Origin of the sequence: Pseudomonas sp. R3.Fl, assembly GCF_023516765.1 — a bacterium.
GTDB classification, from domain to species: Bacteria; Pseudomonadota; Gammaproteobacteria; order Pseudomonadales; family Pseudomonadaceae; genus Pseudomonas; species Pseudomonas citronellolis.
Genome location: NZ_JAMGSO010000001.1, coordinates 2,308,659 through 2,533,979, shown reverse-complemented (window position 1 = coordinate 2,533,979; position 225,321 = coordinate 2,308,659). Strand labels below are relative to the sequence as shown.

Annotated in this window: 195 protein-coding genes, 1 other RNA gene, 2 pseudogenes and 1 riboswitch (2 of these 199 running past the window's edge); of the genes and pseudogenes, 117 read left to right on the top strand and 81 right to left on the bottom strand. The window is 67.9% G+C overall.

Going from position 1 to position 225,321, the window contains the following annotated elements:
- From M8R19_RS10920 to M8R19_RS33410, 5 genes and pseudogenes are all read left to right on the top strand, one after another.
- Nucleotides 1-2,095, top strand: partial view of a DUF1631 domain-containing protein gene (locus tag M8R19_RS10920; RefSeq protein ID WP_249917797.1) — the 3' portion only. Its footprint begins 185 nt before the window's first position; the window shows 2,095 of its 2,280 coding nt (coding positions 186-2,280); its start codon lies off the left edge, out of view; it ends in the stop codon at nt 2,093-2,095.
- 469 nt (nt 2,096-2,564) lie between these two features.
- The gene (gene ampD, locus M8R19_RS10915; RefSeq protein WP_043318097.1) at nt 2,565-3,125 is read left to right on the top strand and encodes a 1,6-anhydro-N-acetylmuramyl-L-alanine amidase AmpD; all 561 of its coding nucleotides are present in this window, start codon (nt 2,565-2,567) and stop codon (nt 3,123-3,125) included.
- Nucleotides 3,122-3,961, top strand: a complete 840-nt coding sequence (gene ampE / locus M8R19_RS10910; RefSeq protein WP_043318098.1) for a regulatory signaling modulator protein AmpE — start codon at nt 3,122-3,124, stop codon at nt 3,959-3,961. Before ampD ends, ampE begins: the two co-directional genes overlap by 4 nt.
- A gap of 184 nt (nt 3,962-4,145) precedes the next feature.
- Nucleotides 4,146-5,237, top strand: a pseudogene (locus M8R19_RS33415) (methyl-accepting chemotaxis protein); the annotation flags it as partial.
- On the top strand, nt 5,214-6,143 hold the full coding sequence (locus M8R19_RS33410) for a methyl-accepting chemotaxis protein (RefSeq protein WP_370686607.1): 930 nt from the start codon (nt 5,214-5,216) through the stop codon (nt 6,141-6,143). The pseudogene M8R19_RS33415 and the gene M8R19_RS33410, both read left to right, overlap by 24 nt.
- Before the next feature lie 354 nt (nt 6,144-6,497).
- On the opposite strand, the gene M8R19_RS10900 is transcribed toward M8R19_RS33410, so the two are convergent.
- Nucleotides 6,498-7,283 carry a TatD family hydrolase gene (locus M8R19_RS10900; RefSeq protein ID WP_249917795.1) on the bottom strand — a complete coding sequence of 262 codons (786 nt, stop codon included), beginning with the start codon at nt 7,281-7,283 and terminating at the stop codon, nt 6,498-6,500.
- Nucleotides 7,284-7,288: 5 nt separating this feature from the next.
- Entirely contained in the window at nt 7,289-8,281 is a 993-nt protein-coding gene (gene cra, locus M8R19_RS10895) for a catabolite repressor/activator (protein WP_249917794.1), read from the bottom strand.
- Nucleotides 8,282-8,509: 228 nt separating this feature from the next.
- Here cra and ptsP point away from each other — a divergent pair, with 228 nt between their 5' ends.
- Genes ptsP through M8R19_RS10880 form a run of 3 tightly spaced genes read left to right on the top strand, consistent with a single transcriptional unit; the run spans nt 8,510 to nt 14,084 of the window.
- Complete coding sequence (ptsP, locus tag M8R19_RS10890; protein ID WP_249917793.1) at nt 8,510-11,386, top strand: phosphoenolpyruvate--protein phosphotransferase; 2,877 nt, start codon at nt 8,510-8,512, stop codon at nt 11,384-11,386.
- Nucleotides 11,386-12,315: a 1-phosphofructokinase gene (gene pfkB, locus M8R19_RS10885; protein ID WP_249917792.1), complete on the top strand. Its 930-nt coding sequence runs from the start codon at nt 11,386-11,388 to the stop codon at nt 12,313-12,315. The genes ptsP and pfkB overlap by 1 nt, the downstream gene beginning before the upstream one ends.
- A gap of 47 nt (nt 12,316-12,362) precedes the next feature.
- Nucleotides 12,363-14,084, top strand: coding sequence for a PTS fructose-like transporter subunit IIB (locus M8R19_RS10880; protein WP_249917791.1), 1,722 nt, complete (start codon nt 12,363-12,365; stop codon nt 14,082-14,084).
- A 479-nt stretch (nt 14,085-14,563) separates the two neighbouring features.
- On the opposite strand, the gene M8R19_RS10875 is transcribed toward M8R19_RS10880, so the two are convergent.
- The 8 genes from M8R19_RS10875 to arnB are packed head-to-tail and all read right to left on the bottom strand — an operon-like array spanning nt 14,564 to nt 23,428.
- Complete coding sequence (locus M8R19_RS10875; RefSeq protein ID WP_249917790.1) at nt 14,564-15,940, bottom strand: UDP-glucose dehydrogenase family protein; 1,377 nt, start codon at nt 15,938-15,940, stop codon at nt 14,564-14,566.
- A 13-nt stretch (nt 15,941-15,953) separates the two neighbouring features.
- Nucleotides 15,954-16,409 (bottom strand): 4-amino-4-deoxy-L-arabinose-phosphoundecaprenol flippase subunit ArnF, encoded by a 456-nt coding sequence (arnF, locus tag M8R19_RS10870; RefSeq protein ID WP_249917789.1) that lies wholly within the window; start codon nt 16,407-16,409, stop codon nt 15,954-15,956.
- Nucleotides 16,406-16,750: a 4-amino-4-deoxy-L-arabinose-phosphoundecaprenol flippase subunit ArnE gene (arnE, locus tag M8R19_RS10865; protein ID WP_249917788.1), complete on the bottom strand. Its 345-nt coding sequence runs from the start codon at nt 16,748-16,750 to the stop codon at nt 16,406-16,408. The genes arnF and arnE overlap by 4 nt, the downstream gene beginning before the upstream one ends.
- On the bottom strand, nt 16,747-18,393 hold the full coding sequence (gene arnT / locus M8R19_RS10860) for a lipid IV(A) 4-amino-4-deoxy-L-arabinosyltransferase (protein ID WP_249917787.1): 1,647 nt from the start codon (nt 18,391-18,393) through the stop codon (nt 16,747-16,749). Before arnT ends, arnE begins: the two co-directional genes overlap by 4 nt.
- Nucleotides 18,390-19,274, bottom strand: a complete 885-nt coding sequence (gene arnD / locus M8R19_RS10855; RefSeq protein WP_249920163.1) for a 4-deoxy-4-formamido-L-arabinose-phosphoundecaprenol deformylase — start codon at nt 19,272-19,274, stop codon at nt 18,390-18,392. Before arnD ends, arnT begins: the two co-directional genes overlap by 4 nt.
- Entirely contained in the window at nt 19,271-21,274 is a 2,004-nt protein-coding gene (gene arnA / locus M8R19_RS10850; RefSeq protein WP_249917786.1) for a bifunctional UDP-4-amino-4-deoxy-L-arabinose formyltransferase/UDP-glucuronic acid oxidase ArnA, read from the bottom strand. The genes arnD and arnA overlap by 4 nt, the downstream gene beginning before the upstream one ends.
- Nucleotides 21,271-22,284 (bottom strand): undecaprenyl-phosphate 4-deoxy-4-formamido-L-arabinose transferase, encoded by a 1,014-nt coding sequence (arnC, locus tag M8R19_RS10845; RefSeq protein ID WP_249917785.1) that lies wholly within the window; start codon nt 22,282-22,284, stop codon nt 21,271-21,273. The genes arnA and arnC overlap by 4 nt, the downstream gene beginning before the upstream one ends.
- A 4-nt stretch (nt 22,285-22,288) precedes the next feature.
- On the bottom strand, nt 22,289-23,428 hold the full coding sequence (gene arnB / locus M8R19_RS10840; RefSeq protein WP_249920162.1) for a UDP-4-amino-4-deoxy-L-arabinose aminotransferase: 1,140 nt from the start codon (nt 23,426-23,428) through the stop codon (nt 22,289-22,291).
- 360 nt (nt 23,429-23,788) lie between these two features.
- On the opposite strand from arnB, the gene M8R19_RS33165 reads away from it, so the two are divergent.
- The 4 genes from M8R19_RS33165 (at nt 23,789) to M8R19_RS10815 (ending at nt 28,195) form a co-directional block, all read left to right on the top strand.
- Nucleotides 23,789-25,813: an aminotransferase class I/II-fold pyridoxal phosphate-dependent enzyme gene (locus tag M8R19_RS33165; RefSeq protein WP_283939455.1), complete on the top strand. Its 2,025-nt coding sequence runs from the start codon at nt 23,789-23,791 to the stop codon at nt 25,811-25,813.
- Nucleotides 25,814-25,884: 71 nt separating this feature from the next.
- Nucleotides 25,885-26,673: a transporter substrate-binding domain-containing protein gene (locus tag M8R19_RS10825; RefSeq protein ID WP_058488568.1), complete on the top strand. Its 789-nt coding sequence runs from the start codon at nt 25,885-25,887 to the stop codon at nt 26,671-26,673.
- Between the two features lie 51 nt (nt 26,674-26,724).
- Nucleotides 26,725-27,435 carry an ABC transporter permease gene (locus M8R19_RS10820; RefSeq protein ID WP_009617684.1) on the top strand — a complete coding sequence of 237 codons (711 nt, stop codon included), beginning with the start codon at nt 26,725-26,727 and terminating at the stop codon, nt 27,433-27,435.
- A 10-nt stretch (nt 27,436-27,445) separates the two neighbouring features.
- A complete protein-coding gene (locus M8R19_RS10815) occupies nt 27,446-28,195 on the top strand; it encodes an ABC transporter permease (protein ID WP_116422642.1) in 750 nt (249 codons plus the stop codon).
- On the opposite strand, the gene M8R19_RS10810 is transcribed toward M8R19_RS10815, so the two are convergent.
- Nucleotides 28,192-28,815 carry a TetR/AcrR family transcriptional regulator gene (locus tag M8R19_RS10810; RefSeq protein ID WP_116422641.1) on the bottom strand — a complete coding sequence of 208 codons (624 nt, stop codon included), beginning with the start codon at nt 28,813-28,815 and terminating at the stop codon, nt 28,192-28,194. The two genes, M8R19_RS10815 and M8R19_RS10810, sit on opposite strands and share 4 nt — an antisense overlap.
- 104 nt (nt 28,816-28,919) lie before the next feature.
- Here M8R19_RS10810 and M8R19_RS10805 point away from each other — a divergent pair, with 104 nt between their 5' ends.
- Nucleotides 28,920-29,933, top strand: a complete 1,014-nt coding sequence (locus tag M8R19_RS10805) for a M14 family metallopeptidase (RefSeq protein ID WP_249917784.1) — start codon at nt 28,920-28,922, stop codon at nt 29,931-29,933.
- Nucleotides 29,934-30,051: 118 nt separating this feature from the next.
- Here the strand turns inward: M8R19_RS10805 and M8R19_RS10800 are convergent, their stop codons facing one another.
- The 3 genes from M8R19_RS10800 to M8R19_RS10790 all read right to left on the bottom strand — a co-directional run bounded on the left by M8R19_RS10800 (nt 30,052) and on the right by M8R19_RS10790 (nt 33,674).
- Nucleotides 30,052-30,495, bottom strand: coding sequence for an REP-associated tyrosine transposase (locus M8R19_RS10800; protein WP_249917783.1), 444 nt, complete (start codon nt 30,493-30,495; stop codon nt 30,052-30,054).
- Between the two features lie 210 nt (nt 30,496-30,705).
- Nucleotides 30,706-32,289 (bottom strand): peptide chain release factor 3, encoded by a 1,584-nt coding sequence (locus M8R19_RS10795; RefSeq protein ID WP_249917782.1) that lies wholly within the window; start codon nt 32,287-32,289, stop codon nt 30,706-30,708.
- Nucleotides 32,290-32,402: 113 nt separating this feature from the next.
- Entirely contained in the window at nt 32,403-33,674 is a 1,272-nt protein-coding gene (locus M8R19_RS10790; RefSeq protein ID WP_249917781.1) for a cation:proton antiporter, read from the bottom strand.
- Between the two features lie 655 nt (nt 33,675-34,329).
- On the opposite strand from M8R19_RS10790, the gene M8R19_RS10785 reads away from it, so the two are divergent.
- Nucleotides 34,330-35,493: a type III PLP-dependent enzyme gene (locus M8R19_RS10785; RefSeq protein WP_043315266.1), complete on the top strand. Its 1,164-nt coding sequence runs from the start codon at nt 34,330-34,332 to the stop codon at nt 35,491-35,493.
- Nucleotides 35,494-36,028: 535 nt separating this feature from the next.
- On the opposite strand, the gene M8R19_RS10780 is transcribed toward M8R19_RS10785, so the two are convergent.
- The 3 genes from M8R19_RS10780 to M8R19_RS10770 form a co-directional block, all read right to left on the bottom strand.
- Complete coding sequence (locus M8R19_RS10780) at nt 36,029-37,819, bottom strand: phosphoethanolamine transferase CptA (protein ID WP_249917780.1); 1,791 nt, start codon at nt 37,817-37,819, stop codon at nt 36,029-36,031.
- A gap of 115 nt (nt 37,820-37,934) precedes the next feature.
- On the bottom strand, nt 37,935-38,729 hold the full coding sequence (locus M8R19_RS10775) for a tetratricopeptide repeat protein (RefSeq protein WP_249917779.1): 795 nt from the start codon (nt 38,727-38,729) through the stop codon (nt 37,935-37,937).
- Nucleotide 38,730: 1 nt separating this feature from the next.
- A complete protein-coding gene (locus tag M8R19_RS10770; RefSeq protein WP_249917778.1) occupies nt 38,731-39,411 on the bottom strand; it encodes a Fe2+-dependent dioxygenase in 681 nt (226 codons plus the stop codon).
- Between the two features lie 203 nt (nt 39,412-39,614).
- On the opposite strand from M8R19_RS10770, the gene M8R19_RS10765 reads away from it, so the two are divergent.
- Nucleotides 39,615-41,864 (top strand): TonB-dependent receptor, encoded by a 2,250-nt coding sequence (locus tag M8R19_RS10765; RefSeq protein WP_069861898.1) that lies wholly within the window; start codon nt 39,615-39,617, stop codon nt 41,862-41,864.
- A 90-nt stretch (nt 41,865-41,954) separates the two neighbouring features.
- Complete coding sequence (locus M8R19_RS10760; RefSeq protein WP_249920161.1) at nt 41,955-44,498, top strand: PepSY domain-containing protein; 2,544 nt, start codon at nt 41,955-41,957, stop codon at nt 44,496-44,498.
- 678 nt (nt 44,499-45,176) lie between these two features.
- Here M8R19_RS10760 and lpxO read toward each other — a convergent pair.
- Nucleotides 45,177-46,076, bottom strand: a complete 900-nt coding sequence (lpxO, locus tag M8R19_RS10755; protein WP_249917777.1) for a lipid A hydroxylase LpxO — start codon at nt 46,074-46,076, stop codon at nt 45,177-45,179.
- Between the two features lie 144 nt (nt 46,077-46,220).
- Here lpxO and M8R19_RS10750 point away from each other — a divergent pair, with 144 nt between their 5' ends.
- From M8R19_RS10750 to M8R19_RS10740, 3 genes are read left to right on the top strand one after another with little or no spacing between them, the layout of a single operon-like run.
- Nucleotides 46,221-46,976, top strand: coding sequence for a 5-oxoprolinase subunit PxpA (locus M8R19_RS10750; RefSeq protein WP_058071449.1), 756 nt, complete (start codon nt 46,221-46,223; stop codon nt 46,974-46,976).
- Nucleotides 46,973-47,650: a 5-oxoprolinase subunit PxpB gene (gene pxpB, locus M8R19_RS10745; protein ID WP_249917776.1), complete on the top strand. Its 678-nt coding sequence runs from the start codon at nt 46,973-46,975 to the stop codon at nt 47,648-47,650. The genes M8R19_RS10750 and pxpB overlap by 4 nt, the downstream gene beginning before the upstream one ends.
- On the top strand, nt 47,647-48,567 hold the full coding sequence (locus M8R19_RS10740) for a 5-oxoprolinase subunit C family protein (RefSeq protein WP_249917775.1): 921 nt from the start codon (nt 47,647-47,649) through the stop codon (nt 48,565-48,567). The genes pxpB and M8R19_RS10740 overlap by 4 nt, the downstream gene beginning before the upstream one ends.
- Here M8R19_RS10740 and M8R19_RS10735 read toward each other — a convergent pair.
- Entirely contained in the window at nt 48,564-49,046 is a 483-nt protein-coding gene (locus tag M8R19_RS10735; RefSeq protein WP_249917774.1) for an Lrp/AsnC family transcriptional regulator, read from the bottom strand. The two genes, M8R19_RS10740 and M8R19_RS10735, sit on opposite strands and share 4 nt — an antisense overlap.
- A 137-nt stretch (nt 49,047-49,183) precedes the next feature.
- Here M8R19_RS10735 and M8R19_RS10730 point away from each other — a divergent pair, with 137 nt between their 5' ends.
- Nucleotides 49,184-49,810 carry a LysE family translocator gene (locus tag M8R19_RS10730; RefSeq protein ID WP_116422630.1) on the top strand — a complete coding sequence of 209 codons (627 nt, stop codon included), beginning with the start codon at nt 49,184-49,186 and terminating at the stop codon, nt 49,808-49,810.
- Nucleotides 49,811-50,113: 303 nt separating this feature from the next.
- On the opposite strand, the gene M8R19_RS10725 is transcribed toward M8R19_RS10730, so the two are convergent.
- The 8 genes from M8R19_RS10725 to M8R19_RS10690 form a co-directional block, all read right to left on the bottom strand.
- Nucleotides 50,114-51,085 carry a peptide ABC transporter ATP-binding protein gene (locus M8R19_RS10725; RefSeq protein WP_249917773.1) on the bottom strand — a complete coding sequence of 324 codons (972 nt, stop codon included), beginning with the start codon at nt 51,083-51,085 and terminating at the stop codon, nt 50,114-50,116.
- On the bottom strand, nt 51,085-52,056 hold the full coding sequence (locus tag M8R19_RS10720) for an ABC transporter ATP-binding protein (protein WP_249917772.1): 972 nt from the start codon (nt 52,054-52,056) through the stop codon (nt 51,085-51,087). Before M8R19_RS10720 ends, M8R19_RS10725 begins: the two co-directional genes overlap by 1 nt.
- A gap of 124 nt (nt 52,057-52,180) precedes the next feature.
- The gene (locus tag M8R19_RS10715; protein ID WP_009617722.1) at nt 52,181-53,092 is read right to left on the bottom strand and encodes an ABC transporter permease subunit; all 912 of its coding nucleotides are present in this window, start codon (nt 53,090-53,092) and stop codon (nt 52,181-52,183) included.
- 10 nt (nt 53,093-53,102) lie between these two features.
- Nucleotides 53,103-54,113, bottom strand: a complete 1,011-nt coding sequence (locus M8R19_RS10710; protein WP_043315252.1) for an ABC transporter permease subunit — start codon at nt 54,111-54,113, stop codon at nt 53,103-53,105.
- A gap of 64 nt (nt 54,114-54,177) precedes the next feature.
- Nucleotides 54,178-55,776 carry an ABC transporter substrate-binding protein gene (locus M8R19_RS10705; protein ID WP_249917771.1) on the bottom strand — a complete coding sequence of 533 codons (1,599 nt, stop codon included), beginning with the start codon at nt 55,774-55,776 and terminating at the stop codon, nt 54,178-54,180.
- Nucleotides 55,777-55,786: 10 nt separating this feature from the next.
- Nucleotides 55,787-57,166 carry an OprD family porin gene (locus M8R19_RS10700; RefSeq protein ID WP_249917770.1) on the bottom strand — a complete coding sequence of 460 codons (1,380 nt, stop codon included), beginning with the start codon at nt 57,164-57,166 and terminating at the stop codon, nt 55,787-55,789.
- 145 nt (nt 57,167-57,311) lie between these two features.
- Complete coding sequence (locus M8R19_RS10695) at nt 57,312-58,913, bottom strand: ABC transporter substrate-binding protein (RefSeq protein WP_249920160.1); 1,602 nt, start codon at nt 58,911-58,913, stop codon at nt 57,312-57,314.
- A 221-nt stretch (nt 58,914-59,134) separates the two neighbouring features.
- Entirely contained in the window at nt 59,135-59,698 is a 564-nt protein-coding gene (locus tag M8R19_RS10690; protein WP_009617731.1) for a helix-turn-helix domain-containing protein, read from the bottom strand.
- Nucleotides 59,699-59,879: 181 nt separating this feature from the next.
- Between M8R19_RS10690 and M8R19_RS10685 the strand changes: the two genes are divergently transcribed.
- Nucleotides 59,880-61,097 (top strand): M24 family metallopeptidase, encoded by a 1,218-nt coding sequence (locus M8R19_RS10685; protein ID WP_249920159.1) that lies wholly within the window; start codon nt 59,880-59,882, stop codon nt 61,095-61,097.
- A 533-nt stretch (nt 61,098-61,630) separates the two neighbouring features.
- Here M8R19_RS10685 and M8R19_RS10680 read toward each other — a convergent pair.
- From M8R19_RS10680 to M8R19_RS10660, 5 genes and pseudogenes are all read right to left on the bottom strand, one after another.
- A pseudogene (locus M8R19_RS10680) lies at nt 61,631-63,018 on the bottom strand (OprD family outer membrane porin).
- 289 nt (nt 63,019-63,307) lie between these two features.
- Nucleotides 63,308-64,690 carry an OprD family porin gene (locus M8R19_RS10675; protein WP_249917769.1) on the bottom strand — a complete coding sequence of 461 codons (1,383 nt, stop codon included), beginning with the start codon at nt 64,688-64,690 and terminating at the stop codon, nt 63,308-63,310.
- A gap of 621 nt (nt 64,691-65,311) precedes the next feature.
- Entirely contained in the window at nt 65,312-66,937 is a 1,626-nt protein-coding gene (locus M8R19_RS10670) for an ABC transporter substrate-binding protein (RefSeq protein ID WP_116422621.1), read from the bottom strand.
- A 33-nt stretch (nt 66,938-66,970) separates the two neighbouring features.
- Nucleotides 66,971-68,572: an ABC transporter substrate-binding protein gene (locus tag M8R19_RS10665; protein ID WP_249917768.1), complete on the bottom strand. Its 1,602-nt coding sequence runs from the start codon at nt 68,570-68,572 to the stop codon at nt 66,971-66,973.
- 199 nt (nt 68,573-68,771) lie between these two features.
- Nucleotides 68,772-69,485 carry an SIMPL domain-containing protein gene (locus M8R19_RS10660; protein WP_064582061.1) on the bottom strand — a complete coding sequence of 238 codons (714 nt, stop codon included), beginning with the start codon at nt 69,483-69,485 and terminating at the stop codon, nt 68,772-68,774.
- Between the two features lie 195 nt (nt 69,486-69,680).
- Between M8R19_RS10660 and M8R19_RS10655 the strand changes: the two genes are divergently transcribed.
- From M8R19_RS10655 to M8R19_RS10625, 7 genes are all read left to right on the top strand, one after another.
- Nucleotides 69,681-70,937 carry an ATP-binding protein gene (locus tag M8R19_RS10655; protein WP_009617745.1) on the top strand — a complete coding sequence of 419 codons (1,257 nt, stop codon included), beginning with the start codon at nt 69,681-69,683 and terminating at the stop codon, nt 70,935-70,937.
- 22 nt (nt 70,938-70,959) lie between these two features.
- The gene (locus tag M8R19_RS10650; protein ID WP_009617747.1) at nt 70,960-71,520 is read left to right on the top strand and encodes a response regulator transcription factor; all 561 of its coding nucleotides are present in this window, start codon (nt 70,960-70,962) and stop codon (nt 71,518-71,520) included.
- 71 nt (nt 71,521-71,591) lie between these two features.
- Nucleotides 71,592-73,325: an ABC transporter ATP-binding protein/permease gene (locus M8R19_RS10645; protein ID WP_249917767.1), complete on the top strand. Its 1,734-nt coding sequence runs from the start codon at nt 71,592-71,594 to the stop codon at nt 73,323-73,325.
- A gap of 204 nt (nt 73,326-73,529) precedes the next feature.
- Complete coding sequence (locus M8R19_RS10640) at nt 73,530-74,477, top strand: M23 family metallopeptidase (RefSeq protein ID WP_249917766.1); 948 nt, start codon at nt 73,530-73,532, stop codon at nt 74,475-74,477.
- Nucleotides 74,458-74,820, top strand: coding sequence for a hypothetical protein (locus M8R19_RS10635; RefSeq protein WP_249917765.1), 363 nt, complete (start codon nt 74,458-74,460; stop codon nt 74,818-74,820). The genes M8R19_RS10640 and M8R19_RS10635 overlap by 20 nt, the downstream gene beginning before the upstream one ends.
- A 17-nt stretch (nt 74,821-74,837) precedes the next feature.
- Nucleotides 74,838-75,284: a bactofilin family protein gene (locus M8R19_RS10630; RefSeq protein ID WP_009617754.1), complete on the top strand. Its 447-nt coding sequence runs from the start codon at nt 74,838-74,840 to the stop codon at nt 75,282-75,284.
- Nucleotides 75,285-75,357: 73 nt separating this feature from the next.
- Nucleotides 75,358-76,299, top strand: a complete 942-nt coding sequence (locus tag M8R19_RS10625) for an AEC family transporter (RefSeq protein ID WP_249917764.1) — start codon at nt 75,358-75,360, stop codon at nt 76,297-76,299.
- 6 nt (nt 76,300-76,305) lie between these two features.
- Here the strand turns inward: M8R19_RS10625 and M8R19_RS10620 are convergent, their stop codons facing one another.
- Both M8R19_RS10620 and M8R19_RS10615 read right to left on the bottom strand, forming a co-directional pair.
- The gene (locus M8R19_RS10620) at nt 76,306-76,659 is read right to left on the bottom strand and encodes a type II toxin-antitoxin system RelE/ParE family toxin (RefSeq protein ID WP_249917763.1); all 354 of its coding nucleotides are present in this window, start codon (nt 76,657-76,659) and stop codon (nt 76,306-76,308) included.
- Complete coding sequence (locus tag M8R19_RS10615) at nt 76,656-76,940, bottom strand: type II toxin-antitoxin system ParD family antitoxin (RefSeq protein ID WP_249917762.1); 285 nt, start codon at nt 76,938-76,940, stop codon at nt 76,656-76,658. The genes M8R19_RS10620 and M8R19_RS10615 overlap by 4 nt, the downstream gene beginning before the upstream one ends.
- A 198-nt stretch (nt 76,941-77,138) precedes the next feature.
- Between M8R19_RS10615 and M8R19_RS10610 the strand changes: the two genes are divergently transcribed.
- Genes M8R19_RS10610 through M8R19_RS10585 form a run of 6 tightly spaced genes read left to right on the top strand, consistent with a single transcriptional unit; the run spans nt 77,139 to nt 87,315 of the window.
- Nucleotides 77,139-77,945: a YfaP family protein gene (locus tag M8R19_RS10610; RefSeq protein WP_074977635.1), complete on the top strand. Its 807-nt coding sequence runs from the start codon at nt 77,139-77,141 to the stop codon at nt 77,943-77,945.
- A gap of 40 nt (nt 77,946-77,985) precedes the next feature.
- A complete protein-coding gene (locus tag M8R19_RS10605; protein ID WP_249917761.1) occupies nt 77,986-79,713 on the top strand; it encodes a DUF2138 domain-containing protein in 1,728 nt (575 codons plus the stop codon).
- Complete coding sequence (locus tag M8R19_RS10600; protein ID WP_043272337.1) at nt 79,683-80,333, top strand: DUF1175 domain-containing protein; 651 nt, start codon at nt 79,683-79,685, stop codon at nt 80,331-80,333. The genes M8R19_RS10605 and M8R19_RS10600 overlap by 31 nt, the downstream gene beginning before the upstream one ends.
- Nucleotides 80,330-84,874, top strand: coding sequence for an alpha-2-macroglobulin family protein (locus tag M8R19_RS10595; protein WP_249917760.1), 4,545 nt, complete (start codon nt 80,330-80,332; stop codon nt 84,872-84,874). The genes M8R19_RS10600 and M8R19_RS10595 overlap by 4 nt, the downstream gene beginning before the upstream one ends.
- Nucleotides 84,875-86,512, top strand: a complete 1,638-nt coding sequence (locus tag M8R19_RS10590; protein WP_249917759.1) for a DUF2300 domain-containing protein — start codon at nt 84,875-84,877, stop codon at nt 86,510-86,512. It begins immediately after the preceding gene.
- 5 nt (nt 86,513-86,517) lie between these two features.
- A complete protein-coding gene (locus M8R19_RS10585; RefSeq protein WP_249917758.1) occupies nt 86,518-87,315 on the top strand; it encodes a YfaP family protein in 798 nt (265 codons plus the stop codon).
- 430 nt (nt 87,316-87,745) lie between these two features.
- Here the strand turns inward: M8R19_RS10585 and M8R19_RS10580 are convergent, their stop codons facing one another.
- From M8R19_RS10580 to gatC, 5 genes are read right to left on the bottom strand one after another with little or no spacing between them, the layout of a single operon-like run.
- Complete coding sequence (locus M8R19_RS10580) at nt 87,746-88,132, bottom strand: carboxymuconolactone decarboxylase family protein (RefSeq protein ID WP_009617763.1); 387 nt, start codon at nt 88,130-88,132, stop codon at nt 87,746-87,748.
- An 11-nt stretch (nt 88,133-88,143) separates the two neighbouring features.
- On the bottom strand, nt 88,144-88,530 hold the full coding sequence (locus M8R19_RS10575; protein WP_074977658.1) for a septal ring lytic transglycosylase RlpA family protein: 387 nt from the start codon (nt 88,528-88,530) through the stop codon (nt 88,144-88,146).
- 53 nt (nt 88,531-88,583) lie between these two features.
- Nucleotides 88,584-90,029 (bottom strand): Asp-tRNA(Asn)/Glu-tRNA(Gln) amidotransferase subunit GatB, encoded by a 1,446-nt coding sequence (gene gatB / locus M8R19_RS10570; protein ID WP_116422612.1) that lies wholly within the window; start codon nt 90,027-90,029, stop codon nt 88,584-88,586.
- 11 nt (nt 90,030-90,040) lie between these two features.
- Complete coding sequence (gene gatA, locus M8R19_RS10565) at nt 90,041-91,495, bottom strand: Asp-tRNA(Asn)/Glu-tRNA(Gln) amidotransferase subunit GatA (protein ID WP_249917757.1); 1,455 nt, start codon at nt 91,493-91,495, stop codon at nt 90,041-90,043.
- Between the two features lie 19 nt (nt 91,496-91,514).
- The gene (gatC, locus tag M8R19_RS10560; protein ID WP_249917756.1) at nt 91,515-91,802 is read right to left on the bottom strand and encodes an Asp-tRNA(Asn)/Glu-tRNA(Gln) amidotransferase subunit GatC; all 288 of its coding nucleotides are present in this window, start codon (nt 91,800-91,802) and stop codon (nt 91,515-91,517) included.
- A gap of 241 nt (nt 91,803-92,043) precedes the next feature.
- Between gatC and mreB the strand changes: the two genes are divergently transcribed.
- The 8 genes from mreB to tldD all read left to right on the top strand — a co-directional run bounded on the left by mreB (nt 92,044) and on the right by tldD (nt 103,038).
- Complete coding sequence (mreB, locus tag M8R19_RS10555) at nt 92,044-93,081, top strand: rod shape-determining protein MreB (RefSeq protein ID WP_009617768.1); 1,038 nt, start codon at nt 92,044-92,046, stop codon at nt 93,079-93,081.
- Between the two features lie 79 nt (nt 93,082-93,160).
- The gene (mreC, locus tag M8R19_RS10550; protein WP_349654710.1) at nt 93,161-94,207 is read left to right on the top strand and encodes a rod shape-determining protein MreC; all 1,047 of its coding nucleotides are present in this window, start codon (nt 93,161-93,163) and stop codon (nt 94,205-94,207) included.
- A complete protein-coding gene (gene mreD, locus M8R19_RS10545; RefSeq protein ID WP_074977668.1) occupies nt 94,207-94,695 on the top strand; it encodes a rod shape-determining protein MreD in 489 nt (162 codons plus the stop codon). Before mreC ends, mreD begins: the two co-directional genes overlap by 1 nt.
- 71 nt (nt 94,696-94,766) lie before the next feature.
- Nucleotides 94,767-95,351 (top strand): Maf family protein, encoded by a 585-nt coding sequence (locus M8R19_RS10540; RefSeq protein ID WP_074977671.1) that lies wholly within the window; start codon nt 94,767-94,769, stop codon nt 95,349-95,351.
- A gap of 39 nt (nt 95,352-95,390) precedes the next feature.
- Nucleotides 95,391-96,848 (top strand): ribonuclease G, encoded by a 1,458-nt coding sequence (gene rng / locus M8R19_RS10535; protein WP_009617773.1) that lies wholly within the window; start codon nt 95,391-95,393, stop codon nt 96,846-96,848.
- A gap of 14 nt (nt 96,849-96,862) precedes the next feature.
- The gene (locus M8R19_RS10530) at nt 96,863-100,690 is read left to right on the top strand and encodes a YhdP family protein (RefSeq protein ID WP_249917755.1); all 3,828 of its coding nucleotides are present in this window, start codon (nt 96,863-96,865) and stop codon (nt 100,688-100,690) included.
- A gap of 54 nt (nt 100,691-100,744) precedes the next feature.
- Nucleotides 100,745-101,593, top strand: a complete 849-nt coding sequence (locus M8R19_RS10525) for a carbon-nitrogen hydrolase family protein (RefSeq protein WP_058488595.1) — start codon at nt 100,745-100,747, stop codon at nt 101,591-101,593.
- A 2-nt stretch (nt 101,594-101,595) separates the two neighbouring features.
- Nucleotides 101,596-103,038, top strand: coding sequence for a metalloprotease TldD (gene tldD / locus M8R19_RS10520; protein WP_249917754.1), 1,443 nt, complete (start codon nt 101,596-101,598; stop codon nt 103,036-103,038).
- Between the two features lie 160 nt (nt 103,039-103,198).
- On the opposite strand, the gene yjgA is transcribed toward tldD, so the two are convergent.
- Nucleotides 103,199-103,723, bottom strand: a complete 525-nt coding sequence (gene yjgA, locus M8R19_RS10515) for a ribosome biogenesis factor YjgA (RefSeq protein WP_249917753.1) — start codon at nt 103,721-103,723, stop codon at nt 103,199-103,201.
- A 119-nt stretch (nt 103,724-103,842) separates the two neighbouring features.
- Here yjgA and pmbA point away from each other — a divergent pair, with 119 nt between their 5' ends.
- From pmbA to M8R19_RS10485, 6 genes are all read left to right on the top strand, one after another.
- The gene (gene pmbA / locus M8R19_RS10510) at nt 103,843-105,192 is read left to right on the top strand and encodes a metalloprotease PmbA (protein WP_249917752.1); all 1,350 of its coding nucleotides are present in this window, start codon (nt 103,843-103,845) and stop codon (nt 105,190-105,192) included.
- A gap of 484 nt (nt 105,193-105,676) precedes the next feature.
- Nucleotides 105,677-106,048 carry a hypothetical protein gene (locus tag M8R19_RS10505; protein WP_009617785.1) on the top strand — a complete coding sequence of 124 codons (372 nt, stop codon included), beginning with the start codon at nt 105,677-105,679 and terminating at the stop codon, nt 106,046-106,048.
- Nucleotides 106,049-106,061: 13 nt separating this feature from the next.
- On the top strand, nt 106,062-107,438 hold the full coding sequence (gene fumC / locus M8R19_RS10500; RefSeq protein WP_249917751.1) for a class II fumarate hydratase FumC: 1,377 nt from the start codon (nt 106,062-106,064) through the stop codon (nt 107,436-107,438).
- 27 nt (nt 107,439-107,465) lie between these two features.
- Complete coding sequence (locus M8R19_RS10495) at nt 107,466-107,915, top strand: DUF2753 family protein (protein WP_009617791.1); 450 nt, start codon at nt 107,466-107,468, stop codon at nt 107,913-107,915.
- Between the two features lie 8 nt (nt 107,916-107,923).
- Nucleotides 107,924-108,550 (top strand): superoxide dismutase, encoded by a 627-nt coding sequence (locus M8R19_RS10490; RefSeq protein ID WP_249917750.1) that lies wholly within the window; start codon nt 107,924-107,926, stop codon nt 108,548-108,550.
- A gap of 22 nt (nt 108,551-108,572) precedes the next feature.
- Nucleotides 108,573-109,472: a ZIP family metal transporter gene (locus M8R19_RS10485; protein WP_058071419.1), complete on the top strand. Its 900-nt coding sequence runs from the start codon at nt 108,573-108,575 to the stop codon at nt 109,470-109,472.
- Nucleotides 109,473-109,497: 25 nt separating this feature from the next.
- Here the strand turns inward: M8R19_RS10485 and M8R19_RS10480 are convergent, their stop codons facing one another.
- The 10 genes from M8R19_RS10480 to M8R19_RS10435 form a co-directional block, all read right to left on the bottom strand.
- The gene (locus M8R19_RS10480; protein WP_009617794.1) at nt 109,498-109,770 is read right to left on the bottom strand and encodes an HPr family phosphocarrier protein; all 273 of its coding nucleotides are present in this window, start codon (nt 109,768-109,770) and stop codon (nt 109,498-109,500) included.
- A gap of 31 nt (nt 109,771-109,801) precedes the next feature.
- Nucleotides 109,802-110,659, bottom strand: a complete 858-nt coding sequence (gene rapZ, locus M8R19_RS10475) for an RNase adapter RapZ (RefSeq protein WP_249917749.1) — start codon at nt 110,657-110,659, stop codon at nt 109,802-109,804.
- Between the two features lies 1 nt (nt 110,660).
- Entirely contained in the window at nt 110,661-111,125 is a 465-nt protein-coding gene (gene ptsN / locus M8R19_RS10470) for a PTS IIA-like nitrogen regulatory protein PtsN (protein ID WP_074977694.1), read from the bottom strand.
- 12 nt (nt 111,126-111,137) lie between these two features.
- On the bottom strand, nt 111,138-111,446 hold the full coding sequence (gene hpf, locus M8R19_RS10465; protein WP_009617801.1) for a ribosome hibernation-promoting factor, HPF/YfiA family: 309 nt from the start codon (nt 111,444-111,446) through the stop codon (nt 111,138-111,140).
- 76 nt (nt 111,447-111,522) lie between these two features.
- Complete coding sequence (locus M8R19_RS10460) at nt 111,523-113,025, bottom strand: RNA polymerase factor sigma-54 (protein ID WP_249917748.1); 1,503 nt, start codon at nt 113,023-113,025, stop codon at nt 111,523-111,525.
- A 213-nt stretch (nt 113,026-113,238) separates the two neighbouring features.
- Nucleotides 113,239-113,964 carry an LPS export ABC transporter ATP-binding protein gene (lptB, locus tag M8R19_RS10455; RefSeq protein WP_074977698.1) on the bottom strand — a complete coding sequence of 242 codons (726 nt, stop codon included), beginning with the start codon at nt 113,962-113,964 and terminating at the stop codon, nt 113,239-113,241.
- Nucleotides 113,964-114,500 carry a lipopolysaccharide transport periplasmic protein LptA gene (gene lptA, locus M8R19_RS10450; protein WP_009617806.1) on the bottom strand — a complete coding sequence of 179 codons (537 nt, stop codon included), beginning with the start codon at nt 114,498-114,500 and terminating at the stop codon, nt 113,964-113,966. Before lptA ends, lptB begins: the two co-directional genes overlap by 1 nt.
- On the bottom strand, nt 114,487-115,056 hold the full coding sequence (gene lptC, locus M8R19_RS10445) for an LPS export ABC transporter periplasmic protein LptC (RefSeq protein ID WP_074977701.1): 570 nt from the start codon (nt 115,054-115,056) through the stop codon (nt 114,487-114,489). Before lptC ends, lptA begins: the two co-directional genes overlap by 14 nt.
- Before the next feature lie 8 nt (nt 115,057-115,064).
- Nucleotides 115,065-115,589 (bottom strand): KdsC family phosphatase, encoded by a 525-nt coding sequence (locus M8R19_RS10440; RefSeq protein WP_249917747.1) that lies wholly within the window; start codon nt 115,587-115,589, stop codon nt 115,065-115,067.
- The gene (locus M8R19_RS10435; RefSeq protein ID WP_074977704.1) at nt 115,590-116,564 is read right to left on the bottom strand and encodes a KpsF/GutQ family sugar-phosphate isomerase; all 975 of its coding nucleotides are present in this window, start codon (nt 116,562-116,564) and stop codon (nt 115,590-115,592) included.
- A 243-nt stretch (nt 116,565-116,807) separates the two neighbouring features.
- Here M8R19_RS10435 and M8R19_RS10430 point away from each other — a divergent pair, with 243 nt between their 5' ends.
- The 10 genes from M8R19_RS10430 (at nt 116,808) to hisC (ending at nt 124,752) form a co-directional block, all read left to right on the top strand.
- Entirely contained in the window at nt 116,808-117,617 is an 810-nt protein-coding gene (locus M8R19_RS10430; RefSeq protein ID WP_074977706.1) for an ATP-binding cassette domain-containing protein, read from the top strand.
- Nucleotides 117,617-118,414, top strand: a complete 798-nt coding sequence (mlaE, locus tag M8R19_RS10425) for a lipid asymmetry maintenance ABC transporter permease subunit MlaE (RefSeq protein WP_074977709.1) — start codon at nt 117,617-117,619, stop codon at nt 118,412-118,414. The genes M8R19_RS10430 and mlaE overlap by 1 nt, the downstream gene beginning before the upstream one ends.
- Complete coding sequence (gene mlaD, locus M8R19_RS10420) at nt 118,414-118,890, top strand: outer membrane lipid asymmetry maintenance protein MlaD (RefSeq protein WP_009617817.1); 477 nt, start codon at nt 118,414-118,416, stop codon at nt 118,888-118,890. The genes mlaE and mlaD overlap by 1 nt, the downstream gene beginning before the upstream one ends.
- A gap of 20 nt (nt 118,891-118,910) precedes the next feature.
- Complete coding sequence (locus M8R19_RS10415) at nt 118,911-119,564, top strand: MlaC/ttg2D family ABC transporter substrate-binding protein (RefSeq protein WP_074977833.1); 654 nt, start codon at nt 118,911-118,913, stop codon at nt 119,562-119,564.
- A complete protein-coding gene (locus tag M8R19_RS10410) occupies nt 119,561-119,872 on the top strand; it encodes an STAS domain-containing protein (RefSeq protein WP_058488600.1) in 312 nt (103 codons plus the stop codon). The genes M8R19_RS10415 and M8R19_RS10410 overlap by 4 nt, the downstream gene beginning before the upstream one ends.
- Nucleotides 119,873-119,986: 114 nt before the next feature.
- Complete coding sequence (locus M8R19_RS10405) at nt 119,987-120,226, top strand: BolA family protein (RefSeq protein ID WP_009617824.1); 240 nt, start codon at nt 119,987-119,989, stop codon at nt 120,224-120,226.
- A 21-nt stretch (nt 120,227-120,247) separates the two neighbouring features.
- A complete protein-coding gene (gene murA / locus M8R19_RS10400; RefSeq protein WP_058071415.1) occupies nt 120,248-121,513 on the top strand; it encodes a UDP-N-acetylglucosamine 1-carboxyvinyltransferase in 1,266 nt (421 codons plus the stop codon).
- A 12-nt stretch (nt 121,514-121,525) separates the two neighbouring features.
- Nucleotides 121,526-122,161 carry an ATP phosphoribosyltransferase gene (gene hisG / locus M8R19_RS10395; RefSeq protein ID WP_009617828.1) on the top strand — a complete coding sequence of 212 codons (636 nt, stop codon included), beginning with the start codon at nt 121,526-121,528 and terminating at the stop codon, nt 122,159-122,161.
- Nucleotides 122,162-122,286: 125 nt separating this feature from the next.
- Nucleotides 122,287-123,597 carry a histidinol dehydrogenase gene (gene hisD, locus M8R19_RS10390; RefSeq protein WP_009617836.1) on the top strand — a complete coding sequence of 437 codons (1,311 nt, stop codon included), beginning with the start codon at nt 122,287-122,289 and terminating at the stop codon, nt 123,595-123,597.
- 96 nt (nt 123,598-123,693) lie between these two features.
- The gene (gene hisC / locus M8R19_RS10385) at nt 123,694-124,752 is read left to right on the top strand and encodes a histidinol-phosphate transaminase (RefSeq protein WP_249917746.1); all 1,059 of its coding nucleotides are present in this window, start codon (nt 123,694-123,696) and stop codon (nt 124,750-124,752) included.
- Nucleotides 124,753-124,800: 48 nt separating this feature from the next.
- Here hisC and algW read toward each other — a convergent pair whose 3' ends face one another.
- Nucleotides 124,801-125,964: a Do family serine endopeptidase AlgW gene (gene algW / locus M8R19_RS10380; protein ID WP_074977718.1), complete on the bottom strand. Its 1,164-nt coding sequence runs from the start codon at nt 125,962-125,964 to the stop codon at nt 124,801-124,803.
- Between the two features lie 115 nt (nt 125,965-126,079).
- Here algW and M8R19_RS10375 point away from each other — a divergent pair, with 115 nt between their 5' ends.
- Nucleotides 126,080-126,838, top strand: coding sequence for a Nif3-like dinuclear metal center hexameric protein (locus tag M8R19_RS10375; RefSeq protein ID WP_249917745.1), 759 nt, complete (start codon nt 126,080-126,082; stop codon nt 126,836-126,838).
- A gap of 13 nt (nt 126,839-126,851) precedes the next feature.
- On the opposite strand, the gene mltB is transcribed toward M8R19_RS10375, so the two are convergent.
- Nucleotides 126,852-127,958, bottom strand: a complete 1,107-nt coding sequence (mltB, locus tag M8R19_RS10370; RefSeq protein WP_074977722.1) for a lytic murein transglycosylase B — start codon at nt 127,956-127,958, stop codon at nt 126,852-126,854.
- A 380-nt stretch (nt 127,959-128,338) separates the two neighbouring features.
- Here mltB and cysD point away from each other — a divergent pair, with 380 nt between their 5' ends.
- Together cysD and cysN are read left to right on the top strand one after the other, a co-directional pair.
- Nucleotides 128,339-129,256 (top strand): sulfate adenylyltransferase subunit CysD, encoded by a 918-nt coding sequence (gene cysD, locus M8R19_RS10365; protein WP_043272357.1) that lies wholly within the window; start codon nt 128,339-128,341, stop codon nt 129,254-129,256.
- 12 nt (nt 129,257-129,268) lie between these two features.
- Nucleotides 129,269-131,170, top strand: coding sequence for a sulfate adenylyltransferase subunit CysN (gene cysN / locus M8R19_RS10360; protein WP_249917744.1), 1,902 nt, complete (start codon nt 129,269-129,271; stop codon nt 131,168-131,170).
- A 279-nt stretch (nt 131,171-131,449) separates the two neighbouring features.
- Here the strand turns inward: cysN and M8R19_RS10355 are convergent, their stop codons facing one another.
- Nucleotides 131,450-131,929, bottom strand: coding sequence for an REP-associated tyrosine transposase (locus M8R19_RS10355; RefSeq protein ID WP_074977727.1), 480 nt, complete (start codon nt 131,927-131,929; stop codon nt 131,450-131,452).
- 139 nt (nt 131,930-132,068) lie between these two features.
- Nucleotides 132,069-132,512, bottom strand: coding sequence for a Z-ring associated ZapG family protein (locus M8R19_RS10350; RefSeq protein ID WP_061560777.1), 444 nt, complete (start codon nt 132,510-132,512; stop codon nt 132,069-132,071).
- A 138-nt stretch (nt 132,513-132,650) separates the two neighbouring features.
- On the opposite strand from M8R19_RS10350, the gene M8R19_RS10345 reads away from it, so the two are divergent.
- From M8R19_RS10345 to zapE, 3 genes are all read left to right on the top strand, one after another.
- On the top strand, nt 132,651-133,295 hold the full coding sequence (locus M8R19_RS10345) for an alpha/beta hydrolase (RefSeq protein WP_249917743.1): 645 nt from the start codon (nt 132,651-132,653) through the stop codon (nt 133,293-133,295).
- Nucleotides 133,296-133,338: 43 nt separating this feature from the next.
- A complete protein-coding gene (locus M8R19_RS10340; protein ID WP_061560779.1) occupies nt 133,339-134,685 on the top strand; it encodes a tryptophan--tRNA ligase in 1,347 nt (448 codons plus the stop codon).
- Nucleotides 134,686-134,780: 95 nt separating this feature from the next.
- Nucleotides 134,781-135,875: a cell division protein ZapE gene (gene zapE / locus M8R19_RS10335; RefSeq protein WP_043272363.1), complete on the top strand. Its 1,095-nt coding sequence runs from the start codon at nt 134,781-134,783 to the stop codon at nt 135,873-135,875.
- A gap of 71 nt (nt 135,876-135,946) precedes the next feature.
- Here zapE and M8R19_RS10330 read toward each other — a convergent pair whose 3' ends face one another.
- A complete protein-coding gene (locus M8R19_RS10330; RefSeq protein WP_249917742.1) occupies nt 135,947-136,906 on the bottom strand; it encodes a hypothetical protein in 960 nt (319 codons plus the stop codon).
- Between the two features lie 90 nt (nt 136,907-136,996).
- On the bottom strand, nt 136,997-137,896 hold the full coding sequence (locus tag M8R19_RS10325; protein ID WP_249920157.1) for a GlxA family transcriptional regulator: 900 nt from the start codon (nt 137,894-137,896) through the stop codon (nt 136,997-136,999).
- Nucleotides 137,897-138,146: 250 nt separating this feature from the next.
- On the opposite strand from M8R19_RS10325, the gene M8R19_RS10320 reads away from it, so the two are divergent.
- Nucleotides 138,147-139,283 (top strand): acyl-CoA dehydrogenase family protein, encoded by a 1,137-nt coding sequence (locus tag M8R19_RS10320; RefSeq protein ID WP_249917741.1) that lies wholly within the window; start codon nt 138,147-138,149, stop codon nt 139,281-139,283.
- A gap of 109 nt (nt 139,284-139,392) precedes the next feature.
- Here M8R19_RS10320 and M8R19_RS10315 read toward each other — a convergent pair whose 3' ends face one another.
- A complete protein-coding gene (locus tag M8R19_RS10315) occupies nt 139,393-140,430 on the bottom strand; it encodes an NADP(H)-dependent aldo-keto reductase (RefSeq protein WP_249917740.1) in 1,038 nt (345 codons plus the stop codon).
- A gap of 244 nt (nt 140,431-140,674) precedes the next feature.
- Here M8R19_RS10315 and rplM point away from each other — a divergent pair, with 244 nt between their 5' ends.
- The 7 genes from rplM (at nt 140,675) to M8R19_RS10280 (ending at nt 145,486) form a co-directional block, all read left to right on the top strand.
- Nucleotides 140,675-141,103: a 50S ribosomal protein L13 gene (gene rplM, locus M8R19_RS10310; RefSeq protein WP_009617884.1), complete on the top strand. Its 429-nt coding sequence runs from the start codon at nt 140,675-140,677 to the stop codon at nt 141,101-141,103.
- A 14-nt stretch (nt 141,104-141,117) separates the two neighbouring features.
- A complete protein-coding gene (rpsI, locus tag M8R19_RS10305) occupies nt 141,118-141,510 on the top strand; it encodes a 30S ribosomal protein S9 (protein ID WP_074977751.1) in 393 nt (130 codons plus the stop codon).
- Between the two features lie 262 nt (nt 141,511-141,772).
- Nucleotides 141,773-142,363: a ubiquinol-cytochrome c reductase iron-sulfur subunit gene (gene petA / locus M8R19_RS10300; protein ID WP_058071403.1), complete on the top strand. Its 591-nt coding sequence runs from the start codon at nt 141,773-141,775 to the stop codon at nt 142,361-142,363.
- Nucleotides 142,363-143,574, top strand: coding sequence for a cytochrome b (locus tag M8R19_RS10295; protein WP_009617889.1), 1,212 nt, complete (start codon nt 142,363-142,365; stop codon nt 143,572-143,574). The genes petA and M8R19_RS10295 overlap by 1 nt, the downstream gene beginning before the upstream one ends.
- The gene (locus tag M8R19_RS10290; RefSeq protein WP_009617891.1) at nt 143,574-144,356 is read left to right on the top strand and encodes a cytochrome c1; all 783 of its coding nucleotides are present in this window, start codon (nt 143,574-143,576) and stop codon (nt 144,354-144,356) included. The genes M8R19_RS10295 and M8R19_RS10290 overlap by 1 nt, the downstream gene beginning before the upstream one ends.
- A gap of 93 nt (nt 144,357-144,449) precedes the next feature.
- Entirely contained in the window at nt 144,450-145,067 is a 618-nt protein-coding gene (locus tag M8R19_RS10285) for a glutathione S-transferase N-terminal domain-containing protein (RefSeq protein ID WP_009617896.1), read from the top strand.
- Between the two features lie 11 nt (nt 145,068-145,078).
- Nucleotides 145,079-145,486 carry a ClpXP protease specificity-enhancing factor gene (locus tag M8R19_RS10280; protein ID WP_024128168.1) on the top strand — a complete coding sequence of 136 codons (408 nt, stop codon included), beginning with the start codon at nt 145,079-145,081 and terminating at the stop codon, nt 145,484-145,486.
- Nucleotides 145,487-146,489: 1,003 nt separating this feature from the next.
- On the opposite strand, the gene M8R19_RS10275 is transcribed toward M8R19_RS10280, so the two are convergent.
- The 4 genes from M8R19_RS10275 to M8R19_RS10260 are packed head-to-tail and all read right to left on the bottom strand — an operon-like array spanning nt 146,490 to nt 149,881.
- On the bottom strand, nt 146,490-147,071 hold the full coding sequence (locus M8R19_RS10275; RefSeq protein ID WP_009617898.1) for a BON domain-containing protein: 582 nt from the start codon (nt 147,069-147,071) through the stop codon (nt 146,490-146,492).
- Complete coding sequence (locus M8R19_RS10270) at nt 147,068-147,661, bottom strand: phosphoheptose isomerase (protein WP_009617899.1); 594 nt, start codon at nt 147,659-147,661, stop codon at nt 147,068-147,070. The genes M8R19_RS10275 and M8R19_RS10270 overlap by 4 nt, the downstream gene beginning before the upstream one ends.
- A gap of 28 nt (nt 147,662-147,689) precedes the next feature.
- The gene (locus M8R19_RS10265; RefSeq protein ID WP_043272367.1) at nt 147,690-148,070 is read right to left on the bottom strand and encodes a YraN family protein; all 381 of its coding nucleotides are present in this window, start codon (nt 148,068-148,070) and stop codon (nt 147,690-147,692) included.
- Entirely contained in the window at nt 148,067-149,881 is a 1,815-nt protein-coding gene (locus tag M8R19_RS10260) for a penicillin-binding protein activator (RefSeq protein WP_249920156.1), read from the bottom strand. Before M8R19_RS10260 ends, M8R19_RS10265 begins: the two co-directional genes overlap by 4 nt.
- Nucleotides 149,882-150,010: 129 nt before the next feature.
- Between M8R19_RS10260 and rsmI the strand changes: the two genes are divergently transcribed.
- The 19 genes from rsmI (at nt 150,011) to M8R19_RS10165 (ending at nt 170,712) form a co-directional block, all read left to right on the top strand.
- The gene (gene rsmI, locus M8R19_RS10255; protein WP_249917739.1) at nt 150,011-150,853 is read left to right on the top strand and encodes a 16S rRNA (cytidine(1402)-2'-O)-methyltransferase; all 843 of its coding nucleotides are present in this window, start codon (nt 150,011-150,013) and stop codon (nt 150,851-150,853) included.
- Nucleotides 150,854-150,941: 88 nt separating this feature from the next.
- Nucleotides 150,942-151,294, top strand: an RNA gene (rnpB, locus tag M8R19_RS10250) — RNase P RNA component class A.
- 308 nt (nt 151,295-151,602) lie between these two features.
- Nucleotides 151,603-152,058: a division/cell wall cluster transcriptional repressor MraZ gene (gene mraZ, locus M8R19_RS10245; RefSeq protein WP_249917738.1), complete on the top strand. Its 456-nt coding sequence runs from the start codon at nt 151,603-151,605 to the stop codon at nt 152,056-152,058.
- Nucleotides 152,059-152,066: 8 nt separating this feature from the next.
- The gene (rsmH, locus tag M8R19_RS10240) at nt 152,067-153,008 is read left to right on the top strand and encodes a 16S rRNA (cytosine(1402)-N(4))-methyltransferase RsmH (protein ID WP_249920155.1); all 942 of its coding nucleotides are present in this window, start codon (nt 152,067-152,069) and stop codon (nt 153,006-153,008) included.
- Nucleotides 153,005-153,298 carry a cell division protein FtsL gene (ftsL, locus tag M8R19_RS10235; RefSeq protein WP_074977759.1) on the top strand — a complete coding sequence of 98 codons (294 nt, stop codon included), beginning with the start codon at nt 153,005-153,007 and terminating at the stop codon, nt 153,296-153,298. Before rsmH ends, ftsL begins: the two co-directional genes overlap by 4 nt.
- Entirely contained in the window at nt 153,295-155,040 is a 1,746-nt protein-coding gene (locus tag M8R19_RS10230; protein ID WP_249917737.1) for a peptidoglycan D,D-transpeptidase FtsI family protein, read from the top strand. The genes ftsL and M8R19_RS10230 overlap by 4 nt, the downstream gene beginning before the upstream one ends.
- Nucleotides 155,040-156,506 carry a UDP-N-acetylmuramoyl-L-alanyl-D-glutamate--2,6-diaminopimelate ligase gene (locus M8R19_RS10225; protein WP_249917736.1) on the top strand — a complete coding sequence of 489 codons (1,467 nt, stop codon included), beginning with the start codon at nt 155,040-155,042 and terminating at the stop codon, nt 156,504-156,506. Before M8R19_RS10230 ends, M8R19_RS10225 begins: the two co-directional genes overlap by 1 nt.
- A complete protein-coding gene (locus M8R19_RS10220) occupies nt 156,499-157,863 on the top strand; it encodes a UDP-N-acetylmuramoyl-tripeptide--D-alanyl-D-alanine ligase (RefSeq protein WP_249917735.1) in 1,365 nt (454 codons plus the stop codon). The genes M8R19_RS10225 and M8R19_RS10220 overlap by 8 nt, the downstream gene beginning before the upstream one ends.
- A complete protein-coding gene (gene mraY, locus M8R19_RS10215) occupies nt 157,863-158,945 on the top strand; it encodes a phospho-N-acetylmuramoyl-pentapeptide-transferase (protein ID WP_009617910.1) in 1,083 nt (360 codons plus the stop codon). Before M8R19_RS10220 ends, mraY begins: the two co-directional genes overlap by 1 nt.
- Before the next feature lie 13 nt (nt 158,946-158,958).
- A complete protein-coding gene (gene murD, locus M8R19_RS10210) occupies nt 158,959-160,305 on the top strand; it encodes a UDP-N-acetylmuramoyl-L-alanine--D-glutamate ligase (protein ID WP_249917734.1) in 1,347 nt (448 codons plus the stop codon).
- Nucleotides 160,305-161,504, top strand: coding sequence for a putative lipid II flippase FtsW (gene ftsW / locus M8R19_RS10205; protein WP_043272374.1), 1,200 nt, complete (start codon nt 160,305-160,307; stop codon nt 161,502-161,504). Before murD ends, ftsW begins: the two co-directional genes overlap by 1 nt.
- Nucleotides 161,494-162,567, top strand: a complete 1,074-nt coding sequence (gene murG, locus M8R19_RS10200; RefSeq protein ID WP_249917733.1) for an undecaprenyldiphospho-muramoylpentapeptide beta-N-acetylglucosaminyltransferase — start codon at nt 161,494-161,496, stop codon at nt 162,565-162,567. The genes ftsW and murG overlap by 11 nt, the downstream gene beginning before the upstream one ends.
- Nucleotides 162,560-164,002, top strand: a complete 1,443-nt coding sequence (gene murC, locus M8R19_RS10195; RefSeq protein ID WP_074977777.1) for a UDP-N-acetylmuramate--L-alanine ligase — start codon at nt 162,560-162,562, stop codon at nt 164,000-164,002. The genes murG and murC overlap by 8 nt, the downstream gene beginning before the upstream one ends.
- Nucleotides 164,002-164,949 (top strand): D-alanine--D-alanine ligase, encoded by a 948-nt coding sequence (locus M8R19_RS10190; RefSeq protein ID WP_249917732.1) that lies wholly within the window; start codon nt 164,002-164,004, stop codon nt 164,947-164,949. Before murC ends, M8R19_RS10190 begins: the two co-directional genes overlap by 1 nt.
- Before the next feature lie 4 nt (nt 164,950-164,953).
- Nucleotides 164,954-165,817, top strand: coding sequence for a cell division protein FtsQ/DivIB (locus M8R19_RS10185; protein ID WP_249917731.1), 864 nt, complete (start codon nt 164,954-164,956; stop codon nt 165,815-165,817).
- Between the two features lie 21 nt (nt 165,818-165,838).
- Nucleotides 165,839-167,086 (top strand): cell division protein FtsA, encoded by a 1,248-nt coding sequence (gene ftsA, locus M8R19_RS10180; RefSeq protein WP_074977786.1) that lies wholly within the window; start codon nt 165,839-165,841, stop codon nt 167,084-167,086.
- Nucleotides 167,087-167,141: 55 nt separating this feature from the next.
- Nucleotides 167,142-168,326, top strand: a complete 1,185-nt coding sequence (ftsZ, locus tag M8R19_RS10175; protein WP_009617925.1) for a cell division protein FtsZ — start codon at nt 167,142-167,144, stop codon at nt 168,324-168,326.
- A 112-nt stretch (nt 168,327-168,438) separates the two neighbouring features.
- The gene (lpxC, locus tag M8R19_RS10170) at nt 168,439-169,350 is read left to right on the top strand and encodes a UDP-3-O-acyl-N-acetylglucosamine deacetylase (protein WP_009617927.1); all 912 of its coding nucleotides are present in this window, start codon (nt 168,439-168,441) and stop codon (nt 169,348-169,350) included.
- A gap of 159 nt (nt 169,351-169,509) precedes the next feature.
- Complete coding sequence (locus tag M8R19_RS10165) at nt 169,510-170,712, top strand: ISL3 family transposase (protein ID WP_249916914.1); 1,203 nt, start codon at nt 169,510-169,512, stop codon at nt 170,710-170,712.
- Nucleotides 170,713-170,836: 124 nt separating this feature from the next.
- Here the strand turns inward: M8R19_RS10165 and M8R19_RS10160 are convergent, their stop codons facing one another.
- Nucleotides 170,837-171,292: a DciA family protein gene (locus M8R19_RS10160; protein WP_009617929.1), complete on the bottom strand. Its 456-nt coding sequence runs from the start codon at nt 171,290-171,292 to the stop codon at nt 170,837-170,839.
- A gap of 305 nt (nt 171,293-171,597) precedes the next feature.
- Here M8R19_RS10160 and secA point away from each other — a divergent pair, with 305 nt between their 5' ends.
- The 4 genes from secA (at nt 171,598) to M8R19_RS10140 (ending at nt 177,489) form a co-directional block, all read left to right on the top strand.
- Nucleotides 171,598-174,351 carry a preprotein translocase subunit SecA gene (gene secA, locus M8R19_RS10155; RefSeq protein WP_074977788.1) on the top strand — a complete coding sequence of 918 codons (2,754 nt, stop codon included), beginning with the start codon at nt 171,598-171,600 and terminating at the stop codon, nt 174,349-174,351.
- A gap of 95 nt (nt 174,352-174,446) precedes the next feature.
- Entirely contained in the window at nt 174,447-175,664 is a 1,218-nt protein-coding gene (gene argJ / locus M8R19_RS10150; RefSeq protein ID WP_249917730.1) for a bifunctional glutamate N-acetyltransferase/amino-acid acetyltransferase ArgJ, read from the top strand.
- A gap of 222 nt (nt 175,665-175,886) precedes the next feature.
- Nucleotides 175,887-176,510, top strand: a complete 624-nt coding sequence (locus tag M8R19_RS10145; protein ID WP_009617934.1) for a glutathione S-transferase family protein — start codon at nt 175,887-175,889, stop codon at nt 176,508-176,510.
- 28 nt (nt 176,511-176,538) lie between these two features.
- A complete protein-coding gene (locus M8R19_RS10140; RefSeq protein WP_249917729.1) occupies nt 176,539-177,489 on the top strand; it encodes a Nudix family hydrolase in 951 nt (316 codons plus the stop codon).
- 443 nt (nt 177,490-177,932) lie between these two features.
- Here the strand turns inward: M8R19_RS10140 and M8R19_RS10135 are convergent, their stop codons facing one another.
- The 4 genes from M8R19_RS10135 to M8R19_RS10120 are packed head-to-tail and all read right to left on the bottom strand — an operon-like array spanning nt 177,933 to nt 182,529.
- Nucleotides 177,933-178,505 carry a cob(I)yrinic acid a,c-diamide adenosyltransferase gene (locus M8R19_RS10135; protein WP_074977793.1) on the bottom strand — a complete coding sequence of 191 codons (573 nt, stop codon included), beginning with the start codon at nt 178,503-178,505 and terminating at the stop codon, nt 177,933-177,935.
- Nucleotides 178,506-178,508: 3 nt separating this feature from the next.
- Nucleotides 178,509-180,554 (bottom strand): sensor histidine kinase, encoded by a 2,046-nt coding sequence (locus M8R19_RS10130; RefSeq protein WP_249920154.1) that lies wholly within the window; start codon nt 180,552-180,554, stop codon nt 178,509-178,511.
- Between the two features lie 58 nt (nt 180,555-180,612).
- Nucleotides 180,613-181,527, bottom strand: coding sequence for a putative 2-dehydropantoate 2-reductase (locus M8R19_RS10125; protein ID WP_249917728.1), 915 nt, complete (start codon nt 181,525-181,527; stop codon nt 180,613-180,615).
- A gap of 36 nt (nt 181,528-181,563) precedes the next feature.
- The gene (locus tag M8R19_RS10120) at nt 181,564-182,529 is read right to left on the bottom strand and encodes a response regulator (RefSeq protein ID WP_043272385.1); all 966 of its coding nucleotides are present in this window, start codon (nt 182,527-182,529) and stop codon (nt 181,564-181,566) included.
- A gap of 150 nt (nt 182,530-182,679) precedes the next feature.
- On the opposite strand from M8R19_RS10120, the gene M8R19_RS10115 reads away from it, so the two are divergent.
- Both M8R19_RS10115 and M8R19_RS10110 read left to right on the top strand, forming a co-directional pair.
- Entirely contained in the window at nt 182,680-183,159 is a 480-nt protein-coding gene (locus M8R19_RS10115; protein ID WP_249917727.1) for a YajQ family cyclic di-GMP-binding protein, read from the top strand.
- A gap of 119 nt (nt 183,160-183,278) precedes the next feature.
- Complete coding sequence (locus M8R19_RS10110; protein ID WP_249917726.1) at nt 183,279-184,127, top strand: mechanosensitive ion channel family protein; 849 nt, start codon at nt 183,279-183,281, stop codon at nt 184,125-184,127.
- A 262-nt stretch (nt 184,128-184,389) separates the two neighbouring features.
- Here M8R19_RS10110 and ampG read toward each other — a convergent pair whose 3' ends face one another.
- Nucleotides 184,390-186,204: an MFS transporter AmpG gene (ampG, locus tag M8R19_RS10105; protein ID WP_249917725.1), complete on the bottom strand. Its 1,815-nt coding sequence runs from the start codon at nt 186,202-186,204 to the stop codon at nt 184,390-184,392.
- A 39-nt stretch (nt 186,205-186,243) separates the two neighbouring features.
- Nucleotides 186,244-186,624 (bottom strand): MGMT family protein, encoded by a 381-nt coding sequence (locus M8R19_RS10100; RefSeq protein WP_249917724.1) that lies wholly within the window; start codon nt 186,622-186,624, stop codon nt 186,244-186,246.
- Between the two features lie 192 nt (nt 186,625-186,816).
- Between M8R19_RS10100 and M8R19_RS10095 the strand changes: the two genes are divergently transcribed.
- Nucleotides 186,817-187,821, top strand: coding sequence for a DUF481 domain-containing protein (locus M8R19_RS10095; RefSeq protein WP_064582111.1), 1,005 nt, complete (start codon nt 186,817-186,819; stop codon nt 187,819-187,821).
- 355 nt (nt 187,822-188,176) lie between these two features.
- Here the strand turns inward: M8R19_RS10095 and M8R19_RS10090 are convergent, their stop codons facing one another.
- Nucleotides 188,177-188,935, bottom strand: a complete 759-nt coding sequence (locus M8R19_RS10090; RefSeq protein ID WP_249917723.1) for an SDR family oxidoreductase — start codon at nt 188,933-188,935, stop codon at nt 188,177-188,179.
- Nucleotides 188,936-189,041: 106 nt separating this feature from the next.
- Here M8R19_RS10090 and M8R19_RS10085 point away from each other — a divergent pair, with 106 nt between their 5' ends.
- From M8R19_RS10085 to M8R19_RS10040, 10 genes are all read left to right on the top strand, one after another.
- Nucleotides 189,042-189,779: a HugZ family pyridoxamine 5'-phosphate oxidase gene (locus M8R19_RS10085; RefSeq protein ID WP_249917722.1), complete on the top strand. Its 738-nt coding sequence runs from the start codon at nt 189,042-189,044 to the stop codon at nt 189,777-189,779.
- A gap of 64 nt (nt 189,780-189,843) precedes the next feature.
- Nucleotides 189,844-190,311: an FxsA family protein gene (locus M8R19_RS10080; protein ID WP_249917721.1), complete on the top strand. Its 468-nt coding sequence runs from the start codon at nt 189,844-189,846 to the stop codon at nt 190,309-190,311.
- Nucleotides 190,312-190,503: 192 nt separating this feature from the next.
- Entirely contained in the window at nt 190,504-190,797 is a 294-nt protein-coding gene (locus M8R19_RS10075; RefSeq protein ID WP_009617968.1) for a co-chaperone GroES, read from the top strand.
- Nucleotides 190,798-190,843: 46 nt separating this feature from the next.
- Nucleotides 190,844-192,484 carry a chaperonin GroEL gene (gene groL / locus M8R19_RS10070; protein ID WP_074977810.1) on the top strand — a complete coding sequence of 547 codons (1,641 nt, stop codon included), beginning with the start codon at nt 190,844-190,846 and terminating at the stop codon, nt 192,482-192,484.
- 289 nt (nt 192,485-192,773) lie between these two features.
- Nucleotides 192,774-192,837, top strand: a riboswitch (Fluoride riboswitch).
- 63 nt (nt 192,838-192,900) lie between these two features.
- Nucleotides 192,901-193,284 (top strand): fluoride efflux transporter CrcB, encoded by a 384-nt coding sequence (gene crcB / locus M8R19_RS10065; protein ID WP_074977812.1) that lies wholly within the window; start codon nt 192,901-192,903, stop codon nt 193,282-193,284.
- A 172-nt stretch (nt 193,285-193,456) separates the two neighbouring features.
- Nucleotides 193,457-194,140 carry a response regulator transcription factor gene (locus M8R19_RS10060; RefSeq protein ID WP_009617976.1) on the top strand — a complete coding sequence of 228 codons (684 nt, stop codon included), beginning with the start codon at nt 193,457-193,459 and terminating at the stop codon, nt 194,138-194,140.
- On the top strand, nt 194,130-195,407 hold the full coding sequence (locus M8R19_RS10055; protein WP_074977814.1) for a sensor histidine kinase: 1,278 nt from the start codon (nt 194,130-194,132) through the stop codon (nt 195,405-195,407). Before M8R19_RS10060 ends, M8R19_RS10055 begins: the two co-directional genes overlap by 11 nt.
- A gap of 79 nt (nt 195,408-195,486) precedes the next feature.
- Nucleotides 195,487-196,158 (top strand): class I SAM-dependent methyltransferase, encoded by a 672-nt coding sequence (locus tag M8R19_RS10050; protein ID WP_009617980.1) that lies wholly within the window; start codon nt 195,487-195,489, stop codon nt 196,156-196,158.
- Between the two features lie 2 nt (nt 196,159-196,160).
- Nucleotides 196,161-196,865 (top strand): lipopolysaccharide kinase InaA family protein, encoded by a 705-nt coding sequence (locus tag M8R19_RS10045; protein ID WP_074977817.1) that lies wholly within the window; start codon nt 196,161-196,163, stop codon nt 196,863-196,865.
- The gene (locus M8R19_RS10040; RefSeq protein ID WP_009617982.1) at nt 196,862-197,092 is read left to right on the top strand and encodes a hypothetical protein; all 231 of its coding nucleotides are present in this window, start codon (nt 196,862-196,864) and stop codon (nt 197,090-197,092) included. Before M8R19_RS10045 ends, M8R19_RS10040 begins: the two co-directional genes overlap by 4 nt.
- A 169-nt stretch (nt 197,093-197,261) precedes the next feature.
- Here the strand turns inward: M8R19_RS10040 and M8R19_RS10035 are convergent, their stop codons facing one another.
- On the bottom strand, nt 197,262-198,434 hold the full coding sequence (locus M8R19_RS10035; RefSeq protein WP_249917720.1) for an IS4 family transposase: 1,173 nt from the start codon (nt 198,432-198,434) through the stop codon (nt 197,262-197,264).
- Nucleotides 198,435-199,227: 793 nt separating this feature from the next.
- On the opposite strand from M8R19_RS10035, the gene pncB reads away from it, so the two are divergent.
- Together pncB and M8R19_RS10025 are read left to right on the top strand one after the other, a co-directional pair.
- Nucleotides 199,228-200,436 (top strand): nicotinate phosphoribosyltransferase, encoded by a 1,209-nt coding sequence (gene pncB, locus M8R19_RS10030; protein ID WP_249917719.1) that lies wholly within the window; start codon nt 199,228-199,230, stop codon nt 200,434-200,436.
- Nucleotides 200,437-200,517: 81 nt separating this feature from the next.
- Complete coding sequence (locus M8R19_RS10025; RefSeq protein WP_249917718.1) at nt 200,518-201,993, top strand: helicase HerA-like domain-containing protein; 1,476 nt, start codon at nt 200,518-200,520, stop codon at nt 201,991-201,993.
- A gap of 537 nt (nt 201,994-202,530) precedes the next feature.
- Here M8R19_RS10025 and M8R19_RS10020 read toward each other — a convergent pair.
- The 5 genes from M8R19_RS10020 to M8R19_RS10000 form a co-directional block, all read right to left on the bottom strand.
- Nucleotides 202,531-204,420 (bottom strand): methyl-accepting chemotaxis protein, encoded by a 1,890-nt coding sequence (locus M8R19_RS10020; protein WP_249917717.1) that lies wholly within the window; start codon nt 204,418-204,420, stop codon nt 202,531-202,533.
- 536 nt (nt 204,421-204,956) lie between these two features.
- Nucleotides 204,957-206,852, bottom strand: a complete 1,896-nt coding sequence (locus M8R19_RS10015; RefSeq protein ID WP_249917716.1) for a methyl-accepting chemotaxis protein — start codon at nt 206,850-206,852, stop codon at nt 204,957-204,959.
- Nucleotides 206,853-206,973: 121 nt separating this feature from the next.
- Nucleotides 206,974-207,450, bottom strand: a complete 477-nt coding sequence (locus M8R19_RS10010; RefSeq protein ID WP_074982944.1) for an A24 family peptidase — start codon at nt 207,448-207,450, stop codon at nt 206,974-206,976.
- 73 nt (nt 207,451-207,523) lie between these two features.
- Nucleotides 207,524-208,993 carry an inorganic phosphate transporter gene (locus tag M8R19_RS10005; protein WP_074982946.1) on the bottom strand — a complete coding sequence of 490 codons (1,470 nt, stop codon included), beginning with the start codon at nt 208,991-208,993 and terminating at the stop codon, nt 207,524-207,526.
- A 162-nt stretch (nt 208,994-209,155) separates the two neighbouring features.
- Nucleotides 209,156-209,380, bottom strand: coding sequence for a hypothetical protein (locus M8R19_RS10000; protein WP_074982948.1), 225 nt, complete (start codon nt 209,378-209,380; stop codon nt 209,156-209,158).
- 174 nt (nt 209,381-209,554) lie between these two features.
- On the opposite strand from M8R19_RS10000, the gene M8R19_RS09995 reads away from it, so the two are divergent.
- Nucleotides 209,555-209,857, top strand: coding sequence for a PsiF family protein (locus M8R19_RS09995; protein WP_116422566.1), 303 nt, complete (start codon nt 209,555-209,557; stop codon nt 209,855-209,857).
- 818 nt (nt 209,858-210,675) lie between these two features.
- Here the strand turns inward: M8R19_RS09995 and M8R19_RS33160 are convergent.
- The 3 genes from M8R19_RS33160 to dmeF all read right to left on the bottom strand — a co-directional run bounded on the left by M8R19_RS33160 (nt 210,676) and on the right by dmeF (nt 212,855).
- Nucleotides 210,676-210,810 carry a hypothetical protein gene (locus M8R19_RS33160; protein ID WP_009618002.1) on the bottom strand — a complete coding sequence of 45 codons (135 nt, stop codon included), beginning with the start codon at nt 210,808-210,810 and terminating at the stop codon, nt 210,676-210,678.
- 117 nt (nt 210,811-210,927) lie between these two features.
- A complete protein-coding gene (locus M8R19_RS09990) occupies nt 210,928-211,827 on the bottom strand; it encodes a pseudouridine synthase (protein ID WP_249917715.1) in 900 nt (299 codons plus the stop codon).
- 71 nt (nt 211,828-211,898) lie between these two features.
- Entirely contained in the window at nt 211,899-212,855 is a 957-nt protein-coding gene (gene dmeF / locus M8R19_RS09985) for a CDF family Co(II)/Ni(II) efflux transporter DmeF (RefSeq protein WP_249917714.1), read from the bottom strand.
- 63 nt (nt 212,856-212,918) lie between these two features.
- Between dmeF and M8R19_RS09980 the strand changes: the two genes are divergently transcribed.
- Complete coding sequence (locus M8R19_RS09980) at nt 212,919-213,197, top strand: metal/formaldehyde-sensitive transcriptional repressor (RefSeq protein WP_074982956.1); 279 nt, start codon at nt 212,919-212,921, stop codon at nt 213,195-213,197.
- Nucleotide 213,198: 1 nt separating this feature from the next.
- Here the strand turns inward: M8R19_RS09980 and M8R19_RS09975 are convergent, their stop codons facing one another.
- Nucleotides 213,199-213,429, bottom strand: a complete 231-nt coding sequence (locus tag M8R19_RS09975) for a DUF2789 domain-containing protein (protein WP_009618004.1) — start codon at nt 213,427-213,429, stop codon at nt 213,199-213,201.
- Nucleotides 213,430-213,575: 146 nt separating this feature from the next.
- Between M8R19_RS09975 and M8R19_RS09970 the strand changes: the two genes are divergently transcribed.
- A complete protein-coding gene (locus M8R19_RS09970; RefSeq protein WP_249917713.1) occupies nt 213,576-214,778 on the top strand; it encodes an MFS transporter in 1,203 nt (400 codons plus the stop codon).
- A gap of 31 nt (nt 214,779-214,809) precedes the next feature.
- Nucleotides 214,810-215,673, top strand: a complete 864-nt coding sequence (locus M8R19_RS09965; protein ID WP_043272399.1) for a LysR family transcriptional regulator — start codon at nt 214,810-214,812, stop codon at nt 215,671-215,673.
- Here the strand turns inward: M8R19_RS09965 and M8R19_RS09960 are convergent.
- Both M8R19_RS09960 and M8R19_RS09955 read right to left on the bottom strand, forming a co-directional pair.
- Complete coding sequence (locus M8R19_RS09960; protein ID WP_249917712.1) at nt 215,670-216,809, bottom strand: HPP family protein; 1,140 nt, start codon at nt 216,807-216,809, stop codon at nt 215,670-215,672. The genes M8R19_RS09965 and M8R19_RS09960 overlap by 4 nt on opposite strands.
- 244 nt (nt 216,810-217,053) lie before the next feature.
- The gene (locus M8R19_RS09955) at nt 217,054-217,656 is read right to left on the bottom strand and encodes a glutathione S-transferase family protein (RefSeq protein ID WP_249917711.1); all 603 of its coding nucleotides are present in this window, start codon (nt 217,654-217,656) and stop codon (nt 217,054-217,056) included.
- Between the two features lie 139 nt (nt 217,657-217,795).
- Between M8R19_RS09955 and M8R19_RS09950 the strand changes: the two genes are divergently transcribed.
- The 3 genes from M8R19_RS09950 to recB form a co-directional block, all read left to right on the top strand.
- Nucleotides 217,796-218,698 (top strand): LysR substrate-binding domain-containing protein, encoded by a 903-nt coding sequence (locus tag M8R19_RS09950; protein ID WP_043272401.1) that lies wholly within the window; start codon nt 217,796-217,798, stop codon nt 218,696-218,698.
- Nucleotides 218,699-219,522: 824 nt separating this feature from the next.
- A complete protein-coding gene (gene recC / locus M8R19_RS09945; RefSeq protein WP_249917710.1) occupies nt 219,523-223,011 on the top strand; it encodes an exodeoxyribonuclease V subunit gamma in 3,489 nt (1,162 codons plus the stop codon).
- Nucleotides 223,008-225,321: the 5' portion of an exodeoxyribonuclease V subunit beta gene (gene recB, locus M8R19_RS09940; RefSeq protein ID WP_249917709.1), read on the top strand. It continues 1,367 nt past the right edge of the window; the window shows 2,314 of its 3,681 coding nt (coding positions 1-2,314); it begins with the start codon at nt 223,008-223,010; its stop codon lies beyond the right edge, outside the window. The genes recC and recB overlap by 4 nt, the downstream gene beginning before the upstream one ends.

The window sequence follows — 225,321 nt, the reverse complement described above, 5'->3', positions numbered from 1 at the left end:
CGCCACCAGCAACGCCGAGCAGAGCGCCTTCTTCGAGGCCATGCGCGACCTGCGCCTGAAGCGCAAGGGCATCGAGCGCGGCTTCGTGCAGAAATTCTTCGAAGGTTTCGCCAACCTCAACCAGTACCAGATCGGCAAGGCGCCGCAGCTAGACGCCGTCTCCTTCGACAACCTGTCGCTGGTGCAGAACGACGAACTGGAAGAGACCGTGGCGATGGACGCCATGGTCGGCAAGGTGCTCAGCCGCGACGGCCTGGCCCTGGGCCACCTGACCACGCGCCTGAACACCCTGGTCAGCAACAAGGTCGAGGACAAGACCAACCCGCTCGGCCCGCGCCCGCTGTGCGAGGCCTTCCTCGAGGCCTGCCAGGGCCTGGGCGTGGAGATCAAGGTCAAGCTGATCGTCCTCAAGCTGTTCGAGAAGTACGTGCTTGCCGAGCTCGAGCAACTGTATGCCGAGGCCAACGAGATTCTCGTCGCCCATGGCGTGCTGCCGGAGCTGAAGTCCGCCCCCGTGCGCCGCCCGCCGCGTCCCGCCGTCGAGGCCCCTGCCAGCGGTGGCTACGCCGGTGCAGCTGCGCCGGCCGCCGCGGGCGCCTACTTGGATGCCGACAGCCAGGAGGCCTTCGGCGCCCTGCAGGAGCTGATGTCCCAGGTCCGCGGCAGCCTGGCCGCGCGCCGCCAGGTGCCCGCCGACGCGGTGCCGATTTCCAGCAACGACCTGATGCGCCTGCTCTCGCACCTGCAGGACCACCTGCCGGCCCAGGGCATGGACGAGGTGGACGTGCGCCACCACCTGGACCACCTGCTCACCCGCGTCAGCCACAAGAGCGGGCGCTCGCGGGTGGTGGGGCAGGTCGACGAGGACGTGATCAACCTGGTGTCCATGCTCTTCGAGTTCATCCTCGACGACCGCAACCTGCCGGATTCGCTCAAGGCCCTGATCGGCCGCATGCAGATCCCCATGCTCAAGGTCGCGGTGCTGGACAAGACCTTCTTCAGCCGCGGCAACCACCCCGCCCGGCGCCTGCTCAACGAGATCGCCTCGGCGGCGCTCGGCTGGGCGGAACAGACCGACCTGCAGCGCGACAGCCTGTACCAGAAGATCGAGCAGGTGGTGATGCGCCTGCTGAACGACTTCGTCGACGACACGGCGATCTTCGGCGTGCTGCTGGAAGACTTCATCGCCTTCACCGGCGACGAGCGCCGCCGCAGCGAACTGCTCGAACAACGCACCCGCGACGCCGAGGAAGGCCGAGCCCGCGCCGACGCGGCCCGGCACGAGGTGGCGCAGGTGCTCAACCAGCGGCTGTTCGGCCGCACCCTGCCCGAAGTGGTGGTGCGCCTGCTGCGCGAGGCCTGGAGCAAGGTGCTGCTGCTGACCTGCCTGAAGCACGGCAGCGACTCGCAACCCTGGCGCGACGCCGTGGCGACCATGGATGACCTGATCTGGAGCGTCGAGCCCCACGAGGATCCGGAGTCCCGCACGCGCCTGCTGGAAATGGTGCCGCAACTGCTCAAGTCGCTACGCGAGGGCCTGACCAGCGCGGCCTTCGATCCGTTCTCCACCGGCGAGTTCTTCAGCCGCCTGGAGAGCCTGCACGTGCAGGCCTTCCAGCGCTTCAAGCAGGCGCAGGAAGCGGCGGCCGACGACGACCTGCTCGATGGCATTCCGCTGCTCGACGAGGCTGTCGAGGCGCCTGCGGCCCAGGCTAGCAGCCAGCCGGAAATGGTCGCCGTGGTGGAGGAAATCGTCCTGGCGACGCCCGGCGAGGAGCGCGTGCCTGAGCCGGAAGAGCTGCTGGCGGACGACGACGAGTCGCTGCGCAAGGTCGACGAGTTGCGCGTCGGCAGCTGGGTGGAAATCCTCGAGGATTCCGAGCACAAGCTGCGTTGCAAGCTGGCCGCGGTGATCAAGCCGACCGGCCGCTACATCTTCGTCAACCGCACCGGCATGAAGGTGCTGGAAAAGACCCGCATGGGCCTGGCCGTGGAATTCCGCCGCAACGCCGTGCGGCTGCTGGATGACGCGCTGCTGTTCGACCGGGCGTTGGAGTCGGTGATCGGCAACCTGCGGCGGTTGAAGAACGGCTGAGCCAGCCGCCTCCTGGGGACTGTGTAGGAGCGCGCCCTGCGCGCGAATCGCGGGCAGGGCCCGCTCCTACAGGGGATGCCGGGCGTCACATCGAACCCGTACGGCGTATAACCGTTCACGGTTATACGCCCGATCGAGCGAGCAGGCCTGCGGCCCCCTCACCCTAACCCTCTCCCGGAGGGAGAGGGGACTGTTCGGCAGACGCTGGTGTTCCTGAGTCAGCCGGCTACCGGCTGAGACCAGGCCTTCTCTCGGCACGGACAAGCCCCCTCTCCCTCTGGGAGAGGGCTGGGGTGAGGGAGCGGAGTCAACCCAACGCACCAGCGCCCCCGGGAAACACGGTTCGCGAGCAAGCTCGCTCCTACGAAAAGCGCTTCGGCGCAGTCGACAAGACTGTCGCTCCCGCACCGCAGCGGCCGTTCTCTTCCGCCGCAAGCTGCTTTAGAGTGGGCCCAATCAAGGAGCCCCTATGCAGTTCGATCCCCGCAGCGGCTGGTGCCAGGGCGTCAGCCACTGTCCTTCGCCCAATTTCAACGCCCGCCCGGAGGGGGAGGTGGTCTCCCTGCTGGTGATCCACAACATCAGCCTGCCGCCCGGGCAGTTCGGCACCGGCAAGGTGCAGTGCTTCTTCCAGAACCGCCTGGATGCCGACGAGCACCCCTATTTCGCCGACATCGCACAGATGACGGTGTCCGCGCACTTCCTCATCGAGCGCGATGGCAGCGTGTTCCAGTTCGTCTCCTGCAACGACCGCGCCTGGCATGCCGGCGTGTCGCGCTTCGACGGCCGGGAGAACTGCAACGACTTCTCCATCGGCATCGAGCTGGAAGGCACCGACGATGAGCCCTACAGCGATGCGCAATATGCCGCCCTGGCGGAACTGGGCCGGCAGCTGCTGCGGGCCTACCCGGCCATCACCCCTGAGCGCATCCAGGGCCACAGCGACATCGCCCCGGGGCGCAAGACCGATCCCGGCCCGGCTTTCGACTGGCAGCGTTTCCTCGCTGCCCTCTGCAAGGAGTCGACATGAGTTTCCTGGTACTGCTGCTGGCCCTGCTGGTAGAGAAGTTCTCCGGCTGGCGCGCGCGCCTGCAGAAGGATGGCCCCTGGCTCGCCTGGCTGGGCCTGGTGCAGGGGCTGCCGGGCGTGGCGGCGCGGCCCTGGCTGGCGCTGCTGGTGGCCCTGCTCGGGCCCTTGCTGGTGCTGGCGCTGGTCCTGACCTTGCTGCAGCCGCTGGCCTACGGCCTGCTGGCGCTGCCGGTGCACCTGCTGGTGCTGATCTGGAGCCTGGGCCGCGGCGACGTGCACCAGGCCATGGGGCCGTTCCGCGACGCCTGGCGCCGCGAGGACCTGCAGGGCGCCTACCACGTCGCCGAGCGCGACCTGGGCGTGCAGGCCGATTCCGATGCCGAGCTGTTCGCCCAGGTCCAGGGCATGCTGGTGTGGCAGGCCTTCCAGGGCTTCTTCGCGGTGATCTTCTGGTACGCCCTGCTGGGCCCGGCGGCGGCCCTGGCCTATCGCCTGCTGTCGCTGACCGAGGTGCACCTGGGCCGGGGCTCGGGCCTGGGCGAGCGGGCCGCGCTGCTGCGCCATGCCTTCGACTGGCTGCCGGCGCGGGCCTTGGCGCTGAGCTTCGCCTTCGTCGGCAACTTCGTCGCCGTGGCCCGGGTGCTGCTGCACCACCTGCTGGCCTGGGACTACCCGGCGGCGCGCCTGCTGGCCCAGGCCGCCTGCGTCGGCGAGGACCTGTGCGACGCCACTCCCGGCCCGGCCGGGGTGGCCAGCCTGGATGCGCTCTGGCAACTGCTGGTGCGCACGGCGGTGCTCTGGTACGCGGCCTTCGCCCTGTGCGCGATTTTCCTCTGAGTACCGCACGTCGCCACTGATGGCGTTTTAACCTTAAGTTACAGAACGTCCCGCCGATATCGGGTACACAGGAGCCTGCGCCAAGCGCGGGCTCACCGCCCGCTTCGGCCATCCCACACAAGAACAACAACGGGAACAGGAGACGTCTTACGTGAAGACCGTGCTCTATCCAGCTATCGCACTGATGAACCGCCTGAGCTTCGGCATGAAGTTCAGCCTCATCAGCGTGCTCTTCTTCCTGCCGATGCTGGTGACCAACTTCTACCTGGTGCGTGATTCCTACCGCCAGTTCGTCAGCACCCGCGCCGAGCTGCAGAGCCTGCAGCTGATCGCCTCGGGCATGCAGATCCGCCGCGACGTCGAGGCCTACAACGACCTCCTGCAGATCAACATCGGCATCGGCCAGACGCGCACCACCGGCGACCTGGACAGCCGCATCGGCCAACTGCAGCAGCGCCTGCACGCGGCGCTTTCGGCGCTGCAGCCGGTGGCGCGGGACAGCGAGCAGGTGGCCGCCTTCACCGCCAAGCGCGACGAGCTGCTCGCCGCCCTCAAGGCCGTGGAGACCGAGGGTTCGATGCAGAGCAAGGCCGGCATGGCCATGCGCCTGCTGAGCAACGTGCAGATCTTCAACAAGCTGCTGGCCACGCAGTCCGGGCTGAGTCAGGACGACAGCGCCGAAGTGCGGCAGATGGCCGACCTGATCAGCAGCGTCACCCCGGCGGTCACCGAGACCATCAGCCGCGGCCGCGTGCTGGGCACCGCGGCGCTGGGCCAGGGGTTCCTCAATTCCTCCACCAGCAGCAAGCTCGACGACCTGCTGCAGGACCTGGAGAAGCTCCACGCCGAATACGCCCTGAAGCTGCAGGAGGCGCTGGGCGCCAGCAGCGCGGCGCAGCAGGCGCTGGCCGGCGAGGCCGAGGCCAGCCGCGAGACGCTCAAGAGCCTGGGCAAGCTGATCGAGGACAAGGTGGTGATGGCCGACTCCCTCGACCTGCCCTGGGCGCAGTTCTACGACCAGGTCAGCCAGGGCATGGACAAGACTTACCAGCTCAACGACAAGGTGCTCGGCTACCTCGGCGGCCAGCTGGAGCAACGCCTGACCGGCAAGCAGGCGCAGATGGTCCTGCTGGTGGTGGCGCTGCTGGTGGTGTTCCTCGCCATCGTCTACCTCTACGGCGGTTTCTACGTCTCCACCCGCTCTACGCTCAAGAGCCTGGGCGCGATGATGGAGCGCGTCGCCGCCGGCGACATGACGGTCAACTACCAGGCGCAGAGCCGCGACGAACTGGGCGAGCTGGGCCAGGCCTTCAACGAGACGGTGCGCCGCGTGCACGACCTGATCGAGCAGGTGGGCCGCACCGTGGCCGAGGTGGAACGGCAGACCGGCCGCGTGGAAGTGGTGTCGGCGCAGAGCAACCAGGCGGTGGCCGGCCAGCGCAACCAGATCGAGCAGGTGGCCACGGCGATGAACCAGATGGCCGCCACGGCCCAGGAAGTGGCGCGCAGCGCCGCCGCCGCGGTGGGCAGCGCGCAGAGCGTGAACCAGGAGACGGTCAGCGGCCGCGACCTGGTGGAATCCCAGGTGGGCAGCATCCAGCGCCTGGCCGCGGAGATCGACCAGTCGGTGGAAGTGATCAACCAGCTGGCCGCCGACAGCGCCTCCATCAGCCGTGTGCTGGACGTGATCAAGGGCATCGCCGAGCAGACCAACCTGCTGGCGCTCAACGCCGCCATCGAGGCGGCGCGGGCCGGCGAGCAGGGCAGGGGCTTCGCGGTGGTGGCCGACGAGGTGCGCACCCTGGCCAAGCGCACCCAGCAGTCCACCGAAGAGATCGAGCAGATGATCTCGCGCCTGCAGAGTGGCGTGGGCGCCGCGGTGAAGGCCATGGGCAGCAGCCACCAGACCGCCGATGGCACCGTCAGCCAGTCGGCGCAGGTGCAGCAGGCGCTGGACAACATCCTCGGCGCGGTGGGCATGATCGTCGACCAGAACCAGCAGATCGCCGCGGCCGCCGAGCAGCAGACCACGGTGGCCCACGACATCGACCAGAACATCGTGCAGATCAACCAGGCCGGCGAGCGCACCGCCCTGGGCGCCAACGAGACCGAGCGCGCCAGCCGCGAGCTGTCCGAGCAGGTGGTGGAGCTGAAGCGGCTGATCGGCGCCTTCAGGGTCTAAAGGGTTTCACCAGCAGCCCGGCACCCGCGCGAGCGCAAGGATGCTTCCCCATCTCGCGGGTGCCGGGTTGTCGGTGGAAGAGAGTGTTTGTCGTAGGAGCGAGCTTGCTCGCGAAGAGGTCTGGCGCTTGGTGTCCAGTCGAAGAGCGCCCTCTCCCTAACCCTCTCCCTGAAGGGAGAGGGGACCGTTCGGCGTGCTCGGGTATTTCGGAGTTAGCCGGCTAGCGTGATGGTTTCCGGCTGAAACCAAGCCTTCTCTCGGCACGGACAAGCCCCCTCTCCCTTCAGGGAGAGGGCTGGGGAGAGGGTTGCGGACCTCAACACAGCTCCGGGGCCAAACCTGCCACCGCTCCAGCTACCCAACCTCCCACCCAAACACCTCCCCCGCATTCCGCGTACTAACCTCCGCCAACTCCTCCGCACTCACCCCCCGCAACTCAGCCAGCGCCTCGCAGATCGCCGGCAGGTGCTCCGGGCTGTTGCGCTGGCCGGGGAACATCGCCGGGGCCATGTCCGGGGCGTCGGTTTCCAGCACGATCGACTCCAGCGGCAGTTCCGCCACCGTCTTGCGCAGGCGGTTGGCCTGGGGCCAGGTGGGCGCGCCGCCCAGGCCCAGGCGGAAGCCCAGCTTGATGTACTCGCGGGCTTCCTCGCGGCTGCCGGCGAAGGCGTGGACGATGCCGCGGCGCGGCGGGCGGAAGCGCTTGAGGGTGGCGATCATCGCGGAGTGGGCGCGGCGCACGTGGAGCAGCACCGGCAGCTCGCAGTCGATGGCGATGCGCAGCTGTTCCTCGAACAGCGCCTGCTGCGCCTCCCGGTCCAGGTCCTCGAGGTAGTAGTCCAGGCCGATCTCGCCCACCGCGCACAGCTTCGGGTGGCCGGCCAGGCGTTGCAGGTATTCGCGCAGGTCGCGCAGGTGTTCGGGGCGGTGCTGCGCCAGGTAGATCGGGTGCAGGCCCAGGGCGGCGTAGAGCGCGTCGTTCTGCTCGGCCAGTTGCAGCACCCGCTCCCAGTTCTCGCGGAACACCCCCAGCAGCACCTGGCGCTCCACGCCGAGCCTGGCGCAGCGTTGCAGCAGGGCGGCGCGGTCGGCGTCGAAGTCCGGGAAGTCGATGTGGTTGTGGGTGTCGACCAGGCGCATGGCGGTCACCCGGCGCGCAGCTTGAGGGTGCGCGGGATGGGGTGCACGCCGGGCTGGTAGTGCTCGTGTTCCACGGCCTCCAGGGCCAGCTCCAGCGCGCGGGCGGCGATCAGCGCGTGCTGCTGGGAGATGGCGTTGACCTTCAGCGGCACGAAGTCGAGCAACTGGGTATCGCCGAAGGTGCCCAGGCGCAGGTCGCTCGGCCAGCCGCCGGGCAGCGCCTGGAACACGTCGAACACGCCTTCGAGCAGCACGTAGGAGGTGGTGATCAGCGCGTCCGGCAGGTAGCCCAGGCGCTGCAGCAGGCCTTCCATCAACTGGCGGCCGCACTCGCGGCTGAAGCTGGCGCCCTGTTCGATGAAGCGCTCGCCGCCAAAGCCCTGCAGGGCCTGTTCGAAGCCGGCGCTGCGTTCCTGGCTAATGATCAGCTCCGGGCGGGCGCCGAGCAGGGCGATGTGCCGCGGCGCGGGCTGCAGCAGGGTGGCGGTGAGGCGCTGGGCGGCGTCGCGGTCGTCGCTGACCACCGAGCAGAAGCGCCGCGGGTCCAGCTGGCGGTCGATGGCGATCACCGGCACGCCCTTGTCCAGCAATAGCTGGTGGCTGTCGTCGTCGGCCGACAGGCAGCTGGCCACCACCAGGGCGTCGCAGCGCCGCGCGCGGAACAGGTTCAGGGCCTGGCGCTCGCTTTCCGGCTCGTCGTCGGAGCAGGCGATCAGCAACTGGTAGCCGCGGGCGCGGGCGCCCTGTTCCAGCAGCTTGGCGATGCGCGCGTAGCTGGGGTTCTCCAGGTCCGGGAGGATGAAGCCGAGGGTGCGCGTCTGCCCGCGGCGCAGGCTGGCGGCCTGCTGGTCGGGGTGGTAGCCGTGGGCCTCGATCACCGCGCGCACGCGCTCCACGGTGGCCGCGCTGATGCGCCGCTGCACGGCCTTGCCGTTGATGACGTAGCTGGCCGTGGTCACCGAGACCCCGGCCAGACGGGCGATATCACTGAGTTTCAACACATACCCCGGCACTGCTGACTGACAACTGGAGGCTTCCAAGGATCACGCATTATCGGGTAACGTGCCAGTCTCAATAGGTGAAACGATTCAGCAAAAGCTGTCCCCCTGCCTGCGGCCACTATGCTGGTCACCAGGGACAGCCTCGCTGTTCACCCCAACAAGCGGATAACCGCCCCGTTTCGGCAGCCCGGCTTTCCTCCCGGGCCAGCCGCTGAGGAGAACGATGTGCTCGAACTGACCGCGCAGCAGGTCCGCATGCAACAGCGGGCCGCGGACAAGCCGGCCGCCCTCGAACTGCTCTGCCAGGCACTGGAGGCCGACGGCCTGGTCGAGCCGGGCTACCTCGCCGGGCTCAAGGCCCGCGAGGCCCAGGGCTCCACCTACCTCGGCCAGGGCATCGCCATCCCCCATGGCACCCCGCAGACCCGCGACCTCGTGCGCCGCACCGGCGTGCGCCTGCTGCATTTCCCCGAAGGCGTGGACTGGGGCGACGGGCAGATCGTCTACCTGGCCATCGGCATCGCCGCGCGTTCGGACGAGCACCTGAACCTGCTGCAACTGCTGACCCGCGCCCTGGGCGAGGGCGACACCGGCGCGGTGCTGCGCGAGGCGCAGGATGCCGAGCAACTGCTGAAGGCCCTGAGCGGCGCCCCGCAAGCCCTGGCCCTGGACGCGCAACTGGTGGCGCTGGGGCAGGGCGCCGAAGACTCCGACGAACTGCTGCTGCTAGCCGCGCGCCGGCTGAAGGCCGCCGGCTGCGTGGAGAGCGGCTTCCTCGCCGCGTTGCAGCAGGGCGAGGCGCTGCCGCTGGGCGAGGGCCTGTGGTGGCTGGGCGGCGGTGAGAAGGTCAGCCGGCCCGGCCTGGCCTTCGTCACCCCGCAACGCGAACTTCAGCACGCCGGCCAGCCCCTGCGCGGGCTGTTCTGCCTGGCCGAGCGTGGCGATGCGGCGCGAACTGTGCTGGAGCGCCTGTGCGACCTGCTGGTGGATGGCCGCGGCGCCGAACTGGCCCGTGCGACTTCGGTGCGCGCCGTGCTGGAGGCCCTGGGCGGCGAGCTGCCGGTGGACTGGCCGAGCCTGCGCGTGCCCCTGGCCAACCCCCATGGCCTGCATGCGCGGCCGTCGCAGGTGCTGATGCAGATGGCCCGCGACTTCGACGGCGAAATCCGCGTGCGCGTCGCCGACAGCGAGGCTGCGCCGGTGTCCATCCGCAGCCTGAGCAAGCTGCTCAGCCTGGGCGCGCGGCGTGGCCAGGTGCTGGAGTTCTTCGCTGAGCCGGCGATCGCCGAGGCGGCGCTGCCGGCCCTGCGCGAGGCAGTGGAGCAGGGCCTGGGCGAGGAAGTCCTGCCGCTGGCGGAAGCGCCCGTGGAACCCGAGGCGCCTGCCGAGCCGGAAGCGCCCTTGCCCGAACTGGTCCGGGGCGAGTGGCTGGACGCCATCGCCGCCGCCCCGGGCATCGCCAGCGGCCCGGCGCACCTGCAGGTGGAGCCGAAATTCCACTACCCCGCCCGCGGCGAATCCCCCGAGATCGAGGCGCAGCGCCTGGCCGAGGCCAAGGCCGCCATCGCCACGGAGATCGAGGCCCTGGTGGAGCACAGCCGCAGCAAGGCGGTGCGCGATATCTTCGTCACCCACCAGGCGCTGCTCGACGACCCCGAACTGGGCGCCGAAGTGGCCGTGCAACTGGCCGACGGCGCCAGCGCCGAAGCGGCCTGGCACGCGGTGATCGAACGGGCCGCCAGCCAGCAGGAGGCCCTCGGCGACGCCCTGCTCGCCGAGCGCGCGGCGGACCTGCGCGACCTCGGCCGCCGGGTGCTGGCGCGCCTGTGCGGGGTGAGCCTGGCCACCGAGCCGGCGCAGCCGTACATCCTGGTGATGGACGAGGTCGGCCCCTCCGACGTGGCGCGCCTGGACCCCGAGCGCGTGGCCGGCATCCTCACCGTGCGCGGCGGCGCCACTTCGCACAGCGCCATCATCGCCCGCGCCCTGGGCATTCCTGCCCTGGTCGGCGCCGGAGAAGGGATGCTGGCGCTGCCGCCGGGCACGCCGCTGCTGCTCGACGGCGAGCGTGGTCGCTTCGTTGTGGCGCCTACCCATGAAGTGCTGGAGCAGGCCCTGCGCCAACGTGAGGAGCACCAGCGCCGCCAGGCCCTGGCCGAGGCGCGCCGGCATGAACCGGCGCGCACCCGCGACGGCCATGCGGTGGAAGTCTGCGCCAACCTCGGCGACAGCGCCGGCGCCGCCCAGGCCGTGGAACTGGGCGCCGAAGGCGTGGGCCTGCTGCGCAGCGAGTTCGTCTTCCTCGACAGCCCGCGCGCGCCGGACCTGGCGGCCCAGGAAGCCGAATACCGCCGTGTGCTCGACGCCCTCGGCGGCCGTCCGCTGGTGGTGCGCACCCTGGACGTGGGCGGCGACAAGCCGCTGCCGTACTGGCCGATCCCGGCCGAGGCCAACCCCTACCTGGGCGTGCGCGGCATCCGCCTGACGCTGCAGCGCCCGCAGATTTTCGAGACGCAACTGCGCGCCCTGCTGCAGGCCGCCGCCGGGCGGGCGCTGCGGATCATGTTCCCGATGGTCGGCCAGGTCGAGGAATGGCGCCGGGCGCGCGACCTGGCGCTGGCCCTGCGCGAGGAGTACGACTGCGCCGACCTGCAGCTGGGCATCATGGTCGAGGTGCCCTCGGCGGCGCTGCTGGCGCCGGTGCTGGCGCGCGAGGTGGACTTCTTCAGCGTCGGCACCAACGACCTGACGCAGTACGCCCTGGCCATCGACCGCGGCCATCCGACGTTGTCCGCCCAGGCCGACGGCCTGCACCCGGCGGTGCTGCAACTGATCGACATGACCGTGCGCGCCGCCCATGCCCACGGCAAGTGGGTGGGCGTGTGCGGCGAGCTGGCCGCCGACGCCCAGGCGCTGCCGGTCCTGCTGGGGCTGGCGGTGGACGAGTTGAGCGTGTCCGCGCGCAGCATCCCGCTGGTGAAGCAGGGCGTGCGCGAACTGGACCTGGGCCGGGCCCGCGAACTGGCCGCCGCCGCCCTCGGCCTGGCCTCGGCGGCGGAGGTCCGCGCCCTGGTGGCGCGGGCCCTGGGGGAGGCGCGCTGATGGCCCGCATCCTCACCCTCACCCTGAACCCGGCGCTGGACCTCACCGTGCGCCTGCCGAGCCTGGAACTGGGCGCGGTGAACCGCAGCGAGGCGGTGCTGGCCCAGGCCGCCGGCAAGGGCCTGAACGTCGCCCAGGTGCTCGCCGACCTTGGCCATGAGCTGAGCGTGGGCGGCTTCCTCGGTGCCGACAACGCGGAGGCCTTCGACGCGCTGTTCCGCCGCCGCGGCTTCCGCGACGCCTTCGTCCGGGTGCCGGGCGAGACGCGCAGCAACATCAAGCTGGCCGAGTGCAGCGGGCGCATCACCGATCTCAACGGCCCCGGCCTGGAAGTGGATGCCGAGGCCCAGCGGCGTCTGCTGGAGGGCCTGGACGAACTGGCCGCCGATCAGGATCTGGTGGTGGTGGCCGGCAGCCTGCCGCGCGGCGTGCAGCCGCAGTGGCTGTATGAGCTGCTGCTGCGCCTGAAGCGCCTGGGCCTGCGCGTGGCCCTGGACAGCAGCGGCGAGGCCCTGCGCCAGGGGCTGGCGGCCAAGCCCTGGCTGGTCAAGCCGAACGCCGAGGAGCTGAGCGAGGCCTGTGGCCCGGCGGGTGAGGGCGGCGTCGATGCCCAAGCCCGCGCCCTGCGCGCCGGCGGCATCGAGCACCTGGTGCTTTCCGAGGGCGCCGAGGGCGTGCGCTGGTACGGCCCGGACGGGCTGTGGCAGGCGACGCCGCCGAAGGTCGAGGTGGCCAGCACCGTGGGCGCCGGCGACTCGCTGCTGGCGGCCATGGTCGACGGCCTGCTCGCCGGCCGGCCCGCCGAACAGGTGTTGCGCGAGGCCACCGCGGTGGCCGCCCTGGCCGTGACCCAGTTCGACTTCGGCATCGCCGACCGCGAGCGCCTGGCCCGCCTGCAGGCGCAGGTGGCGGTGCGCGCGCTGGATTGATCCGCCCGCCCGCAGCGCCGGGCGGAGCCATAACAAGAGGTACGACGATGAACCTTGCCCTGATCACTGCCTGCCCCAACGGCCAGGTCACCAGCCTACTCAGCGCGCGCCTGCTGCGCGCCGCCGCCGAACGCCTGGGCTGGTCGGTGTGCGTCGAGAGCAACGAGCCGCAGCGCCCCGAGCAGCGCCTGAGCGCCGAACAGATCGGCGCGGCCGACCTGGTGCTGGTGGTCAGCAGCCAGCCGCTGGACTTGTCCCGCTTCGCCGGCAAGCCGCTGTTCCAGGCGCGACCGGCCGAGGCCCTGGCCGAGCCGGCGGCCTTTCTGCAACGCGCCGCTGCTGAGGCGCAGCCCTGGCAAGGCACGCAGGCCGAGGCCAAGGCGGTGCGGGTAGTGGCGGTGACCGCCTGCCCCACAGGCGTGGCGCACACCTTCATGGCCGCCGAGGCGCTGCAGCAGGCCGCCGAGCGCCTGGGCTGGCAACTGCGGGTGGAAACCCAGGGCTCGGTGGGCGCGCGCAACCCGCTGTCGGCCGAGGACATCGCCGCCGCCGACGTGGTGCTGCTGGCGGCCGACATCGAGGTGAACGCCGAGCGCTTCGCCGGCAAGCGCATCTTCCGCTGCGGCACCGGCGTGGCGCTGAAGCAGCCCGAGGCGACCTTGCGCAAGGCCCTGGAGGAAGGCGCCACGGAAAGCGCCGTCGCCGCCGCTGCGCAGAAGCCGGGCAAGGGCGAGGCGCGCGGGTTGTACAAGCACCTGCTGACCGGCGTGTCGTTCATGCTGCCGATGGTGGTGGCCGGCGGCTTGCTGATCGCGCTGTCCTTCGTGTTCGGCATCCAGGCCTTCAAGGAGCCGGGCACCCTGGCTGCGGCGCTGATGCAGATCGGCGGAGAAAGCGCCTTCAAGCTGATGGTGCCGATGCTCGCCGGCTACATCGCCTGGTCCATCGCCGACCGCCCGGGCCTGGCGCCGGGGATGATCGGCGGCCTGCTGGCCAGCAGCCTGGGCGCGGGCTTCCTCGGCGGCATAGTGGCGGGCTTGCTGGCAGGCTACTCGGCGCGCGCGGTGAGCCAGTGGCTGAAGCTGCCGCAGAGCCTGGAGGCGCTCAAGCCGATCCTGCTGATCCCGCTGCTGTGCAGCCTGTTCACCGGGCTGGTGATGATCTATGTGGTGGGCCAGCCGGTGGCCGGGCTGATGAGCGCGCTCACCGACTTCCTGGCGGGAATGGGCACGGCCAACGCCATTCTCCTCGGCCTGCTGCTCGGCGGCATGATGTGCGTCGACCTCGGCGGGCCGATCAACAAGGCCGCCTACGCCTTCTCCGTGGGCCTGCTGGCCTCGCAGAGCTACGCGCCGATGGCGGCGACCATGGCCGCCGGCATGGTGCCGCCGATCGGCATGGGCCTCGCCACCCTGCTGGCCCGGCGCAAGTTCGCCCAGAGCGAGCGCGAAGCCGGCAAGGCTGCGCTGGTGCTGGGCCTGTGCTTCATCTCCGAGGGCGCCATCCCCTTCGCCGCCAAGGACCCGCTGCGGGTGCTGCCGGCGAGCGTGGTGGGCGGCGCGCTGACCGGGGCGCTGTCGATGTACTTCGGCTGCAAGCTGCTGGCGCCCCATGGCGGGTTGTTCGTGCTGCTGATTCCCAATGCGATGAACCATGCGCTGGCGTATCTGCTGGCGATCGTCGTGGGGAGTGTGGTGACGGGGGTGATTTATGCGGTGCTCAAGCGGGATGAGGTGCAGGGGATGGTGGGGGTGCCTGGGCGGGCATAGGTTGGGGGTTCAATCGCGGACGGAGTCCGCTCCTACGGTGGTGCCGTCCTGCGTAGGGGCTGGATGGGGATTGATTTTCGTAGGAGCGAGCTTGCTCGCGAACCGTGTCTGCCGGCGGGGGCTGGTGTTCATCCCGAAGAGCGCCCTCTCCCTAACCCTCTCCCTGAAGGGAGAGGGGACCGTTGGGCAGGCGCTGGTGTTTCGGAGTTAGTCGGCTAGCACGGAGTTTCCGGCTGAAACTAGGCCTCCTCTCTGCACGGACAAGCCCCCTTTTCCTTCAGGGAGAGGGAGCCATTGGACAGGCGCTGGTGTTCTGGAGTCAGCCGGCTAGCACGGAGTTTCCGGCTGAGACCAGGCCTCCTCTCGGCACGGACAAGCCCCCTCTCCCTTCAGGGAGAGGGCTGGGGAGAGGGAGCGGAGTCAACCCAACGCACCAGTGCCCCCGGGAAACATGGTTCGCGAGCAAGCTCGCTCGCCCCTCAGGCGCTGCGCCGCAACGGCTGCTCCTGCGCCGGCACCGGCAGCCGGTGCGAATCCCCCCGGCCCATGGCGAAGTATTCGAAGCCATAGCGCGCCATCCGCTCCGGATCGTAGAGGTTGCGCCCGTCGAAGATCACCGGCGCCTTCAGGCGGCTGGCCAGCAGCTCGAAGTCCGGGGCCTTGAATTGCTGCCACTCGGTGCAGACCACCAGGGCATCGGCGCCGCCCAGCGCCGCTTCCGGGGTGCCCATCAGCGTCAGGCGTTCGTCATGGCCGTACAGGCGCTGGGCCTCGGGCATGGCTTCGGGATCGAAGGCGCGGACCTTGGCCCCGGCCGCCCACAGCGCCTCCATCAGGGCGCGGCTGGGGGCGTCGCGCATGTCGTCGGTGTTGGGCTTGAACGATAGGCCCCAGAGGGCGAAGGTACGGCCCTTGAGGTTGTCGCCGAAGTAAGCGCTGATGCGCTCGAACAGCTTGTGCTTCTGGCGCTGGTTGATGGCTTCCACCGCGCGCAGCAGGTCGCTGGAGCAACTGGCGTCGTCCGCGCTGTGGATCAGGGCCTGGACGTCCTTGGGGAAGCAGGAGCCGCCGTAGCCGCAGCCGGGGTAGATGAAGTGGTAGCCGATGCGCGGGTCGGCGCCCATGCCCTGGCGCACCGCTTCGATGTCGGCGCCCAGGTGCTCGGCCAGCTCGGCGATCTGGTTGATGAAGCTGATCTTGGTGGCGAGCATGCAGTTGGCGGCGTACTTGGTCAGCTCGGCGCTGCGCAGGTTCATGCACAGGATGCGGTCGTGGTTGCGGTTGAACGGCTCGTAGATCTCGCGCATCACGTCCAGCACCTCGGGACGCTCGCAGCCGATGACGATGCGGTCGGGGCGGCGGCAGTCGGCCAGGGCCGAGCCTTCCTTGAGAAATTCCGGGTTGGACACGATATCGAAGTCCAGGCTGCGGCCATGCTGGCTCAGCACCTTGTGGATGTGCGCCTTGACCAGGTCGCCGGTGCCCACCGGCACCGTGGATTTCTCGACGATCACCACCGGCGCCTTGCGGTGCAGGGCGATGCCCTCGGCCACCGCGAACACCGCGCCGAGGTCGGCCGAGCCGTCGGCGAGCGGCGGCGTGCCGACGGCGATGAACTGCACCAGGCCGTGGGCCGCGGCCACCTCCACCTCGCTGGTGAAGCGCAGGCGGCCGGCTTCCAGGTTCTCCTTCACCAGCTCGGCCAGGCCGGGTTCGTAGATGCTCACCTGGCCGCGCTGCAGCTTGGCGACCTTGGCCTGGTCGATGTCCATGCAGACCACGTCGTGGCCCACTTCGGCCATGACCGCGGCCTGCACCAGGCCGACGTAGCCGATCCCGAATACGCTGATTTTCATGGTTGTGTCCTGGTTACAGGTGGTTCGAGTGCGCCGGTCCACTGCCGCCCTGGCTTGGGCCAGCATGCCGGTGCTTCGTTACGGTTCTTTTGCCGCGCGGCGCGTTGATGGTCAGCACGCCGGCGATCACCAGGGCCACGCCGAGGGCGCCGCGGGCGTTCAGCGGTTCGCCGAAGCCGGGCAGCGCGGCGGCGCCCAGGTAGACCAGGGCGTAGCTGATGCTCAGAAGCGAATAGGCGCGGCCCAGCGGCAGGTGGCGCAGGGCGCCCAGCCAGCACAGCAGCGACAGCGCGTAGGCCAGCACGGCGGCGGCGAGCATCCCCAGCAGTGGCAGGTGGTAGGTGCTCAGCGCTTGCAGCCACTGCGCCGGCTCGGGCAGGCGCACCATGGCCCAGCGCATGCCCAATTGGGCGCCACTGACCAGGCCTACGCTGCCCAGCGCCAGGGCGAAGCCGGTGACGCGGCTCATGCCTGCGCCCCCAGCAGCGCCACGCCGGCGCCGATCAGCAGGATGCCCAGCCAGTGGCGCGCATCGACGCTTTCGCCGAAGAGCAGGCGCGCGGCCAGGGTGACCAGCACGAAGTTCAGGCTCAGCATCGGGTAGGCCAGGCCCACCGGCAGGCGCTGCAACAGCAGCAGCCAGAGCAGCAGGGCGGCGCCCAGGCAGGCCATGGCCAGCAGCAGCCAGGGCGACAGCAGCTTGCCCGCAAGGCCGAGGCTGCGTTCGCCCCAGCCGTCCACGGCGAGCTTCTGCGCCACCTGGCCGAGGCAGGTGAGCAGGCACACGGCGGCGAGCAGCACGGCGGTCATGGCGCTGCCTGCGGGATCAGCAGGAACACCAGGTGGTTTTCCCGGTAGCTGGTGACGTCCCGCGGCATCAGCGCCAGCTCGGCTTCGTCGCCGGGGCTGTTGACGCGCAGGATCACGCCCACCGGCCCCTTGCGGCGCGCATTGGCGAGCCAGGCGGGGAAGCCTTCCAGGCTCAGCGAGCGGCCCTGGGCGTCGGGGTAGCCGAGGCCGTACTTGAGCTCGCCCTCGGTGTTGAGCAGGAACACCTCGCTGCGCCCGGTGCGCCAGGCCAGCGCCGAGGCGCCGCCCAGGTCGTTGCTCAGCAGGGTGCGGGCGCTGGCCAGCTCCTCCAGGTGCTGGGCGATGAACTGGTCGGGCATCTTGCTGTTGACCATGCGCTCGGGCATCGCTGCCGGCGCCGCAGCCACCAGCAGCCAGGCGGCCAGCGCCGGCGCGGCCCACAGTTGCTGCGGGCGCAGCCATTGCAGGGCGCCGCACAGGGCCCAGAGGGCGCAGACCAGGCCGATCAGCAGCAGGCTCGGCAGTTGCTGGTGGTACAGCGCCTTCTTCGCCTGCAGGAATGCCAGTGCGGCCAGGCCGAGCAGGCCCAGCAGCAGGTTCAGCGCGCCGTTCAGGCGCAGCGCCCGCAGGCGCCCGCTCTCCAGGGCGCTGGCCAGGGCATCGGCCATCAGCAGGGCCAGGGGCGCGAAGCAGGGCATGATGTAGGTCGGCAGCTTGCCCTTGGCCAGGCTGAAGAACAGGAAGGGCATGGCGAACCACAGCAGCAGGAACACCGCGTGGGGCGCGCGGCGCGCCTGCCAGCCGCGCTGGAAGGCGGCGGGGACCAGCAGCGTCCAGGGCGCCGCGCAGGCGAACAGCAGCGGCACGAAGAACCAGAACGGCCGCGCGTGCTGGGCGTCGCTGCCGGCGAAGCGCTGGATGTGCTCGTGCCAGAAGAAGAAATGCCAGAAGTCCGGCTCGCGCAGGTGTACTGCCAGCACCCAGGGCAGGCTGGCCAGCAGCGCCACCAGCACCGCCAGCGGGCCGAGCAGGAAGAGTTCGCGCAGGCGCCGGCGCCACAGCGCGTAGGGCAGCGCCACCAGCACCGGCAGCAGGCCGGCGAGGAAGCCCTTGGTCATGAAGCCCATGGCGCAGGCCGCGCCCAGCGCCACCCAGGCGCCGAGGCGGGCGCGGGGCGAGGTGGCCTCGAAGGCGAACCACAGGGCGAACAGGCTCAGGTTCACCCACAAGGTGAATTGCGGGTCGAGGTTGGCGTAGCCGGCTTGCCCGGCGATCAACGCGAAGCTGGCGTAGAGCAGCGCGGCCATCCACGCCCGGCCCGGCTGCGGCCACAGCCGCCGGCCCAGCAGCCAGACCAGCAGGGTGCTGCAGGTGCTGACCAGCACCGAGGCGAAGCGCACGCCGAACAGGTTCTCGCCGAACGCCGCCTGGCCGAGGGCGACCAGCCAGTAGCCGGCGATGGGCTTCTCGAAGTAGCGCAGGCCGAGGAAGTGCGGCGCTACCCAGTCGCCGCCATGCAGCATGTCCTGGGCGACCTGCGCGTAGCGCGTCTCGTCGGGTATCCACAGGCCGTGCAGGCCCAGCGGCACGAGGAAGAACAGGACCAGCACGGCCCCGGCCAGCAAGCTATAGCGCCGGTTCATCGCTGTACGCCCAGCCAGCCTTCGCGGCCCGCCAGGCTGCCGCGGCGCAGTTCGCCCAGCGGCAGCGTCGCCGGGTCGGCCGGCAGCAACTGGCCGAGGGAGCGGAAGCGGATGCCGCCCTCGCGGGCATGGCCCAGCAGCGCGCGGAAGGCGTCGGCCATGACGATGCCTTCCACCTCGGCGTGCACGGTGTAGACGTTCAGCGCCTGCGGGCGGAAGCGAGCCATGATGAAGTCGTTGAAGGCGTCGGCGGAAAGGTCCGGGCCCACCACCTCGTCGAAGGTCGGCAGGTCCACCGGCACCTGCGGGGTGCCCGGGCGGCCGTCGGCCAGGCGCGGGCGGAACGGCGAGGCGCCGCGGCAGTCGCTGTTGTAGCGGAAGCCGAAGGCCTCCTTGGCCTGCACGGTGCGCTCGTCGGCGCGCCAGCCGGCCACCGCCGAGCAGTCCACGCGCTGGCCGAGGATGTCGCTGAGGCTGTCCACGCCCAGGGCGATCTGCCGGTGCAGTTGTTCGGCGCTCCAGTGGCCGGCGTTGGCCTGCCAGCCGTGGTGGTCCCAGGCGTGCAGGCCGACCTCGTGGCCGGCGGCCAGGGTGCGCCGCATCAAGGGGCCGAGGTCGCGGCCGATGGGCCGGCCGGGCCAGGCGGTGCCGGCCAGGAGGATGTCCCAGCCGTACAGGCTGGCGGCCTTCGAACGCAGCATCTTCCACAGGAAGCGCGGCCGCGCCAGGCGCCACAGGTGGCGGCCCATGTTGTCCGGGCCGACGCTGAAGAAGAAGGTCGCCTTCACCCCCGCCTCGTCGAGCAGCTCCAGCAGCCGCGGCACGCCGTCACGGGTGCCGCGGTAGGTGTCGACGTCGATGCGCAGCCCGGCCTGCATCAGCTGGCGACCCTCAGCTTGCCGGCCTGCTGCTGCTCGGCGATGGCCTCGCGCAGGAAGAAGTCGAGGGTCTTGGCGATGGTCTCGCGCATGTGCACCTTCGGCTCCCAGTCCAGCAGGCGGCGGGCGTTGTCGATGCTCGGTTTGCGGTGCGCCACGTCCTGGTAGCCGTCGCCGTAGAAGCTGCGGCTCTCCACCTCGCGGAAGCCGGCGAAGGGCGGGAAGTGCGCGCGCAGCGGGTGGGCCTCGAACTGGCGCAGCAGTTCCTCGCCCAGCTCGCGGATGCTCGCCTCGTTGTCCGGGTTGCCGATGTTGACGATCTGCCCGTCGCAGCGCCCGCCGTCGTTGTCGACGATGCGCGCCAGGGCCTCGATACCGTCGTCCACGTCGGTGAAGCAGCGTTTCTGCGCGCCGCCGTCGACCAGGCGGATCGGCGTGCCTTCCACCAGGTGCAGGATCAGCTGGGTGATGGCCCGCGAACTACCGATGCGCGCCGAGTCCAGGCGGTCCAGGCGCGGGCCCATCCAGTTGAACGGGCGGAACAGGGTGAAGCGCAGGCCCTTCTGGCCGTAGGCCCAGATCACCCGGTCGAGCAGCTGCTTGGACACCGAGTAGATCCAGCGCTGCTTGTTGATCGGGCCCACCACCAGGTTGGAGCTGTCCTCGTCGAAGCTGGCGTCGCTGCACATGCCGTACACCTCGGAGGTGGACGGGAAGATCACCCGCTTGCCGTACTTCACGCAGTAGCGCACCAGCTTGAGGTTTTCCTCGAAGTCCAGTTCGAACACGCGCAGCGGGTTGCGGGTGTATTCGATGGGGGTGGCGATGGCTACCAGCGGCAGCACCACATCGCACTTCTTGATGTGGTACTCGATCCACTCGGTGTGGATGCTGATGTCGCCCTCGACGAAGTGGAAGTCCGGGTTGCTCTTCAGCCGTTCGATGGCGTCGGAGCCGATGTCCAGGCCGTACACCTCGTAGTGGCCGTCGCGCAGCAGGCGCTCGGAGAGGTGGTTGCCGATGAAGCCGTTGACGCCGAGGATCAGCACCCGCGTCTTGCGCCGGGGCTTGCCCACCGCGTGCAGCCGCGAGCCGGTCACCAGGCCCATCTCGCGGGCCAGTTGCGCGCCGGCGAGGAACAGCCCGGCGTCGCCCTGCTGGCCGGCGACTACCTCCAGGCTGTCTTCGCCGCAGGCGATGCGCAGCGGCTCCACACTGAGCACGGCGCCGGCCGGGCGGCCCTGGTTGCCGGGCACCACCTTCGACTGCCAGACGATCAGCTTGCGCTCGCCCACCGGGGCGAAGGCGCCGGGGTAGGGCTGCGTCACCGCGCGCACCAGGTTGTGCAGCTCGCCGGCCGGGCGGCGCCAGTCGAGCAGGCCGTCGGCGGGGGTGCGGCGGCCGAAGTAGCTGGCCTGGCTTTCGTCCTGCTCGCGCTCGACGAAGTCGCCTTCGAGCATCGCCGGCAGCAGCCGGTCGAGCAGTTCGCCGGCGGCCTCGCGCAGCTTGCCGTGCAGGCTCAGGGCGGTGTCTTCGGCGTCGATGGCCACGCGCTGCTGGGCGATGATGGCGCCGGCGTCGGGGCGCTTGACCATGCGGTGGAGGGTCACGCCGGTCTCGCTTTCGCCGTTGACCAGCACCCAGTTGGCCGGGGCGCGGCCGCGGTAGCGCGGCAGCAGCGAGCCGTGCAGGTTGAAGGCGCCGCGGCGGGCGCAGGCCAGCAGTTCCTCGCCTAGCAGGTGGCGGTAGTAGAACGAGAAGATGAACTGCGGCTGCAGCTCGCGGATGCGCGCGATCCACAGCGGATGGTTGACGTCCTCCGGGGCGTGCACCGGGATGCCGCGCTGCGCGCACAGCTGCGCCACCGAGCCGAAGAAACGGTTCTCCCGCGCGTCGTCGGCGTGGGTGAACACCGCGTCGATCTGGTAGCCGGCGGCCAGCAGGGCTTCGATGCCGGCGCAGCCGATGTCGTGGTAGGCGAATACGAGGGTCTTGGCGCTCATTGGGCTAGGGACTCGACGGCAGGGGTAGGGGAGATCGACGCGGTGCTGGCGGTGGGCAGGGCCGCGCCGCGCGCCACGCGCTCGATGAAGAAGCGCGGGCGGGCGCGCACGTCGTTGTACATGCGGCCCAGGTACTCGCCGAGCAGGCCCATGCCGACCAGCTGCACGCCGCTGAACAGGAAGAGGATGGCGAACAGCACGAACAGGCCGTTGCCGGCCCAGGCCGCGCCGAACAGCAGGCGCAGCACCAGCAGCAGGGCGCCGAAGGCGGTGCCGGCCAGGGCCATGCCGGCGCCGACCAGGCTGAGCAGGCGCAGCGGGCTGGTGGTCATGCAGGTGACCAGGTCGAACATCAGGTTGACCAGGCGCAGGAAGCCGTACTTCGACTCGCCGTGCTCGCGCTCGGCATGGCCGACGACTATCTCGCTGGTGTGGCGGGCGAAGCTGTTGGCCAGGATGGGGATGAAGGTGCTGCGCTCGCGGCAGGCCAGCATCGCCTTGACGATGCCGCGGCGGTAGGCGCGCAGCATGCAGCCGTAGTCGCTCATGGCCACGCCGGTGGAGCGCTGCACGGCCAGGTTGATCAGCTTCGACGGCCAGCGGCGCAGGGCCGAGTCCTGGCGGTTGCCGCGCACCGTGCCGACCACGTCGTAGCCCCTGGCGGCCTGCTCGACCAGGCGCGGGATTTCCTCCGGCGGGTTCTGCAGGTCGGCGTCGAGGGTGATCACCAGGTCGCCGCGGCACTGCTCGAAGCCGGCCATGATCGCCGCGTGCTGGCCGTAGTTGCGGTTGAGGATGACCGCCAGCACGTGGCTGTCGGGCGCCTCGGCGGCTTCCTGGAGCAGCTCGGCGGAGCCGTCGCGGCTGCCGTCGTCGACCAGCACGATTTCGTAGGCGCGGCCGAGCTGGTGGCAGGCGGCGTCGGTGCGGCGCAGCAGTTCGGGCAGGCTGTCCTGCTCGTTGTACACCGGGATGACCACGGAGACGCAGTCGATGGCATAGGGTTTCACGGGTTCACCGAAGAAGGGTTTCGCAGGCCCCGACCACGCGCTCCAGGTCGGCGTCGGTCATGTCGGGGAACAGCGGGATGGAACACAGGCGCGCCGAGTTCCATTCGGTGGCGGGCAGGCTGACGCCGGGGAAGCGCTGGCGGTACCAGGTGTGCAGGTGGGTGCCGATGAAGTGGATGCCGCTGCCGATGCCGCGCTGCTGCAGGGCCTGCATGAAGGCGTCGCGATGCATGCCGCAGGCCTGCTCGTCGATGCGCAGGATGAACAGGTGCCAGGCGTGCTGCTGCGGGTAGCCGGGCACGCTCAGCGGCTGCACCGGCAGGTGCGCCAGGCGCTCCAGATACTGCGCGGCGAGTTCGGCGCGGCGGGCGTTGAGGGCGTCCAGGCGCTCCAGCTGTATCAGGGCGATGGCGGCGTTGATGTCGGTGAGGTTGTACTTGAAGCCCGGCTCGATCACCTGCGCCTGGGGCTTGCGGCCGTGGCTCAGGCGGTCGTAGGCGTCCACCCCCAGGCCGTGGAACTTCAGGGTGCGCACGCGGTTGGCCAGGGCCTCGTCGTCGCTGACGAACATCCCGCCCTCGGCGCAGGTCATGTTCTTGATGGCGTGGAAGGAGAAGATCGCAGTGCCGCGTGAACCGACGTGGCGGCCACGGTAGCGGGTGCCGGCGGCGTGGGCGGCGTCCTCGATCACCGCGATGCCGTGTTTTTCGGCCAGGGCGTAGAGCGGGTCGAGGTCGAAGGCGGCGCCGGCGTAGTGCACCGGGATGATCGCCTTGGTGCGCGGGGTGATGGCCGCCTCGATGCGCGCGGCGTCGGTCATCAGGGTGTCGCGGTCGACGTCGACGAACACCGGCGTGGCGCCCAGCAGGCAGATCATGTTGGCGGTGGACACCCAGGTCTGCGACGGGGTGATCACCTCGTCGCCCGGGCCGATGCCCAGCGCCAGCAGGGCGATGTGCATGGCGCCGGTGGCCGAGGCCACGGCCACGGCGTGCTTGCAGCCGACGTAGTCGGCGAAGCGCTGCTCCAGCAGCTGGTTCTGCGGGCCGGTGGTGATCCAGCCGGAGCCGAGCACCTGGCTGACGGCCTGGATTTCCTCGACGCCGATGCTGGGCCGGGAGAAGGGGAGGAACGCGTTGTCCATGCGGGTCACGGGACTGTGGCCATTGAATGCATCCATGCTCGCCGAGCAATCGTTAAGAACCCGTTATGAGCATGTTCGGAAAATGTCGGCTGGCCGCCTGCACCGTCCCGGGGCGGCGAAAAAACGCTGACCTGGGCCGCCCGGCGCCTTTCGCCAGAGTCTTCGGCGCTTGCCGCGCAGGGCGCCGAAAATGGGCCCGCAGGCCGCGGCCGCTCTATTCCGGGGCAAATTGAACGAGCGCTCGATTTGGCCGGAAAACACTGTTGAACACTCGTTCATTCGTGGTTATGGTGATGCCACGCCCCGCCGCCGAACGCCGTTCCAGCCGCGGGTTCTCCGTCATTCGGGTGAGGTCCGTGCATGCGTTATTCGTCGCTTGTGGACAGGATGGTCGGGCCAGGCGCAGCCGCCTGGGATATCCACTACGCCGCCGTGGCGGCGCAACGCGCCGGGGAGGACGCGATCGTCCTCAGCGTCGGCGATCCGGACTTCGCCACCCCGGCCTTCATCACCGACGCCGCGGTGGCCTCGCTGCAGGCCGGTGACACCCATTACAGCGACGTGGCCGGGCGCCCGGAACTGCGCCAGGCCATCGCCGACCTGTACCGGCGGCGCTTCGACCTGCAGGTGGGCGCAGACAGCGTCATCGTCCTCGCCGGTGCGCAGAACGCCCTGTTCGCCGCCGTCCTGTGCCTGCTGGAGGCCGGCGACGAAGTCATCGTCTTCGACCCGGTCTACGTCACCTACGAGGCCACCTTGAAGGCCACCGGCGCCAAGCTGGTGGCGGTGCCCACTCCCGCCGACAACGGCTTCCGCCTCGACGCGGCGGCCCTGGAAGCGGCCATCACCCCGCGCACCAAGGCGATCTTCTTCGCCAATCCGAACAACCCCACCGGCGTGGTCATGCGCCCCGACGAGCTGCGCGCCATCGCCACCGTCGCCGAGCGCCACGACCTCTGGGTGGTGGTGGACGAGGTGTACGAGGCGCTGACCTTCGAGCAGCCGCACCAGAGCTTCGCCGCGCTGCCGGGCATGGCCGCGCGCACCCTGAGCCTGGGCAGCCTGTCCAAGTCCCACGCCATGACCGGCTGGCGCGCCGGCTGGATAGTCGCTGAGCCGAAGCTGGTCGGGCACATCGAGAACCTGGCGCTGAACATGCTCTACGGCCTGCCCGGCTTCGTGCAGGAGGCCGCGCTGGCGGCGGTGCGCCGCCACGACGAGGTGGCCGCCGGGATGCGCGAGGTCTACCGCCGGCGCCGCGACCTGGTGCTGCGGCAGCTGGTGCGCAGCCCGCGGCTGAAGGTGCTGAGCCCCGAGGCCGGGATGTTCGTGATGGTCGACGTGCGCGGCACGGGCCTCAGCTCCCTGGACTTCGCCTGGCAGCTGTTCCGCGCCCGCGGCGTGTCGGTGCTCGACGCCGCCGCTTTCGGGCCCCAGGCCGACGGCTTCGTGCGGCTGTCCTTCACCCTGGCCGACGAGACCCTGGCCGAGGCCTGCGAGCGCATCCTCGCCTTCGTCGAATCCCTGCCCGCGGCCTCCCCTGTAGGAGCGGGCCCTGCCCGCGAATCGCGCGCAGGGCGCGCTCCTACACAGAGCGTACCGGCGCAGCCCGCCGGCAAACCCGTGATCGAAGTCCGTGACCTGCACAAGCGCTTCGGCCAGTTCGAGGTGCTCAAGGGCGTCTCGCTGTCGGCCCGCGAGGGCGGCGTGGTCTCGCTGATCGGCGCCAGCGGCTCGGGCAAGAGCACCCTGCTGCGCTGCATCAACATGCTGGAGGTGCCCAACGCCGGCAGCGTCAGCGTCGACGGCGAGATCATCCGCCTCGACCAGGACCGCCACGGCGAGCCGCGGGTGGCCGACCAGAAGCAGCTGACGCGGATCCGTTCGCGGCTGGGCATGGTGTTCCAGAACTTCAACCTGTGGCCGCACCGCACCGTGCTGGAGAACCTGATGGAGGCGCCGACCTTCGTCCTCCACGAGAGCAAGGCCGAGGCCCGCGAACGTGCCGAGGCGCTGCTGGCGCGGGTGGGCCTGGCGGAGAAGCGCAACGAATACCCGGCCTTCCTCTCCGGCGGCCAGCAGCAGCGCGTGGCCATCGCCCGCGCCCTGGCGGTGCGGCCGAAGGTGATGCTGTTCGACGAGCCGACCTCGGCGCTGGACCCGGAGCTGGTCGGCGAGGTGCTGCGGGTGATCCGCTCCCTGGCCGAGGAGGGCCGCACCATGATCCTAGTGACCCACGAAATGGCCTTCGCCCGCGACGTCTCCAGCCACGTGGCCTTCCTCCACCAGGGCCTGATCGAGGAGGAGGGCACCCCCGAGGAGGTCTTCGCGCGGCCGCGCAGCGAGCGCTGCCGGCAGTTCGTCAACGCGCACCAGAATCGTTGAACCGGCCGCCCCGCGCGGCCACCCGGGCAAGCTTCTAGCACGACAAACCACAAGAAAGCGGAAGGGGCATCATGAACAGACAGGGTCTTTGCGGTTGGTTGGCGGGTGCGGCATTGCTGGCGGCGGGCATGGCCAGCGCGCAGGCGGAGACATTGCGCTTCGCCCTGGCGGCGGAGCCCTACCCGCCGTTCTCGGTGAAGCAGCCGGACGGCCAGTGGACCGGCTTCGAGCCGGACCTGATCCACAAGGTCTGCGCCGAGATGAAGGCGCAGTGCGAGATCGACGAGGTGGCCTGGGACGGCATCATCCCGGCGTTGATGGCGAAGAAGATCGACGTCATCTTCAATTCCATGTCCATCACCGACGAGCGTGAGAAGCAGATCGCCTTCAGCGTGCCCTACTACGACACCCCGGTGGCGGTGGCCGCGCCGGCCGCCAGCGACATCACCATCAGCCCCGAGGGCCTGAAGGGCAAGGTGATCGGCGTGCAGATCTCCACCGTCAGCTCCAACTACCTGAAGAAGTACTACGAGAAGATCGCCGACGTGCGCTACTACGACACCCAGGACTCGGTGAACGCCGACCTGGTGGCCGGGCGCATCGACCTGATGATGGCCGACGGCATCGCCGTGAAATCCTTCCTCGACTCCCCCGACGCCAAGGCCGCCGGCATCGTCAGCAAGGGCGAGGTGCCCCACGACCCGCTGTTCGGCCGCGGCGTGGGCGCCGGCCTGCGCAAGGACGACACCGCGCTGAAGGCCAGGCTCGACGAGGCCATCGGCAAGCTGCTGGCCAGCGATGACTACAAGGCGCTGTCGGACAAGTACTTCGGCCTCAGCGTCGCGCCCAAGCAGCAGTGATGAGCCGGCGCCGCCCCTGCCCGGGCGGCGCCGTCGTTCGAGGAATTCGCCATGCAATCCTATCTCGACCTCGTCGGCTTCGGCGCCCAGGGCTGGGGGCCGGCGCTGCTGCGCGGGCTGCTGGTCACCCTGCAGATATCCTTCGGCGCCTTCCTGGTCGGCATGCTGATCGGCCTGGGCGCCGCCAGCGCCAAGCTCAACGGCCCGCGCCCGCTGGCCGCCGCCGCGCGCGGCTACACCACGCTGTGCCGGGCGGTGCCGGAGCTGCTGCTGATCCTGCTGCTGTACTACGTCGGCTCCATGGGCCTGAACCAGTTGTTCGCCTGGCTCGGCTACGGCGACGTGAAGCTCAACGGCACCATGGTCGCCATCGCCGTGCTCGGCCTGGTGCAGGGCGCCTACGCCTCGGAAATCTTCCGCGGCGCCATCCAGGCCATCCCCTACGGCCAGATCGAGGCGGCGCGGGCCTATGGCATGCACGGCTTCGGCCTGTTCCGCCGCGTCACCCTGCCGATCATGGCGCCCAACGCCCTGGCCGGGATGGCCAACCTGTGGGTCAACCTGATCAAGGACAGCGCGCTGATCAGCGTGGTGGGCACCAACGAGCTGCTCTACACCGCCAAGCAGGCCGCTGGATCGACGCGCCACTACCTGACCTTCTACCTCACCGCGGCGGCGCTGTACTACCTGCTCACGGTGCTCTCCAACCTGTTCTCCGGCTGGCTCGAGCGGCGTTTCCGCCGCTGGATACCGGCGGTATGAGGCGCGCGCGATGAGCGATCACTGGATATTCAGCTACGCCAGCCTGCTGCTGCGCGGCCTGGGCACCACCCTGTCGCTGCTGCTGGTCAGCGCCGTGCTCGGCTTCGCCCTGGCGCTGCTGGTGGCGCTGGCGCGGATGTCGCGCAACCTGTTCGTGGCCAAGGCCAGCCTGGCCTTCACCAGCGTCATCCGCGGCACGCCGCTGCTGGTGCAGATCTACACCTGCTACTACGGCCTGGGCAGCCTGTTCGCCACCTACCCGCCGATCCGCAGCAGCTTCCTCTGGCCGTACCTGCGCGATGGCTACTGGTACATAGTGCTGGCGCTGGTGCTGTCGGTGGGGGCCTACGTCGGCGAGGTGGTGCGCGGCGGCCTCAAGGCCGTGCCGCGCGGCGAGCTGGAGGCCGCCGCGGCCTTCGGCATGCACCGCCGCCTGGTGCTCTACCGCGTGTGGCTGCCGCGGGCGATCCGCCTGCTGCTACCGACCCTGGCCGGGGAAACGGTGCTGCTGCTCAAGTCCACCGCGCTGGCCTCGACCATCGCCGTGGTCGACCTGCTGGGCGCGGCCAACGTGGTGCGCGCGCAGACCTTCCAGGTGTACCAGCCGCTGCTGCTGGTGGCGGCCATCTACGTGTGCCTGACGTTCATCATCGAGGGCTGTTTCAACCTGCTGGAGCGCACCGCGCCGGTCCGCCGCGAGTCCGCCGCGCCGCGTTCGCGCGCCGGCTGGGTGTTCTGGCGGCGCAAGGCGAAGGTCTAGGCGTAGGCGCCGCGGCGCAGGCCCTCGACCCAGTGGCGGCTGAGCTGCAGGCCGTCCTCGGCGCTGAAGGTGGTGGGGTTCAGGCACCACTCCAGCCACAGGCCGTCGAGCATGGCCGACAGGCCGATGGAGGCCAGGCGCGGGTTGGCGATGGCGAAGCCCTCGCTGCGGGCGAGGTCGGTGATCAGGCCTTCGAGCAGTTGCAGGTAGGCGCGGTAGCCGCGCTCGTGGGCTTCGTTGACCGGCGTGGAATGGCGGATGAGGCTCCAGAACACCACCCAGGGGCTGAGCAGGTCGGGGTCGAGCACGCCGGGGGAGAAGGAGCCGACCAGGAAGGCATCCAGGCGTGCGGCGGGGTCCAGGCCGGCGGCGGCGACGCTCTCGCGCAGCGACTGGGTGACGCCGGCGGCGAGGCTTTCATAGGCCTGTGCGACCAGCGCCTCGATGCTGCCGAAGTGGTGGTTGACCAGGCCCACGGCCACCCCCGCCTCCTTGGCGATGCGCCGCACCGAGATGCCGGCGTGGCCATCGGCGACCAGGCACTTGAGGCAGGCGCGCACCAGGTCCTCGCGGCGTTCCTCGGGCGTGGCGCGGCGGGCTTTCTGGCGGGGGCTGTCCACGCGGGGGAGTTCCTTGTGCGGGGCGCCGGGGCGCGGTGGGTGGAATCGATACTAGGGGGCGCCGGGCAAGTTTGCCATGCCCCGCGACGAGGGAGGAGGCAAGCATGATCGAAGACGTATCGCTGCGGCTGAGCGGGGATTCCGGCGCGCCATTGACGGTGCCGGCCTGGCGCATCGACGCCGGCCGGCCGGGGCCGCGGGTGCACCTGCAGGCCGGGGTCCACGCCGACGAAATCGCCGGCATGCTGGTGCTGCACCAACTGCTGCCGAGGCTGCGCCAGGCGGCGGAGCAGGGGAGGCTCAACGGCAGCGTGACGCTGGTGCCCCAGGCCAACCCCTTCGGCATCGGCCAGTTCCGCCAGGGGCGCATCCTCGGCCGCCATCACGAAGCGACGGCGCGCAACTTCAACCGCGGCTTCCCGGCCTCGGCGAAAGCCACGGGCACGGTGGACAACCTCAGCGACTGGCAGCGCCAGCTGGCCGCGCTGGCGGCGCCGGCGGACATCGTGCTGGACCTGCATACCGACGACGAGGCGCTGCAGTACCTCTACGTCCACGAACGCCTGTGGCCGGCGGCGCAGGACCTGGCCGCGGCGCTGCGCGCCGAGCTGGCGATCATCTGGGAAGGCGACAGCGACGGCGCCTTCGAGGAAGTGGTGATCGCACCCTGGCTGGCCGAGGATCGCTTTGACAGGCGCCTGGTGGCCACGGTGGAACTGCGTGGCCAGGGTGACGTCAGCGACGCGCTGGCGCAGCAGGATGCTGACGGGCTGTGGGCTTTTCTCTGCGGACGCGGTGTGATCGAGGAAGCGGTGGCGCTGCCGGCCTGGCAGGGGGTGGCGGTGCCCATGGGTTTCATGGAAACGGTGTTCGCGCCGGTGGCCGGGGTGCTGGTGTTCGAACGCGAACTGGGCGAGGTGGTGCAGGCTGGGGAGCGCTTCGCCCGCATCGTCGCGAGGCCGGGGGATGCCGGGAGCGAAGTGGTGCTGCGGGCGCCGCAGACCGGGTTGTTCGTTACCCGCTATCGTGACCGGTTGATCCCGCGCGGGGCGATTGCGGCGAAGTTTACCGGGTCGGCGCCGTCGTCCACCTGGACCTCCGGTGCGCTCGATCCATAACACCACACGCCCTTTCGGCTTTTTTGGCTTTTCGTAGGAGCGAGCTTGCTCGCGAACCAGCCCCACTGCGGAATCTGTTCGCGAGCAAGCTCGCTCCTACGAAGAGCACCGTGCGGCATCACAGCCAGATGGCGTTCCAGAAGGGATAGTCGGCGACGCGTTTCACCAGGCCTGCCCGCAGCGGATTGGCGATGATGTAGCGGGCGACGGCCTTGAGGTCTTCTTCATGCCGCAGAGCCCGGTCGTGGTAGCCGGATTGCCAGGCTTTTCCTGTTCGCTGCGAGGCTGCATTGATGGCGATAGCCGTGCGCGACTTGAAGCTTCGCATCACCTGTTCCAGGCGCTCTTCCTGCAGTTGCAACAGCCAATGGAGGTGATCCGGCATCAGAACCCAGGCGAGGGTCTGCAACTCCTCTGCATGGTGGATTTGCCGGCAGACCTGGCAGGCGGTCGCCCAGTCCTCGAAGAGGCGTTCGCGGTGGGGCGTGACCGTGGTGACCAGGTAGATCTGGCCGGGTATGGAATGACGGCCCTTGCGCAGGTCCTTTCCGTGGAAGCCCATGGGGTGCTCCTTGCTGGGGGGACGCTGGGAGCATGGCAGGGAGAGGTATCGGATTTATCCGGGAAGGAAGGTGTCTGGGGCGGTTCGCGAGCAAGCTCGCTCCTACAGGTCGGGCGTGGCACCTGCTTTTCGTAGGAGCGAGCTTGCTCGCGAACCCACCCAAACAAAAACGCCCGCACAACGGCGGGCGTTTTCACGAAGGCACCTGACTCAGTGATGCTCACGCGTAGCGCGGAAGGTGATGTCCGGCCAGCGCTCTTCCATCAGGCTCAGGTTCACCCGGGTGGGGGCCAGGTAGGTGAGGTGGCCGCCGCCGTCCACGGAGAGGTTCTCGAAGGCCTTGTCCTTGAACTCCTTGAGCTTCTTCTCGTCCTTGCACTCGATCCAGCGGGCCGACCAGACGTTGATCTGCTCGTAGGCGCACTCGACCTTGTATTCCTCCTTCAGGCGGCTGGCGACCACGTCGAACTGCAGCACGCCCACGGCGCCGAGGATGATGTCGTTGTTGCGCTCGGGGAAGAACACCTGGGTGGCGCCTTCCTCGGCCAGTTCCTGCAGGCCCTGGCGCAGCTGCTTGGACTTCAGCGGGTCCTTCAGGCGCACGCGGCGGAACAGTTCCGGGGCGAAGTGCGGGATGCCGGTGAAGCCCAGGTTCTCGCCCTCGGTGAAGGTGTCGCCGATCTGGATGGTGCCGTGGTTGTGCAGGCCGATGATGTCGCCGGCGTAGGCCTCTTCCAGCTGCTCGCGCTCGCTGGAGAAGAAGGTCAGGGCGTCGGCGATCTTCACGTCCTTGCCCAGGCGCACGTGGCGCATCTTCATGCCCTTCTCGTACTTGCCCGAGCAGATGCGCATGAAGGCGATGCGGTCGCGGTGTTTCGGGTCCATGTTCGCCTGGATCTTGAACACGAAGCCTGTGAACTTCTCCTCGGTGGGCTCGACGATGCGCTCGTGGGTGGCGCGCGCCAGCGGCTGCGGGGCCCAGTCGACGATGCAGTCGAGCACCTGGTCGACGCCGAAGTTGCCCAGGGCGGTACCGAAGAACACCGGGGTCATCTCGCCCTTGAGGAAGGCGTCCTTGTCGAACTCGTGGCAGGCGCCCTGCACCAGCTCCAGCTCTTCGAGGAAGTTGTCGTAGAGGTCGCCCAGGTGCGCGCGGGCCTCGTCGGAGTCGAGCTTGTCGATGACCTGGGTCTCGATGCGCTCGTGGCCGTGGCCGGGCACGTAGACGATGATCTTGTCCTCGGCCAGGTGGTACACGCCCTTGAAGTCCCGGTAGCAGCCGATCGGCCAGGTGATGGGCGCGGCCTTGATCTTCAGCACCGCCTCGATTTCGTCGAGCAGCTCGATGGGGTCGCGGATGTCGCGGTCGAGTTTGTTGATGAAGCTGACGATGGGCGTGTCGCGCAGGCGGCAGACTTCCATCAGGGCGATGGTCCGCGGCTCCACGCCTTTACCGCCGTCGAGCACCATCAGCGCCGAGTCCACCGCGGTCAGGGTGCGGTAGGTGTCTTCGGAGAAGTCTTCGTGGCCGGGGGTGTCGAGCAGGTTGACCATGTGCTCGCGGTAGGGGAACTGCATCACCGAGGTGGTGATGGAGATGCCGCGCTGCTTCTCCATTTCCATCCAGTCGGAGGTCGCATGGCGGTCGGACTTGCGCGACTTCACGGTACCGGCGACGGCGATGGCCTTGCCCATCAGCAGCAGCTTCTCGGTGATGGTGGTCTTACCGGCGTCGGGGTGGGAGATGATCGCGAAGGTGCGGCGCTTGGCGACTTCGGCGGCCTGGTTGGTCATGGGTGCGTGCCTGCTGGAGTTCGGTGACGGCGGGCGCGGTCGGCCCGGAAAAACGCGGGATTATAGCCCAAAGCCTTGCGTCGCCGGCAGGTGCGGCGACGCAAGGCCCCGCCTCAGTGGTCGTCGTCGGCCGCGGGCGCCTCGCCACGGTAGATGGTGCGCACCAGCGGGCCGATGGACAGGCCCTGGAGCAGGATGGACACCAGCACCACCACGTAGGTCAGGCTGAGGATCAGGTCGCGCTGCTCGCCCAGCGGCAGCGACAGCGCCAGGGCCACCGAGACGCCGCCGCGCAGGCCGCCCCAGACCAGGATGCGGATGGTCCCGCTCGGCACCTGGCGGCGCCCGGCCTCGGTCTGGCGCAGCACCAGGATGGCCGGGGCCACGGTGAGCAGGCGCGAGGCCAGCACCGCGCCGCCGAGGACCAGGGCGGCCACCACGTGCAGCCAGTTGAACGGCAACAGCAGCAGCTCCAGGCCGATCAGGGCGAACAGCAGGGCGTTGAGGATTTCGTCGATCAGCTCCCAGAACTTGTCGACGTAGCGCCGCGTCTCGTCGGACATGGCGTACTCGCGGACGTGGTTGCCGATGATCAGCCCGGCCACCACCATGGCGATCGGCGCCGACACGTGCAGGCGCGCGGCCAGGGCGGCGCCGCCGATGACCAGGGCGAGGGTCAGCATCACTTCCACCTGGTACTGATCGATGCCGCGCATCATCAGGAACACCCCGTAGCCCAGCGCCGCGCCGAACAGCACGCCGCCCACCGCTTCCTGCAGGAACAGCCAGGCGGTGGCCGAGACGGTCGGCGCCTCGCCGGCCTGGAGGATGCCCAGGAGGATGGTGAACACCACCACCGCGGTGCCGTCGTTGAACAGCGACTCGCCGACGATGGTGGTGGCCAGCGGCTTGGGCGCGCCGGCCGAGCGCAGGATGCCGAGCACCGCGATGGGGTCGGTGGGCGAGATGAGCGCGCCGAACAGCAGGCAGTAGATGAAGTCCACGTGCCAGCCGAACAGGGCGAAGGTGTAGTGCGCCAGGTAGCCGATCACCGTGGTGGCGATCAGCACGCCGAAGGTGGCCAGCAGGCCGATGGGCCACTTGTAGTTGCGCAGGTCGCTGAGGTTCACGTGCAGGGCGCCGGCGAACAGCAGCGCGGGCAGGAACCAGGTCATCAGCACTTCGGAGAAGTCGATGCGGCGGATGATCTGCTGCATCTCCACCTCCAGCACCGGGTAGCCGGCCATCGACAGGCCCTGGGCGAGGAGCGAGAACACCAGCGCCGTGGCCATCACGCCGATGGTCGGCGGCAGCCGCACGAAGCGGTAGTTCACGTAGGTGAGCAGGGTGGTGAGCGTGATGAACGCCGCGGCGAGGTCGAGCATGTCGCAGGTACTCCTTGGCAAGGCAAGTGGGCCGGCCCCAGTGACCTATCCCTGGGTCGGGGGCACGCGGAAAGAGACCGGATGATAACCGGATATGGCGGGCATATTGGCGAGCGCCGAGGTTTCGTCCGACAGGGGCGGGGAGTATGGGTTCCTCCCGTGGTTAGGGTTTCCGAGCCTGGTGCGCGAACTTTCTCCAAAACCTGGTGCGTGACGATGCTGGGGATGAACCCTCGTCGCTGTCCCCGGTCTGTCAAAAAGAAGGGGGATGATCGGGGCGTTCCGAAACCCCTGGAAAGCCCGTGCTGTGCGGTATTCCGTGCATTTTGTGGAGTATCTAGAACAGTCAACCGGCAAGGCGACAAAGGGATTCGGGAAAGCGGTAATTTCTGGTTGAACTCACGGACTTCAGGTCCTAAAGTTCGCGCCCGAACGTCCATGCTGGAAACGATCCATCCGGCTCAAGTACTGACGACGAGAGTCTGCCTGACTAATCAGTTCAGTGGTTTCTGCGAGCCCTTCGCAGAAAGCGCCGGGCACCAGGTGATACTCGGCGACATGCCTTGGGAAGTAGGCGAACCAAAGTGGGGAAACGGATTAGACGTTCAGCTTCACCCCTACGTATCCATGTGTTTTGCCATTGGGAGTCCCAACCATGTCCATCAAGGTCGAGGATTACTTCGCCCCTGAAACCTTCCAGCGTATGAAGGCATTTGCCGACAAGCAGGAAACCCCCTTCGTCGTCATCGACAAGCAGACCATCGCCGACGCCTACGACCAGCTGACCCACTGCTTCCCGTTCGCCAAGGTGTACTACGCGGTCAAGGCCAACCCGGCCACCGAGATCACCGAGCTGCTGCGCGACAAGGGCTCGAACTTCGACATCGCCTCGATCTACGAGCTGGACAAGGTGATGAAGACCGGGGTCGGCCCGGAGCGCATCAGCTACGGCAACACCATCAAGAAAGCCAAGGACATCCGCTACTTCTACGAGAAGGGTGTGCGCCTGTTCGCCACCGACTCCGAGGCCGACCTGCGCAACATCGCCAAGGCCGCGCCGGGCTCGAAGGTCTACGTGCGCATCCTCACCGAGGGTTCGACCACCGCCGACTGGCCGCTGTCGCGCAAGTTCGGCTGCCAGACCGACATGGCCATGGACCTGCTGATCCTCGCCCGCCAGCTGGGCCTGGTGCCCTACGGCATCTCCTTCCACGTCGGCTCGCAGCAGCGTGACATCTCCGTGTGGGATGCCGCCATCGCCAAGGTCAAGGTGATCTTCGAGCGCCTGAAGGAAGAAGACGGCATCGAACTGAAGATGATCAACATGGGCGGCGGCTTCCCGGCGAACTACATCGCCAAGACCAACGACCTGGAAACCTACGCCGAGGAGATCATCCGCTTCCTCAAGGAAGACTTCGGCGACGACCTGCCGGAGATCATCCTCGAGCCGGGCCGCTCGCTGATCGCCAACGCCGGCATCCTGGTCAGCGAAGTGGTGCTGGTGGCGCGCAAGTCGCGCACCGCGGTGGAGCGCTGGGTGTACGCGGACGTGGGCAAGTTCTCCGGCCTGATCGAAACCATGGACGAGTCCATCAAGTTCCCGATCTGGACCGAGAAGAAGGGCGAGATGGAAGAAGTGGTGATCGCCGGCCCGACCTGCGACAGCGCCGACATCATGTACGAGCACTACAAGTATGGCCTGCCGCTGAACCTGGCCGCCGGCGACCGCCTGTACTGGCTGTCCACCGGCGCCTACACCACCAGCTACAGCGCGGTGGAATTCAACGGCTTCCCGCCGCTGAAGGCCTTCTACATCTGAGCCGCAGCTGAACCGAAGAAACCCCGCCGATGCGGGGTTTTTTCTTTTGTCCCAGCCAATGCCTTTCCGACTGCGCCGAGGTGCTTTTCGTAGGATTGCCGGAGGAGCGGCTTTTCGTAGGAGCGAGCTTGCTCGCGAACCGGGCTGGCACGGTGCTGGAGGGTTGGTTCGCGAGCAAGCTCGCTCCTACGAAGAGCACCTCGGCGCAGCCTACAGTTCCTGGATGGCACGGACGTAGGAGTGGACTCTGTCCGCGATAGCCGGAGGTATCGGCGCGATTCGCGGATGAGATCCGCTCCTACGCTACTCCACCCACGCCATACCCATGTAGGAGCGCGCCCTGCGCGCGAAATCGCGGGCAGGGCCCGCTCCTACAGTTCCAGGGACGCACGGGCGTAGGAGCGGACCTTGTCCGCGATAGCCGGAGGTATCGGCGCGATTCGCGGATGAGATCCGCTCCTACGCTACCCCACCCACGCCATTCCATGTAGGAGCGCGCCCTGCGCGCGAAATCGCGGGCAGGGCCCGCGCTGCTTCAACCCTCGTTGGCCTGGCGCACCTGGACGGCGGCCGGCGCCTTGCTTGCCTTGGCCAACTGCTGGTCGCCCATTGCGTTATCCAGCGGCAGCTTGTCGAACTCGTGCAGGCCGTTCTTCGCGTAGGGGTCGCCGATCCAGCGGGGTGCCGCCACGAAGCGCTCGTTGACCAGGCTCTTGCCCGGCTCGTAGCGGTCGTAGCTCAGGCCCGCCAGGTCGGACAGGGTGTGGATCAGGTGCGAGCTGCTGTAGGGCCTTTCGCTCAGCGCCTGCAGGTCGCGGGGGTGGGCCTGTTGCCAGCTCGGCGAGGTCCAGAGCAGGAAGGGGATGGTGTACATCGGCCGCGTCGGGTCGCCCTCGTTGCGCCCCAGGCGGTCGTGCTTGCCGGAGCTGAAGACCTCCTCGCCATGGTCGGAGAGGTACACCAGGAAGCCGTTCGGCTCGCTGGCGGCGTAGCGCTTGATCAGGCTGGCGACCACGAAGTCGTTGTGCAGCACCGCGTTGTCGTAGGCGTTGTAGGTGTCCGCCTGGTCGTCCGAGAGCCCGGCCGGCACGCCCTGGCGGTCCTTGAAGCGGGCGAACGCCTCGGGGTAGCGGTAGCGATAGTCCATGTGCGTGCCCAGCAGGTGCACCACGATGAGTTTCTTCGGCGCCGGGTCCTTGAGCACCTGTTCGAAGGGCGCGAAGACCACGTCGTCGTACTGGCGGGCGTTCTGGTTGCGCTGGTTGTTCAGGTAGAACTGCTCGTCCGTCTGCTGCGAGAAGGTGGTGAGCATGGTGTTGCGCTTGGTCATCGTCTGCTGGTTGGTGATCCAGAAGGTCTTGTAGCCGGCCTGTTTCATCAGGTTGATCAGCGACGGGTCGGTGAGGAAGCGGTCCGGGTGCTGCTCGTCGCCGAAGGTGAGGATCTGCTGCATCACCTCGATGGTGTAGGGGCGCGGCGAGACCACGTCCTTGAACACCGTCAGGTTGCGGTCGCCGGCGGCCAGGGCGTCGAGGTTCGGCGTGGTCGGCCGGTCGTAGCCGTACAGGTGCATGTGCTCGCGGGTGGTGGATTCGCCCAGCACCAGCACCAGGGTGCGCGGCGCCTCGCCGCTGTCATCCTTGAGGTTCTTCAGCGGCGGCAGGGCGGCGTTGCGCTGCAGCAGCTTCTGCATGTTGTCCAGCTGCTGGCGGTACTGCACATAGCCCACCACCAGTTGCCAGGGCACCGCCGGCTCCATGCGCTGTTGCACCTTCTCCAGGGCCTGGGCGAAGCTGCGCTCCTGGCTGACCATCTGCTTGTAGAAGGGGTACGCCAGGTTCGCCGCCACCAGCAGCACGGCCAGGACCACCCGGGCTGGCGCCGGCATGCGCAGCGGGCGCACGCGCCGCCACAGCAGCACCGCCACCGCCGTGTAGAACAGCAGCGCCAGGCACAGCCAGGTGCTGAAGTACTGGCTGAAGTATTCGCCGGCCTCGGCCGTGTTCGACTCGAACATGACGAAGATGACGCTCTGCGAGAACTCCTGGTGGTAGATGCCGAAGTAGCTCAGGCCCACCAGCGAGGCCGCCCACAGCACCAGGCCGATCAGCGCCGCCAGGCCGCGGGTGAAGCGCGGCAGCAGCAGCGGCGGGGCCAGCCACAGGCTGCTGAGGAAGAAGGCGTCGCGGAAGCCGGCGAAGCCGGTGGTGCCGCTGAACAGGATCAGCGCCTGGGTGACGCCGGAGAAGTACCAGAAGAACAGCAGCAGCCAGCCCAGGCCGGCCCAGTCCACCTTGCGGCGGGAGGGGGTGGTTGCAGTCGACACGCTTGCCTCGTCTTGCAGGGGCCGCCCGTGCAGGGCGGTCAGTTGGGCAGCGAGCCTAGCGGGGAGCGTGTGAAGGGCGAGGCAAGGGCGTGTGAAAAAAACGTCAAGAAATCGCTTACAGGCGCTTGAGCGCCGCGGCGAACAGGTCGGCGTCGGCCGTCTCGCCGAGCTCCGCGGCGCGCCGGTAGTAGGCCAGGGCCAGGCTGCGTAGTTGCGGCTGCGGCGCCTGTTCCAGCTGCTCGCGGGCCACCCGCAGGAAGTTCAGGTTGCCGCCCTCCAGGGCGCGCAGCAGCCAGTAGTGCGCGTCCTCCACCTCGCCCCGTTCGGCCAGCGCCGCGGCGTGGCTGAACTGGCCGCGGAAGTCGCCGGCCACCGCCGAGCGGCGGTACCACTCGCGGGCCAGTTCCGGGTTGCGCGGCACGCACAGGCCTTCCTCGTAGTGGCGGCCGACCAGGTTCATCGACTTGGCATGGCCGAGGTCGGCGGCGCGCCGGTACAGCGCCAGGGCATGGGCCGCGTCGCGTGGCACGCCGCGGCCGGTGGCCAGCAGGTTGGCCAGGTTGTACAGGCCCCAGTCGAGGTCCACGGCCGCTGCGCGGGCATAGTGTTCGGCCGCCTCGGCGGGGTTGGCGGGCACGCCCCAGCCGTGCTCCAGGCAGCGCCCGAGCATGTTGCGCGCCATGCCGTGGCCGCGCTCGGCGGCGATGCGGAACCAGGTCGCCGCCAGCGCGGCGTCGCGCTCGATGCCCTGGCCGTCGAGGAGGATCTGCCCGAGCAGCGCCTGGGCCTCGACGTCGCCCTGGCGCGCGGCTTCGAGGATGGCCGCCGCGGCCTGGCGCGGTTCGCTGGCCAGGCGTGCGCGCAGTTGCTCCACCGAGAGCTCTTCGCGCCGGCGCAGGACGAACGTCATGTCAGACCTCGACCCAGCGCCGCAGCAGGTTGTGGTAGGTGCCGGTCAGCTCGATCAGGGCCGGGTGCTCCGGCACGTCGGCGGTGAGCTTCTGGATCGCCTGGTCCATCTGGAACAGCAGGGCGCGCTGGCTGTCCTCGCGCACCAGGCTCTGCGTCCAGAAGAACGAGGCGAAGCGCGCGCCGCGGGTCACCGGCTCGACCTTGTGCAGGCTGGTGCCGGGGTAGAGCACCAGGTCGCCGGCCGGCAGCTTCACGCGTTGCTCGCCGTAGGTGTCCTGGATGACCAGCTCGCCGCCGTCGTAGTCCTCGGGGTCGCTGAAGAACAGCGTCGAGGACAAGTCGGTGCGCACCCGTTCGCGGCCGCCCTGCACGTCGCGCACGGCGTTGTCGATGTGGAAGTCGAAGTTGCCGCCGCCGGTGTAGCAGTTGAACAGCGGCGGGAACACCTTGTGCGGCAGGGCCGCGGACATGAACAGCGGGTTCTGCCACAGGCGCAGCAGCATGGCTTCGGAAATCTCGCGGGCCAGCGGGTGGTCCTGGGCCAGCTGCAGGTTGTGCTTGGCCTTGGCCGACTGGTAGCCGGCGGTGACCTTGCCGTCGCCCCACTCGGCCTGCTCCAGGGCGGTGCGGATGCGGGTCACCTCGTCGCGGGTGAACAGGCCGGGAATGTGCAGCAGCATGGCGGGGCTCGGTCAAATGAAAATCCGGCGCCGATGATAGACATTTGCATTTGCAGCGTATAGCGGAGGTGGCGAACGGTCGCACGGGGTAAATGTAAATGTTGTAAATAAAGTGCGTCTGATAATATTTACTAATTGATACAGATTCTCGTTTTGCACTAGATTGCGCCGCCTTCAGCAAGTCCCTGGGGAGGGAACTTTCGATGTCGCGTCAATCTGTCGAAGCCACCAGCGCTCCGCGCCTGCTGGTCTCCGCCGTCGGTGTGGCCATCACCGCCATGTCCGGCAGCCACTTCGCCCAGGCGGCGGAGTCCACCGAGAAGAAGCCCGCACAGGATGTGCTGTCGCTGGATGCCGACACCGTCGTCGGCCAGCAGGGCGAAGAAACCTACAACGTCCAGCAGTCGGCCTCGCAGAAGTACACCGCGCCGCTGCTCGACACGCCCAAGACCGTCACCGTGATCCCGCAGCAGGTGATCAAGGACACCGGCGCCCTGACCCTGGTCGATGCCCTGCGCACCACGCCCGGCATCACCTTCGGCGCCGGCGAGGGCGGCAACCCGGCGGGCGACCGTCCGTTCATCCGCGGTTTCAACGCCGAGAGCGACACCTTCCTCGACGGCATGCGCGACGTCGCCTCGCAGACCCGCGAAGTGTTCAACATCGAGCAGATCGAAGTCAGCAAGGGCCCGGGCTCGGCCTACACCGGCGCCGGCTCCACCGGCGGCAGCCTGAACCTGGTGAGCAAGACCGCCAAGCTGCAGGACTTCAACGACGCCAGCTTCACCTACGGTTCCGACCAGACCCACCGCACCACCCTGGACGTCAACCACACCCTGGGCGACAACGCGGCCTTCCGCCTGAACCTGATGAAGCACGAAGCCAACGTCGCCGGCCGCGACGACGTCAGCGTCAGCCGCTGGGGCGTGGCGCCGACCATCACTTTCGGCTTCAACACCCCGACCCGCGCGACCTTCTCCTACTACCACCTGGCCACCGACGACATCCCGGACTACGGCCTGCCGCTGACCAACGTCGACCGCAGCAAGCACAACCCGAGCAAGCCGGCCTCGGTCGACCGCGACAACTTCTACGGCCTGACCCACCGCGACTACCGCAAGAGCACCACCGACAGCGGCACCTTCCGCATCGAGCACGACCTCAACGACGACCTGACGCTGTCCAACAGCTTCCGCATGGTCCGCACCACCCTCGACTACGTGGTCAGCAACCCCGACGACAGCCGCGGCAACGTCGCCAACGGCTACGTCTATCGCTCGTCGAAGAACCGCAACTCCACCTCCAAGGGCTGGGTCAACCAGACCGACCTGAAGGCCACCTTCGACACCGGCAGCATCCAGCACAGCCTGGTGACCGGCCTGGAGTTCAGCTACGAGGACGTGCACAACCGTCCCTACGTGGTGACCCCGGGGGCCGCGGGCAACACCTGCAACGCCGCCCTGCTGGCCAGCGGCGACTGCACCAGCCTGGCCAACCCGACGCCCAAGGACCCCTGGACCGGCAGCATCGTCGACAGCCAGGCCTACACCGACACCGATACCAAGACCTCGGCCGTCTACGTGTTCGACACCCTCAAGCTCAACGAGCAGTGGGACCTGAACCTGGGCCTGCGCTACGACGACTTCGACACCGAGTCCAGCGGCTACAGCACCGGTGGCCGCGGCTCGGCGCCGGGCAACTTCAAGCGCGAGAGCAACACCCACTTCTGGAACTACCAGACAGGCCTGGTCTACAAGCCGCTGCCCAACGGCAGCATCTACCTGGCCTGGTCCACCTCCAGCAACCCCAGCGGCGAGACCGCAGGCGAGGGCGGCCAGGAAGTCAGCGCGGCCAACACCAGCCTGGACCCGGAACGCAACCGCAACCTGGAGCTGGGCACCAAGTGGGACTTCTTCGACGAGGCGCTGTCGCTGAACGCCGCGGTGTTCCGCACCGACAAGACCAACGCCCGCGTCGCCGACCCGGACAACAGCTCCTTCCAGGTGCTCGACGGCGAACAGCGCGTGCAGGGCGTGGAACTGGGCTTCAGCGGCCAGCTGACGCCCAAGTGGAAGGTCTTCGGCGGCTACACCTACCTGGATAGCGAGATCCGCAAGTCGACCACCAAGTCCGACGAAGGCAACCGCATGCCGCAGGTGGCACCGAACAACTTCACCCTGTGGACCACCTACGAGGTGCTGCAGGACCTGACCATCGGCGGCGGCACCACCTACGTGGACAAGCAGTTCGGCAACACTGCCAACTCGACCTACATCCCGTCCTACTGGCGCTACGACGCCATGGCCAGCTACAAGCTGAGCAAGAACGTCGACCTGCAGCTGAACGTGCAGAACCTGACCGACAAGCGTTACTTCGACCAGGTCTACAGCACCCACATGGCCCACGTGGCCCCGGGCCGCACGGCGCTGCTGGGGGTGAACCTGCACTTCTGATCGCACGGCCTTCCGTGCACCCCGCCCGTTGCTCCTTCGGGCGGGGTTTTCTATTGTTTGGCGCCCCGCGCCCGAGGTGAGAGCAAGGTGTTGAAGAAAGTCTGGTTCCAGCTGCATTGGTTCTTCGGCATAAGCGCCGGCCTGGTGCTGGCCCTGATGGGCGTGACCGGGGCGGCGCTGTCGTTCCAGGACGAACTGCTGCGTGCCTTCAACCCTGCCAGCCTGACGGTGCAGGAGCAGCCCGGCGGCACCCTGGCGCTGGACGAGCTGGTGCGGCGGGTGGAGTCCGCCGAGCCGGGCAAGAAGGTGTCCTTCGTCTGGGCCAGGGTCGACGGCGACGAGGCCGCGCGCATCTTCTTCACCCCGCCGCCGGGCCAGCGCCGCGGCGAATCGCGCTACGTCGACCCCTACACCGGTGCCTCGCTGCCGGCGCCGTCCGGGGAAGGCTTGTTCATGTTCATCATGCAGCTGCACCGCTTCCTGGCCCTGGGCGAGTTCGGCAAGCAGGTGACCGCTGCCTGCACCCTGATCCTCATCTATTTCTGCCTCTCCGGCCTGTACCTGCGCTGGCCGCGCAAGACCCTGAGCTGGCGCGCCTGGCTGGCCCTGGACTGGCGCAAGAAGGGCCGCGCCTTCAACTGGGACCTGCACGCCGTGGCCGGCACCTGGTGCCTGGCCTTCTACCTGCTGGCCTCGCTGACCGGCCTGTACTGGTCCTACGACTGGTACCGCGGCGCGCTGTTCAAGCTGCTCGACGACGCCCCGGCCGGCCAGCAGCGCCAGGGCGGCCGCGGTGGCCGTGGCGGCGAAGCGCCCAAGGGGCCGCCGCTGGAAGTGGACTACAGCGCCCTGTGGAACACCCTGCGCAGCACCGCCGGCCCCCAGCTCGAGGCCTACAACCTGCGCCTGCCGCCGGTGGGCGGGCAGCCGGCCACGGTGTTCTACCGCCTGGACGACGCCGCCCACGAACGCGCCTTCAACGAAATGCGCATCGATCCGAAGAGCGGCCGCCTGCTGGGCGACAAGCGCTACGCCGACAGCAGCTTCGGCAAGCAACTGCTGACCAGCGTCTACGCCCTGCACGTGGGCAGCTACTTCGGTATGCCCGGGCGCATCCTGATGATGCTGGCGAGCCTGGCCATGCCGCTGTTCTTCGTCACCGGCTGGCTGCTCTACCTCGACCGCCGGCGCAAGAAGAAGGCCGCCCAGGCCGCCCGCGTCGAACTGGCTGGCGCCGGCGGCGCCGATGCCTGGCTGGTGGGCTACGCCAGCCAGAGCGGTTTCGCCGAGCAACTGGCCTGGCAGAGCGCCGGGCAGCTGCAGGCCGCGGGCCTGGCGGTGCGCGTCGAGCCCCTGGCGCGCCTGGACCGCCAGCAACTGGAGCAGACGCGCAACGCGCTCTTCGTGGTCAGCACCTTCGGCGACGGCGAGGCCCCGGACAGCGCCCGCGGCTTCGAGCGCAAGCTGCTCGGCGAAGCCGCCGGCCTCGGCCAGCTGCGCTTCGCCATGCTCGCCCTGGGCGACCGCCAGTACCAGGCCTTCTGCGGCTTCGCCCGGCGCATGCAGGGCTGGCTGCAAGGACAGGGCGCGCAGCCGCTGTTCGACGGCGTGGAAGTGGACAACGGCGACGCCGCCGCCCTGCGCGAGTGGCAGCAACACCTGGCGCAACTGACCGGCGTGACCGCGCCGGCGCCCTTTGCCGCGCCGCAATACGAGCTGTGGAGCCTGGCCGCCCGCGAACACCTCAACCCCGGCAGCCAGGGCCAGTCCACCTGGCTGCTGCGCCTGCAAGCGCCGGCCGGCAGCAGCGCCGACTGGCGCGCCGGCGACCTGGTGGAAATCCTTCCGCAGCACCCGCGCGAACGCGTTCTGGCCTGGCTGGCGCGGCTGGGGGTGGACAGCATGGCCTGCGTCGAGGTCGACGGCGGCCGCGTGGGCCTGGCCGAAGCCCTGACCGGGCGCGAGCTGCCGGCCTCCCTCGGCCACCTGGTCGGCCTGCACCCGCAGGCCGTGCTGGACGCCTTGGTGCCGCTGGCGGCGCGGGAATACTCCATCGCCTCGCTGCCCAGCGACGGCGCCCTGGAGCTGATCGTGCGCCAGGAGCGCCACCCCGACGGCAGCCTGGGCGTGGGCTCCGGCTGGCTCACCGAATACCTGCAACCCGGCGCCGGCCTGGCCCTGCGCCTGCGCCGCAACGCCGGCTTCCACCTGCCGGAGGAAGACCGCCCGCTGATCCTGATCGGCAACGGCACCGGCCTGGCCGGCCTGCGCTCGCTGCTGCGCGCCAGCATAGGCGCGGGCCGCCGGCGCAACTGGCTGCTGTTCGGCGAACGCAACCGCGAGCACGACTTCTACTGCCGCGAAGAGCTGGAAGGCTACCTGCTGAGCGGCGAACTCCAGCGCCTGGACGTGGCCTTCTCCCGCGACCAGGCGAGCAAGGTCTACGTGCAGGACGTGCTGCGTGAACGCGCTGAGGAGTTGCGGCAGTGGCTGGAAGAGGGCGCGGCGATCTACGTCTGCGGCAGCCTGGAAGGCATGGCCGGCGGCGTGGACGCGGTGCTGCGCGAAGCGCTGGGCGACCTGGCGGTGGAAGCGTTGCTGGAAGAAGGGCGCTATCGGCGGGATGTTTACTGATGAACCGGCCCACTGCAACGTCTCTGGACTGAACGCCAGCCTTGCCGGCGTAATCGCGGACAAGGTCCGCTCCTACAGGGGGAATGCCGTGTTTCCCTGCTACCTGTAGGAGCGGGCCCTGCCCGCGAAATCGCGCGCAGGGCGCGCTCCTACAAGGGAATGGCGTGCTGGGGCAGCGTAGGAGCGGATCTCATCCGCGAAACGCGCCGGAACCTCCGGCTATCGCGGACAAGGTCCGCTCCTACGGGGGAGGAACGCCGTGTTTCCCGGCCACCTGTAGGAGCGGGCCCTGCCCGCGATTTCGCGCGCAGGGCGCGCTCCTACAAGGGAATGGCATGGGTGGGGCAGCGTAGGAGCGGATCTCATCCGCGAAACGCGCCGGAACCTCCGGCTATCGCGGACAAGGTCCGCTACGGGGGAGGAACGCCGTGTTTCCCGGCTACCTGTAGCGGGCCCTGCCCGCGATTTCGCGCGCAGGGCGCGCTCCTACATGGGAATGGCATGGGTGGGGCAGCGTAGGAGCGGATCTTATCCGCGAATCGCGCCGGAATCTCCGACTATCGCGGACAAGGTCCGCTCCTACGGGGGAGAAATACCATGCCTCCCGGCGACATGTAGGAGCGGACCCTGCCCGCGATTTCGCGCGCAGGGCGCGCTCCTACGAAGAGCACCGCACCTTCAGATCCAGAGAATGAACGCCAGGATCGCCCCGAAGAACGCCCACTTCTGCAGGTAGTACAGCTTGCGGTTGCGCTTCTTCAGCGCCTTGCCCTGCAGGCGGATCTTGTACAGCGTGCCGAAGGCGCGGTTGATGCCGCCGGTCTTGTCGCCGTCGTCGTTGGGCGAGGCGGCGGCAGCCATTACGTTGCGGCTGAACCAGCGGTTGAAGGCCTGCGCCCAGCGGTATTTCAGCGGCCGCTCGACGTCGCAGAAGAGGATCACCCGGTCATGCTCGGTGGTGTTCTCGGCGTAGTGGATGTAGGTCTCGTCGAACACCACGGCCTCGCCGTCCTTCCACGCATAGCGCTGGCCGTCCACCTCGATGAAGCAGCCTTCGTCGTTCGGCGTGAACAGCCCCAGGTGGTAGCGCAGCGAGCCGGCGTAGGGGTCGCGGTGGCGCACCAGGCGCGAGCCCGGCGGCAGCTCGGCGAACATCGCCGCCTTCACCGAGGGAATCTCCCGCAGCAGCGCGGTGGTCTGCGGGCAGACCACGTCGGCCGAGGGGTGGGCGTCGTCGTACCACTTCAGGTAGAAGCGCTTCCAGCCGGTCTTGAAGAAGGAGTTGAAGCCGACGTCGTTGTACTGCTCGGAGCGCTTGATGCTGCCGGCCTCGCGCAGGCGCAGGGCCTCGGCGCGGATGACTTCCCAGTTGTCGGTGAGCTTCTGCATCTCCGGGAAGGCGTTGGGCGTCAGGTAGGGCGTGTTGGGCACCCTGGAGAACAGGTACATGAAGCAGTTCAGCGGGGCGAGGAAGCTGGAGTGGTCGCTCAGCTGCCGGGACAGCTTGTGGCGGACCTTGCCGCGTACGTGCACATAGGCGATGCAGGCCGCGTAGGCAGCCAGGATCAGGGCTTTCATCTTCGAGTCGATGGCTTTCGGCGGGAGGAAGCGGAGGATATTACTCCCCTGAATCGTTACTGAATATTCCTAAGACTAAATGATGGCCCTCTGGTTTAACCTAGGGATGTTTCCGAAACTCGCCGGCGAAGTCGAGGCAGTATCATGACCGATCAGTCAACTCGCATCCTGCTCAACTGCGACATGGGGGAAAGCTACGGCGCCTGGCGTATGGGCGACGACGTCCACGCCATGCCGCTGATCGACCAGGCCAACCTGGCCTGCGGCTTCCACGCCGGCGACCCGCTGACCCTCCAGCGCACCGTGCGCCTGGCGGTGGAGCAGGGCGTGAGCATAGGCGCGCATCCGTCCTACCCCGACCTGGCCGGTTTTGGCCGCCGTCATATGAGCTGTTCGCCGGAAGAGGTGCAGGCCCTGGTGCTGTACCAGGTGGGCGCGCTGGACGCCTTCTGCCGCGCCGCCGGCACCCGCGTCGACTATGTGAAGCCCCATGGCGCGTTGTACAACGACCTGGTGCGCGACGACGCCCTGCTGGCAGCGGTGCTCGATGCCTGCGCGGCCTACCGCAAGGGCCTGCCGCTGATGGTCCTGGCCCTGGCCGACAACCGCCGCGAACTGGCCCTGGCCGACGCCGCCGACGTGCCGCTGATGTTCGAAGCCTTCGCCGACCGCGCCTACCTGCCCGACGGCCAGTTGGCCCCGCGGCGCCTGGCCGGCGCGGTGCACCACGAGCCGCAGCGCATCCTCGACCAGGCCCTGGCCATCGCCCGTGGCGAGCCCTTCCCGGACATCGACGGCAACCCCCTGCGGCTACGCGCCGACAGCCTCTGCGTACACGGCGACAACCCCGAATCCCTGGCGGTGCTGCGGCGCCTGCGTGGCCTGCTGGACGCCGCATGATCCGCGTCGAGCCCTTCGGCGCCGAAGCCCTGCTGCTGACCCTGGCCGAACGCCCGGACGCGCACCTGCCGCTGCGCATCGCCGCCCTGGCCGAACGCCTGCGCGCAGCCCTGGGCGAGGTGCTGACCGACCTGGTGCCGGGCTGGACCACGCTGCTGCTGCACTACGACCTGCGCCGCACCGACCCTCTCGACCTGCAGCGCCGCCTGGCGCCGTTGCTGGCGGACTGGCCCGGCCCCGAGCCGAGCGACGCCGCCGGGCGCCTGCATGAAATCCGCGTGTGGTACGCCGGTGAGGACCTCGACGAGGTGGCCCGGCGCTGCGGCCTGCGGCGGGACCAGGTGATCGAGCTGCACAGCGCCCGCGAGTACCGCGTCGGCGCCATCGGCTTCGCACCCGGCTTCGCCTATCTCGGCGAGCTGGACGAACGCCTGGCCCTGCCGCGCCGGGCCAACCCGCGCACCCGCGTGGCGGCCGGCAGCCTGGCCATCGCCGAGCGGCAGACCGCGGTCTATCCACAGGCCTCGCCGGGCGGCTGGCACCTGCTGGGGCTCACCGCGCAGCGCCTGTTCGACCCGCACCAGGAACCGCCGTGCCCGCTGGCGGTAGGCGACCGGGTGCGTTTCCTGCCCATCGACGAGGCTGCCTTCCGCCGCGCCGGAGGCTGCCCATGAGCGGCCTGCAGGTACTCAAGGCCGGCCCGCTGAGCCTGCTGCAGGATGCCGGACGCCACGGCTGGCAGCATCTCGGTGTTTCCACCGGCGGGCCTGTGGATATCCATGCCGCGGCCTGGGCCAACCACCTGTTGGGCAACGCCTGGGGCACGCCGCTGCTGGAGGTGGCCCTCGGCGGCCTGCGCCTGCGGGCCGAAGCGGACTGCTGGCTGGCGCTGTGTGGTGCGGCCATGCCGATCCGCGTGGACGGCGAAGCGCGCCCTGGCTGGTCGCGCTTCGCCCTGCGCGCCGGGCGGGAACTGGAACTGGGCTTCGCCGCCAGCGGCCAGCGCGCCTACCTGGCGGTGGCGGGCGGCTTCCGCGTCGAACCCGTGCTGGGCAGCGTCGCCACCCAGCGCCGCGAGGGCCTGGGCGGACTGCACGGCGACGGCCGGGCGCTGGAGGAGGGCGACCTGCTGCCTTGCGCGGCTAGCGGTGCAGCCTTCGAACGCGGCGCCAGCGTGCCCTGGCCCTACGTGCCGGACTACCGCGAGACGCCGGTGCTGCGCGTGCTGCCCGGTGGTGACGCCTTCGAGCCGGAGCAGCGTGCCGCCTTCTTCGAGCGCACCTGGCAACTCAGCCCGCAATCCGACCGCATGGGCGCGCGCCTGCACGGCGAGCCGATCCGCGCACCCCGCCGGCAGTGGTCGCTGGGCATGGTCCGCGGCGCCATCCAGGTGCCGCCGGACGGCCAGCCCATCGTCCTGCAGGCCGACCACCAGAGCATGGGCGGCTACCCGTTGCTCGGCTTCGTCCACCCCCTGGACCTGGGCCGCCTGGCGCAGTGCCCGGCTCACGCCGAGGTGCGCTTTGCCGAGACGACGCTGGAGGTGGCGCAGGACGATCTGCGGCGCTTCTACCGTTTCTTCCGCGGCTAGCGGGGCAGGTGCAGCAGGGGCAGCGGCGCCGATTCCTTGAGGGTGCTGATGGCGAAGTTGCTGCGGATGTCGCTCACCCCCGGCAGTTTCAGCAGGGTGCCGGTGAGGAAGTGCTCGTAGGCGCGCAGGTCCGGGACCACCACCTGCAGCAGGAAGTCCGATTCGCCGGAGACCAGGTGCACCGAGATCACCTCGGGCAGGTCGACCACCGCGCGGCGGAAGGCTTCGGCCTGTTCCTCGTGGTGGCGCTCCACCTTGATTCCGACGAACACCGTCAGGCCCAGGCCGACCTGGTCGCGGTCCAAGTCGGCGCCGTAGCGGCGGATCACCCCGGCCTCTTCCAGCAAGCGCACACGGCGCAGGCAGGGGGAAGGCGACAGGCCGATGGCCTCGGCCAGTTGCACGTTGCTCAGGCGGCCGTCGCGCTGCAGGGCGGCGAGGATGCGGTGGTCGTAGGCGTCCAGTTTGTGGTTTGGCATATCTGGCCAGCTTTCAGGATTTGGATTGGCAGATCATGCCAAAACAAGATGGCCTGGCAAGCAGAATACGCAAGCACCTGCCCTGGCCTTCGGGCATAGAATCCTTGACCGGAGTCCCTTCCTGCGGAGTGCGAACCATGGATTTCGGCGTCTTCCTGCTGGCCCTGGCGATGGTCTACCTGCTGCCCGGGCCGGACATGCTCCTGCTGCTGCACACCGGTGCCAGCCGCGGCGGCCGCACGGCCCTGGTCACCGCCCTGGGCCTGGCCACGGCGCGGGGCTGCCATGTGGTATTGGCTGGTGCCGGGCTGGCGCTGTTGTTTCGCAGCGTGCCCTGGACCTTCGATGTGGTGCGTTTGGCTGGCGCGGCCTACCTGGCGTGGCTGGGGCTGCGCATGTTGCTGGCGCGGCCGTCGTTGGCGGGTATCGAGCCTGTGGCCGAGGTTCAGGCGCGGAGTTGGCGGCGAGCCTTTGGCAATGGGTTGTTGACCAATCTGCTCAATCCCAAGGCGTTGTTGTTCTGTTCGGTGTTGCTGCCGCAGTTCGTGCGGCCGGATGCGGGGCCGTTGGCGTTGCAGTTCGGCGTGCTGGGGGCGGTGCTGGTGGGGGTGGGGTTGGTGTTCGATAGTTTCTATGCGTTGAGCGGGGCGCGGCTGGGGCGTTGGTTGGAGCGGCATGTGGTGGCGCAGAGGGTGCAGCAGTGGGCTTTTGCTTCGTTGCTGATCGGGTTTGGGGCGCGGTTGGCTTTGTTGAGGGAGGTGTAGGCGCGAGCTTGCTCGCGAATGGATTTCGCCGGGGGGAGTGGGGTTGGGCGGGTTCGCGAGCAAGCTCGCTCCTACAAGAGGGGGTGGGTGTGGGGGGGAGTTGTGGAGTACAGGGATGCTCCGTTCCCCTCACCCCAGCCCTCTCCCGGAGGGAGAGGGGGCTTGTCCGTGCCGGCTGGGGGTGAGGTTTCAGCCGGATGTCACAGCGTCCGGCTGACTCCGAAATATCAGCACACTCCGAACGGTCCCCTCTCCCTTTGGGAGAGGGTTAGGGTGAGGGAGCGGAGCCCAGCATTAGCACCATTACCCCAGAAACTGCTCCGCATGATGGCAAGCCACCTGCCGCTCATCCAGCAGCCGCAGTTCCGGCACCTCCGTCTTGCAACGCTCCGTCGCATAGGGGCAGCGCTTGTGGAAGGCGCAGCCACTGGGCGGGTTGAGCGGGTTGGGCAACTCGCCCTGGATCTTGATCTTCGGCTTGCCCGGGTCCGGGTGGATCGCCGGGGTGGCCGAGAGCAGGGCGCGGGTGTAGGGGTGCAGCGGGCGTTCGTAGAGCTTGTCCGCCGGGCCCATTTCCGCCGGGCGGCCGAGGTACATCACCAGCACGTCGTCGGCCACGTGGCGCACCACCGCCAGGTTGTGGGAGATGAACACGTAGGCGGTGCCGAACTCCTGCTGCAGGTCCATGAACAGGTTGAGCACCTGGGCCTGGATGGACACGTCCAGCGCCGAGGTCGGCTCGTCAGCCACCAGCACCTTGGGCTGCAGCATCATGGCGCGGGCCAGGGCGATGCGCTGGCGCTGGCCGCCGGAGAACATGTGCGGGTAGCGCTGGTAGTGCTCCGGGCGCAGGCCCACCTGCTGCATCATCGCCTGCACCCGCTCGCGGCGTTCGCTGCGCGACAGGCTGGTGTTGATCAGCAGCGGCTCGCCGAGCTGGTCGCCGATCTTCTGCCGCGGGTTGAGCGAGGCGTAGGGGTTCTGGAACACCATCTGCACGTCGCGGCGCAGTTGCTTGCGCTGCTCGTGGCTGGCGCCCTTCACTTCCTGGCCGGCGATGCGCAGGGAGCCGGAGGTGGGCTCCTCGATCAGCGTCAGGGCGCGGGCCAGGGTCGACTTGCCGCAGCCGGACTCGCCGACCACCGCCAGGGTCTTGCCGGCCTGCAGTTCGAAGGACACGCCGTTGAGGGCGCGGACCAGGGCGTGGGGCTTGAACAGGCCCTGGGCGATGTCGTAGTGGCGGGTCAGGTCGCGGGCGGTCAGTACGGCTTCCATCAGACCACCTCCTTGAGGTTCAGCGGGTAGTAGCAGCGCACCGCGCCGCGGACGTGGGGTTCCAGGGCCGGGCGGATGGCGCGGCAGTTGTCCTGCACGTAGGGGCAGCGCGGCGACAGCAGGCAGCCCTGCGGCCGGTCGTAGCGCCCGGGGACGATGCCGGGCAGGGTGGCCAGGCGTTCCAGGCCTGCGCTGTGCTCGGGAATCGCCTTGAGCAGGGCCTCGGTGTAGGGATGGGTGGGCAGGTCGAACAGCGCCGGCACCTGGCCGATCTCCACCGCCTGCCCGGCGTACATCACGCAGACGCGCTGGGCGGTCTCGGCGACCACGGCGAGGTCGTGGGTGATCAGGATCAGCGCCATGCCCTGGTCGCGCTGCAGGTTCAGCAGCAGTTCCATGATCTGCGCCTGGATGGTCACGTCCAGGGCCGTGGTGGGTTCGTCGGCGATCAGCAGCTTGGGCTCGCCGGCGATGGCCATGGCGATGGCCACGCGCTGGCTCATGCCGCCGGAGAGCTGGTGCGGGTAGGCGTCCAGGCGCTGGGCGGCGCCGGGGATTTCGACCTTCTCCAGCAGTTCCAGGGCGCGCTGGCGCGCGGCCTTGCCGCGCAGGCCCAGGTGCAGGCGCAGCACTTCCTCGATCTGGAAGCCCACGGTGTAGCTGGGGTTGAGCGCGGTCATCGGGTCCTGGAAGACCATGGCGATGTCCTTGCCGACGATGCGCCGGCGCTCGCGGCCCTTGAGCTTGAGCATGTCGCTGCCGTCGAAGCGCAGGGTGTCGGCGGTGATGCGCCCGGGGGCGTCGATCAGGCCCATCAGCGCCATCATGGTCACCGACTTGCCGGAGCCGGACTCGCCGACGATGGCCAGCACCTCGCCCTTGTCGACGTTCAGGTCGAGGCCGTCGACCACGGGCACGGCGTCGGCGCCGCCGAAGCGCACCGAGAGGTTGCGGATTTCCAGGAGGCTCATACGGCGGTCTCCAGCGAATTCTTCCTGTAGGAGCGAGCTTGCTCGCGAACGGCGGTATGGCGGGGAGGCAGGTTCGCGAGCAAGCTCGCTCCTACGAAAAGCGCAGTCTTCATCGAGATGTTCCTCACGCCGCGCTCTTGAGTTTCGGGTCCAGCGCGTCGCGCAGGCCGTCGCCCACCAGGTTGATGGCCAGCACGCTGAGCAGGATGGCCAGGCCGGGCAGACTCACCACCCACCAGGCGCGCTCGATGTAGTCGCGCGCCGAGGCCAGCATGGTGCCCCACTCCGGGGTCGGCGGTTGCACGCCGAGGCCGAGGAAGCCCAGGGCGGCAGCGTCGAGGATGGCCGAGGAGAAGCTCAGGGTGGCCTGGACGATCAGCGGCGCCATGCAGTTGGGCAGCACGGTGACGAACATCAGCCGCCAGAGGCCTGCGCCGGCCAGGCGCGAGGCGGTGACGTAGTCGCGGTTGACCTCGCCGAGCACCGCCGCGCGGGTCAGGCGCACGTAGGAGGGCAGCGAGACCACGGCGATGGCGATCACGGTGTTGAACAGCCCCGGGCCGAGCACCGCGACGATGGCCACCGCCAGCAGCAGCGAGGGCAGCGCCAGCATGATGTCCATCAGGCGCATGATCACCGGGCCCAGGCGGTTCGGCGAGAAGCCGGCGACCAGGCCCAGCACCAGCCCCGGCAGCAGCGAGATGACCACCGAACTCAAGGCGATCAGCAGCGACAGGCGGGCGCCGAAGATCAGCCGCGAGAGCATGTCGCGGCCCACTTCGTCGGTGCCCAGCAGGAACTGCCCGGTGCCGCCTTCCAGCCACACCGGCGGGGTGAGCAGGAAGTCGCGGAACTGCTCGCTGGGGTCGTAGGGCGCCACCCAGGGCGCGAACAGCGCGCAGAAGACGATCAGCACCATGAAGGCCAGGCCGCCCACCGCACCCTTGTTGTGCGCGAAGGCTTGCCAGAACTCTTTCAGGGGCGAGGGGTAGACCAGGCTCGGGTCGCCGGCGGGAGCGTTTTGCATGGAATTCATCGCGGGCTCCTCAGCGTTGGTGGCGGATGCGCGGGTTGACCAGGCCGTAGAGGATGTCCACGGTGAAGTTGACCAGGATCACCAGGGTGGCGACCAGCAGGATGCCGTTCTGCACCACCGGGTAGTCGCGGCGGCTGATGGCGTCGATCAGCCACTTGCCGATGCCCGGCCAGGAGAAGATGGTCTCGGTCAGCACGGCGCCGGCCAGCAGCGCGCCGACCTGCAGGCCGAACACGGTGAGCACCGGGATCATGGCGTTGCGCAGGGCGTGCACGAACACCACCCGGGCCGGCGACAGGCCCTTGGCGCGGGCGGTGCGCACGTAGTCCTCGCGCAGCACCTCGAGCATGGCCGAGCGGGTCATGCGGGCGATCACCGCCAGCGGGATGGTGCCCAGCACGATGGCTGGCAGGATGAGGTGGTGCAGGGCGTCGAGGAAGGCGCCCTCCTCGTCGGAGAGCAGGGTGTCGATGAGCATGAAGCCGGTCTTCGGCTCGATGTCGTAGAGCAGGTCCAGGCGCCCGGACACCGGCGTCCAGCCGAGGGTCACGGAGAACAGCATGATGAGGATCAGGCCCCACCAGAAGATCGGCATCGAGTAGCCGGCCAGGGAAATGGTCATCACCCCGTGGTCGAAGATCGAGCCGCGCTTGAGCGCCGCTATCACCCCCGCCAGCAGGCCGAAGGTGCCGGCGAAGAGCATGGCGGCGATGGCCAGTTCCAGGGTCGCCGGGAACAGCGTGAGGAACTCGTGCCAGACGCTGTCGCGGGTCACCAGGGATTCGCCGAGGTTGCCCTGGGCGAGGTTGCCGATGTAGTCCAGGTACTGCTGGTACAGCGGCTTGTCCAGGCCCAGGCGGTGCATGGCCTCGGCGTGCATCTGCGGGTCGACGCGGCGCTCGCCCATCATCACCTCGACCGGGTCGCCGGGGATCATGCGGATCAGCGCGAAGGTCAGCAGCGTGACGCCGAAGAAGGTGGGAATGAGCAGGCCGAAACGGCGTGCGATGAAACTCAGCATGGTGGGGGCGGACTCCTCATCACGCGGCTGCCCGCGGGGATAACGCGGGCGCCCGTTTTTATTGTCACTTCACCCGGATATCGGAAAGCCGCACCTCGGCGAAGTTGTTATTGCTCAGCGGGCTGATGGTGTAGCCCTCGATATTGCTGCGGCGCACATTGAACAGCTTAGGATGCGCCAGGGGAATCCAGGGGGCCTGTTCGTGGAATATCTTTGTCGCCTTTTCATAAAGTTCCTGCCGTTTCGACCGCTCGTCGGTGCGCCGGGCCTGCTGGATCAGTGATTCGAAGGCCGCATCGCACCAGCGCGCCTGGTTTTCCCCGGATTTGGCCGCCGCGCAGCTGAGGTTGGGGCTGAGGAAGTTGTCCGGGTCGCCGTTGTCGCCGGCCCAGCCGAGCAGCGAGAGGTCGTGCTCGCCGGCCTTGGAGCGCTTGAGCAGTTCGCCCCATTCCAGCGAGCGGATCTGCAGCGCGATGCCGACCTTGGCCAGGTCCGCCTGCATCATCTGTGCCGCCAGCGCCGGGTTGGGGATGGTCGGCGAGCTGCCGTTGCGGATGAACAGCGTCAGCTTCAGACCGTCGTCCACCCCGGCTTCCTTGAGCAGGGCCCGGGCGCGCCCGGGGTCGTGCGGCCAGTCCTGGAGCTGCCGGTTGTAGCCGAGCAGCGTCGCCGGGTAGGGGTTGATAGCCGGGGTCGCCGCGCCGGGGCCGAACACCGCCTCCAGCAGCGCCGGCTTGTCGATGGCCAGGTTGATGGCCTGGCGCACCCGCGCATCGTCCAGCGGCTTGTGCTGGGTGTTGAGGGCCACGTAGGTGGTCAGCAGGGCGTCGGTGCTGTCCACCGCCAGGCCCGCTTCCTTCTGCAGCTGCGGCACGTCGGCCGGCTTCGGGTAGAGCGCCACCTGGCATTCGCCGCGGCGCAGCTTCTGCATGCGCACGTTGGGGTCGAGGGTGATGGCGAACACCAGGTTGTCGATGGCCGGCTTGCCGCCGAAGTAGTCCGGGTTGGCCTTGTAGCGCACCTGGGCGTCGCGGGCGTAGCGGCTGAAGACGAAGGGGCCGGTGCCGATGGGCTGGGCGTTGAGCTGTTCCTGCTTGCCGGCCTTGAGCAGCTGGTCGCCATATTCGGCCGAGTAGATGGAAGCGAAGCCCATGGCCATGTCGGCGAGGAAGGGCGCTTCCGGGTGGTTGAGGGTGAAGCGCACGGTCAGCTCGTCGAGCTTGTCCACCGACTTGATCAGCTCGCCCATGCCCATGGCCTCGAAGTAGGCGTAGCCGCGCGGCGCCGAGGCGTGCCAGGGGTGCTGCGGGTCCAGCGCGCGCTGGAAGCTCCAGAGCACGTCGTCGGCGTTCAGCGTGCGGCTGGGCTTGAAGTAGTCGGTGCTGTGGAACTTCACCCCCGGGCGCAGGCGGAAGGTGTAGGCCAGCCCGTCGGGGCTGACCTCCCAACTCTGCGCCAGGGCCGGCACTACCTCGGTGGTGCCCGGGCGGAACGCCACCAGGCGGCTGAACACCGTCTCGGCGGCGGCGTCGGCGGTGACCGCGCCGGTGTACTGGACGATGTCGAAACCTTCGGGGCTGGCCTCGGTGCACACCACCAGGTTCTGCGCCAGCGCGGGGCCGGCGCCGAGCGCCAGGAGCAGGGGCAGGTAGCGCGGGATCATGGGGGTTCTCCTACAGCAGGTCGAAGGGGAAGGTGCTGACCAGGCGGACCTCGTCGACGCTGCCGTCGACCTGGTTCTGGCTGGCCAGGTGCTTCATGTACATCAGGCGGAACTTGCTGCGCTTGAGCGGGCCGTCCTGGACCACGTAGGTGCCCATCAGGCCCAGCTCGTGGTGCTTCTCGCCGTCCTGGTTGCGGACCTCGGCATAGTTGCCGTAGGCGCCGTTGCGATCGCCGTCGTAGTGGGTGCCGTCGATGTCCCAGCCCTTGGCGTACCACACCGCGGTGCTCAGGCCGGGCACGCCGTAGGGCGCGAAGTCGGTGCCGTAGCGCAGCTGCACGGATTTTTCGTTGGGACCGTTGTAGTCCGACAGCAGCGAGTTGGCCAGGTAGATGGCCGAGGTCTCGTGCACGTAGTCGAAGTACTCGTTGCCGTCCACCTGCTGCCAGCCGAGCATCAGGCTGTGGGCGCCATGGCTGAGGGTGAAGGCCAGGCTCCAGGTGTCGTTGTCGATGTAGCCGGCCTCGCGGTTGCCGGTGTCGCGGGTGCTGTAGAGGTTGAAGCTGGTGTTCAGGGCCAGGCTCTGCGCATCGCCCAGGTCGTGGGAGAAGCCGAGGTAGTACTGGTTCCAGACGTCCTCGAAATGCCCGCCGTAGGCGCTCACCGAGAGGTTGTCGGCGACCTTGTAGGTGCCGCCGAGGTAGCTGTAGCGGTCGCCCTTGACCTGGCGCGTGCCGTACTCGGTGGTGAAGTCCTCGTCGCCCGCCCCGGTGCGCGGGCTGGCGCGGGTGAAGCTGCCGGCCTGCAGCGAGAGGCCGGCCAGCTCCTCGCTGAGCAGGCCGACGCCGTTGAAGCTCGACGGCAGGGCGCGGTTGTCGATGCTGTTGAACACCGGTGTCTCCACCTGGAAGCGCCCGGCCTTGAGCTCGGTGTTGGAGACGCGCAGGCGCAGGTTGGCGATGCCCAGCTTCGACCACTCGTCCAGCGCCTCGCCGTCGCTGTGGGCCAGGGTGCGGTTGCCGCCGCCGCCGATCACGCCCTTGCCGCGCTCCAGGTTGATGGCGTTGAAGCCGGCCACGTCGAGGCCGAAGCCGACGGTGCCCTGGGTATAGCCGGAGCTGTACTGGAGGATGGTGCCCTGCACCCAGGCGCGGCGGCTGTGGGTGAATTCCGAGCCGCCTTCCTTGGGAATGCGGAAGCCGAAGCTGTCGTGCATCTGCTCGCGGGAAAAGAAGTTGCGCGTGCTCAGGGTCAGTTTCTGGCCCTCGATGAAGCCGCTGGCGCCGGCCTGGCCCTTGTTCGCATCGTCCTCGGCGGCCTGGGCCTGGCCGAGCAGCCCGGCGCCGATCGCCAGGCCCAGTACAGCGGGTTTGAGGTAGGGACACTGCATGGATTGCTCCTTTTTCTTCTTCGTTGTTGTTCGAGACGGCAAACGCATCCCGCCGCGCCTGCCGGAGCGGGCGCGCGGGGTGTGGGGCAGTGGCGAAACGAAGGGCCGCCCGGTCTGCGCCGGGTCGGCGGGCCGAAAGCCTCGGCTAGGGCTGGTTGCTCACGCCGTAGAAGGTGTTGCGCCCGAAGGGGCTGATGAGGAAGCCCTGCACCGACTTGCGCATGGGCTGGTACACCGTGGAGTGGGCGATGGGGCTGATGGGCAGTTGCTGGGCGAGCAGCTGCTGGGCCTGCTGGTAGAGGGTGACGCGCTGGGCGTGGTCGGTGGTGGCCTTGGCCTGCTTGACCAGCTTGTCGTAGGCCGCGTCGCACCACTTGGAGATGTTGTTGCCGTTGACCGCGTCGCAGCCGTAGAGGGTGCCGAGCCAGTTGTCCGGGTCGCCGTTGTCGCCGGTCCAGCCGAACAGGGCGGCGTCGTGCTCGCCGGCGTGGGCGCGCTTGATGTACTCGCCCCACTCGTAGCTGACGATCCTGGCCTTGATGCCGACCTTGGCCCAGTCGGCCTGGATCATCTCGGCCATCAACTTGGCATTGGGGTTGTACGGGCGCTGCACCGGCATGGCCCAGAGGGTGATCTCGGTGCCTTCGGCGATGCCGGCCTGCTTCAGCAGTTCGCGGGCCTTGGCCGGATCGTAGGCCTGGCCCTTGATCGACTCGTCATAGGACCACTGCGTCGGCGGCATGGCGTTCACCGCCAGCTGGCCGGCGCCCTGGTAGATGGCGTCGATGATCGCCTGCTTGTTCACCGCCATGTCCAGCGCCTGGCGCACCTCGACGCGGTCCAGCGGCTTGTGGGTGACGTTGTAGGCGATGTAGCCGAGGTTGAAGCCCGGCTGCGAGGGCATGTTCAGGTTTGCGTCCTGCTTCAGCGAGGCCAGGTCCGCCGGGCGCGGGTTGAGGCTGATCTGGCATTCGCCGGCCTTGAGCTTCTGCATGCGCACCGAGGCGTCGGTGTTGATGGCGAAGATCAGGTTGTCCAGGCGCACGTCCTCGGGCTTCCAGTAGTCCTTGTTGCCCTTGAAGCGGATCAGCGCGTCCTTCTGGTAGCGGCTGAGCACGAAGGGCCCGGTGCCGATGGGCTTCTGGTTGATCTCGCTGGCCTTGCCCCGGGCGAGCAACTGGCCGGCATACTCGGCGGACTGGATGGCCGCGAAGCTCATGGCCAGGTTCTGGATGAAGGCGGCGTCGACCTCGTTGAGGACGAAGCGGACGCTGTAGTCGTCGAGCTTCTCCACCCTGGCGATGTTGCGGTCCAGGCCCATGTCGGTGAAGTAGGGGAACTCGGTGGGGTAGGCCTTGCGGAACGGCTGGTCCTTGTCGAGCATGCGCTCGAAGGTGAAGACCACGTCGTCGGCGTTGAACTCGCGGCTGGGCTTGAAGTAGTCGGTGGTATGGAACTTCACGCCGTGGCGCAGGTGGAAGGTCCAGGCCTTGCCGTCGGCGCTGGTCTCCCAGCTTTCGGCCAGGGCCGGCACGGCCTCGGTGCCGCCGCGCTCGAACTGCACCAGGCGGTTGAACAGGGTTTCCGACGTGGCGTCGTAGTCGGTGCCGGTGGTGTACTGGCCCGGGTCGAAGCCGGCCGGGCTGCCTTCGGAGCAGTACACCAGGGTGTTGCCGGCGAAGCTCGCCGAGCTGGCCAGCAGCAGGCCGCCGGCGACCAGTGAATGCATGGAGTTACGACGCTTCATACGCATGCCTAACCTCGTTGTTCTTTTTCTGAGGGAGCCGGGCATGGGCCTGATGGGCCTGTGCCGGCTCGGGCGCCACCGCTCCCCCGTGGGCGATGGTCGGATGCCGCCGGGGTAGCCGGCGAACGTCGAACGCGAAGTTAAGTCAGGCTGAAATTAAGGTCAACTTAAATTCAGTGCTACTGCAAAAATCAGAAGAGTCCTAATACCTAGGGAATGTCTCAGGTGCCCGGATGCTCGCCGAACAGCGGCATGGTGGTGACGGTCAGCACCTCGGCGGTTTCCTCGCCGGCATTGCGCAGGCAGTGGGGCTTGCCGGCGTCGAAGTGCACCGAGTCGCCGGGGCCCAGGGGGTAGCTGCGGCCGTCGATGGTGTAGACGATGCTGCCGCTGAGCACGTAGGCGAATTCCGCGCCCTCGTGGGCAATCAGCTCGGACTGGTAGCCGACCGGCATGTTCATCTTCACTGCGTTGAGCTGGTTGCCGGGGAAGGAACTGGACAGGCGCTCGTAGCCCAGCGGCTGGCCCTCGATGGCATAGCGCACGCGCTCGCCCTGGTGGGTGTCCGGCTGCGCTTGCTGCGGCTGGTCGAACAGCTCGTTGAGCGGCACCCCCAGGGACTTGGCGATGCTGGCCAGGGACGAGATGGAAACCCCGGTGAGGTTGCGTTCGGCCTGGGACAGGAAGCTGGCGGTGAGGCCGGATTCGCTGGCCACCTGGTTGAGGGTCTTCTTCGCGGCGCGCCGATAGCGACGCAGGCGCTCTCCGATTCGATCGACGGTCATTGGCTGGGCTCTTGGAGGATGTCGGCAGTATACCGGCGAAGGAAGGCGGAGGAAGAGGGCCGGAAAGGTTGGCGGGTGGAGGAGGCTTCTTCTGTGTATTTAAGTGGTGCTTAAAATTCGTTTGGCATGAAATTTAAGTAATGCTTAAATTCCGCTGAATTTTTCAGGATGGGAGTTGGCTATGACGTTGGGCGTTGGGGGCAGCAGTCCCGAGCAGGCTCTGGCGGGGCTGCACGACATGAGCGGCGGCGTCGGGCCGATCGGGCTGGACGAATACCGGGCCCGCGTGGCCGGCCTGCAGGCGCGCCTGCGCGAGCAGGGCATGGCCGCGGCGTTCGTCGATGCCGGCAACTACCTGCGCTATTTCAGCGGGGTGAAATGGAACCCCAGTGAACGCCTGGTCGGCCTGCTGGTGCCCGCCGAGGGCGAGCCGCAGTACCTCGCCCCGGCCTTCGAGGAGGGCACGGTGCGCGACTTCCAGGTGCTGCCCGGGGCGATCCGCACCTGGCAGGAACACCAGAGTCCCTACCGCCTGCTGCTGGACATGCTGGTGGAGCTGGGCGTGCCGGCCAACGCCCGCCTCGGCCTGTGCCCGAGCCTGCCGTTCGGCATGGTCGAGCGCCTGCGCGAAGTCGTCGGTTCGCTGCGCCTGGTGGATGCCGGTGCCGCTGTCGACCACGGCCGGCAGCGCAAGTCGGCCGCCGAGCTGGCACTGATGCAGCGCGCCAAGGACATGACCCTGGAAGTGCACAAGGCCGTCGCCAGCATCCTCCGCGAGGGCATCACCACCACCGAGGTGGTGCGCTTCATCGAGGCCGCGCACCGCCGCGTCGGCGCGCCCGGCTCGACCTTCTGCATCGTGCTGTTCGGCGAGGACAGCGCTTTCCCCCACGGCGTGCGCGAGCCGCGCCCGCTGCGCGAAGGCGACATGGTGCTGATCGACACCGGCTGCCAGCTGCACGGCTACAACTCGGACATCACCCGCAGCTACGTATTCGGCACCCCCAGCGAGCGCCAGCGCAGCCTGTGGAGCCTGGAGAAGGCCGCGCAGCTGGCCGCCTTCGCCGCCGCCGTGCCGGGTGCGCCCTGCCAGGCGGTGGACGCCGCCGCGAGGCGCTGCCTGGAAGCCGGCGGCCTGGGCCCGGACTACGCCTTGCCCGGCCTGCCGCACCGCACCGGCCACGGCATCGGCCTGGACATACACGAAGGCCCCTACCTGGTGCGCGGCGACGAAACCCCGCTGGAGGCCGGCATGTGCTTCAGCAACGAACCGATGATCTGCGTGCCCGGCGAGTTCGGCATCCGCCTGGAAGACCACTTCTACATGAGCGCCGAAGGCCCACGCTGGTTCACCTGGCCGAGCCATTCCATCGACGATCCGTTCGGTCTGGCGGGGTAAGGCCTACCGCACCGGAGGGCATTGTAGGAGCGGGCCCTGCCCGCGATTCGCGCGCAGGGCGCGCTCCTACAGGGGATGGCGGCGCAGGATTTCATCCGTGATCGCGCCGGGGCGTTCGGCTATCGCGGACAAGGTCCGCTCCTACGGGAGAAATACCGCGCTGCCCGGCGACCTGTAGGAGCAGGCCCTGCCCGCGATTCGCGCGCAGGGCGCGCTCCTACAGGGGAATGGCGGCGCAGGATTTCATCCGTGATCGCGCCGGGGCGTTCGGCTATCGCGGACAAGGTCCGCTCCTACGGGAGAAATGCCGCGCTGCCCGGCGACCTGTAGGAGCAGGCCCTGCCTGCGATTCGCGCGCAGGGCGCGCTCCTACAGGGGACTGGTGCGGGTGGGGTTGCGTAGGAGCGGATCTCATCCGCGAATCGCGCCGATATGCCCGGCTATCGCGGACAAGGTCCGCTCCTACGTTGCAGGCGATCACAGCTTTTCGTAGGCGCGAGCACCTCGGTACAGCCTGCAATGTTGCACGGTGGCTAGAGCAACTCGAAGGGAAAGGTACTGACCAGCCGCAGCTCGTCGACGCTGCCGTTGCCCTGCTTCTGGCTGGCGCGGTGGCTGACGTACATGAGGCGGAAGTGGCTGCGCTTGAGCGCCCCGTTCTGCACCACGTAGGCGGCCGAGAGGCCCAGTTCGCGGTGCTTCTCGCCGTCCTGCTCGCGGACCTTCGCGTAGTTGCCGTAGGCGCCGTTGCGGTCGCCGGTGTAGCCCGTGCCGTCGATGTCCCAGCCCTTGACGTACCACACCGAGGTACTCAGCCCCGGCACGCCGTAGGCCGCCCAGTCGGTGTTGTAGCGCAGCTGCGCGGATTTCTCGTTGGGCCCGTTGTAGTCGGCGAAGGCCACGTTGCTCAGGTGGATGGCCTTGGTCTCGTGCACGTAGTCGAAGTATTCGTCGCCTTCGACCTGCTGCCAGCCGAACATCAGCGAATGGGCGCCGCGGCTGAGGGTGAAGTCCAGGCTCCAGGTGTCGTTGTCGATGTAGCCGGCGGCGCGGCGGCCTGTGTCGCGAGTGCTGTAGAGGTTGGCGCGGGCCCGCAGGGCGAGCTTCTGCGGGTTGCCCATGCTGTGGCCCAGGCCCAGGTAGTACTGGTTCCAGACGTCCTCGAAATGCCCGCCGTAGAGGGTTGCCGACAGGCCGCCGGGGGCCTTGTAGCTGCCGCCGAGGTAGCTGTAGCGGTCGCCCTTGGCCAGGCGGGTGCCGTATTCGGTGGTCAGGTCCTCCTCGCCGGCGCCGGCGCGGGGGCTGGCGCGGGTGAAGCTGCCGGCCTGCAGCGCCAGGCCCGGCAGTTCCTCGCTGAGCAGGGCGAAACCGTCGAAGCTGGCGGGCAGGACGCGGTTGTCGTGGCTGTTGAACACCGGCGTGTCGACCTGGAAGCGGCCGCCCCTGAGCTCGGTGCCGGAGACGCGCAGGCGCAGGTTGGCGATGCCCAGCTTGGACCATTCGTCCACCGCGTTGCCGTCGCTGTCGGTCAGGGTGCGGTTGCCGCCGCCGCCGGCGATCACGCCCTTGCCGCGCTCCAGGCTGAGGGCGTGGTAGCCGGCCACGTCCAGGCCGAAGCCGACGGTGCCTGGGTGTAGCCGGAGCTGTACTTGAGCAGGGTGCCCTGCACCCAGGTGCGGCGGTTGTGGGTGAACTCCGAGCCGCCCTCCTTGGGGATGCGGAAGCCGTTGCTGTCCTGGGCCTGCTCCAGGGCTGCGAAGTTGCGGGTGCGCAGGCTCAGGCTCTGGCCTTCGACGAAGCCCTTGGCGCCGGCCTGGCCGCGGGCTTCGCGGCGATCGTCCTCGGCGGCCCAGGCCTGGCCGAACAGACAGGCGCCAAGGGACAGGCCCAGGGCCGTGGGGCGGATGTGCTGCTGGATCATTGGCTGTTGCTCCCTTCTTGTTTTTCTTGTTGGAGGGGCTATGCCGATGACGGTACCGGCGTCCGGGGTGTGCCTGATGGACGCCCCGGCCCCTGTGAGGGGCCGAAGCTAAGTGGGGGCGGGAAGGGCGATCAAGGCGGATTCGGCCGCGCTGCGAAAAACGGAAAATTCCGAATATTCAGGGGATTGCATTCGGGCGACGGGGTACTCGTCGAAGGTAGGCGCGGGGGCGATGGAGGGCGCGTACCTGCCCGGCGCCGCCTCTGGCGGGGCGGCGCCGGGGTGGGGACTACAGCAGGTTGAAGGGCAGGGTGGTGATCAGGCGCACGTCGTCGATGCTGCCGTCGGCCTGGTTCTGGCTGGCCCGGTGGCGCCGGTAGGTCAGCTTGATGCTGCTGCTCTTGAGCGGGCCGTCCTGGATCTTGTAGGCGAGCGTCATGCCCAGTTCGCGATGCCTTTCGCCATCCTGCTTGCGCACCTCGGCGTAGCTGCCGTGGGCGCCGTTGCGGTCGCCGTCGTAGCGGGTGCCGTCGATGCCCCAGCCCTTGGCGTACCACAACGTGCTGCTCAGCCCCGGTATGCCGTAGCGGGCCCAGTCGGTGCCGTAGGCCAGCTGGGCGGACTTCTCGTTGGGGCCGTTGTAGTCGGATTGCAGGTAGTTGACCAGGTAGATGGCCGCGGTCTCGTTGACGTAGTCGAAGTACTCGTCGCCATCGACCTGCTGCCAGCCCGCCATCAGGCTATGGGCGCCGCGGGCGAGGGTGAAGGCCAGGCTCCAGGTATCGTTGTCGATGTAGCCGGCCTTGCGGCTGCCGGCATCGCGGGTGCTGTAGCCGTCGAAGCGGGTGTGCAGGGCCAGCACGTCGGGGTCGCCGAGGTCGTGGGAGAAGCCCAGGTAGTACTGCCGCCAGATGTCCTCGAACTCGCCGCCGTAGGCGCTGAGGCTGAGGTTGGGCGTCGCGCGGTAGGTCCCGCCGAGGTAGCTGTAGCGGTCGCCCTTGGCCTTGCGGTCACCGTAGGTGGTGGTGAGTTTCTCGTCGCCGGCCCCGGTGCGCGGGCTGACGCGATCGAAGCTGCCGGCCTGCAGCCTGAGCCCGGTGAGTTCGCTGCTGGTCAGGCCGACGCCGCGGAAGGTGGAGGGCAGGGCGCGGTTGTCGATGGTGGCTAGCACCGGCGTCTCGACCTGGAAGCGGCCGGCGCGCAGTTCGCTGTTGGACAGCCGCAGGCGCAGGTTGGCCACGCCCAGCTTGGACCACTCGTCCAGCGGCCGACCGTCGCTGTCGGTCAGGGTGCGGTTGCTGCCGCCGGCGACGACGCCCTTGCCGCGCTCCAGGTTGAGGGCATGGAAGGCGCCGACGTCGAGGCCGAAGCCGACGGTGCCCCGGGTGTAGCCGGAGCTGTACTGCAGGATGCTGCCCTGCACCCAGGTGCGCCGGCTGTGGGTGGGCTCGTAGCCGTCGTCCTTGGGGATCTTGAAGATGAAGCGGCCGTGCTTCTGCTCACGGGAGGCGAAGTTGCGGGTGCTCAGGGTCAGGCTCTGGCCTTCGATGAAGCCCTTGGCGGCGGCCTGCCCCCGCTGCCTGTCGTCCTCTTCGGCCGCCCAGGCCTGGCCGGTGACGCCGGCGAGCAGCGCCAGGCCGATGGTGGTGGGGCGGATGTGTGGATTGGTCATCTGATTGCTCCTCGTTTCTAGTGCTGTGCGCAACGGCGGGCACCTGGGCGCGCGCCGGGAACGGCCGGTGGCCGGCTGCAAGGCGGGAAGCGAGTGCGGTGGGATGATTGTTGGAAGAGCCTGGCCGGTCGGGCCTGGCTCGTGGCTGCCCGCAGCGGATGGGGCGGGCGCAGGGGCGGCAGCGGCGGGTCTGCCGTGCCGTGGAAGGTGTGGGGGCCGGGGCTGCCGGACCTTCAGGGGGGAAGCTAAGCCATGCCTGGCGGCCGCGACAATGAAAAAATGCCTGGTGCTTCACTACGCCGCTTCTCGCCGATGCCCGGAATAGAGGCTTCGCGGTGTTTTTGGAGGCAGCGTGGTGGGAATCTTGGCGCCCACCTGTAGGAGCGGGCCCTGCCCGCGATTTCGCGCGCAGGGCGCGCTCCTACATGGGAACGGCGTGGGTGGGGCAGCGTAAGCGGATCTCATCCGCGAATCGCGCCGGTGGTTTCGGCTATCGCGGACAAGGTCCGCTCCTTAGCCGGTGGGTACGGCTTCTCGTAGGAGCGAGCTTGCTCGCGAACAAAGGCGGTGCCATGCGGTTCGCGAGCAAGCTCGCTCCTACAGGGGGCGGGAAATACGGGCTCAGGGCCCCAGTTCGACGTGGGTGAAGTTGTTCGAGCCCAGCGGGCTGAGGGTGAAGCCTTTCACCCTGGGGCTCAGCACCACGAACTGCTTCGGGTAGGCCAGGGCTATCCAGGGCGCTTCGCGCTGGAAGATCGCCAGGGCCTGGCGGTACAGCGCGGCGCGGGCGTCCTGGTCTGTGCTGGCGCGGGCCTGGCGCAGCAGGTCGTCGAACTGGGCGTTGCACCAGCCGGCCATGTTCTCGCCGCTCTGCGCGGCGGCGCAGGACAGGTTGGGGGTGAGGAAGTTGTCCGGGTCGCCGTTGTCGCCCACCCAGCCCATGAACACCAGGTCGTGCTCGCCGTGCTTGGCGCGGCGGATCAGTTCGCCCCATTCGTAGACGCGGATGTCGGCGCGGATGCCCAGCTTGCCCAGGTCGTTCTGCAGCATCTGCGCGCCTATGCCGGGGTTGGGGTTGGTCGGGCCGCCGCCGGGGCGGGTCCAGATGCTGAGCTTCTGCCCGGGCTGCACGCCGGCTTCGGCCAGCAGTTGGCGGGCCCGTTCGAGGTCGCGCGGCCAGCCCTTCAGGTCCGCGTCCGAACCCCACAGCGTCGGCGGGTAGGGCGCCACCGCCGGGCTGGCGCCGCCCTCGCCGAACTGCGCCTTGCGGTAGGCGTCGCGGTCGAAGGCGAGGTTGATGGCCTGGCGCACGCGCACGTCGTCCAGCGGCTTGTGCCGGGTGTTGATGGCGACGTAGGCGACCAGCAGGGAGTCCAGTTCCTCCACCTTCAGGCGCGGGTCCCTGCGCAGCTCGGGGATGTCCGTGGGCCGCGGGTACACCGCCACCTGGCAATCGCCGGCGCGCAGTTTCTGGAGGCGCACGCTGGGGTCGGGGGTGATCGCCAGCAGCAGGCGCTCGATCTTCGGCGTGCCGCCCCAGTAGTCGGGGTTGGCGGCGAAGCGCACCTGGGCGTCCTTCTGGTAGCGCTGGAAGACGAAGGGGCCGGTGCCCAGGGGCAGGTTGTTCAGTTGCTCGGGCTTGCCGGCCGTCAGCAGCAGGTCGGCGTATTCGGCTGAATAGATGGAGGCGAAGCCCATGGCCAGGTCGGCGAGGAAGGGCGCCTCGGGATGGCGCAGGGTGAAGCGCACCGTCAGGTCGTCGACTTTCTCGACGCGCTCGATCAACCCCGGCAGGCCCATCGACTGGGCGTAGGGGAAGCCGCGCGGGGCCAGCTTGTTCCACGGGTGCGTCGGGTCGAGCTGGCGCTGGAAGCTCCAGAGCACGTCGTCGGCATTGAAGGTGCGGGTGGGGGTGAAGTAGTCGGTGCGCTGGAACTTCACGCCGGGGCGCAGGTGGAAGGTGTAGGCCAGGCCGTCGGCGCTGATGTCCCAGCTCTGCGCCAGCGCGGGGATCACCTTCGTGCTGCCGGGGGCGAACTGCACCAGGCGTTCGTACACCGTCTCCGCCGTGGCGTCGGCGGTGGTGGCGGCGGTGTACTGGGTGATGTCGAAGCCTTCCGGGCTGCCCTCGGTGCATACCACCAGGGGCCGGGCCAGGGCCGGCGCGGCGGCGAGCAGCAACGCCAGGGCCGCCCACGCGGGGCGGCCCGGACGTCTATCGGCAAGCGGCTGTGGCCAGCGCAGCATGGCGTGACAGCCGCCTCGCGGCGGCCGCGGGCCTTACTTGCCGACGCCCACGCCGTAGAAGGAGTTGAGCGCGAAGGGGCTGATCTTGAAGTCCTCGACCGTCTTGCGCATCGGCTGGTACACGGTGGAGTGGGCGATCGGGGTGATCGGCACCTGCTCCTTGAGGATGTGCTGGGCCTGCTTGTACAGCTCGGTGCGCTTGGCCTGGTCGGGGGTGCGCTTGGCTTCCTTGATCAGCTTGTCGTAGGGCTGGTCGCACCATTTGGAGAAGTTGTTGCCGTTGACCGCGTCGCAGCTGTACAGGGTGCCCAGCCAGTTGTCCGGGTCGCCGTTGTCGCCGCTCCAGCCGATCAGCATGGCGTCGTGCTCGCCGGCCTTGGCGCGCTTGATGTACTCGCCCCATTCGTAGGTGACGATCTTGGCCTTGATGCCGACCTTGGCCCAGTCGGCCTGGAGCATCTCGGCCATCAGCTTGGCGTTGGGGTTGTACGGGCGCTGCACGGGCATGGCCCACAGGGTGATCTCGGTGCCTTCGGGCACGCCGGCCTTCTTCAGCAGCTCCTTGGCCTTTTCCGGGTCGTAGCCGGCGTCCTTGATGCTGTCGTCGTAGGACCACTGGGTCGGCGGCATGCCGTTCACGGCGAGCTGGCCGGCGCCCTGGTAGACGGCGTCGATGATGGCCTTCTTGTTCACCGCCATGTCCAGCGCCTCGCGCACTTCCAGCTTGTCCAGCGGCTTGTGCAGCACGTTGTAGGCGATGTAGCCGAGGTTGAAGCCCGGCTGCGAAGGCATGTTCAGGTTGGCGTCCTTCTTCAGCGACTCCAGGTCCGCCGGGCGCGGGAACAGGGTGATCTGGCACTCGTTGGCCTTGAGCTTCTGCATGCGCACCGAGGCGTCGGTGTTGATGGCGAAGATCAGGTTGTCGACCTTCACCTCGCCGGGCACCCAGTAGTCCTTGTTGGCCTTGAAGCGGATGTTCGAGTCCTTCTGGTAGCGGCTGAACACGAAGGGCCCGGTGCCGATGGGCTTCTGGTTGATGTCGCTGGCGCGGTTCTGCTTGAGCAGCTGGTCGGCGTACTCGGCGGACTGGATGGAGGCGAAGCTCATGGCCAGGTTCTGGATGAACGCGGCATCGACCTCGTTGAGGACGAACCTGACGGTGTAGTCGTCGACCTTCTCCACCTTGGCGATGTTGGCGTCCATGCCCATGTCGGTGAAGTAGGGGAATTCGGTGGGATAGGCCTTACGGAACGGGTGGTTCTTGTCGAGCATGCGGTTGAAGGTGAACAGCACGTCGTCGGCGTTGAATTCGCGGCTGGGCTTGAAGTAGTCGGTGGTGTGGAACTTCACGCCGTGGCGCAGGTGGAAGGTGTAGGTCTTGCCGTCATCGGATACGTCCCACTTCTCGGCCAGCCCGGGGATCACCTGGGTGCCGCCGCGTTCGAACTGGGTGAGGCGGTTGAATACCGTCTCGGCGGAGGCGTCGAAATCGGTGCCGGTGGTGTACTGGCCGGGGTCGAAGCCCGCCGGGCTGCCCTCGGAGCAGAACACCAGGTTGCCGGCGGCGTGGGCGAAGGGAGCGCTGGCGATCAACCCAGCGGCGATCATGGAGCGGATGACGGCATTCTTGCGCATGCTGACCTCAGTTTGTTGTGGTTGTCATCGAGGCACGTCCTTGTGGGGCGTGTCGCCTGAAACTATGCAGGGCACATGCCGGGCGCAAGGGCCACACCCGCCACAGTGTAGAAGCTGTGGGGAAGTCGTAAGGGAATGTCGCAATAACGCAAGAAGCCCGCCGCGGCGCCCGGGCGGGTGGCGCCGCGGCGGGCCCGCATCAGGGCATCTGCACTTCGATGGTGCCGTCGGCGGTCACCGTGACCTGGCTGGTGCCGGCCTCGATCTCCGGGGCCGCGGCGAAGCCGGCGTCGGCCTTCATCGCCGCCATGCGCATCACCGGCATCGGCCGCGGCGCGCCGGCGCTGTTCAGGTTCAGGTTGACCAGGCGGTAGCCCTTGCCGCCGAGGGAGTCGGTCAGCAGCTGGGCGCGGGCCTTGAACGCCGCCACGGCGTTCTTCATCAGGCTGTCCTCGTTCTGTTGGCGGGTGGAGTCGGCGATGCTGAAGCTCATGTTGCCCATCTTCAGCTTGCCCAGCAGGCTGGCGGTGAGCTGCGATAGCGCGGCGAAGTCCGAGCTTTCCAGGCGCAGTTCGGCGCGTTCGCGCCAGGCGGTGATCTTCTGGCCCTTGTCGTCGTACACCGGGTAGCTGTTGCGGCTGCCCAGGCTGACGGTCACGCCCTTGGCCTTGCGCGCCTCGGTCACCGCGGCGTTGAGGGCGGCGGTGGTCTCGGCGGCGAGCTTGGCCGGGTCGCTGGCCTGGGCTTCGTTGAAGAGGGTCACGTGCATCTGGTCGTGGGCCACTTCCTGGCTGGCCTCGGCGTGCAGCGACACCAGGTTGTAGCGCGGCTCGTCGGCGTGGGCGGCGAAGCTGGTGGCGGCCAGGGCGACGGCTGCGGCCAGGGCGGCGAGGCTTTTCTTCAATGCGGACATGTTCGACTCCTTGGTCCTGTAATGAGTCCCGGGTGCAGGGTAGACGAACCCGCACATGGACAGTCAGACCTATTGACGCAGGTCGGCGTTCAAAGGGGTTGAATCGCGATAGCCTTTATCTCGTATGCTGTGTCGCTATGACGCACCGAGAGGGGAAGGGGCTTGGCTATACTCGCGCAAATTCCGGAATTCACCATGCGCACACCGGTTTTCCAGTTATCCGCCAGCCGGCAGAACCTGCTGCACCTGACGCTCATCCGTATTCTCGTGCTGGCCGCCCAGGCCGGTTCGGTGGGCATCGCCTACAAGGCCCAGTTGATCCCGCTGCCCTGGGCGGCGCTGGGGGTGACCCTCGGCGTGTCCCTGGTGCTGTGCCTGGCCACCGCCCTGCGCTTGCGCGGGCCCTGGCCGGTGACCGAGGTGGAATACGCGGTGCAGCTGGGCTGCGACCTGATCATCCACAGCGCCCTGCTGTATTTCTCCGGCGGCTCGTCCAACCCCTTCGTCTCTTATTACCTGGTGCCGCTGACCATCGCCGCGGCGACCCTGCCGTGGCTCTACACCATCGTCCTCGCCGGCCTGGCCCTGGCCGCCTACACGGTGCTGCTGGTGTGGTTCCACCCGCTGAACATCGCCCCGGCGCAGCGCGACTACCTGCTGATCTACGGCATGTGGCTGAGCTTCGCCCTGGCCGCCGGGCTGATCACCTTCTTCGTCGCGCGCATGTCCCAGGCGCTGCGCCGCCAGGAACAGATAGTCGCGCAGCGCCGCGAGGAGGGCATGCGCGACCAGCAACTGCTGGCCGTGGCCACCCAGGCCGCCGGCGCCGCCCATGAGCTGGGCACGCCGCTGGCGACCATGAGCGTGCTGCTCAAGGAGCTGCGCCAGGCGCACCCGAAGGACCCGCTGCTGCAGGAAGACCTGGCGCTGCTGCAGGAGCAGGTCAAGCTGTGCAAGGACACCCTGCAGCAACTGGTGCGCGCCGCCGAGGCCGACCGTCGCCAGGCCATTCAGGAGCAGGGCGTCAACGAATGGCTGGAGGCGGTGCTGCGCCGCTGGCACCTGATGCGCCCGGAGGCCACCTACCGCTACCTGAACCTGGGCCCGGGCAGCGCCCCGCGGCTGACACCGCCCACCGACCTCACCCAGGCCCTGCTGAACCTGCTGAACAATGCTGCCGATGCCTGCCCGGACGACCTGGAGATCTGCGTCGACTGGACTGCCACCGACATCTGCCTGAGCATCCGCGACCACGGCCCCGGCGTGCCCCTGGCGATCGCCGAGCAACTCGGCAAACCCTTCTTCACCACCAAGGGCAAGGGCTTCGGCCTCGGCCTGTTCCTCAGCCAGGCCAGCGTCACCCGCGCCGGCGGCACGGTGAAGTTGTACAACCACGAAGACGGCGGCACGCTTACCGAGCTGCGCCTGCCGCGCAGCTACGGTGTGGTGTGAACCCACGCGCGAGGAAGTACCCATGAGCGAAGAGAATCTGTTCGAAGGCGAAGAGCAACCCCACCTGCTGCTGGTGGACGACGACGCCACCTTCACCCGTGTGATGGCGCGCGCCATGAGCCGCCGCGGCCTGCGCGTATCGGTCGCCGGCTCCGCCGAGGAAGGCCTGGCGCTGGCCAAGGAAGACCTGCCCGACTACGCCGTGCTCGACCTGAAGATGGACGGCGACTCCGGCCTGGTGCTGCTGCCCAAGCTGCTGGAGCTGGACGCGGAGATGCGCGTGGTGATCCTCACCGGCTACTCCAGCATCGCCACCGCGGTGGAGGCCATCAAGCGCGGCGCCACCAACTACCTGTGCAAGCCGGCCGACGCCGACGACGTGCTCACCGCGCTGCTCTCGCAGCACGCCGACCTGGACAGCCTGGTGCCGGAAAACCCCATGTCGGTGGACCGCCTGCAGTGGGAGCACATCCAGCGCGTGCTGGCCGAGCACGACGGCAACATTTCCGCTACCGCCCGCGCCCTGGGGATGCATCGGCGGACGTTGCAGCGTAAGCTGCAGAAGCGCCCTGTAAGGCGTTAAGGAATTCATAAGACAGGGAGCGCCAACTGGGCGCTCCTTTTTTTTGTGCCGCCCGTGCCGAGCCCTGATCAATGACCGAAAGCGCCGAATACCGTGCCGCGAACGATGCCGTTCGCGGGCATTTCTTCTCCCAGGTGTGGAAACTGACGGCGCCCTACTGGCGCAGCGAAGAGAAGGGCACGGCCTGGCTGCTGCTGATCGTGGTGATCGCCCTGTCGCTGGTCGGCGTGGGCGTCTCGGTGTGGGTCAATACCTGGTACCGCGACTTCTACAACGCCCTGCAGAACAAGGACCTCGATGCCTTCATCCGGCTGATCCTGTACTTCTGCGGGATCGCCGCGGTGGCCATCCTGGTCGCCGTGTACCGCCTGTACCTGACGCAGATGCTGACCATCCGCTGGCGCCGCTGGCTCACTGAGAAGCACTTCGCCGCCTGGCTGTCCGACAAGAACTACTACCGCCTGGAACAGCGCGGCTACACCGACAACCCCGACCAGCGCCTGTCCGAGGACCTCAACAGCTTCACCGACACCACCCTGAGCCTGGGCCTGGGGCTGATCCGCAACCTGGTCAGCCTGGTGTCCTTCTCGGTGATCCTCTGGGGCGTGTCCGGCAGCATCGAGCTGTTCGGCATCAACATCCCCGGCTACATGTTCTGGGCCGCGCTGCTCTACGCCCTGGTCGGCAGCTGGCTGACGCACCTGATCGCCCGCCGCCTGATCGGCCTGAACAACCAGCAGCAGCGCTACGAGGCCGACCTGCGCTTCGGCCTGGTGCGCATCCGCGAGAACGCCGAGAGCATCGCCCTGTACAACGGCGAGGGCAGCGAGAACGAGCGCCTGATGACGCGCTTCCGCAACGTCTGGGGCAACTTCTGGGAACTGATGAAGGTGCAGAAGCGACTGACCTTCTTCAGCTCCGGCTACGCCCAGATCGCCATCATCTTCCCGATCGTGGTGGCCGCGCCGCGCTACTTCGCCGGCAAGATCCAGCTCGGCGAGCTCATGCAGATCAACTCCGCCTTCGGCAACGTCCAGGACGGCCTGAGCTGGTTCATCGACGCCTACTCCAGCCTGGCCACCTGGCGCGCCACCTGCGACCGTCTGCTGAGCTTCCGCAACGCCATGGACGAGGTCGCCGGCGAGCACGAGAGCATCGCCGTGCACGCCGCCGGCAACGGCCTGCAGCTCAAGCACCTGAGCCTGCGCCTGGGCGACGGCAGCGTGCTGCTGGAACCCACCGACCTGGCCCTGCGGGCCGGCGAGCACGTGCTGATCAGCGGCCCCTCCGGTGCCGGCAAGAGCACCCTGCTGCGCGCCATGAGCGGGCTCTGGCGCTACGGCGCCGGGCAGGTGCAGATGCCGGCGGCGCGCACGCTGTTCCTGCCGCAGAAGCCCTACCTGCCGATCGGCAGCCTGGCCACGGCCCTGAGCTACCCCGAGGCGCCCGACCGGCACGCCCCCGAGCGCCTGCGCGAAGTGCTGCGCCTGTGCCGCCTGGAGCACCTGGGCGAACGCCTGGACGAAGCCCAGCACTGGCAGCGCCTGCTCTCGCCGGGCGAACAGCAGCGCCTGGCCATCGCCCGCGCGCTGCTCTATGCGCCGGCCTGGCTGTTCCTCGACGAGGCCACCTCGGCGCTGGACGACAACGACGAAGCCGCGCTCTACCAGACCCTGCTGGAGCAACTGCCCGGCGTGACCCTGGTCAGCATTGGCCACCGCGCCGACCTCAGGCGCTTCCACGAGCGCCAGCTGCGCCTGGAGGATCGTCACCTGCGGGAGGTCGAGGCGGTGCTCCCGGCCTGAGGTGAGGTGCCTGCCTGTTACGGGGTAGGCCTCCTTCGATAGGATTTTGGGAAAAATCGTGCTGTGAATTCCTTCAGATTTTGCAGGAAAGCTCACAATTGCTTGGCAGTTTTGGGGACTGCTGCATCGTTCCTGCACTGATACCCGGTACCCTCGACGGCTTTGCGGTAAACAGCCCGTCGCATTCGGATTCCGGATATCGCCATGCATGGTCTTTCCCCTTCTGGTCAGGCGTTGACGCGCGAGGCATTGCGCCTGGTGAACCCGCGCCGCTTCCTTGGCCTCGCGCTCGCCGGCGCTGTGGCGCTGGCGCTGCTGACCTTCGCCGCCGGCCTGTGGCTCGGCCGCGTCATGGCGCCGCCCGCGCCGCTGGCCGAGGCCGCCCCGCAGCAGACGCCGGAGCAGCGCTTCGCCGTGGCGCGCCTGGGCGAGCTGGCCGGGCGCCTGCAAGTGCTGGAAAAGGACGCCGCCTACCTGCTGAAAGTGGTCGACGGCCACGAGGACATCGCCCGCAAGCTGGCGGGCATCGACCCTGGCCTGGTGCCAGAGCGACTGCCGGCGCGCGGCGCTGACGGGGAGGGCGGCCTGCTGCTGCCGCCGCGGCCGTGCCAGGCCGCGCCGCTGGTCGATGTGCAGCAGGGCACCGAGGCCGCGCGTTGCCTGAGGCGCCAGCTCGACCTGCTGCTGGACGCGGTGTCGCGGCGCAACGCCGACTTCCTCGCCATCCCCACCCATCGCCCGGTGGACAAGGCGCGCCTGGGCTCGGCCTTCGGCAACCGGCTGGACCCGTTCAACCGCCGCCTGGCCTTCCACTCCGGGCTCGACTTCGCCGCGCCCGGCGGCACCGAGATCCAGGCCGCCGCCGGTGGCCGGGTGGTCGCTGCCGGTCCCTTCAGCTCCTACGGCATCCGCGTGGAAATCGACCACGGCAACGGCCTGCTCACCCGCTATGCGCACCTGTCCAGGGCCGAGGTGCGCGTCGGCGACGTGGTGATGCCCGGCCAGCGCATCGCCGCCATGGGCTCCACGGGCCGCTCCACCGGCTCGCACCTGCATTTCGAAGTGCTCTACCGCGGCGAGTTCGTCGACCCGCAGCACTTCCTTTCCCTCGGCGACATGGAGAAGGCCCTCGATGCGCTGGCGCAGGACTAGGCCGGCGACCACCCGCGAACTGCTGCGCGCCGAGCACCAGCCGCGGGCCCAGGTAGCGCGCAGCTATCGGCCGCTGCTCTGGGCCGCGTTGGCGCTGGCCGTGGCCTTCGCCGCGCTGCATTTCTGGCGTGGCTCGCAGCAGGCCGAAACACAGCAGCACATCGATGCGTTGCAGGCCGGCAATGCCGCGCTGGCCGCCGACCTGCAGCGCCAGCGCCTGCTGACCGCCGAGGCCCAGGCCACGCGCGAGCAGCTGCAGCGGCGCATCGACCAGATGTCCGGGGAACTCAAGAAGCTCAAGACCGACCTGGCGTTCTACCGCCAGCAGAAACCCGCCAAGTGATCCGCAGGAGGACGAACATGTTCAGCAGCAACAAGAAGAAAGGGCCGCAGGTGGCGGTGGACAGGTTTTCCAGCCTGCTGTCGGGCAACCTGGCGCTGGTGGGCGACCTGGAGTTCGAGGAGGGCCTGAAGGTCCAGGGCCGCATCCAGGGCAACGTGCGCCACAAACCGGGCACCCAGAGCCTGCTGGCCCTGGGCGCGGAAGGGCGGATCGAGGGCTGCGTCAGCAGCTACGACGCGCTGATCGACGGCACCATCGTCGGCGACCTGTACGTCGAACACCTGCTTGAGCTGCATTCCAACGCCCGCGTCATCGGCAATATCCACTACCGCCAACTGAGCATGGAGAACGGCGCCAGCGTCGACGGCAAGCTCACCCGCCTGGACGAACAGCGTCCGCTGGAACTGCCGGCGCCCGAGAGCCACCGGGCGCGTGCCGGGGCCGAGGAAGCGGAGCCCGCCTGAGGCAAATCGTTAGCACGCGAAGCACTGCCCCTTGCTATGATCGCCGCAGTTCTTCCGCCGGCGCTTCCCCTCCATGCTCGCACTGCTGTTCCAGACACTCGGCATCACCGCGCCGGTGTTCTCCATGCTGTTCATCGGCGTGCTGCTGCGCCGCGTCGGCTGGATCGACCAGGGCTTCATCCAGACCGCCTCGGCCCTGGTATTCAACGCCACCATGCCGGTGATGCTGTTCCTCGGCATCTACCATTCCGACCTGCACCGCGCGGCCAGCCCGGCGGTGCTGACGTTCTTCTGCCTGGCCACCCTCGGCGGCTTCCTGCTCGCCTGGGCCTGGGCGCACTGGCGGGTGCCGCGGCAAGAGCGCGGCGTCTACGTGCAGGGCGCGTTCCGCGGCAACAACGGCATCGTCGGCCTGGCCCTGGCCACCAGCCTCTACGGCGAGCACGGCCTGGCCCTGGGCTCGGTGCTCGCGGCCCTGGTGATCCTCTGCTACAACACCCTGGCCACGGTGGTCCTGGCGATCTACAGCCCGGCGCTCAAGTCCGACCCGCTGAGCATCGCCCGCCAGGTGCTGGTCAACCCGCTGATCATCGGCGTGCTGGCGGCCTTCCCGTTCGCCTGGTGGAGCATCGCCCTGCCGGCCTGGGTGCTCACCTCCGGCGACTACTTCGCGCAGATGACCCTGCCCCTGGCGCTGGTCTGCATCGGCGGCACCCTGTCGCTGCCGGCCCTGCGTAGCAGCGGCAGCCTGGCCCTGAGCGCCAGCCTGATGAAAATGGTCTGGCTGCCGGCGCTGTGCACCGCCGCCGCCTGGCTCTGCGGCTTCCGCGGCGCCGAACTGGGTGTGCTGTTCCTCTACTTCGCCAGCCCCACGGCCGCCGCCAGCTACGTGATGGCGCGCGCCGCCCAGGGCAACGCCGAACTGGCGGCCTCGATCATCGTCATCACCACCCTGGCGGCGGCGCTGACCACCAACCTCGGGTTGTTCATCCTGCAGTGGGGTGGGTGGATCTGAGGTGACTCAGTCCCCGGGCAGGTGCCGCTCGAGGTCCATGGCTTCGTGCAGAATCCGAACGATTTCGACGGCCAGGTCGTTGCCCAGGCGATAGAAGACCACGTGCCGAGGGCGGGCTACCCTGGCCGCCCCGGTTTCATTGCGGCAATGCGACAGGTGCAGGCTGCGCAAGCCGGCAGCCAGTTCCTCCCGGGCCTTGCTGCCAATCCTGACGGGTTCCTGGGCCAGTGAGGTGAAGGCTGCGAACAGCAGGCTCTGGTAGCGGATGCGCGCCGTGGAGCCGAAGCGCGATTCCGTATAGCGGAGCACATCGAGGATGTCCTCGCGCGCGGCGAAGGAAAGGCGAAGATTCGCCTTCATCCGCCGGTGTTGCCCACTTGCCGGCCGAGCTCGTCGAGATACTGGCCGAGGTCCTCCGCCGTGCGGAGTTCGTCATAATCCCCGGCCTCTAGCTGCATGATGCCGCTGGAAGTGGCGGATTTGAGCGCCTCCAGCTTCATCGACTGCTCGGCCTCCTGATCGAAGAGCAGGCGCAGGCCCGCGCGGATCACTTCGCTGCGGTTCTGGTAACGCCCGGTCTTGAGCAGGTCCTCGATGTTCCGCTCCATGGGATCGGGCAGGACCACGTTACGAGTCGCCATGGCTTGGCTCCGGGAAATGAATGAATTGGCATTTTATGCCATGCCGCCGACGGCACGGACAACCTCTGCCCGATGGGGGGCGACCTAAGCCGATTCTGAATTCGCAGACAGCATCACTTACTCTGCCCGAAGGCCATTTCAAGCCGTTTTACAGGCGGTTACACTTACCCTCTTCCAACGCGCGACAAAGGATTGCTCATGCGTTTCCAGGATTCCGCCCGCAGCCTCGCGCTGTTGCTCGGCCTGCTGTGGCTGGCGTCGTCGTACGCCGGGCCCGGCGCCGAATTGTCCAGCCCGGCCGCCGGCTGGCGCTACTCGGGGTTGCTCGACGACCTCGACAGCCCGCGCGTGGCCTATCCGACCCCGCCCATCGACCGTGGCGGCCAGCGCGGCCGCAGCCTGATCGAGGGCGATCTGAAGAACCTCGCCGGCACCGACCGCGCCCAGCGTCTGGTGGTCAACGGCAACCCGCTGCCGCTGTACACCGACGCCCAGGGCCATTTCGTCCGCCCCTACGCCTTCGGCGCGGGTTCCAACAGCGTCGAGGTGGCCAGCGCCGACGGCCAGTCGCTCAAGCGTGTGCAGTTCTACGAGGCCAACGCCGGGCGCGTGCCGCCGCGGGTGCGCGTGGCCCTGGGCTGGGACGACCCCAAGGCCGAGCTGGACCTGCACATAGTCACCCCCGACGGCCAGCACGCCTTCTGGGCGCGCCCACGGCTGGGCAACGGCGGCGGCCTTGACCCGGACGGCGTCGACGGCCCCGGCCCGGAGATGTTCACCATGGCCGCGCCGCTGCACGGCACCTATCTGGTCTACGTCAACTACTGGGGCAATTTCGGCGCGCAGGGCTATAACTTCCAGGCCGGCGCCAACCAGCAGGACGTGATCACCGCCCAGGTCAACCTGGTGTTCAACGAAAACAGCGTCGACGAGAAGCGCGAGACCTTCGTGGTGCCGCTGCGCACCATCGGCGACCTGGTCCTGGTCAAGACCTTCACCTACTGAAAGCTGTCCCCTGCCAGGGATGAAACGGGATCGAGCAAGCATGAGCGACAACACCACTTCCAGCCCCACTCCTTCCGCCGACGCCGCGCCGGTGAAGCGCTGGCCGCTGATCTTCGGCGGCCTGGTGCTGGCCCTGCTGGTCTTCGGCGGCCTGCTGGCGCGCTACGTCTGGCTGGCGCCGCCGAGCGGCCCGCTGGCCGGGCTGGAGGCGCCGCCGGCCAATGCCCCGGGCCGCGACATCAGGCACCCGGACGCGCTCATCGAAAGCGCCTCGCTCGCCCGCCTGCCCAAGGAACTGCTGGAGGTGCCGCTGCTGCGCGACACCCTCACCGAGGACTTCGTCTTCTACTACGAGAACGACGGTGACCGCCTCGGCCTGGCCGGCAGCCTGCGGCGCATCGTCTACGAGCACGACCTGACGCTGAAGGACAGCCTGGTCGAGGAACTGCTCGACCAGCCGGCCCAGGTTGCCCTGTGGCGCGGCGCCGATGGCCGCCTACGCGACTTCCTGGTGGTGATGAAGCGCGGCGGCCTGGCCAGGCTGCTGGAGCCGCTGGCGCACATCGCCGCCGACGACAGCCAGCTGCGCAAGGTCGGCGAGCTGAAGGGCGGCACTGGCGTCTACCGCCTGCGCTACAACGCCCAGAAGACCCTGCTGTTCGCCTCCAGCGGCGACTACCTGGTGCTGCTGTCCAACCCGAAGATGCTGTTCCCCGACGCCAGCGACGATGAGCCCGGCGCGGCCGACGCCCAGGTCAGCGCCGACCTGGCCGCCCTGCTCGGCGGTGACGACGCCTTCCCGCGCGCTTTCGGCCTGGGCCCGCGCGGCGAGCTGAGCCAGCGTATCAGCCTTGGCGCCGGCGCCCTGGCCATGGGCTACCAGCGCTTTATCCCGGCCTTCGCCGGGGTGCGCTTCGACAAGGACGCCAAGGGCTGGAGCAGCTACCTGGCGTTGAACGCGGTGGAGCGCCAGCCGGACCTCGACTTCAGCCCCGTGTGGCAGGCCATGCCCATGGGCGCCAGCGCCTGCGTGGCCCTGCCGCTGACCCCGGGCCTGTACGACAGCCTGCTGGTGCGCCTGGGCGCCGAGCAGAAGATGGCCGCGGCCTTCTCCGAGCACCTCTCCGGCGCCGCCGGCCTGTGCTGGTACGCCGACTCGCGCCTGTACACGCCGCTGCTGGTGGCCACGCTGAGCGCGCCGCCCGGCCCGGAACTGGACGCCGACCTGGGCAGGCTGTTCGACAGCCTGGTGGGCGCCTACGAGGCCAACGCCGAAGGCGGCAACTTCCCGGTGGACGAGCAGAACCAGGGCGAGACCCACAAGTGGCTGCGCCAGGTCAGCTCCAATTTCGGCCAGTACGCCGCCGCCGATGCGACCGACCCGGACGCGCTCAGCGGCCGCGGCTTCTTCCGCGTCGGCCTGGCGCGGCAGGGCAGCACCCTGCTGTTCTCCCTCGACGACCAGTTGCTGGACAAGGCCCTGGGCACCCTCGACAAGCGCTTCCCGCCGCTGGCCGACGTGCTGCCCAAGGACGCCCTGGTGCCGGCCTACCTGGCGCCGCAGTCGCTTTCCACGCTGCTCCAGCGCGAAACCCTGGAGAGCCTGCCGCAGGACATGGAACCGGTGTTCCGCAACGCTGCCGACAGCCTGCTGCTGCCGCGCCTGAAGGCCCTGGCCGGGCACGGCGGCTACGCTCTCGGCCTGCCCGCCGGCAGCCGCGCCGAACAACCCTGGCAATGGCTGCCGCTGCAGTGGCGCGCGCTGTGACGGCACGCGCCCTGCTGCTGGCGTTCGGCCTGTGGGCCGCCCAGGCCGGCGCGGCGTCGCTCGATCCGGAGCAGTCCCAGGTATTCCGCGCCTGGTTCGTGCGCATCGCCGAGGAACAACTGCGCCAGGGCCCCAGCCCGCGCTGGCACCAGCAGGACTGCGCGGGCCTGGTGCGCTTCGCCGCCAACGAGGCGCTCAAGCCCCACGACGCCAAGTGGCTGCGCGCCAACGGCCTGTCCAACCGCTACCTGCCGCCGGAGCTGGCGCTGAGCGACGAGCAGCGCGCCCTGGCGCAGAACTGGCGGCAGGGCGGCGGCCAGGTCGGCCCCTACGTCAACGCCATCAAGCTGATCCAGTACAACAGCACCCTCGTCGGCCGCGACCTCAACCAGGCGCGGCCCGGCGACCTGATCTTCTTCGACCAGGGCGACGACCAGCACCTGATGATCTGGATGGGCCGCAACATCGCCTACCACACCGGTACCAGCACGCCGACCGACAACGGCATGCGCTCGGTCAGCCTGCAACAACTCATGACATGGAAGGACACCCGATGGATACCCGACCCTGCCAACCCCAACTTCGTCGGCGTGTACCGCTTGTCGTTCCTCGCCCGATGAAGCTGCTCGCGCTGTGCGCCGGCCTGGCCCTGGGCGGCCTGCTGGCGGGCGCGCCGGCGCAGGCCCGGGCCGACGACGAGGTGCCGGCGAGCAACTACGCGCCGATCAGCGGCGAGTCGTTCTTCCTGCTCGCCGACAGCAGCTTCGCCCCCGACGAAGAGGCCCGCGTGCGCCTGGAAGCGCCGGGCCGCGACTACCGCCGCTACCGCATGGAGGCCTACGGCGGGGTGGACATGCGCGTCTACCGCATCGACAAGCCGCTGGACTTCCTCAAGCGCCAGAAGAACCTGCACCGGGTGCTGGCCGAGGGGCAGTTCAAGGGCGAGGGGCTGTCCAACACCCTGGCCTACCTGTGGGACAACTGGTACCGCAAGTCGCGGCGGGTGATGCAGCGCGCCTTCTCCTACGAGTCGCGCAAGCAGGTCACCGAGGTGGTTCCGGAGCTGAAGATGGGCCAGGCCATGGCCGCGCCCACGCCCTATGACGCCCAGCCGCAGTACGCGCCGATCCCCGGCCTGCCGCTGGTCGAGCAGTTCCGCTATCCGCTGTGGGACGCCAAGCCCATCGAGCCGCCGGCCGACGTCAAGCTGGCCGGCTCCTCCAGCGAGTTCATCAACGTCTCGCCGGGCAACGTCTACGTGCCGCTGGGCAAGCTCAAGCCGGGGCTGTACCTGGTCGAGGCGCTGGTGGGCAAGTACCGCGCCACCACCGTGGTGTTCGTCTCCAGCAGCGTGGCGGTGAGCAAGATCGCCGGCAACGAACTGCTGGTGTGGTCGGCGCGCAAGCATGAAGGCACCCCGGTGCCGGATACCCAGGTGCTCTGGACCGACGGCCTGGGCGTGATGAGCAGCGGCCGCACCGACGCCGAGGGCCTGCTGCGCCTGCAGCACGCCAGCCCCGAGCGCTCCTTCGTGATCGGCGAGGACAAGGAAGGCGGCGTCTTCGTCTCGGAAAACTTCTACTACGACAGCGAAATCTACGACACCAAGCTCTACGCCTTCACCGACCGCCCGCTGTACCGCCCGGGCGACTGGGTGGCGCTGAAGATCTACGGCCGCGAATTCAAGAACGCCCGCGACTCCGCCGCGCCCCAGGCCGCGCCGGTGAAGCTGAGCGTGATCGACGCCGCCGGCACCACCCTGCAGACCCTCGACCTGCAACTGGACGCCAAGGCCGGTGCCAACGGCCGCTTCCAGCTGCCGGACAACGCCGTCGCCGGCGGCTACGAGCTGCGCTTCGACTACCGCGGGCAGACCTACAGCAGCGCCTTCCGCGTCGCCGAGTACATCAAGCCGCACTTCGAGATATCCCTCGACCTGGCCAAGCCCGACTTCAAGACCGGCGAAGCGGTGAAGGGCAACCTGATCCTGCTCTACCCGGACGGCAAGCCGGTGGCCAACGCCAAGCTGCAACTGAGCCTGCGCGCCCAGCAGCTGTCCATGGTGGACAACGAGCTGCAGTACCTCGGCCAGTTCCCGGTGGAGCTGAGCAGCACGGAGCTTGCCACCGACGCCCAGGGCCGCGCGGCCCTCGAACTGCCGGCGGCGGACAAGCCCAGCCGCTACCTGCTGACGGTGTTCGCCAGCGACGGCGCGGCCTACCGGGTGAAGACCAGCAAGGAAATCCTCATCGAGCGCGGCGCCGCGCGCTACCGCCTGGCCGCGCCGCAGCGCTTCAGCGCGGTGGGCGACAAGGTCGAGTTCAGCTACGCGGCGGAACAGCCCACCGAGCTCAAGCCGAAAAGCTACCGCTGGGTGCGTCTTGAGGACCGCTCCACAGGTGACGGCGAGGCCGGCGACGGCAAGTTCGTCATCGCCTTCGACAAGCCCGGCACCTACAGCATCGAGCTGCGCGACGCCCAAGGCCAACTGCTCGGCGGCACCGGCCACTCTGTGAGCGGGGAGGGCGTCAAGGCGGTGCCCGGCACCGTGGAAATCGTCCTTGACAAGGCCGAATACCAGGCCGGCGACGAGGCCCTGGCGCTGATCACCTTCCCCGAGCCGGTGGACGACGCCCTGCTGTCGCTGGAGCGCGACAAGGTCGAGGCCACCGCGCTGCTGTCCAAGGGCGGCGACTGGCTCAAGCTGGAAAAACTCAACCCCACCCAGTACCGCGCGCGCATCCCGGTGAAGCCGGACTTCTCGCCGAACCTGACCTTCTCCGTGCTCTACACCCGCGGCGGCGACTACAGCTTCCAGAACGCCGGCATCAAGGTGACGGTGCCGCAGGTGGAAATCGCCATCGCCACCGACAAGGAGCGCTACGAACCCGGCGACACCGTGACCGTCGACCTCTCCACCAGCTACGCCGGCAAGCCGGTGTCCAGCCAGGTGGCGGTGGGCGTGGTGGACGAGATGATCTACGCCCTGCAACCGGAGATCGCCCCGGGCATCGACCAGTTCTTCTACCACCCGCGGCGCAACAACGTGCGCACCAGCGCCAGCCTGTCGTTCATCAGCTACGACGTGGCCCTGCCGGGCAGCGCCAGCGCACCGGGGCGCAGCAACCGCAGCGAGCGCGGGGTGAAGGTGCTGGAGCGGCCGCGCCGCGAGGACGTGGACACCGCCGCCTGGGAACCGAAACTGGTCACCGATGCCGAGGGCAAGGCGCGCTTCAGCTTCCGCATGCCCGACTCGCTGACGCGCTGGCGCATCACCGCGCGGGCCATGGACGGCGACGGCCAGGTCGGCCAGAAGAAACAGTTCATCCGTTCGGAAAAACCGCTGTACCTGAAATGGAGCGGCCCGACGCGCTTCCGCGCCGGCGACAAGCCGGACCTCGGCCTATTCGTGTTCAACCAGGGCGAGCAGGCCAAGGCCGAGCTGCTGGTGCGCTACGCCGGCCAGGAGCAGACCCAGGCGCTGGAACTGGCCAAGGGCGTGAACTACGTGCGCCTGCCGGCCCAGGCCCTGAGCGACGGCGAGTGGAGCGCCGAGCTGCGCCAGGATGGGCAGACGCGCGACAGCCTGGCCGTGCGCTTCGCCCTGGCCGCCGACGGCTGGCAGGTGCTGCAAGCGCGCAGCCTGCAACTGGCCGGGCAGAACAGCCCGCTGCAACTGCCGGCGGACGCCCGCGACATCCGCCTGCGCCTGGACGACAGCGCCGCCGCGCTGTTCCGCGGCAGCCTCGACGACCTGCTGGCCTACCCCTACGGCTGCGTCGAACAGACCGCCAGCCGCCTGCTGCCGCTGAGCGTGGCTTACCCGCTGCTGGCCGAGGGCGAGCCGCGGGTGCGCGACCGCCTGCGCCTGATCATGCAGAACAGCCGCCTGCGCCTGGTGCAGATGGCCGGGCCGAACGCCTACTTCACCTGGTGGGGCGACAACACCGACAGCGACGCCTTCCTCACCGCCTACGCCTACTACGCCGACTGGCACGCCAGCCGCGCCCTGCAGATCAGCCTGCCGCCGGAGCACTGGCAGCGCGTGCTCGACCTCTACGCCAAGCTGGCCGAGCAGACGCCGCTGCTGCAACGCGCGCTGATCCTCGGCTTCGCCCGCGACATGCAACTGCCGGTGCAGACCCTGGTCGGCGGCCTGCTCGACGACCTGGCCAAGGCCGGGGAGGGCGAGGACGCGAAACTGCCGGCCGACGCCGAAGTCAGCCTGGTGATGGCCGAGCCGGACTCCAGCCTCGGCCTGGCCGTGGCGCGGGTGCTGGCCAACAACCTGGCGCAGCAGGCCAAGGTGCCGCTGCCGGCGGCCTTCGCCAAGCAGCTGGATGACGCGCGGCTGAAGGTCAACGGCAGCGACCAGCCGTTTGCCCAGGCAGTGCAGCTGTCGCTGGCGGCGCCCGACGTCAACCGCGCCCGCGCCCTGCTGGCGCGCCTGGGGCCGCAGCAGTCGACCCTGGAACGCGCCCTGGCGCTGACCTGGCTGCAGCGCGCCCTGGCCCAGGCGCCGGCGGCCGAACCGCTCAAGCCGGGCAAGGACTGGGCCGAGCAGCAGGGCCCCAGCGGCGAGCGTTACTGGCAGTGGCAAGGCCTGGGCGTACCCGCCGAGCTGACCTTGCAGACTCCGCCGTCGCGCCCGCTCAATGCTTCGCTCAGCTACCGCAGCGCCGAGGCGCCGGCCAGCCAGTTGCCGGTGAGCATCAGCCGCCGCCTGCTGCGCCTGGTGCCGGGGGACAAGGCCTTCGAGTTCAAGGTCGAGGAGCTGGGCGACAAGCCGCTGTCCAGCGACGAGCTGTACCTGGACGAAGTGACGGTCAAGACCGAGCAGCCCGCCGCGCTGCGCTACGGCATGCTGGAAGTGCCGCTGCCGCCGGGCGCTGACGTCGAGCGCACCACCTGGGGCATCCAGGTCAGCGGCCTGGGCGGCACCGAGGCGGCCAGCCTGGAACGCGCTCGCAACGAGCCGGGCGACCTGCACTACGGCATCCCGGTGGACAGCCTGGCCGGCGAACTGCGCTTCCGCCACCTGGTGCGCTTCTCGCAGAAGGGCGAGTTCGCCCTGCCGCCGGCGCGCTATGTGCGCATGTACGCGCCGGCGGAGCAGGCCCTGGAGCAGAGCCCGGCGCTGGCCAAGGTGAAGGTGCAGTAAATGGGACGGCGCCTGGCCTGGCTGCTGCTTCTGCTGCCGCTGTGCGCGGCGGCGCAGGCGCCCGTCGAGCTGGCCTGGCGCAGCCCCCAGGGCGACCTGCTGCTGCGCCTGGACCAGCAGCAGGTGCTCGCCCGCGAGCCCCTGCCGGCGGACCTGCGCACGCCGCTGGGCAGCCTGTGGAAACTCTTCGTCTTCGCCTGGCTGGTGGACAACGACCGGCACGAGCCGGAGTACGCCTGCAAGGGCCAGTCCCGCGAGGAGGTGTATTGCTGCTCGGCCGGGCAGAGCATCGGCCGCGACCAGGCGCTGGTGAAGTCCTGCGGCCTCTACTACCAGCCGGCGCGCCTCGGCCTGGACGCCGCGACCTGGCGCCGTTACTGGCAGGAACGCCAGGCGCCGGCCTGGCTGCTCGACCTCGAACGCCTGCAGCCGCAGACCGAAGTGCCGGTGGCCGAACTGCTCGACATGCTGACGCGCCTGCCGGCCCAGCCCGAGGCGCGCCGCGTGCTGCTCGACGTGGTGGTCAACGCCGACGACGGCCGCGCCCTGGCCAGCCTGGGTGGGCGCCTGCGGGTGAAGACCTGGAGCTGGCTCGATCCCAACGATTCGCAGGCCCGCCGCGGCGGCTTCGCCGGCTGGCTGGCGGACGGCTCGGCGGTCTGGGCCTCCGGGCCCGGTACCAGCAAGACGGTGCTGGCGCACTACGCCGAAGCCCTCGGCGCCGCGCTGCCGGCGCCCTGGCCGCGCGAGCCGGGGCGCTGTGTGGCGGTGGCGCTGTTCGAGCGCTACCCGCTGCGCGAGGTCTTCGACGTCCAGGGCCGCCCGGCGGCGGCCGGCGGCCTCAGCGGCAGCTACAGGGTGAGCTTCGCGAACGGCAACGACCTGGATATCCACAGCGACGGCGAACTCTTCCTGCAGCGCGACGGCAAGCCGCAACTGGTGGCGCGCCTGGACCGCGAGGAATACGTCGCCCGGGTGCTGCAGCGCGAAGCCGCGGCGACCCCGGTCGAGGCCGCCCGCGCCCTGGCCGTGGCCATCCGCAGCTACCTGTTGCAGAACGCCGGGCAGCGCGGCGAGTGCCTGAGCATCGCCGACAGCAGCCAGCGCCAGCGCGTCGCCCCGCGCCCGGCCACGGCGCAAATGCGCGCCGTGGCGGCCTTCACTGACGGCCTGGTGCTGGCCGGCAGCCCGGTCACCTACCACGCCGACCAGGCCGGCCCGGCGAAACTCTCCTGGCAGGACGCCAAGGCCCAGGCGGCCAATGGCCTGCGCTTCGACGCCATCCTCGCCCGCGCCTTCCCGCAGGCCAGCCTCAGCGCCTGGAACAACCCGGTGGCCGCCTGCCAGCCGCTGCCGGCGGCAGAGGACTGGCTGCGCAAGCAGCGCCGCACGTGGCGCACGAAGCTGGACGGTGAGCCGGGCTACGAGGAATTGCAGAGCTTCGCCGTGTGCCAGTTGGCCTCCGGGCGCCCGTATGTCGACCGCGAGCGCCAGCGCATCTACGTGCGCGGCCTGTACTCGCTGCAGGACCGCCTCGACCTCACCCACGAATACCTGCACCTGGCCTTCCAGGCGCACCCCAACGGCCAGGACGAGGGCTTCGTCGAAAGCCTCGCCCGCCGCCTGATACTGGAATGACCGCCATGAAGCTGCGTCCCTGCCTGTTTCTCCTCCTCATCACCGGGCTCGCCCAGGCCGCCGAGCCGGGCATCCGCCTGGACGCCCCGCTGGGCGGCTGGCGCCCCGGCAGCGGCGAGGGCGCCAACTTCCGGCAGACGGTGAACTACCCGGCGGCCTCGGTGAACACCCCGGCCGACCAGGCCATGACCGCGCGGATCAAGGGCGAGATCGCCAACGTGGCGAAGGACAAGCCGGCCACCCTGGTGGTCAACGGCGTGTCGATGCCGCTGAAGATCGGCGAGGACGGCGGCTTCGACAGGCCTTACGCGTTCCCGGCCGGCAGCAACAGCCTGGAAGTGATCAGCCCGGACGGCCAGCAGCGCAAGCGCGTGCAGTTCTACCACGGCGGTGGCGGCGGCGAGGTGCCGGCCAAGCTGCGGGTGATGCTGTCCTGGGACAGCGACAACACCGACCTCGACCTGCACCTGGTGACCCCCGACGGCGGCCACGTCTGGTACGGCAACCGCAGCCTGCCCAACGGCGCCACCCAGGACGTCGACGTGACCACCGGCTACGGCCCGGAAATCATTGCCACGCCCACACCGCTGAAGGGGGCGTATCTGGTCTACGTGAACTACTTCGGCGGCGGCTACAGCCAGGACGAGGAGAGCGGCGACGTGGAAGCCGCCCAGCCGCTGACCACGGCCAGGGTGACGATAGTGACGGAGGAGGGCACGCCGAACGAGAAGCAGGAGAGCTTCCTGGTGCCGATGCGCCAGCCGGGGGAGCTGACGTTGGTGAAGCGGTTCAGTTATCCCTGAGAGGCAGAGGCTTTTCGTAGGAGCGAGCTTGCTCGCGAACGGCTCTGCTGCGAGGCGGGTTCGCGAGCAAGCTCGCTCCTACGAAAGCGCCGAAGTTGCCGGCTGACTCCTGAGCTTGAACTCGCTCAGGACAAGCTCCCTCTCCCTTCAGGGAGAGGGCTGGGGAGAGGGTTACGGACTTCGCCCACACGCCTCTGCCAACCCTGACTCCGCTCCCTCTCCCTTCAGGGAGAGGGGACCGTCCGGAGCGAGCTGGAATCGCGGAGCTCCCGGTTATCCGCCATTGGCCCCGGTCTCCGGCGTTCCGGCTGTCGTAGGAGCGGACCTTGTCCGCGATAGCTGGACGTATCGGCGCGATAAGGATTGCCCCAACACCATGCCCATGTAGGAGCGCGCCCTGCGCGCGATTCGTGGGCAAGGCCCGCGCCCGTCAGGCCTTCTGATCCCCCTGCCAAGCCTCGATCACTTCCTGCGCCGCACGGAACGCATCGATCGCCGCCGGCACCCCGGCGTAGACCGCGCAATGCAGCAGCGCCTCGCGAATCTCCTCCACCGTGCAGCCGTTGTTCAGCGCGCCGCGCACGTGGCCTTTCAGCTCCTGCGGGCATTTCAGCGCGGTCAGGGCGGCCAGGGTGATCAGGCTGCGGGTCTTGCGCGGCAGGCCGTCGCGGGACCAGACGCTGCCCCAGGCGTTTTCGTTGACGAAGTCCTGCAGCGGCTGGGTGAAGTCGGTGGCGTTGTTCAGGGCGCGGTCGACGAAGGCGTCGCCCATCACTTCGCGGCGAACCTGTTCGCCGGCCTTGCGCTTGTCGGTCATTCGGACTGCTCCTAATCGATGGCTTCCAGGCGCACCGGCGCGGTGCCGCTGCGCAACATGTTGAGGCGTTCCGCGGCCGCCCGCGACAGGTCGATGATCCGCCCGCGGCCGAAGGGCCCGCGGTCGTTCACCCGCACCACCACGCTGCGGCCGTTGTCGAGGTTGGTGACCTTCAGCCGCGTGCCGAACGGCAGGCTGCGGTGCGCGGCGGTCAGGGCGTGCTGGTCGAAGCGCTCGCCGCTGGCGGTTTTCTTCCCATGGTGCGCGCGGCCGTAATAGGACGCGGTGCCCTCGGCGCGGTAGCCGCGCGCCGAGCCGCTTTCATAGGACGAGCTGGCGCAACCGGCCAGCAGGGCCAGGCCGCAGAGCAGGGCAGGCAGGGCGAGGGAGCGCAGCATCGAACCTCCGGACGAAAAAACGCCGGGCAAGCCCGGCGTCAGGAAGAATGGGCTCAGCTTTCGAGCTTTTTCTTCAGCAGTTCGTTCACCTGCCCGGGGTTGGCTTTCCCCTTCGAGGCCTTCATCGCCTGGCCGACGAAGAAGCCGAACATCTTGCCGCGCTTGGCCTCGTCGCTGGCGCGGTACTGTTCGACCTGCTCGGCGTTGGCCGCCAGCACTTCGTCGAGCATCTTGTCGATGGCGCCGGTGTCGGTGACCTGCTTCAGGCCCTTGGCCTCGATGATCTGGTCGGCCGAACCTTCGCCGGCAGCCATGGCCTCGAAGACCATCTTGGCGATCTTGCCGCTGATGGTGTTGTCCTTGATGCGCAGGATCATGCCGCCCAGCTGCTCGGCGGAAACCGGCGACTGCTCGATCTCCAGGCCGTCCTTGTTGAGCAGGCTGGAGAGCTCGCCCATCACCCAGTTGGCCGCCAGCTTGGCGTCGGCGCAGATGCCCTGCACCTGCTCGAAGTAATCGGCCATCTCGCGGCTGGCCGAGAGCACGCTGGCGTCATAGGCAGACAGGCCGTACTGGCTCTCGAAGCGCTCGCGCTTCTGGTCCGGCAGCTCCGGCAGGCCGGCGCGCAGATCGTCGAGGAAGCTGCGCTCGATCACCACCGGCAGCAGGTCCGGGCAGGGGAAGTAGCGGTAGTCGTTGGCTTCTTCCTTGCTGCGCATGGAGCGCGTCTCGTCCTTGTTCGGGTCGTACAGGCGGGTTTCCTGCACCACCTTGCCGCCGTCCTCGATCAGGTCGATCTGCCGCTGCACTTCGTGGTTGATCGCCTTCTCGATGAAGCGGAAGGAGTTGACGTTCTTGATCTCGGCGCGGGTGCCGAACTCGGCCTGGCCCTTCGGGCGCACCGAGACGTTGCAGTCGCAGCGCAGCGAGCCCTCGGCCATGTTGCCGTCGCAGATGCCCAGGTAGCGCACCAGCGCGTGGATGGCCTTCACATAGGCCACCGCTTCCTTGGCGCTGCGGATGTCCGGCTCGGAGACGATCTCCAGCAGCGGCGTGCCGGCGCGGTTCAGGTCGATGCCGCTCATGCCGTGGAAGTCTTCGTGCAGGCTCTTGCCGGCGTCCTCTTCCAGGTGCGCGCGGGTGATGCCGACGCGCTTGACGGTGCCGTCTTCCAGGGTGATGTCGAGGAAGCCCTTGCCGACGATGGGGTGGTCCATCTGGCTGGTCTGGTAGCCCTTGGGCAGGTCCGGGTAGAAGTAGTTCTTGCGCGCGAAGACGTTGCGCTCGGCGATTTCGGCGTTGATCGCCAGGCCGAACTGGCAGGCCATGCGCACCGCCTCGGCGTTGAGCACCGGCAGGGTGCCGGGCATCGCCAGGTCGATCAGGCTGGCCTGGGTGTTGGGCTCGGCGCCGAAGGTGGTGGCGCTGCCGGAGAAGATCTTCGATTGGGTGGCGAGCTGCGCGTGGATTTCCAGCCCGATCACGGTTTCCCATTGCATGTGCGTCGTCCTCAGAATCCAGCCGGTGCTTGTTTGTGCCAGTCGGTCACCTGTTGGTACTGGTGCGCGACATTGAGCAGGCGGCCTTCCTGGAAGTACGGGGCGAGCAACTGCACGCCCACCGGCAGGCCATCGACGAACCCGGCGGGCATGGACAGCCCGGGGATGCCGGCGAGGTTGGCGGTGATGGTGTAGATGTCTTCCAGGTACTGGGCGACCGGGTCGTCGTTCTTGGTGCCGAGCTTCCAGGCCGGGTTGGGCGTGGTCGGGCCGAGGATGACGTCGACGTCGGCGAAGGCGCTGACGAAGTCGTTCTTGATCAGCCGGCGAATCTTCTGCGCCTTCAGGTAATAGGCGTCGTAGTAGCCGGCGGAAAGCGCGTAGGTGCCGACCATGATGCGGCGCTTCACCTCGGCGCCGAAGCCTTCGGCGCGGGAGCGCTTGTACAGGTCCTGCAGGTCCTTGGGGTTCTCGCAGCGGTAGCCGTAGCGCACGCCGTCGAAGCGCGACAGGTTGGAGCTGGCCTCTGCAGGCGCGATCACGTAGTACGCCGGGATGGCGTGCTGCATGTTCGGCAGGGAGATGTCCTTGACCACCGCGCCCAGTTGCTTGAGCTGCTCGACCACGGCCAGCACCGCGTCGGCGATGCGGCTGTCCAGGCCGGCGCCGAAGTATTCCTTCGGCAGGCCGATGCGCAGGCCGGCCAGGGGCTTGCCGAGGGCGGCCAGGTAGTCGTCCAGCGGCTGGTCGACGCAGGTGGAGTCCTTGGGATCGAAGCCGGCCATGGCGCCGAGCATCAGCGCGCAGTCCTCGGCGGTGCGGGCCAGCGGGCCGGCCTGGTCGAGGCTGGAGGCGTAGGCGATCATGCCCCAGCGCGAGACGCGGCCGTAGGTCGGCTTGATCCCGGTGAGGTTGGTCAGCGCCGCCGGCTGGCGGATCGAGCCGCCGGTGTCGGTGCCGGTGGCTGCCGGAATCAGGCGCGCGGCCACGGCCGCGGCCGAGCCGCCGGAGGAACCGCCGGGCACGCGGCTGGTGTCCCAAGGGTTCTTCACCGCGCCGTAGTGGCTGGATTCGTTGGCCGAGCCCATGGCGAACTCGTCCATGTTCAGCTTGCCCAGGCTCACGGCGCCGGCGGCGGCCAGGCGCTCGACCACGGTGGCGTCGTAGGGCGAGACGAAGTTGTCGAGAATCTTCGAGCCACAGCTGGTGCGCACGCCCTGGGTGCAGAACAGGTCCTTGTGGGCGATGGGCGCGCCGAGCAGGGCACCACTTTCGCCATTGGCGCGCCGTTGGTCGGCTGCCTTGGCCTGGGCGACGGCCTGTTCGGCGGTGACGCTGATGAAGCTGTTCAGCTGCGGGTCGAGCTGCTCGATGCGGCTCAGCAGGGCACGGGTCAGCTCTTCGGCGGAGAACTGTTTGTCGGCGAGGCCGCGGGCGACTTCGGCGAGGGTCAGTTGGTGCAGCATGGGTCCGTGTCCTTCCTTATTACTCGATCACTTTCGGAACCAGGTACAGGCCGTCTTCCACGGCCGGTGCGATGGCCTGGTAGGCCTCGCGCTGGTTGCTTTCGGTCACCACGTCCTGGCGCAGGCGCTGGGTGGCTTCCAGGGGGTGGGCGAGGGGTTCGACGCCGTCGGTGTTCACCGCCTGCATCTGGTCGACCAGACCGAGGATGTTGTTCAGGGTCGCGGTGGTCGGTTGGACGTCGGTTTCCACCAGGCCCAGGCGGGCCAGGTGGGCGATTTTTTCCACGTCGGAGCGGTCAAGCGCCATCGGGGGTCTCCAGGCTAGAGCTGCCAGCGTCGATCGGACGCATGGCCGGACGAAACGTAGGCGGGGGAACGGAACCCGCGGCGGGCGGTCCCAGGGACCGCGGGGACAGGCCTCAAAGGCGCTGAAAGTCAAGCAATTTAACACAATGCCGCCTTGCCCAAAATCCCCGTCGTTGTTAGAGTTTGCCGCACTTTTTTACCCGCGCATTTTTCACCCACGCATCGTCCAGGGTTCCCTTTCCATGTTCAAAAAATTGCGTGGCATGTTCTCCAGTGATCTGTCGATCGACCTGGGCACTGCCAATACCCTTATTTATGTGCGCGAACGCGGCATCGTCCTCAACGAGCCTTCGGTAGTGGCCATCCGCAACCATGGCAACCAGAAGAGCGTGGTCGCCGTCGGCACCGAGGCCAAGCGCATGCTCGGCCGCACCCCGGGCAACATCTCGGCCATCCGCCCGATGAAGGACGGCGTCATCGCCGACTTCAGCGTCTGCGAGAAGATGCTGCAGTACTTCATCAACAAGGTGCACGAGAACAGCTTCCTGCAGCCCAGCCCGCGTGTGCTGATCTGCGTGCCGTGCAAGTCCACCCAGGTGGAACGCCGCGCCATCCGCGAGTCGGCCCTCGGCGCCGGCGCCCGCGAGGTGTACCTGATCGAGGAGCCCATGGCCGCGGCCATCGGCGCCGGCCTGCCGGTCGAGGAAGCCCGTGGCTCGATGGTCGTCGACATCGGCGGCGGCACCACCGAGATCGCCCTGATCTCGCTGAACGGCGTGGTCTACGCTGAATCCGTGCGCGTCGGCGGCGACCGCTTCGACGAAGCCATCGTCACCTACGTGCGCCGCAACTACGGCAGCCTGATCGGCGAATCCACCGCCGAGCGCATCAAGCAGGAGATCGGCGCGGCCTTCTCCGGCGGCGAAGTGCGCGAGGTGGACGTCCGTGGCCGCAACCTGGCCGAAGGCGTGCCGCGCAGCTTCACCCTGAACTCCAACGAGGTCCTGGAAGCCCTGCAGGAATCCCTGGCGACCATCGTCCAGGCGGTCAAGAGCGCCCTGGAGCAGTCCCCGCCGGAACTGGCCTCGGACATCGCCGAGCGCGGCCTGGTGCTGACCGGTGGTGGCGCCCTGCTGCGCGACCTGGACAAGCTGCTGGCCCAGGAAACCGGCCTGCCGGTGATCGTCGCCGAAGACCCGCTGACCTGCGTGGCCCGTGGCGGCGGCAAGGCGCTGGACATGATGGACCGTCACTCCATGGACCTGCTCTCCACCGAGTGAGGTGGGAGCCTTGAGGGTGGTTGACGTTTTGTCGCGCGCGGCGAAACATCAACCGCCTTCAATCAGCTAGGAGCTGGTCATCAAACCGCTATTCTCCAAAGGGCCCTCGCTGGGCGTGCGCCTGCTGGTGCTCGCCGTGCTCTCGGTGGGCCTGATGGTGGTCGACGCGCGTTTCGACTACCTCAAGCCCGTGCGCAGCCAGATGGGCCTGGTGCTGACCCCCTTCTATGGCGTGGCCGACCTGCCGGTGCGCGCCTGGGAAGGCGTGCGCGACCAGTTCACCAGCCGCAGCGAGCTGCTCGCCGAGAACGAACGGCTGAAGGCCGAGTCGCTGCTGATGCAGCGCCGCCTGCAGAAGCTGGCCACCCTGACCGAACAGAACGTGCGCCTGCGCGAGCTGCTCAACTCCGCCGCCCTGGTGGACGACAAGGTGCTGGTCAGCGAGCTGATCGGCGTCGACCCCAACCCCTTCACCCAGCGCATCCTCATCGACAAGGGCTCGAAGGACGGCGTGTTCCAGGGCCAGCCGGTGCTCGACGCCAGCGGCCTGATGGGCCAGGTGGTCGAGGTCATGCCCTACACCGCCCGCGTGCTGCTGCTCACCGACACCACCCACAGCATCCCGGTGCAGGTCAACCGCAACGGCCTGCGCGCCATCGCCGTCGGCACCGGCAACCCGGAGCGCCTGGAACTGCGCTTCGTCGCCGATACCGCGGACATCAAGGAAGGCGACCTGCTGGTCAGCTCCGGCCTCGGCCAGCGCTTCCCGGCCGGCTACCCGGTGGCGGTGGTCAAGGAAGTCATCCACGATTCCGGCCAACCGTTCGCGGTGATCCGCGCCGTGCCCACCGCGAAGATGAACCGCAGCCGCTACGTGCTGCTGGTGTTCAGCGACAGCCGCACCCCCGAACAGCGCGCCACCGAGGCCGCCGAAGCCCAGGCCGAAGCCGACCGCAAGGCCGCCGAGGCCGCCGGCCAGGCACCGGCGCCGAGCGTGCCTGCGCCCGCCGCTCCGGCTGCCCCGGCCCAGGGCGCCGCTCCGGCACCCGCACCCGCCGCGCCGGCCGCGACCCCCGCGCATCCGCCGGCGCCGGCCCAGGCCGCGCCACAAAGGAACCGTCACTGATGCCCGCCCAAGGACCGCGCAACGGCTGGCTGATCTGGGTCAGCCTGCTGCTGGCGCTGCTGCTGTCGGTGGCGCCGATGCCCAGCTTCACGGAAATCGGCCGGCCGCTGTGGCTGGCGCTGTTCCTCACCTTCTGGGTGCTGATGGTGCCGCAGAAGGTGGGCATGGTCACCGCCTGGGTCTGCGGCCTGGCCGAGGACGTGCTGTACGGCAGCCTGCTCGGGCAGAACGCGCTGATCCTCAGCCTCATCGTGTTCCTGGTCATGGCCCTGCAGCAGCGCCTGCGCCTGTACCCCGTCTGGCAGCAGTGCCTGGTGCTGATGGTGGTCTACGGCCTGGCGCAGCTGGTGCAGCTGTGGCTCAACGCCCTGACCGGCAACCGCCCGCCGACCCTGGCCTTCCTGTTGCCGGCGCTGGTCAGCGGCCTGCTCTGGCCCTGGGTGCTGGTGCTGCTCAAGGGCCTGGGCCAGCGCCTGAAGGTCTACTAATACCCGTCCCGCCGCTTCCCACCTGGCACGGGCCGGGGGAGGGGCGGCCGGGACTCTTCCGGGAGTCGCAGATGCCCCAGCTTTACCTGGCCTCCAGCTCGCCGCGCCGGCGCGAGCTGCTGACACAGATCGGCCTGTCCTTCCACCTGGTTTCCGGCAATATCGACGAAACACCGCAGGACGGCGAGACGCCGGCCACCTACGTCGAGCGCCTGGCGCGCGGCAAGGCCCTGGCCGGACTGACTATGCTTGCCCAGAGGCCCGACGTCTGCGTGCTCGGCGCCGATACCGCGGTGGTGCTCGACGGCCGCATCCTCGGCAAGCCGGCGGACCGCGAGGACAGCCTGGCCATGCTGCGCGCGCTGTCCGGCCGCCAGCACCAGGTGCTGACCGCGGTGGCGGTGGCCGACCGCGACCGTTGCGAGGTGCGGGTGGTGACCAGCCTGGTATCGTTCCGCAATGTTTCCGAGGCCGAAGCCGAGGCCTACTGGGCCACCGGCGAGCCCCAGGACAAGGCGGGCGGCTACGCTATCCAGGGGCTGGCGGCTATCTTCGTCAACCGCGTCGAGGGCAGCTACAGCGGGGTGGTCGGCCTGCCCCTGTGCGAGACCGCGGAACTGTTGGCTGACTTCGCGATCCCTTGCTGGCAGTCTTGAAGAAGTAGCGCTGCACACGGGCGCGATAAGGAAGGGCGCATGAGCGAAGAGATCCTGATCAATATCACGCCGATGGAATCGCGCGTGGCGGTGGTGGAAAACGGTGTCCTTCAGGAAGTCCACGTCGAGCGCACGCTGCGCCGCGGGATAGTCGGCAACATCTACAAGGGCAAGGTGGTCCGCGTGCTGCCGGGGATGCAGGCGGCCTTCGTCGACATCGGCCTGGAGCGCGCGGCCTTCATCCACGCGGCGGAAATCTCCACCCGCGAGGGCAGCGCGGTGGAAAGCATCGGCGCCCTGGTCCACGAGGGCCAGAGCCTGGTGGTGCAGGTCACCAAGGACCCGATCGGCACCAAGGGCGCGCGTCTGACCACGCACCTGTCGATCCCCTCGCGCTACCTGGTGTACATGCCGCGCACCAGCCACGTCGGGATTTCCCTGAAAATCGAGGACGAGCAGGAGCGCGAGCGCCTCAAGCAGGTGGTGGCCAAGTGCGTCGAGGCCGAGGGCATCGTCGAGAAGGGCGGCTTCATCCTGCGCACCGCCGCCGAGGGCGCCGGGGAGGACGAAATCCTCGCCGACATCCGCTACCTGCGCCGGCTGTGGGACCAGATCGACGCGCAGATGCAGACGGTCGGCGCGCCGACGGTGATCTACGAGGACCTGTCCCTGGCCCAGCGCACCCTGCGCGACCTGGTCAACCCGCGCATCGAGAAGATCCGCGTGGATTCCCGGGAGAACTTCCAGAAGATCACGCAGTTCGTCGACGAACTCATGCCGGAAATCGCCGACCGCCTGGAGCACTATCCCGGCGAGCGGCCGATCTTCGACCTCTACGGCGTCGAGGACGAGATCCAGAAGGCCCTGGAGCGCAAGGTGCTGCTCAAGTCCGGCGGCTACCTGATCATCGACCCGACCGAGGCGATGACCACCATCGACGTCAACACCGGTGCCTTCGTCGGCCACCGCAACCTCGAAGAGACCATCTTCAAGACCAACCTCGAGGCGGCCACCGCCATCGCCCGCCAGCTGCGCCTGCGCAACCTCGGCGGGATCATCATCATCGACTTCATCGACATGGAGGACGAGGAGCACCGCCGCCAGGTCCTGCGCACGCTGGAGAAGCAGCTCGAGCGCGACCACGCCAAGACCAACATCATCGGCATCACCGAGCTGGGCCTGGTGCAGATGACCCGCAAGCGCACCCGCGAAAGCCTGGTGCAGGTGCTCTGCGAGCCCTGCCCGTGCTGCCAGGGGCGCGGCATGCTGAAGACGCCGGAAACCATCTGCTACGAGATCTTCCGCGAGATTCTCCGTGAGGCCCGCGCCTACCAGGCCGATTCCTACGTGGTGCTGGCCAACCAGAAGGTGGTCGACCGCCTGCTCGACGAAGAGTCGGGCAACGTCGCCGATCTGGAGATGTTCATCGGCCGCACCATCAAGTTCCAGGTCGAGCCGATGTATTCCCAGGAGCAGTACGACGTGGTCCTGCTCTGAGGCGCGCGGCTGAGATGGACCGCTTCGGCCGCCTGTTCGCCCGCCTGCTGCGCCTGCTCCTGGGGCTTTGCGCCCTGGGCCTGGTGCTGCTGGCGCTGTACGTCAGCCTGGGGCGCCAGTTGGCGCCGCTGGTGGCGGAATACCGCGAAGACCTGGCCGAGCAGGCCAGCGCGCGGCTGCACATGCCGGTGCGCATCGGCGCCCTGGAAGGCAGCTGGCGCGGCTTCGGCCCGATCATCACGGTGCGCGACATCCAGCTCGGCGAGGGCAACGACGCCCTGCGCCTGGAGCAGGTGCGCCTGACCCCCGACATCCCCGCCAGCCTGCTGGCGCGCCAGCCGCGCATCGACAGCCTGGAACTGCAGGGGCTGCACCTGAGCCTGCGCGAGGGCGAGGACGGCCACTGGCAGGTCGAGGGCCTGCCGGCCAGCCCGCAGGGCAGCGACCCGCGCCAGCTCGTCGACCTGCTGCTGACGCCGCGCCGCCTGTCGCTGCTGGACAGCCAGCTGAGCCTGCTGCCGCGTGAGGGGCAGACGCTCAACCTGACCTACCTCGGCCTGACGCTGCACAGCGGCGTGTTCGGCCAGCGCCTGGACGGCCGCTTCAACCTGCCCGACGGCCAGCCGGTGGCGCTGCGGGTGGACACGCGCATCGACCGCGAGGACTGGAAGCGCAGCTCGGCCGACGCCTACCTCAGTCTGCCGCAGAGCGACTGGGCGAAGTGGCTGCCGGCGAGCCTGACGCGGCAATGGCGCATCCAGCGCCTGGAAGCCGGCGGCGAGTTCTGGGCGCGCATCGACAAGGGCCAGCCCAGCGCGGCGGTGGCCAGGCTCAATGCGCCGCAGGTGCAGGCCTCCTTCGATGGCCGCGAGGCGGTGAAGGTTGGCGACCTCGGCGTGGGGCTGTACTTCCAGCGCCAGGGCGACGAAATGAGCCTGCGCGTCAGCGATCTGGCGGCCAACCTCGGCGAAAAGCGCTGGGGCGAGGCAGAACTGGAGCTGAACCGGCAGACCCGCGGCGAAGAACACTGGCGCCTGCGCGCCGACCGCCTGGACCTGGGCCCGCTGCTGCCGGTGGTGGAAAGCCTGGCGCCCTTGCCGGACAAGGCTGTGGAGTGGCTGCAGGGCCTGGCGCCGCAGGGCGTGCTGCACCACCTCAACCTCGATTACTGGCCGCAGCGCCAGGGCGCCGAGCGCCTGGCCTACGGCGTGAACCTGGAGAAGGTCGGCGTCAGCGCCTTCCACGACGTTCCAGCGGTGGCCAACGTCGACGGCACCTTCAGCGGCAACCTCGGCGGCGGCCAGCTGGACGCCTCGGCCAAGGACTTCATGCTCCACCTGGCCACCCTGTTCCCCGAGCCCTGGCGCTTCCGCAGCGCCAACGCGCGGCTGTTCTGGAAGTGGGACGACGAGGCCTTCACCCTCGGCAGCCACCTGATGAAGGTCGAGGGCGACGTCGGCCGCCTGGGCGGCGACATGCTGATCCGCCTGATGCACGACCACGACAAGGAAAGCTACATGGACCTGCGCGTGGGCCTGGAGGACGGCGACGGCAGCTACACCCCGCAGTTCCTGCCCACGGTGCTGCCGGAGATGAACAAGGACCTGGCCCACTGGCTGGCCACCGCCATCAAGGGCGGGCGCGTGGAGCAGGGCTACTTCCAGTGGCAGGGTTCACTGAAGAAGGGCTCGGCGCCGGAAGACCACGCCATGAGCCTGTACTTCAAGGTCCACGACGGCGAGCTGGACTACCAGCCCGGCTGGCCGGCGCTGAGCCAGGCCGAGGGCGAGGTGCTGGTGGAGGACAGCGGCGTGCGCATCCGCGCGCAGTCCGGGCGCATCCTGCAGAGCCAGGTCCGCGACGTGCAGGTGGACATTCCCCACGTGCCCAAGGGCGAAGTCGCCCACCTGCATGTCGATGGCGACGTCGACAGCAGCCTGGGCGACGGCCTGAAGATCCTCCAGGACTCGCCCCTGGGCGTGCAGCAGGTCTTCGCCGGCTGGGAAGGCGAGGGCCCGCTCAAGGGCCACCTGAACCTGGACATCCCGCTGGCCAAGGAACAGGCGAAGCAGGCGCGGGTGGTGGTGGACTTCGCCACCGAGGGCGCGCGTCTGAAGATCGCCAAGCCGCCCCTGGAACTGGCCCAGCTCAAGGGCGACTTCCGCTACGACACCAACAGCGGCCTGAGCGCCAAGGGCCTCAGCGCCCAGGCCCTGGGCAGCCGCGTCAGCGGCAGCATCCGCGCCGAGGGCAGCCCGGGCAAGCCGCGCACCCGCGTGCTGGTGGGCGGCCAGGTGGCGCTGAAGAGCCTGCTCGACTGGGGCGGCGTGAAGCAGGCCGTGCCGGCCGCCGGGCGCCTGCCGTTCCAGCTCGATCTGCTGCTCGACGGCAATGACAGCCAGTTGCAGGTCAATTCTGACCTCAAGGGCCTGGCCATCGACCTGCCGGCCCCCTTTGGCAAGGCCGCCGACGAGACCCGCGCCAGCGACTGGCGCATGACCCTCGAAGGCCCCGAGCGGCGCTACTGGGCCAACTACGACAAGGTGGCCAGCCTGGCCTACGCCGCCCCCGCCGACAAACCCCTGGGCGGCCGCGGCACCCTGCGCCTGGGCGGCGACCCGGCGCTGCTGCCCAACTGGAGCGGGGTGCAGGTGCGCGGCAGCCTGGACACCCTGGACGTCGAGCAGTGGCAGGCGGTGCTGAAGAAGTACGGCATTGGCGGCGTGCCCAGCGATACCCAGGGCCTGCTGCGTGGTGCCGACCTGCAGATCGGCCATTTCCGCGGCTTCGGCACCAGCCTGGACAACTTCAAGCTCGATCTGGCGCGGATTTCCGGCGGTTGGCAACTGGGCGTCGACAGCGCCCCGCTGGCCGGCCAGGCGGTATTCCCGGACAGCGGCCAGCGGCCCATCCAGATCAACCTGGCGCGCCTGGACCTGCCGAAGAACCCCACCAACGACCTGGCCGCCGCGCCGACCATCGCCCCCGACCCGCTGGAAAAGGTCGACCCGCGCAGCATTCCGGCGATGGACGTGGCCATCCGCCAGATCTCCCAGGGCGGCAAGCCCATCGGCGCCTGGAGCTTCAACGTGCGCCCGACCACCAGCGGCATTGCCTTCAACAGCCTCAACCTCGACCTGCGCGGCCTCAAGGTCGGCGGGACGCTGCGCTGGGAAGGCCCGGTGGGCTCCACGCGCAGCACCTTCCAGGGGCGCCTGGAAGGCAAGAACCTGGCCGACGTGCTCAAGGCCTGGGACTTCGCCCCCACCGCCACCAGCGACCGTTTCAGCCTGGACATCGACGGCAACTGGCCCGGCTCGCCGGCCTACATCAGCCTGCGCCGCTTCGGCGGGCGCCTGGAAGCCGACATGCGCAAGGGCCAGTTCGTCGACGTCGAGGGCAGCGCCCAGGCCCTGCGGGTGTTCGGCCTGCTCAACTTCAACGCCATCAACCGCCGCCTGCGCCTGGACTTCTCCGACCTGTTCGGCAAGGGCCTGAGCTACGACCGCGTGCAGGGCGTGCTGGGCGCCACCAATGGCGTCTACCTCACCCGCGAGCCGATCAGGCTCACCGGGCCGTCCAGCAACATCGAGATGAACGGCACCCTGGACCTGGCCCACGACCAGATCGACGCCAAGCTGCTGGTGACCCTGCCGCTGACCAACAACTTGCCGCTGGCCGCGCTCATCGTCGGCGCGCCGGCGGTGGGCGGCGCGCTCTTCGTGGTGGACAAGCTGCTGGGCGACAAGGTGGCGCGCTTCGCCAGCGTGCAGTACCGCGTCAAGGGGCCCTGGCAGAACCCCGAGATCGCCTTCGACAAGCCGTTCGAGAAACCGCGGTGAGCAGAGCCGGCGGGCATCGGTTAGGATGAATCGCATCTGTCGTCGGAGAAACGCATGTCCCTCGCCGTGATCCAGATGGTCAGCCAGGACGACGTCCCGGCCAACCTCGCAGCCGCCCGTCGCCTGCTCGAACAGGCCGCCGAGGGCGGCGCGCGCCTCGCCGTGCTGCCGGAGAACTTCGCCGCCATGGGCCGCCGCGACCTGGCCGAGCTGGGCCGCGCCGAGGCCCTGGGCGAGGGCCCGATCCTGCCCTGGTTGAAAAGCGCCGCCCGCGACCTCAGGTTGTGGATAGTCGCCGGCACCCTGCCGCTGCCGCCGGACGGCCAGCCCGAAGCCAAGGCCAACGCCTGCTCGCTGCTGGTCGACGAGCGCGGCGAGCGGGTGGCGCGCTACGACAAGCTGCACCTGTTCGACGTGGACGTCGCCGATGCCCGCGGCCGCTACCGCGAGTCCGACGACTACGCGTTCGGCGGCCAGGTGGTGGTGGCCGACACGCCGGTCGGCCGGCTGGGCCTGACGGTGTGCTACGACCTGCGCTTCCCGGAGCTCTATACCCGGCTGCGCGAGGCCGGCGCCGAACTGATCACGGCGCCCTCGGCCTTCACCGCGGTGACCGGCCAGGCGCACTGGGAAGTGCTGATCCGCGCCCGCGCCATCGAGACGCAGTGCTACGTGCTGGCGGCGGGGCAGGGCGGCACCCACCCGCGCGGCCGCGAGACCTGGGGCCAGTCGGCCATCGTCGACCCCTGGGGGCGCATCCTCGCCGAGCGCGACAAAGGCGAGGCGGTGCTGCTGGCCGAACGCGACAGTGAAGAACAAACGGCGCTCCGGCAACGCATGCCGGTGGTCCGCCATCGAAGATTCTACCCGCCGGCCGTACCCGGACCGGCGCCTACGGAGTAGCCATGAGCGAGTTGTTGTCATCCGTCAGCCAGCACCTGCTGGCCCCCGGCGGCCTGGACGTCGACGGCCTGCAGCCGATCCTGCGCGAGCTGAGCGGCCCGGGCATCGACGCCGCCGACCTGTACTTCCAGAGCCAGGTGTCCGAGTCCTGGATGCTCGAGGACGGCATCGTCAAGGAAGGCAGCTTCCATATGGACCAGGGCGTGGGCGTGCGCGCCCAGTCCGGCGAGAAGACCGGCTTCGCCTACAGCAATGCCATCACCCCCGATGCGCTGTCCCAAGCGGCGCTCGCTGCGCGCTCGATCTCCCGCGCTGGGCAGAACGGTAGGGTACAGGCGTTCAAGGCGGTCGCGCCGACGCGCCTGTACGTCGGCGAGAACCCGCTGGACGTGCTCAGCCGCGCCGAGAAGGTCGAGCTGCTGAAGAAGGTCGACGCCGCCACCCGCGCCCTCGACCCGCGCATCCAGCAGGTCACCGTGAGCCTGGCCGGCGTCTGGGAACAGGTCCTCATCGCTGCCGCCGACGGCTCCCTGGCCGCGGACATCCGCCCGCTGGTACGCTTCAACGTCAGCGTCATCGTCGAGCAGAACGGTCGCCGCGAGCGCGGCGGCCATGGCGGCGGCGGGCGCACCGACTATCGCTATTTCCTCTCTGAAGACCGCGCCATGTCCTACGCCCGCGAGGCGCTGCGCCAGGCTTTGGTCAACCTCGAAGCGGTCCCCGCGCCGGCCGGCACCCTGCCGGTGGTGATGGGCGCCGGCTGGTCCGGCGTGCTGCTGCACGAGGCGGTGGGCCACGGCCTGGAAGGCGACTTCAACCGCAAGGGCAGCTCGGCCTACAGCGGGCGCATCGGCGAGAAGGTGGCCTCCAGCCTGTGCACCATCGTCGACGACGGCACCCTGGCCGGGCGCCGCGGCTCGCTGTCGGTGGACGATGAGGGCACTCCCACGCAATACAACGTGCTGATCGAGAACGGCATCCTCAAGGGCTACATGCAGGACAAGCTCAACGCCCGCCTGATGGGCGTGGCGCGCACCGGCAACGGCCGCCGCGAGTCCTACGCGCACCTGCCGATGCCGCGCATGACCAACACCTACATGCTGGCCGGGCAGAGCGACCCGGCGGAGATCATCGCCTCGGTGGAGAAGGGCATCTACTGCGCCAATCTCGGCGGCGGCCAGGTGGACATCACCAGCGGCAAGTTCGTCTTCGCCACCAGCGAGGCCTACCTGATCGAGAACGGCAAGATCACCCGCCCGGTGAAGGGCGCGACCCTGATCGGCAACGGGCCGGAAGTGATGAGCCGGGTGTCCATGGTCGGCAACGACATGGCCCTGGACAGCGGCGTGGGCACCTGCGGCAAGGATGGCCAGTCGGTACCGGTGGGCGTTGGCCAGCCGACGCTGAAGATCGACGGTATCACCGTGGGCGGGACCGGCGCCTGAGGCGCCGGGAAGCATTTGGAAAGTCTGCTCACGGCCTCGCGAGCTAGAGCAGAACAAGGCAAAAACAGGTGAGGAAGCGCAGTTTACTGATGCTAAATGAGCATTTCTCACCTGTTTTTAACGCAGTTATGCCGACGCGCAGCAGGTCGTGGGTAGGCTTTCAGCGGAGGCCGCGCTTGAGCTCGTCCAGTTCGCGGATGTATTTGAAGATCTTCCGCGCCGCGGCTGGGGGCTTGTCGTGAGCGGCCTCGTGCTGGGCGTGGCGGATCAACTGCAGCAGGTGCTGGCGGTCGCTGTCCGGGTATTCGGCGAAGAATGCGGAAAGGGCCTCGTCGCCGCCGGTGATGAGGCGGTCGCGCCAGCGCTCCAGGGCGTGGAAGCGCTCGTTGTACTGGCGCGTGGAGCTGTCGAGCTGGTCGAGCAGGGTGACGATGGCGTCGAGGTCCTGGTCGCGCATCAGCTTGCCGATGAACTGCCGGTGGCGTTTGCGGGCGGCATTGGCCTTGTGCTTGGGCGCCTCGTCGATGGCGCGGCGCAGCGGCTCGGTGAGCGGCAGGCGGTCGAGCATGTCCGGCTTGAGCGCGGTCAGGCGCTCGCCGAGGTCCTGCAGGGCGTGCAGCTCGCGTTTTACTTGCGACTTGCTCTTCTCTTCGAACAGCGAGTCGTCGTCTTGATATTCAGCCATGGCGGTGGTCCAGTGGAAAACGCCGCCATGATAACGAGTCGAGGGTCGCTTGTCCGGCCCGCCCGCGATGCCACGGGGCCCGTCGCCCCGTCCGCGGAACAGAACAGGAGAGTTTGGCAATGAGCGAACAGGCCAAGGCAGTCGGCCCCGAGGCACTTCCGGCGCTGCGCGAGCAGGTCGAGCGGATCGTCGCCGAGGCGAAGCGCCAGGGCGCCACGGGCTGCGAAGTGGCGGTGTCCCTGGAGCAGGGGCTGTCCACCAGCGTGCGCCAGCGCGAGGTCGAGACGGTCGAATTCAACCGCGACCAGGGCTTCGGCATCACCCTCTACGTCGGCCAGCGCAAGGGCTCGGCGAGCACCTCGGCGACCGGCGACGAGGCCATCCGCGAAACCGTGGCGGCGGCGCTGGCCATCGCCAAGCACACTTCCGAGGACGACTGTTCCGGCCTGGCCGATCCCGCGCTGATGGCCCGCGACCTGCCCGACCTGGACCTCTACCACGCCTGGTCGTTGACCCCGGACCAGGCCGTGGAGCGCGCGCTGGCCTGCGAAGCTGCGGCCTTCGATGCCGACCCGCGGGTGACCAAGGCCGACGGCACCACCCTGAACATCCACCATGGCTGCCGCGTCTACGGCAACAGCCACGGCTTCATCGGCGGCTACGCCAGCACCCGCCACAGCCTCAGCTGCGTGATGATCGCCGAGGGCGAAGGGCAGATGCAGCGCGACTACTGGTACGACGTGAAGCGCCGCGGCGAGTTGCTGGACAGCCCGGAGAGCATCGGCCGCCGCGCCGCCCTGCGCGCCGCCAGCCGCCTGGGCGCGCGCCCGGTGCCGACCGCCGAGGTGCCGGTGCTGTTCGCCCCGGAAGTCGCCGTGGGCCTGTTCGGCCACTTCCTCGGCGCCATCTCCGGCGGCAGCCTGTACCGCAAGTCGTCGTTCCTCGAAGGCTGCTTGGGCCAGCGCCTGTTCCCCGAGTGGCTGACCCTCGACGAACGCCCGCTGCTGCCCGGCGCCCTGGGCAGCGCCTCGTTCGACAACGACGGCCTGGCCACCTACGCCAAGCCCTTCGTGGAGAACGGCACCCTGGTCTCCTACGTGCTCGGCACCTACTCCGGGCGCAAGCTGGGCATGCCCAGCACGGCCAACGCCGGCGGCGTGCACAACCTCTTCGTCAGCCACGGCGACGAGGACCAGAAGGCCCTGCTGCGGCGCATGGGCCGCGGCCTGCTGGTCACCGAGCTGATGGGGCAGGGCGTCAACCTGGTCACCGGCGATTACTCCCGCGGCGCCGGCGGCTACTGGGTGGAGAACGGCGAGATCCAGTTCCCGGTGCAGGAAGTCACCATCGCCGCCAACCTCAAGGACCTGTTCGCCAGCATCCTGGCCATCGGCAATGACGTGGAGAACCGCGGGAACCTGCATACCGGGTCGGTGCTGGTGGAAAGGATGATGGTGGCTGGTAACTGATAGCAGTCTGTGGTTCTGGAGAACGCCGTTTCCTGCCGAGGGAAGCGGCGTTTTTCTTTCCGCAATGGCTCTTCGTAGGAGCGAGCTTGCTCGCGAATGGCGTTCTGCCGGCGAGGCTCGGTGCTTGCCCCAAGAGCGCCCTCTCCCTAACCCTCGGCTGCGCCCCCCGCCCTGAAGGGAGAGGGGACCGTTGGGCAGACGCTGGTGCTCTGGAGTTAGCCGGCAACGCCGAAAGTTGCCGGATGAAACCTAGCCGTCTCTCGGCACGGACTGCCCCCTCTCCCTTCAGGGAGAGGGCTGGGGAGAGGGGCAGCGTCAACCCGAAACACCGAAGCCACCGGGAAACCCCCTTCGCGAGCAAGCTCGCTCCTACGAAGAGCACCCGGCGAAACTACCTCCCCGATTTGCCCTACTTCCTTGGTCTGACTTGTATTTTCCTTCTCCCGTAACGATAATCAATCTCATTATCGGTTGAGGGATTCCCATGTTCGTCGAAACCCACACCTCCCTGCTCGACCGCTGGTACCGCCTGGGCACCCGCATCCGCTGCGCGCTGGAGCCCGACGAGCCGCGCCTGCTGGAGCTCTACCTGTTCGAGACGCGCTACCTGGTGGCCTGGGAGCCGCTGCCGGCCTGGCAGTTGTTCGAGAAGAGCTTCCAGCTGCTGCTCGACACCGCCGCCGACGTCGCCCTGCCGTGGCATTGGCGCGGGCTCTGCCTCGACCACGCCTATCGTCCGCTCTGCGACCTGCGCCGCCTCGCCGGCGATGCCGAACGCAGGCAGCGCCTGCAACAGCTTTCGCGCCGGCTGGCCACGCAGCCGATGGCGCCTTCCCTGACGTACCACGACCTGTAAGCGAGAAAGCAGAATGACTGACAGCCGTATCGAACGCGACAGCATGGGTGAACTGGCGGTGCCGGCCGCGGCGCTGTATGGGGCCCAGACCCAGCGTGCGGTGAACAACTTCCCGGTCAGCGGCCAGCGCATGCCCGCCGCCTTCATTCGCGCGCTGCTGCTGGCCAAGGCCGCCGCGGCGCGGGCCAACGTCGCCCTGGAGCAACTGGACGCCGAGACCGGCGCGGCCATCGTCGCCACCTGCGAGGAACTGCTGGCCGGCGACTTCCTCCAGCACTTCCCGGTGGACGTGTTCCAGACCGGCTCCGGCACCAGCTCCAACATGAACGCCAACGAGGTGGTGGCGACCCTCGCCGGCCGTCGCCTGGGCCGCGCGGTCAACCCCAACGACCAGGTCAACTGCGGGCAGAGCAGCAACGACATCATCCCCTCGACCATCCACATCAGCGCCGCCCTGGAAATCCACGAGCGCCTGCTGCCGGCGCTGCGCCACCTGCAGGCCACCCTCGAGCGCAAGGCCGGCGAGGTGCAGCAGTACGTCAAGACCGGGCGTACCCACCTGATGGACGCCATGCCGGTGCGCCTGAGCCAGGTGCTCGGCGGCTGGGCCCAGCAGGTGCGCCAGGCCACTGCCAACCTCGAAGCCCTGCAGCCGGCGCTGCAGCAGCTGGCCCAGGGCGGCACCGCCGTCGGCACCGGGGTGAATGCCCACCCGCAGTTCTCCGCGCGCTTCTGCCAGGAACTCAACGGCCTGACCGGCCTGGCCTTCCGCCCGGGCGACGACTTCTTCGCGCTGATCGGCGCCCAGGACACCGCCGTGGCCGTCTCCGGCCAGCTCAAGACCGTTGCCGTGGCGCTGATGAAGGTCGCCAACGACCTGCGCTGGATGAACTCCGGCCCGCTCGCCGGCCTCGCCGAGATCGAGCTGGAAGCCCTGCAGCCGGGCTCCTCGATCATGCCCGGCAAGGTCAACCCGGTGATCCCCGAGGCCACCGCCATGGTCGCCGCCCAGGTGATCGGCAACGACGCCACCATCGCCGTGGCCGGGCAGTCCGGCAACTTCGAGCTGAACGTGATGCTGCCGGTGATCGCCGACAACCTGCTGCAGAGCATCCAGCTGCTGGGCAACGTCAGCCGCCTGCTGGCCGACAAGGCCATCGCCAGCTTCAAGGTCAACGAGGCGAGCCTGCGCGAGGCGCTGTCGCGCAACCCGATCCTGGTCACCGCGCTGAACCCGATCATCGGCTACCAGAAGGCCGCCGAGATCGCCAAGCAGGCCTACCGCGAGGGCCGCCCGATCATCGAGGTGGCGCTGGAGAACACTGATCTCGGCCGCGAGCGCCTGGAGGCCCTGCTGGACCCCGAGAAACTCACCGCCGGCGGCCTCTGAGGCCGCGCCACCATGGAGGTATGTGACATGCGCCATTGGCAACAGACCATCGAACTGGGCAACCGCTGCTTCATCCGCAACGAGTTGATCGATGCCCGCGAGCACTACCTCCATGCCCTGGCCCACGCCCAGTTGCTGCTGGGCCGCTGGCACGACCCGGACGAGGCGGTGATGGCTTTCGTCATCTCCCACCACAACCTGGGCGACCTGCACGTGCAGCTGGGCCAGCCGGAAGAGGCCGCCGAATACCTGTGCAACTGCCACGAGCGGCTGCTGGAGCTGAGCATCGACCCGCGGCAGAGCCGCGACATGCGCGAGGCCGCGCTGCGCCACAGCCGGCGCAGCTACCTCGAACTGCTCAACTTCATCGGCGAGCACGGCAACTACCCGCGCACCCGCGAGCTGCTGCACCAGCAGGGCGAAGTGGAGCTGCGCCCCGGCCTCTTCGCCACCCCGCAATCCATGCGCTACCACTAGGAGCGACCATGCCCCACAGTCTTCCCGCCTTGCCCTACGCCTACGACGCCCTGGAGCCGCACATCGATGCGCGGACCATGGAGATCCACCACAGCAAGCACCACCAGACCTACGTCAACAACCTGAATGCCGCGCTGGAGGGCACGCCCTTCGCCGAACTGCCGGTGGAGGAACTGCTGCAGCAGCTCAACCACCTGCCGGAGAAGTTGCTCGGCGCGGTGATCAATAACGGCGGCGGCCATGCCAACCATTCGCTGTTCTGGCAGGTGATGTCGCCGACCGGCGGCGGCGAGCCCGACGGCGCCCTGGCCCGCGCCATCGAGACCGAGCTGGGCGGCTACGCGGCCTTCCGCGAGGCCTTCACCAAAGCCGCGTTGACCCGCTTCGGCAGCGGCTGGGCCTGGCTCTGCGTCGACCGTCAGGGCCGCCTGAAGGTGGAAAGCAGCGCCAACCAGGACAGCCCGCTGATGCAGGACCTGATCCCCATCCTCGGCCTGGATGTCTGGGAGCACGCCTACTACCTGCAGTACCAGAACCGCCGGCCGGAATACATCGCGGCCTTCTACGAGGTCGTCGACTGGCCGGAAGTGGCGCGCCGCTACCGCCTGGCCCTGGAGCAGCGGGGGCTCGCCTGATGCCCGCCGCGGAAGTGACGCCATGCGCCCGCTAGAGGCAAGCGCGCGGCAGGGTGGCGCGCGCAGCCTGCGCTGGCTGCTCGGCCTGGGGATAGTGCTGCTGGGCAGCGGCCTGCTGTTCAACCACCTGTTGCTGCTGGCGCGCCTGCAATTGCCGGCGCCGCTGTACCAGGCGCTGAGCGGCGGCCTGATCTGCGCCCTGGGCACCGCCCTGGGCGCCGTGCCGGTGTTGCTGATCCGCAGCATGCCGGCGCGGGTCGCCGATACCCTGCTGGGCTTCGGCGCCGGGGTGATGCTGGCGGCGACGGCCTTTTCCTTGCTGCTGCCAGCCCTGGAGGCGGTCGAGGCGGGCGGTCGCTCGCCGCTGTACGCCGCGCTGCTGGTCAGCTTCGGCATGGCCCTGGGGGTTCTGGGGCTGATGCTGGCCGGGCGGATGCTGGACGATGCCCAGCATGACCTGGACGACGCGCCGACCCCCGCCATTCCCGCCCGCATCCTGCTGTTCGTCGCGGCCATCGTCCTGCACAACATTCCCGAGGGCATGGCCGTGGGCGTTGCCGCCGGCGGCGAGGTCCAGGGCGCCGGCGGCCTGGCGCTGGGCATCGCCCTGCAGGACGTGCCCGAAGGCTTGGCCATCGCTCTGGTGCTGGCCGGCGCGGGGATGTCGCGGGTGCGGGCGATGCTGGCCGGCGCGGCTTCCGGGCTGGTCGAGCCGCTGTTCGCGGTGCTCTGCGCCTGGCTGGTGGGGGTGTCGCGGATGCTGCTGCCCTGGGGCCTGGCCCTGGCGGCGGGAGCGATGCTCTACGTGGTGGTGCGGGAGATCATTCCCGAATCGCAGCGGCGCGGCTATGCCGGGGAGGCGACCCTGGGCCTGATCGTCGGCTTCTGCCTGATGATGGTGCTGGATACGTCGCTGGGCTAGCGCCCGGCGCTGCACGGACGGACGGTCACTCGCCTTCGTCGAAGTAGTTGTTTATCAGATCGACGAGAGCCTGCAGGGCCTCGTCGGCCTGCTCGCCCTCGGCGTTCAGGTGCAGGTTGGTGCCCTTGCCCGCGGCCAGCATCATCACTGCCATGATGCTCTTGCCGTCCACCGTGCTCTCCGGGCTGCGACCCACGCGGACCTGGCACGGGAAGCGGCCGGCCACGCCGACGAATTTGGCCGCCGCGCGGGCGTGCAGGCCGAGCTTGTTGATGATGGTGATCTCGAGGGCGGGCATCGCGAGGGGGCTGTCCTTTCGTTATCTGCTGCTAGCTCAGGTCGCGGTGGCGAATCTGCACGTTCTTCAGGGTGGATCTCAGGGCATTGCCGATGCGCTCGGCGAGGTAGACCGACCGATGATGGCCGCCCGTGCAGCCGATGGCAATGGTGACGTAGGCGCGGTTGCTGGCGGCGAAGCGCGGCAGCCATTTGTTCAGGTAGCCCAGAATGTCCTGGTACATCTCTTCCACGTCGGGCTGCTCGGCGAGGTATTCCTGCACGCCCTTGTCCAGGCCCGACTGTTCACGCAGCTCGGGTTTCCAGTAGGGGTTGGGCAGGCAGCGCACGTCGAACACCAGGTCGGCGTCCACCGGCATGCCGCGCTTGAAGCCGAACGACTCGACGAGGAAGGCGGTGCCCGGCTCGGGTTTGTTCAGCAGGCGCAGCTTGATGACGTCGCGCAACTGGTAGAGGTTGAGGTTGGTGGTGTTCAGCTTGAGGTCGGCGAGGTCGGCGATCGGGCTGAGCAGTTGCTCCTCGTCGGCGATGGCCTCGGCGAGGGAGCGGGTGTAGGTGGTCAGCGGGTGGCGCCGGCGCGTCTCGGAGAAGCGCTTGAGCAGCGTCTCGTCGTCGGCGTCCAGGTACAGCACGTCGCACTGGATGTGCTTGTCGCGGGCTTCCTGCAGCAGCTCGGGGAAGCGCTTGAGCTGGCTGGGCAGGTTGCGCGCGTCGATCGACACGGCCACCTGCGGGTGCATCAGTTCGGTGTGCAGCAGCGCGCGCTGGGCCAGGTCCGGCAGCAGGCTGGCCGGCAGGTTGTCGATGCAGTAGAAACCGTTGTCCTCGAGGACGTTGAGGGCAGTGCTCTTGCCGGAGCCGGAACGGCCGCTGACGATGATCAGGCGCATGCTAGTGGCCGTTCTGCACTTCCACGACTATCTGGTACAGCGCGTCGCCATCGCTCGCGCGGCGCAGGCGTTCGCGCACCTCGGCGCGGTCGAGCATCGAGGCGATCTGGCGCAGCAGCTCCAGGTGCTCCTCGGTGGCGGCTTCGGGTACCAGCAGGACGAACACCAGGTCGACCGGGGCGCCGTCGAGGGCGTCGAAGTCCACCGGTGCATCGAGGTGAAGGATGGCGCTGATCGGCGCCTTGCAACCGGTCAGGCGGCAGTGGGGAATGGCGATGCCATTGCCGAAGCCGGTGGAACCCAGGCGTTCGCGGGCCACCAGGCTTTCGAATATGTCTTGCGCGTCGAGGCCGGGAAGGTCTTTCACGACCAGGTTGGCGATCTGTTCGAGTACGCGCTTCTTGCTGCCGCCCGGCACGTTCACCAGGGAACGGCCGGGGGACAGGATCTGCTCAAGTCGGATCATAGGGGAGGGGGGTTAGCGGACTCCAACGCCCTGTTGGCGTTCGAGGTACTTTTCCTTGTGTTTGATCAGTTGTCGATCGAGTTTGTCGGTCAGCAGGTCGATGGCGGCGTACATGTCTTCGTGTTCTGCGCAGGCCACGACTTCGCCACCGGAGATGTGCAGCGTGGCTTCGATACGCTGTTTCAGCTTTTCGACCTCCATGATGACCTGAACATTGGTGATCTTGTCGAAGTGGCGCTCCAGTCGGCCGAGTTTCTCGACCACGTAGTCGCGCAGGGCGTCGGTCACATCCAGTTGATGGCCACTGATGTTGACTTGCATACCGCTTTCTCCTTATTGCCCGTGTATAAGTGGCAGGTTATGGGGCCTGCCGCCGGAACACCTTGGCTTGGGTCAATCAGACCAGTCGCTTGCGCTCGCTCGATGGAGCTATTCCGAGAGATTCCCGGTACTTGGCGACCGTCCGACGTGCCACTTGAATGCCCTGTGCCTCCAGTAAACCAGCGATCTTGCTGTCGCTCAACGGCTTTTTCGGACTTTCTGCCGCGACCAGTTTCTTGATGATCGCGCGGATCGCCGTGGACGAGCATTCGCCGCCCTCGGAAGTGCTCACGTGGCTGGAGAAGAAGTACTTCAGCTCGAAGATGCCGCGCGGGGTGTGCATGAATTTCTGCGTGGTGACCCGCGAGATGGTCGACTCGTGCATGCCCACCGCCTCGGCGATGTCGTGCAGGACCAGCGGCTTCATGGCCTCCTCGCCGTACTCGAGGAAACCGCGCTGGTGCTCGACGATCTGCGTCGCCACCTTCATCAGCGTCTCGTTGCGGCTCTGCAGGCTCTTGATGAACCAGCGCGCTTCCTGCAGCTGGTTGCGCATGAAAGTGTTGTCGGCGCTGGAGTCGGCGCGGCGCACCAGGCCGGCGTACTGCGAGTTGACGCGCAGGCGCGGCACCGCCTCCTGGTTCAGTTCCACCAGCCAGCGCTCGTTGTGCTTGCGCACTATCACGTCCGGCACCACGTATTCGGCCTCGCCGGACTCGATCTGCGAACCCGGGCGCGGGTGCAGCGACTGGATCAGCTCGATGGTCTCGCGCAGCTCGTCTTCCTTGAGCTTCATGCGCCGCATCAGCTGGGTGTAGTCGCGGCTGCCGAGCAGGTCGAGGTGGTCGGCGACCAGGCGCAGGGCCTCGCTCAGCAGGTAGGTGTCCGCTGGCATCTGGCGCAGTTGCAGCAGCAGGCACTCGCGCAGGTTGCGCGCGCCGACGCCGGCCGGCTCCATCTGCTGGATGCGCCGCAGCACCACTTCCACCTCGTCCATCTCGATGCCCAGCTCGGGGTCGATGGAGGCGAGGATGTCGTCCAGGGATTCTTCCAGGTAGCCGTCGTTGTTGATGCCGTCGATGATGCTGAGGGCGACCAGGCGGTCGCTGTCGGACATGGGGCAGAGGTTCAGCTGCCACAGCAGGTGGCTCTGCAGGCTTTCGCCGGCGGAGGTGCGGGCGGTGAAGTCCCACTCGTCGTCATCGTTGCTGGGCAGGCTGCTGGCGCTGGTCTGGTAGACGTCTTCCCAGGCGGTGTCGACCGGGAGTTCGTTGGGGATGCGCTCGGCCCACTGGTCTTCGTCCAGGCTGTCGGCGCTGGGCGTGGTGGTTTCCTGGAAGCTTTCGCTCTGCGAATTGGCGTTGGTGTTGGTGGGGGCTTCCGCACCTTCGGCGTAGGGATCGCTGCCGTCGAAGTCGTCGCCATCTTCCTGGCGCTCGAGCATCGGGTTGGATTCCAGCGCCTCCTGGATCTCCTGTTGCAGATCCAGGGTGGAGAGTTGGAGCAGTCGGATGGCCTGTTGCAGCTGCGGAGTCATCGTCAGCTGCTGGCCCATCTTGAGGACAAGCGATGGTTTCATGGCTGGAACTTGGCACCTTGTTCGCTGGCGTGTAGTGCGCCATATCCACGACTACGGGCGCCAGGGCCGAAGCTCCGGAACGCCGCTAGGAAGCAAATTATATGCCTGAATTCTCAGACTTTGCCTAGGGCGTTTACGCATAAATCTGTTGTCGGTCGGTCGGGCCGACGTGAGGCGGGCGTCCGCCCCGGCGCGAGGCCGGGGCGAGGGGGCTCAGAGGCGGAACTCGTGGCCCAGGTAGACTTCCTTGACCAGTTCGTTGGCCAGGATGGCCGTGGAGTCGCCCTCGGCGATCAGCTGGCCGTCGTTGACGATGTAGGCCGTCTCGCAGATGTCGAGGGTCTCGCGCACGTTGTGGTCGGTGATGAGCACGCCGATGCCCTTGGCCTTGAGGTGGTGGATGATCTGCTTGATGTCGCCCACCGAGATCGGGTCCACGCCGGCGAAGGGTTCGTCGAGGAGGATGAACTTCGGCGAGCTGGCCAGTGCGCGGGCGATCTCCACGCGGCGGCGCTCGCCGCCGGACAGGCTCATGCCGAGGTTGTCGCGGATGTGGTGGATGTGGAACTCCTCCAGCAGGCCTTCCAGGGCCTCCTTGCGGCCGTTGCGATCGAGGTCGGCGCGGGTCTCGAGGATGGCGCCGATGTTGTCCGCCACCGACAGCTTGCGGAAGATCGAGGCTTCCTGCGGCAGGTAGCCGATGCCGGCGCGGGCGCGGCCGTGCATGGGCAGGTTGGTGACGTCCTGCTCGTCGATGCGGACCACGCCCTGGTCGGCGCGGACCAGGCCGACGATCATGTAGAAGCAGGTGGTCTTGCCGGCGCCGTTGGGGCCGAGCAGGCCAACGATCTGCCCGCTGTCGATGCTCATGCTGACGTCGCGGACGACCTGGCGACCCTTGTAGCTCTTGGCGAGGTGCTGTGCGGTGAGCGTGGCCATTACTGGGCTTGATCCTGCTTCTTCTTGGGCTGGATGACCATGTCGATGCGCGGGCGCGGGGTGGTCACCTGGGTGCCGGTGGCGCGGCCGGCGTTGACGATCTGCCGTTCGGTGTCGTAGACGACCTTCTCGCCTTCGAAGGTATTGCCTTCCTGGATCACCTTGGCCTGGTCGATCAGGATCACCCGGTTCTGGGTGACGAAGTACTGGATGGTCAGGCCGTAGGCCTTGGTGATTTCCTTGTCCGGCGCCGGCTTCTGCTCGAAATAGGCGGGCTTGCCGACCGAGGTGACCACCTCGATCTCGCCGTCCTTGTTCTGCTTGAGGGTGACGGTGTTGCCGGTCAGCTTCATGCTGCCCTGGGTCACCACCACGTCGCCGCGGTACACGGCGACGCCCTGCTTGTCGTCCAGTTCGGCGCTGTCGGCCTGCACGCGGATCGGCTGCTCGCGATCCGTCGGCAGCGCCCAGCCAGCGCTGCTGCCCAGGGCGGCGACGAGGCCGAGGAAAAGGGGGAAGGTTTTAACGAACCTCATGCTGACCTCTTACGTTGGACAGCAGGGTCATCCGGCTGTCTTTCAGATACGCTTTCATGCCTACCGCCGTGGTCACCCCTTGGGGCTCGGTGATCTTAACGGGTTGACTGGTCTCGGCATAATCCTTGTCCGGGAACACCGTCATGCGCGTGGTGGTGAGCAGCAGGGTGCGGTTCTGCGCGTCGGTGCGCTGGACCCGGACGTTGTCGATCAGTTCGACCTGCTTGCCTTCCGGGCCCACCTCGGCGCGCACGCTCTGCACGTGCCACGGCTGCGGCTCGCCCTCGCGGAAGAAGAACAGGTCCGGCGTGGTGACGTTGGTGACGTCGGTGGCTTTCATGTGCTCCAGGCGATCGGCGGTCATCTCGTAGGCCAGGCTGCCGTCCTCGCGGTACTGCAGGCTGTGGGCATTGGCCGCGTAGAAGTCGATGGCGTCGTTGCTCGGCGCGACCTGGCGCTCGTTGAAGTCCAGGCGCACGTTCCAGTAGTAGCCCAGTGCGACCAGCAGGATCGCGATCAGGGCGAGGAGGAGCTTCTGGCGAAGGGTCTTCGGCATGTCTGGCTCTACAGGTAGGCGCTTTGCGCCGCCTCGAGGTTGCCCTGGGCGCGCAGGATGAGTTCGCAGAATTCACGGGCCGCGCCTTCGCCGCCGCGCGCCTGGGTCACGCCATGGGCGTGCTGGCGAACGAAGGCGTCGGCGCTGGCCACCGCCATGCCCAGGCCGACCCGGCGGATGACCGGAAGGTCGGGCAGGTCGTCGCCCAGGTAGGCGACCTGTTCATAGCCTAGCCCGAGTTCGGCGAGCAGTTGGTCGAGGACCACCAGCTTGTCCTCGCGGCCCTGGAACAGGTGCCCGATGCCCAGGTTCTGCGCGCGGCGCTCGACCACGGCGCTCTTGCGGCCGCTGATGATGGCGGTGCGCACGCCCGAGGCGATGAGCATCTTGATGCCGTGGCCGTCGAGAGTGTTGAAGGTCTTGAACTCGCCGCCGTCGGGCAGGAAGTAGAGCTTGCCGTCGGTCAGCACGCCGTCTACGTCGAACACCGCCAGGCGCACGCCACTGGCGCGTTGCAGCAGGTCTGCGGTCATTCAGATGACTCCGGCGCGGGTCAGGTCGTGGACGTGCAGCACGCCGACCGGGTGGTCGTCGCCGTCGACCACCACCAGGACGTTGATCTTGTGGTCGTCCATGATCTTCAGGGCTTCGGCGGCGAGCATGTCCGGGCGCACGGTCTTGCCGTGCACGGTCATCACCTGGTCGATGGTGGCCGTGCGCACGTCCACGCCCTTGTCCAGGGTGCGGCGCAGGTCGCCGTCGGTGAACACGCCGGCCAGGCGGCCGTCTTCGCCGAGGACGATGGTCATGCCCAGGCCCTTGCGGGTCATTTCCAGCAGGGCGCCGCTGAGCGAAGTGCCGGGGGAGACCTGCGGCAGTTCTTCACCCACGTGCATGATGTTTTCCACTTTCAGCAACAATCTCCGGCCCAGGGCACCGCCCGGATGGGAGAAGGCGAAGTCCTCGGCGGTGAAGCCGCGGGCCTCCAGCAGGGCCACGGCGAGGGCGTCGCCGAGCACCAGGGAGACGGTGGTGGAGGAGGTCGGCGCCAGGTTCAGCGAGCAGGCCTCGTGTTCGACGCCGGCGTCCAGGTTCACCGCGGCGGCCTTGGCCAGCGGCGACTCGGGGTTGCCGGTCATGCTCACCAGGGTGATGCCCAGGCGGGCGATCAGCGGCAGCAGGGTGATGATCTCGGCGGTGGAGCCGGAGTTGGACAGCGCCAGGACCACGTCGTCCCTGGTGATCATGCCCATGTCGCCGTGGCTGGCCTCGGCCGGGTGCACGAAGAACGCCGGGGTGCCGGTGCTGGCCAGGGTGGCGGCGATCTTGCGGGCGATGTGCCCGGACTTGCCCATGCCGACCACCACCACGCGGCCGCTGCAGCCGAGCAGCAGTTCGCAGGCCCTGGAGAAATCGGCCCCGATGCGTGGCAGCAGGGCATCCACCGCATCGCGCTCGAGGCCGATGGTGCGTTGTGCCGACTGGATGAAATCGTGATTCTGGCTCATGTTCCGATCGCGTGGGGCGAAGTGAAGGGCGAGATTATAACGGTAAAGCGGTCCGGGCTTCACCCTGCCGATACCGGATCTTGCACAGGGAAAGCTGAATCCGAGCTGAATCGCCGGCGGCGGGCCTTGGGCCGCCGCGCGCGCCAATGCTATAGTTCGCCGCCGTTCGGCCTGTCTTGCGTTACCGTGTTCCGACGGTTCGACGGGGCATTGCAGGGACAGGGCCGTCATGCAAGGAGTTCTATGAGCACCGATGAAAAATACGCTGTCGAGCTGAAGGGGGTCACCTTCAAGCGCGGTACCCGCGCCATCTTCGACAACGTGGATATCCGTATTCCGCGCGGCAAGGTCACCGGCATCATGGGGCCGTCGGGTTGCGGCAAGACCACCTTGCTGCGCCTGATCGCCGCACAGCTGCGCCCGGTCAAGGGCGACGTCATGGTCAACGGGCAGAACCTGCCGAAGCTGGCCCGCGCCGACCTGTTCGACATGCGCAAGCAGTTCGGCGTGCTGTTCCAGAGCGGCGCGCTGTTCACCGACCTGGACGTGTTCGAGAACGTCGCCTTCCCGCTGCGGGTGCACACCGACCTGCCCGAGGAGATGATCCGCGACATCGTCCTGATGAAGCTGCAGGCCGTGGGCCTGCGCGGGGCGCTGGAGCTGATGCCGGACGAGCTGTCCGGCGGCATGAAGCGCCGCGTGGCGCTGGCCCGGGCGATCGCCCTGGACCCGCAGATCCTCATGTACGACGAACCCTTCGTCGGCCAGGACCCGATCGCCATGGGCGTGCTGGTGCGGCTGATCCGCCTGCTCAACGATGCCCTGGGCATCACCAGCATCGTGGTCTCCCACGACCTGGCGGAAACCGCCAGCATCGCCGACTACATCTATATCGTCGGCGACGGCAAGGTGCTGGGGCAGGGCACGCCGGCGGAGCTCAAGGAGCTCGACGATCCGCGCGTGCGCCAGTTCATGAAGGGGATTCCGGATGGTCCGGTGCCCTTCCACTATCCCGCGCGCGACTATCGCGCCGACCTGCTGGGGGAACGCTGATGCGCAAGACTTCACTGCTCGAGCGGATTCGCCTGCTCGGGCGGTCGGGCCTCGACGTGCTCGAGGCGCTCGGCCGTTCCACGCTGTTCCTCGGCCACGCCATGCTCGGCCGCCGGGTGCCCGGCGGCATGGGCCAGTTGCTGATCAAGCAGCTGTACTCGGTGGGCGTGCTGTCGCTGGCGATCGTCGTGGTTTCGGGCATCTTCATCGGCATGGTGCTGGCCCTGCAGGGCTACAACATCCTCAAGGACTATGGTTCGGAGCAGGCGGTGGGGCAGATGGTGGCCCTGACCCTGCTGCGCGAACTGGGTCCGGTGGTGACCGGCCTGCTGTTCGCCGGCCGCGCAGGCTCGGCGCTGACCGCCGAGATCGGCAACATGAAGTCCACCGAACAGCTCTCCAGCCTGGAGATGATCGGCGTCGACCCGCTGCGCTACGTGATCGCGCCGCGCCTGTGGGCCGGCTTCATCTCGATGCCGCTGCTGGCGGCGATCTTCAGCGTGGTCGGCATCTGGGGCGGCGCCGCCGTCGCCGTCGACTGGCTGGGCGTATACGAGGGTTCCTTCTGGTCGAACATGCAGAACAGCGTGCAATTCGGCGAGGATGTGCTCAATGGCGTGATCAAGAGCGTGGTGTTCGCCTTCGTGGTGACCTGGATCGCCGTGTTCCAGGGCTATGACTGCGAGCCGACCTCCGAAGGGATCAGCCGCGCAACGACTCGAACCGTGGTCTATGCCTCCCTGGCGGTACTGGGGCTGGACTTCATACTGACCGCTTTGATGTTTGGAGACTTCTGATGCAAACCCGCACCCTGGAAATCGGTGTAGGCCTGTTTCTTCTCGGCGGCCTGCTGGCCCTGCTGCTGCTGGCGCTGCGTGTCAGCGGCCTGACCATCGGGCATTCCAATGACACCTACCAGCTGTATGCCTACTTCGACAACGTCGCCGGCGTGACCGTGCGCGGCAAGGTGACCATGGCCGGCGTGACCATCGGCAAGGTGGTCGCCGTGGACCTGGACCACGACAGCTACCGTGGCCGGGTGACCATGGAGATCAACAAGAGCGTCAACAACCTGCCGGACGACTCCACCGCGTCTATCCTCACCGCAGGCCTGCTGGGCGAGAAATACATCGGCATCAGCGTCGGCGGCGACGACAAGATGCTCACGGACGGCGGCGTCATCCACGACACCCAGTCCGCGCTGGTGCTGGAGGACCTGATCGGCAAGTTCCTGTTGAACTCGGTCAACAAAGAAGAGCCCAAGAAGCAATGACGATGATGAGGATGAACGCCATGCTGACTCTCCTGCGCCGCGGCCTGCTGGTCCTGCTCGCAGCACTGCCGCTGATCGCCAACGCCGCGCCCAATGCGCAGCAGGTGGTGCAGCAGACCGTCGACAACCTGCTGTCCGACCTCAAGGCCAACAAGCCGGCCTATCGCGCCGATCCCAAGCAGCTCTACGCCGCCCTGGACCGCATCCTCGGCCCGGTGGTGGACTCCGAGGGCATCGCCAAGGGCGTGATGACCGTCAAGTATTCGCGCCAGGCCTCCCCGGAGCAGATCAAGCGCTTCGAGACGGTGTTCAAGAACAGCCTGATGCAGTTCTACGGCAACGCCCTGCTCGAGTACGACAACCAGGACATCCGCGTGCTGCCGTCCACCGGCAAGCAGGACCCGGAGCGCTCCAGCGTGAACATGGAGATCCGTGACAGCAAGGGCACCGTCTATCCGGTGCAGTACACCATGGTCAACCAGTCGGGGACCTGGCGCCTGCGCAACGTGATCATCAACGGCATCAACATCGGCAAGCTGTTCCGCGACCAGTTCGCCGACTCCATGCAGAAGAACGGCAACGACCTGGAGAAGACCATCGCCAGTTGGGACCAGGTGGTCGCCCATGCCAAGGATGCCGCCAAGGGCAACCCGGACGAGGGTGGCGCGCAATGACCAGCGCTGCCAGCATCAGCGAGGGCGCGGCCGGCGAGCTGCGCCTGGCCGGGGTGCTCGACTACCGCAGCGGCACGCAGCTGCGCGAGCAGGGCAAGGCCCTGATCGCCGCGAGCGGCGCCCAGCAGCTGGTGGTGGATTGTTCGGCGGTGGAGAAGTCCAGCAGCGTCGGCCTGTCGCTGCTGCTGGCCTTCCTGCGCGATGCGCACCAGGCGGGCAAGAGCCTGCAGGTCCGCGGCTTGCCGAAAGACATGCAAGACATCGCCAAGGTCAGCGACCTCGACGGCATCCTGCCGCTGCAGGGCTGATCGGGGCGCTCGAAAGGCCCTCCGTCCGCGACTTCCCCTGGCGGGGTTCGCAGGCGGGGGGCTTTTTTGTATCATTGCCGGCCCGCGCGCGTTGAGCGCCGATCGAGGTCGAGCATGCAGGCGATTGAAGTCAAGAACATCCTGGAAGCCAAGCTCCCGGGTACCCAGGTCGAAGTGGAAGGCGAAGGCTGCAACTTCCAGCTGAACCTGATCAGTGACGAACTGGCCGGTCTGAGCCCGGTGAAACGTCAGCAGCAGATCTACGCGCACCTTAACGAATGGATCGCCAGTGGCGCCATCCATGCCGTGACCATGAAATTCTTCAGCCGCGCCGCCTGGGCCGAGCGTTCCTGAGCCGCCGGGGATATACCTGCTATGGACAAACTGATCATTACCGGCGGTTCCCGTCTCGACGGCGAAATCCGCATCTCCGGCGCCAAGAACTCCGCGCTGCCGATCCTTGCCGCCACCCTGCTGGCGGACACTCCGGTCACCGTGTGCAACCTGCCGCACCTGCACGACATCACCACCATGATCGAGCTGTTCGGTCGCATGGGCGTGCAGCCGGTGATCAACGAGAAGCTCAACGTCGAAGTCGACGCCAACAGCATCAGGACCCTGGTCGCGCCCTATGAGCTGGTGAAGACCATGCGCGCCTCGATCCTGGTGCTCGGCCCCATGGTCGCGCGCTTCGGCGAGGCCGAGGTGGCCCTGCCCGGCGGCTGCGCCATCGGTTCGCGTCCGGTCGACCTGCACATCCGCGGCCTCGAGGCCATGGGCGCGCAGATCACCGTCGAAGGCGGCTACATCAAGGCCAAGGCCCCGGCCGGCGGCCTGCGTGGCGCGCACTTCTTCTTCGATACCGTGTCCGTGACCGGTACCGAGAACATCATGATGGCCGCGGCCCTGGCCAACGGCCGCACCGTGCTGGAAAACGCCGCCCGCGAGCCGGAAGTGGTCGACCTGGCCAACTGCCTGATCGCCATGGGCGCGCAGATCCAGGGCGCCGGCACCGACACCATCATCATCGACGGCGTGAAGCGCCTGGGCGGCGCCAAGTACAACGTGCTGCCCGACCGCATCGAGACCGGCACCTACCTGGTCGCCGCCGCCGCCACCGGTGGCCGCGTCAAGCTCAAGGACACCGACCCGACCATCCTCGAGGCGGTGCTGCTGAAGCTGGAAGAGGCCGGTGCGCACATCAACACCGGCAACGACTGGATCGAGCTGGACATGAAGGGCAACCGGCCGAAGGCGGTGAACATCCGTACCGCGCCGTATCCGGCTTTCCCCACCGACATGCAGGCCCAGTTCATTTCGCTGAACGCCGTGGCCGAAGGCACCGGCGCGGTGATCGAGACCGTGTTCGAGAACCGCTTCATGCACGTCTACGAAATGAACCGCATGGGCGCGCAGATCCTGGTCGAGGGCAACACCGCCATCGTCACCGGCGTGCCGCAGCTCAAGGGCGCCCCGGTCATGGCCACCGACCTGCGCGCTTCCGCCAGCCTGGTGATCGCTGGCCTTGTGGCCGAGGGCGACACCCTGATCGACCGCATCTACCACATCGACCGTGGCTACGAGTGCATCGAAGAGAAGCTGCAACTGCTCGGCGCCAAGATCCGCCGCGTACCGGGCTAGGGCTGACCAGACATGCTGACCATCGCCCTGTCCAAGGGCCGGATCCTCGATGACACCCTGCCGCTGCTCGCAGCGGCAGGCATTGTGCCGACCGAGAACCCGGACAAGAGCCGCAAGCTGATCATCCCCACCAGCCTCGACGACGTGCGCCTGCTGATCGTCCGCGCCACCGACGTGCCGACCTACGTCGAGCACGGTGCCGCCGACCTCGGCGTGGCCGGCAAGGACGTGCTGCTCGAATATGGCGGCCAGGGGCTGTACGAGCCGCTGGACCTGAAGATCGCCAACTGCAAGCTGATGACCGCCGGCGCGGTCGGCGCGGCCGAGCCCAAGGGGCGCCTGCGGGTGGCCACCAAGTTCGTCAACGTGGCCAAGCGCTACTACGCCGAGCAGGGCCGCCAGGTCGAGGTGATCAAGCTGTACGGCTCCATGGAGCTGGCGCCGCTGGTCGGCCTGGCCGACAAGATCATCGACGTGGTCGACACCGGCAACACCCTGCGCGCCAACGGCCTGGAACCCCAGGAGCTGATCGCCCACATCAGCTCGCGGCTGATCGTCAACAAGGCCTCGATGAAGATGCAGCACGCGCGCATCCAGGCCCTGATCGACACTCTGCGTGAAGCGGTGGAGTCTCGACACCGGGCGTAATTCCCTGCGCGGCCTTCCCGCCGCGCCCGCCTATCCGTGTCATAGCCAAATTTTCTCGGGTGCCCGCACGGTGGGCTTGCTAGTCTAGCGGCGCCCGAGATCACGCCAATTTTAAGAGGCCAGCTATGACCGCACCCTTCGCCATCCGTCGACTCAACGCCGCCGATCCGGACTTCGCGCGTCATCTGGACCATCTGCTGTCCTGGGAAAGCGTGTCCGACGACGCCGTGAACCAGCGCGTGCTGGACATCATCGCTGACGTGCGCAGCCGTGGCGACGCCGCCCTGGTCGAGCTCACCCAGCGCTTCGACGGCCTCGCGGTCGCCAGCATGGCCGACCTGATCCTGCCGCGCGAGCGCCTGGAACTGGCCCTGACGCGCATCACCCCGGCCCAGCGCGAGGCGCTGGAAACCGCCGCCGAGCGCGTGCGCAGCTACCACGAGAAGCAGAAGCAGGACTCCTGGCGCTACACCGAGGCCGACGGCACCGTGCTCGGCCAGCAGGTCACCCCGCTGGACCGCGCCGGCCTGTACGTGCCCGGCGGCAAGGCTTCCTATCCCTCGTCGGTGCTGATGAACGCGATTCCGGCCAAGGTCGCCGGCGTCGCCGAAGTGGTGATGGTGGTGCCGACGCCGCGTGGCGAGATCAACGAGATCGTCCTCGCCGCCGCCTGCATCGCCGGCGTCGACCGCGTCTTCACCATCGGCGGTGCCCAGGCCGTGGCCGCGCTGGCCTACGGCACCGAGAGCGTGCCCCAGGTGGACAAGATCGTCGGCCCGGGCAACATCTACGTGGCCACCGCCAAGCGCCACGTGTTCGGCCAGGTGGGCATCGACATGATCGCCGGCCCCTCGGAGATCCTCGTGGTCTGCGACGGCGGCACCGACCCGGACTGGATCGCCATGGACCTGTTCTCCCAGGCCGAGCACGACGAGGACGCCCAGTCGATCCTGGTCAGCCCGGACGCCGCCTTCCTCGACAAGGTCGCCGCCAGCATCGAGAAGCTGCTGCCGACCATGGAGCGCGCCGAGATCATCCGCACCTCGCTGGGCAACCGCGGCGCGCTGATCCAGGTCGCCGACCAGGCCCAGGCCTGCCAGGTGGCCAACCGCATCGCCCCGGAGCACCTGGAGCTGTCGGTGGCCGATCCGGAAAGCTGGCTGCCGAACATCCGCCACGCCGGCGCCATCTTCATGGGCCGCTACACCGCCGAGGCCCTGGGCGACTACTGCGCGGGCCCGAACCACGTGCTGCCGACCTCCGGCACCGCGCGCTTCTCCTCGCCGTTGGGCGTGTACGACTTCCAGAAGCGCTCGTCGATCATCTTCTGCTCGGCCGACGGCGCCTCGGTGCTCGGCAAGACCGCCTCGGTCCTGGCCCGCGGCGAGTCGCTGACCGCCCACGCCCGCAGCGCCGAATACCGGATCAAGGGCTGAAAAGCCGATAAAAGCCGCTGGAGGCTTGAGGCTGGACGAAAAACGTTCAGCCTCCAGCCCTCCAGCCTTCAGCGATTCTTTAAAGGAGAGAGGGCGATGAGCAAGTTCTGGAGCCCCTTCGTCAAGGACCTGGTGCCCTACGTGCCGGGTGAGCAACCCAAGCTGGCCAAGCTGGTCAAGCTGAACACCAACGAGAACCCCTACGGCCCGTCGCCCAAGGCGCTGGCCGCCATGCAGGCCGAGCTGGGCGACGCCCTGCGCCTGTACCCGGACCCCAACGCCGACCGCCTGAAGCAGACCATCGCCGACTACTACGGCGTGCGCCCGGGCCAGGTGTTCGTCGGCAACGGCTCCGACGAAGTGCTGGCCCACGCCTTCCACGCGCTGTTCCAGCACGACGGCCGGCCGCTGCTGTTCCCCGACGTGACCTACAGCTTCTACCCGGTGTACTGCGGCCTCTACGGCATTCCCTTCGAGGCGCTGGCGCTGGACGAGCAGTTCCAGATTCGCGTCGAGGACTACGCCCGGCCCAACGCCGGGATCATCTTCCCCAACCCCAATGCGCCGACCGGCTGCCTGCTGCCGCTGGAAGCCATCGAGCGCCTGCTGCTGGCCAACCCGGACAGCGTGGTGCTGGTGGACGAGGCCTACGTCGACTTCGGCGGCGAGACGGCCATCGGCCTGGTGGAGCGCTACCCGAACCTGCTGGTGGCGCAGACGCTGTCCAAGTCGCGCTCCCTGGCCGGGCTGCGCGTCGGCCTGGCGGTCGGCCACGAAGACCTGATCGAGGCCCTGGAACGGGTCAAGAACAGCTTCAACTCCTACCCGCTGGACCGCGTGGCCCAGGCCGGCGCCATCGCCGCCTTCGAGGACCGCGAGTACTTCCAGCGCACCTGCCAGGCGGTGATCGACAGCCGCGAGAAGCTGGTGGGCGAGCTGAGCGGCATGGGCTTCGAGGTGCTGCCGTCGGCGGCCAACTTCATCTTCGCCCGCCACCCGCGCCACGACGCCGCCGAGCTGGCCGCCGGCCTGCGCGAGCAGGGGGTGATCGTCCGCCACTTCAAGCAGGCGCGCATTGCCCAGTTCCTGCGCATCAGCATCGGCACCGAGGAGCAGAACCAGGCGCTGCTGGACGCTCTGCGCACGCGGCTCTGAGCCACGCCCGGCTGAAAAAGAAACGGCGCCCTCGGGCGCCGTTCTTCGTTACTGCTGCTGCGGTTGCTGCACCGGCGGAGTGGGCGGCGGGCGCAGGCCCACTTCCGCCTCCAGGGTGACGTGCTTGCCGTTGCGCAGCACCTGGATGTTGATCTTCTCGCCCGGCTTGGTGCGCGCCACCTGGTTCATCGCGGTGCGGCCGTCGGCGGCCTTCTTGCCGTCGATGTCGAGGATGATGTCGCCCGGCTGCATGCCGGACTGGGCGGCCGGGCCGTCGCGGTAGACACCGGCGACCACCACCCCGCCCTGGTCCTGCAGGCCGAAGGACTCGGCCAGCTCCGGCGTCAGCGGCTGCACCTCGACGCCCAGCCAGCCGCGGATCACCGAGCCGTGCTCGACGATCGACTTCATCACCTCCAGCGCCAGCTTGATCGGGATGGCGAAGCCGATGCCCTGGGAGCCGCCGGACTTGGAGAAGATGGCGGTGTTGATGCCCACCAGGTTGCCGCTGGCGTCGACCAGGGCGCCGCCGGAGTTGCCCGGGTTGATCGCCGCGTCGGTCTGGATGAAGTCTTCGTAGGTGTTCAGCCCCAGCTGGTTGCGGCCGGTGGCGCTGATGATGCCCATGGTCACCGTCTGGCCCACGCCGAAGGGGTTGCCGATGGCCAGGCAGACGTCGCCGGTGCGGATGCCGTCGGAGCGCCCGAGGGTCATCACCGGCAGGTCCTTGAGGTCGATCTTGAGCACTGCGAGATCGGTTTCCGGGTCGCTGCCGACCAGGCGCGCCGTGGTTTCGCGGCCGTCGCGCAGGGCCACGACTATCTGGTCGGCGCCGGCGGTGACGTGGTTATTGGTCAGCAGGTAGCCCTCGGGGCTCATGATCACCGCCGAGCCCAGGCTCGACTCCATGCGCTTCTGCTGCGGCAGGTTGTCGCCGAAGAAGCGGCGGAACAGTGGGTCGTCGAGCATCGAGTTGCCCGGCCGGCTGACCATCTTGGTGGTGTACAGGTTGGCCACCGCCGGCGCGGCGCGGGTCACGGCGTCGGCATAGGTTCCGGGGCCCTGCTGCAGGCGGCTGAGCAGGGGCGCCTGCTGCAGGTGGACTTCCTGTTCGGGCAGGCCGACCCATTCGGGGTTACGCTGGATGATCAGCAGCGCCAGCAAGACGCCGACAAGCGCGGGCCAGCCGAGAAAACGCAGGGCCTTCAGCATCGGAGGACGATCCTTGGGGGTTGCTCGGCCTGGGGAAGGCCGCTAGGGTGGCCGCCATTATACGGGCGGCGTGGCAAGAAAATAGCCGTCTCCCCTAATGCCTGGAGGAAATTCGATGGCGATCGATCTGACCGAGCTGGTCGAAGAGGCCGACCGCTACCTGGACGCCGCGCGCATCCAGGACTACTGCCCTAATGGCCTGCAGGTGCAGGGCCGGCCGCAGGTGCGGCGCATCGTCAGCGGCGTGACCGCCAGCCAGGCGCTGCTGGACGCGGCAGTGGCCGCGCAGGCCGATGCGGTGCTGGTCCACCATGGCTACTTCTGGAAGGGCGAGAACCCTTGCGTGGTGGGCATGAAGCAGCGTCGCCTGAAGACCCTGCTGGCCCACGACATCAGCCTGATCGCCTACCACCTGCCGCTGGACCTGCACCCGCAGGTGGGCAACAACGTGCAGCTGGGTCAGCAGCTCGGCCTGGACATCGAGGGCCCGCTGGAGCCGGGCAACCCGCGTTCCATCGTGCTGCTGGGCGCGCCCGCGGCCCCCGTGGCGCCGGCCGATTTCGCCGCCCACGTGGCCCGGGTGTTGGGCCGCGAGCCGCTGCTGGTGGAAGGCGAGCGGCCGATCCGGCGCATCGCCTGGTGCACCGGCGGCGCCCAGGGTTACATCGACCAGGCCATCGCGGCGGGCGTGGACGCCTACCTCACCGGCGAGGTCTCCGAGCAGACGGTGCACAGCGCCCGCGAGAACGGCATCACCTTCATCGCCGCCGGCCACCACGCCACCGAGCGCTACGGCGTGCAGGCGCTGGGCCGCTACCTGGCCGAGCGCTTCGGCATCGAGCACAGCTTCATCGACTGCCCGAACCCCGCCTGAGCGCCGCGGGCGCTCACGGCGTCGAGGCGTAGCGGCGCCGGGCCTGGTCCACGGCCGCGCCGAGCTGCCAGACCGCCATCGCGTAGTGGGTGCTGTGGTTGTAGCGGGTGATCACGTAGAAGTTCGGCAGGCCGTACCAGTACTGGTAGTTGCGGCCCATGTCCAGGCGCAGCAGGCTGGCGCTCCGGTGCTTGCCCAGGGGGGCCTGCGGGCGCAGCCCGGCGGCGCTCAGCGTCTGGAGCGGATACTGCGTCTTGAAGCCATCCTCGAGCCCGCGCGCCTGGCCGCTGGCCGGCACGGCGATGCTGTCGTGGGTGACCCAGCCGTGCTGCTGGAAATAGTTGGCGACGCTGCCGATGGCGTCCTGCGGGTCCCACAGGTCGACGTGGCCGTCGCCATCGAAGTCCACCGCGTAGCGGGCGAACGAGGTCGGCATGAACTGGCCGTAGCCCATGGCGCCGGCGTAGGAGCCGCGCAGGGCCAGCGGGTCGTCGCGCTCCTTGCGCGCCAGCAGGAGGAACTGCTCCAGCTCGCCGGCGAAGAAGTCGGCGCGCCGCGGGTAGTCGAAGGCCAGGGTGGCCAGGGCATCCATGATCCGCGTCTTGCCCATCACCCGGCCCCAGCGGGTTTCCACGCCGATGATGCCGACGATGATCTCCGGCGGCACGCCGTAGGTCTTCGAGGCGCGCTCGAGGGCGTCTTCGTACTGGTTCCAGAAGGCCACGCCGTTCTGGATGTTGTCCGGGGTGATGAACTTCTTGCGGTAACGCAGCCAGGCGCCGTTCGGGCCGCTCGGCGCCTGGTAGGTCGGCGCCTGGCGGTCCATCAGGCGGATCACCCAGTCCAGGCGCTGGGTGCGGCCCAGCACGTCCTGCAGCTGCTGGCGATCGAAGCCGTGCAGGCTGACCATCCGGTCGACGAAGCGCTGGGCGTTGGGGTTGTTGGCGAAGTCGCCGGTCAGCGGGCTGATCGGCTGCACCGGGTTCGCCGGGGTGTACAGGCGCGTCGTGCCGGTGGCGGCGCTTTTCTGCGGGGCGGCTGCCGGCGTCGGCGCGGTGGGCTTGCTGCTGCAGGCGGCGATGAGAAGGAACAGAGGCAGGAGCGGGGCGATGCGGCGCATGGGAAATCTGCTGGTGCGTGGAGAATGAGGAATAGGGTAGCGCAGATGGACGCGCTTACCGGGGACCTACTCTAGCGGAGGGCGGGATGCGCTTCCTCCTGAATCTGCTTCCGGCCGCCGGGAGGGGGCGATTTCGTGGGGCGGCGCGGCTGTTCGTCGGAGAGGCGGGCGTCTGTGGATATCTCGTTTCCGGCGGCGCGCCCGATCCGCCCGGCCAAGCCCGGGGCCCTAGTCTCCTGGGCGCTTGCGCGGCCTGACAAGTGGCTATATGGGTATATTCTTTCGGTATAAGTGGCCGCCCGGTTAGAGTCTGACGTTGTGGTAGAGTGCGCCCTCGTCTACGGCCCGAAGGCCGTCCATAAGCAATTCCGTGAGTAGCCATGGTCGACAAACTGACGCATCTGAAACAGCTGGAGGCGGAAAGCATCCACATCATCCGCGAGGTGGCCGCCGAGTTCGACAACCCGGTGATGCTGTACTCGATCGGCAAGGACAGCGCGGTGATGCTGCATCTCGCGCGCAAGGCCTTCTTCCCCGGCAAGCTGCCGTTCCCGGTGATGCACGTCGACACCCGCTGGAAATTCCAGGAGATGTACCGCTTCCGCGACAAGATGGTCGAGGAGATGGGCCTGGACCTGATCACCCACATCAATCCCGATGGCGTGGCCCAGGACATCAACCCCTTCACCCACGGCAGCGCCAAGCACACCGACATCATGAAGACCGAGGGCCTCAAGCAGGCGCTCGACAAGTACGGCTTCGACGCCGCCTTCGGTGGCGCCCGCCGCGACGAGGAGAAGTCCCGCGCCAAGGAGCGCGTCTACTCCTTCCGCGACAGCAAGCACCGCTGGGACCCGAAGAACCAGCGCCCGGAGCTGTGGAACGTCTACAACGGCAAGGTGAAGAAGGGCGAGTCGATCCGCGTGTTCCCGCTGTCCAACTGGACCGAGCTGGACATCTGGCAATACATCTACCTGGAACAGATCCCGATCGTCCCGCTGTATTTCGCCGCAGAGCGCGAAGTCATCGAGATGAACGGCGCGCTGATCATGATCGACGACGAGCGCATCCTCGAGCACCTCAGCGACGAGCAGAAGGCCAGCATCCAGAAGAAGATGGTGCGCTTCCGCACCCTGGGCTGCTACCCGCTGACCGGCGCGGTGGAATCCACCGCCACCACGCTGCCAGAAATCATCCAGGAAATGCTGCTGACGCGCACTTCCGAACGCCAGGGCCGGGTCATCGACCACGACCAGGCCGGTTCGATGGAAGAAAAGAAACGTCAGGGCTACTTCTAAGGTTCTCGCACCATGTCGCATCAATCCGATCTGATCAGCGAGGACATCCTCGCCTACCTGGCCCAGCACGAGCGCAAGGAACTGCTGCGCTTCCTCACCTGCGGCAACGTCGACGATGGCAAGAGCACCCTGATCGGGCGCCTGCTGCACGACTCCAAGATGATCTACGAAGACCATCTGGAAGCTATCACCAAGGACTCCAAGAAGGTCGGCACCACCGGTGACGAAGTCGACCTGGCGCTGCTGGTCGACGGCCTGCAGGCCGAGCGCGAGCAGGGCATCACCATCGACGTGGCGTACCGCTACTTCAGCACCGCCAGGCGCAAGTTCATCATCGCCGACACCCCCGGCCATGAGCAGTACACCCGCAACATGGCCACCGGCGCCTCCACCTGCGACCTGGCCATCATCCTGATCGACGCCCGCTACGGCGTGCAGACGCAGACCCGCCGGCACAGCTTCATTGCCTCGCTGCTGGGCATCAAGCACATAGTCGTCGCCATCAACAAGATGGACCTGAAGGACTTCGACCAGGGCATCTTCGAGCAGATCAAGGCCGACTACCTGCAGTTCGCCGAGAAGATCAACCTCAAGGCCAACTCGCTGCACTTCGTCCCCATGTCGGCGCTCAAGGGCGACAACGTGGTCAACAAGTCCGAGCGTTCGCCCTGGTACAGCGGCCAGTCGCTGATGGAGATCCTCGAGACCGTCGAGATCGCCGGCGACCGCAACCTGGACGACATGCGCTTCCCGGTGCAGTACGTCAACCGCCCGAACCTGAACTTCCGCGGCTTCGCCGGTACCCTGGCCAGCGGCATCGTGCGCAAGGGCGACGAGGTCGTGGCGCTGCCGTCGGGCAAGGGTAGCAAGGTCAAGTCCATCGTCACCTTCGAGGGCGAGCTGGAACACGCCGGTCCCGGCCAGGCCATCACCCTGACCCTGGAAGACGAGATCGACGTCTCCCGCGGCGACATGCTGGTGCATGCCGACAACCGCCCGCTGGTCACCGACGGCTTCGACGCCATGCTCGTGTGGATGGCCGAGGAGCCCATGCTCCCGGGCAAGAAATACGACATCAAGCGCGCCACCAGCTATGTGCCGGGCTCGATCCCGAGCATCGCCCACAAGGTGGACGTGAACACCCTGGAAGAGACCGCCGCCAGCGAACTCAAGCTCAACGAGATCGCCCGCGTGAAGGTCAGCCTGGATGCGCCCATCGCCCTCGACGGCTACGCGCAGAACCGCACCACCGGCGCCTTCATCGTCATCGACCGGCTGACCAACGGCACCGTCGGCGCCGGCATGATCATCGCCGCGCCGCAGGCCGGCCAGAGCCATGCCAGCCACCACGGCCAGGGCGCCCACGTGAGCCGCGAGGAGCGCTCTGCGCGCTTCGGCCAGCAGCCGGCCACGGTGCTGTTCAGCGGCCTCTCCGGCGCTGGCAAGAGCACCCTGGCCTACGCTCTGGAGCGCAAGCTGTTCGACATGGGTCGCGCGGTCTACGTGCTGGACGGCCAGAACCTGCGCCACGACCTGAACAAGGGCCTGCCGCAGGACCGCGCCGGGCGCACCGAAAACTGGCTGCGCACCGCCCACGTCGCCAGGCAGTTCAACGAGGCCGGGCTGATCAGCCTGTGCGCCTTCGTCGCGCCCAGCGCCGAAGGCCGCGAGCGGGCCAAGGCGCTGATCGGCGATGAGCGCCTGATCACCGTCTACGTCCAGGCATCGCCGCAGGTCTGCCGCGAACGCGACCCGCAGGGCCTGTACGCGGCCGGCCAGGACAACATCCCCGGCGAGTCCTTCCCCTACGACGTGCCGCTGGATGCTGACCTGGTGATCGACACCCACCACCAGTCGGTGGAAGAGGGAGTGAAAGCGGTCCTCGACCTGCTGCGCCAGCGCGGCGCGATCTGATCGCGACGGCGTTGTGAAAAGCCCCGCCTAGGCGGGGCTTTTTCTTTGGTGCTCGACGGGGGCCGGAACGCCACGCCTCACGGTGAGCTGTAGGAGCGGACTCCGTCCGCGATTCGCGCGCAGGGCGCGCTCCTGCATGGGGTGCATGGTGGGGGCGGCGTAGGACTTCATCCGTGATCCGCGCCGACATCTTCGATCATCGCGGACAAAGTCCGCTCCTACAGGTCAGAAGGTCACGCCTCACGAGGAGTTGTAGGAGCGGACTCCGTCCGCGATTGTTCAAAGCCACACCGCATTCCAGAAAGGATAATCGCCAACCCGCCTGGTCAACCCCGCACGCACGGGATTGGCAATGATGTAACGGGCCGTGGGCAACAGGTCCTCCTCCCGTCGCAGCGCATGGTCATGAAAAGCGGCAGCCCAGACTGCTCCATGTGCCATCCGCCAGTCATTGAGCTGGCGGGCGCTTACGGCCTTCAAACGCCCCACGCTGGTTTCCAGCCGCTCGCCCTTTCCCAGTTCCAGCAGCCAATGAGCGTGGTCTGGCATCAGCACCCAGGCCAGCAGGCGATTCGTTCCAAGTGCTAGAGGTTGCTCGAAGCAACTGGCAACGATGCAGGCGAAGCGGAAATTTGCGAACAGGGGTTTTCGCCCTGAGGTGGTGGCAGTGAGGAGATAGATTCCACTGGGAGCAGAGGCCCTGCCTTTGCGCAGGGCTTTGTGTCCGGATTGCCAGGATGCTCGCTGTGCTCTGTCCATGAATCAGCCTCCGAGTGGAGGGCTGACTATCGCGGACGGAGTCCGCTCCTACAGGGGATGCTCGTCGCCAGTGCCTGTAGGTCGCTTCTGAAATGAAAAAGCCCCGCCATGGCGGGGCTTTTTTCCGGGCGCTGCGGGCTCAGAGCTTGCGCTTGAGGCCGTAGGTCTCGTCCAGGGTGCCGGGGCCTTCGCCGGTCTTCGGCGCATAGTCCTTCGGTGCTTCCTGGCTGGCCGGCGGGGTCAGGCGCTCGCGGCGTTCGGGGTAGCCGTCCTCGGCGTGCAGGGCGGCCAGCAGGCGCTGCTTGGTCTGCTCGTCCAGGGCCAGGCGCTCGGCGCTCTCGGACAGGTGTTCCTGGACGTCCTGGTAGCTCTGGGTAAGCTTCTTCACCAGGCTGGCGGTGGTGTTGAAGTGCGTCACCACCTCGCGCTGGTAACTGTCGAAGCGTTCCTGCAGGTCATCGACCTGGCGTTGCATGCGGTTGGGTGCGGCGCTGGGCAGCAGGCGGGCGATCAGGAAGCCGACAGCGGCCCCGACGAGCAGAGCGATGACCGGGACCAACCAGGTGGTGAGGGACTGTTCCACGCGAATCCTTCCTCTATAGACGGCTTTGCTTTACGTTAGCGGCTTGCACCTGCGCTGTATACCACGGGGCGAGGCCTCGGTGTCGGCGCGGTATCGAGCTAGACGAGACGACCCGCTTCGGGGTCACGGAGTTGTTGTTTGTCCACCCGCGAAATCCCCCTGTTCATCGACGGCCCGGACGGCCCCCTGGAAGCCCTGCACCTGGACACCCCCGACGCCATCGGCGTGGCGCTGATCTGCCATCCGCACCCGCTGTTCGCCGGCACCATGCAGAACAAGGTGGTCGCCACCCTGCAGCGCATCGCTCGTGACGCCGGCTACGCCACCCTGCGTTTCAACTTCCGTGGCGTCGGCCAGAGCGCCGGCAGCTACGCCGAAGGCCGTGGCGAAATCGACGACGCCCTGGCCGTGGCCCGCTGGCTCGGCGAGCGACATCCCGGCCTGCCGCTGACGCCGATGGGCTTCTCCTTCGGCTCCTGCGTGGCCGGCAACGCCGCGGCGCGCCTGGAAGGGCAGGGCGTGGCCCTGCGTCACCTGTTCATGCTGGCGCCGCCGGTGGAGCGCTTCGCGGTCGAGCTGCCGCAGCAGTGCCCCATCACCGTGGTACAGCCCGAAGATGACGAAGTGGTGACCCCGGCCCGCGTCTACGCCTGGAGCGAGTCGCTGACGCTGCCCCACGAACTGCTGCGCGTGCCCGAGTGCAGCCACTTCTTCCACGGCAAGCTGATCGAGCTCAAGGACCTGCTGCAGCCCCGGCTCGCGCCGGCCGGCGCCGCGGGTTAACATCCAGGCCGCTCATTTTTCCCGCGCTGATTTCTGGTATCCCATGACGACCCGCATCCTCACCGGCATCACCACCACCGGCACCCCGCACCTGGGCAACTACGCTGGCGCCATCCGCCCGGCGATCGTCGCCAGCCGCGACCCGCAGGCCGACTCGTTCTACTTCCTGGCCGACTACCACGCGTTGATCAAGTGCGACGACCCGCTGCGCATCCAGCGCTCGCGCCTGGAGATCGCCGCCACCTGGCTGGCCCTGGGCCTGGATACCGACAAGGCGACCTTCTACCGCCAGTCCGACATTCCCGAAATCCCCGAACTGACCTGGCTGCTGACCTGCGTCAGCGCCAAGGGCCTGCTCAACCGCGCCCACGCCTACAAGGCCTCGGTGGACAAGAACGTCGAGGCCGGGGAGGACCCGGACGCCGGCGTCAGCATGGGCCTGTACAGCTACCCGATCCTGATGGCCGCGGACATCCTGATGTTCAACGCGCACAAGGTGCCGGTCGGCCGCGACCAGATCCAGCACGTGGAAATGGCTCGCGACATCGGCCAGCGCTTCAACCACCTGTTCGGCAACGGCAAGGAGCTGTTCACCCTGCCGGAAGTGGTGATCGAGGAAGAAGTGGCGACCCTGCCGGGCCTGGACGGGCGCAAGATGTCCAAGAGCTACGACAACACCATCCCGCTGTTCGGCAGCAGCAAGCAGCTCAAGGACGCCATCGCCCGCATCGTCACCGACTCCCGCGCCCCCGGCGAGCCGAAGGACCCGGACAACTCGCACCTGTTCACCCTCTACCAGGCCTTCGCCACGCCGGCGCAGCTGGCCGAATTCCGCGCCGCGCTGCTCGAAGGCCTGGCCTGGGGCGAGGCCAAGCAGCGACTCTACGAGCTGCTGGAAGCCGAACTGGGCGAGGCCCGCGAGCGCTACCACACGCTGATCACCCGCCCGGGCGACCTGGAGGACATCCTCCTGGCCGGCGCCGCCAAGGCCCGCCGCATCGCCACCCCGTTCCTCGGCGAGCTGCGCGAGGCCGTGGGCCTGCGCTCGTTCCGCGAGCAGGTGCAGGTGGCCGGCGAGGGCAAGAAGAAGGCCGCCAAGAGCGCGCGCATCGTCAGCTTCCGCGAGGACGACGGCAGCTTCCGCTTCCGCCTGCTGGACGCCGCCGGCGAGCAGCTGCTGCTGTCCAACGCCTTCGCCGACGGCAAGTCCGCCGGTGCGGTGAGCAAGCGCCTGCAGGGCGGCGAGGCGCTGGACCTGCGCGCCGAAGGCAATGCCTTCGCCCTGTGGCTGGATGGCGCGGCCGTGGCGCAAAGCCCCGAGTTCGCCGACGCCGCCAGCCGCGACGCCGCCATCGAACGCGTGCGCGAGGCCCTGGCACCCCAGGAGTAAGCCCGCACACGGCCATCCTCGACGGATGGCCGATTGCCAAGAAGCGGGGCCGTCGCTAAAGTGTCGGCCCCGTTTTCGTTGCCTTGCTACCGATCATGACGCCCCTTCAGCGCTACCAGGAAGACCTCAAACGTCCCGATTTCTTCCACGATGCGGCCCAGGCCAATGCCGTGAAGCACCTGCAGCGTCTATATGACGACCTGCTGGCGGCCGACCAGGCCAAGCCCGGGCTGTTCGGCAAGTTGCTCGGCAAGAAGTCCAACGGGCCAGTCAAGGGCCTGTACTTCTGGGGCGGCGTGGGACGCGGCAAGACCTACCTGGTGGACACCTTCTTCGACGCGCTGCCGTTCAAGCAGAAGATGCGCACGCACTTCCACCGCTTCATGAAGCGCGTGCACGAGGAAATGAAGACCCTCAAGGGCGAGAAGAACCCGCTGACCATCATCGGCAAGCGCTTCGCCGACGAGGCCCGGGTGATCTGCTTCGACGAATTCTTCGTGTCCGACATCACCGATGCCATGATCCTCGCGACCCTGCTGGAGGAGCTGTTCAAGAACGGCGTCAGCCTGGTGGCGACCTCCAACATCGTGCCCGACGGCCTGTACCGTGACGGCCTGCAGCGCGCCCGCTTCCTGCCGGCCATCGCCCTGCTCAAGGAGCACACCGAGGTGGTCAACGTCGACAGCGGCGTGGACTACCGCCTGCGCGCCCTGGAGCAGGCCGAGCTGTACCACTGGCCGCTCACCGAGCAGGCCGAGCAGGCCATGGCCCGCGACTTCCGCAAGCTCACCCCGGAATGCGCCGCGGCCACCCGCGACGACGTGCTGATGATCGAGAACCGCGAGATCCGCGCGCGCCTGACCTGCGACGACGTGGCCTGGTTCGAGTACCGCGAGCTGTGTGACGGCCCGCGCAGCCAGAACGACTACATCGAGCTGGCGAAGATCTTCCACGCGGTGCTGATCTCCAACGTCGAGCAGATGAACGTGGCCAAGGACGACATGGCCCGCCGCTTCATCAACCTGGTGGACGAGTTCTACGACCGCAACGTCAAGCTGATCATCTCCGCCGAGGTGGAGCTGAAGGACCTGTACACCGGCGGGCGCCTGGAATTCGAGTTCCAGCGCACCCTGAGCCGCCTGCTGGAGATGCAGTCCCACGAGTTCCTCAGCCGACCGCACCGGCCTTGATGGGGTAGTGGTGATGCGAAAAGGGCTGCCGGATGGCAGCCCTTTTTCGTTTTGGGCTCTACGAAAAGCGTTCAACGCTGCGCCGTCTGCGCCTCTGCCTTCTGCAACAACTGCTTCGCATGCGCCACTTCCAGCGCCTCCATGGCATTGATCGGCTTGATCGCCACCGCTTTCCTCAACTGCTCCAGCGCCTTGTCCTGTTCGTCATCGCCATACACATAACCCAGCGCATTGGCATATTCGTAGTGCCCGATGGGCAGGTCGTCGCTGGCGCGGAAGGAGCGGGCGAAGTAGGTCTCCATCTTGTCCGCGCTGACGCCGTAGGTCATGCGCCCGACCAGCTTGCCGACCTTGCGGATCACCCCGGCCTCGTAGCCGCCGTACAGCGCCAGGGCGAAGGGCTGGCTGGGCTGCTTGGCGAGGATGGCGTCCAGTTCCTTGGGAATGTCGCCGGTGTAGCCGCGCTTGAGCACCACCGGGACCGGCAGTTCCTCGGCCAGCCGCGCTTTGGCGTAGGCGCGGCCGAACTGGGCGATGGGGTCGGCATTGAGCAGCGGGCCGGCCTGGTCGGTGTAGCTGATCACTTCTTCCAGCAGTTGCTGCTTGTCCGCCGCCGGGGCCAGGAACATGGCGTAGAGCACCTGGGCGAACATCGCCGGCACCTGGCCGCCGACGCCCAGGGCCAGGCCGTCCTGTTTGGCCTGGGCGAAGTCGCCGCGGAACAGCTTGCGCCATACGTCCTGCAGCTTCTCGGCATAGGCCTGGGCTTCCTCGGGCTTGCCGCTGAAGCCGCTGCCGGCGGCGACGGTCTTCGCCACCGCGTCCGGGTGGGCGACGGCCATCTTCGTCACCCAGTCGGCGTCGGGGAAGGGGTAGCCGCCGAAGCCGCGAGTGAGCCGCGGCCAGGCTTCACGCAGCTTGTCGCCGGAATAGTCGAAGGCGCTCTGGTCGTGGGGGAAGGGCTTCCAGTCGCCCGCGGCGAAGGCGGGCAGGCAGAAGCAGGCGAGCAGGACGAGCAGTAGGCGGCGCATGAGGGAATCCCGTGTTCTTGTTCTGGAAGGGCAGCCCCGATCATAGGGAGCTGCCCGCAGGCACGGGACCTATCCTATGGATAGCTTGTTTCAGGCCTCTTTCCGTCGGTACTGGTTGCGGTAGTGGTTGGGTGACAGCTTGGTGTGCTGGCGGAACAGCCGGGCGAAGAAGCTGGCGTCGTCGTAGCCCACTTCGTAGCTGATGGTCTTGATGCTCTTGCGCGAGGTCGACAGCAGGCTGCGCGCCGTCTCGATGCGCAGCCGCTGCAGGTAGTGCAGCGGCTTGTCGCCGGTGGCGGCCTGGAAGCGGCGCATGAAGTTGCGGATGCTCATGCCGTGCTCGCGGGCCACGTCCTCGAAGCGGAACTTGTCCGCGTAGTGCTCCTCCAGCCACTGCTGGACCTGCAGGATGGCCGGGTCGTGGTGCAGCTTCTGGCCGCCGAAGCCCAGGCGCCCGGGGGTGTAGCTGCGCTGCACCTCGAAGAGGATGTCGCGGGACACGCCCTGGGCCACGCTGGCGCCGCAGAAGCGCTCGATCAGGTACAGGTAGAGGTCGCGGGCGGAGGTCACGCCGCTGGCGGCGTAGAGGTTGTCGGCGTCGGTGATGTGCTTCTCGCGGTTGAGCAGCACCTTGGGGTAGCGCGCGGCGAAGTCGTCGAAGAAGCGCCAGTAGGTGGTCGCCTCCTTGCCGTCCAGCAGGCCGGCCTCGGCCAGCCAGAACACGCCCGAGGCCTCGCTGCCGATGGCGCTGCCGGCGGCGTGGCGTTCCTGCAGCCAGGGCACCACCTGCGGGTAGCGCGCCAGGAGCTGGTCGAAATCGCCCCAGAAGGCCGGCAATATCACCAGGTCGGATTCGTCGAGGGCGCCGTCCACTGCCAGCAGGTCGCCGCTGAACGCGCGCACCGGCTGGCCGTCGGGGCTGACGATGCGGCTTTGCAGCAGCGGCGTGAGGCCCAGGCCTTCCTGCCTGCCGAAGCGCAGGCTGGCCATGTGCAGGAAGTCCCGCGCCTGCATCAGGGTGGAGGCGAAGACACCGTCGGTCGCAAGGATGCTGACCCTTTTCAGGGGAGATACGGATTGTTCGGACATCGTTCTTATCATTGTTGTGGAGGGCCGCATTCGACGCCTAACCGGTCAAATGGCGGCTGGATCGTCTTATTTTTTGGCGCAAGTGTCCAGTAGGCGCCGCTCGGCGGGCTGACCTACATTCGGCCCTTCAGCGAGGCGCCAGGAGGCGAGCATGATCCCCAGAACCCTGTTCAGTTCCGACCACGAGCTTTTCCGCGACAGCGTGCGCAAGTTCCTCGAGCAGGAAGCCGTGCCCTTCCATCACCAGTGGGAAAAGGACGGTCACATCGACCGCTCCCTGTGGAACAAGGCGGGGGAGGCGGGCATGCTCTGCTCGCACATCCCCGAGGCCTACGGCGGCATGGCCGCGGACTTCCTCTACAGCGCCGTGGTGATCGAGGAGATCGGCCGCTTCGGCCTGACCGGCATCGGCTTCTCCCTGCACTCGGACATAGTCGCGCCCTACATCCTGCATTACGGCAGCGAGGCGCAGAAGCAGCACTACCTGCCCAAGCTGGTTTCCGGCGAGATGGTCGGCGCCATCGCCATGACCGAGCCGGGCGCCGGCTCCGACCTGCAGGGGGTGAAGACCACCGCGGTGCTGGATGGCGACGAGTACGTGATCAACGGCTCCAAGACCTTCATCACCAACGGCTTTCTCGCCGACCTGGTGATAGTGGTCGCCAAGACCGATCCCAAGGCCGGCGCCAAGGGCACCAGCCTGTTCCTGGTCGAGGCCGGCACCCCGGGATTCGAGAAGGGCAAGCGCCTGGAGAAGGTCGGCATGAAGGCCCAGGACACCTCGGAGCTGTTCTTCCAGGATGTCCGCGTGCCCAAGGAGGCGCTGCTCGGCCAGCCGGGGCAGGGCTTCATCTACCTGATGCAGGAACTGCCCCAGGAGCGCCTGACCGTGGCCCTGGGCGCCCTGGCCTCGGCCGAGGCGGCGCTGAAGTGGACGCTCGACTACACCCGCGACCGCAAGGCCTTCGGCAAGGCCGTGGCGGACTTCCAGAACACCCGCTTCAAGCTGGCCGAGATGGCCACCGAGATCCAGATCGGGCGCACCTTCGTCGACCGCTGCCTGGAGCTGCACCTGGAAGGCAAGCTTGACGTGCCCACCGCGGCCATGGCCAAGTACTGGACCACCGACCTGCAGTGCAAGGTGCTCGACGAGTGCGTGCAGCTGCACGGCGGTTACGGCTTCATGTGGGAATACCCGGTGGCCCGCGCCTGGGCCGATGCGCGGGTGCAGCGCATCTATGCGGGGACCAACGAGATCATGAAGGAGATCATCGCCCGGTCGTTGTAAGCGGCTGCGGGCCTTTCGTAGGAGCGAGCTTGCTCGCGAACCTTCCTTGCACAGGGCCTGTCCGGCAGAGTGCGGTTCGCGAGCAAGCTCGCTCCTACAGGGGCGGCTCTCAGGGCGCCGGGTTCGGCTGGTCCTTGTGGATCGCCTCGATGCCGGCCAGGACTTCCTCGGAGAGTTGCAGCTGGAAGCTGGCGAGGTTGCTTTCCAGCTGCTCCAGCGACGTCGCGCCGATGATGTTGCTGGTCACGAACGGCTGGCGGGCGACGAAGGCCAGGGCCATCTGCGCCGGGTCCAGGCCGTGCTCGCGGGCCAGGGCCACGTAGCGGGCGCAGGCGCGCTCGCTCTGCGGGTTGGTGTAACGGGTGAAGCGGCTGAACAGGGTGATGCGGGCGTTGGCCGGGCGCGCGCCGTTGTCGTACTTGCCCGAGAGCATGCCGAAGGCCAGCGGCGAGTAGGCCAGCAGGCCGCAGCGCTCGCGGATGGCGATTTCCGCCAGGCCCACCTCGAAGCTGCGGTTGAGCAGGTTGTAGGGGTTCTGGATGGAGACCGCGCGCGGCCAGCCGCGCTCCTCGGCCAGCTGCAGGAAGCGCATGGTGCCCCAGGGCGTCTCGTTGGACAGGCCGACGTGGCGGATCTTGCCGGCGCGCACCTGCTCGTCGAGCACCTCCAGGGTTTCCTCCAGCGGGGTGAAGTCCTGCGCCTTGTGCTGGTAGCCGAGCTGGCCGAAGAAGTTGGTGCTGCGCTCGGGCCAGTGCAACTGGTAGAGGTCGATCCAGTCGGTCTGCAGGCGCTTCAGGCTGGCGTCCAGGGCCGCGACTATGTTCTTGCGGTCGTGTTTGAGCTGGCCGTCGCGGATGTGGCTGATGCCGTTGCCGGGGCCGGCCACCTTGCTGGCCAGGATCCACTCGGCGCGGTCGCCGCGCAGGCGGAACCAGTTGCCGATGATCTGCTCGGTGCGCGAGTAGGTCTCCGCGCGCGGCGGCACCGGATACATCTCGGCTGTGTCGATGAAATTGACGCCGGCGGCCTTGGCCAGGTCGATCTGGGCGAAGGCCTGGGCCTCGGTGTTCTGCTCGCCCCAGGTCATGGTTCCCAGGCACAGGGCGCTGACTTTCAGTTCGGTGCGGCCGAGCGGGCGGTACTCCATGGCGTCTCCTCGTGAAATCAAGTGGTTAACAAGGTTGTAAATTCTGCCGGAATCTGCATAATTCGGCAGCCTTTCATCGGTAGGGGATGCCTAGCCTGCCGATTGATACATCTAGTCGTTACGGACGCACACTGACCCGAGCCCCAAATCGTGTCTGTTTCTGGCTGTCCTTGACTTGTCAAGGCAACCACTGTCCAGTAAGATTCGCCGTCTTATTTTCAGGCGGCCCCTGAGGCTATAACGAATGAAAACTTTCACCGCGAAACCAGAAACTGTTAAGCGCGACTGGTTCGTCGTCGACGCTGCTGGCCTGACCCTGGGTCGTCTGGCTACCGAAATCGCTACCCGCCTGCGCGGCAAGCACAAGCCGGAATACACCCCGCACGTTGATACCGGCGACTACATCGTCGTGATCAACGCCGAACAGGTCCGTGTCACCGGCGCCAAAGCCACCGACAAGATGTACTACCATCACTCGGGCTTCCCGGGCGGTATCAAGTCGATCAACTTCGAGAAGCTGATTGCCAAGGCTCCCGAGCGCGTCATCGAGATCGCGGTCAAAGGCATGCTGCCGAAGAACCCGCTGGGTCGCGACATGTACCGCAAGCTGAAAGTGTACAAGGGTGCCAACCACCCGCACACCGCTCAGCAGCCTCAAGAACTGAAGATTTAACGGGATAGCACATCATGTCGGCGACTCAAAATTACGGCACTGGCCGTCGTAAGACCGCTACCGCACGCGTCTTCCTGCGTCCGGGTACCGGCAATATCTCCATCAACAACCGCAGCCTGGACGTGTTCTTCGGCCGCGAAACCGCTCGCATGGTCGTACGTCAGCCGCTCGAGCTGACCGAGAACACCGAGAAGTTCGACATCTACGTCACCGTCGTCGGTGGTGGTGTCAGCGGCCAGGCCGGTGCGATCCGTCACGGTATCACCCGCGCCCTGATCGAATACGACGAGACCCTGCGCAGCACCCTGCGCAAAGCCGGCTACGTCACCCGCGATGCCCGTGAGGTTGAACGTAAGAAAGTCGGTCTGCGTAAAGCGCGTAAGCGTCCGCAGTACTCCAAGCGTTAATACGACGCTTCGAAAAAAACGCCCAGTGCCGAGAGGACTGGGCGTTTTTTTATGCCTAGGATTAAGGGGGCCGGTAATTTATGCGGCAAGGTGTCGCACGGCCTGGGAGCCGCATGGCGCAAGGGTTCCAGCTTCCTGCTTGGGGGTAATTACCTTGTCAGCTACAGGGCTTTTCTTTACCATTTGGCGAATTTTTCTGCGGCACAACTTTTACTCTAAGGCCCGAGAAGATAACGGGCTAAAGCTGATGGGAGACGACTGAATGAGTAATGACGGCGTGAATGCAGGCCGGCGTCGCTTCCTCGTCGCGGCCACTTCGGTGGTCGGCGCCGCGGGAGCTGTCGGAGCTGCGGTCCCGTTCGTGGGGTCATGGTTCCCCAGTGCCAAGGCCAAGGCGGCCGGCGCACCGGTGAAGGTGAACGTCGGCAAGATCGAGCCAGGGCAGCAGGTCATCGCTGAGTGGCGCGGCAAGCCGGTGTTCCTGGTTCACCGAACCAAGGAAATGCTCGATGCCCTGCCGACCCTCGAAAGTCAGCTGGCCGACCCGGACTCCAAGGCCTCCGACCAGCCGACCTACGTCGATCCCAAGCTGCGCTCCATCAAGCCGGAACTCGCCGTCATCGTTGGTATCTGCACCCACCTGGGCTGCTCGCCGACCTTCCGCCCGGAAGTCGCTCCCGCCGACCTCGGCCCGGACTGGAAGGGTGGCTACTTCTGCCCCTGCCACGGCTCCCACTACGATCTGGCCGGTCGCGTCTACAAGGGCCAGCCCGCGCCCCTGAACCTGCCGATTCCGCCCTATAGCCTCGATGGTGACGTGCTGACCATCGGTGTGGACCAGGAGAAAGCCTGATGAACAAGTTCATGGCTTGGGTCGATGCCCGCTTCCCCGCGACCAAGATGTGGGAAGACCATCTGAGCAAGTATTACGCCCCGAAGAACTTCAACTTCTGGTACTTCTTCGGCTCCCTGGCACTGCTGGTGCTGGTCAACCAGATCCTCACCGGTATCTGGCTGACCATGAGCTTCACTCCGTCCTCGGAAGAAGCCTTCGCCTCCGTGGAATACATCATGCGCGATGTGGACTACGGCTGGATCATCCGCTACATGCACTCCACCGGTGCATCGGCGTTCTTCATCGTGGTCTACCTGCACATGTTCCGCGGCCTGCTCTACGGCTCCTACCAGAAGCCGCGCGAACTGGTCTGGCTGTTCGGCATGCTGATCTACCTCGCCCTGATGGCCGAGGCCTTCATGGGCTATCTGCTGCCCTGGGGCCAGATGTCCTACTGGGGCGCCCAGGTGATCATCTCGCTGTTCGGCGCCATCCCGGTGGTGGGCGAGGCGCTGGCGCAGTGGATCCGCGGTGACTTCCTGATCTCCGGCATCACCCTGAACCGCTTCTTCGCCCTGCACGTGATCGCCCTGCCGATCGTCCTGCTCGGCCTGGTCGTGCTGCACATCCTGGCGCTGCACGAAGTCGGCTCGAACAACCCCGACGGCGTGGACATCAAGAAGAAGAAGGACGAGAACGGCATCCCGCTGGACGGCATCCCGTTCCACCCGTACTACACCGTCAAGGACATCCTCGGCGTGGTGGTCTTCCTGTTCGTGTTCTGCACCGTGATCTTCTTCTTCCCGGAAATGGGCGGGTTCTTCCTCGAGAAACCCAACTTCGAGATGGCGAACCAGTTCAAGACCCCCGAGCACATCGCCCCGGTGTGGTACTTCACCCCGTTCTACGCGATTCTGCGCGCCGTTCCGGACAAGCTGATGGGCGTCATCGCCATGGGCGCCGCCATCGCCGTGCTGTTCGTACTGCCGTGGCTCGACCGTAGTCCGGTGCGCTCGATCCGCTACAAGGGCTGGCTGAGCAAGATCTGGCTGGTGATCTTCGCGGTGTCCTTCGTGATCCTCGGCTACTACGGCTCGCAAGCGCCGTCGCCGCTGGGCACCACGCTGTCGCGTCTGTGCACCATCCTGTATTTCGCGTTCTTCATCCTGATGCCGTTCTACACCCGGATGGAGAAAACCAAACCGGTTCCGGAAAGGGTGACTGGCTGATGAAAAAGCAATTCGCAGCATTGATTCTGGCCCTGGTGCCCCTCTTCGGCTTCGCCGCCGAAGGCCACGGACCGGCCCTCGATCACGTCGACATCGACCTGACCGACAAAGCAGCCATGCAGGACGGCGCGCGTACCTTCGCCAACTACTGCATGGGTTGCCACAGCGCCAAGTTCCAGCGCTACGAGCGCGTTGGCCGTGACCTGGGGATTCCCGAGGAGCTGATGCTCAGCCACCTGGTGTTCACCGGGGCGAAGATCGGCGACCACATGGACATCGGCATGAAGCCGGCCGACGCCAAGGTCTGGTTCGGCGCCGCGCCGCCGGACCTGACCCTGGTGGCCCGCGTGCGTGGCACCGACTGGCTGTACACCTACCTGCGCTCCTTTTACGAGGACCCCAAGCGTCCGTGGGGGGTGAACAACAAGGTGTTCCCCAACGTCGGCATGCCCAACGTGCTGGGTAGCGTGCAAGGCCGCCAGGTTATCGGTTGCAAGCAGATCCAGGTCGTGGAAAATGGCAAGAAGCAGTTCGATCCGCTGACCGGTACGCCGCTGACCCACGAGGCCTGCGACCAGCTCACCGTGGTGCCGAAGACCGGCCAACTGACCGAGGCGCAGTTCGACGAGAAGGTGAAGAACCTGGTGACCTTCCTGGCTTACTCGGCTGACCCGAACAAGCTGGATTCCCACCGCATCGGCACCTACGTCCTGCTGTACCTGGCCTTCTTCTTCGTGTTCGCCTACCTGCTCAAGCGCGAGTACTGGAAGGACGTGCACTAAGCACAAGCCAGTTCCAAGCGTTGAAGCGCGCGCGCCCTACGGGGCGCGCGCGTCTTTTTAGCTCCCTGAAATGCTGTTGCGAGGAGGCCCGGCATGGCCGCAGTCAATAAGCTCACCTGTTACTCCGACCCTGCCGATCACTACTGCCATCGTGTGCGTTTGGTCCTGGCGGAAAAGAACGTCCAGGCCGACATCGTCGAGGTCCAGGCAGGGCGCTGCCCGCCGAAGCTGGCCGAGGTGAACCCCTACGCCAGCGTGCCGACCCTGGTCGACCGCGACCTCGTACTCTACGAGTCGACGGTGATCATGGAGTACCTGGAGGAACGCTATCCGCACCCGCCACTGATGCCGGTGTACCCGGTGGCGCGGGCCAACACCCGCCTGCTGGTGCACCGCATCCAGCGCGACTGGTGCGCCCTGGTCGACCGCATCCTCGACGATCGTCAGAAGGATGGCGATCGCGCCTTGGCGCGCAAGGAGTTGCGTGAGAGTCTAACGGGGGTGTCGCCGCTGTTCGCCGAGAAGCCTTTCTTCCTCAGCGAGGAGTTGAGCCTGGTCGACTGCTGCCTGCTGCCGATCCTCTGGCGCCTGCCGCTGCTCGGCATCGAGCTGCCGCGCCAGGCCAAACCGTTGCTCGACTACATGGAGCGGCAGTTCGCCCGCGACAGCTTCCAGGCTAGTCTGTCCTCCATCGAACGTGATATGCGCTAAGGAAACCGATGATGAATTCCAGTCGACCCTACCTCGTACGAGCCCTCTATGAGTGGATCGTCGACAACGGCTGTACACCGCATATCCTGGTGAACGCCGAGTATCCGGGGGTCAGGGTGCCGCCGGGCTATGCCAGCGACGGCCAGATCGTCCTCAACGTGTCGCCCACGGCCGTGCGCCACCTGCAGATGGACAACGAGGCGGTGAGTTTCGAGGGGCGCTTCGGTGGCGTGGCGCAGAGCCTGTACATCCCGTCCCAGGCGGTGATGGCGGTCTACGCGAGGGAGAATGGCCAGGGCATGGTCTTCGACCTGGAGCCGCCGGTGCCGGCGGACGACGAGGAGTTGCAGGACGACGGTGGCCCCAGCGACGAGCCGCCAAGGCCCAGCGGGCGGCCCAGCCTGAAGGTGGTCAAGTAGGAAAAAAGGCGATCCGAGGATCGCCTTTTTCATGCCCGCGCGGTTTCGATGGTTCGCCGACAGGCGGGTTGGTCCGTAGGAGCAGCTGCTTTGCAGGGGGCGCCGAGGGGCCTTGCGAAAACGATGCGGTCGTGGCGATGGGTATCGCTTCGCTCAACCCATCCTACGGCGGCGTTTCTCCTGCGAAGGGCGGCGACAATGCTTAACCTCGTCATTCCCGCGAGCGCGGGACGCGGCTCCATCGCGAACAGCGCTTGCGCTGGCCCGAAGGGGAATAACCCAGAGACTTTTGGGTTGGGCTCGGTGTAGCGCGTCGCTCTGAGTGCGTTGATGTTTCTTGTTTCGCCCCCTCGGGCGAGTCCCTTTTGTCAAACGGTGGAAGGCCACCCCCGCAAAAAGGAACCAAAAAGGCTTGCCCCGCATACGGGCCCGACAGAGTCGGGCTACCCTCGCGAACTCCCCCGCCACGGAGGCCCGCCCCGAGGGTACGTCCCTGTAGCTCGCGGGGCTCTCGCGACATCCATGTCGCATGACCTCCTGAGCGCGGGCTTCGTTCGGCCTTCTGAAGGGGCGTTTCGGTGCGCTCGGAGGTTTCTCTGGAAGTCCAAGAGCAAAAACCGCTTTTGCTTTTGCTCTTCGTAGGAGCGAGCTTGCTCGCGAACCCGCCCGTCACTGGATTCCCGCGTTCGCGGGAATGACGGGGTGGGATTAGGCGTTCCAGGCTGACTCCAAACTCCCCGCCCACTCCGAACAGCCCCCTCTCCCTTCAGGGAGAGGGTTGGGGAGAGGGCGCTCTTACCCCCCCAACGCCGCAGCCGCCGGGAAACTCCCTTCGCGAGCAAGCTCGCTCCTACAGGGAAGACGCCATGCCTTCCGCTGGACTGTAGACGCCTCGGTGGCACGGCCAACGGCGGATAACCGCGAACGGTTATGCGCCCTACAGCGGTCGCGGTAGCAAGAAAAAGCCCCGCGTGGCGGGGCTTTTTCAACTGGTTGAAGTCGCTCAGTCGATGTACTCGAACAGCCGGACGATCTTCTGCACGCCATTGACGTTCTGCACCACCTGGGTGGCCAGGTCGCCTTCGCGGCGGGTCACCAGGCCCAGCATGTAGACGATGCCGTTCTCGGTGACGACCTTGATGCGCGAGGACGGCACGTTGGCGTCGGTGAGCATCTGCGTCTTGATCTTGGTGGTCAGCCAGGTGTCGTTGTTGCGCGCCAGCAGCGAGGAGGGTTGCAGGACCTGCAGCTCGTTGTGCACGGTCTTGACCTTCTGCACGTTGCGCGCGGCCTGCTCGGCCTTGTTCTTCAGGTCGGCGCGCGGCGTCTGGCCGGCCAGCAGGACCACACCGTTGTAGCTGATGACCACGATGTGCGAGTTGCGGTCCAGGTCCGGATCGGCCTTGGCGACGTTGACCGCGACCTTGGTCTCGATCAGCGAATCGTCGATGGTGCTGCCGATGGTGCGGGTGCCGCGGTTGTCGTCGATGGGCTCCTCGCGGGTGGCGCTGAGGAAGCTGCTGCAGCCGCCCATGACCAGGGTCAGGGCAAGGAGGCCGGCGAGGGTCAGCGGACTACGACTCATTCTTCACTCCCGAACAGTTGACGATCGATGAGGTCGCACAGGCAGTGGATCACCAGCAGGTGCACTTCCTGGATGCGTGCGGTCACCTTGGCCGGCACGCGGATTTCGACGTCCTCCGGCAGCAGCAGCGAGGCCATGCCGCCGCCGTCGCGGCCGGTCAGGGCCACCACCACCATCTCGCGGTCGTGGGCGGCCTGGATGGCCTGGATGACGTTGGCCGAGTTGCCGCTGGTGGAAATCGCCAGCAGCACGTCGCCGGGCTGGCCGAGGGCGCGGATCTGCTTGGAGAACACCTCGTTGTAGCTGTAGTCGTTGGCGATCGAGGTGATGGTCGAGCTGTCGGTGGTCAGGGCCACTGCGGGCAGGCTCGGGCGCTCGCGCTCGAAGCGGTTGAGCAGCTCGGAGGAGAAATGCTGGGCGTCGCCCGCCGAACCGCCGTTGCCGCAACTGAGGATCTTGCCTTCGTTGAGCAGGGCATTGACCATCACCATACTGGCCTGTTCGATATGCGGAATCAGCACTTCCGTGGCCTGCTGCTTGGTCTCGATGCTGGCATGGAAGAGCTGGCGGATACGGGATTGCATGTCCATCAGGTGTGACCTTTCGTCGAGCGTCTGATCAGGTGTCAAAGGCGTTGGTGATCCAGTTCAGTTGAGCGGGTGGGGTTCCCGCGGAGGGCTGCACCGCTATTACGTCGAACCGGCAAGGGTGCCGGGACCAGCGGGCTTCCTGTTGCAGAAAATGTTCGGCGGCGGCGATCAGCCGCTGGCGCTTGTGCGCGTCCACGCTTTCCAGGGCGCCGCCCCAGGCCTGGTGCCGGCGGCAGCGAACTTCGACGAATACTACTGTATCGCCGTCCAGCATGACCAGATCGAGCTCGCCGCGGCGGCACCGCCAGTTCTGCGCCAGCAGGCGCAGGCCCTGGCGCTGCAGGTGCTCGCGGGCGAGCTGCTCGGCGCGGCGCCCGAGTTCCTGCGAGTCGCCGCGCCGTCCGCTCAAAGGCCGCCGTTCTCCAGCGGCTGTGCCTGGCCATTGCGGAACTCCGCCCAGGGCAGCTGGCGCTGGATGCGCTGGTTGGGCGCCAGGCTCAGGTTGCCGGTGAAGCCGTCGAGCTGCATGCTCGGCAGGGCCTTGAGTTCCGGCAGGCGCGGCGCCAGGCGGTAGGCGTCGGCGCCCATGGCGTAGAGCCGGCCGAGGCTGCTGGCGGCCTGCGGCCACTGGGCCACGACCTGCTGGCGCAGCGGGTTGCCGGTCTGCAGCAGCCAGGGCGTCTCGCAGAAACGGATGCCGTTGAGGTCCTGGTCCTGCGCCGGGTTGTTCTGCCCGGTGTAGAGGTTGGAGGTGGCGTAGACCGGCAGGTCGCCGGCGTACTGGAAGGCCAGGGTCGGCTTGATCTGGCGCGCCTGTTGCGGGGTCGAGGCGAGGAAGATGAAGTCGATGTCCTGGCGGCGCGAGGGCTGGGTGTCAACGTTGCTGTCGAGAACGCCCTGCAGGCGCTTGGCGCGGCCTTCGCTCTGGCGCAGCTGGAGCAGGTCGGCGATCTGCTGGGCCAGCTCCACCGGCTGGTCGACGTGCTCGGCGGCGATCAGGGTGCCGCCGCGGGCCTGCCAGTCACGGCTGAAGGCGGCCAGCACGCGGTCGCCCCAGTCGCCGCGCGGCACCAGCGCCACGGCGCGGCGCTGGCCGTCGTCCCAGGCCTTGCGGGCCACTTCGCGGGCCTCGTCCTCGGCCGACAGGCCGAACTGGAACAGTTGGGCCGGGCCGGTCTGGGCGCTGTCGGTGTAGTTCAGGGCCAGGGTGGTGATGGGCAACTGCGGGCGATCGCCGAGTTGCTTGACCAGCGGCTTCTCCAGCGGGCCGACCACCAGTTGCACGCCGTCGGCCTGGGCCTGGCGGTAGAAGTCGTCCAGCGAGCGCACCTGGCTGCTGTCGTAGAGCTGGATGGACGGTTGCTGGCTGCCGCTCTGCTGGGCCTGGTAGTAGGCGGCCATGAAGCCGTCCTGCAGGGCTCGGGCGACGCCGGCCAACTGGCCCTGCTGGGGCAGCAGCAGGCCGATCTTGTTCAGCGGCTGGGCGGCCAGCGCCTTGAGCTTCTCCAGGGCGTCCGGCAGTTGCTTGGCCGCCGGGTGCTGCGGGTTCTGCTGGCGCCAGGTGTCGATGTTGGCCTGCTGCTCCTGCAGGGTCGAGGCGCTCTTCACCACGCGGGCCAGCTCCATCCAGCCGTTCAGGTCGCCTTCGTTGGCCACGGGTTGCAGTTGCTCCACCGGCAGGCTGGAGACCAGGCCCCAGATGGCCTCGTGGTTGGCCTTGCTGGCCTCGGCGTTGAGCAGCGGGTCGACGAACACGCGTTCGCGGGCGGCGGCCAGGGTCTGGCCGTCGGCGGCCAGGGCCTGGGCCTTGACCAGGCCGCTGCGCGCCTGCTGTTCCACCGGCAGTTCGCCCAGGTGGGTGAAGCTGGGGTGGTCGAAGGCCTTGAGGGCGGCCTTGGGCTTGTTGCGGGCCAGGGCGATCTGCGCGTCCAGGGTGCTGGCGAAAATCTGCTGCGCCGGCTTCAGGCTATCCATCGGGATCTGTTCGAGGATCTGCGCGGCGCGGCCGACGTCCTTCTGCTGGTAGGCCAGGTCGGCGGCCGACAGCTTGAGCAGCACGGCTTCCTCGGGCTTGGCGGTGGCGGCCTGCTGCAGCAGTTGCTCGATGCTGGCGTTCGGGGTGCGCGGCAGTTCGCCGAGGTTGGAAGAGGGCGAACTGGCGCAGGCGGCCAGCAGGGTGGCCAGGCACAGGGCGGAAAGCGGACGCAGTCGAGCGATCATCATCGGGCTTCTCGTGGCGCATTCAAAAAGAGTCTGCAATTGTACCCAAGGCGGCTGGCTGAGGCGATGGCGGGTGCCGGAAACGGGATACAATGGGGAATTTTCCGGTTCGGGCTTAAGGAGTGCTGCGTGTCCCTCGGTACCTTGTATGTGGTGGCTACGCCCATCGGCAACCTCGACGACATCAGCGCCCGCGCCCAGCGCACCCTGCGCGAGGTGGCCCTCATCGCCGCCGAGGACACCCGCCATTCGATCCGCCTGCTGCAGCACTTCGGCATCGAGACGCCGCTGGCCGCCTGCCACGAGCACAACGAGCGCGAGCAGGGCGGGCGCTTCATCACCCGCCTGCTGGCGGGGGACGACGTGGCGCTGGTGTCCGACGCCGGCACGCCGCTGATTTCCGACCCCGGCTACCACCTGGTGCGCCAGGCGCGTGCCGCGGGCATCCGGGTGGTCCCAGTGCCGGGGGCCTGCGCGCTGATCGCCGGGTTGTCGGCGGCGGGCCTGCCGTCGGACCGCTTCATCTTCGAAGGGTTCCTGCCGGCCAAGACGGCCGGCCGCAAGGCGCGCCTGGAAGCGCTGCGCGAGGAGCCGCGCACGCTGATCTTCTACGAGGCGCCGCACCGCATCCTGGAGTGCATCCAGGACATGGCCGAGGTGTTCGGCGAGGCGCGCCAGGCGGTGCTGGCCCGCGAACTGACCAAGACCTTCGAGACCCTCAAGGGCCTGCCCCTGGGCGAGCTGCGCGACTGGGTGGCGGCGGACGCCAACCAGCAGCGTGGCGAGTGCGTGCTGCTGCTGGCCGGCTGGGAAGCGCCGGAAGAGGAGGGTATCGACGCCGAATCGCTGCGGGTGCTCGACCTGCTGCTGGCGGAGCTGCCGGTCAAGCGCGCGGCGGCGCTGGCGGCGGAGATCACCGGGGTGCGCAAGAACCTGCTGTACCAGGCGGCGCTGGAGCGCAAGGCGGACTGAAGCATCGGTTCGCGAATCCGAGACCTTCGTACCAGGCTGGCGGATTGCCCTTGCGGCAGGCCGCCGCTGTCGCTAACCTTGGCGGCGGAGAGTCGATTGGACAGTCGCTGCTCCGTGGTTCGCCGCGGGGGGGAGGAAAGTCCGGGCTCCATAGGGCAGAGTGCCAGGTAACGCCTGGGAGGCGCGAGCCTACGGAAAGTGCCACAGAAAATAACCGCCTAAGCGCTACAGCGCCGGTAAGGGTGAAAAGGTGCGGTAAGAGCGCACCGCACGGCTGGCAACAGTGCGTGGCTAGGTAAACCCCACTCGGAGCAAGACCAAATAGGAATCCGTTGCGTGGCCCGCGCTGGATTCGGGTAGGTCGCTTGAGGCGTTCAGTGATGGACGTCCCAGAGGAATGGCTGTCCTCGACAGAACCCGGCTTACAGATCGACTCTCTCCTCTTTTCCCACTTCTTCCCACAACGACCATTTGTCGCGCGATGGAAGAAGCATAAATCTTAAGAAGTTGCTTTAAGTAGAAAAGCCCAGTGTTTTGAAAACACTGGGCTTTTTGCCTTTCCAGGTAGCGTCAAAAACGCTGCGAAACCTCTTAAAAGCACGCTAAATCTCCGTCCTATAAGGATTTTTCCCTCTGGCCTCGCCTTGACGGTGGGGAGTGCGCATTTCTATAGTGTGCGCAAGTGGTATGAAGTGGGTAAAAGTGGGATCAACTGGCAAGGAAAGCCAACCACCGGGGGAAACGCTGACGTGTTTCGCGGAGCCAACGCCATCAGTCTCGACGCCAAAGGGCGCCTCGCGATGCCGAGTCGGTATCGTGACGAGCTCGTTTCGCGTTGCAATGGCCAGCTCATCGTCACCATCGATGCCGTCGACCCCTGCCTGACCGTCTACCCCTTGCCCGAATGGGAACTCATCGAAGCCAAGCTCCGCGAGCTGCCCTCGCTGCGTGAAGAAACGCGGCGCTTGCAGCGTTTGCTGATCGGCAACGCGGTGGACCTGGAACTGGATGGCAACGGGCGTTTCCTGGTGCCGCCGCGGCTGCGCGAGTACGCCAAGCTGGACAAGCGGGCGATGCTCGTCGGCCAGTTGAACAAGTTCCAGCTGTGGGACGAAGACAAGTGGAATGCGGTGGCCGAGGCCGACCTCGCCGCCATCAAAGAACCCGGCGGACTGCCGGATGAACTACGCGACCTGATTCTGTGAGCCTGCCTGTGAACGCCACCTACCAACACATCACCGTACTGCTCGAGGAGGCCGTCGAAGCGCTGGCCCCAAGGGCGGGCGGCTGCTATGTGGACGGTACCTTCGGCAGAGGAGGGCACAGTCGGGCCTTGCTTGGCAGGCTGGACCCGGGCGGGCGGTTGCTCGGGTTCGACAAGGACCCCCAGGCGATAGCCACGGGTCAAGCACTGGCGGCCGAAGATGGCCGCTTCGTCGTTGTACAAAGGTCGTTCGCCGAGATGGGCGAAGAGCTGGCCGCGCGCGGCCTGACCGGCCATGTCGACGGCGTGCTGCTGGACCTGGGCGTGTCCTCGCCGCAGCTGGACGACCCCGAGCGCGGCTTCAGCTTCCTCAACGACGGCCCGCTGGACATGCGCATGGACCCCAGCCGCGGCGTCAGCGCCGCCCAGTGGATCGCCAGCGCCGCCGAGGACGAGATCGCCCGGGTGTTCAAGGAGTACGGCGAGGAACGTTTCGCCAAGCGCATGGCCCGCGCCATCGTGCAGCGCCGGGCGGAGAAGCCCTTCGAGCGCACCGCCGACCTGGCCGCCGTGATCACCGAGGCCAACCCGGCCTGGGAAAAGGGCAAGAACCCGGCCACCCGGGCCTTCCAGGGCCTGCGTATCCACGTCAACAACGAACTGGGCGACCTCGAGCGTGGCCTGGACGCCGCCCTGGAGGCCCTGGCCATAGGCGGTCGCCTGGTGGTGATCAGCTTCCACTCGCTGGAAGACCGCATCGTCAAGCAGTTCATGCGCAAGCACGCCAAGGGCGAGGCGGACAACCTGCCGCGCGACCTGCCGATTCGCGCCAAGGCCTTCGAGCCGCGCCTGAAACTGCTGGGCAAGCCGCAGTACGCTTCCGAGGCCGAACTCAAGGCCAACCCGCGCTCGCGCAGCGCGGTGATGCGCGTGGCGGAGAAGCTGCGATGAGCCGCCTGTTCGCCAAGCGCCTGCCCACCGGCAGCTTCATCATGCTGCTGCTGTTCATCGGCCTGCTGCTGTCGGCTATTTCCGTGGCCTACAGCGCCTACTGGAACCGCCAGCTGCTGAACACCCTGTACACCGAGCTGAGCGTGCGCGACAAGGCGCAGGCCGAGTACGGCCGGCTGGTCCTGGAGCAGAGCACCTGGACCGCCTACAACCGCATCGAGACACTGGCCACCGGCCAGTTGAAGATGCGCGTGCCGGACCCGGCGGAAATCATCATGGTGGCGCCATGAAGAACCTCAACGGCGCGCTCTACCCCTGGCGTTTCCGCGTCGCCATCGGCCTGCTGCTGGTGATGGTGTCGGCCATCGTCTGGCGCATCGTCGATCTGCACGTGATCGACCACGACTTCCTCCAGGAGCAGGGCGACGCGCGCAGCGTGCGGCACATCTCCATTCCGGCCCACCGCGGGCAGATCACCGATCGCAACGGCGAGCCGCTGGCGGTGAGCACCCCGGTCGCCACCCTCTGGGCCAACCCCAAGGAGCTGGTCCTCGAACGCGACAAGTGGCCGATCCTGGCCCACGCCCTGGGGATCAACCGCGATGCGCTGAGCGCACGGCTGGAGCAGATGGCCGACAAGGAATTCATCTACCTGGTCCGCGGGCTGACGCCCGAGCAGGGCGAGGCGGTGATGGCCGAGGTCAAGGCCAACAGGATTCCCGGCGTCTACTCCATCGAGGAGTTTCGTCGTTTCTACCCGGCCGGCGACGTCACCGCCCAGGTGGTCGGCTTCACCGACGTGGACGACCGCGGCCGCGAGGGCGTCGAGCTGTCCTACGACAGCTGGCTGGCCGGCGTGCCGGGCAAGCGCCAGGTGCTCAAGGACCGCCGCGGCCACCTGATCCGCGACCTGCAGGTCACGCGCAACGCCAAGGCCGGCAAGACCCTGGCGCTGTCCATCGACCTGCGCCTGCAGTACCTGGCCAACCGCGAGCTGCGCAACGCCATCGTCGAGAACGGCGCCAAGGCCGGCAGCCTGGTGATCCTCGACGTGAAGACCGGCGAGGTCCTGGCCATGGCCAACCAGCCGACCTACAACCCGAACAACCGCCGCGACATGCAGCCGGAGATGATGCGCAACCGCGCCATGATCGACGTCTTCGAGCCGGGTTCGACCATGAAGCCGTTCTCCATGAGCGCGGCCCTGGAAACCGGGCGCTGGAAGCCCAGCGACACCGTCGAGGTCTACCCGGGCACCCTGCAGATCGGCCGCTACACCATCCGCGACGTGTCGCGCACCGAAGGCCCGGTGCTGGACCTCACCGGCATCCTCATTCGCTCCAGCAACGTGGGCATGAGCAAGGTCGCCTTCGACATCGGCGGCGAGGCCATCTACCAGCTGATGCAGAAGGTCGGCCTGGGCCAGGACACCGGGCTGGGCTTCCCCGGCGAGCGCGTCGGCAACCTGCCCAACTACCGCGAGTGGCGCAAGGCCGAGACCGCCACCCTGTCCTACGGCTACGGCCTGTCGGTCACCGCCATCCAGCTGGCCCACGCCTACGCGGCCCTGGCCAACAACGGCCAGACGGTGCCGCTGACCATGGTCCGCGCCGACCGCCAGCCGACCGCCAGCCAGGTGATCCCGGAGCCGGTCGCCAAGACCATGCAGGGCATGCTGCAGCAGGTGGTCGAGGCGCCGAACGGCGTCTACCGCGCCCAGGTCCCTGGCTACCACGTGGCCGGCAAGTCCGGTACCGCGCGCAAGACCCAGACCGGCGCCAAGGGCTACGCCGAGAATTCCTACCGCTCGCTGTTCGCCGGCTTCGGGCCGATGAGCAACCCGCGTTTCGTGGTCGTCGTGGTGATCGATGAACCCAGCAAGGCCGGCTACTTCGGTGGCCTGGTCTCGGCCCCGGTGTTCAGCAAGGTGATGTCCGGCACGCTGCGCTTGATGAACATTCCGCCAGACAACCTGCAGACGACCCCGCAGCAGCAAGCCGATGCTGCGCCCACGAAAGGAGGGCGTGGCTGATGCCGATGAGCCTTAACCAACTGCTGCCGCAGGCCGAAGCCGGCGTGCTGATCCGCGAGCTGACCCTGGACAGCCGCGCGATCAAGCCGGGCGACCTGTTCCTGGCCATTCCCGGCGCCCAGCATGACGGCCGCGCGCACATCGCCGACGCCGTCGCCCGTGGCGCCGCCGCCATCGCCTACGAAGCCGAGGGCGCGTCCGTCGCGCCCATCGGCGATACGCCGCTGGTCGCCATCAAGGGCCTGGCCGCGCAGCTGTCGGCCATCGCCGGGCGTTTCTACGGCGAGCCCAGCCGCGGCGTCGAGCTGATCGGCGTCACCGGCACCAACGGCAAGACCAGCGTCAGCCAACTGCTGGCCCAGGCCCTGGACCTGCTCGGCCAGCGCTGCGGCATCGTCGGCACCCTCGGCAACGGTTTCCACGGCGCCCTGGAAAGCGGCAAGCACACCACGCCCGACGCCCTGGCGCTGCAGGCCACCCTGGCGCGGCTGAAGCAGGCCGGCGCCCGTGCCGTGGCCATGGAGGTTTCCTCCCATGGCCTGGAGCAGGGCCGCGTGGCCGCCCTCGAATTCGACGTCGCGGTGTTCACCAACCTGTCCCGCGACCACCTCGACTACCACGGCACCATGGAAGCCTATGGCGCCGCCAAGGCCCGGCTGTTCGCCTGGCCGGGGCTGAAGTGCCGGGTGATCAACCTGGACGACGCCTTCGGCCGCCAACTGGCCGGCGAAACCCACGCCTCGCGCCTGATGGGCTACAGCCTGGAAGACGCCAGCGCCTTCCTCTATTGCCGCGAGGCGCGCTTCAGCGACGCCGGCGTCGAGGCCCTGCTGGTCACGCCCAAGGGCGAAGGCGTGTTGCGCAGCTCGCTGCTCGGCCGCTTCAACCTGAGCAACCTGCTGGCGGTGGTCGGTGCGCTGCTAGGCCTGGACTACCCGCTGGGCGACATCCTCAAGCTGCTGCCGCAGCTGCAAGGCCCGGTGGGCCGCGTGCAGCGCCTGGGCGGCGGCGACAAGCCGCTGGTGGTGGTGGACTACGCCCACACCCCCGATGCCCTGGAAAAGGTCCTGCTGGCGCTGCGTCCGCACGCCCACGGCAAGCTGCTGTGCCTGTTCGGCTGCGGCGGCGACCGCGACCGCGGCAAGCGCCCGATCATGGCCCAGGTGGCCGAGCAGCATGCCGACGGCGTGCTGGTGACCGACGACAACCCGCGTACCGAAGACCGCGCGCGGATCATCGACGACATCCGCGCCGGTTTCGCCAGGCCCGAGGCCGTGCGCTTCGTGCCGGGCCGCGGCCAGGCTATCGCCGAGCTGATCGCCGGCGCCGGCGCCGACGACGTGGTGCTGCTGGCCGGCAAGGGCCATGAGGATTACCAGGAGATCGCCGGCGTCCGCCATCCGTTCTCCGATCTGCAAGAAGCCGCCAAGGCGCTGGCTGCCTGGGAGGTGAAGAAAGATGCTTAAGCCGCTGCTGCTCAGTGAAGTCGCCGCTGCCCTTGAGGGCCGCGTGCTGGGCGCCGACGTCGCCTTCGACGCGGTGAGCACCGACAGCCGCGCCATCGAGGCCGGCCAACTGTTCGTTGCCCTCGCCGGGCCGCGCTTCGACGGCCACGACTACCTCGCCGAGGTCGCCGCCAAGGGCGCCGTCGCCGCCCTGGTGCAGCGCGAAGTGGCGGATGCGCCGCTGCCGCAACTGCTGGTGGCCGACACCCGCGAGGCCCTCGGCCGCCTCGGCGCGCTGAACCGCGCCGGCTTCACCGGCAAGGTGGCGGCGGTGACCGGCTCCAGCGGCAAGACCACGGTCAAGGAGATGCTCGCCAGCATCCTGCGTACCCAGGGCGAGGTCCTGGCCACCCGCGGCAACCTGAACAACGACCTGGGCGCGCCCCTGACCCTGCTGCAGATCGGCCCGCAGCACGCCAGCGCGGTGATCGAGCTGGGCGCCTCGCGCGTCGGCGAGATCGCCTACACCGTCGGCCTGACGCGCCCGCAGGTGGCCATCATCACCAACGCCGGCACCGCCCACGTCGGCGAGTTCGGCGGCCAGGACAAGATCGTCCAGGCCAAGGGCGAGATCCTCGAAGGGCTCGACGACACCGGCACCGCCGTGCTGAACCTCGACGACCGCGCCTTCGACACCTGGAAGAAGCGCAATGGCGAACGCCGCGTGCTGAGCTTCGCGCTGAACAAGACCAGCGCCGACTTCCGTGCCCGCGACCTGCAGCGCGACGCCCGCGGCTGCGTCGGCTTCACCCTGCTGGGGCTGGCCGGCGAGGCGCGCATCCAGCTCAACCTGCTGGGCGAGCACAACGTCGCCAACGCCCTGGCCGCCGTGGCTGCGGCCCACGCGCTCGGCGTGCCGCTGGTCGGGATCGTCCGGGGTCTTGCGCAATTGCAGCCGGTCAAGGGCCGCGCGGTAGCCCAGTTGGCGACCAACGGCATGCGGGTGATCGACGACAGCTACAACGCCAACCCGGCGTCAATCTGCGCGGCCATTGATATACTCGCCGGCTTTTCCGGCCGGACCGTCCTGGTCCTCGGGGACATGGGCGAACTGGGCGCCTGGGCCGAGGCCGCGCACCGCGAGGTGGGCGCCTACGCCGCGGGCAAGGTCGGTGCGCTCTATGCCGTGGGGCCGCTGATGCGCAACGCCGTCGAGGCGTTCGGCGCGGCGGGCCGGCACTTCGCCGACCAGGACAGCCTGATCCAGGCCCTGGCCGGCGAACCCTCCACCACCACCATTCTGATCAAGGGCTCGCGCAGCGCGGCGATGGACAAGGTCGTCGCGGCGCTGTGCGCGTCCCCCGAGGAGAAACATTAATGCTGCTGCTGCTCGCCGAGTACCTGCAACAGTTCTACAAGGGCTTCGGCGTCTTCCAGTACCTGACCCTGCGCGGCATCCTCAGCGTGCTGACCGCGCTCGCCCTGTCGCTGTGGCTGGGCCCGTGGATGATCCGCACCCTGCAGATCCGCCAGATCGGCCAGGCCGTGCGCAACGACGGGCCGCAGTCGCACCTGTCGAAGAAGGGCACCCCGACCATGGGCGGCGCCCTGATCCTCACCGCCATCGCCATCAGCACCCTGCTCTGGGCCGACTGGTCGAACCGTTACGTCTGGGTGGTGCTGGCCGTGACCCTGCTGTTCGGCGCCATCGGCTGGGTCGACGACTACCGCAAGGTGATCGAGAAGAACTCCCGCGGCCTGCCGAGCCGCTGGAAGTATTTCTGGCAGTCGGTGTTCGGCCTGGGCGCCGCGGTCTTCCTCTACCTGACCGCCGAGACGCCGGTCGAGACCACGCTGATCCTGCCGCTGCTGAAGAACATCGAGATTCCCCTGGGCATCTTCTTCGTGGTGCTGACCTACTTCGTCATCGTCGGCTCCAGCAACGCGGTGAACCTGACCGACGGCCTGGACGGCCTGGCGATCATGCCGACGGTGATGGTCGGCGGCGCCCTGGGCATCTTCTGCTACCTGTCGGGCAACGTGAAATTCGCCGAATACCTGCTGATCCCCAACGTGCCGGGGGCCGGCGAGCTGATCATCTTCTGCGCCGCCATCGTCGGCGCCGGGCTGGGCTTCCTGTGGTTCAACACCTACCCGGCGCAGGTCTTCATGGGCGACGTCGGCGCGCTGGCCCTGGGCGCCGCGCTGGGCACCATCGCGGTGATCGTGCGCCAGGAAATCGTGCTGTTCATCATGGGCGGGGTGTTCGTCATGGAAACCCTGTCGGTGGTCATCCAGGTCGCCAGCTTCAAGCTGACCGGAAAACGGGTGTTTCGCATGGCGCCCATCCACCACCACTTCGAACTCAAGGGCTGGCCGGAGCCGCGCGTGATCGTGCGCTTCTGGATCATCACGGTGATTCTCGTGCTGATCGGCCTGGCCACGTTGAAACTGCGTTGAGGGCAGAGCGAGCATGAGCCTGATCGCTTCGGACAATTTCCGCATCGTTGTCGGCCTCGGCAAGAGCGGCATGTCGCTGGTGCGCTTCCTGGCGCGCCAGGGCGTGCCTTTCGCCGTGGCCGACACCCGCGAGAATCCGCCGGAGCTGGCCACCCTGCGCGCCCAGTACCCGCAGGTGGAAGTACGCTGCGGCGAGCTGGACGCCGGCTTCCTCTGCCGCGCGAGCGAGCTGTACGTCAGCCCCGGCCTGTCGCTGCGCACGCCGGCGCTGGTCGAGGCCGCCGCCCGCGGTGTGCGCCTGTCCGGCGACATCGACCTGTTCGCCCGTCACGCCAAGGCGCCGATCGTCGCCATCACCGGCTCCAACGCCAAGAGCACCGTGACCACCCTGGTCGGCGAGATGGCCGCGGCGGCCGGCAAACGCGTCGCCGTGGGCGGCAACCTGGGCACCCCAGCCCTGGACCTGTTGGCCGACGATGTCGAGCTGTACGTGCTGGAGCTGTCCAGCTTCCAGCTGGAGACCTGCGAACGCCTGGGCTCCGAGGTCGCCACCTGCCTGAACGTCAGCGAAGACCACATGGACCGCTACGACGGCATGGCCGACTACCACCTGGCCAAGCACCGCATCTTCCGCGGCGCGCGCCAGGTTGTGGTGAACCGCGCCGACGCCCTGAGCCGGCCGCTGATCGCCGACAACGTGCCGTGCTGGACCTTCGGCACCAACAAGCCCGACTTCAAGGCCTTCGGCCTGGTGGAAGAGGGCGGCGAGAAGCACCTGGCCTTCCAGTTCGAAACGCTGATGCCGGTGCGCGAACTGAAGATCCGCGGCGCCCACAATCAATCCAACGCCCTGGCCGCCCTGGCCCTGGGCCACGCCGTGGGCCTGCCGTTCGAGCCCATGCTGCAGGCCCTGCGCCGCTTCGCCGGCCTGGCCCACCGTTGCCAGTGGGTCGGCGAGCGCGCCGGGGTGAGCTTCTACGACGACTCCAAGGCCACCAACGTCGGCGCCGCGCTGGCCGCCATCGAGGGCCTGGGCGCCGACATCGACGGCAAGCTGGTGCTGCTCGCCGGCGGCGACGGCAAGGGCGCGGACTTCAGCGCCCTGCGCGAGCCGGTGGCGAAGTTCTGCCGCGCAGTGGTGCTGCTCGGCCGTGATGCCGAGCTGGTCGGCGCCGCGTTGAGCGACGAGACGCCGAAGGTGCGCGTGCAGACACTGGACGAAGCCGTGCGCAAGGCCGCCGAGCTAGCCAGGTCGGGCGATGCCGTGCTGCTGTCGCCGGCCTGCGCCAGCCTGGACATGTTCAAGAACTTCGAAGAGCGCGGCCGCCTGTTCGCCAGGGCCGTGGAGGAGATCGCCTGATGTTCTCCTTCCTGCGCCCATACCCGTCCCCGCTGATCAGCCGCAACGGCATCGATCTGGACTTCCCGCTGCTCGCCGGTTGCCTGGCGCTGCTCGGCCTGGGTCTGGTGATGGTGACCTCGGCGTCCTCGGAAGTGGCGGCGGCGCAGTCGGGCAACCCGCTGTACTTCTCGGTGCGCCACCTGATCTACCTGGCCATCGGCTTCGTCGCCTGCGGCGTGACCATGCTGACGCCGATGGAGACCTGGCAGCGCCACAGCTGGAAGCTGCTGGGCGTGGCCTTCCTGCTGCTGGTGGCGGTGATCACCCCCGGCGTCGGCCGCGAGGTCAACGGCTCCATGCGCTGGATCGGCTTCGGCCTGTTCAACATCCAGCCCTCGGAGATCGCCAAGGTCTTCGTGGTGGTGTTCATGGCCGGCTACCTGGTGCGCCGCCAGCATGAGGTGCGCGAGAGCTGGATCGGCTTCTTCAAGCCCTTCGCCGTGCTGCTGCCGTTCGCCGGCCTGCTGCTGCGCGAGCCGGACTTCGGCGCCACCGTGGTGATGATGGGCGCCGCGGCGGCCATGCTGTTCCTCGGCGGCGTCGGCCTGTTCCGCTTCGGCCTGATGGTGGCCCTGGCGGTGGGCGCGGTGGCCCTGCTGATCTGGACCCAGCCTTACCGGATGGCGCGCCTGACCAATTTCAGCGACCCCTGGGCCGACCAGTTCGGCGCCGGCTACCAGCTCAGCCAGGCGCTGATCGCCTTCGGCCGCGGCGGCTGGCTGGGCATGGGCCTGGGCAACAGCATCCAGAAGCAGTTCTACCTGCCCGAGGCGCACACCGACTTCGTGTTCGCCGTGCTGGCCGAGGAGCTGGGCATCGTCGGCGCCCTGGCCACCGTCGGCCTGTTCGTCTTCGTCGGCCTGCGCGCGCTCTACATCGGCATCTGGGCCGAGCAGGCCAAGCAGTACTTCTCCGCCTACGTGGCCTATGGCCTGGCGTTCCTGTGGATCGGCCAGTTCCTGATCAACGTCGGGGTGAACGTCGGCCTGCTGCCGACCAAGGGCCTGACCCTGCCGTTCCTCAGCTACGGCGGTTCCTCGCTGGTCATCTGCTGCGGCTGCCTGGGCATGCTGCTGCGCATCGAATGGGAGCGGCGCACCGCGGTGGGCAGCGAAGAGTACGAATTCACCGAGGAGGACTTTGCCGATGAAAGGTAACGTCCTCATCATGGCCGGCGGCACCGGCGGCCACGTGTTCCCGGCCCTGGCCTGCGCCCGCGAGTTCCAGGCCCGCGGCTACGCCGTGCATTGGCTCGGCACCCCGCGCGGCATCGAGAACGACCTGGTGCCCAAGGCTGGCCTGCCGCTGCACCTGATCAACGTCAGCGGCCTGCGCGGCAAGGGCCGCCTGGCCCTGCTGCGCGCGCCCTTCGACCTGCTCAAGTCGTTGTTCCAGGCCCTGGGCGTGGTGCGCAAGCTCAAGCCGGTCTGCGTGCTCGGCCTGGGCGGCTACGTCACCGGCCCCGGCGGCGTGGCGGCGAAGCTGAGCGGCGCGCCCCTGGTGATCCACGAACAGAACGCCGTCGCCGGCACCGCCAACCGTGGCCTGGCGCCGCTGGCCCGGCGCGTCTGCGAGGCCTTCCCGGACACCTTCCCGGCCAGCGCCAAGCGCCTGACCACCGGCAACCCGGTGCGCGCCGAGCTGTTCCTCGAGGCCGATGCCCGCGCCGATCTGGCCGGCCGCAAGGTCAACCTGCTGGTGCTGGGCGGCAGCCTGGGCGCCGAGCCGCTGAACAAGTTGCTGCCCGAGGCGCTGCGGCTGATCCCCGCCGAGCAGCGCCCGGCCATTCGCCACCAGGCCGGTCGTCAGCATGCCGAGGTCACCGCGGAGCGTTACGCCCAGGCCGGTGTCCAAGCTGACGTCGCTGCGTTCATCGGCGACATGGCCGCGGCCTACGCCTGGGCCGACCTGGTGATCTGCCGCGCCGGCGCCCTGACCGTCAGCGAGCTGACCGCCGCCGGCCTGCCGTCCTTCCTGGTGCCGCTGCCCCACGCGATCGACGACCACCAGACCCGCAATGCCGAATTCCTGGTACGGGAGGGCGCCGCCCGCCTGCTGCCGCAAAAGTCTACCGGCGCCGCCGACCTGGCCGCGCAGCTGTCCGAGGTATTGATGCATCCCGAATCCCTGAAGCAGATGGCCGCCAGCGCCCGGCGCCTGGCCATGCCCGAGGCTACCCGCACGGTAGTCGATGCCTGCCTGGAGGTGGCCCGTGGTTAAGGAACCCAACGGCATCACCCGCACCATGCGGCGCATCCGCCGCATCCACTTCGTCGGCATCGGCGGCGCGGGCATGTGCGGCATCGCCGAAGTGCTGCTGAACCTCGGCTACGAAGTGTCCGGTTCCGACCTCAAGGCCTCGGCTGTGACCGAGCGCCTGGAGAAGTTTGGCGCCCAGGTATTCATCGGCCACCGCGCGGAAAACGCCGACGGCGCCGACGTGCTGGTGGTTTCCAGCGCGGTGAACAAGGCCAACCCGGAAGTCGCCGCCGCCCTGGAGCGCCGCGTGCCGGTGGTGCCGCGCGCGGAAATGCTCGCCGAGCTGATGCGCTATCGCCACGGCATCGCCGTTGCCGGCACCCACGGCAAGACCACCACCACCAGCCTGATCGCCTCGGTGTTCGCCGCCGGTGGGCTGGACCCGACCTTCGTCATCGGCGGCCGTCTGAACGCCGCCGGCACCAACGCGCAGCTGGGCACCAGCCGCTACCTGGTGGCCGAGGCCGACGAGAGCGACGCCAGCTTCCTGCACCTGCAGCCGATGGTCGCCGTGGTCACCAACATCGACGCCGACCACATGGCCACCTACGGCGGCGACTTCAACAAGCTGAAGAAGACCTTCGTCGACTTCCTGCACAACCTGCCGTTCTACGGCTTGGCGGTGATGTGCGTGGACGATCCGGTGGTCCGCGAGATTCTCCCGCAGGTGGCGCGCCCGACCGTCACCTACGGCCTGAGCGAGGACGCCGACGTCCGCGCCATCAACATCCGCCAGGAAGGCATGCGCACCTACTTCACCGTGCTGCGCCCCGAGCGCGAGCCGCTGGACGTCTCGGTGAACATGCCCGGCCTGCACAACGTGCTGAACTCCCTGGCGACCATCGTCATTGCCACCGACGAGGGCATCTCCGACGAAGCCATCGTCCAGGGCCTGTCCGGTTTCCAGGGCGTGGGCCGGCGCTTCCAGGTCTACGGCGAACTGCAGGTCGACGGCGGCAGCGTGATGCTGGTCGACGACTACGGCCACCACCCGCGCGAAGTCGCGGCGGTGATCAAGGCCGTGCGCGGCGGCTGGCCGGAGCGTCGCCTGGTGATGGTCTACCAGCCGCACCGCTACACCCGCACCCGCGACCTCTACGAAGACTTCGTGCAGGTGCTCGGCGAGGCCAACGTGCTGCTGCTGATGGAGGTCTACCCGGCCGGCGAGGAGCCGATCCCCGGCGCCGACAGCCGCCAGCTGTGCCACAGCATCCGCCAGCGCGGCCAGCTCGACCCGATCTACCTGGAGCGCGACGGCGACCTCGCCGCGCTGCTCAAGCCGCTGCTGCGCGCCGGCGACATCCTGCTCTGCCAGGGCGCCGGCGACATCGGCGGCCTGGCCCCGGCGCTGATCAAGAACCCGATGTTCGGCGGCGACGCCCCGAGGAAGGCGTGATGAACGACGCACTCAAATCCACCCTCGAGCCCCGCGCCTTCGGCCGCGTCGCCGTGCTCTACGGCGGCAAGAGCGCCGAGCGCGAGGTCTCGCTGAAATCCGGCGGCATGGTCCTCAAGGCCCTGCAGGACGCCGGGGTGGACGCCTTCGGCATCGACGTGGGCGACGACCTGCTGCAGCGCCTGCTGAGCGAGAAGATCGACCGCGCCTTCATCATCCTCCACGGCCGTGGCGGCGAGGACGGCAGCATGCAGGGCCTGCTGGAAGTCGCCGGCATCCCCTACACCGGCAGCGGCGTGCTGGCTTCGGCGCTGGCCATGGACAAGCTGCGCACCAAGCGCGTGTGGCTGAGCCTGGGCCTGCCGACGCCGGCCTACGCGGTGCTGGCCAGCGCGGACGACTGCCGCCGCGCCGCGACGGAACTGGGCTTCCCGCTGATCGTCAAACCGGCCCATGAAGGTTCCAGCATCGGCATGGCCAAGGTCGACGGCGTGGACGCGCTGATCGCCGCCTGGCGCAGCGCCGCCGAATACGACTCGCAAGTGCTGGTCGAGCAGTGGATCAGCGGCCCCGAGTTCACCGTGGCCACCCTGCGCGGCCAGGTGCTGCCGGCCATCGGCCTGGGCACTCCGCACAGCTTCTACGACTATGACGCCAAGTACCTGGCCAGTGACACCCAGTACCGCATCCCCTGCGGCCTGAGCCCCGAGAAGGAGCGCGAGCTGCAGGACCTGTGCGCCCGCGCCTGCGAGGCGCTGGGCATCCAGGGCTGGGGGCGGACCGACGTGATGCAGGACGCCGAGGGGCGTTTCTGGCTGCTCGAAGTCAACACCGCACCGGGCATGACCGACCACAGCCTGGTGCCCATGGCCGCGCGCGCGGCCGGCCTGGATTTCCAGCAACTGGTGCTGGCGATCCTCGCCGACAGCGTCGAGGCAAGGGGGTAAGACCATGAACGGCGCGATGCTCCGCCACTCGCAACCCGGTATCGGCCGCGCACCCGCGCGCAAGCCGGTGCCGCGCGGCGCCAGCCGCCTGGTGGCGAAGGAGCCGATCAGCGCTCGCCTGCCCAGGCCCAGCTTCGGCTTCCTGCGCATCCTGATGTGGCCGGTGCTGCTGGCCGTGCTGGGCTTCGGCGCCTACCAGGGCGCGCAGTACGTGCTGCCCTACGCCGACCGCCCGATCGCCAAGATCAGCGTCGAAGGCGACCTCAGCTACATCAGCCAGCAGGCGGTGCAGCAGCGCATCGCGCCGTTCGTCTCGGCCAGCTTCTTCACCATCGACCTGGCCGGCATGCGCCAGGAGCTGGAGCAGATGCCCTGGATCGCCCACGCCGAAGTCCGCCGCGTCTGGCCGGACCAGGTGGTGATCCATCTGGAGGAACAGCTGCCGGTGGCCCGCTGGGGCGACGAGGCGCTGCTGAACAACCAGGGCCAGGCCTTCGCGCCCCACGAGGTGTCGCACTACGAGCACCTGCCGCGCCTGTCCGGGCCGCAGTTCGCCCAGCAGAAGGTGATGCAGCAGTACCAGATCCTCAGCCAACTGCTGCGGCCCCTGGGCTTCACCATCGCCAGCCTGGAGATGAGCTCGCGCGGCGCCTGGACCCTGGACACCGCCCAGGGCGTGCGGATCGTCCTGGGCCGCGACCACACGGTCGAACAGATCCGCCGTTTCGTGACCATCTACGAAAAGGCCCTGAAAGAACAGATATCGAAGATTGCGCGCATCGACATGCGCTACCCCAACGGCCTGGCCGTGGCGTGGCGCGACCCGCTGCCGCAGACGGACGTGGCCCAGGCCGCGCCCGCGCAGTGATTTGAGGAGACAGCAATAAACATGGCAAGCGTGCAGAGCGGCAAGATGGTCGTCGGCCTGGACATCGGCACCTCCAAGGTGGTGGCGCTGGTGGGCGAGGTCGCGGCCGACGGCAAGCTGGAGATCGTCGGGATCGGCACCCATCCGTCGCGCGGCCTGAAGAAGGGCGTGGTGGTGAACATCGAGTCCACCGTGCAGTCCATCCAGCGCGCCATCGACGAGGCGCAGCAGATGGCCGGCTGCCGGATCCACTCGGCCTTCGTCGGCATCGCCGGCAACCACATCCGCAGCCTGAATTCCCACGGCATCGTGGCGATCCGCGACCGCGAGGTCAGCCCGGCCGACATCGACCGCGTGCTCGACGCCGCCCAGGCCGTGGCGATCCCGGCCGACCAGCGGGTGCTGCACACCCTGGCGCAGGACTACGTGATCGACAACCAGGAAGGCGTGCGCGAGCCGCTGGGCATGTCCGGCGTGCGCCTGGAAGCCAAGGTGCACGTGGTGACCTGCGCGGTGAACGCCGCGCAGAACATCGAGAAGTGCGTGCGCCGCTGCGGCCTGGAAGTCGACGACATCATCCTCGAGCAACTGGCCTCGGCCTACTCGGTGATCACCGAGGACGAGAAGGAACTGGGCGTGTGCCTGGTGGACGTCGGCGGCGGCACCACCGACATCGCCATCTTCACCGAAGGCGCCATCCGCCATACGGCGGTGATCCCGATCGCCGGCGACCAGGTCACCAACGACATCGCCATGGCCCTGCGCACGCCCACGCAGTACGCCGAGGAAATCAAGATCCGCTACGCCTGCGCACTGGCCAAGCTGGCCGGCGCAGGCGAAACCATCAAGGTGCCCAGCGTCGGCGACCGGCCGCCGCGGGAGCTGTCGCGCCAGGCCCTGGCCGAGGTCGTGGAGCCGCGTTACGACGAGCTCTTCACCCTGGTCCAGGCCGAGCTGCGCCGCAGCGGCTACGAGGACCTGATCCCGGCCGGGATCGTCCTGACCGGCGGCACCGCCAAGATGGAAGGCGCCGTGGAGCTGGCCGAAGAGATCTTCCACATGCCGGTGCGTCTGGGCGTGCCGCATGGCGTCAAGGGGCTGACCGACGTCGTGCGCAATCCTATCTATTCCACTGGCGTGGGCCTGCTCATGTATGGCCTGCAGAAGCAGTCCGACGGCATCTCCATGTCCGGCGGCAGCAGCTTCAGCGATGAACCCAAGACACCTGTTCTGGAACGGCTCAAACGCTGGGTCCAGGGCAATTTCTGATTTACCGGCGCGGTAAAACGTAGGCGACACAACTAGAAAGGAAGGAGAGGGGAAAATGTTCGAACTCGTCGATAACGTCCCACAAACGGCAGTAATCAAAGTCATCGGTGTCGGTGGTGGCGGCGGCAACGCCGTGAACCACATGGCCAAGAACAACGTCGACGGCGTGGAATTCATCTGCGCCAACACCGACGCCCAGGCGCTGAAGAACATCGCAGCGCGCACCGTGCTGCAGCTCGGCCCGGGCGTGACCAAGGGCCTGGGCGCCGGCGCCAACCCTGAAGTCGGCCGCCAGGCCGCGATCGAGGATCGCGAGCGCATCGCCGAGGTGCTGGAAGGCGCCGACATGGTCTTCATCACCACCGGCATGGGTGGCGGCACCGGTACCGGTGCGGCGCCGATCATCGCCGAGGTGGCCAAGGAAATGGGCATCCTGACCGTTGCAGTGGTCACCCGTCCGTTCCCGTTCGAAGGCCGCAAGCGCATGCAGATCGCCGACGAGGGCATCCGCTCCCTGGCGGAAAGCGTCGACTCGCTGATCACCATCCCCAACGAGAAGCTGCTGACCATCCTCGGCAAGGACGCCAGCCTCTTGGCCGCCTTCGCCAAGGCGGACGACGTGCTGGCCGGCGCCGTGCGCGGCATCTCCGACATCATCAAGCGTCCGGGCATGATCAACGTCGACTTCGCCGACGTGAAGACCGTGATGAGCGAGATGGGCATGGCCATGATGGGCACCGGCGCCGCCAGCGGCCCGAACCGCGCCCGCGAGGCCACCGAGGCGGCGATCCGCAACCCGCTGCTGGAGGACGTCAACCTGCAGGGCGCGCGCGGCATCCTGGTGAACATCACCGCCGGTCCCGACCTGTCCCTGGGCGAGTACTCCGACGTGGGCAACATCATCGAGCAGTTCGCTTCCGAGCACGCCACCGTCAAGGTGGGCACCGTGATCGATCCGGACATGCGCGACGAGCTGCACGTCACCGTGGTCGCCACCGGCCTGGGCGCACGCCTGGAAAAACCGGTCAAGGTGGTCGACAACACCGTGCAGACCCAGGCGGTCAGCAGCCAGGCTCCGGTACAGCGCGAGCAGCAATCGGTGAACTACCGCGACCTGGACCGCCCGACCGTGATGCGCAACCAGGCGCACGGCAGCGCGGCCACCGCGGCCAAGCTCAACCCGCAGGACGACCTGGACTACCTGGATATCCCGGCATTCCTGCGTCGCCAGGCCGATTGAGGCAATTTATCAGGAGTATGAATGTGATTGGTGTTCAGCAAAGGGCGGTTCTGCTATCATCGCCGCCCATTGTTGACAACAGTTCGCAACTTGCGCGAAAGCGGCCAAAGCCATGATCAGACAACGCACCTTGAAGAACATCATCCGGGCCACCGGCGTCGGTCTGCACTCGGGGGAGAAGGTCTACCTCACCCTGAAGCCGGCTCCGGTGGACAGCGGTATCGTGTTCGTCCGTACCGACCTCGACCCGGTGGTGGAAATCCCGGCTCGGGCCTCGAACGTCGGCGAGACCACCATGTCGACCACCCTGGTCAAGGGTGACGTCAAAGTGGATACGGTGGAGCATCTGCTCTCGGCCATGGCTGGCCTGGGCATCGACAACGCCTATGTCGAGCTGTCCGCCTCGGAAGTGCCGATCATGGACGGCAGCGCGGGGCCCTTCGTATTCCTGATCCAATCCGCCGGCCTGCAGGAGCAGGAGGCGGCCAAGAAGTTCATCCGCATCAAGCGTGAAGTGACCGTGGAAGAGGGCGACAAGCGCGCCACTTTCGTTCCCTTCGACGGCTTCAAGGTGAGCTTCGAGATCGATTTCGATCACCCGGTCTTCCGTGGTCGCACCCAGAAGGCGACGGTGGACTTCTCCAGCACTTCCTTCGTCAAGGAAGTCAGCCGTGCGCGGACCTTCGGGTTCATGCGCGACATCGAGTACCTGCGTTCGCAGAACCTGGCGCTCGGTGGCAGCGTGGAGAACGCCATCGTGGTCGACGAGTATCGCGTGCTCAACGAAGACGGCCTTCGTTACGAGGACGAGTTCGTCAAGCACAAGATCCTGGACGCCATCGGTGACCTGTACCTGCTTGGTAACAGCCTTATCGGCGAGTTCCGCGGCTTCAAGTCCGGCCATGCCCTGAACAACCGCCTGCTCCGCGCACTCATCGCGGACAAGGAGGCCTGGGAAGTGGTCACCTTCGAAGACGCGAGCACCGCGCCGATTTCCTACATGCGGCCCGCTGCGGCCGTTTGAGGAAACCTCCTCCTTTCAAGCTGTACATATTGAAGGCCACCCTCGGGTGGCCTTTTTTTAGGTTCTTCGCGGAGTCTGGGGAAAGAGCGGATTGACAGTCAGGGAAGCGGGTAGATTGGCAGTCGCCAAACGAACCAACCCCCACCCCCTGCTGTCGCCGTGCATCCTATTGATCTTGCTGCTTTCTGGCCAGGCTACGAAGTCATCGCCTGCCACCCATCTGCCGACAGCACCCTGCTGATCGAGCTCAAGCCTCACGCCAGCGCTGTCCCCAAATGCGGGCGCTGCGGTCAGGCCAGTCCATTAATCCACGAACGGCGGATTCGCCGGGTGCGTGATCGCGATCTGTTCGACCAGCGCGTCCTGCTCCAACTGCCGGTGCGCCGCGTCGACTGCCTGCGCTGTGGTCGGGTGACCGAGCGGATCGACTGGCTGGAGCCAGCGTCGCGCTTGACCCAGCGCTTGCGCATCTGGCTCGAGGCTTTGCTGCAATTACTGCCCATCAGTCACGTCAGTCGCCTCGTCGGTCTGCATTGGCACACGCTCAAGCAGCTCGACAAACGTCGTCTAGAGGCCGCAGTCGGTGCTTTCGAGCCGGGTGACGTTCGCCGTCTGGTGATGGACGAGTTCGCTCTTCACAAAGGACATCGTTACGCCACCGTGATCATGGATGCGCAGCGGACACGCGTGCTGTGGGTCGGGCATGGCAACAGCCGCGAGGCGATTCAGCCGTTCTTCGAACTGCTCGGTGAGCGCTGCCAGCAAATCGAGGCCGTGGCGATGGACATGAACACCGCCTTCGATCTGGAAGTAAAACAGCATTGCCCCCGTGCCGAAGTGGTCTACGACCTATTCCACGTGGTGGCTCGCTATGGCCGGGAGGTGATCGACCGCATCCGTGTCGATCAGGCCAACGCGCTACGCCAGGACAAAGCGGCACGCAAGGTAATCAAGCAGAGTCGTTGGTTGCTGCTGCGCAATCGCGAAAACCTCAAGGATCAGCAAGCCGTGCAGTTGCAGGAAATCCTCGAGGCCAACCAGCCACTGGCCACGGTCTACGTGCTCAAGGATACGCTCAAGGAAATCTGGTACGCCCCCAGCGTGCGGGAGGGTTGGCGCCGCTGGCGGGACTGGTTGCGCCACGCCAGGGACAGTGGCCTGGCCCCGCTGCAACGCTTCGCTCGCAATCTGCGCAAATACGTCCGAGGCATCCTGGCCAGCGCTCGCTTCCCCATGCACACCAGCCTGCTGGAAGGGGTAAACAACCGCATCAAGGTGATCAAGCGCATGGCCTATGGCTTCAGGGACTCCGCCTACTTTTTCCTGAAAATCAAGGCCGCCTTCCCCGGGAAAGCGCGATGAACCTTTTTTTATGCGCGCGAAATGGCGCGGGCAGGAGGCTTGGAGTTTGGAGGGGGAAAGTTCTCACGAGTTCATCGGCAAGAGCCGACGAGGGACGTTATGGGACCAGTGGTAGGCGAGCGGTTCAGTCTTCGCGCGGGCGGCTGCGGCTGGCCAGGCGTTCCAGCGCCGCGCGCAGGCGCGGGTTGGCGATGCCCTCGGCGGCTTCCTGCAGAGCCTCGGCGGCGGCGGGGGAGAGCTGGTGGGTGCGCACCGGCGCCTGGCGCTCGACCTGGGGCTGGACCTTGAACAGGATGTGCTGCAGCCCGGCGAACTCGTCGAACATCTGCAACTGGCGCAGCAGGCGCTTCTGCTGGTAGCGCAGGCGCGTGGCCCAGTGCGCGTCGGTGAGCACCAGCAGCAGGTTGCCACCGCGCCAGGAGGCGACCCTGCAGTGCGGGCGCGCGGCCGGCTGCAACTGGCTGTCGAGCAGCTGTTGCAACTGGGCGAGGCGCTGGGCCTCGTTGAACAGCGACTGCAGCGGCTTGGCTTCGCGCAGCAGCTTGGTGGTGGCCTGTGCGGGCAGCGGGCGGAACGCCATGGTGAAAATTCCGGGGTTGTTGAGCGCCGATGGTATCAGAATGCGGTCATCGCCGGCCGTCGCGCCGACGCCCGCCGACGTCGAGCCTTGAACTTTGCCTGCGCGACACAATATAAAGCAGGCGGACTGCCAGTCCTCCCCCGAGTTCCTGCCGGGCAATGTGCGCGCATGGAAAGTCCCCGGCATGACCTGGGCACTTCTTTCGTTCACGTTTCCGAGTAGAATGCCCCCTTTGCCGTCGATGCAAGCCGCGGCCAGCCAGTCGGGCAGCCCTCCATTCCCCAAGTTCGGATGACCCAGTCGATATGTTTGCGCCTTTGTTGAAAAAACTCTTTGGAAGCAAGAACGAGCGCGAAGTGAAGCGCATGGCCAAGCAGGTCCAGGCCATCAATGCGCTCGAACCACAGATGGTGGCGCTTTCCGATGAGCAACTGAAGGCCAAGACCGAAGAGTTCAAGGCGCGCGTGGCCAAGGGCGAAAGCCTCGACGAGCTCCTCCCTGAAGCCTTCGCCGTGTGCCGCGAGGCGGGCAAGCGGGTGATGGGCATGCGCCACTTCGACGTCCAGCTGATCGGCGGCATGACCTTGCACGAGGGCAAGATCGCCGAGATGCGCACCGGTGAGGGCAAGACCCTGGTGGGCACCCTGGCGGTGTACCTGAACGCGCTGTCCGGCAAGGGCGTGCACGTGGTCACCGTGAACGACTACCTGGCCCGCCGCGACGCCAACTGGATGCGTCCGCTGTACGAGTTCCTCGGCCTCTCGGTGGGCATCGTCACGCCCTTCCAGCCGCCGGAGGAGAAGCGCGCGGCCTACGCCTCGGACATCACCTACGGCACCAACAACGAATTCGGCTTCGACTACCTGCGCGACAACATGGCCTTCAGCCTGCAGGACAAGTTCCAGCGCGAGCTGAACTTCGCCGTGGTCGACGAAGTGGACTCCATCCTCATCGACGAGGCACGGACCCCGCTGATCATCTCCGGCCAGGCCGAAGACAGCTCCGAGCTGTACATCAAGATCAACAAGCTGATCCCGCGCCTGAAGCGCCACATCGAGGAAGTCGAGGGTCAGGTGACCCAGCAGGGCCACTACAGCATCGACGAGAAGACCCGCCAGGTCGAACTCAACGAGCAGGGCCACGCCTACGTCGAGGAACTGCTGAGCCAGGCCGGCCTGCTCGGCGAGGGCGAGAGCCTCTACTCGGCGCACAACCTCAGCCTGCTGACCCACGTCTACGCCGCGCTGCGCGCCCACACCCTGTTCCACCGCAACGTCGAGTACATCGTCCAGGGCGACCAGGTCCTGCTGATCGACGAGCACACCGGCCGCACCATGCCCGGCCGCCGCCTCTCCGAAGGCCTGCACCAGGCCATCGAGGCCAAGGAAAACCTGCCGATCCAGGCCGAGAGCCAGACCCTGGCCTCTACCACCTTCCAGAACTACTTCCGCCTCTACGCCAAGCTGTCCGGCATGACCGGCACCGCCGACACCGAGGCCTTCGAGTTCCGCCAGATCTACGGCCTGGACGTGGTGGTGATCCCGACCCACCGCCCGGTCGCCCGTAAGGACTTCAACGACCTGGTCTACCTGACCCAGGAAGAGAAGTACGCCGCGATCATCACCGACATCCAGCAGAGCCAGGCCCTGGGCCGGCCGATCCTGGTCGGTACCGCGTCCATCGAGACCTCCGAGTACGTGTCCAAGCTGTTGGAGCAGGCCGGCATCGAGCACAAGGTGCTCAACGCCAAGTACCACGAGAAGGAAGCCGAGATCATCGCGCAGGCCGGTGCGCCGGGCTCGGTGACCATCGCCACCAACATGGCCGGCCGTGGTACCGACATCCTCCTGGGCGGCAACTGGGAAGCCGAGATCGCCAGCCTGGAGAACCCCAGCGACGAGCAGATCGCCCAGATCAAGGCCGAGTGGCAGAAGCGCCACCAGCAGGTGATCGAGTCCGGCGGCCTGCACGTGATCGCCTCCGAGCGCCACGAATCCCGCCGCATCGACAACCAGCTGCGGGGCCGTTCCGGCCGCCAGGGCGACCCGGGCTCCAGCCGCTTCTACCTGTCGCTGGAAGACAACCTGATGCGCATCTTCGCCTCCGACCGGGTGAAGAACTTCATGAAGGCCCTGGGCATGCAGCCGGGCGAGGCCATCGAACACCGCATGGTCAGCAACGCCATCGAGAAGGCGCAGCGCAAGGTCGAAGGCCGCAACTTCGACATCCGCAAGCAACTGCTCGAGTTCGACGACGTGGCCAACGAGCAGCGCAAGGTGATCTACCACATGCGCAACAGCCTGCTGGCCGCGGAGAACATCGGCGACACCATCGCCGAGTTCCGCGAGGAAGTGCTGAACAACACCATCAGCCAGCACATCCCGCCGCAGTCGCTGCCCGAGCAGTGGGACATCGCCGGCCTGGAAGCCGCGCTGTACAGCGACTTCGGCCTGAAGCTGCCGGTCCAGCAGTGGCTGGACGACGACGAGAAGCTCTACGAGGAGACCCTGCGCGAGAAGATCCTCGCCGAGCTGGTCGCCGCCTACAACGAGAAGGAAGACCTGGCCGGCGCCGAGGCCCTGCGCACCTTCGAGAAGCAGATGCTGCTGCGCGTGCTGGACGACCTGTGGAAGGACCACCTGTCCACCATGGACCACCTGCGCCACGGCATCCACCTGCGCGGCTACGCGCAGAAGAACCCGAAGCAGGAGTACAAGCGCGAGTCCTTCAACCTGTTCCAGGAGCTGCTGGATTCGATCAAGCGCGACACCATCCGCGTGCTGTCCTTCGTCCAGGTCCGCCGCGAGGACCCGGCCGAGGAAGAGGCGCGCCTGCGCCGCGAAGCCGAGGAAATGGCCAAGCGCATGCAGTTCCAGCACGCCGAGGCGCCGCCCATCGACCAGGCCCCCGATGCCGAGGAAGGCGAAGAGGGCGAGCAGGGCCCGGCTCAGGTCGTGCCGCTGGAGCCGGTGCGCGCCGAGCCGAAGATCGGCCGCAACGAACTGTGCCCCTGCGGTTCCGGCAAGAAGTACAAGCATTGCCACGGCCAGGTGAACTGATCCGCCTGCCGTCGTAACCCCCGACGCCGCGACCGGCCCTGCCGCTCGCGGCGTTTTTCACATTCGATCCACCCTTTTTCCTGAGGAGCACATCCATGGCTGTCGGTCTCGGCCCCATCTCCACCCTGCACCTGGTCCCCGGCTTCGAACTCGGCATCGCTTCCGCCGGCATCAAGCGCCCCGGTCGCAAGGACGTCGTGGTGATGCGCTGCGCCGAAGGCTCCACCGTGGCGGGTGTGTTCACCACCAACGCCTTCTGCGCCGCGCCCGTGCTGCTGTGCAAGCAGCGCTTCCTCGGGCCGGTGCGCTACCTGGTGACCAACACCGGCAACGCCAACGCCGGCACCGGCGAGCCGGGCCTGGCCAACGCCTCGGCGGTATGCGCCAAGCTGGCCGAGCTGGCCGGCGTGGACGAAAGCCAGGTGCTGCCGTACTCCACCGGGGTGATCGGCGAACCGCTGCCGGTGGCCAAGATCGAAGCCGCGCTGCCGGCCGCCCTGGCCGCCCTGGGCCCGGACAACTGGGCCGAGGCCGCCGCCGGCATCATGACCACCGACACCCTGCCCAAGGGCGCCAGCCGCCAGTTCGTGCACGACGGCGTGACCGTCACCGTAACCGGCATCAGCAAGGGCGCCGGCATGATCAAGCCGAACATGGCCACCATGCTCGGCTACATCGCCACCGATGCCAAGGTCGCCCAGGGCGTGCTGCAGGACCTGCTGCGCGACGCGGCGAACAAGTCGTTCAACCGCATCACCATCGACGGCGACACCTCCACCAACGACAGCTGCACCCTGGTCGCCACCGGCCAGGCCGCGCTGCCGGAGATCACCCAGGCCAGCGGCGCGCTGTTCAGCGCCCTGAAGCAGGCGGTGATCGAGGTGTCCATGGAGCTGGCCCAGGCTATCGTCCGCGACGGCGAGGGCGCCACCAAGTTCGTCACCGTGCAGGTCAACGGCGGCGGCACCCACCAGGAGTGCCTGGACGTCGGCTACGCCGTGGCCCACTCGCCGCTGATCAAGACCGCGCTGTTCGCCTCCGACCCGAACTGGGGCCGCATCCTGGCCGCGGTCGGCTACGCCGGCGTGCCGAACCTGGACGTCAGCAGGATCGACGTCTTCCTCGACGAAGTCTGCATCGCCAGCCGTGGCTGCCGCGCCGCCAGCTACACCGAGGACCAGGGCGCGCGGGTAATGGCCCAGGAAGAGATCACCATCCGCATCGAGCTGGGCCGCGGCGACTGCAGCGAGACCATCTGGACCACCGACCTGTCCCACGAGTACGTGAAGATCAACGCGGAATATCGGACCTGACAGCGGCGGCAGGCTTCAGGCGGCAGGCTGCAGGCAGGAGCGAAGCGCCGGCCCCCCTGTAGGAGCGAGCTTGCTCGCGAACAAGCCCCGCTGCGGAATCCGTTCGCGAGCAAGAGCTAGGCGCCCCCCTCGCTCCTACGAAAAGCCCGCTACGCTCTTCGCCTGTAGCCTGTAGCCTGTAGCCTGTAGCCTGTAGCCTTCAGCCGGCGCGAGGAACGAGCGATGAAACTGGTCATTGGCAGCAAGAACCTGTCGTCCTGGTCGTTGCGTGGCTGGCTGGCCATGCAACTGACCGGCGCGGAATTCGAAGAAGTGCTGATCCCGCTGGGCGGCGTCGACACCGCGCGGCGCATCCGCGAGCACTCGCCCACCGGCAAGGTGCCGGTGCTCAAGTGCGAGGACGGGGTGATCTGGGATTCCCTGGCGATCGCCGAATACCTGGCCGAACGCTTCCCCGAGGCGCACCTGTGGCCGCGCGGCGAGGCGGCCCGGGCGCTGGCGCGGTCGATCTGCGCGGAGATGCACAGCGGCTTCCTCGCCCTGCGCTCGCACATGCCCATGGACCTGCAGCGGCACAAGCCGCTGGCCAAGGTGCCGCCCGAAGTGGAAACCGACATCGCCCGCGTCATCGAGCTGTGGACCCTGTGCCGCCAGGGCTTCGGCCAGGACGGGCCGTTCCTGTTCGGCCACGCCAGCATCGCCGACGCCTTCTACGCGCCGGTGGCCACGCGCCTGCGCAGCTACGCCGTGGAGCTGCCGCCGCTGGCCAAGGCCTACGTGGACACCATCTACCAGTGGGCGGCCTTCCAGCCCTGGCTGCAGGCCGCGCTGGCCGAGCGCCCCTGAGCGCCGGCAACCGACGAGGAGTAATGCTGTGAAACGAGTACATGTCGCCGCCGCCGTGATCCGTGGCGCCGATGGCCGCGTGCTGATCGCCCGGCGCCCGGACGACAAGCACCAGGGCGGCCTGTGGGAATTCCCCGGCGGCAAGGTGGAGGAGGGCGAGCCGGTGCAGGCCGCGCTGGCCCGCGAGCTGGAAGAGGAGCTGGGCATCCGCGTCGAGCGCGCCCGGCCGCTGATCCGCGTGGCCCACGACTACCCGGACAAGCAGGTGCTGCTGGACGTCTGGGAGGTCTCGGCGTTCTCCGGCGAACCCCATGGCGCCGAAGGCCAGCCGCTGGCCTGGGTGGCTCCCCGGGAGCTGCCTGACTACGAATTCCCCGCCGCCAACCGGCCCATCGTGCAGGCCGCGCGGCTGCCCGAGCGCTACCTGATCACCCCCGACGGCCTGGAGCCGCAGGAAGTCCTGCAGGGCATTCGCGCCGCCGTGGCTGAGGGCGTACGCCTGATCCAGCTGCGCGCGCCGAACATGTACAGCCCGGAGTACCGCGACATGGCGGTGGACGCCGTCGGGCTGTGCGCGGGCAAGGCGCAGCTGATGCTCAAGGGCCCATTGGAATGGCTGGGCGACTTTCCCGCCGCCGGCTGGCACCTGACCGCCGAGCAACTGCGCAAGTACGCCCCCAACGGCCGCCCGTTCCCCCAGGAGCGCCTGCTGGCGGCGTCTTGCCACGGCGCTGAGGAGCTGGCGCTGGCCAGTGCGATGGGCGTGGACTTCGTCACCCTGTCGCCGGTGCAGCCGACCGAGAGCCATCCGGGCGAACCGGCAATGGGTTGGGACGTGGCGCAGAAATTGGTGGAAGGCTTCAACCAGCCGGTATTCCTGCTCGGCGGCCTGGGCCCGCAGGACCTGGAACGCGCCTGGCAGATAGGCGCCCAGGGCGTGGCGGGCATCCGCGCGCTCTGGCCGAAGGCCGGGGCGTAGGCCGGAGCAGCCAGGCCGTACCGAGGTGCTCTTCGTAGGAGCGAGCTTGCTCGCGAATGAGCCCCGTAGCGGTTCCTGTTCGCGAGCAAGCTCGCTCCTACGAAAAGCCGTGCTCCCCAGCAACGTAGGAGCGGACCTTGTCCGCGATAGCCGGACGTATCGGCGCGGATCGCGGATGAGATCCGCTCCTACGCTGCCCCACCCATGCCATTCCCATTGTAGGAGCGCGCCCTGCGCGCGATTCGCGGGCAAGGCCCGCTCCTACAGTTTCGCCGTGAGGCATGGCGTTTCCCCGTAGGAGCGGACTCTGTCCGCGATAGCCGGAGGTATCGGCGCGATTCGCGGATGAGATCCGCTCCTACGCTGCCCCACTCATGCCATTCCCATTGTAGGAGCGCGCCCTGCGCGCGAATCGCGGGCAGGGCCCGCTCCTACAGTTTGTTTCAGGCGGGCTTTTCCGCCGCCTTCCACAGCACTTCGGCGACGCCCTGGCGCTTGGCGGCCATGCGGGCCGCCACGAACAGCAGGTCCGACAGCCGGTTCAGGTAGCGCAGCCCGGCGCCTTCCAGCGGCTCCTCGGCGTTGAGCTGCTGGCAGCGGCGCTCGGCCTTGCGCGCCAGGGCGCGGCATACGTGGATCTGCGCCACCAGCCGGGAGCCGCCGGGGAGGATGAAGTCCTTCAGCGGTTCCAGTTCCTCGTTCCAGGCGTCGATGGCCTGCTCCAGGCGCGCCACCTCGTGGTCGTCCAGGGCGCGGTATTCCGGCATCGCCAGTTCGCCGCCGAGGTCGAACAGGCGGTGTTGCACCGGCGCCAGCACCGTCAGCAACTGGTCCAGCGCGGCGCTGCGGGCTTCCTGCAGGTCGGCCAGCAGCAGCCCCAGCTGGCTGTTCAGCTCGTCCACGCAGCCGATGGCTTCGATCCGCGGGTGGTGTTTCGGCACCCGGCTGCCGTCGGCCAGGCCGGTCTCGCCGGCGTCGCCCGTGCGGGTGTAGATCTTCGACAGGCGATAGCCCATGCCTCAGAGCTCCTTGTTCTGCGGGGGCGGCAGCGCCACCGGCGCCACGGGCTCGTCGCCCAGCGGCAGGCGCAGGGTGAAGCAGGTGCCCTGGCCGAGTTCCGATTGCACTTCCATCTGCCCCTTATGGTTGTTGGTGATGATGAAATACGACACCGACAGGCCCAGGCCGGTGCCCTGGCCCACTTCCTTGGTGGTGAAGAAGGGCTCGAAGATGCGCTTGCGCACCGTCTCCGGCATGCCGCAGCCGTTGTCTTCCACCTGCACTTCCGCCCACGGCGGGTTGAGCCGGGTGCGCAGGACGATGCGGCCGTGCTCGCCTTCCTCTTCGTCGTCGCGCAGGTGGATGGCCTGGGCAGCGTTCTTCAGCAGGTTGAGCAGCACCTGCTCGAATTCGTTGGCGATGACCGGCACCGGGCCCAGGCGCGGATCGAACTCGTGGACGATCTCCAGCGACTTGAAGTCGAAGCCGCCGGCCAGGTCGAAGTCGTTGCCGGCGATCTCCACCGCCTGCTCGATCAGCGAGGGCAGTTCGCAGGGAGCCATCTGCCGGTGGCTGCGGCGGCTGAAGGCGAGCATGTGGGTGACGATCTTGGCGGCGCGCGAGCCGGCGTACTGGATGCCGTCCATCAGCTTGGGAATCTCCCGCGCCTCCAGGTAGTGGTTGAGGTCGTCCAGGGCGACGCCCACCTCGGCCGCCACTTCCAGGTTCTTCGGCAGTTCCGGCGACAGCCGCCGGCGAATGTTCTGCGCGTTGTGCAGGATGGCCCCCAGCGGGTTGTTGATCTCGTGGGCCATGCCGGCGGCCAGGCCGCCCACCGAGAGCATCTTCTCCGACTGCACCATCAGCTCTTCCATGCCCAGGCGCTCGGTGATGTCGTCGATGCGGATCACCGCGCCGCGGCCGGTGCCGCCCATCAGCGGGTAGAAGGTCAGTGCGTAGTGGCGCGGCGAGTCGATCAATGCCCAGGTGACGCGCTCGACGCGCTCCACCTTGTGCTGCTCGGCGGCGCGGGTGAGCTGCAGCAGGAAGGGCTTGAGCGAAGGGAAGGCGAGGAACACCGGCTGGTTCACCGCATCGTCCAGGCTGGTGCCGGAAAGCCGGCTGGCCTCCTGGTTCCACTGGGTGACGTAGAGCTGCTCGTCCACCGCGATCAGCGCCGAGGGCATGGAGTCGATGATGCTGTTGAGGTAGTGCTGGAAGCCGGTGAGCTTCTTCTCGATCTTGCTGCGCACCTGCACTTCCAGCTCCAGCTTGCGGTTGGAGCGGCGGGTTTCCTCGGCCAGGTCCTGGGCCTGGGCCATGGCGTCCTGGGCGTCGTCGCGGGCGCGCTTGAGCTGCTGCTCGCGGGCCTCGATGCGGGTGAGCATGGTGTTGAAGGCGTCGGACAGGCGGCCGATCTCGTCGGCGTTGCCGCGTTCGGCGCGCAGCGAATAGTTTTCCTCGCGGGTAACCTGGCGCGACAGCTCTTCCAGGCTGCGGATCGGCCGGGTGATCAGGCGGCGGATCTGCCGGGCGATCAGCATCCACAGCAGCACGCTGACGGCCAGGATCGCCAGGCTGGCGGTGAGGGTGCCGGTGTAGAAGGCGCCGGGCAGCTCGCTGCTGGCCACCAGCAGCAGGTAGCCGTTGCGCCCGCCGGGCTGCGGCAGTTCGAACAGGGCGTTGAGGCGGTATTCGTGGGCGCGCCAGCGTTCCAGGTCCTCCAGATGCCTGGGCAGCGAGCCTTCCCGGGGCGACTGGGCGATGCGCGTGCCGTTGGCGTCGTAGAGCGCGGCGGCGCGCAACGGCTGGTAGTCGTCGAGCTGGTGCAGCAGGGTATCGGCCTGCTCCGGGGAACTCAGCGCCGGGTAGCTGAGCGCCGGGTTGGCGATCAGCCGGCCGATGGTCTGCAGGGCCTGGGGCGCCACGCTGTCCTGGGAGATCCAGTAGGCCGCGCTGATGAACGCCAGGTTGGCCGCCAGCAACACGGTGGCCAGCAGCACCAGCAGGGCGGCGAGGATCTTCTGGCCGACCGGCAGGTTTTCCAGGCGCTGGCGCAGGTTGATGAAGGACGGCATAGGGGCTCGGCGATCGAAAGCGGGGGCGGGCAGGTTAGCCCGCCGCTCAGGCCTCGGGCAATCCGCGTTGGCGCAGCGCGTCGCGCAGGCGCCGGTGCAGGGCGTTCAGCCCAGGCAGCGCCAGGTGGCGGCGCAGGCCCTCGGCGCAGGCATGGCCGAGCAGGTAGGCGATTTCGGTGCGCCGCCCGTTGGCCACGTCCTGGTACATGGAGGAATAGTTGGCCGCGGTGGCGGCGATCACCCGTTCCACTTCGCCCTGCAGCTCCCGCGCTGCCGTGTCGTAGCCGCAGGCGTGGAGCAGTTGGCCGAGTTCGTCGCACAGGCCGGCGACTTCCTCGGCATGGCCGGCCAGTTCGCCGTTGCGGCAGTGGTGCAGCACGGTCAGCGGGTTGATCGCGCAGTTCAGCGCCAGCTTGCGCCACAGCCGTTCGAGGATGTCGCCGCTCCACTGCACGGGGATGTCGGCGCGGGCCAGGTCGTCCAGCCAGGCCGGCGCCGGGCCGCCGCGCTCGTCGCCGAGCCAGGTCTGCCCGCGGCCGGCGAAGACCACGCGGAAGTCGCCGTCGCGGAACGCCCCTTCGGTGCTGGAGGCGTACAGGCAGCGCGCCCGCGGCAGGTGCGCGGCCACCGCCTGCTGGCTGCCCAGGCCGTTCTGCAGGAGGATGATCTCGGCGCCGGGCGCCAGGTGCGCGGCCACGCTGGCGGCGGCTTCCTCGGCGTCGTAGGCCTTGCTGGCCAGGAGCAGGCGCTGGATGGGCGCGTTCAGGTGCCCGGCGGTCTCCGCGGGGATCGGGTAGAGGCTCTCGCGGCCATCCTCGCAGAGGGTGAGGCCGCCGCGGGCGCGGTACGCCGCCAGGCGCTGGCGGTCACGCAGCAGCAGCTGCACGGGCAGGCCGGCGCGGGCCAGGCGGGCGGCCCAGAGGCTGCCGAGGCTGCCGGCGCCGAGAATGGTCCAGTTCATGGTGGGCTTCGCGTGTCGATGGGCGTACAGCGAAGTCTAGCGCACCCCGGGCAGCCGGCTGGCGTTGATTCGCCCGCTGGCATAGGCGTCGGGCAGCAGCTGGCGGGCCTGTTCCATCACCTCTTCGGCCTGCAGCGGCAGGGACTTGGCGTCCAGCCCCACCAGGCCGATGCCGGCCTTCAGGCTGACGAAGCCGCGGCTGGTCTTGAAGGCCTTGAGGTTGAGCCCTTCGTGCAGGCGGCGGAAGCTGCTCGGCGAGCATTCCTGGAGGTCGTCGATCAGGGTGATGAGGCCGAAGTGCTGTTCGTCGATGCGTGTCAGCACGTCCAGCGGCCGCACCAGTTGCTGCAGGCGCCGGCCGATGCCGTGCAGCAGCTCCTGGTGGAAGCCGGGGAAATGCTGGCCGTCCTGCTCCAGCAGGACGGGAATGCCGATCAGCAGGTAGCACACCGCGCCGCCGCGGGATTCCACCTGGCGAATGCTGTCGGCGAGCTTCTGCCGCAGGTAGCGCAGGTTGCCCAGGCCGGTGGCGGCGTCCACCAGGTTGCGCTCTTCCAGGCGGTTGATGTTCTCGGTGAGCAGGCGGTTCTCCACCAGCAGGCGCTGCAGGGTGTTGCACAGGCGGTCGGCGGCCAGCACCCGCGGCACCAGTTGCTCGCTCATCGCCGTCTTGCTGACGAAGTCGTCCACGCCGCGGTCGAAGGCCTCGGCCAGGGCGTTGTCGCCCTCCTTGCCGGTGAGCAGCATGATGTAGGTGTAGTGGTCGCCGCTTTCGTCCAGCTGGCGTACCCGCGCGGTGAGCTCCAGGCCGTCCATCTCCGGCATCAGCCAGTCGGCCAGGAGCACGCTCACCGGTTCCCGTTCCAGCAGTTGCAGGGCCTCGCTGGCGCTGCTGGCGAAGCGCACGTTCTGGTAGCCGGCCTGGCTCAGTGCCCGGCCGATCATGGCGCTGGAGAATTTCGCGTCGTCGACCACCAGGATGCTCAGATGGTTGGTTGGCATGGGGCAGGGAACTCGGAGGAGGCGGGGATTCGCCGGTTCTGGGCCGGGCGCGTGCTTGTGGCTCAGTTATAATGAGCGCGCATTTTTACCGTCAAGCCAGGCGCGTGCCCGAGTGTGAACCGGATCGCGCCGTCCATCTGGAGAGATGACATGCCTTCGTTCGACGTGGTGTCCGAACTGGACAAGCACGAACTGACCAACGCCCTGGACAACGCCGGCAAGGAGCTCGAGCGCCGCTTCGACCTCAAGGGCAAGTGCAGCTTCGAGCCCAAGGACAAGTCGGTTACCCTGACCGCCGAGGCCGATTTCATGCTGGAGCAGATGCTCGACATCCTGCGCAGCAACCTGATCAAGCGCAAGATCGACATCCAGTGCATGGAGCTCAAGGACGCCTACCCCTCGGGCAAGGTGGTCAAGCAGGAAGTGAACTTCCGCGAGGGCATCGACAAGGACCTGGCGAAGAAGATCGTCGGCCTGATCAAGGACCGCAAGATGAAGGTCCAGGCCGCCATCCAGGGCGAGCAGGTGCGCGTCACCGGCAAGAAGCGCGACGACCTGCAGGACGTGATCGCCATGCTGCGCGGCGAGTCCCTGGGCATGCCGGTGCAGTTCAACAACTTCCGCGATTGAGCGGAACCTCGTTGTCCGGGCGGCGTCGCAAATAGAGCGCCGCTCGGCGAATACCGATCGCCATGGTTCGCCATGGCGTTCGTATTTCTAATAATCGAAAACCAAGGGGGCCCCATTCCATGGACATGAATTACGACCAGCTAGTACGGAGCGCAGAGGCCTGGATGCCGGTGGTGCTGACTTACCTGGGCAACGCCGTGCTGGCGCTGATCACCCTGCTGATCGGCTGGTGGCTGATCAACCTGCTGACCCGCCGGGTGGGCGGGCTGATGGCCAGCCAGCGGGTGGACAAGACTCTCCAGGGCTTCATCGGCAGCCTGGTGAACGTGGCGCTGAAGATCCTCCTGGTGGTCAGCGTGGCCTCGATGATCGGCATCCAGACCACCAGCTTCGTCGCCGCCATCGGCGCCGCCGGCCTGGCCATCGGCCTGGCCCTGCAGGGCAGCCTGTCGAACTTCGCCGGCGGCGTGCTGATCCTGCTGTTCCGTCCGTTCAAGGTCGGCGATGCCATCGAGGCGCAGGGCGTCTCCGGCACCGTGGACAGCATCCAGATCTTCCATACCGTGCTGCGCACCGGCGACAACCGCACGGTCATCATGCCCAACGGCGCGCTGTCCAACGGCATCATCACCAACGTCTCGAGCCAGGCCACGCGCCAGGTGATCTTCGACATCAAGCTGGCCTTCGACGCCGACCTGGACGCGGCCCGCGGCATCCTCCTGGAACTGGCCCAGGACCCGCGCGTGCTCAAGAGCCCGGCGCCGGTGGTGGTGGTCTCGGCCCTGGGCGAGAACTCGGTGACCCTGTCGCTGCGCCTGTGGACCGCCAACGCCGACTTCGGCGCGGTGACCTTCATGCTCAACGAGCAGGTGCGCCTGTGCCTGCGCGACCGCGGCATCGACCTGGCCCTGCCGAGCCGGGTGGTGCGGGTGGTCAGGGGCTCCGAGGAAGAAGCCTTGGCCGAGTGAGGGCGAGTCCATGGAAAAGGCCGGCATATCGCCGGCCTTTTGCGTTTCTGCGCCGGCCTTGCCGGCGCAATCGCGGGCAGGGCCCGCTCCTACAGGTCGAGGGGGAATTCTGGCGTAGGATGGGTGGAGCGAAGCAATACCCATCGCCACGACCGCATGGGTTTCGCAGGCTCAACCCATCCTACGAAGGCGCCTCGGTGCAGATTCCCCTGTAGGAGCGCGCCCTGCGCGCGAATCGCGGGCAGGGCCCGCCCAAGGCAGCTCAGCCGCTGCGCTCGGCACTGTGCCGCGTGGCTGCCGGTTCTTCCGGTTCGCTCGGCACGCCGTCGGGCATGCCCTTGTCGCGGCGCATCCATAGCCAGCCGATCAGCAGCAGGGTGGGGATGCCGAGCACGGCGGTGACGAAGAAGAAGTGCTCGTAGCCCATGTGCTCGACCATCTTGCCCGAGTAGCCGCCGATGAAGCGCGGCAGCAGCAGCATGGTGGAGCTGAGCATGGCGTACTGGGTGGCGGAGAACTTCAGGTTGGTCAGGCTCGACAGGTAGGCGACGAAGGCCGAGGCCGCCAGGCCGCCGCTGAAGTTGTCGAGCATGATGGTCAGCACGAACATGCTGACGTGGGGCTCGAATTCGCGCAGCAGGGTGAAGACGTCTTCGCTGATCACGCTCGGGTCGGTGATCGGCCCCATGTGCGCGAGCATGGCGAACAGCAGGTTGGTGCCGGCCGAGGCGGCGCCGGCGATGAACAGGATCGGCAGGATGCTGAAGCGGGCGATGAGCAGGCCGCCGGCCGCCGCGCCGACCAGGGTCATGATCACCCCGAACAGCTTGCTGACGGTGGCGATCACTTCCTTGGAGAAGCCCATGTCGATGTAGAACACCCCGGCCATCACCCCCATCACCGTGTCGGAGAGCCGGTAGGTGGAGATCAGCCCGAGCAGCAGCAGCGCCTGCCAGCGGTAGCGGCGGATGAACTCGGTGATCGGTGTGAGCACCGGCGCCATCAGCAGGCGGCCGGGGGCCGAGAGGCAGCTCAGGGCGATCAGCAGGTAGAGGCTCGCCAGCCACCACTTGCCGGCGCCCGCGGAGTTGGTCATGGCGGTGCCGGTCACCAGCAGGATGATCAGCACTATCACCGACACCGCCTGGTGGACGAAGTCGAACTGCGGCACGCCCTTGCCGTGGGCGGCGACCAGCAGCGGCCGGCGCACCCGCGAGAGCAGCTCGCGCACCGGGCGGATCTGCTTGCGTCCGCGCGGGCTCAGGCAGAGGACGATGAACAGGGCGTAGAGCGCCGCCCGCGGCCAGGCCTGGTTGGTCAGCGCGGTGAGCATGGCCGGCACCGAGATCAGCAGCACCAGCAACTGCAGCACCGAGAGCAGCTGGTGGTTGAAGGCGTAGGCGGAGTTGCCCACCGCCTGCGGCTGGACGTTCACCTCGGGCTCGCGGATCAGCAGGCTGGTGACCAGGCCGGGGAGGATCAGCAGGGCGAACAGCGCGTAGGTCAGGCCCCAGGCCGCCTGGCTGTAGTGCAGGCTGCTGGAGCCCAGCCATTCGGCGAGGAACAGCGCGCCGGCGCTGGCCAACAGCACGGCGCCGCGGTAGCCGGTCATGTAGCAGGCGGCCAGGGCGGCCTGGCGGGTGTTCTCGGCGATCTCCAGGCGGTAGGCGTCGATGGCGATGTCCTGGGTGGCCGAGGCGAAGGCCACCACCAGGGCCAGGCCGATCAGCCACGGCAGGTGGCTCTGCGGGTTGCACAGGGCCATGCCGAGCAGGCCGATGGCGATCAGCGCCTGGGAGAACACCAGCCACGAGCGGCGCCGGCCGAGCCGGCCGACGACGGGCAGGCGCCACTGGTCGAGCATCGGCGACCACACCCACTTGAACGCGTAGACCAGCCCCAGCCAACTGGCGAAGCCGATGGTTTCCCGCGCCACGCCGGCTTCGCGCAGCCACACCGAGAGGGTGGTGAAGACCAGCATCGTCGGCAGCCCGGCGGCGAAGCCGAGCAGCAACAGCGCGAGACTGGCGGGAGACTTGTAGGCAACCAGTGCCTCTCGCCAGGAGTGCTTCTTCATGAAAGGTTTCCAGCACGCAAAAAATTATCGCGAACTCTACTAGCAGAGCCCGGCGTGAAGCCAGCCATGCCGACGTATGTCCACCCGATCGTTGTGGATTCGGACTCCCTCGGCGCGCAATCGTGCCCGTTGTTCGTCGCCGCCCGGGCTGCCCAGCGGCAGGCTGATGCGCCCGCCGGCGGCGATCACCCGGTGCCAGGGCAGGCGCGAGCCCTCCGGCAACTGGCTGAGCACGCGGCCCACCAGGCGCGCGGCGCGGCCCAGGCCGGCCATGCGGGCCAGCTCGCCGTAGCTCACCACGTAACCTTCGGGCACCTGGGACAGCGCCAGGTAGATGGCTTCGCGGCGCACCTGCAGGCTTTCCAGGCTGAGGTCGGCGACATTTTCAGGGGCGGGGGCGGGCGGTTTTCTCGAAGGCATGGGGCGGCTTTCCGATGGCTGCGGGCCAGGTCGACAGCATATCGCCAGGCACCGTCGGGGCAATGATGCAGGAGGTACCCTTCATCCATCCAGTTGAACTCCCTGCATGGGCCCCGGTCAGTCGTTGCTCTGGTGTCGGGTATGCGGATAATGCCCGGCTTTTTTTCCAGCCATCCGAATTGAATGCCGCTCATGCTGTCGAGAACCCTGCTGTGCCTTGCCGTCGCCGCCGCTCCCCTGACTTCCCTGGCCGATACCGTCTGGTTGAAGAACGGTGACCGGCTGACCGGCAAGATCAAGCTCTACGACGGGGGCCGCCTGGTGCTGGCCACCGACTATGCCGGCGAGGTCACCCTGACCGGCGACAAGATCGCCACCCTGCAGACCGAGCAGAACCTGCTGGTCAAGCACGACGAGGATGCCACCGGCGAGCACTCCAAGGGCCTGAAGGCCGCCGAGCCGGGCAAGGTCACCCTGGTCAACGGCGCCGAGGAGACGATACCGCTGGCCAGCATCGAGCAGATAGTGCCGCCGCGCCCGTTGCTGCAGGACTGGGTATGGAAGGGCCAGGTGGACTTCTCCGTCGACCACACCATGGCCGAGAACGACGTCGAGGACTACGACGTCGACTTCAAGACCAACGCCCGCCACGGCATGTGGCGGCACAACCTGCAGGGCGAGTACAACCGCGAGAAGAAGGACGACTCGGTCAGCGTCAACAACTATTCCGCCGAATACGCCCTGGACCGCTTCCTGGACGAGCACTGGTTCTGGCAGGGCAAGGTGGAATACAAGCGCGACTGGGTCGAGGACCTGGAGAAGAAGCGCACCGTCGGTACCGGCCCCGGCTACCAGTTCTGGGACAACGAGCTGGGCGCCTTCTCCCTGGCCACCCTGGTCAACCGCAACGACTACGACTTCGTCGGCGGCGAGAAGGACCACTTCTATTCGGCGAGCGTGAAGTGGGACTACAACCGCTACCTGTTCGCCAAGCAGTTCGAGATCTTCACCAACGGCGAAGTGGGCAAGCCGCTGTCGTCGAAGGTGGACTACGAGGTGGAGAGCGAGGCGGGCGTCCGCTACAAGCTGACCTCCTGGGCGGCGCTGAGCCTGAAGGGCGAATGGGACCGCCTGAGCGCCGAGGACGGCGGGGTGAACCAGCGGCGCTATACGCTGGGGATCGGGGTGGGGTGGTAGGCAGGCTTTTCGTAGGAGCGAGCTTGCTCGCGAAGGGTATTCGCTGGCTACCTGGGGGCTCGGGTTGACTCCGCTCCCTCTCCCTAACCCTCTCCCTGAAGGGAGAGGGGACCGTTCGGAGTGTTTGGATATTCCTGAGTCAGCCGGACGTTATGGCATCCGGCTGAAACCATACCTTCAGCCGGCACGGACAAGCCCCCTCTCCCTTCAGGGAGAGGGCTGGGGAGAGGGCGCTCTTGAACCCAACACCGCAGCCACCGACAAACACCCTTCGCGAGCAAGCTCGCTCCTACAAAAAAGCACCCCAAACAAAAAAGCCCCGCATCAGCGGGGCTTTTTCGTCAGCACGACGGAATCACAGACGCAACCCGCCATCCAGTTCCAGCACGCGGCCGGTGTAGTAGTCGTTCTCGAGGATGTAGGCCACCGAGTGGGCGATCTCGTCCGGGCGGCCCAGGCGCTTGAGCGGGATGCCGCTGGTCATCTTCTCCAGGGCCTCGGGCTTCATGCTGGCGACCATGTCGGTCTCGATGAAGCCCGGCGCCACGCCGGCCACGCGGATGCCGTAGCGCGCCAGTTCCTTGGCCCAGACCACGGTGTCGGCGGCGACGCCGGCCTTGGCCGCGGAGTAGTTGGCCTGGCCCATGTTGCCGGCGCGGGAGATGGAGGAGATGTTGATGATCGCGCCCTTGTTGTCCAGCTCGATCATCTTCGCCGCCACTTCGCGGGTGCAGAGGAACACGCCGGTCAGGTTCACGTCGATCACCGCCTGCCACTGGGCCAGGCTCATCTTGCTCAACTGGCCGTCCTTGACCTTGATGGTCAGGCCGTCACGCAGGATGCCGGCGTTGTTCACCAGGCCGTTGATGGCGCCGAAGTCGCTGGCCACCTGGGCCACCATGTGGCTAACCTGTTCCTCGTTGGCCACGTTGCACAGGTAGGCGCGGGCGTCGCCGCCGGCGGCCTTGCAGGCGGCGACGGCCTCGTCCAGTTTCTCCTGGTTCAGGTCGACCAGCGCCAGTTTCGCTCCCTTGGCGGCGAGGAACTCGCCCATGGCGCGGCCCAGGCCCTGGCCGCCGCCGGTGATGATGATGACCTTGTCTTGCAATTGCATGGTTGGAATCCCCACGGCAATGTCTGGTGATTGGCCTCGCCGGCAACGGTGAACGAATTTTCTGTGCCCGTCCGTTTGCGACGGATTCTTAGCGAGGAGTCATAAGGTGAGCGTGAAAGCTGCCAAGAATGCCCGAGAATTGCTGCTCAAGGAATACCGGGCAGTGCTTTCCACCCAGTCGAAGAAGTGGCCGGGCTACCCCTTCGGCTCGGTGGTCCCATACTGCCTGGACGGCGCCGGCCGGCCGCTGATCCTGATCAGCCGGATCGCCCAGCACACCCACAACCTGCAGGCCGACGCCAAGTGCTCGCTGCTGGTGGGCGAGCGCGGCGCCGACGACATCCAGGCCGCCGGCCGCCTGACCCTGCTGGCCGAAGCCCGGCAACTGGAGGACGTCGAGGAGATCGAGGCCGCGGCGGAGCGCTACTACCGTTTCTTCCCCGGCTCGCGCGACTACCATACGGCCCACGACTTCGACTTCTGGGTGCTGCAGCCGGTGCAGTGGCGCTTCATCGGCGGCTTCGGCGACATCCATTGGCTGGGCGCCGACAGCGTGCCGCTGGCCAACCCCTTCGCCGGCGAGGTGGAGCGGGGCATGGTCGGGCACATGAACCAGGACCACGCCAACGCCATCGTGCACTACCTGGAACTGGCCGGCCTGCCGGTGGGCGAGGGCCCGGAGCTGGTGGGAATCGATACGGAAGGTTTCCACCTGCGCGTCGGCTCCATCCTCCACTGGCTGCCGTTCCCGGCGCCCTGCGCCAACGCCGGCGAGGTTCGCCAGGCGCTGGTGCAACTGGCGCGGGCGCAGGCCTGGCCGGGTACCGAGGTGATCCAGGCTTGAAATAGGCGGGTGTCGGCGCCAACTACTGAATATCCGGGCCGACGCCCCGCCAAGGACCCCTGAAATGCGAGTTACCCTGTTCTTCCTGCTGCTCTTCCCGCTGATCGAACTGGCCGTGCTGATCAAGGTCGGCAGCGTCATCGGCGTGGGCTGGACCCTGCTGCTGCTGGTCGCCAGCGCCTTCCTCGGCGCGGCGCTGCTGCGCGTGGCCGGCCTGGCCACCCTGTGGCGCGCCCGCGAGCGCCTGGCCCGCGGCGAGATGCCCGAGCAGGAAATGCTCGAGGGCCTGTTGATCGCCGTCGGCGGCGCCCTGCTGATGCTGCCGGGCTTCATCAGCGACGTCCTCGGCCTGCTCTGCCTGCTGCCGTTCACCCGCAGCCTGCTGCTGGGCGGCCTGCGCCGGCGCATGCGCGAGCAGGAGGAGCGGCGCCGCGCCTTCGCCGGCGACCCGTCGGCGCAATCCCGCGGCCCGCAAGGGCCGAACGTGATCGAGGGCGAGTTCGAACGCCGCGACAACGATCGCCTGCGCTGAAAATTTTTTCTTCACGGCCTTGAAATGCCCCACGACGACCTCATGTAGCAGGCACCGCAAGGTCCCTGTCATTCGGACAGGCTGTCTTACGCGGCTCGCCCGTCGGGCCGCAAACCGGCGAAGCCGGCTTCAACAAAACCTGCCGGACACTGATCCGGCCGTTGTAAACCACTGTTTGGGAGAGTTACGACTATGAAGCTTCGTCCTCTGCATGATCGCGTCGTCATCCGTCGCAGCGAGGAAGAAACCAAGACCGCAGGCGGCATCGTGCTGCCGGGTTCCGCCGCCGAGAAGCCGAACCGTGGCGAAGTGGTCGCCGTCGGTGCCGGCCGCGTGCTGGACAACGGCGAAGTTCGCGCTCTGGCAGTGAAAGTGGGTGACAAGGTGGTATTCGGCCCCTACTCGGGCAGCAACGCCATCAAGGTCGACGGCGAAGAACTGCTGGTGATGGGCGAGTCCGAGATCCTCGCCGTCCTGGAAGACTGATCAGTCCGCCCCAACCCCACTGAATTCGATTTAGAGGAAACAGAACATGGCTGCTAAAGAAGTCAAATTCGGCGATTCCGCTCGCAAGAAAATGCTGGTCGGCGTGAACGTCCTGGCCGACGCCGTCAAGGCCACCCTCGGCCCGAAAGGCCGTAACGTCGTCCTGGACAAGTCCTTCGGCGCACCGACCATCACCAAGGATGGCGTGTCCGTTGCCAAGGAAATCGAACTGAAGGACAAGTTCGAGAACATGGGCGCCCAACTGGTGAAAGACGTTGCCTCCAAGGCCAACGACGCCGCCGGTGACGGCACCACCACCGCCACCGTCCTGGCCCAGGCCATCGTCAACGAAGGCCTGAAGGCCGTTGCCGCCGGCATGAACCCGATGGACCTGAAGCGCGGCATCGACAAGGCCACCATCGCCATCGTCGCCCAGCTGAAAGACCTGGCCAAGCCCTGCACCGACTCCAAGGCCATCGCCCAGGTCGGCACCATCTCCGCCAACTCCGACGAATCCATCGGCCAGATCATCGCCGAAGCCATGGACAAGGTCGGTAAAGAAGGCGTCATCACCGTAGAAGAAGGCTCGGGCCTGGAAAACGAACTGTCCGTCGTAGAAGGCATGCAGTTCGACCGCGGCTACCTGTCGCCCTACTTCATCAACAAGCCGGACACCATGGTGGCCGAGCTGGAAAACCCGCTGCTGCTGCTGGTCGACAAGAAGATCTCCAACATCCGCGAAATGCTGCCGGTGCTGGAAGCCGTCGCCAAGGCCGGCCGTCCGCTGCTGATCGTCGCCGAGGACGTCGAGGGCGAAGCCCTGGCCACCCTGGTGGTCAACAACATGCGCGGCATCGTCAAGGTCGCCGCCGTCAAGGCCCCGGGCTTCGGCGATCGCCGCAAGGCCATGCTGCAGGACATCGCCGTCCTGACCGGCGGTACCGTCATCTCCGAAGAAGTCGGTCTGAGCCTGGAAGGCGCCACCCTGGAGCACCTGGGTAACGCCAAGCGTGTTTCCATCAACAAGGAAAACACCACCATCATCGACGGTGCCGGCGCCCAGGCCGACATCGAGGCCCGCGTCGCCCAGATCCGCAAGCAGGTCGAAGAGACCTCCTCGGACTACGACCGCGAGAAGCTGCAAGAGCGCCTGGCCAAGCTGGCCGGCGGTGTTGCCGTGATCAAGGTCGGCGCTGCCACCGAAGTCGAGATGAAAGAGAAGAAAGCCCGCGTCGAAGACGCCCTGCACGCTACCCGCGCTGCAGTGGAAGAGGGCGTGGTCCCCGGCGGTGGCGTGGCCCTGGTGCGCGCACTGCAGGCCATCGAAGGCCTGAAGGGCGACAACGAAGACCAGAACGTCGGCATCGCCCTGCTGCGCCGCGCCGTCGAATCCCCGCTGCGCCAGATCGTCGCCAACGCCGGTGACGAGCCGAGCGTGGTGGTCGACAAGGTCAAGCAAGGCTCCGGCAACTTCGGCTTCAACGCCGCTACCGGTGTCTACGGCGACATGATCGAGATGGGCATCCTGGACCCGGCCAAGGTCACCCGTTCGGCCCTGCAGGCTGCTGCCTCCATCGGCGGCCTGATGATCACCACCGAGGCCATGGTTGCCGAAGTGGTGGACGACAAGGCCGCTCCGGCCATGCCGGACATGGGCGGCATGGGTGGCATGGGCGGCATGATGTAAGAGCCTGTTTACGATCTCGCGAGCTAGAGCAGAACAAGGCGCAACGACCAACGGGAGTAACAGCCGAAGGCTGGCCCGAAGGGCGAGCGCAGCGAGTCAAAACAGGCGAGGGAAGCACCGGGCTCGCGTTCGAGTTTAGTCCGCTAAATGAGCATCACTCGTCTGTTTTTAACGCAGTTATGCCGACGCGCAGCAGATCGTAGATAGGTTCTTAGTCACCCGGCCCCAGGCTGAGAAAAAGCCCCGCTTCGGCGGGGCTTTTTCGTTTCCGGCCCTTTGTGCCAAGATGTGCCGCGCAGGAGATGGCATTCCTCCTTCAACCGCCCCCCGTGGCTGATGATGCCTACGCATTCACCTGGACCAGGCGCGTAGGCGTTCGCCTGCGGCCTGTCCGAAAGCCCCTCAAGGACAGGATCATGTGGAAACCCGTTCTCGCCATCGCCCTCGGCGCCGCCATCGGCGCGTTGCTGCGCTGGTACCTCGGCCTCAAGCTGAACAGCCTGATGCCCAACGTCCCTCCCGGCACCCTGGCCGCCAACCTGATCGGCGGCTACATCATCGGCGTCGCCGTCGCCTACTTCGCCAGCGCCCAGGGCATCGCCCCGGAGTGGCGGCTGCTGATCATCACCGGCTTCTGCGGCGGCCTGACCACCTTCTCGACCTTCTCCGCCGAGGTCGTCACCCTGCTGCAGGAAGGCCGCCTGGCCTGGGCCATGGGCGCGGTCGCCGTGCATGTCTGCGGCTCCCTGGCGATGACCCTGCTCGGCCTGTTCACCGGCAACTGGCTGATAGGCAGATGAACCGCCGCGGGGGCGCTGCGAGTTCGCCCCCGCGACTCTTCGCGACACCTCTCCCGCGATCCCCTTCACGCCCCGGCTGGCGCGGCCTGGCGCTTTGTGAAAAAAACGTCAAAGACGCTTAAGTTCCAATTAAGCGAGCTAGTCTAGGGTGCCCTGCAAAGCGGAGAGGAACATGCGGATTCTGTTGGTGGAAGACAACCGGGACATCCTGGCCAATATGGCGGATTACCTGGGGCTCAAGGGTTACACGGTGGATTGCGCGCAGGACGGCCTGTCCGGCCTGCACCTGGCGGCCACCGCGCACTACGACCTGATCGTCCTGGACGTGATGCTGCCCGGCCTGGACGGTTTCACCCTGTGCCGGCGCCTGCGCGAAGACGCGCGGCGCGACACCCCGGTGATCATGCTGACCGCCCGCGACCAACTGGATGACCGCCTGCAAGGCTTCCGCTCCGGCGCCGACGACTACCTGCTCAAGCCCTTCGCCCTGTCGGAGCTGGCCGCGCGCATCGAGGCGGTGCTGCGCCGGACCCAGGGCGGCGGCCGCCGCGAGCTGCAGGTGGCGGACCTGAGCTACAACCTCGACACCCTGGAAGTGAACCGCGCCGGCAAGGCGCTCAAGCTCAACCCCATCGGCCTCAAGCTGCTGGCCGTGCTGATGCAGAAGAGCCCCCACGTGGTGCGCCGCGACGTGCTCGAGGAGGCCGTCTGGGGCGACGACTGCCCGGACAGCGACAGCCTGCGCAGCCACGTCCATCAACTGCGCCAGGTGATCGACAAGCCTTTCGCCCTGCCGTTGCTGCACACCGTCCACGGTGTCGGCTACCGCCTGGCGGAGGAAACGAATGGAGTATAGGCAGAGCCTTTCCCGCCGGATCGTCTTTGCCTTCGTGTTCATGACCGCGCTGGTCGGCGGCCTGTTTTCGCTGAGCATCGTCGGCGTGGTGCACGTGGTCGAGGAACGCCTGATCTCCCGTGACCTGGGCGGCGAACTGGACCGCATCATCAACGAGGACCTGCACAGCGGCAGGGGCCCGCGGCTGGACCCGGGCATGCGCTTCTTCGTCAGCGATGGCGTCGGCATCTATGCCATGCCGCCGGCGCTGCGGCGCCTGGAGTCGGGCTTCCACGAAGTGTTCGACGGCGAGCTGTCGTTCCACGCGCTGGTGCGCGACACCGACGGCCGCCGCTACGTGCTGCTGCAGGACCAGAGCGATTTCGAGGCGCGCGAGCAGGTGCTGTACGCCGCCGTGGTGACCGGCTACGTGCTCAGCCTGGCGCTGGCCGGCCTGCTCGGCTGGCTGCTCTCGCGCAAGGTGATGGAGCCGGTGGTGCGCCTGGCGCGCCAGGTGCGCCACCGCGACCAGTTGCTGGACCTGGCGCCGCCGCTGGCGCCGGACTACGCCCACGACGAGGTCGGCGAACTGGCCGAGGCCTTCGACTATGCGATCGGCCAACTGCACCAGGTGCTGACCCGCGAGAAGCTGTTCACCAGCGACGTCAGCCACGAGCTGCGCACGCCGCTGATGGTGATCGCCACCAGCAGCGAGCTGCTTGCCGAGGAGCCGGGCCTGAGCCCGAAGGCGCGCACCCAGCTGGCGCGGATCACTACCGCCAGCGAGGAAATGCGCGACCTGGTACAGACCTTCCTGATGCTGGCGCGCTCGCGCACCAAGGAACTGGACATCGCCCCGCGGGCCGGCCTGCAGCGCATCGCCGACGACCTGGCCGGGCAATGGCGCGGGCCCATCGAGGCCAAGGGGCTGCAGCTGATCTACGAGGTGCGGGGAGTGCCGCCGGAGGAATACAACGCGGCTTTCCTGCGCTCGGTGATGAGCAACCTGTTGCGCAACGCCATGCACTACACGGACGCCGGACATATCCGCTTGCAATTGACCGACAGCGGTTTCGTCGTCGAGGACAGCGGTCAGGGCATCCCCGAGGAACAGCGCGAACGCATGTTCCAGCCCTTCGTCCGCGGCCCGCAACAGCGCGGCGAGGGCCTTGGCCTGGGCCTTTCGCTGGTGAAGCGGATCTGCGCGGCGGAAGGCTGGGAAGTCGGCCTCACGCCGGCGCAGCCGCACGGATGCCGTTTCGAGGTTCGCCTGGTGGGCGAGCCTTGACGAATTTTTCACATGCGCATGACCGCATGGATACAGAATCACCCTTAGTTTCGTATAAAAAATGAGCAGGAACCCCATCATGAGCGACAAGCCCGTCGAGCTCGAGTTTTCCCAGAAATACGACCGTCAGCATGCCGAGCGCTACCTGCGCAAGCATCGCAGTGGGCTGTCCCGGAAACTTTCCCATTGGCGCGATGTCCAGATCGCCCGCCAGGCGCTCAAGCTGGCCGGCCAGCCGAACCTGGTGCTGGACCTGCCGTGCGGCGCCGGTCGCTTCTGGCCGATGCTGGCCGAGAAGGACAACCGGGTGATCATCGGCGCGGACAATTCCGCCGACATGATCGCCGTGGCCTGCGCCGGCCAGCCGGAGGAGGTTGTCAAACGCGTGCGACCTTTGCAGACTTCGGCGTTCGCCATCGATTTGCCGGACAACGCCGTCGACAGCATTTTCAGCATGCGCCTGATGCACCACATCGGTGAGCCGAGCGACCGCATGACCATGCTGCGCGAGTTCCACCGCGTGACCCGCGACAGCGTGATCCTCTCGCTGTGGGTCGACGGCAACTTCAAGGCCTGGAAACGTCGTCGCGCCGAGGAAGGGCGCAAGAAGCACGCGTACCAGAACCGCTTCGTGATTCCTGCCCGCAGCATCGAGGAGGAGTTCCGCCAGGCCGGTTTCTCGGTGCAGGACCATATCGATTTCGTCCCGCTGGTGCACATGTGGCGGGTCTACATTCTGCGTAAGGAGTAATGATGGGCGCTGATTTGGCAGCTCTGCAGCGAATTTCCGGTGAAGATGCCATCGATCGCTGGTTGCAGATTCCCGGCAAATGGGTAGAGGAGCCGAATCGGCGGCGGGGCGGCGAAAGCGGGGTCCAGCGCGTGCTGACCGACGATGGCCGCCTGCTCTATCGCAAGCAGCAGGTCGGGCATATCTACCGCGACCTGCTGCACCCCTTCGGCTACCCGACCGCCATCCGCGAGCGCGATGCGCTGCAGGCCGCCGCGAGTCTGGGCGTCAAGGTGCCGACCCTGGTCTACGCCGGCTGCCGCAAGGTGGACGGCGAATGGCAGGCGCTGCTGGTCACCGAGTCGCTGGACGGCTATTCGAGCCTGGAAGACTGCTACGCCCGCGGCGACCACGAGCGCTGGGGCGAGGCCGTGCACCAGCGCATCCTGCAGCAGTACGGCAAGACCCTCGCCAGGCTCAACCTGGGCCGCTGGCAGCATGGCTGCCTGTACCTCAAGCATGTCTTCGTCAAGGTCGAGGGCGAGCAGATCGACGTCGCCCTGATCGACATGGAAAAAGCCCGCCAGCGCTTCAGCGCCCGCCGCGCGGCCCGCCACGACCTGCGCCAGGTGAAACGCCGTTCGTCGTGGACGGAAGCGCAGTGGCAAGCCTTTGTCTATGGTTACGAAGCGGCGTTTGGCAGCGCCATCAAAGGGTTGCAGACATGAAACTAGAAATCACACGAAGTTTGCTCCTCGTTGGCGCCTTGGGCGTGGCAACGCTGGCGGCGGCTGCCTGGCATGAGCCGGGTCCCGAGGTGATCGGCTCCCATGGCGAGCAGGCCAGCTGCCGTGTGCCGGCGAATGTGCAGGCCAAACAGGCGGCGCGGCCGGACCACGATCTGCTGTTGTTCCTCTTTGGCATGTCGCAGGGTGGTGTCAGCGCGCCACGTTGAGCCCGCGACGGCGGGGAATTCCGGGCGTTAAGAAAAGAATGCCGTTTCTCTCCATGGGGGAAACGGCATTTTTCATATGGGATGAGGCTATCGCTTGTGAACCTTGGTCCCCTTGCACCCAGCCTGACCCCCGTCATTCCCGCGAACGCGCACTGCTGTCCGGCACGCCTCATGCTATTAACAGCTGCCCCTGACGCAGGTTGATTTCGCGCATTCGCTCCTGTCGTCGTCGGTAACGTTCGGCCTCTAGACCAGGGCGCTGAAACAGCGTCGCCTGTACCTCCACCATCAGCATCCACAGGCTCTGCTGCGTTCCCGTTCTGCGTTGGTAAAGACTCAGCAGCAAATAGCTGATCAGCGCACAGAGAATCTGGATGCGCACGGCATTCTCGCTACGGCCCAGGAAACGCCTGACCTTCAGGTGTTGCTTGATCCATTTGAAAAACAGCTCGATCCGCCAGCGATCCCGGTAGCGCTCGGCGATTTCTGCCGCCGGGCTGCTCAGGTCGTTGGTCGCCAGGCTCAGAGGCGGCTCATCGCCTGGGCGGTTCACCAGGATCCGCCGCAGGGGCTGGGTGTAGTGATTACGCCGCCGGCCACCTGGGTTGCGGTTGGAGAAGCTCACCTCTTCGTCTCGCAGGATCGTTTCCCGGTCTTGCTGGGGGATCTCGCGCTGAGCCAGGACCTTGAGCTGCACATTGGACTTGAATCGTGTGACGAAGCGGGCCTTCTGGGCATCCAGGCTCGCCCACCAGTTGAAGTCGTAATAACCCTTGTCAAACACGTAGGTGGCCTGCGGTTCGATGTTCAGCCTCCTGCCTTCATCAACGTCGTTGACGTTGGCTGCGCTGAAGCTGCAGTGCACGGGCGCAGCCGCCTGCTCGGCATACAGCACATGGACTTTCAGCCCCTGGGAGCGGGTTCGATTGGACAGCGTCCATTCGTCGAAGCCAGGGCCCTTGAGGGGGATCGTGGTGGAATCCAGCAGGTACAGCAGTTCTTTCCCATCACGGCGTAACTGCCGGCAGACGCCCGCCATCAGGTAGTGCGCTGCCTGGGCGAAGACCTCGGTATTACGGCGTTCGTTGGCGTCGGCCAGGGTGGAACGTCGGATCGGGCCCGTACCCAGGTGATAGTGCTGATGGGGGTGGCTGTTGAAGCTGGTTTCAAGCGCACGCAGGCTGCTCACGCCGGCCAGTTGGGCATACACCATGGCAACCAGGTGATCCCAGCTGCCAAAGCGCTTGCTGTGCTTGTCGGCGCCATGCTCGGCGACCAGTCGATCGAAGACGCCGCGAGGCAGCGCTTTTAGAACATCGTGAAAACGGCTTATCCTGAACATCTTGCGGGGGCTGTGAGGTTGAGTTGGCGCTCAACGGTTTAACCCGTGCCTTCAGCCCCCGCAAGCCCTCCAGACTTTCCCCGATAAATATTCCGGACAGTAGTGCGCGAACGCGGGAACCCAGAGACTTGGGGGCTTGGTGTACCGCGCCGCTCCGAGTGCTCGGATGTCTCTTGTTTCGCCCCCTCGGGCGAGTCCCTTTTGTCAAACGGTGGAAGGCCACCCCCGCAAAAAGGAACCAAAAAGGCTTGCCCCGACATACGGGCCCGATGGAGCCGGGCTACCCTCGCGAACTCCCCCGCCACGGAGGCCCGCCCCGAGGGTACGTCCCTGTAGCCCGCGGGGCTCTCGCGACATCCATGTCGCATGACCTCCTGAGCGCGGGTTTCGCTCGGCCTTCTGAAGGGGCGTTCCGGTGCGCTCGGATATTTCTCTGGAAATCCCAAGAGCAAACGCGCTTTTGCTTTTGCTCTTCGTAGGAGCGAGCTTGCTCGCGAACCCAAAGTCTCTGGGTTATTCCCCTTCGGGCCAGCGCAAGCGCTGTTCGCGATGGAGCCGCGTCCCGCGTTCGCGGGAATGACGAGGTGGAAGGATGGTGCCTGACTTCCAGGCCACTCCGGACAGCTCCCTCTCCCTTCAGGGAGAGGGCTGGGGAGAGGGCGCTCTTGAACCCCGCACCGAACCCCCCAGCAGACTCCACCCCAAACGAACCCCATCCCCCTCATCAGGGTTTTTCTGCGCCTGCCGAACACATCCCGTTAGACTGCAAGCTGACGACAAGCGAGAGGCGAGCATGGCTGAGTCCGCATTCACCCCCTTCGGCGTGCAGAACCTGCTGGATACCGACTTCTACAAACTGAGCATGATGCAGGCGGTGCTGCACAACTACCCCAACGTCGAGGTGGAGTGGGAGTTCCGTTGCCGCAACCGCGAAGACCTGCGCCCATACCTGGCGCGCATCCGCGAGCGCATCGAGGCGCTGGCCGGGTTGAGCTTCAGCAGCGAGCAACTGGCCTTCCTCGAACGCATTCCCTTCTTCAAGCCGGACTTCATCCGCTTCCTCGGCCTGTTCCGCTTCAACATGCGCTACGTGCAGACCGGCATCGAGAACGATGAGTTCTTCCTGCGCCTGAAAGGCCCCTGGCTGCACGTGATCCTCTTCGAGGTGCCGGTGCTGGCGAGCATCAGCGAGGCGCGCAACCTGCAGCGTTATCCACAGGTGACCCTGGAGCTGGTGCGCGAGCGCCTGAGCGACAAGCTCGACTGGCTGCGCCGCGAGGCCAGCGCCGAGGAACTGGCCGGCTTCAAGATGGCCGACTTCGGCACCCGCCGGCGTTTCTCCTATGCCGTGCAGGAATGCGTGGTGCGCGAGCTGAAGGCGAGCTTCCCCGGGCGTTTCGTCGGCACCAGCAACGTGCACCTGGCGCGCAAGCTCGACCTCAAGCCGCTGGGCACCATGGCCCACGAATGGCTGATGGCCCACCAGCAGCTCGGCCCGCGGCTGATCGACAGCCAGGCCGCCGCGCTGGACGCCTGGGTCCGCGAGTACCGCGGCCAGCTGGGCATCGCGCTGACCGACGTGATCACCATGGACGCCTTCCTGCGCGACTTCGACCTGTACTTCGCCAAGCTCTTCGACGGCCTGCGCCACGACTCCGGCGATCCGCTGGTCTGGGCGGAGAAGGCCATCACCCACTACGAGAGCCTCGGTATCGACCCGCGCAGCAAGACCCTGGTGTTCTCCGACGGCCTCGACCTGCCGCGGGCGCTGCACATCTACCGCTCGCTGCGCGGGCGCATCGACGTCAGCTTCGGCATCGGCACCCACTTCACCTGCGACATCCCCGGCGTCGAGCCGATGAACATCGTGCTGAAGATGACCGCCTGCAACGGCCAGCCGGTGGCGAAAATCTCCGATACCCCGGGCAAGATGCAATGCAACGACGAGAATTTCGGCCGCTACCTCAAGCACGTCTTCCGCGTCGACGAGGCCCACGGCTGAAAAGCGCTTCGCCGCCGTTGCGCTCGGGCGCGCGAAGCGCCAGTCTTGCCGGGTGACCTTCCGTTCACCAGGGGAGCAAGGATGTCAGCGAGCAACCAACTCATCATCGGCGCCGGTCCCGATGGCCAGCCCGTCAGCCAGCCGTGGAAGCTGGCCAACCGCCACGGCCTGATCGCCGGCGCCACCGGCACCGGCAAGACGGTGACCCTGCAGCACCTGGCCGAGAGCTTCAGCGACGCCGGCGTCGCGGTATTCGCCGCCGACATCAAGGGCGACCTCTGCGGCCTGGGCGCGGCGGGCAACCCCCAGGGCAAGGTGGCCGAGCGCATCGCCTCGATGCCCTGGCTGAACTACGAGGCCAAGGCCTACCCGGTGAGCCTGTGGGACGTCGCCGGCCACACCGGCCACCCGCTGCGCACCACCCTCAGCGAGATGGGCCCGCTGCTGCTGGGCAACCTGCTGGAGCTGACCGACAGCCAGCAGGCCGCGCTCTTCGCCGCCTTCAAGGTGGCCGACCAGCAGGGCCTGCTGCTGCTCGACATGAAGGACCTGAAGGCGCTGCTCAATTACCTCAAGGACCACCCGGAAGTGCTCGGCGATGACCGCGCGCTGTTCACCGGTGCCTCGTCCCAGGCGCTGCTGCGGCGCCTGGCGACCCTCGAGCAGCAGGGCGCCGAGGCCTTCTTCGGCGAACCGGCGCTGCAGCTGGAAGACATCCTGCGCCCGGACTCCGACGGTCGCGGGCGCATCCACCTGCTCGACGCCAGCAAGCTGGTGCACGAGGCGCCCAAGGTCTACGCCACCTTCCTGCTCTGGCTGCTGTCGGAACTGTTCGAACAGCTGCCCGAGCGCGGCGACGCCGACAAGCCGGTGCTGGCGCTGTTCTTCGACGAGGCGCACCTGCTGTTCAACGGCACGCCCAAGGCCCTGCACGACCGCCTGGAGCAGGTGGTGCGGCTGATCCGCTCCAAGGGCGTTGGCGTGTACTTCGTCACCCAGTCGCCCAGCGACCTGCCGGACGACGTCCTGGCCCAGCTCGGCCTGCGCATCCAGCACGGACTGCGCGCCTTCACCGCGAAGGAGCAGAAATCCCTGCGCGCGGTGGCCGACGGCTTCCGCCCGAACCCGGCGTTCGACACCCTGAAGGTGCTCACCGAACTGGGCATCGGCGAAGCGCTGGTGGGCACCCTGGAAGAGAAGGGCACCCCGGCCATGGTCCAGCGCGTGGCCATCGCCCCGCCGCAGTCGCGCATCGGCCCGCTGACCGACGCCGAGCGCGCGCAGATCATCCGCACCTCGCCGCTGGCCGGCCGCTACGACAAGCCTATCGATCGCGAATCGGCCTACGAACGCCTGACCGGCCGCACCGACGACAAGATGGCGCCCAGCGAAACCAAGGCCGACGCCGGCAGCAGCCTGGGCAGCATGGCCGGGGAAATCCTCGGCAACCTGGCCAGCCAGACCATGAAGACGGTGGTGCGCCAGGCCGCCAACCAGATCGGCCGCGAGCTGGTGCGTGGGTTGATGGGCTCCCTGCTGGGCGGCAAGCGGCGGTAGGTGGGCATATCGCTTACAGCCGGCGCCGCGATTCTCTTCGTAGGAGCGAGCTTGCTCGCGAACCGCATGGCACCGCGTTTGTTCGTGAGCAAGCTCGCTCCTACGAAAATCGCTGCCAACCGGTGATGTAGGAACAACTGTCTTGCGCCGAGGTGCTCTTCGTAGGATGGGTTGAGCTTGCGAAACCCATGCGGTTGCGGTGATGGGTATCGCTTCGCTCAACGCCATCCTACGAAAAGCCGTGCTTCCTGGAACCGTAGGAGCGGCCTCCGTCCGCGATGAGCTGGGCATGGGAACGGATCGCGAACGGAGCGTAGGGCGTATAACGCTCCGCGTTATACGCCGCTTGACCTTGGTTCCAGGCCCTTGCACGGTCGAGCCCGGTCCTCTGTTTCCGCGCACTCCGGGCTTGGCCATGAAGGTGGCCTGTGGATGAGGTGTATCGGCGTATAACCGCGAACGGTTATACGCCCTACGCATGTGCAGACACCGTGCATGAAAAAGGCGCCCGAAGGCGCCTTGTTCATGGAGGGCGGATCAGATACGGAAGCTGTCCACCAGGTGCCGCAGTCGTCCGGCCTGGTTCTCCAGGTCGGCGCAGGCGCGCAGGGTGGCCTTGAGGTTCTCCACGCCCTCCTGGTTGAGGGTGTTAATCTCAGTGATGTCCATGTTCAGCGAGTCGACCACGGCGGTCTGTTCTTCGGTGGCGGTGGCCACCGACTGGTTCATCGCATCGATCTCGCTGATCCGTCCGGTCACGCTGGCCAGGCGCTGGCCGGCGCGGTTGGCGATCTCCACGCTTTCCAGGCTGTAGCGCTGGCTCTCGCCCATGGTGGTGACCGCCTCGCGGGCGCCGACCTGCAGTTCCTCGATCATGCCCTGGATCTGCTGCGCGGCCTCCTGGGCGCGGTGCGCCAGGTTGCGCACCTCGTCGGCGACCACGGCGAAGCCGCGGCCCGCCTCGCCGGCGCGGGCGGCCTCGATGGCGGCGTTGAGCGCCAGCAGGTTGGTCTGCTCGGAGATGCCCTTGATCACTTCGAGAATCTGCCCGATGTTCACCGTGCGGCTGTTCAGCGACTCGATGTGGGTGCTGGCGTAGCTGATCTTCTCCGACAGTTGGTTCATCGCGCTGATGGTCTGCTCCACCACCTGGCGGCCGTCGCCGGCCTGGTGGCTGGCGTCGCTGGCGTGGTGCGAGGCATCGGCGGCGTTGCGGGCGATCTCCTGGGCGGCGGCGCCCAGCTCGTTGATCGCCGCGGCAACGCTGTTGGTGCGGTTGGCCTGTTCATCGGAGTTGGCCATGGACGAGTTGGATGCATTGACCACCAGTTGCGAGACGTCATGCAGCTGGCGGGCCGTGCCGGCCACTTCGCGGATGGACTCGTGGATACGCTCGACGAAGCGGTTGAAGGCTTCGGCCAGGGCGCCGAACTCGTCGCGGCTGTGCACCGCCAGGCGCTTGGTCAGGTCGCCTTCGCCCTGGGCGATGTCCTGCATGGCGCGGCCCATGGCGGTGAGGGGCTGCATCAGCACGCGGATCAGCATGCCCAGCAGCAGGAGGATCGCGACTATGGCGACCAGCGCTGCGATCACCGCTGAGGTGCGGAAGGTGCTGAGCATGGCATAGGCCTTGTCCTTGTCGATGGACAGGCCGATGTACCAGTTCACCGAAGGCAGGCCCTTGACCGGGGCGAAGGCGAGGATGCGGGTGGCGCCGTTGAGTTCGCTCTCGCTGAAGCCGTTGCCGATCCGCGGGGTGTTCTGCGGGTAGATTTCGCTGAGGTTCTTCATCACCTGCTGCTTGTCCGGGGCGACCAGCACCTTGCCGTCGCCGCTGACCAGGAAGGCGTAGCCCATGCCGCTGAAGTCCAGCGAGTTGATGATTTGCACGATGGCCTGCAGGTTGAGGTCGCCGCCGACCACGCCCACCGTCTTGCCGGCGGCCTGGGCCGGCGTGGCGATGGTGATGATCAGCTGGCCGGTGGCGGCATCGACGTAGGGTTCGGTCAGGGTGGTGCCGCCGGCGGCCAGGGCGTCCTTGTACCAGGGGCGGGTGCGCGGGTCGTAGCCGTCGGGCATCTTGTCGTCCGGGCGCATGGTGAAGGTGCCGTCGGCCTGGCCGAGGTAGGTGAAGCTGAAGGTCGAGGTCAGCGCCTTCTGCTCCAGCAGGCCGCCGAGGCTGGCCGGCGCGCTGTCGCGGCCGATGCTCTGGGCGGTGTGTTCCACCAGCAGGATGCGCCCGCTGAGCCAGTTCTGGATGTTGCTGGCGGTGACTTCACCCATTTCCTGCAGGTAGGACTCCAGGTCCGCGCGGATGGCGCTGCGCTGCAGGTAGTCGTTGTACAGGGTGAAGAGCGCGAATGCGGCGAAAACCACCAGAGAAGCGGCCAGCAGTATTTTGTGGCTGAACTTCAGGTTCTTCATCATCTTGTTTTTGCATCCAGGGATGGGGCCAGTGATTGGGGGCCTCGGCGATGGTTCCGAGCCCCCGGACTACAGACCGCGCGCCGGGTGGGGCGGCGGTGGGGGCCGCCCGCGGGTGACGTGCGGCCGGTGGCACTCCTGTGCCGGGAAGCCCTTGCCCGGGGCTGAAGCGCCGGCTGATGCGGCTTTCAGACAAGAAGTCGGCATTTTCCGTAGGAAGCTTTAGCGAGGCGGACGAACGGTAGCGGTCGGAGGGTGAAAAGCAGAGAAGTGCGTAGGGCGTATAACGCTCCGCGTTATACGCCGCTTGACCTTGGTTCCAGGCCCTTGCACGGTCGAGCCCGGACCTCTGTTTCCGCGCATTCCGGGCTCGGCCAGGGAGGTGGCCTGTGGATGAGGTGTATCGGCGTATAACCGCGAACGGTTATACGCCCTACGGGTGCCCATGCCCCGCTCCTACCCTACGAAGAGCACAGGGCATGGCCGTCCGGACGCAAATGAAAAAGGCGCCCGCAGGCGCCTTGTTCATGGAGGGCGGATCAGATACGGAAGCTGTCCACCAGATGGCGCAGTCGTCCGGCCTGGGTTTCCAGGTCGGCGCAGGCGCGCAGGGTGGCCTGGAGGTTTTCCACGCCTTCCTGGTTGAGGGTGTTGATCTCGGTGATGTCCATGTTCAGCGAGTCGACCACCGCGGTCTGCTCCTCGGTGGCGGTGGCCACCGACTGGTTCATCGCGTCGATCTCGCTGATGCGCCCGGTCACGCTGGCCAGGCGCTGGCCGGCGCGGTTGGCGATCTCTACGCTCTCCAGGCTGTAGCGCTGGCTCTCGCCCATGGTGTTGACCGCCTCGCGGGCACCCACCTGCAATTCCTCGATCATGCCCTGGATCTGCTGCGCCGATTCCTGGGCGCGGTGCGCCAGGTTGCGCACCTCGTCGGCCACCACGGCGAAGCCGCGGCCCGCCTCGCCGGCGCGGGCGGCTTCGATGGCGGCGTTGAGCGCCAGCAGGTTGGTCTGCTCGGAGATGCCCTTGATCACCTCGAGAATCTGCCCGATGTTCACCGTACGGCTGTTCAGCGCCTCGATGTGGGTGCTGGCGTAGCTGATCTTCTCCGACAGCTGGTTCATCGCGGCGATGGTCTGCTCCACCACCTGGCGACCGTCGCCGGCCTGGTGGCTGGCGTCGCTGGCGTGGTGCGAGGCATCGGCGGCGTTGCGGGCGATTTCCTGGGCGGCGGCGCCCAGCTCGTTGATCGCCGCGGCCACGCTGTTGGTGCGGGTGGCCTGCTCGTCGGAGTTGGCCATGGACGAGTTGGAGGCGTTGACCACCAGCTGCGACACGTCATGCAGCTGGCGCGCGGTGCCGGCCACTTCGCGGATGGATTCGTGGATGCGCGCGACGAAGCGGTTGAAGGCCTCGGCCAGCAGGCCGAACTCGTCGCGGCTGTGCACCGCCAGGCGCTTGGTCAGGTCGCCCTCGCCCTGGGCGATGTCCTGCATGGCGCGGCCCATGGCGGTGAGCGGCTGCATCAGCACGCGGATCAGCATGCCGAGCAGGAAGATGATGGCGACGATGGCGACCAGGGTGGCGATCACCGCCGAGGTGCGGAAGTCGCTGAGCATGGCGTAGGCGGCGCTCTTGTCCAGCACCAGGGCGACGTACCAGGACACCCCCGGCAGGCCCTCGACGCGGGTCATGGAGACCAGCTGGGTACGGCCGTCGACCTGCACTTCCTGCACCCCGGGGCGAACCTGCGGCGCGCCGTGCGGGTAGACCTCGGTGAGGTTCTTGAACACCTTCGCGTCGTCCGGGTGCAGGAGGATCTTGCCGGCGTCGCTGACCAGGAAGGCATAGCCGTCGCCGTCGAACTTCAGCGAGTTGAGGATGGCGGTGATGGTCTGCAGCTTCATGTCGCCGGCGGCCACGCCGACCAACTGGCCGTTGCGCATGACCGGCATGGACATGGCGAGGATCTGCTCCTTGGTGCCGGCGTCGAGGAAGGGTTCGGTGACGATCAGCCGGCCGGCGGCCGCGGCGTCCTTGTACCAGCCGCGCTGGCGCGGGTCGTAGCCGTCGGGCATGGGCGAGTAGGGGCGCATGGTGAAGACGCCGCTGGCGGCCTCGCCCAGGTACACCGATTCGAAGTTCCGCTGCAGCACCTGCTGCTCCAGCACGTGCTGGATGCGCTCGGCAGTGGGCTCGCCGTCGGCCAGTTGCGCGGCTTCCATCTCCACCAGGTGGATGCGGCCTTCCAGCCAGCTCTGGATGTTGCTGGCGGTGAGGCTGCCGACCTCGCGCAGGTAGGACTCGGTGTCCTCCTGGATGGCGCGGCTCTGGCGGAAGTCGTTGAAGAAGATGAAGCAGGCGAAGGCGAAGATCACCACGAGGGAGGCCGCCAGAAGGATCTTCTTGGCGAAGGACAGCGAGCGAAGCATGGGTAGAGCATCCTGCGGGAACGACGGTGTGGGCAGGTTGTATCGGCCGTCTTCTGTAGGACTTTAGCTTTGCGATGGGAAAATGACGTCAGAAAAGAATGACGGATCCCGCGGGCATCGTTCAGGTGAATGCCAGTTGCAGCAGATAGCCGGTAAAGATCGAGAAAACGAAGGGAAAAGACTTGGAACGGCTGACATCGAAGGATTTCAGCCGCGCCACGACGGGCTGCGGAAGCCTGTGCGAATCGATCGAAAGCCTGCTGCCCAGCATCAGCAGCAGCGTCGCCAGGCAGGCCAGGCCCAGGCTATAGAGCAGGGTGTCGGGGTCGCTGGCCAGGCCCAGCGCGGCCAGTAGCTTGACGTCCGCCGCGCCCAGCTTGCCGAGCAGGTAGCCGGGCAGGCTCAGCCCCAGGCCCAGGGCCGCCGCGGCGAGGGCGGCCGCCACGGAATGCTGGGTCAGGCTGTGGCCGTGCAGGTAGAGGTAGGCGGTGGCCGCGGCCAGGCCGCCGAGGGTCAGCAGGTTGTCCACCTTGCGGCGGCGCAGGTCCTGGTAGGCACAGGCCGCCAGCCAACCGAGCAGCATCCATGTCGCCAGCATTCGCTCGTGTCCTGCTCAGGTCAGGCCCGGATGGCCAGGCGACGCCTGCGCGGGGCAGGCGTCGGCGGGGCCGTCAGTAGAAGCGCGAGGCCAGCCAGAACAGACCGGCGGCCAGGGCCATGGAGGTGGGCAGGGTGAGGATCCAGGCCATCAGGATGTTGCGCACGGTGCCGCCCTGCAGGCCGCTGCGGTTGGCGACCATGGTGCCGGCCACGCCCGAGGACAGCACGTGGGTGGTGGACACCGGCAGGCTGTAGAGGTTGGCCATGCCGATCGCCGCGGTGGCGGTGAGCTGGGCGCTGATGCCCTGGGCGTAGGTCATGCCCTGCTTGCCGATCTTCTCGCCGACGGTGAGCACCACGCGCTTCCAGCCGACCATGGTGCCTACGCCCAGGGCCAGGGCCACCGCGATGATCACCCAGAAGGGCGCGTATTCGGTGGTGCTGGTCAGGTCCTTGCGCAGCTTCTCCAGGTCGGCCTTCTCGCGCGCCGGCAGGCTGTCGAGCTTGCCGACCTTCTTCGCGGTGTCGTCCAGGCACAGCAGGTAGCGGCGCACCTGCACGCGGCTGTCGGCGGACAGCTCGTTGTAGCTGGAGATGCCCTTGATGTCGCTCAGCAGGCCCTTGAGGGTGGACTCGGTCTGCTTCGGTTCGCAGCGGTACAGCTCGGGCATCTCGCCGTCGGCGCCCTTGCCCAGGGCGAGCATGTCGCCGAGCACGTCGGTGTGGCGCTGGTAGAACTGGCTGAGGTGGATGGCGGCGTCGCGGGTGCGTTCGATCTGGTAGGTGGTGCTGTTGAGGTCGAGGACGAACTTGGCGGGGACGATGCCGATCAGCACCAGCATGATCAGGCCGATGCCCTTCTGGCCGTCGTTGGAGCCGTGGACGAAGCTCACGGTCATGGCCGAGAGCACCAGCACCAGGCGGTTCCAGAACGGCGGGTGCTTCTTCTCGTCGACTTCGCGGCGGGTTTCCGGGGTCTTGTGCATCTTCGACAGCGGGTACATCCACTTCAGGCCGATCAGCACCAGGGCGGCGACGAAGAAGCCGGCCAGCGGCGAGAAGATCAGCGACATGGCGATGTCGATCGCCTTCTGCCAGTTCACCCCGTCGGCCAGCGGCACGCCGGTGATGACGGCGTTGGCCAGGCCGACGCCGAGGATCGAGCCGATCAGGGTGTGCGAGCTGGAGGCGGGGATGCCGAAGTACCAGGTGCCGAGGTTCCAGGCGATGGCCGCGGCCAGCAGCGAGAACACCATGGCCAGGCCGTGGCCGCTGTTGACGTTGATCAGCAGTTCCACCGGCAGCAGGTGCACGATGGCATAGGCCACGCCGACGCCACCGAGCAGCACGCCGAGGAAGTTGAAGATGCCGGAGAGGATGACCGCGCGGTAGGGCGACATGGCCTTGGTGTAGATCACCGTGGCCACCGCGTTCGCGGTGTCATGGAAGCCGTTGATGAACTCGAAGGCCAGGACGAAGCCCAGCGCCAGCACCAGGCTGATGCCTACCCAGAGGTCGAGTCCGCTGAAGAGATCGAACATGAAGTTTCTGTGACCGGTCGGTGACGGGGCGGCGATTATGCCAGAAGCGATAGGATGTCGTCTGAAACCTGAAGCGATTCTCGGAATCCAGCGACACCCGGTCGCACGGGGCTTGCAGCGCTGCGGGCAATGCTCTGCAACGTTTTCGAGGGGCCCCGCGGCTCAGTTCGCGTCCTGTTCGGCCTGGCGTTGCTGGGCCTTCTGCAGGTCGGTCTGCATCTTCTCCAGTTCCCGGTCGAAGGCCTTGTCCTGCACGGACGGGCGCTTGCGCCAGGGCTTCTTGTCGGGGTCGGGCTGGGCGGCGTAGAGGGTGACCTCGCCGCCATAGACATCCTTGTAACGCTGTTCCTGGCGCTCCAGTTCGGCGCGCAGTTCGTCTTTCGTCACCTGTGTTCCTGATGGCGTGTGGCTGATGGGGGGATATGCGGGAAAAGCATAGCAGGCGCGATTATAACCGCTGGCGGGGCGCTGTCAGCCGGGGGCGGGAAGAGCGGGTGGGTTCGCACAAATGTAACAGCAGGCTACGCTCAGGAAGCGATCAACATTCGAGGAGACCGCTCCATGATCAAGCTCCGCCTTCCCCTGCTGCTGTGTGCGCTGTTGTTCTCGGTGCAGGGTTTCGCCGCCAACACCGCCCAGCAGGAAAAGATGAAGACCTGCAACGCCGACGCCACCGCCAAGTCGCTGAAAGGTGATGAGCGCAAGACCTTCATGAGCAGCTGCCTGAAAGCCGGCGGCGGCGATACCGGCAAGAAGCTGACGCCGCAGCAGGAGAAGATGGCCCAGTGCAACAAGGACGCCGCGACCAAGGCGCTGAAGGGTGATGAGCGCAAGACGTTCATGAGTGGTTGTTTGAAGAAATAGCGGAGGCGGGGCGCTGGTGTGGCCGGGGCGTTCGGCGTGGCCGGTGAACCCGATCGCGGACGAAGTCCGCTCCTACGCCCGTGCTTCCCTGTAACCGTAGGAGCGGACTCCGTCCGCGATTCGGCGGATAACGCCATACGCCAAGCCCACCGTAGGGCGTATAACCGTTCGCGGTTATCCGCCGCCACACCCAAGCCCCCAGCCAACGCCCAGGCCAGCCCCGGAGCCGCCGGGCGCCAAGGCCAAACGGCGGATAACGCGGAGCGTTATTCGCCCTACGGACTTCCAGAGAAACATCCGCGCGCACCGGAACGCCCCTTCAGAAGGCCGAGCGAAACCGGCGCTCAGGAGGTCATGCGACATGGATGTCGCGAGAGCCCCGCGGGCTACAGGGACGTACCCTCGGGGCGGGCCTCCGTGGCGGGGGAGTTCGCGAGGGTAGCCCGACTCTGTCGGGCCCGTATGCGGGGCAAGCCTTTTTGGTTCCTTTTTGCGGGGGTGGCCTTCCACCGTTTGACAAAAGGGACTCGCCCGAGGGGGCGAAACGAGAAGGTCGGGCGGACTCGGAGCGGCGCAGAAACACCCAAGCCAAGGCAGCTGGGTTATTCCCCTTCGGGCCAGCGCAAGCGCTGTTCGCGATGGAGCCGCGTCCCGCGTTCGCGGGAATGACGGGGTTAAGGAAGGAGCGAGAGGGCAAGGTTCACGAGCCCCGCCCGTTCAAACCCCCGAACACAACAACCAGGCCACCGCCAGCAGATAGAACAACACCGACCCATCCTCGCCCAACGGCGATTGAAGAACATGCCGTGCGTTCATGTTCATGCCTTCACCTCCGCCGACCAGTAACCCTGGGCATTGCGGAAAGGCTGCCGGGCCATCTGCTCCGGGCGGGTGATGCCGTTGGCGCGCAGGGCATTGACCAGCGCCGAGAAGGACTTCGCGGTATAGCTCATGGCGGGCTCCTTGCGTTCCGTCAGTGGGGGACGGAGCTATGAAAACGCAACGGCCACCATCAACGGAAATGGAACTTCCTGCTTTCGACTATTGATGAAATCGATGAAAGGCCCGGCTCACCAGTCCAACTGCAACTGGCTGTCGAACTGCCGCGGCCGGCCCGTCAGCGGGTCGTCGAAGGCCAGGTGCCGGGCCAGCAGCTGCAGCGGGTGGGAATAGTTGTCGCTGCGCCGCTGCTCTTCCGGCAGCAGCTGTGGATAAAGCGGATCGTTGCGCAGCGCCGCGCCCAGGGCGGCCATGTGCACGCGCAACTGGTGGCGCTTGCCGCTCACCGGGTAGAGCGCGTAGCGCCACCAGTGCTCGCGGCGCTCCAGCACCTCGATGCGGGTTTCGCTGTTGATCGCGCCCTCGGCCTCGCGCATGAGGATGAAGGGCTCGCCGTCCACCAGGCGGCTGCGCCGCACGTGGGGGAAGTCCAGCTGCGGCAGCGGCGGGGCGATCGCCTCGTAGCGCTTGTGCATGCGCCGCTCGCGGAACAGCGCCTGGTAGGCCGCGCGGCTGGCCGGGTTGGCGGAGAACAGCACCAGCCCGGCGGTGGGCCGGTCGATGCGGTGCAGCGGCACCAGCAGCGGGTTGTCCAGGCGCCGGGCCAGGCGCGCCAGCAGTGTCTGTTCGACGTACTGGCCGGAGGGCGTCACCGGCAGGAAGTGCGGCTTGTCGACCACCACCAGGTGTTCGTCGACGTGCAGGATGCGTTCTTCGAAGGGGATCGGCGTTTCCGCTTCCACCTCGCGGAAGTAGTGCACGCGCAGGCCCTCGCGGTGCGGTGTGCTGGCGTCCAGCGGCTTGCCCTCGGCGTCCAGCACGCGGCCGCGGGCCAGGCGCTGCAGCCAGGTCTCGCGGGGGATCGCCGGGAAGCGCGCGCACAGGCAGTCGAGCACCGTCGACCAGGGCCCGGCCGGCAGGTGCAGGGTACTGGCGCGGTGCTGGGCGGCGGAAAACGGCTTCTCGGACATGGTCGGCGGTGGCGGTCGGGGGCGTGCATTAGGCCGCAGATGGTTGCGTCCGTCAAAGACCGCTCGGCATCTCAGGCCGGGTTGACCTCGACCGTCACGTGGGCCAGTTCCTCGTGTTCCACCAGCAGCGCCTTGAAGTCCTCCGGCCGCGCCGGGCTGGCGCTGCTGAGGCTGAGGATGCAGGCGTACTTGCGCTTGCCCACCCGCCACAGGTGCAGGTCGGTGATGCGCGCCGGGTAGGGGCCGGCGGCGATGGCCTGGCGCACTTCCTCCAGCACCGGCGCGTCCATCTCCGCGTCGAGCAGCACCCGGCTGCTCTGGCGCAGCAGGCCGCGGGCCCAGATCGCCACCAGCACGGCGCCGACGATGCCCATCAGCGGGTCGAGCCAGGCCGCGCCCCAGAGCATGCCGCCGAGCAGCGCGACCATGGCCAGCACCGAGGTGGCGGCGTCGGCCAGCACGTGCAGGTAGGCGGCGCGCAGGTTGAGGTCGTGGCCATGGGCGTGTCCGTGGCCATGGGCGTGTCCGTGGTCATGGTGGTGATCGTGATCATGGCCATGCCCGTGGTCATGACCGTGATGGTCGCGCAGCAGCCAGGCGCAGGCCAGGTTGACCAGCAGGCCGAGCGCGGCGATGGCGATGGCCTGGGCGTAGTGGATGGGCGAGGGCGCGAGCAGCCGCGCCAGCGACTCGAACAGCATCAGCGCCGCCACGGCGAGCAGCAGCAGGGCGCTGCTGTAGCTGGCCAGCACCTCGATCTTCCAGGTGCCGAAGGCGAAGCGCCCGTCGCCCTTCAGGCGCCGCGCCGCGACGTAGGCGAAGAACGCCAGGCCCAGGGCCAGGGCATGGGAGCTCATGTGCCAGCCGTCGGCGAGCAGGGCCATGGAGTTGAAGTACCAGCCGCCGGCGATCTCCAGCACCATCATCAGCGCGGTGAGCACCACCGCGCGCAGGGTGTTGCGCTCGGCCAGCGGGTTGCTTTCGTTGAAGTCGTGCTGGTGCGACTGGTCGAGGGCGGGGGCTGGCATGCGAAAATGTCCCGGAGTCATTTTCAGATACTATACCCCAGTATACTTTCAGGACGTCAGCCCATGGCCCACACCATCCGTGACAAACGCAAGCTGCTCACCCGCATCCGCCGCATCAAGGGGCAGAGCGAGGCGCTGGAACGGGCGCTGGAGAAGGAGGAGGGCGACTGCGCCGCGGTGCTGCAGCAGATCGCGGCGATCCGCGGCGCGGTCAACGGCCTGATGGCCGAGGTGCTGGAAGGGCACCTGCGCGAGCACCTGGCGGCCGAGGCGCGCACGCCGCAACAGCGCGCGGAAGACCTCGACCAGGTGATGAGCGTGCTGCGTTCCTACCTGAAGTAGCTCAGTGGGACAGCCGCGCGGCCAGTTCGTCGACTTCCTCGGCCCAGTCCGAGTCCTCTTCCAGGGCCTCGCGGATGAAGGCCGCCTGGGCTTCGTTCCAGAAGGGCGCGTCGGCCAGGGCCTGGTCCGCGGGCAGGCGGTGCGCGGCGAGGAAGGCGTCGATCTCCTGGCGGCCGCTGGGCAGGCCCAGTTGCTTGAACAGTTCGGCGAAGGTGTGGGGTGTGGTGTCCATGGCGGGCCTCCTGTGGTCGGTCGTGCATCAACTATAGGCGTTCGGCGCGGGCCGGTCGGCCGCGGAATCGATAGGTGGCTTTCAATTTTCACGGCGTCGGGCAATGATGGCGCAGTCCCTGACATCCCCTCGCGCCAGGCCCGTTCATGAGCTCTCCCGAGCAGCGTCCGCACGCCGTCACCCTGCAGATCGTCTCGATCGTCAGCTTCACCTTCCTGCTGTTCCTGTGCATCGGCTTCCTGCTGCCGGTGCTGCCCGGCTTCGTCCACCACGAGCTGGGTTTCGACGCCACCACCGCCGGCCTGGTGATCGGCGCGCAATACCTGGCGACTCTCGCCTCGCGGCCGCTGGCCGGGCGCCTGACCGACGCCCTGGGGGCCAAACGCGCGGTGATCTACGGCCTGCTCAGCCTGGCCGGCGGCGGGGCGCTGGTGCTGCTGGCCACCAGCCTGCAGGCGCTGGCCTGGACGAGCCTGGCGCTGCTGCTGGGCAGCCGCCTGCTGATCGGCTTCGCCCAGGGCCTGATGGGCATCGGCACGGCGAGCTGGGGCATCGCCCGGGTCGGCGCGCAGAACACCGCGCGGGTGATCTCCTGGAACGGCATCGTCTGCTACGGCGGCATCGCCCTGGGCGCGCCGCTGGGCGTGGGCATGGCCGCGCACCTGGGGCTGTGGAGCCTGGGCGCCGGCATCCTGGCGCTGGCCGGGCTCGGCCTGCTGCTGGCCCGCGGCAAGGCGCCGGCGCCGATCATCGCCGGCACGCGCATGGCCTTCTTCGCCGTGCTCGGCCGGGTACTGCCCTACGGTATGTGCGTGGCCCTGGGCTCCATCGGCTTCGGCAGCCTGGCCACCTTCATCACCCTCTACTACGGCAGCCGCGGCTGGGCCGACCCGGCCTGGTGCCTGAGCCTGTTCGGCATCAGCTTCGTCGGCGCGCGGCTGCTGCTGTCCTGGACCATCAACCGCTTCGGCGGCTTCAACGTGGCGGTGCTCTGCCTGCTGGTGGAAAGCGCCGGCCTGCTGCTGTTGTGGCAGGCGCCGAGCCCGGCCTTCGCCCTGCTCGGCACGGCGCTGACCGGCGCCGGGCTGTCGCTGGTGTACCCGGCGCTGGGCGTCGAGGCGGTGCTGCGCATTCCCGCCGCCAGCCGCAGTTCGGCGCTGGGCGCCTACGCGCTGTTCTTCGACCTGGCCCTGGGCCTGGCCGGCCCGCTGATGGGCGCGGTGGCCGCGCACTCAGACTACGCCAGTATCTTCCTGGTGGCCGCGCTGCTGGCCGCCTGCGGCTTCCTCATCTGCCTCTGGCTGCTGCGCTTCACCCGCCAGCGCCACGAGGAACTGGACTTCGACTAGACTGCGGCATTCCCCGCCGTGACCGCTTCCCATGGACATCGAACTGGCGCGCACCTTCCTGGAAATCGCCCGTGGCGGCAGCTTCGTCGCCGCCGCGCAGCGCCTGCACGTGACCCAGACCACGGTCACCGCGCGGGTGCACAACCTCGAGACGCAACTGGGCTGCCGGCTGTTCCAGCGCAGCCGCGCCGGCGCCCGGCTGACCGATGACGGCGAGCGCTTCCTCGGCTACGCCAACCAGCTGGTGCAGACCTGGGACGCGGCGCGCCGCGACCTGCCGTTGCCGGCGGGCTACCGCGAGGTGCTCAACATCGGCGGCGAGCTGAGCCTGAGCAACCCGCTGATGCTCGCCTGGACGGTGCGCCTGCGCCAGCGCATGCCGGCCCTGGCCCTGCACGCCGAGATCGGCAGCGGCGAGCGCCTGCAGAAGCAGCTGGAGCTGGGCGTGCTCGACGCCGCGCTGGTCTACCGCCCGGACTACTGGCCGGGCATGCAGGTGGAGCAGTTGCTGGAGGAGAAGCTGATCCTGGTGCGCTCGACGCAGCAGCCGGAGCCCTACATCTACATCGACTGGGGCGAGGAATTCCGCCGCCAGCACGACGCCGCGCTGCCCGACCGGGCCCACGCCGCCACCAGCTTCAGCCTCGGCCCGCTGGCTTTGCAGCACCTGCTGCAATGCGGCGGCAGCGGCTACTTCCGCACGCGGGTGGTGCACAGCTACCTGCAGGCCGGGGTGCTGGAGCGGGTGCCGCTGGCGCCGGAATTCATCTACCCGACCTACCTGGTGTATTCCCGCGAGAAGGATTCGCCGGCGCTGCAGAACGCCCTGGCCATCCTCCGCGAGGTGGTGGCCGGGGACATCGACTGGTCGCAGCGCTGGGACTACGAGGCCTAGACCGCCACCTGCAGGGCGCGCTCGGCCTGCACCTGCGGCTGCAGCCAGAGGTGGCGGAAGGCGGCGATCAGGTCGGTCTGGCTGAGCATGCCGACCAGCCGGCCGGCACCGTCGACCACCGGCAGGCAGTGCCGGCCCTGGTCGGAGAGCAGCTGGATCAGCTCCGTCAGCTGGGCGTCCTCGCGCAGCGACTGCACGCGGTGCGTCATCAGGTTGCCGACGCGCTGGCCGAAGGGCGAGCGCAGGCGGCGCTGGCCGCGGAACAGGTCGCTCAAGGTGAGGATGCCCACCAGGTGGCCGCGGTCGAGCACCGGCAGGGCCTTGAGGTGGTGCTTGTCGAGCAGGCCCCAGGCTTCCTCGATGCGCGCGTCCGGGCTGACCGAGCGGATGTCGCGGGACATGATGTCGCGCGCGCGGATGCCGCCCAGCAGGCGTTCGCTGGCGTGCTTCTCGGCGGCCAGCAGCAGGCGTTCGAGGTCCTCGGGGGTGACGTCGACGAAGCCGCCGGCGCTGGCCAGGGCGCTTTCCAGGTCGTCGGCGTGCAGGCCCAGGCGCTCGCCGGGCAGCGGGTCGGCGGTCAGGTGCGGGTTGCTGGCCGGGACGGCGAGCTTGCGCGGGTAGGGCGCGCGGGTGAGGTTGTTGTAGACCAGGGCCAAGCCGATCAGCGCCAGCGAGGCCACGCCCACCGGCAGCAGCAGGTGCAGCAGATGCTGGTCCACCAGCGGCCCGCCCACGGCGAGGCTGAAGGCCATGGCCGTGCTCGGCGGGTGCAGGCAGCGCAGGCCGAGCATCAGCAGCACCGCCACCACCATGGACAGCGACGCCTGCGGCCAGCTGTGGCCGAGCCAATGGCCGAGCAGCAGGCCCACCAGCGCCGCCACCAGGTTGCCGCCCAGCAGCGACCAGGGCTGCGCCAGCGGGCTGGACGGCACGGCGATGGCCAGCAGGGCGGAGGCGGCCAGCGGCGGGCCGATGCGCAGCATGGTGTCGACGCCGAACAGCCAGGCGCACAAGGGCATGCACAGGCCCAGGGCGAACCCGCAGCCGAGCACGGCGCGCAGCCAGTCGCGGTTGGACGAGGGGCCGGCGCAGGGCGCCAGGCGGTGCAGCCAGGCGCCGAAGGCAGCGGCTTTCATCGCGGCACCTCGCGGGAGGCGCCGGGAAGGGGGGCAGTCAATGGATGCATGTCACGCAGGCACCGCGCATCACGAGTCCGGCCTGGGCCGGTCGGGCGGGCGCTTCCTTATGGTTGGTCGAGCGGCGATTCGTCGCAGGGGCGAGGCCGACGGCCATCCTAGACAGCGTGACGATCCATATCCAATGAATGTTATTGCTGTTTGAGTGCAATATCGGTGAAGTGTGGGCTCGCCCGCGCGGGCCTCACACCGGCGGGAAGGCCTTGAACGCCACCAGCGTCTCGGCGTAGGCGGTCCAGTCGCGCAGGGCCGGGTAGTCCCCGGCGGCCACGCGTTCGGCGTGCACCAGCTGGATGAAGGTCCAGGCCACGGCGGCGCTCAGGCTGGCCTGGTCCAGGCGGCCGTCGCGCGGCAGCGGCTGGGTCAGCAGCTCCAGTTCCAGGCCGGCGCAGGCGGCGCGCAGCTGCTGGTCCACCCGGGCGTACCAGGCGGCGTCGCGGCGGGCCTCGTCGCGCTGCAGCTCGTAGTACAGCTGCACGGCCTTCTCGCAGGCCGCCAGGGCCAGGCCCAGCAGGCGCGTGGCGCGCACCCGCTCGGCCGGCTCGGCGGGCATCAGGCTGCGCCCGGCCTGGTGTTCGGCCAGGTCGATGATCAGGCTCGAATCCATCAGCACCTGGCCGTCGTCCAGCACCAGGCTGGGCGCCTTGACCACCGGGTTGATGGCGCGGAATTCCTCGACGTGGCGGAACACCGAGAGCGAGCGGTGGCTGAAGTCGACGTCCAGCAGGCGCAGGCTGATGGCCACGCGGCGGACGTAGGGCGAGTCGAGCATTCCGATCAGTTGCATGGAGGCATCCTGTTATTGGAGATTACATGGGGTGGCCGGCTGCGAAGGCCGCATGGCTGTGCTGTTGTCGCCAAATCTAGCGGCTGGAAAGGCCGGAAAAAATCGACGATTTATAACCGCAAGGGTTAGCGGAACTTACATGAGCGCCTATCCACCCCTGTCCGCGCTGCGCAGCTTCGAGGCCGTGGCCCGGCTCGGCAGCGTGACCCAGGCCGCCGCCGAGCTGCACGTCACCCACTCGGCGGTCAGCCAGCAGGTACGCCAACTGGAGGAACTGCTCGGCGTCACCCTGCTGCAGCGCGAGGGCCGCGGCCTGCGCCTGAGCGAGGAGGGCCGCCTCTACGCCCTGCAGGTGCGCCGCGCCCTGCGCGACATAGCCGAAGCCACGCGCCTGGCGCGGGCGCGGCCCAGCGAGGGGGAACTGGTGGTGGCGGTGCTGCCGTCCTTCGCCCAGCAATGGCTGCTGCCGCGCCTGCCGGCGTTCCGCGAACGTCATCCCGAATACCGCCTGCGCCTGCTGGCCAGCCTGGAAGTGATCGACCTGCGCCAGGGCCTGGCCGACGTGGCCATCCGCATCGGCCAGGGGCACTGGGAGGGCCTGGCCCAGCAACGCCTGTTCGACGACGAACTGCTGGCGGTCTGCGCCCCGCACTTCAACGGCGGGCGCCTGCCGCGCACGCCGCAGCAGATCCTCGCTGGCCCGCTGATCCACGGCTTCGAGTCCTGGCTGCCCTGGTGCCAGGCGGCGGGCGTGGCGCTGCCCGAAGGCGACGGCCTGTTCACCGTCAACGATTCCAACCTGGTGGTGGAAGCCCTGCGCCTGGGCCTGGGCATAAGCGTCGAACGCCGCAGCCTGGTGGCCGGCGCCCTGGCCCGCGGCGAACTGGTGCAACTGGGCGAGGTCAGCGCGCCCTACGCCTACCCCTACTGGCTGGTGTGGCCACAGCGGGAGGAGACGCGGACCAAGGTGGCGGTGTTTGCACAGTGGTTGGCGGAGGAGGTGGAAGAGTACCTGGGGCGGGGTGATTCGCGTCCATCGTAGGGCGGATAACCGTCCGCGATTATCCGCCGTTGGCTGTGCCACCGGGGTGTCCGGCGTGGGCGGTGAATCCAATCGCGGACGGAGTCCGCTCCTACGTCCGTGCTTTCTTGTAACCTACGGATTTCCCGAGAGATTTAGGTGCTGAGTTCAAGAGCGCCCTCTCCCCAACCCTCTCCCTGAAGGGAGAGGGGGCTGTTCGGAGTGGGTGGGGAGTTTGGAGTCAGCCTGATACTCCCTAACCTCACCCCGTCATTCCCGCGAACGCGGGAACCCAGTGACTGCGGGGTTCGCGAGCAAGCTCGCTCCTACGAAGAGCAAAGCAGCTCTGCTCTGGCTTTTGCTCTTGAGTCTTCCAGAGAAACATCCGCGCACTCCGGAACGCCCCTTCAGAAGGCCGAGCGAAACCCGCGCTCAGGAGGTCATGCGACATGGATGTCGCGAGAGCCCCGATGGGCTACAGGGACGTACCCTCGGGGCGGGCCTCCGTGGCGGGGGAATTCGCGAGGGTAGCCCGACTCTGTCGGGCCCGTATGCGGGGCAAGCCTTTTTGGTTCCTTTTGTGGCGTTTGACAAAAGGGACTCGCCCGAGGGGGCGAAACAAAAAATCTCCGCAGACTCGGTGCGGCGCGCTACACCAAGCTCAACCCAAAAGTCACTGGGTTCCCGCGTTCGCGGGAATGACGAGTTCAAGATCGAAGCACGCGCTTAGCGACACAGACCGTCGCCCCACCCCGATAAAATCCCCCCTCGCAGGAAAAACCCTCCCACCCCACCCCGGCTTCTGCTCAAATTGCCGGGCCCCCCCCGGCAAACCTGGAGAAACGATGAGCGAAGCCCTGAGCCCCGGCCTGATGGTCATCCACGGCAACCACCCCGAGGCGCTGCGCGACCTGTTGGTGGCCTGGATGGCGCGCTACCCGCTGGCGCCGCTGGAAAGCGAAACCATCCTGGTGCAGAGCAACGGCATCGCCCAGTGGCTGAAGCTGGCCCTGGGCCGCGACGTCGCCGACGGCGGTTGCGGCATCACCGCGGCGCTGGACGTGCAGCTGCCCGCGCAGTTCCTCTGGCGCGCCTACCGCGGCGCGCTGGGCAAGGACCAGGTGCCGGAAGTCTCGGTGCTGGACAAGGCGCCGCTCACCTGGCGCCTGATGCGCCTGCTGCCGACCCTGCTGGCGCGCGAGGAATTCCAGGCCCTGCGCCGCTTCCTCGCCGACGACGCCGACCTGCGCAAGCGCTACCAACTGGCCGAGCGCCTGGCCGACCTGTTCGACCAGTACCAGGTGTACCGCGCCGACTGGCTGGAAGACTGGAGCGAGCACCGCGACCAGCTGCGCACCGCCGGCGGCAACCTCCGCCCGCTGAACGAAGACGAGCGCTGGCAGGCCGAGCTGTGGCGCGCCCTGCTGGCGGAGGTGGGCGAGGACGGCCTGGCCGGCAGCCGCGCCGGCGTGCACCGGCGCTTCCTCGAACGCCTGCGCGAAGGCGCGCCGCCCAAGGGCCTGCCGCGCCGGGTGGTGGTGTTCGGCATCTCCGCCATGCCGGCGCAGACGGTGGAGGCCCTGGCCGCGCTGGCGCAGGTGGCCCAGGTGCTGCTGTGCGTGCACAACCCCTGCCGCCACCACTGGGCCGACATCGTCGCCGACAAGGACCTGCTGCGCCACGAGTACCGCCGCCAGCAGCGCCGCCCCGGCGTGCCGCTGCAGCTGGACGACGACCTCCAGCACCAGTACGCCCAGCCGCTGCTGGCCGCCTGGGGCAAGCAAGGCCGCGACTACATCAACCTGCTCGACCAGTACGACAACCCCGAGAGCTACCGCAGCCGCTTCGGCGAGGTCAGCGGCGGGCGCATCGATCTGTTCAGCGAAGAGTCGCCCGCGCACCTGCTCGGCCAGTTGCAGGACGACATCCTCGAATTGCGCCCGCTGGCCGAGACCCGCGCGCAATGGCCGGCCCTGGAGCCGGCGCGGGACCGCTCCGTCCGCTTCCACCTGGCCCACAGCGCCCAGCGCGAGGTGGAGGTGCTGCACGACCAGCTGCTGGCGCGCTTCGACGCCGACCCCACGCTGCGCCCGCGCGACGTCATCGTCATGGTCCCCGACATCGACGCCTACGCGCCGCACATCCAGGCGGTGTTCGGCCAGCTCGGGCGCGACGACCGGCGCTTCATCCCCTTCACCCTGGCCGACCAGGGCCAGCGCGGCCGCGAGCCGCTGCTGGTGGCCCTGGAGCACCTGCTGCAACTGCCCGACAGCCGCTTCGCGGTGAGCGAAATCCTCGACCTGCTGGACGTCGGCGCCCTGCGCGCGCGCTTCGGCATCGGCGAGGCCGACCTGCCGCTGCTGCAACGCTGGATCGACGGCGCCGGGGTGCGCTGGGGCCTGGACGGCGAGCAGCGCGAAGACCTCGGCCTGCCCGCCGCCGAAGAGGCCAACACCTGGCGCTTCGGCCTGCGGCGCATGCTGCTGGGCTTTGCGGTGGGCGAGGGCGAGGCCTTCCAGGGCATCCAGCCCTACGCCGAGATCGGCGGCCTGGACGCCGCCGTGCTCGGCCCCCTGGCCGGCCTGCTGCAGCGCCTGGCCGAGGCCTGCGAGCGCCTGGCCGAGCCGGCGCCGCCGGAGGTCTGGCGCGAGCGCCTGCGCCAACTGCTCGACGATTTCTTCCTGACCCGCGACGAGCACGACGAACTGCTGCGCCAGCAACTGCTGCAACTGCTCGAACGCTGGCTGGAAACCTGCGGGCGCGCCGCCTTCGGCGAACCGCTGCCGCTGTCGGTGGTGCGCGAGGCCTGGCTCGGCGGCCTCGACGCCGGCGGCCTGAACCAGCGCTTCCTGGCCGGCGCGGTGAGCTTCTGCACGCTGATGCCGATGCGCGCCATTCCCTTCCGCGTGGTCTGCCTGCTGGGCATGAACGACGGCGACTACCCGCGCCAGCAGCCGCCGCTGGACTTCGACCTGATGCGCAACGACTACCGCCCCGGCGACCGCTCGCGGCGCGAGGACGACCGCTACCTGCTGCTCGAAGCCGTGCTCTCGGCGCGCGACCAGCTGTACGTCAGCTGGGTGGGCCGCAGCATCCGCGACAACAGCGAGCGCCCGCCCTCGGTGCTGATCGGCCAGCTGCGCGACCACCTGGCGGCCGGCTGGTCGTTGCCCGGCCAGCCCGGCGACGGCAAGGCGCTGCTCCACGCGCTGACCACCGAACATCCGCTGCAACCCTTCAGCCGCCGCTACTTCGAAGGCCGGGGCGAGGGCGTCGACGGCTTCTACACCTACGCCCGCGAATGGCGCGAGGTGCACCGCGACGACGAGCCGGCGGAACAGGCCGAGGCGCCGCTGCCCGAACTGCTGCCGGACGCGCCCATCGGCCTGCGCGTGCTCGCCGACTTCCTCGCCAGCCCGGTCAACGCCTTCTTCCAGCAGCGCCTGAAGGTGCGCTTCGCCGAGGAAGACCTGACCGGCCACGACGAGGAAACCTTCGCCCTCGACGGCCTGCAGGTCTGGCAGCTGCAGTTCGAACTGTGCGAGCGCCTGCGCCCGTGGATCGAGCAGCACTGGGCCGACGGTGAACTACCCGGCCGCATCGAGGGGCAACTGGCGCGCCTGCGCGGCGAGGGGCGCCTGCCGCTGGCGGCCTTTGGCGCCTTCAGTGCCCGCGAGCTGAGCGCGCCGCTGGGCGAACTGCTGACGCGCTACCGCGAGGAGCTGGAGCACTGGAGCGAGGCCGAGGAAGGCCAGCGCGAGCTTATCCACAGCCACTCGGCCAGCGGCGTGGAGCTGGGCGACTGGCTCGGCGGCCTGCGGCGCAACGCCGAGGGCCAGTGGGCCAGCGTGCAACTGGTCAGCGGCAAGCTGCACGAAGGCCGCGGCTACAAGTGGCACAGCCTGGTGCGCCACTGGGTGCGCCACCTGGGCCTGCAACTGTGCGGCGCGCCGGTGCGCAGCCTGCTGGTCAGCCAGACCGGCACCCTGGAACTGCCGCCGCTGACCGCGGAGATCGCCCGTGGCCACCTGGACGCGCTGATCACCGCCTGGCTCGAAGGCCTGCGCCGGCCGCTGCCGGTGGCCTGCAAGGCGGCCTTCGCCTGGCTGGGTGCCGGCGGTGACGAAGCCCGCGCCGCCAGCGAGGCGGCCAAGCGCTACGACGGCGGCTTCGGCAGCAGCGGCGAGGCGACTTCCTCGCCGGCCCTGGCGCGGGTCTACCCGGACTTCGCCAGCCTCAACGCCAGCGGCGAATTCGCCACCTGGGCCGAGAACCTCTACGGCCCGCTGTACCAGCTGCTGCAACGCCGCGACGACGAGGAGCAAGGCCAATGAGCCGCGAACTGCGCGCCCTGGAATTCCCCCTGCATGGCAGCCGCCTGATCGAGGCCAGCGCCGGCACCGGCAAGACCTTCACCATCGCCCTGCTGTACCTGCGCCTGGTGCTCGACCACGGCGGCGAACTGGCCTTCAGCCGGCCGCTGAGCCCGCCGGAAATCCTCGTGGTGACCTTCACCGACGCCGCCACCCAGGAGCTGCGCGAACGCATCCGCGCGCGCCTGGGCGAGGCCGCCGCCTGCTTCGCCGAGCCGGCGCTGCAGCACGACGCGCTGCTGGTCGAGCTGCGCGCCAGCTACCCGGAGCAGCGCTGGCCCGGCTGCGCGCGCCTGCTGCGCCTGGCCGCCGAATGGATGGACGAGGCCGCCGTGTCGACCATCCACAGCTGGTGCTACCGCATGCTCCGCGAGCACGCCTTCGACAGCGGCAGCCTGTTCACCCAGGACCTGATCACCGACCAGAGCGAACTGCTCGCCGAAGTGGTGCGCGACTACTGGCGGCGCAACTTCTACCCGCTGCCGGCGCCGGCGGCGAAGGTGGTCGGCGACATCTACAAGGGCGGCCCCGAGGCCCTGGCGCGCCTGCTGCAGCCCTTGCTGGCGCAACAGGAGGCCGGCTTCCGCTATGCCGACCAGCCGCTGAGCGCGCCCGGCTCGCTGCGCGAGCTGCTGGAGGAAACCGGCGCCTTCTACGCGCGCCTGGACGAACTGGAGCAGCAGGCCCGCGCCGCCTGGGCCGCCGACGCCCAGGGCCTGCGCCAACTGCTCATCGACCTGCGCCCGCAGCTCAACGGCAACAGCTACCGCAACAAGGACGACGACGCCGTCTTCGAAGGTTGGCTGCAGGCGCTGGAAGCCTGGAGCCTGGGCGGCGAAGCGCCGGAAAACCTCCACCGCTTCGGCCAGACGCGGATCAAGGTGAAGGGCAAGACGCCGGTGCCCGAGCATGTCGCGTTCCAGGCCATCGATGCCTGGCTGGAAGCCGCCGAGCAGCAGCCGGACATCGCCCCGCAACTGCTGCTGCACGCCCTGGGCGAAGTCAGCCGCGCCCTGGAGGCGGAGAAGCAGCGCCGCGCCGAACTGGGCTTCGACGACCTGCTGGCGCGCCTGGACCGCGCCCTGGCCGGCCCCGGCGGCGAGCACCTGGCCGAGCGCATCCGCGAGCAGTTCCCGGTGGCGCTGATCGACGAATTCCAGGACACCGACCCGCTGCAGTACCGCATCTTCGAGCGCATCTACCGCATCGCCGACAACCCCAGGGATTGCGGCCTGTTCATGATCGGCGACCCCAAGCAGGCGATCTACGCCTTCCGCGGCGCCGACATCCACACCTACCTGCGCGCCCGCGCCGCCACCGCCGGGCGCCACTACACCCTGGGCACCAACTACCGCTCGACCCTCGCCGTGGTGGAGGCGGTGAACCACTGCTTCGCCTTCGCCGAGGGCCGCGAACGCGGCGCCTTCCGCTTCGCCGCGCAGGGCGACAACCCGGTGCCGTTCCAGGCGGTGGCCGCCAAGGGCCGAGACGAGCGCCTGCTGATCGACGGCGAGGAAGCCGCGGCGCTGACCCTCTGGCAACTGGAGAACGACGGCCAGGTGGTTGGCAGCCGGCTCTACCGCGAGCAGATGGCCGCCGGCGCCGCCAGCGCCATCCGCCACTGGCTGAGCCTGGCCCAGCAGGGCCGCGCCGGGCTGTACAAGGCCGATGGCACGGGCCGGGCGCTGCGCCCGGCGGACATCGCCATCCTGGTGCGCGGGCGCAGCGAGGCTGAGGCGGTGCGCGCGGAACTGGCGGCGCGGCGCCTGGCCAGCGTCTACCTGTCCGACCGCGACTCGGTGTTCGACAGCCCCGAGGCCGGCGACCTGCTGCACTGGCTGCGCGCCTGCGCCGAGCCGGGCAACGACGCCCTGCTGCGCAGCGCCCTGGCCACCCGCACCCTGGGCCTGGGCTGGCAGACCCTGGAGCGGCTGAACCAGGACGAACAGTTCTGGGAAGGCATGCTCATGCGCTTCCGCGACTACCGCAGCCAGTGGCAGCAGCAGGGCGTGCTGCCCATGCTGCGCCGGCTGCTGGCCGACTTCGAACTGCCGGCGCGGCTGCTGCAACGCGCCGACGGCGAGCGCAGCCTGACCAACCTGCTGCACCTGGCCGAATGGCTGCAGCGCGAGGCCGCCGAGCTGGACGGCGAGCACGCCCTGCTGCGGGTGCTGGCCGAGCAGCTGGCCAGCCCGTCGAGCGAGGAAATCCTCCGTCTGGAAAGCGACGCCGACCTGATCAAGGTGGTGACCATCCACAAGTCCAAGGGCC

What these genes read in the sequence shown, in the direction of transcription:
- ampD (WP_043318097.1), top strand. Translation starts at nt 2,565, where the DNA reads ATGCAGTTCGATCCCCGCAGCGGCTGGTGCCAGGGCGTCAGCCACTGT.
- ampE (WP_043318098.1), top strand. Translation starts at nt 3,122, where the DNA reads ATGAGTTTCCTGGTACTGCTGCTGGCCCTGCTGGTAGAGAAGTTCTCC.
- M8R19_RS33410 (WP_370686607.1), top strand. Translation starts at nt 5,214, where the DNA reads ATGACGGTCAACTACCAGGCGCAGAGCCGCGACGAACTGGGCGAGCTG.
- M8R19_RS10900 (WP_249917795.1), bottom strand. Translation starts at nt 7,283, where the DNA reads ATGCGCCTGGTCGACACCCACAACCACATCGACTTCCCGGACTTCGAC.
- pfkB (WP_249917792.1), top strand. Translation starts at nt 11,386, where the DNA reads ATGGCCCGCATCCTCACCCTCACCCTGAACCCGGCGCTGGACCTCACC.
- M8R19_RS10880 (WP_249917791.1), top strand. Translation starts at nt 12,363, where the DNA reads ATGAACCTTGCCCTGATCACTGCCTGCCCCAACGGCCAGGTCACCAGC.
- M8R19_RS10875 (WP_249917790.1), bottom strand. Translation starts at nt 15,940, where the DNA reads ATGAAAATCAGCGTATTCGGGATCGGCTACGTCGGCCTGGTGCAGGCC.
- arnF (WP_249917789.1), bottom strand. Translation starts at nt 16,409, where the DNA reads ATGAGCCGCGTCACCGGCTTCGCCCTGGCGCTGGGCAGCGTAGGCCTG.
- arnE (WP_249917788.1), bottom strand. Translation starts at nt 16,750, where the DNA reads ATGACCGCCGTGCTGCTCGCCGCCGTGTGCCTGCTCACCTGCCTCGGC.
- arnT (WP_249917787.1), bottom strand. Translation starts at nt 18,393, where the DNA reads ATGAACCGGCGCTATAGCTTGCTGGCCGGGGCCGTGCTGGTCCTGTTC.
- arnA (WP_249917786.1), bottom strand. Translation starts at nt 21,274, where the DNA reads ATGAGCGCCAAGACCCTCGTATTCGCCTACCACGACATCGGCTGCGCC.
- arnB (WP_249920162.1), bottom strand. Translation starts at nt 23,428, where the DNA reads ATGGACAACGCGTTCCTCCCCTTCTCCCGGCCCAGCATCGGCGTCGAG.
- M8R19_RS33165 (WP_283939455.1), top strand. Translation starts at nt 23,789, where the DNA reads ATGCGTTATTCGTCGCTTGTGGACAGGATGGTCGGGCCAGGCGCAGCC.
- M8R19_RS10825 (WP_058488568.1), top strand. Translation starts at nt 25,885, where the DNA reads ATGAACAGACAGGGTCTTTGCGGTTGGTTGGCGGGTGCGGCATTGCTG.
- M8R19_RS10820 (WP_009617684.1), top strand. Translation starts at nt 26,725, where the DNA reads ATGCAATCCTATCTCGACCTCGTCGGCTTCGGCGCCCAGGGCTGGGGG.
- M8R19_RS10815 (WP_116422642.1), top strand. Translation starts at nt 27,446, where the DNA reads ATGAGCGATCACTGGATATTCAGCTACGCCAGCCTGCTGCTGCGCGGC.
- M8R19_RS10805 (WP_249917784.1), top strand. Translation starts at nt 28,920, where the DNA reads ATGATCGAAGACGTATCGCTGCGGCTGAGCGGGGATTCCGGCGCGCCA.
- M8R19_RS10800 (WP_249917783.1), bottom strand. Translation starts at nt 30,495, where the DNA reads ATGGGCTTCCACGGAAAGGACCTGCGCAAGGGCCGTCATTCCATACCC.
- M8R19_RS10795 (WP_249917782.1), bottom strand. Translation starts at nt 32,289, where the DNA reads ATGACCAACCAGGCCGCCGAAGTCGCCAAGCGCCGCACCTTCGCGATC.
- M8R19_RS10790 (WP_249917781.1), bottom strand. Translation starts at nt 33,674, where the DNA reads ATGCTCGACCTCGCCGCGGCGTTCATCACGCTCACCACCCTGCTCACC.
- M8R19_RS10785 (WP_043315266.1), top strand. Translation starts at nt 34,330, where the DNA reads ATGTCCATCAAGGTCGAGGATTACTTCGCCCCTGAAACCTTCCAGCGT.
- M8R19_RS10775 (WP_249917779.1), bottom strand. Translation starts at nt 38,729, where the DNA reads ATGACGTTCGTCCTGCGCCGGCGCGAAGAGCTCTCGGTGGAGCAACTG.
- M8R19_RS10770 (WP_249917778.1), bottom strand. Translation starts at nt 39,411, where the DNA reads ATGCTGCTGCACATTCCCGGCCTGTTCACCCGCGACGAGGTGACCCGC.
- M8R19_RS10765 (WP_069861898.1), top strand. Translation starts at nt 39,615, where the DNA reads ATGTCGCGTCAATCTGTCGAAGCCACCAGCGCTCCGCGCCTGCTGGTC.
- lpxO (WP_249917777.1), bottom strand. Translation starts at nt 46,076, where the DNA reads ATGAAAGCCCTGATCCTGGCTGCCTACGCGGCCTGCATCGCCTATGTG.
- M8R19_RS10750 (WP_058071449.1), top strand. Translation starts at nt 46,221, where the DNA reads ATGACCGATCAGTCAACTCGCATCCTGCTCAACTGCGACATGGGGGAA.
- pxpB (WP_249917776.1), top strand. Translation starts at nt 46,973, where the DNA reads ATGATCCGCGTCGAGCCCTTCGGCGCCGAAGCCCTGCTGCTGACCCTG.
- M8R19_RS10740 (WP_249917775.1), top strand. Translation starts at nt 47,647, where the DNA reads ATGAGCGGCCTGCAGGTACTCAAGGCCGGCCCGCTGAGCCTGCTGCAG.
- M8R19_RS10735 (WP_249917774.1), bottom strand. Translation starts at nt 49,046, where the DNA reads ATGCCAAACCACAAACTGGACGCCTACGACCACCGCATCCTCGCCGCC.
- M8R19_RS10730 (WP_116422630.1), top strand. Translation starts at nt 49,184, where the DNA reads ATGGATTTCGGCGTCTTCCTGCTGGCCCTGGCGATGGTCTACCTGCTG.
- M8R19_RS10725 (WP_249917773.1), bottom strand. Translation starts at nt 51,085, where the DNA reads ATGGAAGCCGTACTGACCGCCCGCGACCTGACCCGCCACTACGACATC.
- M8R19_RS10720 (WP_249917772.1), bottom strand. Translation starts at nt 52,056, where the DNA reads ATGAGCCTCCTGGAAATCCGCAACCTCTCGGTGCGCTTCGGCGGCGCC.
- M8R19_RS10715 (WP_009617722.1), bottom strand. Translation starts at nt 53,092, where the DNA reads ATGAATTCCATGCAAAACGCTCCCGCCGGCGACCCGAGCCTGGTCTAC.
- M8R19_RS10710 (WP_043315252.1), bottom strand. Translation starts at nt 54,113, where the DNA reads ATGCTGAGTTTCATCGCACGCCGTTTCGGCCTGCTCATTCCCACCTTC.
- M8R19_RS10705 (WP_249917771.1), bottom strand. Translation starts at nt 55,776, where the DNA reads ATGATCCCGCGCTACCTGCCCCTGCTCCTGGCGCTCGGCGCCGGCCCC.
- M8R19_RS10700 (WP_249917770.1), bottom strand. Translation starts at nt 57,166, where the DNA reads ATGCAGTGTCCCTACCTCAAACCCGCTGTACTGGGCCTGGCGATCGGC.
- M8R19_RS10695 (WP_249920160.1), bottom strand. Translation starts at nt 58,913, where the DNA reads ATGAAGCGTCGTAACTCCATGCATTCACTGGTCGCCGGCGGCCTGCTG.
- M8R19_RS10690 (WP_009617731.1), bottom strand. Translation starts at nt 59,698, where the DNA reads ATGACCGTCGATCGAATCGGAGAGCGCCTGCGTCGCTATCGGCGCGCC.
- M8R19_RS10685 (WP_249920159.1), top strand. Translation starts at nt 59,880, where the DNA reads ATGACGTTGGGCGTTGGGGGCAGCAGTCCCGAGCAGGCTCTGGCGGGG.
- M8R19_RS10675 (WP_249917769.1), bottom strand. Translation starts at nt 64,690, where the DNA reads ATGACCAATCCACACATCCGCCCCACCACCATCGGCCTGGCGCTGCTC.
- M8R19_RS10670 (WP_116422621.1), bottom strand. Translation starts at nt 66,937, where the DNA reads ATGCTGCGCTGGCCACAGCCGCTTGCCGATAGACGTCCGGGCCGCCCC.
- M8R19_RS10665 (WP_249917768.1), bottom strand. Translation starts at nt 68,572, where the DNA reads ATGCGCAAGAATGCCGTCATCCGCTCCATGATCGCCGCTGGGTTGATC.
- M8R19_RS10660 (WP_064582061.1), bottom strand. Translation starts at nt 69,485, where the DNA reads ATGTCCGCATTGAAGAAAAGCCTCGCCGCCCTGGCCGCAGCCGTCGCC.
- M8R19_RS10655 (WP_009617745.1), top strand. Translation starts at nt 69,681, where the DNA reads ATGCGCACACCGGTTTTCCAGTTATCCGCCAGCCGGCAGAACCTGCTG.
- M8R19_RS10650 (WP_009617747.1), top strand. Translation starts at nt 70,960, where the DNA reads ATGAGCGAAGAGAATCTGTTCGAAGGCGAAGAGCAACCCCACCTGCTG.
- M8R19_RS10645 (WP_249917767.1), top strand. Translation starts at nt 71,592, where the DNA reads ATGACCGAAAGCGCCGAATACCGTGCCGCGAACGATGCCGTTCGCGGG.
- M8R19_RS10640 (WP_249917766.1), top strand. Translation starts at nt 73,530, where the DNA reads ATGCATGGTCTTTCCCCTTCTGGTCAGGCGTTGACGCGCGAGGCATTG.
- M8R19_RS10635 (WP_249917765.1), top strand. Translation starts at nt 74,458, where the DNA reads ATGCGCTGGCGCAGGACTAGGCCGGCGACCACCCGCGAACTGCTGCGC.
- M8R19_RS10630 (WP_009617754.1), top strand. Translation starts at nt 74,838, where the DNA reads ATGTTCAGCAGCAACAAGAAGAAAGGGCCGCAGGTGGCGGTGGACAGG.
- M8R19_RS10625 (WP_249917764.1), top strand. Translation starts at nt 75,358, where the DNA reads ATGCTCGCACTGCTGTTCCAGACACTCGGCATCACCGCGCCGGTGTTC.
- M8R19_RS10620 (WP_249917763.1), bottom strand. Translation starts at nt 76,659, where the DNA reads ATGAAGGCGAATCTTCGCCTTTCCTTCGCCGCGCGCGAGGACATCCTC.
- M8R19_RS10615 (WP_249917762.1), bottom strand. Translation starts at nt 76,940, where the DNA reads ATGGCGACTCGTAACGTGGTCCTGCCCGATCCCATGGAGCGGAACATC.
- M8R19_RS10610 (WP_074977635.1), top strand. Translation starts at nt 77,139, where the DNA reads ATGCGTTTCCAGGATTCCGCCCGCAGCCTCGCGCTGTTGCTCGGCCTG.
- M8R19_RS10605 (WP_249917761.1), top strand. Translation starts at nt 77,986, where the DNA reads ATGAGCGACAACACCACTTCCAGCCCCACTCCTTCCGCCGACGCCGCG.
- M8R19_RS10600 (WP_043272337.1), top strand. Translation starts at nt 79,683, where the DNA reads ATGGCTGCCGCTGCAGTGGCGCGCGCTGTGACGGCACGCGCCCTGCTG.
- M8R19_RS10595 (WP_249917760.1), top strand. Translation starts at nt 80,330, where the DNA reads ATGAAGCTGCTCGCGCTGTGCGCCGGCCTGGCCCTGGGCGGCCTGCTG.
- M8R19_RS10590 (WP_249917759.1), top strand. Translation starts at nt 84,875, where the DNA reads ATGGGACGGCGCCTGGCCTGGCTGCTGCTTCTGCTGCCGCTGTGCGCG.
- M8R19_RS10585 (WP_249917758.1), top strand. Translation starts at nt 86,518, where the DNA reads ATGAAGCTGCGTCCCTGCCTGTTTCTCCTCCTCATCACCGGGCTCGCC.
- M8R19_RS10580 (WP_009617763.1), bottom strand. Translation starts at nt 88,132, where the DNA reads ATGACCGACAAGCGCAAGGCCGGCGAACAGGTTCGCCGCGAAGTGATG.
- M8R19_RS10575 (WP_074977658.1), bottom strand. Translation starts at nt 88,530, where the DNA reads ATGCTGCGCTCCCTCGCCCTGCCTGCCCTGCTCTGCGGCCTGGCCCTG.
- gatB (WP_116422612.1), bottom strand. Translation starts at nt 90,029, where the DNA reads ATGCAATGGGAAACCGTGATCGGGCTGGAAATCCACGCGCAGCTCGCC.
- gatA (WP_249917757.1), bottom strand. Translation starts at nt 91,495, where the DNA reads ATGCTGCACCAACTGACCCTCGCCGAAGTCGCCCGCGGCCTCGCCGAC.
- gatC (WP_249917756.1), bottom strand. Translation starts at nt 91,802, where the DNA reads ATGGCGCTTGACCGCTCCGACGTGGAAAAAATCGCCCACCTGGCCCGC.
- mreB (WP_009617768.1), top strand. Translation starts at nt 92,044, where the DNA reads ATGTTCAAAAAATTGCGTGGCATGTTCTCCAGTGATCTGTCGATCGAC.
- mreD (WP_074977668.1), top strand. Translation starts at nt 94,207, where the DNA reads ATGCCCGCCCAAGGACCGCGCAACGGCTGGCTGATCTGGGTCAGCCTG.
- M8R19_RS10540 (WP_074977671.1), top strand. Translation starts at nt 94,767, where the DNA reads ATGCCCCAGCTTTACCTGGCCTCCAGCTCGCCGCGCCGGCGCGAGCTG.
- rng (WP_009617773.1), top strand. Translation starts at nt 95,391, where the DNA reads ATGAGCGAAGAGATCCTGATCAATATCACGCCGATGGAATCGCGCGTG.
- M8R19_RS10530 (WP_249917755.1), top strand. Translation starts at nt 96,863, where the DNA reads ATGGACCGCTTCGGCCGCCTGTTCGCCCGCCTGCTGCGCCTGCTCCTG.
- M8R19_RS10525 (WP_058488595.1), top strand. Translation starts at nt 100,745, where the DNA reads ATGTCCCTCGCCGTGATCCAGATGGTCAGCCAGGACGACGTCCCGGCC.
- tldD (WP_249917754.1), top strand. Translation starts at nt 101,596, where the DNA reads ATGAGCGAGTTGTTGTCATCCGTCAGCCAGCACCTGCTGGCCCCCGGC.
- yjgA (WP_249917753.1), bottom strand. Translation starts at nt 103,723, where the DNA reads ATGGCTGAATATCAAGACGACGACTCGCTGTTCGAAGAGAAGAGCAAG.
- pmbA (WP_249917752.1), top strand. Translation starts at nt 103,843, where the DNA reads ATGAGCGAACAGGCCAAGGCAGTCGGCCCCGAGGCACTTCCGGCGCTG.
- M8R19_RS10505 (WP_009617785.1), top strand. Translation starts at nt 105,677, where the DNA reads ATGTTCGTCGAAACCCACACCTCCCTGCTCGACCGCTGGTACCGCCTG.
- fumC (WP_249917751.1), top strand. Translation starts at nt 106,062, where the DNA reads ATGACTGACAGCCGTATCGAACGCGACAGCATGGGTGAACTGGCGGTG.
- M8R19_RS10495 (WP_009617791.1), top strand. Translation starts at nt 107,466, where the DNA reads ATGCGCCATTGGCAACAGACCATCGAACTGGGCAACCGCTGCTTCATC.
- M8R19_RS10490 (WP_249917750.1), top strand. Translation starts at nt 107,924, where the DNA reads ATGCCCCACAGTCTTCCCGCCTTGCCCTACGCCTACGACGCCCTGGAG.
- M8R19_RS10485 (WP_058071419.1), top strand. Translation starts at nt 108,573, where the DNA reads ATGCGCCCGCTAGAGGCAAGCGCGCGGCAGGGTGGCGCGCGCAGCCTG.
- M8R19_RS10480 (WP_009617794.1), bottom strand. Translation starts at nt 109,770, where the DNA reads ATGCCCGCCCTCGAGATCACCATCATCAACAAGCTCGGCCTGCACGCC.
- rapZ (WP_249917749.1), bottom strand. Translation starts at nt 110,659, where the DNA reads ATGCGCCTGATCATCGTCAGCGGCCGTTCCGGCTCCGGCAAGAGCACT.
- ptsN (WP_074977694.1), bottom strand. Translation starts at nt 111,125, where the DNA reads ATGATCCGACTTGAGCAGATCCTGTCCCCCGGCCGTTCCCTGGTGAAC.
- hpf (WP_009617801.1), bottom strand. Translation starts at nt 111,446, where the DNA reads ATGCAAGTCAACATCAGTGGCCATCAACTGGATGTGACCGACGCCCTG.
- M8R19_RS10460 (WP_249917748.1), bottom strand. Translation starts at nt 113,025, where the DNA reads ATGAAACCATCGCTTGTCCTCAAGATGGGCCAGCAGCTGACGATGACT.
- lptB (WP_074977698.1), bottom strand. Translation starts at nt 113,964, where the DNA reads ATGGCCACGCTCACCGCACAGCACCTCGCCAAGAGCTACAAGGGTCGC.
- lptA (WP_009617806.1), bottom strand. Translation starts at nt 114,500, where the DNA reads ATGAGGTTCGTTAAAACCTTCCCCCTTTTCCTCGGCCTCGTCGCCGCC.
- lptC (WP_074977701.1), bottom strand. Translation starts at nt 115,056, where the DNA reads ATGCCGAAGACCCTTCGCCAGAAGCTCCTCCTCGCCCTGATCGCGATC.
- M8R19_RS10440 (WP_249917747.1), bottom strand. Translation starts at nt 115,589, where the DNA reads ATGACCGCAGACCTGCTGCAACGCGCCAGTGGCGTGCGCCTGGCGGTG.
- M8R19_RS10435 (WP_074977704.1), bottom strand. Translation starts at nt 116,564, where the DNA reads ATGAGCCAGAATCACGATTTCATCCAGTCGGCACAACGCACCATCGGC.
- M8R19_RS10430 (WP_074977706.1), top strand. Translation starts at nt 116,808, where the DNA reads ATGAGCACCGATGAAAAATACGCTGTCGAGCTGAAGGGGGTCACCTTC.
- mlaE (WP_074977709.1), top strand. Translation starts at nt 117,617, where the DNA reads ATGCGCAAGACTTCACTGCTCGAGCGGATTCGCCTGCTCGGGCGGTCG.
- mlaD (WP_009617817.1), top strand. Translation starts at nt 118,414, where the DNA reads ATGCAAACCCGCACCCTGGAAATCGGTGTAGGCCTGTTTCTTCTCGGC.
- M8R19_RS10415 (WP_074977833.1), top strand. Translation starts at nt 118,911, where the DNA reads ATGCTGACTCTCCTGCGCCGCGGCCTGCTGGTCCTGCTCGCAGCACTG.
- M8R19_RS10410 (WP_058488600.1), top strand. Translation starts at nt 119,561, where the DNA reads ATGACCAGCGCTGCCAGCATCAGCGAGGGCGCGGCCGGCGAGCTGCGC.
- M8R19_RS10405 (WP_009617824.1), top strand. Translation starts at nt 119,987, where the DNA reads ATGCAGGCGATTGAAGTCAAGAACATCCTGGAAGCCAAGCTCCCGGGT.
- murA (WP_058071415.1), top strand. Translation starts at nt 120,248, where the DNA reads ATGGACAAACTGATCATTACCGGCGGTTCCCGTCTCGACGGCGAAATC.
- hisG (WP_009617828.1), top strand. Translation starts at nt 121,526, where the DNA reads ATGCTGACCATCGCCCTGTCCAAGGGCCGGATCCTCGATGACACCCTG.
- hisD (WP_009617836.1), top strand. Translation starts at nt 122,287, where the DNA reads ATGACCGCACCCTTCGCCATCCGTCGACTCAACGCCGCCGATCCGGAC.
- hisC (WP_249917746.1), top strand. Translation starts at nt 123,694, where the DNA reads ATGAGCAAGTTCTGGAGCCCCTTCGTCAAGGACCTGGTGCCCTACGTG.
- algW (WP_074977718.1), bottom strand. Translation starts at nt 125,964, where the DNA reads ATGCTGAAGGCCCTGCGTTTTCTCGGCTGGCCCGCGCTTGTCGGCGTC.
- M8R19_RS10375 (WP_249917745.1), top strand. Translation starts at nt 126,080, where the DNA reads ATGGCGATCGATCTGACCGAGCTGGTCGAAGAGGCCGACCGCTACCTG.
- mltB (WP_074977722.1), bottom strand. Translation starts at nt 127,958, where the DNA reads ATGCGCCGCATCGCCCCGCTCCTGCCTCTGTTCCTTCTCATCGCCGCC.
- cysD (WP_043272357.1), top strand. Translation starts at nt 128,339, where the DNA reads ATGGTCGACAAACTGACGCATCTGAAACAGCTGGAGGCGGAAAGCATC.
- cysN (WP_249917744.1), top strand. Translation starts at nt 129,269, where the DNA reads ATGTCGCATCAATCCGATCTGATCAGCGAGGACATCCTCGCCTACCTG.
- M8R19_RS10355 (WP_074977727.1), bottom strand. Translation starts at nt 131,929, where the DNA reads ATGGACAGAGCACAGCGAGCATCCTGGCAATCCGGACACAAAGCCCTG.
- M8R19_RS10340 (WP_061560779.1), top strand. Translation starts at nt 133,339, where the DNA reads ATGACGACCCGCATCCTCACCGGCATCACCACCACCGGCACCCCGCAC.
- zapE (WP_043272363.1), top strand. Translation starts at nt 134,781, where the DNA reads ATGACGCCCCTTCAGCGCTACCAGGAAGACCTCAAACGTCCCGATTTC.
- M8R19_RS10330 (WP_249917742.1), bottom strand. Translation starts at nt 136,906, where the DNA reads ATGCGCCGCCTACTGCTCGTCCTGCTCGCCTGCTTCTGCCTGCCCGCC.
- M8R19_RS10325 (WP_249920157.1), bottom strand. Translation starts at nt 137,896, where the DNA reads ATGGCCAGCCTGCGCTTCGGCAGGCAGGAAGGCCTGGGCCTCACGCCG.
- M8R19_RS10320 (WP_249917741.1), top strand. Translation starts at nt 138,147, where the DNA reads ATGATCCCCAGAACCCTGTTCAGTTCCGACCACGAGCTTTTCCGCGAC.
- M8R19_RS10315 (WP_249917740.1), bottom strand. Translation starts at nt 140,430, where the DNA reads ATGGAGTACCGCCCGCTCGGCCGCACCGAACTGAAAGTCAGCGCCCTG.
- rplM (WP_009617884.1), top strand. Translation starts at nt 140,675, where the DNA reads ATGAAAACTTTCACCGCGAAACCAGAAACTGTTAAGCGCGACTGGTTC.
- rpsI (WP_074977751.1), top strand. Translation starts at nt 141,118, where the DNA reads ATGTCGGCGACTCAAAATTACGGCACTGGCCGTCGTAAGACCGCTACC.
- petA (WP_058071403.1), top strand. Translation starts at nt 141,773, where the DNA reads ATGAGTAATGACGGCGTGAATGCAGGCCGGCGTCGCTTCCTCGTCGCG.
- M8R19_RS10295 (WP_009617889.1), top strand. Translation starts at nt 142,363, where the DNA reads ATGAACAAGTTCATGGCTTGGGTCGATGCCCGCTTCCCCGCGACCAAG.
- M8R19_RS10290 (WP_009617891.1), top strand. Translation starts at nt 143,574, where the DNA reads ATGAAAAAGCAATTCGCAGCATTGATTCTGGCCCTGGTGCCCCTCTTC.
- M8R19_RS10285 (WP_009617896.1), top strand. Translation starts at nt 144,450, where the DNA reads ATGGCCGCAGTCAATAAGCTCACCTGTTACTCCGACCCTGCCGATCAC.
- M8R19_RS10280 (WP_024128168.1), top strand. Translation starts at nt 145,079, where the DNA reads ATGAATTCCAGTCGACCCTACCTCGTACGAGCCCTCTATGAGTGGATC.
- M8R19_RS10275 (WP_009617898.1), bottom strand. Translation starts at nt 147,071, where the DNA reads ATGAGTCGTAGTCCGCTGACCCTCGCCGGCCTCCTTGCCCTGACCCTG.
- M8R19_RS10270 (WP_009617899.1), bottom strand. Translation starts at nt 147,661, where the DNA reads ATGGACATGCAATCCCGTATCCGCCAGCTCTTCCATGCCAGCATCGAG.
- M8R19_RS10260 (WP_249920156.1), bottom strand. Translation starts at nt 149,881, where the DNA reads ATGATCGCTCGACTGCGTCCGCTTTCCGCCCTGTGCCTGGCCACCCTG.
- ftsL (WP_074977759.1), top strand. Translation starts at nt 153,005, where the DNA reads ATGAGCCGCCTGTTCGCCAAGCGCCTGCCCACCGGCAGCTTCATCATG.
- M8R19_RS10230 (WP_249917737.1), top strand. Translation starts at nt 153,295, where the DNA reads ATGAAGAACCTCAACGGCGCGCTCTACCCCTGGCGTTTCCGCGTCGCC.
- M8R19_RS10225 (WP_249917736.1), top strand. Translation starts at nt 155,040, where the DNA reads ATGCCGATGAGCCTTAACCAACTGCTGCCGCAGGCCGAAGCCGGCGTG.
- M8R19_RS10220 (WP_249917735.1), top strand. Translation starts at nt 156,499, where the DNA reads ATGCTTAAGCCGCTGCTGCTCAGTGAAGTCGCCGCTGCCCTTGAGGGC.
- mraY (WP_009617910.1), top strand. Translation starts at nt 157,863, where the DNA reads ATGCTGCTGCTGCTCGCCGAGTACCTGCAACAGTTCTACAAGGGCTTC.
- murD (WP_249917734.1), top strand. Translation starts at nt 158,959, where the DNA reads ATGAGCCTGATCGCTTCGGACAATTTCCGCATCGTTGTCGGCCTCGGC.
- ftsW (WP_043272374.1), top strand. Translation starts at nt 160,305, where the DNA reads ATGTTCTCCTTCCTGCGCCCATACCCGTCCCCGCTGATCAGCCGCAAC.
- murG (WP_249917733.1), top strand. Translation starts at nt 161,494, where the DNA reads ATGAAAGGTAACGTCCTCATCATGGCCGGCGGCACCGGCGGCCACGTG.
- M8R19_RS10190 (WP_249917732.1), top strand. Translation starts at nt 164,002, where the DNA reads ATGAACGACGCACTCAAATCCACCCTCGAGCCCCGCGCCTTCGGCCGC.
- M8R19_RS10185 (WP_249917731.1), top strand. Translation starts at nt 164,954, where the DNA reads ATGAACGGCGCGATGCTCCGCCACTCGCAACCCGGTATCGGCCGCGCA.
- ftsA (WP_074977786.1), top strand. Translation starts at nt 165,839, where the DNA reads ATGGCAAGCGTGCAGAGCGGCAAGATGGTCGTCGGCCTGGACATCGGC.
- ftsZ (WP_009617925.1), top strand. Translation starts at nt 167,142, where the DNA reads ATGTTCGAACTCGTCGATAACGTCCCACAAACGGCAGTAATCAAAGTC.
- lpxC (WP_009617927.1), top strand. Translation starts at nt 168,439, where the DNA reads ATGATCAGACAACGCACCTTGAAGAACATCATCCGGGCCACCGGCGTC.
- M8R19_RS10160 (WP_009617929.1), bottom strand. Translation starts at nt 171,292, where the DNA reads ATGGCGTTCCGCCCGCTGCCCGCACAGGCCACCACCAAGCTGCTGCGC.
- secA (WP_074977788.1), top strand. Translation starts at nt 171,598, where the DNA reads ATGTTTGCGCCTTTGTTGAAAAAACTCTTTGGAAGCAAGAACGAGCGC.
- argJ (WP_249917730.1), top strand. Translation starts at nt 174,447, where the DNA reads ATGGCTGTCGGTCTCGGCCCCATCTCCACCCTGCACCTGGTCCCCGGC.
- M8R19_RS10145 (WP_009617934.1), top strand. Translation starts at nt 175,887, where the DNA reads ATGAAACTGGTCATTGGCAGCAAGAACCTGTCGTCCTGGTCGTTGCGT.
- M8R19_RS10135 (WP_074977793.1), bottom strand. Translation starts at nt 178,505, where the DNA reads ATGGGCTATCGCCTGTCGAAGATCTACACCCGCACGGGCGACGCCGGC.
- M8R19_RS10125 (WP_249917728.1), bottom strand. Translation starts at nt 181,527, where the DNA reads ATGAACTGGACCATTCTCGGCGCCGGCAGCCTCGGCAGCCTCTGGGCC.
- M8R19_RS10120 (WP_043272385.1), bottom strand. Translation starts at nt 182,529, where the DNA reads ATGCCAACCAACCATCTGAGCATCCTGGTGGTCGACGACGCGAAATTC.
- M8R19_RS10115 (WP_249917727.1), top strand. Translation starts at nt 182,680, where the DNA reads ATGCCTTCGTTCGACGTGGTGTCCGAACTGGACAAGCACGAACTGACC.
- M8R19_RS10110 (WP_249917726.1), top strand. Translation starts at nt 183,279, where the DNA reads ATGGACATGAATTACGACCAGCTAGTACGGAGCGCAGAGGCCTGGATG.
- ampG (WP_249917725.1), bottom strand. Translation starts at nt 186,204, where the DNA reads ATGAAGAAGCACTCCTGGCGAGAGGCACTGGTTGCCTACAAGTCTCCC.
- M8R19_RS10100 (WP_249917724.1), bottom strand. Translation starts at nt 186,624, where the DNA reads ATGCCTTCGAGAAAACCGCCCGCCCCCGCCCCTGAAAATGTCGCCGAC.
- M8R19_RS10095 (WP_064582111.1), top strand. Translation starts at nt 186,817, where the DNA reads ATGCTGTCGAGAACCCTGCTGTGCCTTGCCGTCGCCGCCGCTCCCCTG.
- M8R19_RS10090 (WP_249917723.1), bottom strand. Translation starts at nt 188,935, where the DNA reads ATGCAATTGCAAGACAAGGTCATCATCATCACCGGCGGCGGCCAGGGC.
- M8R19_RS10080 (WP_249917721.1), top strand. Translation starts at nt 189,844, where the DNA reads ATGCGAGTTACCCTGTTCTTCCTGCTGCTCTTCCCGCTGATCGAACTG.
- M8R19_RS10075 (WP_009617968.1), top strand. Translation starts at nt 190,504, where the DNA reads ATGAAGCTTCGTCCTCTGCATGATCGCGTCGTCATCCGTCGCAGCGAG.
- groL (WP_074977810.1), top strand. Translation starts at nt 190,844, where the DNA reads ATGGCTGCTAAAGAAGTCAAATTCGGCGATTCCGCTCGCAAGAAAATG.
- crcB (WP_074977812.1), top strand. Translation starts at nt 192,901, where the DNA reads ATGTGGAAACCCGTTCTCGCCATCGCCCTCGGCGCCGCCATCGGCGCG.
- M8R19_RS10060 (WP_009617976.1), top strand. Translation starts at nt 193,457, where the DNA reads ATGCGGATTCTGTTGGTGGAAGACAACCGGGACATCCTGGCCAATATG.
- M8R19_RS10055 (WP_074977814.1), top strand. Translation starts at nt 194,130, where the DNA reads ATGGAGTATAGGCAGAGCCTTTCCCGCCGGATCGTCTTTGCCTTCGTG.
- M8R19_RS10050 (WP_009617980.1), top strand. Translation starts at nt 195,487, where the DNA reads ATGAGCGACAAGCCCGTCGAGCTCGAGTTTTCCCAGAAATACGACCGT.
- M8R19_RS10045 (WP_074977817.1), top strand. Translation starts at nt 196,161, where the DNA reads ATGGGCGCTGATTTGGCAGCTCTGCAGCGAATTTCCGGTGAAGATGCC.
- M8R19_RS10040 (WP_009617982.1), top strand. Translation starts at nt 196,862, where the DNA reads ATGAAACTAGAAATCACACGAAGTTTGCTCCTCGTTGGCGCCTTGGGC.
- M8R19_RS10035 (WP_249917720.1), bottom strand. Translation starts at nt 198,434, where the DNA reads ATGTTCAGGATAAGCCGTTTTCACGATGTTCTAAAAGCGCTGCCTCGC.
- pncB (WP_249917719.1), top strand. Translation starts at nt 199,228, where the DNA reads ATGGCTGAGTCCGCATTCACCCCCTTCGGCGTGCAGAACCTGCTGGAT.
- M8R19_RS10025 (WP_249917718.1), top strand. Translation starts at nt 200,518, where the DNA reads ATGTCAGCGAGCAACCAACTCATCATCGGCGCCGGTCCCGATGGCCAG.
- M8R19_RS10020 (WP_249917717.1), bottom strand. Translation starts at nt 204,420, where the DNA reads ATGATGAAGAACCTGAAGTTCAGCCACAAAATACTGCTGGCCGCTTCT.
- M8R19_RS10015 (WP_249917716.1), bottom strand. Translation starts at nt 206,852, where the DNA reads ATGCTTCGCTCGCTGTCCTTCGCCAAGAAGATCCTTCTGGCGGCCTCC.
- M8R19_RS10010 (WP_074982944.1), bottom strand. Translation starts at nt 207,450, where the DNA reads ATGCTGGCGACATGGATGCTGCTCGGTTGGCTGGCGGCCTGTGCCTAC.
- M8R19_RS10005 (WP_074982946.1), bottom strand. Translation starts at nt 208,993, where the DNA reads ATGTTCGATCTCTTCAGCGGACTCGACCTCTGGGTAGGCATCAGCCTG.
- M8R19_RS09995 (WP_116422566.1), top strand. Translation starts at nt 209,555, where the DNA reads ATGATCAAGCTCCGCCTTCCCCTGCTGCTGTGTGCGCTGTTGTTCTCG.
- M8R19_RS33160 (WP_009618002.1), bottom strand. Translation starts at nt 210,810, where the DNA reads ATGAGCTATACCGCGAAGTCCTTCTCGGCGCTGGTCAATGCCCTGCGC.
- M8R19_RS09990 (WP_249917715.1), bottom strand. Translation starts at nt 211,827, where the DNA reads ATGTCCGAGAAGCCGTTTTCCGCCGCCCAGCACCGCGCCAGTACCCTG.
- dmeF (WP_249917714.1), bottom strand. Translation starts at nt 212,855, where the DNA reads ATGCCAGCCCCCGCCCTCGACCAGTCGCACCAGCACGACTTCAACGAA.
- M8R19_RS09980 (WP_074982956.1), top strand. Translation starts at nt 212,919, where the DNA reads ATGGCCCACACCATCCGTGACAAACGCAAGCTGCTCACCCGCATCCGC.
- M8R19_RS09975 (WP_009618004.1), bottom strand. Translation starts at nt 213,429, where the DNA reads ATGGACACCACACCCCACACCTTCGCCGAACTGTTCAAGCAACTGGGC.
- M8R19_RS09970 (WP_249917713.1), top strand. Translation starts at nt 213,576, where the DNA reads ATGAGCTCTCCCGAGCAGCGTCCGCACGCCGTCACCCTGCAGATCGTC.
- M8R19_RS09965 (WP_043272399.1), top strand. Translation starts at nt 214,810, where the DNA reads ATGGACATCGAACTGGCGCGCACCTTCCTGGAAATCGCCCGTGGCGGC.
- M8R19_RS09960 (WP_249917712.1), bottom strand. Translation starts at nt 216,809, where the DNA reads ATGAAAGCCGCTGCCTTCGGCGCCTGGCTGCACCGCCTGGCGCCCTGC.
- M8R19_RS09955 (WP_249917711.1), bottom strand. Translation starts at nt 217,656, where the DNA reads ATGCAACTGATCGGAATGCTCGACTCGCCCTACGTCCGCCGCGTGGCC.
- M8R19_RS09950 (WP_043272401.1), top strand. Translation starts at nt 217,796, where the DNA reads ATGAGCGCCTATCCACCCCTGTCCGCGCTGCGCAGCTTCGAGGCCGTG.
- recC (WP_249917710.1), top strand. Translation starts at nt 219,523, where the DNA reads ATGAGCGAAGCCCTGAGCCCCGGCCTGATGGTCATCCACGGCAACCAC.